General features: G+C 61.1%; 161 protein-coding genes, 2 tRNA genes, 1 pseudogene and 1 riboswitch. Of the genes and pseudogenes, 86 read left to right on the top strand and 78 right to left on the bottom strand.

The genetic code is table 11. The annotated features are described in order from the left end of the window. Positions 1 to 429: 429 nt before the first annotated feature. From AC07OP_RS23590 to umuC, 4 genes are all read right to left on the bottom strand, one after another. Entirely contained in the window at positions 430 to 1863 is a 1434-nt protein-coding gene (locus tag AC07OP_RS23590) for a hypothetical protein (protein ID WP_495101043.1), read from the bottom strand. Continuing rightward, positions 1860 to 3158, bottom strand: a complete 1299-nt coding sequence (locus tag AC07OP_RS23585) for a tyrosine-protein kinase family protein (RefSeq protein ID WP_495101042.1) — start codon at positions 3156 to 3158, stop codon at positions 1860 to 1862. The genes AC07OP_RS23590 and AC07OP_RS23585 overlap by 4 nt, the downstream gene beginning before the upstream one ends. Further along, complete coding sequence (locus AC07OP_RS23580) at positions 3155 to 3568, bottom strand: SAM-dependent methyltransferase (RefSeq protein WP_495101041.1); 414 nt, start codon at positions 3566 to 3568, stop codon at positions 3155 to 3157. Before AC07OP_RS23580 ends, AC07OP_RS23585 begins: the two co-directional genes overlap by 4 nt. Before the next feature lie 217 nt (positions 3569 to 3785). Then, positions 3786 to 5018, bottom strand: coding sequence for a translesion error-prone DNA polymerase V subunit UmuC (gene umuC / locus AC07OP_RS23575; RefSeq protein ID WP_495101040.1), 1233 nt, complete (start codon positions 5016 to 5018; stop codon positions 3786 to 3788). Positions 5019 to 5111: 93 nt separating this feature from the next. Between umuC and AC07OP_RS23570 the strand changes: the two genes are divergently transcribed. Further along, a complete protein-coding gene (locus AC07OP_RS23570) occupies positions 5112 to 5450 on the top strand; it encodes a tyrosine-type recombinase/integrase (RefSeq protein WP_495101039.1) in 339 nt (112 codons plus the stop codon). Here AC07OP_RS23570 and AC07OP_RS23565 read toward each other — a convergent pair. From AC07OP_RS23565 to dapA, 6 genes are all read right to left on the bottom strand, one after another. After that, positions 5408 to 6400 (bottom strand): hypothetical protein, encoded by a 993-nt coding sequence (locus AC07OP_RS23565; RefSeq protein WP_495101038.1) that lies wholly within the window; start codon positions 6398 to 6400, stop codon positions 5408 to 5410. The genes AC07OP_RS23570 and AC07OP_RS23565 overlap by 43 nt on opposite strands. A 369-nt stretch (positions 6401 to 6769) precedes the next feature. Then, a tRNA-Ser gene (locus tag AC07OP_RS23560) sits at positions 6770 to 6859 on the bottom strand. 83 nt (positions 6860 to 6942) lie between these two features. After that, positions 6943 to 7656 (bottom strand): phosphoribosylaminoimidazolesuccinocarboxamide synthase, encoded by a 714-nt coding sequence (gene purC / locus AC07OP_RS23555; RefSeq protein ID WP_027604309.1) that lies wholly within the window; start codon positions 7654 to 7656, stop codon positions 6943 to 6945. A gap of 27 nt (positions 7657 to 7683) precedes the next feature. Next, a complete protein-coding gene (locus AC07OP_RS23550; protein ID WP_027604310.1) occupies positions 7684 to 8442 on the bottom strand; it encodes an MBL fold metallo-hydrolase in 759 nt (252 codons plus the stop codon). A 4-nt stretch (positions 8443 to 8446) separates the two neighbouring features. Further along, positions 8447 to 9562, bottom strand: coding sequence for an NlpB/DapX family lipoprotein (gene bamC / locus AC07OP_RS23545; protein WP_115485874.1), 1116 nt, complete (start codon positions 9560 to 9562; stop codon positions 8447 to 8449). A gap of 17 nt (positions 9563 to 9579) precedes the next feature. Continuing rightward, positions 9580 to 10458: a 4-hydroxy-tetrahydrodipicolinate synthase gene (gene dapA / locus AC07OP_RS23540; RefSeq protein WP_065938895.1), complete on the bottom strand. Its 879-nt coding sequence runs from the start codon at positions 10456 to 10458 to the stop codon at positions 9580 to 9582. A 272-nt stretch (positions 10459 to 10730) separates the two neighbouring features. Here dapA and AC07OP_RS23535 point away from each other — a divergent pair, with 272 nt between their 5' ends. Together AC07OP_RS23535 and AC07OP_RS23530 are read left to right on the top strand one after the other, a co-directional pair. Beyond that, positions 10731 to 11291, top strand: a complete 561-nt coding sequence (locus AC07OP_RS23535) for a glycine cleavage system transcriptional repressor (RefSeq protein ID WP_003172487.1) — start codon at positions 10731 to 10733, stop codon at positions 11289 to 11291. Between the two features lie 12 nt (positions 11292 to 11303). Continuing rightward, a complete protein-coding gene (locus AC07OP_RS23530; protein ID WP_115485873.1) occupies positions 11304 to 11777 on the top strand; it encodes a peroxiredoxin in 474 nt (157 codons plus the stop codon). 49 nt (positions 11778 to 11826) lie between these two features. Here the strand turns inward: AC07OP_RS23530 and AC07OP_RS23525 are convergent, their stop codons facing one another. Together AC07OP_RS23525 and AC07OP_RS23520 are read right to left on the bottom strand one after the other, a co-directional pair. After that, the gene (locus AC07OP_RS23525; RefSeq protein WP_027604314.1) at positions 11827 to 12897 is read right to left on the bottom strand and encodes an AI-2E family transporter; all 1071 of its coding nucleotides are present in this window, start codon (positions 12895 to 12897) and stop codon (positions 11827 to 11829) included. Positions 12898 to 12928: 31 nt separating this feature from the next. Then, the gene (locus AC07OP_RS23520) at positions 12929 to 13168 is read right to left on the bottom strand and encodes a sulfurtransferase TusA family protein (protein WP_010212198.1); all 240 of its coding nucleotides are present in this window, start codon (positions 13166 to 13168) and stop codon (positions 12929 to 12931) included. Positions 13169 to 13263: 95 nt separating this feature from the next. Here AC07OP_RS23520 and AC07OP_RS23515 point away from each other — a divergent pair, with 95 nt between their 5' ends. After that, positions 13264 to 14697: a M48 family metalloprotease gene (locus tag AC07OP_RS23515; RefSeq protein ID WP_027604315.1), complete on the top strand. Its 1434-nt coding sequence runs from the start codon at positions 13264 to 13266 to the stop codon at positions 14695 to 14697. Between the two features lie 67 nt (positions 14698 to 14764). Here the strand turns inward: AC07OP_RS23515 and AC07OP_RS23510 are convergent, their stop codons facing one another. From AC07OP_RS23510 to rpoE, 4 genes are all read right to left on the bottom strand, one after another. After that, positions 14765 to 16204: a DegQ family serine endoprotease gene (locus AC07OP_RS23510; RefSeq protein ID WP_065938892.1), complete on the bottom strand. Its 1440-nt coding sequence runs from the start codon at positions 16202 to 16204 to the stop codon at positions 14765 to 14767. 234 nt (positions 16205 to 16438) lie between these two features. Next, positions 16439 to 17401 carry a MucB/RseB C-terminal domain-containing protein gene (locus AC07OP_RS23505; protein WP_098480214.1) on the bottom strand — a complete coding sequence of 321 codons (963 nt, stop codon included), beginning with the start codon at positions 17399 to 17401 and terminating at the stop codon, positions 16439 to 16441. A gap of 16 nt (positions 17402 to 17417) precedes the next feature. Next, positions 17418 to 18005 (bottom strand): sigma-E factor negative regulatory protein, encoded by a 588-nt coding sequence (locus AC07OP_RS23500; RefSeq protein WP_003172479.1) that lies wholly within the window; start codon positions 18003 to 18005, stop codon positions 17418 to 17420. 32 nt (positions 18006 to 18037) lie between these two features. Further along, positions 18038 to 18619 (bottom strand): RNA polymerase sigma factor RpoE/AlgU, encoded by a 582-nt coding sequence (gene rpoE / locus AC07OP_RS23495; protein ID WP_003172477.1) that lies wholly within the window; start codon positions 18617 to 18619, stop codon positions 18038 to 18040. A 463-nt stretch (positions 18620 to 19082) separates the two neighbouring features. Here rpoE and nadB point away from each other — a divergent pair, with 463 nt between their 5' ends. Next, positions 19083 to 20699 (top strand): L-aspartate oxidase, encoded by a 1617-nt coding sequence (gene nadB / locus AC07OP_RS23490; RefSeq protein ID WP_065928214.1) that lies wholly within the window; start codon positions 19083 to 19085, stop codon positions 20697 to 20699. Here nadB and AC07OP_RS23485 read toward each other — a convergent pair. Next, positions 20668 to 21114 (bottom strand): protein YgfX, encoded by a 447-nt coding sequence (locus tag AC07OP_RS23485; RefSeq protein ID WP_495101037.1) that lies wholly within the window; start codon positions 21112 to 21114, stop codon positions 20668 to 20670. The two genes, nadB and AC07OP_RS23485, sit on opposite strands and share 32 nt — an antisense overlap. Next, entirely contained in the window at positions 21098 to 21352 is a 255-nt protein-coding gene (locus AC07OP_RS23480; RefSeq protein ID WP_115485870.1) for an FAD assembly factor SdhE, read from the bottom strand. The genes AC07OP_RS23485 and AC07OP_RS23480 overlap by 17 nt, the downstream gene beginning before the upstream one ends. Before the next feature lie 140 nt (positions 21353 to 21492). On the opposite strand from AC07OP_RS23480, the gene ygfZ reads away from it, so the two are divergent. Continuing rightward, positions 21493 to 22434, top strand: a complete 942-nt coding sequence (ygfZ, locus tag AC07OP_RS23475) for a CAF17-like 4Fe-4S cluster assembly/insertion protein YgfZ (protein WP_495101036.1) — start codon at positions 21493 to 21495, stop codon at positions 22432 to 22434. Between the two features lie 36 nt (positions 22435 to 22470). After that, on the top strand, positions 22471 to 23292 hold the full coding sequence (locus AC07OP_RS23470; protein ID WP_495101035.1) for an HDOD domain-containing protein: 822 nt from the start codon (positions 22471 to 22473) through the stop codon (positions 23290 to 23292). Here the strand turns inward: AC07OP_RS23470 and AC07OP_RS23465 are convergent, their stop codons facing one another. Then, entirely contained in the window at positions 23293 to 24678 is a 1386-nt protein-coding gene (locus AC07OP_RS23465; RefSeq protein ID WP_027604324.1) for a sensor histidine kinase, read from the bottom strand. After that, the gene (locus AC07OP_RS23460) at positions 24671 to 25342 is read right to left on the bottom strand and encodes a response regulator (protein ID WP_027604325.1); all 672 of its coding nucleotides are present in this window, start codon (positions 25340 to 25342) and stop codon (positions 24671 to 24673) included. The genes AC07OP_RS23465 and AC07OP_RS23460 overlap by 8 nt, the downstream gene beginning before the upstream one ends. Before the next feature lie 235 nt (positions 25343 to 25577). Between AC07OP_RS23460 and AC07OP_RS23455 the strand changes: the two genes are divergently transcribed. Genes AC07OP_RS23455 through AC07OP_RS23435 form a run of 5 tightly spaced genes read left to right on the top strand, consistent with a single transcriptional unit; the run spans position 25578 to position 30949 of the window. After that, on the top strand, positions 25578 to 26870 hold the full coding sequence (locus AC07OP_RS23455) for an OprD family porin (protein WP_092356569.1): 1293 nt from the start codon (positions 25578 to 25580) through the stop codon (positions 26868 to 26870). Between the two features lie 31 nt (positions 26871 to 26901). Continuing rightward, positions 26902 to 27885, top strand: coding sequence for a Bug family tripartite tricarboxylate transporter substrate binding protein (locus AC07OP_RS23450; protein WP_027604327.1), 984 nt, complete (start codon positions 26902 to 26904; stop codon positions 27883 to 27885). A 59-nt stretch (positions 27886 to 27944) separates the two neighbouring features. Next, entirely contained in the window at positions 27945 to 28403 is a 459-nt protein-coding gene (locus AC07OP_RS23445; RefSeq protein WP_027604328.1) for a tripartite tricarboxylate transporter TctB family protein, read from the top strand. Position 28404: 1 nt separating this feature from the next. Further along, positions 28405 to 29919 carry a tripartite tricarboxylate transporter permease gene (locus AC07OP_RS23440; protein WP_027604329.1) on the top strand — a complete coding sequence of 505 codons (1515 nt, stop codon included), beginning with the start codon at positions 28405 to 28407 and terminating at the stop codon, positions 29917 to 29919. Next, a complete protein-coding gene (locus AC07OP_RS23435; RefSeq protein ID WP_092487886.1) occupies positions 29912 to 30949 on the top strand; it encodes an AbrB family transcriptional regulator in 1038 nt (345 codons plus the stop codon). Before AC07OP_RS23440 ends, AC07OP_RS23435 begins: the two co-directional genes overlap by 8 nt. Positions 30950 to 30980: 31 nt before the next feature. On the opposite strand, the gene ung is transcribed toward AC07OP_RS23435, so the two are convergent. Continuing rightward, positions 30981 to 31673 (bottom strand): uracil-DNA glycosylase, encoded by a 693-nt coding sequence (gene ung, locus AC07OP_RS23430; RefSeq protein WP_027604331.1) that lies wholly within the window; start codon positions 31671 to 31673, stop codon positions 30981 to 30983. 136 nt (positions 31674 to 31809) lie between these two features. Between ung and dspII the strand changes: the two genes are divergently transcribed. Beyond that, complete coding sequence (dspII, locus tag AC07OP_RS23425; protein WP_495101034.1) at positions 31810 to 32922, top strand: enoyl-CoA hydratase/isomerase DspII; 1113 nt, start codon at positions 31810 to 31812, stop codon at positions 32920 to 32922. A 55-nt stretch (positions 32923 to 32977) separates the two neighbouring features. Here the strand turns inward: dspII and AC07OP_RS23420 are convergent, their stop codons facing one another. After that, complete coding sequence (locus AC07OP_RS23420; protein WP_081744398.1) at positions 32978 to 33349, bottom strand: hypothetical protein; 372 nt, start codon at positions 33347 to 33349, stop codon at positions 32978 to 32980. A gap of 262 nt (positions 33350 to 33611) precedes the next feature. On the opposite strand from AC07OP_RS23420, the gene AC07OP_RS23415 reads away from it, so the two are divergent. The 11 genes from AC07OP_RS23415 (at position 33612) to AC07OP_RS23365 (ending at position 45659) form a co-directional block, all read left to right on the top strand. Further along, positions 33612 to 35234, top strand: a complete 1623-nt coding sequence (locus AC07OP_RS23415; protein WP_495101033.1) for a methyl-accepting chemotaxis protein — start codon at positions 33612 to 33614, stop codon at positions 35232 to 35234. Positions 35235 to 35401: 167 nt separating this feature from the next. Beyond that, positions 35402 to 35503, top strand: a riboswitch (guanidine-I (ykkC/yxkD leader). A 60-nt stretch (positions 35504 to 35563) separates the two neighbouring features. Further along, positions 35564 to 36631 (top strand): putative urea ABC transporter substrate-binding protein, encoded by a 1068-nt coding sequence (locus tag AC07OP_RS23410; RefSeq protein ID WP_495101032.1) that lies wholly within the window; start codon positions 35564 to 35566, stop codon positions 36629 to 36631. 12 nt (positions 36632 to 36643) lie between these two features. Next, entirely contained in the window at positions 36644 to 37459 is an 816-nt protein-coding gene (locus AC07OP_RS23405) for an ABC transporter permease (protein WP_027604335.1), read from the top strand. Further along, complete coding sequence (locus AC07OP_RS23400) at positions 37456 to 38220, top strand: ABC transporter ATP-binding protein (RefSeq protein WP_495101031.1); 765 nt, start codon at positions 37456 to 37458, stop codon at positions 38218 to 38220. The genes AC07OP_RS23405 and AC07OP_RS23400 overlap by 4 nt, the downstream gene beginning before the upstream one ends. Then, entirely contained in the window at positions 38217 to 38942 is a 726-nt protein-coding gene (locus AC07OP_RS23395; RefSeq protein ID WP_027604337.1) for an urea amidolyase associated protein UAAP1, read from the top strand. The genes AC07OP_RS23400 and AC07OP_RS23395 overlap by 4 nt, the downstream gene beginning before the upstream one ends. 9 nt (positions 38943 to 38951) lie before the next feature. Then, entirely contained in the window at positions 38952 to 39581 is a 630-nt protein-coding gene (locus AC07OP_RS23390) for an urea amidolyase associated protein UAAP2 (RefSeq protein ID WP_074844417.1), read from the top strand. 163 nt (positions 39582 to 39744) lie between these two features. Beyond that, positions 39745 to 43350 carry an urea carboxylase gene (uca, locus tag AC07OP_RS23385; RefSeq protein ID WP_495101030.1) on the top strand — a complete coding sequence of 1202 codons (3606 nt, stop codon included), beginning with the start codon at positions 39745 to 39747 and terminating at the stop codon, positions 43348 to 43350. 47 nt (positions 43351 to 43397) lie between these two features. Then, on the top strand, positions 43398 to 43604 hold the full coding sequence (locus AC07OP_RS23380; protein WP_065938870.1) for a cysteine-rich CWC family protein: 207 nt from the start codon (positions 43398 to 43400) through the stop codon (positions 43602 to 43604). After that, positions 43594 to 44286 (top strand): 16S rRNA pseudouridine(516) synthase, encoded by a 693-nt coding sequence (locus AC07OP_RS23375; protein WP_495101029.1) that lies wholly within the window; start codon positions 43594 to 43596, stop codon positions 44284 to 44286. Before AC07OP_RS23380 ends, AC07OP_RS23375 begins: the two co-directional genes overlap by 11 nt. Before the next feature lie 304 nt (positions 44287 to 44590). Then, the gene (locus AC07OP_RS23370) at positions 44591 to 45475 is read left to right on the top strand and encodes an alpha/beta fold hydrolase (RefSeq protein WP_027604342.1); all 885 of its coding nucleotides are present in this window, start codon (positions 44591 to 44593) and stop codon (positions 45473 to 45475) included. A gap of 110 nt (positions 45476 to 45585) precedes the next feature. After that, positions 45586 to 45659 (top strand) — tRNA-Gly (locus AC07OP_RS23365). 143 nt (positions 45660 to 45802) lie between these two features. On the opposite strand, the gene AC07OP_RS23360 is transcribed toward AC07OP_RS23365, so the two are convergent. After that, positions 45803 to 46312: a GNAT family N-acetyltransferase gene (locus AC07OP_RS23360; RefSeq protein WP_115485845.1), complete on the bottom strand. Its 510-nt coding sequence runs from the start codon at positions 46310 to 46312 to the stop codon at positions 45803 to 45805. A 9-nt stretch (positions 46313 to 46321) separates the two neighbouring features. After that, entirely contained in the window at positions 46322 to 46690 is a 369-nt protein-coding gene (locus AC07OP_RS23355) for a hypothetical protein (protein ID WP_133822129.1), read from the bottom strand. Positions 46691 to 47186: 496 nt separating this feature from the next. On the opposite strand from AC07OP_RS23355, the gene AC07OP_RS23350 reads away from it, so the two are divergent. Continuing rightward, a complete protein-coding gene (locus tag AC07OP_RS23350; protein WP_027604345.1) occupies positions 47187 to 47711 on the top strand; it encodes a DUF3833 domain-containing protein in 525 nt (174 codons plus the stop codon). Between the two features lie 20 nt (positions 47712 to 47731). After that, on the top strand, positions 47732 to 48037 hold the full coding sequence (locus AC07OP_RS23345) for a DUF6482 family protein (protein ID WP_141156993.1): 306 nt from the start codon (positions 47732 to 47734) through the stop codon (positions 48035 to 48037). 68 nt (positions 48038 to 48105) lie between these two features. On the opposite strand, the gene AC07OP_RS23340 is transcribed toward AC07OP_RS23345, so the two are convergent. The 3 genes from AC07OP_RS23340 to AC07OP_RS23330 form a co-directional block, all read right to left on the bottom strand. Next, a complete protein-coding gene (locus AC07OP_RS23340) occupies positions 48106 to 48345 on the bottom strand; it encodes a DUF6124 family protein (protein ID WP_027604347.1) in 240 nt (79 codons plus the stop codon). Between the two features lie 287 nt (positions 48346 to 48632). Then, positions 48633 to 49820 carry an MFS transporter gene (locus tag AC07OP_RS23335; protein WP_495101028.1) on the bottom strand — a complete coding sequence of 396 codons (1188 nt, stop codon included), beginning with the start codon at positions 49818 to 49820 and terminating at the stop codon, positions 48633 to 48635. Further along, a complete protein-coding gene (locus AC07OP_RS23330; RefSeq protein ID WP_495101027.1) occupies positions 49817 to 50980 on the bottom strand; it encodes an MFS transporter in 1164 nt (387 codons plus the stop codon). The genes AC07OP_RS23335 and AC07OP_RS23330 overlap by 4 nt, the downstream gene beginning before the upstream one ends. A 95-nt stretch (positions 50981 to 51075) precedes the next feature. Here AC07OP_RS23330 and AC07OP_RS23325 point away from each other — a divergent pair, with 95 nt between their 5' ends. The 5 genes from AC07OP_RS23325 (at position 51076) to AC07OP_RS23305 (ending at position 53776) form a co-directional block, all read left to right on the top strand. Continuing rightward, positions 51076 to 51972 carry a LysR family transcriptional regulator gene (locus AC07OP_RS23325; protein ID WP_495101026.1) on the top strand — a complete coding sequence of 299 codons (897 nt, stop codon included), beginning with the start codon at positions 51076 to 51078 and terminating at the stop codon, positions 51970 to 51972. Between the two features lie 164 nt (positions 51973 to 52136). After that, positions 52137 to 52319 (top strand): type II toxin-antitoxin system HicA family toxin, encoded by a 183-nt coding sequence (locus AC07OP_RS23320; protein ID WP_003189411.1) that lies wholly within the window; start codon positions 52137 to 52139, stop codon positions 52317 to 52319. Between the two features lie 22 nt (positions 52320 to 52341). Further along, the gene (locus AC07OP_RS23315) at positions 52342 to 52752 is read left to right on the top strand and encodes a type II toxin-antitoxin system HicB family antitoxin (RefSeq protein WP_027604351.1); all 411 of its coding nucleotides are present in this window, start codon (positions 52342 to 52344) and stop codon (positions 52750 to 52752) included. Between the two features lie 88 nt (positions 52753 to 52840). Continuing rightward, positions 52841 to 53182 (top strand): hypothetical protein, encoded by a 342-nt coding sequence (locus AC07OP_RS23310; protein WP_495101025.1) that lies wholly within the window; start codon positions 52841 to 52843, stop codon positions 53180 to 53182. Positions 53183 to 53275: 93 nt separating this feature from the next. Next, the gene (locus AC07OP_RS23305; RefSeq protein WP_495101024.1) at positions 53276 to 53776 is read left to right on the top strand and encodes a methylated-DNA--[protein]-cysteine S-methyltransferase; all 501 of its coding nucleotides are present in this window, start codon (positions 53276 to 53278) and stop codon (positions 53774 to 53776) included. Here the strand turns inward: AC07OP_RS23305 and AC07OP_RS23300 are convergent, their stop codons facing one another. Beyond that, on the bottom strand, positions 53777 to 54559 hold the full coding sequence (locus AC07OP_RS23300; RefSeq protein ID WP_141156987.1) for a GNAT family N-acetyltransferase: 783 nt from the start codon (positions 54557 to 54559) through the stop codon (positions 53777 to 53779). It lies immediately after the preceding gene. A 177-nt stretch (positions 54560 to 54736) separates the two neighbouring features. Between AC07OP_RS23300 and AC07OP_RS23295 the strand changes: the two genes are divergently transcribed. Next, positions 54737 to 55162 (top strand): low affinity iron permease family protein, encoded by a 426-nt coding sequence (locus AC07OP_RS23295; RefSeq protein ID WP_027604355.1) that lies wholly within the window; start codon positions 54737 to 54739, stop codon positions 55160 to 55162. A gap of 54 nt (positions 55163 to 55216) precedes the next feature. Here AC07OP_RS23295 and AC07OP_RS23290 read toward each other — a convergent pair whose 3' ends face one another. The 3 genes from AC07OP_RS23290 to fos form a co-directional block, all read right to left on the bottom strand. Continuing rightward, the gene (locus AC07OP_RS23290; RefSeq protein ID WP_027604356.1) at positions 55217 to 55744 is read right to left on the bottom strand and encodes a DUF4142 domain-containing protein; all 528 of its coding nucleotides are present in this window, start codon (positions 55742 to 55744) and stop codon (positions 55217 to 55219) included. 118 nt (positions 55745 to 55862) lie between these two features. Then, entirely contained in the window at positions 55863 to 56504 is a 642-nt protein-coding gene (locus tag AC07OP_RS23285; RefSeq protein ID WP_027604357.1) for a LysE family translocator, read from the bottom strand. A 54-nt stretch (positions 56505 to 56558) separates the two neighbouring features. Then, on the bottom strand, positions 56559 to 56969 hold the full coding sequence (fos, locus tag AC07OP_RS23280; protein WP_495101023.1) for a fosfomycin resistance glutathione transferase: 411 nt from the start codon (positions 56967 to 56969) through the stop codon (positions 56559 to 56561). A gap of 99 nt (positions 56970 to 57068) precedes the next feature. Here fos and AC07OP_RS23275 point away from each other — a divergent pair, with 99 nt between their 5' ends. Together AC07OP_RS23275 and AC07OP_RS23270 are read left to right on the top strand one after the other, a co-directional pair. Continuing rightward, complete coding sequence (locus tag AC07OP_RS23275; protein WP_065928241.1) at positions 57069 to 57308, top strand: CopG family ribbon-helix-helix protein; 240 nt, start codon at positions 57069 to 57071, stop codon at positions 57306 to 57308. Beyond that, the gene (locus tag AC07OP_RS23270) at positions 57298 to 57582 is read left to right on the top strand and encodes a type II toxin-antitoxin system RelE/ParE family toxin (RefSeq protein WP_141156984.1); all 285 of its coding nucleotides are present in this window, start codon (positions 57298 to 57300) and stop codon (positions 57580 to 57582) included. The genes AC07OP_RS23275 and AC07OP_RS23270 overlap by 11 nt, the downstream gene beginning before the upstream one ends. A 7-nt stretch (positions 57583 to 57589) precedes the next feature. Here the strand turns inward: AC07OP_RS23270 and AC07OP_RS23265 are convergent, their stop codons facing one another. Continuing rightward, positions 57590 to 58498: a LysR family transcriptional regulator gene (locus tag AC07OP_RS23265; RefSeq protein ID WP_495101022.1), complete on the bottom strand. Its 909-nt coding sequence runs from the start codon at positions 58496 to 58498 to the stop codon at positions 57590 to 57592. Between the two features lie 77 nt (positions 58499 to 58575). Here AC07OP_RS23265 and AC07OP_RS23260 point away from each other — a divergent pair, with 77 nt between their 5' ends. Next, positions 58576 to 59064 (top strand): DMT family transporter, encoded by a 489-nt coding sequence (locus AC07OP_RS23260; protein WP_065938859.1) that lies wholly within the window; start codon positions 58576 to 58578, stop codon positions 59062 to 59064. On the opposite strand, the gene AC07OP_RS23255 is transcribed toward AC07OP_RS23260, so the two are convergent. The 5 genes from AC07OP_RS23255 to AC07OP_RS23235 form a co-directional block, all read right to left on the bottom strand. Then, the gene (locus AC07OP_RS23255; RefSeq protein ID WP_495101021.1) at positions 59065 to 60396 is read right to left on the bottom strand and encodes an MFS transporter; all 1332 of its coding nucleotides are present in this window, start codon (positions 60394 to 60396) and stop codon (positions 59065 to 59067) included. It lies immediately after the preceding gene. A gap of 59 nt (positions 60397 to 60455) precedes the next feature. Beyond that, complete coding sequence (locus tag AC07OP_RS23250; protein WP_495101020.1) at positions 60456 to 61397, bottom strand: hydroxymethylglutaryl-CoA lyase; 942 nt, start codon at positions 61395 to 61397, stop codon at positions 60456 to 60458. Continuing rightward, positions 61394 to 62587 carry a CaiB/BaiF CoA transferase family protein gene (locus AC07OP_RS23245; RefSeq protein ID WP_027604363.1) on the bottom strand — a complete coding sequence of 398 codons (1194 nt, stop codon included), beginning with the start codon at positions 62585 to 62587 and terminating at the stop codon, positions 61394 to 61396. The genes AC07OP_RS23250 and AC07OP_RS23245 overlap by 4 nt, the downstream gene beginning before the upstream one ends. Before the next feature lie 68 nt (positions 62588 to 62655). Further along, a complete protein-coding gene (locus AC07OP_RS23240; protein ID WP_027604364.1) occupies positions 62656 to 63585 on the bottom strand; it encodes a LysR family transcriptional regulator in 930 nt (309 codons plus the stop codon). Next, entirely contained in the window at positions 63585 to 64259 is a 675-nt protein-coding gene (locus AC07OP_RS23235) for an NAD(P)H-binding protein (protein WP_495101019.1), read from the bottom strand. The genes AC07OP_RS23240 and AC07OP_RS23235 overlap by 1 nt, the downstream gene beginning before the upstream one ends. A 720-nt stretch (positions 64260 to 64979) precedes the next feature. Between AC07OP_RS23235 and AC07OP_RS23230 the strand changes: the two genes are divergently transcribed. Beyond that, positions 64980 to 66167, top strand: a complete 1188-nt coding sequence (locus AC07OP_RS23230) for an MFS transporter (RefSeq protein ID WP_495101018.1) — start codon at positions 64980 to 64982, stop codon at positions 66165 to 66167. Here the strand turns inward: AC07OP_RS23230 and yiaY are convergent. Then, complete coding sequence (gene yiaY, locus AC07OP_RS23225; RefSeq protein WP_253493570.1) at positions 66134 to 67282, bottom strand: L-threonine dehydrogenase; 1149 nt, start codon at positions 67280 to 67282, stop codon at positions 66134 to 66136. The genes AC07OP_RS23230 and yiaY overlap by 34 nt on opposite strands. Positions 67283 to 67407: 125 nt before the next feature. On the opposite strand from yiaY, the gene AC07OP_RS23220 reads away from it, so the two are divergent. Next, positions 67408 to 68424: a DUF4917 family protein gene (locus tag AC07OP_RS23220; RefSeq protein ID WP_495101017.1), complete on the top strand. Its 1017-nt coding sequence runs from the start codon at positions 67408 to 67410 to the stop codon at positions 68422 to 68424. Positions 68425 to 68485: 61 nt separating this feature from the next. Here the strand turns inward: AC07OP_RS23220 and AC07OP_RS23215 are convergent, their stop codons facing one another. Further along, complete coding sequence (locus AC07OP_RS23215) at positions 68486 to 69013, bottom strand: helix-turn-helix domain-containing protein (protein ID WP_027604369.1); 528 nt, start codon at positions 69011 to 69013, stop codon at positions 68486 to 68488. Positions 69014 to 69171: 158 nt separating this feature from the next. Between AC07OP_RS23215 and AC07OP_RS23210 the strand changes: the two genes are divergently transcribed. The 7 genes and pseudogenes from AC07OP_RS23210 to AC07OP_RS23180 form a co-directional block, all read left to right on the top strand. Beyond that, the gene (locus tag AC07OP_RS23210; RefSeq protein ID WP_495101016.1) at positions 69172 to 69954 is read left to right on the top strand and encodes an aldolase; all 783 of its coding nucleotides are present in this window, start codon (positions 69172 to 69174) and stop codon (positions 69952 to 69954) included. Between the two features lie 28 nt (positions 69955 to 69982). After that, positions 69983 to 70855, top strand: a complete 873-nt coding sequence (locus tag AC07OP_RS23205) for a dihydrodipicolinate synthase family protein (RefSeq protein ID WP_115485827.1) — start codon at positions 69983 to 69985, stop codon at positions 70853 to 70855. 137 nt (positions 70856 to 70992) lie between these two features. Next, on the top strand, positions 70993 to 71532 hold the full coding sequence (locus AC07OP_RS23200) for an RNA polymerase sigma factor (RefSeq protein ID WP_065938851.1): 540 nt from the start codon (positions 70993 to 70995) through the stop codon (positions 71530 to 71532). Further along, positions 71529 to 72497: a FecR family protein gene (locus AC07OP_RS23195; RefSeq protein ID WP_495101015.1), complete on the top strand. Its 969-nt coding sequence runs from the start codon at positions 71529 to 71531 to the stop codon at positions 72495 to 72497. Before AC07OP_RS23200 ends, AC07OP_RS23195 begins: the two co-directional genes overlap by 4 nt. Before the next feature lie 127 nt (positions 72498 to 72624). Then, entirely contained in the window at positions 72625 to 75183 is a 2559-nt protein-coding gene (locus AC07OP_RS23190) for a TonB-dependent receptor (protein WP_495101014.1), read from the top strand. A gap of 102 nt (positions 75184 to 75285) precedes the next feature. Continuing rightward, complete coding sequence (locus AC07OP_RS23185) at positions 75286 to 76200, top strand: DMT family transporter (protein ID WP_065938848.1); 915 nt, start codon at positions 75286 to 75288, stop codon at positions 76198 to 76200. Further along, positions 76154 to 76267 (top strand): annotated as a pseudogene (locus AC07OP_RS23180) (outer membrane lipoprotein carrier protein LolA); the annotation flags it as partial. The gene AC07OP_RS23185 and the pseudogene AC07OP_RS23180, both read left to right, overlap by 47 nt. A gap of 11 nt (positions 76268 to 76278) precedes the next feature. Here AC07OP_RS23180 and AC07OP_RS23175 read toward each other — a convergent pair. The 4 genes from AC07OP_RS23175 to AC07OP_RS23160 all read right to left on the bottom strand — a co-directional run bounded on the left by AC07OP_RS23175 (position 76279) and on the right by AC07OP_RS23160 (position 79625). Then, positions 76279 to 77496 carry a class I SAM-dependent methyltransferase gene (locus AC07OP_RS23175; RefSeq protein ID WP_495101013.1) on the bottom strand — a complete coding sequence of 406 codons (1218 nt, stop codon included), beginning with the start codon at positions 77494 to 77496 and terminating at the stop codon, positions 76279 to 76281. A gap of 121 nt (positions 77497 to 77617) precedes the next feature. Next, positions 77618 to 78235 (bottom strand): TPM domain-containing protein, encoded by a 618-nt coding sequence (locus AC07OP_RS23170; protein WP_495101012.1) that lies wholly within the window; start codon positions 78233 to 78235, stop codon positions 77618 to 77620. 31 nt (positions 78236 to 78266) lie between these two features. Further along, a complete protein-coding gene (locus AC07OP_RS23165; RefSeq protein ID WP_065947342.1) occupies positions 78267 to 78995 on the bottom strand; it encodes a TPM domain-containing protein in 729 nt (242 codons plus the stop codon). Positions 78996 to 79013: 18 nt separating this feature from the next. Then, complete coding sequence (locus AC07OP_RS23160) at positions 79014 to 79625, bottom strand: LemA family protein (RefSeq protein WP_065928260.1); 612 nt, start codon at positions 79623 to 79625, stop codon at positions 79014 to 79016. A 238-nt stretch (positions 79626 to 79863) separates the two neighbouring features. Between AC07OP_RS23160 and bglX the strand changes: the two genes are divergently transcribed. After that, positions 79864 to 82155, top strand: a complete 2292-nt coding sequence (bglX, locus tag AC07OP_RS23155) for a beta-glucosidase BglX (RefSeq protein ID WP_495101011.1) — start codon at positions 79864 to 79866, stop codon at positions 82153 to 82155. A 63-nt stretch (positions 82156 to 82218) separates the two neighbouring features. Here bglX and AC07OP_RS23150 read toward each other — a convergent pair whose 3' ends face one another. From AC07OP_RS23150 to AC07OP_RS23135, 4 genes are all read right to left on the bottom strand, one after another. Next, complete coding sequence (locus AC07OP_RS23150; protein ID WP_495101010.1) at positions 82219 to 83376, bottom strand: phospholipase D-like domain-containing protein; 1158 nt, start codon at positions 83374 to 83376, stop codon at positions 82219 to 82221. Between the two features lies 1 nt (position 83377). Next, the gene (locus tag AC07OP_RS23145; RefSeq protein ID WP_115485818.1) at positions 83378 to 83968 is read right to left on the bottom strand and encodes a YceI family protein; all 591 of its coding nucleotides are present in this window, start codon (positions 83966 to 83968) and stop codon (positions 83378 to 83380) included. Between the two features lie 90 nt (positions 83969 to 84058). Beyond that, on the bottom strand, positions 84059 to 84373 hold the full coding sequence (locus tag AC07OP_RS23140; protein ID WP_115485817.1) for an amidase: 315 nt from the start codon (positions 84371 to 84373) through the stop codon (positions 84059 to 84061). Then, a complete protein-coding gene (locus AC07OP_RS23135) occupies positions 84370 to 85443 on the bottom strand; it encodes a serine hydrolase domain-containing protein (RefSeq protein WP_495101009.1) in 1074 nt (357 codons plus the stop codon). The genes AC07OP_RS23140 and AC07OP_RS23135 overlap by 4 nt, the downstream gene beginning before the upstream one ends. A gap of 184 nt (positions 85444 to 85627) precedes the next feature. Here AC07OP_RS23135 and olsB point away from each other — a divergent pair, with 184 nt between their 5' ends. Then, positions 85628 to 86383: an L-ornithine N(alpha)-acyltransferase gene (gene olsB, locus AC07OP_RS23130; protein ID WP_027604385.1), complete on the top strand. Its 756-nt coding sequence runs from the start codon at positions 85628 to 85630 to the stop codon at positions 86381 to 86383. Beyond that, positions 86383 to 87174 carry a lysophospholipid acyltransferase family protein gene (locus tag AC07OP_RS23125; RefSeq protein ID WP_115485814.1) on the top strand — a complete coding sequence of 264 codons (792 nt, stop codon included), beginning with the start codon at positions 86383 to 86385 and terminating at the stop codon, positions 87172 to 87174. The genes olsB and AC07OP_RS23125 overlap by 1 nt, the downstream gene beginning before the upstream one ends. Positions 87175 to 87225: 51 nt before the next feature. Here the strand turns inward: AC07OP_RS23125 and AC07OP_RS23120 are convergent, their stop codons facing one another. Then, positions 87226 to 87810 carry an acyl carrier protein phosphodiesterase gene (locus AC07OP_RS23120; protein WP_115485813.1) on the bottom strand — a complete coding sequence of 195 codons (585 nt, stop codon included), beginning with the start codon at positions 87808 to 87810 and terminating at the stop codon, positions 87226 to 87228. Positions 87811 to 87964: 154 nt separating this feature from the next. On the opposite strand from AC07OP_RS23120, the gene AC07OP_RS23115 reads away from it, so the two are divergent. The 3 genes from AC07OP_RS23115 to AC07OP_RS23105 are packed head-to-tail and all read left to right on the top strand — an operon-like array spanning position 87965 to position 90555. Next, a complete protein-coding gene (locus tag AC07OP_RS23115; RefSeq protein WP_027604388.1) occupies positions 87965 to 88291 on the top strand; it encodes an ArsR/SmtB family transcription factor in 327 nt (108 codons plus the stop codon). A gap of 13 nt (positions 88292 to 88304) precedes the next feature. Further along, positions 88305 to 89471 (top strand): MFS transporter, encoded by a 1167-nt coding sequence (locus tag AC07OP_RS23110; RefSeq protein WP_495101008.1) that lies wholly within the window; start codon positions 88305 to 88307, stop codon positions 89469 to 89471. Between the two features lie 28 nt (positions 89472 to 89499). Continuing rightward, positions 89500 to 90555, top strand: a complete 1056-nt coding sequence (locus AC07OP_RS23105) for an alkene reductase (protein WP_027604390.1) — start codon at positions 89500 to 89502, stop codon at positions 90553 to 90555. Positions 90556 to 90861: 306 nt separating this feature from the next. Here AC07OP_RS23105 and AC07OP_RS23100 read toward each other — a convergent pair whose 3' ends face one another. Next, a complete protein-coding gene (locus tag AC07OP_RS23100; RefSeq protein ID WP_495101007.1) occupies positions 90862 to 91494 on the bottom strand; it encodes a TetR family transcriptional regulator in 633 nt (210 codons plus the stop codon). A gap of 285 nt (positions 91495 to 91779) precedes the next feature. On the opposite strand from AC07OP_RS23100, the gene AC07OP_RS23095 reads away from it, so the two are divergent. From AC07OP_RS23095 to AC07OP_RS23065, 7 genes are all read left to right on the top strand, one after another. Next, positions 91780 to 92928, top strand: a complete 1149-nt coding sequence (locus AC07OP_RS23095) for an efflux RND transporter periplasmic adaptor subunit (RefSeq protein ID WP_495101006.1) — start codon at positions 91780 to 91782, stop codon at positions 92926 to 92928. 3 nt (positions 92929 to 92931) lie between these two features. Further along, complete coding sequence (locus AC07OP_RS23090; RefSeq protein WP_495101005.1) at positions 92932 to 96093, top strand: efflux RND transporter permease subunit; 3162 nt, start codon at positions 92932 to 92934, stop codon at positions 96091 to 96093. After that, positions 96090 to 97547 (top strand): AdeC/AdeK/OprM family multidrug efflux complex outer membrane factor, encoded by a 1458-nt coding sequence (gene adeC, locus AC07OP_RS23085; RefSeq protein ID WP_169898301.1) that lies wholly within the window; start codon positions 96090 to 96092, stop codon positions 97545 to 97547. The genes AC07OP_RS23090 and adeC overlap by 4 nt, the downstream gene beginning before the upstream one ends. Positions 97548 to 97735: 188 nt before the next feature. Next, entirely contained in the window at positions 97736 to 99433 is a 1698-nt protein-coding gene (locus AC07OP_RS23080; protein WP_027604396.1) for a molecular chaperone HscC, read from the top strand. Positions 99434 to 99443: 10 nt separating this feature from the next. Continuing rightward, complete coding sequence (locus AC07OP_RS23075) at positions 99444 to 101057, top strand: J domain-containing protein (RefSeq protein ID WP_495101004.1); 1614 nt, start codon at positions 99444 to 99446, stop codon at positions 101055 to 101057. A gap of 142 nt (positions 101058 to 101199) precedes the next feature. Next, positions 101200 to 102450: an OprD family porin gene (locus AC07OP_RS23070; RefSeq protein WP_146475801.1), complete on the top strand. Its 1251-nt coding sequence runs from the start codon at positions 101200 to 101202 to the stop codon at positions 102448 to 102450. A gap of 84 nt (positions 102451 to 102534) precedes the next feature. Then, on the top strand, positions 102535 to 103434 hold the full coding sequence (locus AC07OP_RS23065; RefSeq protein ID WP_108573970.1) for a polysaccharide deacetylase family protein: 900 nt from the start codon (positions 102535 to 102537) through the stop codon (positions 103432 to 103434). Here the strand turns inward: AC07OP_RS23065 and pcaC are convergent, their stop codons facing one another. The 11 genes from pcaC to pcaR all read right to left on the bottom strand — a co-directional run bounded on the left by pcaC (position 103435) and on the right by pcaR (position 114325). Then, entirely contained in the window at positions 103435 to 103827 is a 393-nt protein-coding gene (gene pcaC, locus AC07OP_RS23060; RefSeq protein ID WP_115485807.1) for a 4-carboxymuconolactone decarboxylase, read from the bottom strand. A 269-nt stretch (positions 103828 to 104096) separates the two neighbouring features. Continuing rightward, positions 104097 to 104888: a 3-oxoadipate enol-lactonase gene (gene pcaD, locus AC07OP_RS23055; protein ID WP_495101003.1), complete on the bottom strand. Its 792-nt coding sequence runs from the start codon at positions 104886 to 104888 to the stop codon at positions 104097 to 104099. 10 nt (positions 104889 to 104898) lie between these two features. After that, complete coding sequence (locus tag AC07OP_RS23050; RefSeq protein ID WP_495101002.1) at positions 104899 to 106263, bottom strand: 3-carboxy-cis,cis-muconate cycloisomerase; 1365 nt, start codon at positions 106261 to 106263, stop codon at positions 104899 to 104901. Between the two features lie 10 nt (positions 106264 to 106273). Then, a complete protein-coding gene (locus AC07OP_RS23045) occupies positions 106274 to 107569 on the bottom strand; it encodes an MFS family transporter (RefSeq protein ID WP_065938827.1) in 1296 nt (431 codons plus the stop codon). 155 nt (positions 107570 to 107724) lie between these two features. Continuing rightward, positions 107725 to 108291, bottom strand: a complete 567-nt coding sequence (gene pcaG / locus AC07OP_RS23040) for a protocatechuate 3,4-dioxygenase subunit alpha (protein WP_098480246.1) — start codon at positions 108289 to 108291, stop codon at positions 107725 to 107727. Between the two features lies 1 nt (position 108292). Continuing rightward, positions 108293 to 108997, bottom strand: a complete 705-nt coding sequence (gene pcaH, locus AC07OP_RS23035; protein ID WP_027604405.1) for a protocatechuate 3,4-dioxygenase subunit beta — start codon at positions 108995 to 108997, stop codon at positions 108293 to 108295. 17 nt (positions 108998 to 109014) lie between these two features. After that, the gene (pcaF, locus tag AC07OP_RS23030) at positions 109015 to 110217 is read right to left on the bottom strand and encodes a 3-oxoadipyl-CoA thiolase (RefSeq protein ID WP_495101047.1); all 1203 of its coding nucleotides are present in this window, start codon (positions 110215 to 110217) and stop codon (positions 109015 to 109017) included. Beyond that, positions 110214 to 110993, bottom strand: a complete 780-nt coding sequence (locus tag AC07OP_RS23025; RefSeq protein ID WP_027604407.1) for a CoA-transferase subunit beta — start codon at positions 110991 to 110993, stop codon at positions 110214 to 110216. The genes pcaF and AC07OP_RS23025 overlap by 4 nt, the downstream gene beginning before the upstream one ends. Further along, positions 110993 to 111850, bottom strand: a complete 858-nt coding sequence (locus AC07OP_RS23020; RefSeq protein ID WP_065928284.1) for a CoA transferase subunit A — start codon at positions 111848 to 111850, stop codon at positions 110993 to 110995. The genes AC07OP_RS23025 and AC07OP_RS23020 overlap by 1 nt, the downstream gene beginning before the upstream one ends. Before the next feature lie 146 nt (positions 111851 to 111996). Then, positions 111997 to 113337 (bottom strand): 4-hydroxybenzoate transporter PcaK, encoded by a 1341-nt coding sequence (gene pcaK, locus AC07OP_RS23015; RefSeq protein WP_495101001.1) that lies wholly within the window; start codon positions 113335 to 113337, stop codon positions 111997 to 111999. Positions 113338 to 113482: 145 nt separating this feature from the next. Continuing rightward, positions 113483 to 114325, bottom strand: coding sequence for a pca regulon transcriptional regulator PcaR (gene pcaR, locus AC07OP_RS23010; protein ID WP_025855315.1), 843 nt, complete (start codon positions 114323 to 114325; stop codon positions 113483 to 113485). Positions 114326 to 114884: 559 nt separating this feature from the next. Between pcaR and AC07OP_RS23005 the strand changes: the two genes are divergently transcribed. Further along, on the top strand, positions 114885 to 115085 hold the full coding sequence (locus AC07OP_RS23005) for a hypothetical protein (protein ID WP_003172389.1): 201 nt from the start codon (positions 114885 to 114887) through the stop codon (positions 115083 to 115085). Between the two features lie 311 nt (positions 115086 to 115396). Next, positions 115397 to 116872, top strand: a complete 1476-nt coding sequence (locus AC07OP_RS23000; protein WP_027604410.1) for an inorganic phosphate transporter — start codon at positions 115397 to 115399, stop codon at positions 116870 to 116872. A 135-nt stretch (positions 116873 to 117007) separates the two neighbouring features. On the opposite strand, the gene ccoM is transcribed toward AC07OP_RS23000, so the two are convergent. After that, the gene (gene ccoM, locus AC07OP_RS22995; protein WP_017530457.1) at positions 117008 to 117124 is read right to left on the bottom strand and encodes a cytochrome c oxidase subunit CcoM; all 117 of its coding nucleotides are present in this window, start codon (positions 117122 to 117124) and stop codon (positions 117008 to 117010) included. A gap of 143 nt (positions 117125 to 117267) precedes the next feature. Next, entirely contained in the window at positions 117268 to 117462 is a 195-nt protein-coding gene (locus tag AC07OP_RS22990; RefSeq protein ID WP_131697188.1) for a hypothetical protein, read from the bottom strand. A gap of 100 nt (positions 117463 to 117562) precedes the next feature. Between AC07OP_RS22990 and AC07OP_RS22985 the strand changes: the two genes are divergently transcribed. The 3 genes from AC07OP_RS22985 (at position 117563) to AC07OP_RS22975 (ending at position 120175) form a co-directional block, all read left to right on the top strand. Next, positions 117563 to 118435 (top strand): LysR substrate-binding domain-containing protein, encoded by an 873-nt coding sequence (locus AC07OP_RS22985; protein WP_495101000.1) that lies wholly within the window; start codon positions 117563 to 117565, stop codon positions 118433 to 118435. Between the two features lie 91 nt (positions 118436 to 118526). After that, a complete protein-coding gene (locus AC07OP_RS22980) occupies positions 118527 to 118997 on the top strand; it encodes a RidA family protein (RefSeq protein ID WP_495100999.1) in 471 nt (156 codons plus the stop codon). Then, a complete protein-coding gene (locus AC07OP_RS22975; protein WP_495100998.1) occupies positions 118994 to 120175 on the top strand; it encodes an aminotransferase class V-fold PLP-dependent enzyme in 1182 nt (393 codons plus the stop codon). The genes AC07OP_RS22980 and AC07OP_RS22975 overlap by 4 nt, the downstream gene beginning before the upstream one ends. Here the strand turns inward: AC07OP_RS22975 and AC07OP_RS22970 are convergent. Beyond that, positions 120172 to 120513, bottom strand: a complete 342-nt coding sequence (locus tag AC07OP_RS22970; RefSeq protein WP_065926412.1) for an aspartate-semialdehyde dehydrogenase — start codon at positions 120511 to 120513, stop codon at positions 120172 to 120174. The two genes, AC07OP_RS22975 and AC07OP_RS22970, sit on opposite strands and share 4 nt — an antisense overlap. A 218-nt stretch (positions 120514 to 120731) precedes the next feature. On the opposite strand from AC07OP_RS22970, the gene rapA reads away from it, so the two are divergent. Then, complete coding sequence (rapA, locus tag AC07OP_RS22965; protein WP_027604415.1) at positions 120732 to 123578, top strand: RNA polymerase-associated protein RapA; 2847 nt, start codon at positions 120732 to 120734, stop codon at positions 123576 to 123578. A gap of 120 nt (positions 123579 to 123698) precedes the next feature. Here the strand turns inward: rapA and AC07OP_RS22960 are convergent, their stop codons facing one another. Then, on the bottom strand, positions 123699 to 125045 hold the full coding sequence (locus AC07OP_RS22960) for a spinster family MFS transporter (RefSeq protein WP_495100997.1): 1347 nt from the start codon (positions 125043 to 125045) through the stop codon (positions 123699 to 123701). A gap of 251 nt (positions 125046 to 125296) precedes the next feature. Here AC07OP_RS22960 and AC07OP_RS22955 point away from each other — a divergent pair, with 251 nt between their 5' ends. The 3 genes from AC07OP_RS22955 to AC07OP_RS22945 all read left to right on the top strand — a co-directional run bounded on the left by AC07OP_RS22955 (position 125297) and on the right by AC07OP_RS22945 (position 130445). Next, positions 125297 to 125662: a YkgJ family cysteine cluster protein gene (locus AC07OP_RS22955; RefSeq protein ID WP_115485798.1), complete on the top strand. Its 366-nt coding sequence runs from the start codon at positions 125297 to 125299 to the stop codon at positions 125660 to 125662. Positions 125663 to 125800: 138 nt separating this feature from the next. Continuing rightward, positions 125801 to 128065 carry a putative bifunctional diguanylate cyclase/phosphodiesterase gene (locus AC07OP_RS22950; RefSeq protein WP_495100996.1) on the top strand — a complete coding sequence of 755 codons (2265 nt, stop codon included), beginning with the start codon at positions 125801 to 125803 and terminating at the stop codon, positions 128063 to 128065. A gap of 202 nt (positions 128066 to 128267) precedes the next feature. After that, positions 128268 to 130445: a hypothetical protein gene (locus AC07OP_RS22945; RefSeq protein ID WP_115485796.1), complete on the top strand. Its 2178-nt coding sequence runs from the start codon at positions 128268 to 128270 to the stop codon at positions 130443 to 130445. Between the two features lie 36 nt (positions 130446 to 130481). On the opposite strand, the gene AC07OP_RS22940 is transcribed toward AC07OP_RS22945, so the two are convergent. Further along, on the bottom strand, positions 130482 to 131573 hold the full coding sequence (locus AC07OP_RS22940) for a hypothetical protein (RefSeq protein WP_495100995.1): 1092 nt from the start codon (positions 131571 to 131573) through the stop codon (positions 130482 to 130484). 260 nt (positions 131574 to 131833) lie between these two features. After that, positions 131834 to 132136 (bottom strand): DUF2288 domain-containing protein, encoded by a 303-nt coding sequence (locus AC07OP_RS22935; protein WP_065938816.1) that lies wholly within the window; start codon positions 132134 to 132136, stop codon positions 131834 to 131836. A gap of 340 nt (positions 132137 to 132476) precedes the next feature. On the opposite strand from AC07OP_RS22935, the gene AC07OP_RS22930 reads away from it, so the two are divergent. From AC07OP_RS22930 to AC07OP_RS22890, 9 genes are all read left to right on the top strand, one after another. Then, positions 132477 to 133604 carry a branched-chain amino acid ABC transporter substrate-binding protein gene (locus tag AC07OP_RS22930; RefSeq protein WP_457236321.1) on the top strand — a complete coding sequence of 376 codons (1128 nt, stop codon included), beginning with the start codon at positions 132477 to 132479 and terminating at the stop codon, positions 133602 to 133604. A gap of 229 nt (positions 133605 to 133833) precedes the next feature. Then, positions 133834 to 134757 carry a high-affinity branched-chain amino acid ABC transporter permease LivH gene (gene livH / locus AC07OP_RS22925; protein ID WP_003172375.1) on the top strand — a complete coding sequence of 308 codons (924 nt, stop codon included), beginning with the start codon at positions 133834 to 133836 and terminating at the stop codon, positions 134755 to 134757. Next, positions 134754 to 136007 carry a high-affinity branched-chain amino acid ABC transporter permease LivM gene (locus tag AC07OP_RS22920; RefSeq protein WP_065938814.1) on the top strand — a complete coding sequence of 418 codons (1254 nt, stop codon included), beginning with the start codon at positions 134754 to 134756 and terminating at the stop codon, positions 136005 to 136007. The genes livH and AC07OP_RS22920 overlap by 4 nt, the downstream gene beginning before the upstream one ends. Beyond that, a complete protein-coding gene (gene livG / locus AC07OP_RS22915) occupies positions 136004 to 136771 on the top strand; it encodes a high-affinity branched-chain amino acid ABC transporter ATP-binding protein LivG (protein ID WP_027604424.1) in 768 nt (255 codons plus the stop codon). Before AC07OP_RS22920 ends, livG begins: the two co-directional genes overlap by 4 nt. A 1-nt stretch (position 136772) precedes the next feature. Continuing rightward, complete coding sequence (locus AC07OP_RS22910; protein ID WP_017844798.1) at positions 136773 to 137474, top strand: ABC transporter ATP-binding protein; 702 nt, start codon at positions 136773 to 136775, stop codon at positions 137472 to 137474. A 175-nt stretch (positions 137475 to 137649) separates the two neighbouring features. Continuing rightward, positions 137650 to 137946, top strand: a complete 297-nt coding sequence (locus AC07OP_RS22905; protein WP_027604425.1) for a BufA1 family periplasmic bufferin-type metallophore — start codon at positions 137650 to 137652, stop codon at positions 137944 to 137946. Positions 137947 to 137968: 22 nt separating this feature from the next. Further along, the gene (bufB, locus tag AC07OP_RS22900; RefSeq protein ID WP_495100994.1) at positions 137969 to 138847 is read left to right on the top strand and encodes an MNIO family bufferin maturase; all 879 of its coding nucleotides are present in this window, start codon (positions 137969 to 137971) and stop codon (positions 138845 to 138847) included. Next, on the top strand, positions 138844 to 139620 hold the full coding sequence (locus AC07OP_RS22895) for an HvfC/BufC family peptide modification chaperone (protein ID WP_495100993.1): 777 nt from the start codon (positions 138844 to 138846) through the stop codon (positions 139618 to 139620). The genes bufB and AC07OP_RS22895 overlap by 4 nt, the downstream gene beginning before the upstream one ends. After that, complete coding sequence (locus AC07OP_RS22890) at positions 139617 to 140102, top strand: DoxX family protein (protein ID WP_495100992.1); 486 nt, start codon at positions 139617 to 139619, stop codon at positions 140100 to 140102. Before AC07OP_RS22895 ends, AC07OP_RS22890 begins: the two co-directional genes overlap by 4 nt. Here AC07OP_RS22890 and AC07OP_RS22885 read toward each other — a convergent pair. Beyond that, the gene (locus AC07OP_RS22885) at positions 140099 to 141007 is read right to left on the bottom strand and encodes a LysR family transcriptional regulator (protein WP_495100991.1); all 909 of its coding nucleotides are present in this window, start codon (positions 141005 to 141007) and stop codon (positions 140099 to 140101) included. The genes AC07OP_RS22890 and AC07OP_RS22885 overlap by 4 nt on opposite strands. A 212-nt stretch (positions 141008 to 141219) precedes the next feature. Here AC07OP_RS22885 and AC07OP_RS22880 point away from each other — a divergent pair, with 212 nt between their 5' ends. From AC07OP_RS22880 to AC07OP_RS22870, 3 genes are all read left to right on the top strand, one after another. Further along, positions 141220 to 141819, top strand: a complete 600-nt coding sequence (locus tag AC07OP_RS22880) for a short chain dehydrogenase (RefSeq protein WP_065938808.1) — start codon at positions 141220 to 141222, stop codon at positions 141817 to 141819. Positions 141820 to 141915: 96 nt separating this feature from the next. Further along, positions 141916 to 142587, top strand: a complete 672-nt coding sequence (locus tag AC07OP_RS22875) for a COG3650 family protein (protein WP_495100990.1) — start codon at positions 141916 to 141918, stop codon at positions 142585 to 142587. Between the two features lie 106 nt (positions 142588 to 142693). Further along, positions 142694 to 144307, top strand: a complete 1614-nt coding sequence (locus AC07OP_RS22870) for an NAD(P)/FAD-dependent oxidoreductase (protein ID WP_495100989.1) — start codon at positions 142694 to 142696, stop codon at positions 144305 to 144307. Positions 144308 to 144368: 61 nt separating this feature from the next. Here AC07OP_RS22870 and AC07OP_RS22865 read toward each other — a convergent pair whose 3' ends face one another. Continuing rightward, complete coding sequence (locus AC07OP_RS22865) at positions 144369 to 145463, bottom strand: PLP-dependent cysteine synthase family protein (RefSeq protein WP_027604433.1); 1095 nt, start codon at positions 145461 to 145463, stop codon at positions 144369 to 144371. Positions 145464 to 145679: 216 nt separating this feature from the next. On the opposite strand from AC07OP_RS22865, the gene nhaA reads away from it, so the two are divergent. Further along, a complete protein-coding gene (gene nhaA / locus AC07OP_RS22860; protein ID WP_065938804.1) occupies positions 145680 to 146855 on the top strand; it encodes a Na+/H+ antiporter NhaA in 1176 nt (391 codons plus the stop codon). A 76-nt stretch (positions 146856 to 146931) separates the two neighbouring features. Here nhaA and AC07OP_RS22855 read toward each other — a convergent pair whose 3' ends face one another. Then, on the bottom strand, positions 146932 to 147396 hold the full coding sequence (locus tag AC07OP_RS22855; RefSeq protein ID WP_003189251.1) for an outer membrane lipoprotein: 465 nt from the start codon (positions 147394 to 147396) through the stop codon (positions 146932 to 146934). Positions 147397 to 147553: 157 nt separating this feature from the next. Between AC07OP_RS22855 and AC07OP_RS22850 the strand changes: the two genes are divergently transcribed. After that, complete coding sequence (locus AC07OP_RS22850) at positions 147554 to 147814, top strand: hypothetical protein (RefSeq protein WP_027604435.1); 261 nt, start codon at positions 147554 to 147556, stop codon at positions 147812 to 147814. Between the two features lie 36 nt (positions 147815 to 147850). Here AC07OP_RS22850 and pdxH read toward each other — a convergent pair whose 3' ends face one another. The 5 genes from pdxH to dinG all read right to left on the bottom strand — a co-directional run bounded on the left by pdxH (position 147851) and on the right by dinG (position 155601). After that, positions 147851 to 148498, bottom strand: coding sequence for a pyridoxamine 5'-phosphate oxidase (pdxH, locus tag AC07OP_RS22845; RefSeq protein WP_495100988.1), 648 nt, complete (start codon positions 148496 to 148498; stop codon positions 147851 to 147853). Positions 148499 to 148525: 27 nt separating this feature from the next. After that, the gene (locus tag AC07OP_RS22840) at positions 148526 to 149689 is read right to left on the bottom strand and encodes an OmpA family protein (RefSeq protein WP_108573960.1); all 1164 of its coding nucleotides are present in this window, start codon (positions 149687 to 149689) and stop codon (positions 148526 to 148528) included. A gap of 143 nt (positions 149690 to 149832) precedes the next feature. Continuing rightward, the gene (locus AC07OP_RS22835; RefSeq protein WP_495100987.1) at positions 149833 to 150978 is read right to left on the bottom strand and encodes a serine hydrolase domain-containing protein; all 1146 of its coding nucleotides are present in this window, start codon (positions 150976 to 150978) and stop codon (positions 149833 to 149835) included. Positions 150979 to 151060: 82 nt separating this feature from the next. Next, complete coding sequence (locus AC07OP_RS22830; protein ID WP_495100986.1) at positions 151061 to 153358, bottom strand: beta-galactosidase; 2298 nt, start codon at positions 153356 to 153358, stop codon at positions 151061 to 151063. A gap of 98 nt (positions 153359 to 153456) precedes the next feature. Further along, positions 153457 to 155601, bottom strand: a complete 2145-nt coding sequence (dinG, locus tag AC07OP_RS22825) for an ATP-dependent DNA helicase DinG (protein WP_115485781.1) — start codon at positions 155599 to 155601, stop codon at positions 153457 to 153459. 98 nt (positions 155602 to 155699) lie between these two features. Between dinG and AC07OP_RS22820 the strand changes: the two genes are divergently transcribed. After that, entirely contained in the window at positions 155700 to 156164 is a 465-nt protein-coding gene (locus AC07OP_RS22820) for a CopD family protein (protein WP_053137147.1), read from the top strand. A 51-nt stretch (positions 156165 to 156215) separates the two neighbouring features. On the opposite strand, the gene AC07OP_RS22815 is transcribed toward AC07OP_RS22820, so the two are convergent. Both AC07OP_RS22815 and AC07OP_RS22810 read right to left on the bottom strand, forming a co-directional pair. Further along, the gene (locus AC07OP_RS22815; RefSeq protein WP_115485779.1) at positions 156216 to 156974 is read right to left on the bottom strand and encodes a collagen-like protein; all 759 of its coding nucleotides are present in this window, start codon (positions 156972 to 156974) and stop codon (positions 156216 to 156218) included. Positions 156975 to 157130: 156 nt separating this feature from the next. After that, on the bottom strand, positions 157131 to 157826 hold the full coding sequence (locus AC07OP_RS22810) for a PA1041 family peptidoglycan-binding anchor lipoprotein (RefSeq protein ID WP_495100985.1): 696 nt from the start codon (positions 157824 to 157826) through the stop codon (positions 157131 to 157133). A 191-nt stretch (positions 157827 to 158017) separates the two neighbouring features. Between AC07OP_RS22810 and AC07OP_RS22805 the strand changes: the two genes are divergently transcribed. After that, the gene (locus AC07OP_RS22805; protein WP_495100984.1) at positions 158018 to 158515 is read left to right on the top strand and encodes a DUF6231 family protein; all 498 of its coding nucleotides are present in this window, start codon (positions 158018 to 158020) and stop codon (positions 158513 to 158515) included. 29 nt (positions 158516 to 158544) lie between these two features. Here the strand turns inward: AC07OP_RS22805 and AC07OP_RS22800 are convergent, their stop codons facing one another. Together AC07OP_RS22800 and AC07OP_RS22795 are read right to left on the bottom strand one after the other, a co-directional pair. After that, on the bottom strand, positions 158545 to 158946 hold the full coding sequence (locus AC07OP_RS22800; RefSeq protein ID WP_495100983.1) for a type II toxin-antitoxin system MqsA family antitoxin: 402 nt from the start codon (positions 158944 to 158946) through the stop codon (positions 158545 to 158547). A gap of 2 nt (positions 158947 to 158948) precedes the next feature. After that, on the bottom strand, positions 158949 to 159245 hold the full coding sequence (locus tag AC07OP_RS22795; protein ID WP_495100982.1) for a type II toxin-antitoxin system MqsR family toxin: 297 nt from the start codon (positions 159243 to 159245) through the stop codon (positions 158949 to 158951). A 277-nt stretch (positions 159246 to 159522) separates the two neighbouring features. On the opposite strand from AC07OP_RS22795, the gene AC07OP_RS22790 reads away from it, so the two are divergent. The 4 genes from AC07OP_RS22790 (at position 159523) to AC07OP_RS22775 (ending at position 163300) form a co-directional block, all read left to right on the top strand. Beyond that, entirely contained in the window at positions 159523 to 159993 is a 471-nt protein-coding gene (locus AC07OP_RS22790; protein ID WP_065926434.1) for a YchJ family protein, read from the top strand. A gap of 19 nt (positions 159994 to 160012) precedes the next feature. Beyond that, positions 160013 to 160495: an LEA/WHy family protein gene (locus tag AC07OP_RS22785; protein WP_495100981.1), complete on the top strand. Its 483-nt coding sequence runs from the start codon at positions 160013 to 160015 to the stop codon at positions 160493 to 160495. Then, on the top strand, positions 160492 to 160692 hold the full coding sequence (locus tag AC07OP_RS22780; protein WP_003189235.1) for an SEC-C metal-binding domain-containing protein: 201 nt from the start codon (positions 160492 to 160494) through the stop codon (positions 160690 to 160692). The genes AC07OP_RS22785 and AC07OP_RS22780 overlap by 4 nt, the downstream gene beginning before the upstream one ends. A gap of 166 nt (positions 160693 to 160858) precedes the next feature. Further along, positions 160859 to 163300, top strand: coding sequence for a penicillin acylase family protein (locus AC07OP_RS22775; protein ID WP_495100980.1), 2442 nt, complete (start codon positions 160859 to 160861; stop codon positions 163298 to 163300). Positions 163301 to 163439: the final 139 nt, after the last annotated feature.

The raw sequence follows: 163439 nt of genomic DNA, 5'->3' as shown, positions 1-163439 counted from the left end.
TGGAACTGTTCGCCCGCATCGCCTAGCTAAGCGCGCCGCCTATTTTTGAACAGGTGGGGTTTATGGAGCGCTTACGAAAGAACCACTACGGCCTTGTTTGCTGCTCGGAACGAGTAGCTCTGCCCCAAACTCTCAGAAACGAAAAAGCCCCGTAGCTTATTCAGCTACGGGGCTTTTTCTATGTAATGGCGGAGAGATAGGGATTCGAACCCCTTCCAATATTCAGGCAGACCGGCTAAGGCCGCTGTTTACGCCATTCTGCTCCGTCGCAAATGGCATATACCGGACTGTCGCGGCCTCATTTATGCCCTAAATTTGCCCTAAGCCAAACTTGATCCGGATGAAGGGTTTGCCGAGTGGAGTGTCGTATCACTTAGCTAACCAAATGGAGCACTATTAAGACCCCACATCTTTCCACCACGAGAATATTCACTTCACCGGTTTCACGCCTCCACGGCGCCCTAACCCGAACCCAACACGGTATAGGTCAGGCAGATTGACCCTACCGTCCTTCATCGTTTCAAAAATGCCAAGCCGCTCTAGATCGCTCCGCACCCCAGACCACCCTCTTTCAGCATGCTGAGGCGGAAGTCTTTGGTCTGATAATCCTGACAGCCCAATAGGAAAATGGGCTTTCCACCTTTCCTCTACGATTTCAAACGCACAGGGGACAGACGCTCCTCTGAGAGGATCCATTATTTTGGGAACCCACGGATAATCCTCGGCCATTTCGGCGACCCTTATCTCAGACGCTTTTTGAACGCCGCGTTTGATGCTCTCGAAATGAAGAGCCTGCTCATGGTCTGGATATTTTTCTAATGAATCATCTGCTGCCTGGCGTATTGCTGCGAGGAAAGACCTGGGAGAAGTCCGGCCCCGCCCATCTGCGAGGTGGCTAACAGCCCATATATAAGGTACTCCGCGACGACGATCTCGGCCCATCCACGGACCGGCTAAAGCCTCAAATAATTCCCGCTGTTTGGCGCTTTCTCGTTTCACCTCTTCCGCGACGAGCCAAACTTGATTATCTGAGCGCGGCTCAACTCCAATCACCGACTTATACAAGTCACGCAGATTTTCCCCATCAGCACCAGTGGCATTGCAAAGTGTCTGCCATAACAAGCCATGCAAATCATGCGAAGCCCAAGTCAGCTCGGCTTTTGTAGCCAACAACTTTGATGCGTCGGGAAAATCGGTAATAGTGCGATCAGACTGATCTTCCCGTAGGAATACTTTTGCATGAAGACGTGGATAGGACTTCAGCCAAAGCACGACTTTGAGAAGGTCTCTTACTATCAGGTCCATCATTCCCCAGTCATTACTGGTTCGATCTAAAGCGTCGAATAAAATCAGACCAAACCTACCGCTGCTGAGAAGCATGCCGTTCGTATCTTGTACGACCCTAGCTAAAAGCTCAGGGCTATCCCTGACCCACTCTATCGTGTCCTGCCATTTGCCATTTGGAATGGCTACAGGATTGATTTTAGTAAGCCAACGAAGGACAACTCCCTTCCAAATTTCAAATGGAGTGAATCCATTACTGATGAGCTGTGCGAAAACCTCCATATCGGGAAAGGAATCGATATCTGGCGAGACACCGAAACCGACATGGACATCGGTGATCTCCAGTTCCTTGACAGCTTTACCGAGCGCCTCGCGCAATAAAGGGGCGCGCAGAGCAGCGGTCCAAAAAGACTTCCCAACACCCCTTGCACCAATTACCAAATTACACTCAAGTCTCAAAGCTTTTGTATGGCCTGGAGGCATATACAAATGGCGGCGATCAGGCGCCTCCCCGTGAGTTGAGGTCGTCAGAGGAATCGCTTGAACAAGAGACTCTTTAATCTGTACCTTAGAAATCACGAAGCATCCTCACCTTGAATAGCATTTGATATGCCTTGTATCACTTGACCGAAAATAGCGGATACTTCGTCCGCATCAATACCATTCAACCTTGAATGCATCGCCCGGAGCGAATTGAAACCCCGATTCCAGCGGATTGCCCAAGCATAGTGCGGCCCCCCCTCATCAGAGCTATCGAAACTCCAAGTTCCCTCCGTTGCCGCACTGCCCGCTGGCACCTCGTCATAGAGTTCCTCCGCGAATAAACTCCACGCTTCTTCTCGCAAGCCAATTGTATACTCGACCCCTTCCAACTCGGGAATCAAGGCTCCCACAATCTGAAGACGCTCTCTGATCTCTCGGACAACCCCTGATGTTCGCCAGTGACGAAACAGAATACGATAGCCCGACCACGTCTGATCCCCATCTAATGCGAATAGAAGCACTAGGTTCGCACCCAAATCTGTAACACAGGCCGATGCTACCTCGTCAATTCCCGCTCTAGAATCGATAAGAATTACATCTGGTGACCAGCGATTTTCTAAAAGAGAGATGAGCCGCTGAAGTCTCTGTGACCAAGATTCTTGACCACTAGAGGTCACTTTAGGCATCCATGCTCGACCCAATTTTGCGACATATTCACCAGAATCTGCGCCATGGGCAGGAACTACAAAAATATCACCGTCGTGTGATAAGCCGCTGGATGCCACCATGCTCTCGAAAACCTCATCGCCATTATCGAGAAGATCTTCTACTAACCAGTCGGTAATTCCGTATTTGGGACGGCGATCAATCGGAAGCAATGAAGTCGAGAGACCTGGTGACTCAAGATCCAAATCGAGCACTAAAACGCGCTTTCCACTCTGTGCCAGCGACCATGCACTCGCCGCGATCGCTGTTGAGCGCCCCACGCCCCCTTTGATCGAGAAAAAAACAACACGCGGTACCTCAGCTGAAGCCGGAGCAATCGTCGACCAGTTGCCTTGAGTAGCTAATCGATCAATTATCGATACTCCAGGAATCCCCTCAAGAGGAAAAACGGGCGCACCAAATGCAACACTCTCTACAGACTGTTCAAATAATACTGCCTGCGCTACGGGAAACGCCCGCTTGCCTAGTGTCTCGAGCATTTGTTGAGCGATAGTTGCTAACTTTTCTAAAACGCTTTGATCGTGTTGCCACTTTGCAGAAACGATCAGACGCACCCTTCCGCTCAGGTCTCGGTTTAAGTAGATGGGCGCTGTTAGCTGAAGGAACTCGGTGTGCTGAGAAAAAATTTCCTGCAGCTTGGGAATCAGTTGGTCAAAGGTAATCATATCAATCCCTCCAGCAGGGCCTTTCGAACCAGAGCGGCAACAGCTCCAGCAGCAGTTCTATGGGCCTCAACGCTCGGTAGCAAGACATCACCGCCATTCGCGTATCTCTGCGATGCATCCCAATCGAGGAAAGGGTTCAGGTTTGGTAGTGCATAATTTGCACCATTAACCGAGCTTGCACGATAGGTATCGTAGCGATCCCACACTTTGTTGGCGTGCACACGATCGTCATATTCTTGTGGCGCGCCGTCTTGCCGGATCACCATTCCGAAGTGGTGCATCAGCTTCTTTAGTCCGCACTCTGCCGCAAAGCCGTATAGCTGATCAGCGTTCCCTAGGCGTGACGCCAAAAATAACGATTCTGCATCAACCATGTGCCTTTGATGAGCATCCAAAAAATCCGCATTCATGTGTCGCTGTCCATCCCTAGAGCTCCAAACGCAAATATTGGGCAAATGTTCGCCGGATCCTGAAGCTGAAATGTGTGAGGTGATCGTGCAATCTAGGATTATGCCCTGTCGCTGCGCGAGAGGCCACGCTGGACCTCAGAAGGTAGCGTACTCATTGCGTTGAAGTATTGATGTTTCGCATTTAAAGAACGCACGAGGTCCAAAATCAGCCACTCTTTCACCTACAGTTAATACTCCATACTTGGTCCAGCCGCGTCGTATAGCTTTGACTCATCATTTCCCGCCGCATGCCCCAGTCCGGGTTAATCGGGACACTTGCCGAACGTAGCGTTCCCCTACCCCACCGCTTATTGATCTGGTCTAGCACAGCCATCACCTTCGTGGCTTCCTCCGGCTGTGAGATGGCGAACAGGTCATCGGTGTACTCGCCCCTCTGGCAAAGATTCAGCAGCATCACTTCAGCCTTGCTGTAATTGAAGCCCGGCCGAAACACTCGATCGAGAGCGTCGACAGCGACTTTCGTCAGCAGGCGCACATCGTCGGTGGGATACGGCATATCCAACACAACCCCATTGGCATACTTCGCCTCCTCTGGATTGAACATGCCCGTACGGATACACACGCGCACCTTCTTGCAAAGCGAGTTCTGAGCGCGGAGTTTCTCCGAGGCTCGCATCATATAGGTGGCCACCGCCTCTTTGATGGGCGACAGCTCCGTCAGGCGCTTGCCGAACATCCGGCTGCAGCAGATCTCCTGCTTCGGTGGATCAGGCTCATCCAGCTCCAGGCAAGGCGTACCGCCCAACTCTCTGGCCGTCTTCTCGATCACAACACTGAACTTCTTGCGGAGCGTCCACGGATCGGCCTCAGCCAGGTCCATAGCTGACTTGATACCCATGGCATCAAGATGGAGTTTCATCTTTCGTCCGACACCCCACACCTCCGCCACGTCCGTATTGCGCAACACCCAGTCACGCTTAACCGGATCAGTGATGTTGACCACCCCGCCGGTTTGAGACTGCAGGCGCTTCGCGGTGTGGTTTGCAAGCTTCGCCAAGGTCTTTGTGTGAGCGATACCAACACCGACCGGGATGCCCGTACAGCGAAGCACCTGGGCACGAATCTGCCGGCCCAATGCATCCCACCCACCGATCCCCTTCAAGTCGGCAAACGCCTCGTCGATGCTGTACACCTCAACCGCCGGCACCATCGCCTCGATCAGGCTCATCACGCGCTCGCTCATGTCGCCATACAGCGCATAGTTGGAGGAGAACGGGACAATGCCGTGCTGTTTGAGCTTGTGCTTGATCTGGAAATACGGCTCGCCCATCTTGATGAACGGTTTGGCGTCGTAGCTACGGGCGATGACACAGCCATCGTTGTTGCTCGGCACCACAATGGGCACCTTCGCAAGGTCGGGCCGGAATACCTGCTCAACTGAGTCGACCAAGTACTCGCCATTGATACGTGAGATCGTTGCAGCCTCAAAAGATGCCCCGCTGTTGAGATCACCGTCATTCAGCGCGACAACATCACGTCCAAGATGATGAGCGTAAAATTCCTATTCCGAAGCTCTACAAGTGGCCTGCTATGGAGTGCGAAGACCGTCAGCAGCTGGTTCACCACACACTTGGAAAAAGCAGGCATTCGCCATCGTGGCGCCAACCAGGCCCGCCATACATTCGCGAGTCAAGCGCTATCTAGCTACGTCCCAATTGAGTGGGTAGCTCGCCAACTTGGCCACAGCGACACAACGATGGTACGGAAACACTACGGAAGATGGATTTCAAAGGACACGAAGAGCATGGCAGGCATCGTTTCCAAAATGATGGGGGTTGATCAAGTAACAGTTGGGGCATCGTCGACACCAATCGACAAATAATCTGTTTTCTGTTCAATCAACATTGTACGTATATCAGCAAGACGTATCGCATGAAACCTAGCCTCGATACCGTCATTGAAAACCATCGCCATGCATTTACGCGCCGCCAACCAGAAAGTCTTATCATCCGGCGACGTTTCCTTTTGCACCACACCTACGTTATCAAATAGCTTAATAAAGCATGAGGCTATTTTTTTGATATGAGTTACCCCATGTATTATTTCTCGCTCTAAGTACAGATACTCAATATCAGCAAAGAAATGTTCTACTGGTTTCTTATTCTCAATGAAATACGATCTATCTATCACAGATTGAACATTGACCATAATCTGCCACAAAATCTCTACCTCGTTAAACCTTGGATCATCAAACTTACAATGTTCCAAATCGTACCGACGGCTGTCAGGTGGCTCCGGTTTCAACATCCTTATACTCTCGCCCTCCCAGCCGCCATCTTCAGTCGTAGTCTTACACTTGCTCCATCCGGGCAGGCGATCGAACCACTGAGATCGACCATCCATTCTAGCTTTCTGTGCAGCCCAAAGCATGAAGTCAACAACCTGAAGTCCAGGGTCTGACTTATCAGAGACTTCAAAAGTAACTTTTGGATAGTACTTAACAGCAAACGGCGCTACATATGCATTACGCGCTAGGTCAAACCAAAGATCCGGCCACCACTTTGTAAGCAACGCACCAACGTTTAAGCTACCTCGCCGCTCAAATACGAATGTCAACTCCATAGAGAGAGAGAACAAGCCAACTACGGCCAGTTTAGAGGCAAGATCATATAAATCTTCTTTTGATGAGAAGGAATGTTTTGCTGCATGGAACACATGGGACCGAAAGTCGCCTTTCACATGCGTACAGATGGCCTTGCATAAATGAGAGTGTGCATTCTTACTATCATCAGCGGCGTGAAAAAACGAGCGCTGCAACGTTCGATCATCCATGGGCTTCTGAATAGGGTTGAGCCGATCTGGATCATTTCGGAGATTCTCGAGCGCCCCATTAATCACAGTTCGCTCGATCCTGTTAGGAGTGATCAGGCAAGCGTACCCACTGAATCGGCCTTCTCCGAACTCGGTTTCATCCAAATACACAAACATTCGTTATTCCCTTTCGAATTTGCATAACAACCGAATGGTAGCCGAAAGGTACGAGCCATTGCCTTATGGCGATGCCCAACGCAACGGCCAGCGGCGGGCCACTGCGGCCCAACACCTAAAGAATATGCCCTAAAATTGCCCTAATCCTAAGCCAGGAAACGAAAAAGCCCCTGAAATGTTTAACCATTTCAGGGGCTTAGTCTTATTCAATAATGGCGGAGAGATAGGGATTCGAACCCTAGGTACCGGTGAAGGTACAACGGATTTCGAATCCGTCCCATTCGGCCACTCTGGCATCTCTCCAACGGCGCGCATCATAACAGCCTGTTTCGTGGAAGCAAAGCTCAAACGAGATTTTTTTCCGTGCTATCAGATGCTTGCGTCGATTAAAGCGGTACGCCGAGGCGCTTGGCGACTTCTTCGTAGGCTTCGATCACATCACCGAGGCCTTGGCGGAAGCGGTCCTTGTCCATCTTCTTCTTGGTGTCCTTGTCCCACAGGCGGCAGCCGTCCGGGCTGAATTCGTCGCCGAGGACGATGGAGCCATCGTGGAACACACCAAATTCCAGCTTGAAGTCCACCAGCAGCAGGCCTGCGTCGTCGAACAGCTTGCTCAGCACGTCGTTGACCTTGAGGGACAACTCCTTCATGCGTGCCAGTTGCTCGGCGGTACCCCAGCCGAATGCCACCACGTGGGATTCGTTGATGAACGGGTCGCCCTTGGCGTCGTCCTTCAGGAACAGCTCGAACGTGTAAGGGTTGAGCTTGAGGCCCTCTTCCACGCCCAGGCGCTTGACCAGGCTGCCGGCGGCGTAGTTACGCACGACGCATTCCACCGGGATCATGTCCAGCTTCTTCACCAGGCACTCGTTGTCGCCCAGCAGTTTGTCGAATTGGGTCGGAATGCCGGCCGCTTCGAGTTTCTGCATGATGAAGGCGTTGAACTTGTTGTTCACCATGCCCTTGCGATCAAGTTGTTCGATGCGCTTGCCATCGAACGCCGAGGTGTCGTTGCGAAACAGCAGGATCAGGCGGTTGGCGTCGTCGGTCTTGTAAACCGACTTGGCTTTGCCGCGGTAGAGTTCTTCACGTTTTTCCATGATGGGCTCCGCTTTGAGTGAGGTGGGCTAGGCGATATGTCGCCAGTCGAGCCCTGAATCTTGATCGGCCAGTTGCAGCCAGTCCGGGTCGCACCCGAGGGTGTCGACAAAACATTGCCGGGCAAGCGTCGGCAGGTTGTTCTTGCTGCTCAAGTGGGCCAGGACCAGGTGTTGCAGGTCTTGCCAGCCCAACTCATACACCAGGTACGCCGCCTGATGGTTGTTCAAATGTCCCAGTTCGCCGCCGACCCGTTGCTTGAGAAAGTACGGGTAGTGACCGCGAGCCAGCAGGTCTCGGCAGTGGTTGGACTCGATCATCAAGGCATCGAGGTTCCGGTAGCCGTCCAGCACCTTGGCGCAGTAGGAGCCCAGGTCGGTGAGCACGCCGAAGCGCCGCTCTCCGTCACTGAATACATACTGCGTCGGTTCCTGGGCGTCGTGCGCCACGGCAATCACATCGATGCTCAGGGCACCGATTTGCAGCTGCTCGCCACCGGCCAGGAAACCTGCGGGTTCTATAGGTTTGCGCATCCCGCGCAGTGTGCCGCGACTGAGGTACACCGGAAGATTGTAGCGCCGAGACAGCAAACCCACGCCATGCACGTGGTCGGCATGTTCGTGGGTCACCAGAATCGCGCTCAGCTGCGAGGGGTGAACCCCCAGGCGCAGCAGGCGCCGCTCGGTTTCCTTTAACGAGAAACCACAATCCACCAGCACGTACGTGTCGTCATGGGCGACCAGCGTGCCGTTCCCTTGGCTACCGCTGCCGAGAACGGCAAAACGCATCGGATCAGCCCAGGTTGTCCTGAATAACGCCCAACACCTTGCGCGCTGTTTCAGCCGGCGCGACGGTGTTGATGTTCTTCTCGACGGTGACCTGCACAGTCTCGCCAACCTTGCTCAAACGCACCTGATAACGCTCGGCGCGGGTTTCGATTTCTTCCTTGGTCGGCTTGCTGCCGAACAGTTTGCCGAAGAAACCAGGCTCATCGTCTTTGCGCTCGGCCTTTTCAGCCACGTTGATGTAGTACAGGCCCAGGCTGCGGTTGATGTCTTCAACACGCCATGGGCCTTGCTCCAACGCGCGGCCGACGCTGGCCCAGGCGCGATCCAGGTCTTCACCCAGGTTCAGCACCACGTTGCCGCTGCCGTCCTCGGTGAGGCTGACGCGGCTCGGGGTGTCGTAATCACGGGCGGCGAGCAGGGAAACGGAACCGCCCTTCTCGGAGATACGGCTCATGCTGGCCAGCATCTCGTCGACCAATGCCGAGTCGACACCGGTGTTGACCGAGCGGTTGGTGAAGTCGACGTTGGCGGTGCTGCCGGCAGGACGCTCGGCGCTGACCACGTAGACTTCACTGGTGTTGCGCTGCACGCCCGGCTCGATGCGCACACGCACACGGGCTTCGCTGTCGGCGGCGACACCACCGGCCTGCAGGCGCTTGGCCATGGTGGCGGACAGTTCACTGCCCTGCTGCCATGCCGTGGTGAATTCACCGGTCTGCGGGCGCTGCTCGTCGATGCGGAAACCGTTGTCCTGGAAGAACTGCACCGCTACCGGCCAGACTTCGGCAGGTGGGCGCTGCGCCACGATCCAACGCGAATCACCGCTCTTCTGCAGGCTGTAGTCGCTGGCATCCGCCACGGCCGAGATCGGCTGTGGACGTGGCACGACGTATTCACCCTTCGTGGTGTCGTCGGCAACGTTGCGTGGAATCGGCAGCAACGGGTCAAGGCGCTTGGCGACGTTGACGTCCGGCGGCAGTTGCATCGGTTTGGTTGCTTGTGCTTCCAGGTAATCGCTGCCGCGGTCACGGAAGTAGCCTTCCGGGCCCCAGATCCAACCGCAGCCACTGGTGCTGGAGATAATCAAGGCAAGTGCGGAAAGTCCGGCCAATCGCTTCATGCGTAGTGCTTCCTCAATTAAACCAGGACGCCGGACTGGCGCAGGGCCTGTCGCAGCGGTTCGTGACAGGCTTCGCTGAGGCGGGTGAGCGGCAGACGGATACCGTCCGGCATCAGGCCCATCTCGAACAGCGCCCACTTCACGGGAATAGGGTTGGATTCGATAAACAGTGTCTTGTTGAGCGGCATCAGCTTCTCGTGGATCGCACGGGCGGTCACGGCGTCGCCGGCGATGGCGGCGGCACACATGTCGCTCATGGCGCGCGGGGCCACGTTGGCGGTCACGGAGATATTGCCCTTGCCGCCCAGCAGGATCAGCTCGACAGCCGTGGCGTCGTCACCGGAATACAGCAGGAAATCGCTGCTCACCCCGGCCAGGATGTCCTTGGCGCGCTGCAGGTCGCCGGTGGCTTCCTTGATGCCGATGATGTTCGGCACGGTAGAAAGGCGGATCACGGTCTCGGCCTTCATGTCGCACGCGGTACGACCCGGCACGTTATAGAGGATCTGCGGGATGTCGACGGCTTCGGCAATGGTGCGGAAGTGCTGGTACAGGCCTTCCTGGGTCGGCTTGTTGTAGTACGGGGTCACCAGCAGGCAAGCGTCGGCGCCGGCTTTCTTGGCGTTTCGGGTCAGCTCGATGGCTTCGCGCGTCGAGTTGGCGCCCGTGCCGGCGATCACGGCGATACGCCCTGCGACACGCTTGACCACGAATTCGATCACCTGGATGTGTTCTTCCACATCGAGGGTGGCCGATTCACCTGTGGTGCCGACCGCCACGATGGCGTTGGTGCCTTCTTGCAGGTGGAAGTCCACCAGTTTACCCAGGCTGTCCCAGTCGAGATGACCTTGTGCATCCATGGGTGTGACCAGTGCCACCATACTGCCCGCAATCATGCAACCGCTCCTGCCGGAAAAAGAGAGCCGTAATGGTACTGGCGCCAAGATGCTTGTACAAGCGAAGTACCGCCTGAGGATGCGTTCTGGCGCAACTAAACGACGGGCAATGCCATCATCGGGCCAAAGCACCGGTTGAGACAGGGCAAAATCAGGCGGATCACGTAATGAAAACGCCCCCTCCTATCCCTTGGCGACGCTTTTCGCTACCCTTCATGCTTTGATCGATACAGCCCTCACCGTATCGACCGCTCATCGTTTAGGAAGGCTGCATGTCCACCCCCACAGTTCGCGAACAATTCCTTGTTATCAGTGCCCTCGGCGCCAACCCCATGGAGCTGACCAACGTCCTGTGCCGCGCCAGCCATGAAAACCGCTGTGCCGTGGTGACCTCCCGCCTGACCCGCCATGGCGAGTGCAGTGCGCTGGTCCTGCAGATTTCCGGCACCTGGGATGCCCTGGCGCGCCTGGAGACCGGCCTGCCGGGCCTGGCCAAGAAGCACGACTTCACCGTCAACGTGGTGCGCAGCGCCGCCCTGGAAAATCGCCCGCAGGCGCTTCCTTATGTGGCGTATGTCAGCTCGGCCTACCGCTCGGACATCGTCAATGAGCTGTGCCAGTTCTTCATCGACCACAATGTTGAACTGGAGAACCTGACCTGCGACACCTACCAGGCCCCGCAAACCGGCGGCACCATGCTCAACGCCACCTTCACCGTGACCCTTCCGGCCGGCGTGCAGATCAGCTGGTTGCGCGACCAGTTCCTGGACTTTGCCGATGCCTTGAACCTCGACGCACTGATCGAGCCGTGGCGCCCACAGAACCCAATGTAAGGAAGTTTTTTCATGGCGGTAGTCATCGACAAACCCGTAGCCGATTTCGAAGCCCAGGCCACCAGCGGCCAGACCTTCAGCCTTGCCGCCCTCAAGGGCAAGCACGTGGTGATCTATTTCTACCCGAAGGACAGCACCCCGGGTTGCACCACCGAAGGCCAGGGTTTCCGTGACCAGTACGCGGCATTCAAGGCGGCCAACACCGAGGTGTTTGGCGTGTCGCGCGACAGCGTGAAGTCCCATGAGAACTTCAAGGGCAAGCAGGAATTCCCGTTCGAGCTGATCAGCGACAAGGATGAGGCGGTCTGCCAGCTGTTCGACGTCATCAAGCTGAAGAAGCTGTACGGCAAGGAATACCTGGGTGTGGATCGCAGCACCTTCCTGATCGACAAGGACGGTGTGCTGCGCCAGGAATGGCGCGGCGTGAAAGTGCCGGGCCATGTGGACGCCGTTCTGGCCGCAGCCCAGGCGTTGAACAAGGCCTGATCTGTAGCGCGGATCACTGCGGCGATGAAGCAGTGATTCGCGCCTCCCCTTACAACAACGGTGCCACCACCGGCTCCTGCCGCGGCCACGCATCCAGCACGGCCTTGAACAGCGTCGCCAGGGGAATCGCAAAGAACACCCCCCAGAATCCCCACAGCCCACCAAACAACAACACTGCACAGATGATCGCCACCGGGTGCAGGTTGACCGCCTCCGAGAACAGCAGCGGCACCAGCACGTTGCCATCCAGGGTCTGGATGATGCCGTAGACCGCCATCAAGTAGATGAACTGGTCGCTCCAGCCCCACTGGAACAAGGCGATCAAGGTCACCGGCACCGTCACTACCACGGCACCGACATACGGCACCACCACCGAAATCCCTACCAGCAATGCCAGCAAGGCGGCGTAGTTGAGGTCCAGTGCGATAAACGCGATGTAGGTAACGCCCCCGCAGATAATGATCTCGATGACCTTGCCACGAATGTAGTTGGCGATCTGTCGGTTCATTTCTTCGGCCACCCGGGTGATCAGCGCTCGTTCGCGCGGCAGATAGCCGCTCACCCAACGTCCGATCATGGCGCGGTCCTTGAGGAAGAAGAACACCAGGATCGGTACGAGCACCAGGTAGATCATGATGTTGACCAGCAGCGGCAGGCTGGACAGGGAAAAGGTCAGCGCCCATTGCCCGAACTTTCCGATTTCGCCCCGTGCCACTTCTATCGCCTGCAGCACCTGCTCGTCCGACACCAGATGCGGGTAGCGCTCCGGCAGCAGCAGCAACAGCGACTGCCACTTGGCGAGCATGCCCGGCAACTCGTTGAACAACGTGATCAGTTGGTGCCACAGCAGCGGCAATACCACGACGACAAACACCACCAGCAGCCCCATGAACAAGGCGAATACCAGGCCCACTGCCGCGCCGCCCGGCAAGCGTAGACGCTCCAGGGTGGTGACCAGGCCCTGCATCAGGTAAGCCAGCACCATCCCCGCCAGTACCGGCGCCAGCATGCCCCCCAAGGTGAGTACGGCCGTAAAGGCCAGAAACAGCAGGACCGCCAGCACCACGGCTTCTTCATCGGAGAAGTAGCGCTGGATCCAGTCTCGTAACACTTTGAACATCAATCAACCTCGGGTGGTAGGGGCAAACGGTTCAGGCCTTGCGCAACCAGTAACGGTACACACCGGCGGCGTCTTCTTCATGCAGCAGGGTATGGCCGGCCAGTTTGGCGAAGGTGCGGAAATCACGCTGGGAACCTGCGTCGGTGGCGATCACCTTGAGCACAGCGCCACTGGCCAATCGATTGAGTTCCAACTTGGCTTTGAGCAGAGGCAACGGGCAATTGAGGCCGCTGGCATCGAGTTCGGCATCAAAGGCTACAGCGTCGGTCATGGTTTTACTCCGGGCACGCATTCGGGGTGCTTAGAATATCTGGTCCGAAGCTCAGTGTCCGGCTACAGTAAGCTCTTTGTCGAAAGGCTCTGTGCATGACTTTTTTGCGCCCCACCCTGCTGACGCTGGCTTGCCTGCTGGCCTCCCCAGGCTTCGCTGACGACCTGCCGTCACTTGGCGACGCCAGTTCTGCCATTGTCTCGCCACAACAGGAATATCAGCTGGGCCGCGCCTGGCTGGCCTATCTACGGGGCCAGGTCTCGCAGCTGAACGACCCGCAGCTCAAGGATTACGTCGAAACCAGCGTGTACAAGCTGGTGGAAACCAGCCAGGTGAATGACCGGCGCCTGGAATTCATCCTGATCAACAGCCCGCAGCTGAACGCCTTTGCCGCACCCGGCGGTATCGTCGGCGTGAACGGCGGCCTGTTTCTCAATGCCCAGACCGAAGGGGAATACGCGTCGGTGCTGGCCCACGAACTGGCTCACTTGTCCCAGCGTCACTTCGCCCGTGGTGTCGAGGCGCAGCAGCGCATGCAGATCCCGATGATGGCCGCCCTCCTCGGCGGCATCATTGCGGCCGCCGCCGGTGCCGGGGATGCCGGGATCGCTGCAATCGCCGGCACACAGGCCGCGGCCATCCAGGAACAACGACGATTTTCTCGCCAGAATGAACAGGAAGCGGACCGTATCGGCATCGTCAACCTGGAGAAAGCCGGCTACGACCCGCGCTCCATGCCAACCATGTTCGAACGCCTGATGCGTCAGTATCGCTTCGACGCCAAGCCGCCGGAATTCCTGCTGACTCACCCGGTGACCGAATCGCGTATCGCCGACACCCGCAACCGCGCGGAACAGGCCAAGGCCGGCGGCAAGGAAGACAGCCTGCGCTACCAACTGATTCGCGCGCGGGTACAACTGCAATACGAAGACACCTCCGGACTCGCCGCCAAGCGCTTCCAGGCGCAACTGGACGAAAATCCTAAAAACGACGTGGCGCGCTATGGCCTGGCCATCGCCCAGATCAAAGCCTCCCAGTTCAAGCAGGCACGGGAAAGCCTGCAACCCTTGCTGGCCAAGGCGCCCAATGACATCACCTACAACCTGGCGCAAATCCAGTTGGACATCGACAACAACCACCTGCCCGATGCCCAGCAACGCACGGATCGGATGCTGACCCAATACCCCGGCAACTATCCGCTGAATCAGATTCGGGTAGATCTGCTGCTTAAACAGAATCGGACCGCCGATGCGGAAAAGGCCCTGGATGGCTTGCTCAAATCTCGCCCGGACGATCCGGATGTGTGGTACCAGGTCGCCGAGACCCGTGGTTTGTCGGGCAATATCATCGGCCTGCATCAGGCTCGCGCCGAATACTTTGCTTTGGTGGGCGACTTCCAGCAGGCGATTCAGCAGTTGGACTTTGCCAAACGTCGCGCCGGCAGCAATTTCCCGTTGTCGTCACGTATCGATGCACGTCAGCGTGAGTTGATCGAACAGGAGCGCCTGGTTAAAGGCATGATGGGCTAAACCCATCGCCCACAAAAAAGCCCCGCCCTCGTAAAACGAAGGCGGGGCTTTTTATTGGCCGGGTGGGTTACTCGGCCAGCTTGAAGGTAATGAAGCTGGCACGCCCCTGACGAAGCACGCGCATCGATACCGAGCGGTTCTTCGGCAACGCCTTGGCGATGTCGGTGAACTGCTTGGTAGTCTCAATCGCCTGATTGTTCAGGTGAGTGATCACGTCGCCAGGCTGCAGGCCGATCAAGGCTGCCGGGCCGTCCTGCACTTCCTTGATCACCACGCCGCTCTTGAGATCGAAGGCTTTCTTCTGCTCGTCAGTCAGCTCGGCCACGGCAATGCCCAGGCGATTGCTGCTGCGCTCGGCGCCCGGCTTGGTGTTACCCAGGGCATCCAGGGTCGCGCCCTCTTCAGGGATCGCACCCACGGTCAGCTCGACATTCTGGCGCTTGCCATCACGAATCACTTCCAGCTTGGCCTTGCTGCCGGCCTTGAGCGCGCCAACCAGGTGCGGCAGGTCGGCCGACATAATGATCGGTTGACCGTTCATGCTCAGGATCACGTCGCCGACTTGCAGGCCGCCTTTGGCAGCCGGGCCGTCGTCCTGGATTTGCGCGACCAGGGCGCCCGCCGGCTTGTCGAGGCCGAAGGATTCAGCCAGGTCCTTGTTCACCTCCTGAATGACCACGCCCAACCAGCCACGGCTGACCTTGCCACCGCTTTTCAGCTGATTGGAAACATCCATGGCCACGTCGATAGGAATGGCGAACGAAACCCCCATGAAGCCACCGGAACGGGTGTAGATCTGCGAGTTGATCCCCACCACTTCGCCCGCCAGGTTGAACAACGGGCCACCGGAGTTGCCCGGGTTGATCGGCACGTCGGTCTGGATGAACGGCACATAGTTCTCGTTCGGCAGGCTGCGACCAATGGCACTGACGATACCCTGGGTAACGGTATGGTCAAAACCAAACGGCGAGCCGATGGCTACCACCCACTGCCCCGCCTTCAGGTCTTGGGACTTGCCCAGCTTCAGCACCGGCAGGTCCTTGCCCTCGATCTTCAGCAAGGCCACGTCGGAACGCGGATCGGTGCCGACCAATTTGGCTTTCAGCTCACTGCGATCGGCCAGGCGCACGAGGATCTCGTCGGCGTCGGCAATCACATGGTTATTGGTGAGGATGTAGCCATCTGGCGAGATAATGAAGCCCGACCCCAGGGACTGCGCTTCACGCTGGCCACCGCCACCACCACGGGGCGCACGCGGTTGTGGCATGCCACGCTCGAAGAACTCGCGCAGCATCGGCGGCAGGCCTTCCAGGTCAGGCATCTGCTGGTTGGAGACTTTGCGATCCGGCAGCTTCTGAGTGGTACTGATGTTCACCACGGCAGGCGAGGCTTGCTCAACCAATTGGGTGAAGTCAGGCAACTCGACCGCTTGCGCGGGCACGGCCTGACCCAGCACCAATACCGTGGCGACTATGGATAGGTAAGACTTCAAACGTGGTATCGACATACAGCTCCCGTTACGACGAGCAGGGTTGAGCGACAGGGTTCAAGAAACGCCGAAAACTGCGAACGACATCTTTGTTCCGCGAACTAAACAAGGCCAGGGCCAACAAGCCCTGACCTATAAAAAACATGGGAGATTTTTGCAAGTGAAAATGCTGATCCAGACATTTCATGCTCTCGGCAGCCAACCTGGCATGGACGTACTGTGAAAGATCTGGATGAACATAGGATTAACGACTCACGGCTTGGGGGTGGCCTTTTTTTCACCGCGCACCGACAGTGCGATGCGTTCGGCGGTGCCAATAGGTATTTCGCCGACCACAGTCACCATCATTTCACCATCCACCGTATTCAAGCGACGAGATACAGCAACCGTGGGGCCTAATTGGGTGCGAGTCTCGGTCACGCTCACATCGCTGATCGGCTCAAGAAACACCGAAAAGCGCGCCAGTCCATCTTCATACATCAGGCTGTCGACCGTGGCCTTGGTATGGGGATCCTTGCGGGCGCTGCTATTGGTCAGCTGAAAGCCTGGCGGCAACCACTCCAAGTGCCACGCCTCGGTGGCCTCTACGGCCGCTGCCTTAGTGTCGCCGACGGCGATGGAGGTGCATTCGCCGCTGGGCTGCAAGTCGCGATCATTGGGTGTGGTGGAGGTGTCCAATCGAGTGAACTGAAAGCGCTCCAGCAACTGTCCTTGATCATTCAGCAACAAGGATTTGAGCGGCAAGGCAGTTTCACGATCAAGGTGCAGCTCAAAACCGTAGCGGTATTGATCACGGGGTGTAATCGACACAATCACCGCATTACGACCGGCCACGCGAGATTTTCCGATAACGGCCAGTTCGTAGAATTGATTGAGTCTTTGCGGATCGAGCGCGCGCGAGGGCGCATCACGCGAATTGCCAAGGCCGGCGACAAGAGTGCCGCTGACGCACTGAGTACGACCGTCTATACGAACGACTTCCTGAGCAGAACCATCGAGCTGCAAGAGCCGCTCACGGACCTGGCCATTCTGGACACGATGCCAGATGTCATGGGTAGAAAAACTGCCATTACGCTCGTAGACAAACGTACCTTGGAAACTTTGCTGCTGCTCTGCACGCCCAAGTCGAGTCAGCCAGTCTTGGGCGTCGTCGGCATGGGCGGGGAGTGCAAACCAACCACTGAGCAATAACGTAAGGAGCGGTATGGCGCGCATAGGGCTCCTTAACGGATCAGCGGTTTTCCAGGCTTGCAGCGCGAGCGTATGGCAGAGCGCTTTCAGTGCCTTTCAAGGCGGATTCCTGTGCGTGTTGACGCAGGTAGCCTGGAAGACGCTGGTCCTGCCAGCCGGATTGCCCTTGCAGCACACCGTTGGCCATAGGGCCGGTGGTGTCGGAGCTTTCCTTGTAGCCGGCCAGTACCGCTGGGCCTTTGACTTGCGGACCGGCCATGACCGGTTGCTGAGTCTGCTGTGCCAGTTCGGCACCGGCGATTTCGTCCTGGTTGTACAGGCGAACACCGGCCAGCACTGCAACAGTCACCGAGGCAGCCACTGCCAGGCGACCCAGGCTGCGCCAAGGGCCACGAGCAGCTTTTGCCGGAACGGCTTCATCAGCCAACGCGGCAGAAACGGCCGCAGCAATATCCAGACGAGGGATTAGAAGATCCTTGTGCATCACCGCCCGAGCGACTTGGTAACGAGACCAGGTATCACGGGTTTCGGCATCATCAAATGCATTGAGCACTCGACGAAGTTCCAGTTCATCCGCTTCGTTATCCATCACTGCGGACAGCGATTCCTGCAGGGCATCACGACTCATGGCGGTTCCTCTCTTGGCTGTCGCCGCTGTCTTTAGTTTTCCTGCAACAACGGTTGCAAGGCTTTATCGATGGCTTCCCGGGCCCGGAAAATCCGTGACCTTACAGTCCCCACCGGACACTGCATGACGCTCGCAATGTCTTCGTAACTCAGACCATCGAATTCACGTAAAGTTAACGCCGTACGCAAATCTTCTGGCAGTTGCTGAATTGTGCGATGAACGGTGCCTTCGATCTCGTCGCGCAGCAATGCACGCTCCGGCGACTCGAGATCTTTGAGGCCGTGATCACCATCGTAAAATTCTGCATCTTCTGAACTTACATCGCTATCCGGTGGGCGGCGTCCGCGAGACACCAGATAGTTCTTCGCCGTGTTGATGGCGATGCGGTAGAGCCACGTGTAAAACGCACTGTCACCGCGGAAATTGCCCAGTGCACGGTACGCCTTGATAAAGGCTTCCTGTGCAACGTCCTGCGCTTCATGGGTGTCGTGCACAAACCGCACGATCAACCCGAGAATTTTGTGCTGGTATTTCAGCACTAGCAGATCAAATGCTCGCTTGTCACCGCGTTGAACGCGCTCGACCAGCTGCTGATCCTCTTCCTGGGTTAGCATGAACACTCCTCGTTGTACTTGAAGGAGGCTTGCATAACTAAACGATCAGGCTTGCAAACATAGACTCGGACTTTTCGCAAAAGTTCTCCCCCTTCAAGCAAGTTTCCGGCACGCACTGATTTGGCACACACGAAAAACGCAGCGCGGGCAACGCCGGCTGCGCGAATAATCTTGTCGTCGGTTTTCTGACGCGTCCAATGCTCCCGACGGGCCAATAAACTCAACGTTTTCCCAGCTTTCGGGCAACCTGCTATTGAGTCGGGGCTTATGCAAAAAGTTCCCACCTCAATAACCAGTCGATTTTACCCGAGCCGTGCACCGTAATCTCACATTGCCACGAATGCCCGGCTATTGTGCCGCTCCCCCCCTCTATATACTAGTGGCCCGTGTGACCCTTTGATTCGCCGATCCAGGCGTCCTGTTTGCGCCAGCCCTGTGGATCGCTTTTTGCGGAATCCTTCAAATGAGCCAACAGTTTCAACACGATGTCCTGGTGATCGGTAGCGGCGCGGCCGGCTTGAGCCTTGCGCTGACCCTTCCCAGCCACCTGCGTATTGCCGTCCTTAGCAAAGGCGACCTGGCCAACGGTTCGACATTCTGGGCCCAGGGCGGTGTCGCCGCGGTGCTGGACGACACCGATACGGTGCAATCCCACGTTGAAGACACCCTCAACGCCGGCGGTGGCCTGTGCAACGAAGACGCGGTGCGCTTCACCGTCGAGCATAGCCGCGAGGCGATCCAATGGCTGATCGACCAGGGCGTGCCCTTCACCCGCGATGAACACGCAGGCAGCGATGACGGCGGCTTCGAGTTCCATCTGACCCGCGAAGGCGGCCACAGCCATCGCCGTATCATCCACGCCGCCGATGCCACCGGTGCCGCGATCTTCAGGACCTTGCTCGACCAGGCCCGCCAACGCCCCAACATCGAATTGCTGGAACAACGCGTCGCTGTCGACCTGATCACCGAAAAGCGCCTGGGCCTGCCGGGCGAACGCTGCCTCGGCGCCTATGTGCTCAACCGCGCCAGCGGCGAAGTGGATACTTATGGTGCGCGCTTCACCATCCTCGCCTCCGGCGGCGCCGCCAAGGTCTACCTCTATACCAGCAACCCCGACGGCGCCTGCGGCGACGGCATTGCCATGGCGTGGCGCTCGGGCTGCCGGGTGGCCAACCTGGAATTCAACCAGTTCCACCCCACCTGCCTTTATCACCCACAGGCCAAGAGCTTCCTGATCACCGAAGCCCTGCGCGGCGAAGGTGCACACCTCAAGCTGCCGAACGGTGAGCGCTTCATGCAGCGTTTCGACCCGCGCGCCGAGCTGGCTCCACGGGATATCGTCGCCCGCGCCATCGACCATGAAATGAAGCGCCTGGGCATCGACTGCGTCTACCTGGACATCAGCCACAAGCCCGAAGCGTTTATCAAGACCCACTTCCCGACCGTCTACGAGCGCTGCCTGGCGTTCAACATCGACATCACCAAAGGCCCGATCCCCGTAGTACCGGCTGCGCACTACACCTGCGGCGGCGTGATGGTCGACCAGCATGGGCGTACCGATGTCCCCGGCCTGTACGCGATTGGCGAAACCAGCTTCACCGGCCTGCACGGCGCCAACCGCATGGCCAGCAACTCACTGCTCGAATGCTTCGTCTACGCCCGCTCGGCCGCAGCCGACATTCTCGAACAACTGCCGCGCATCCCGGTGCCGGCCGCCCTGCCCCGCTGGGATGCCAGCCAGGTTACCGACTCGGACGAAGACGTGATCATCGCCCACAACTGGGACGAGCTGCGGCGCTTCATGTGGGACTACGTGGGGATCGTGCGCACCAACAAGCGCCTGCAACGGGCACAGCACCGGGTGCGATTGCTGCTGGATGAGATTGATGAGTTCTACAGCAACTATAAGGTCAGCCGTGACCTGATCGAACTGCGCAACCTGGCCCAAGTCGCGGAGTTGATGATCCGTTCGGCCATGGAACGCAAGGAAAGCCGGGGCCTGCACTACACCCTCGACTACCCGCAGATGTTGCCCGAGGCCCGCGACACTATTCTGGTGCCAACCACCTACGGCGGCTGAACTTCAAGCGAACCCGCAGGCGCCGGTGCACATCGGCGGCCTGCGAATCCGTCGGCACGCAGACCGAGCGCACCCGCCATTCCCCCGGCACGCGATAGCGCAACACCACAATCAGCGGTAACGCCAGGCTGTCGGGCCGCAGCTGCACGCGATGCCAACCGCGCTCATTGCTGAATAACTGCCAGCCCTCTTCATCGCGCCGCAGGCCACGAATCGACGAACGGTGAGTCAGCAGGACATAACGCGGTAATACCCAGACAGCATGGGCCAGGCATGCCAGCACGCCGAGGACAGCAAAGGGAGCGTCGAGGACCATCAGTGCACCCAGCGCGAACAGCTGGGCAAGGAGATACGCCGCCAGCAGCAGCCGTGAGGCCTGCCAGCGGCATTCGAAACGATTACTTGGGCTGGACACGATCCAGGATCATCCGGACCATGCGCTGCAGTTCAGGATCTTCGGACTCTGCCCGCTCCATGAACCAGCCGAACATGTCCTGATCTTCGCAAGTCAGCAGCCTGACGTAGAGATCGCGATCTTCCTGATTGAGCGTCGCGTACACCTCTTTGGTAAAAGGCACCAGCAACACATCAAGCTCAAGCATGCCACGACGGCTGTGCCAGTAGAGACGATTGATTTCTACATCTTCGACCATGGAGCGCTCCTCAAATAGAGCGCAAGTATACAGGCCCGACGGCACCGGAACAGTCGGCTTTGGTCGCCCCCTACGGAAACTATCCATTTGCCGGGCGCCCCTCTATGATGCACCCATGACTTTTTGACCTGCGATGACCCATGGCTGACTCTGCTTTCTTCTGCCCCCTGTCCCACGAAGGCGTTCTCGCCGTCCGCGGCTCCGACGCTGCCAAGTTCCTGCAGGGACAACTCACCTGCAACCTCAATTACCTGAGCGACACCCAGGCCAGCCTCGGTGCGCGCTGCACGCAAAAAGGCCGCATGCAGTCGAGCTTCCGCATCCTGTTGCAGGGCGACGGCGTACTCCTGGCCATGGCCAGCGAACTGCTCGAACCGCAACTGGCGGACCTGAAAAAATATGCGGTGTTCTCCAAGTCCAAGCTCACCGACGAAAGCGCCGCCTGGGTGCGTTTCGGTGTGATCGATGGCGATCAGGCGCTGGCCGGCCTTGGCCTTGAGCTGCCCACCGAAACGAACAGCGTTGCCCGTACCGAACACCTGATCGCCGTCCGCGTGTCTCCCGCCCGCGCCGAACTCTGGGTACCTGCCGAGCAAGCCGACAGCGTGCGCAGCCGATTGGCCGCACAGTTGACACAAACCGACTTGAATCACTGGCTACTGGGCCAGATCCGCGCCGGTATCGGCCAGGTCATGCCCCAGACTCGCGAACTGTTCATCCCGCAGATGCTCAACCTGCAGGCCGTGGGCGGCGTCAGCTTCAAGAAAGGCTGCTACACCGGCCAGGAAATCGTCGCGCGCATGCAGTACCTGGGCAAACTCAAGCGTCGCCTGTACCGCTTGAGCTTGAATGCGGCTGAAATGCCCGAGCCAGGCACCCCGTTGTTTTCCCCCAGCCACAACAGCTCCATCGGCGAAGTGGTGATTGCAGCAAAAGCTGACCAGGTGATTGAACTTCTGGCGGTATTGCAAGCCGAAGCTGCCGATAGTGGCGATGTGCACCTAGGCACGCTGGAAGGCCCCGGTTTGCAACTGCTTGACCTGCCTTACACCCTTGACCGTGATCGTGAGATCCAGCGTTAGTCGCCGTATTTTCCTGCAACACCCTAGAGAGCATGAATGAACAAACTGGCGGAAAAAGTCCAACAGGCGTTGGTTAAGGCCATCGACAACGATGACCTGGTTCTGCCGACATTGCCGGAAGTGGCCCTGAACATCCGTCAGGCCGCTGAAGACCCGGAAATCAGCATCAGCCACTTGAGCAAAGTGATCGGCCGCGACACGGCGTTGTCGGCGCGTCTGATCAAAGTGGTCAACAGCCCGCTGTTGCGCGCCACCCAGGAAGTCACCGACCTGCACACCGCCATCACCCGGCTGGGCACCAACTACAGCAGCAACCTGGCCATCGGCCTGGTGATGGAACAGATCTTCCACGCCCGCTCCGAAGTGGTCGAACAGAAAATGCGTGATGTGTGGCGCCGCAGCCTGGAAGTGGCGGGCGTCAGCTACGCCCTGTGCCGCAGCCACAGCCAGCTCAAGCCGGACCAGGCAGCGCTGGGCGGCCTGGTGCACCAGATCGGCGTGCTGCCGATCCTGACCTACGCCGAAGACCACTACGAACTGCTGTCGGATCCGGTCAGCCTCAACCACGTGATCGACAGCATCCACCCGGTGTTGGGCGACAAGTTGCTGAGTGGCTGGGACTTCCCGGAAATGCTGGCGAAACTGCCGGGCCAGTACCTGAACCTGGAACGGGACTCAGCCTGCCTCGACTACATCGACCTGGTGCAGATTGCCATGCTGTATTGCCATCACGGCACCGACCACCCCCTGGCCAAGGTGGACGTCTCCAGCGTGCCGGCGATGAAAAAACTGCGGGTTGATCCCTACAGCGAAAAACTGCGCGCAGAGCTGGATGAAGCGCGCGCCATGTTCGATTGATCAACCGGCGATAAAACTCACCCGCACCTTCAACCCCGCGTGCTCGCCGTCATGCAGGCTGATCTGGGCCAGATGCGCACGACAGATTTCGCCCACGATCGCCAACCCCAGGCCTGAGCCCATGCCTTGCTGGCTACGGCGGTAGAAGCGCTCGAACACCCGGTCGCGCTCATCCTGCGGAATACCCGGGCCATCATCTTCCACCTCCAGTACCGCCGGCGCCGTGACCCGCAGGATCACGTTGCCGCCCGGTGGCGTGTGCGCCAGGGCGTTGTCCACCAGGTTGCTCAACAGTTCATTGAGCAGCGTCGGCTCGCCACGCAACCACACCGGTTCATCCGCCTCCAGCGCCAGTGCCACGCCGCGTGCATGGGCCAGCGGCGCCATGGCCATGCCCAGTTCACGGGCCAATTGGCTGAGGTCGAGCAACTGCGCGCCGCCTTCGGCAATCGCCCGGGCACCGTTTTCGATGCGCGCCAGGGACAGCAACTGATTGGCCAGGTGGGTCAACCGATCGGTGCCTTGGGCGGCGGTCTCCAGAGTACTGCGCCAGGTTGCGGGATCTTCGGCGCGCAGGCCCAGTTCCAGGCGCGCCTTGAGCGCCGCCAAGGGGGTACGCAGCTCATGGGATGCATCGGCAATAAACTGCGCCTGACGCTCGAACTGGCCGCGCAGGCGTTCGGTGAAGTGGTTGAGGGAACGCACCAGCGGGCCGAACTCATGCTGCACTTCCACCAGCGGCAACGGCCGCAAATCGTCGGGCTGGCGCTCTTCCACCGCCGTGCGCAGGCGCTCCAGCGGGCGTAAGGCGGCGCTAACGGCAAACCACACCAGCAACAAGGCGCCAATGGCGAGCATGCCCAGGCGTAGCAAGGTGTCGGCCATCAGGCTGCGGGCCATGCTCACCCGTGCCTCATCGGTTTCGGCCACGCGGATTTCCGCCATGCCGTTCATGTTCGGTTCTGAGACCGCCTTGAGCAGGCTGACCACCCGCACTTCCTGGCCCTGGTACTTGGCGTTGTAGAAGCGCGCCAGCGCCGGGTAGTCGTCGGTGCGCGGCGTACCGGGGGGCGGGCCGGGGAGGTTTTCGTAGCCGGAAATCAGCTTCTGATCAATGTCATTGACTTGGTAATAGATGCGCCCGGCGCTGTCGTAGGCAAAGGTGTCGAGGGCGACATAGGGCACGTTGGCGCTGAGGGTGCCGTCCACCTGGGTCAGGCCGGCGGCAATGGTACGCGCCGAGGCCAGCAACGTGCGGTCATAGGCGGTGTCGGCCGCTTCGCGACCGTTCCAGTAGGCACTCATGCCACTGGCGAGCATCAACAGCACCAGCAGCAGCGCCAGGTTCCACAGCAGGCGCCAGCGCAGGCTGCTGGGCTTATGCATCGCGGGCTTCCAGCAGGTAGCCGAGACCGCGGAACGTCACGATGGCGATGGGTTGGCCATCGAGCTTCTTGCGCAGGCGGTGCACGTAGATTTCGATGGCGTCGGGGCTGGCCTCTTCGTCCAGGCCGAACACCTGGGAAGCCAGTTGCTCCTTGCTCATCACCCGGCCTGGGCGGGCAATCAGCGCTTCAAGCACGGCTTGCTCGCGGGAGGTCAACGTCATCAACTCGCCGCCCACCGTGAAACGGCGGGTGTCGAGGTCATAGACCAGCACCCCGCAGGCCTGCTGGCGCTCGCCGCCCAATACGCTGCGGCGCAGCAGCGCCTTGACCCGGGCTTCCAGCTCGGTCAGTTCGAACGGTTTGGCCAGGTAGTCATCGGCGCCCAGGTTCAGGCCATGCACGCGGTCCTTCACATCGCTGCGCGCGGTCAACATCAGCACCGGCAGGTTTTTCCCACGCGCCCGCAAGCGCGCCAGCACCTCGAAGCCGTCCATGCGCGGCAGGCCCACATCAAGGATGGCCACCGCGTAATCCTCGCTGCTCAAGGCCAGGTCGGCGGCCACGCCGTCATGCAATACGTCAACGGTCAAACCTGTGCTCTTGAGCGCTTGGGCGACGCTTTCGGCGAGTTGCAGATGGTCTTCAACCAGAAGGACACGCATGGATTTCCACCTTATTCGGACGTGGTCGGCACCACGCTTTGCCGGGCAGTTTACAGGCGCCGACTGCCCTGTGAAGCCTGAAAACATTGAAAGGCAGCTGAAAGGTTAGTGAAAGCTTCGCCCTTTAGCATCCAGCCACGGTAGGTCATGCCTGCCGAGCGACCTGATGGGTCGCGCCCGAAAAACGCCTCGAAGCGTTTTCGCCAAAATAAGAACAATAACGGAGTGCACCACGATGCTGTCGACACAGCCACAGGCTTGCCCGCCTGTTCGTATTTCCCGCCTGACCCACACCGCCCTTGCCAGTGCCGCTGCCCTTGCCGGCTTTTCGCCGCTTGGCCAGGCTGCCTTCTTCGAAGACAGCAGCGCGACCCTGGAAACCCGCAACATGTACTTCAACCGCGACTTTCGCGACGGCACCAGCGCCCAGCAGTCCAAGCGCGACGAGTGGGCCCAGGGCTTCATGCTCAACCTGCAATCGGGCTACACCGACGGCACCGTCGGCTTTGGCGTGGATGCGCTGGGCATGCTCGGGGTCAAGCTCGACTCCAGCCCCGACCGCACCGGCACCGGCCTGCTGCCCACCCATGATGATGGCCGCGCCGCCAACGAGTACTCCAAGCTGGGCCTGACCGGCAAAGTGAAGATTTCCGCCACCGAGCTCAAGATCGGCTCGCTGATGCCTGAACTGCCGATCCTCAAGCCCAATGACGGGCGCATCCTGCCGCAGACCTTCAACGGTGGCCTGGTCACCTCCAAGGAATTCAAGAACCTGGTCTTCACCGGCGGCCGTCTCGACAAGGCCAAGGACCGCGACGACAGCAACTACGAGGACATCGCCCTCAACAACAAGAACAGCCGCTTCCTCAGCGGCGCCACCGGCAAGCATTTCAACTTCGGCGGGGTCGACTACAAGTTCGCCGACAAGATCACCGGCAGCTACCACTTCGCCCAACTCGATGACGTGTACCGCCAGCACTTCCTCGGCCTGGTCGCCGCACGCCCAATGGGCCCCGGCACCTTCGCCGCCGACCTGCGCCTGGCGATCAGCGATGACGCAGGCGCAGCCCGTGGCGGCAAGATCGACAACACCTCCCTCAACGGCCTGTTCAGCTATGCCCTCAATGGCCATAAGCTCAGCGCCGGCTACCAGCATATGTCCGGCGACAGCGCCTTTCCGTACGTGGATGGCAGCGACCCGTACCTGGTCAACTTCGTGCAGATCAACGACTTTGCCGGCGCCGAAGAGCGCTCCTGGCAGGCGCGCTACGACTACGACTTCGCCAAGCTGGGCATTCCCGGCCTGAGTTTCATGAGCCGTTACCTCTCGGGTGACAATATCAAGCTCAGGAACGGCGACACCGGCAAGGAATGGGAGCGCAACAGCGAGATCAAGTACGTGGTGCAAAGCGGTACGTTCAAGGATGTCGCCGTGCGCCTGCGCAATGCCACCTACCGTTCCAACTATTCAGCCCGTGATGCGGATGAAATGCGCCTGCTGGTCAGCTACAGCGTTGCGCTCTGGTAAGCCACTCATAACAACAAAGACGGAGATCACCATGACCCCTTCATTGCGTAAATTGGCCCTCGCCGCCGGCTGCATGCTGTTCGCCGGCCAACTGCTGGCCGCCGACGAACCCAAGCGCCCCGAATGCATCGCCCCGGCCTCCCCCGGCGGTGGTTTTGACCTGACCTGCAAACTGGCGCAAAGCGCGCTGGTCAACGAGAAACTGCTGAGCAAACCAATGCGCGTGACATACATGCCGGGCGGCGTGGGCGCGGTGGCCTACAACGCCGTGGTGGCCCAGCGTCCTGCGGACGGCGGTACGCTCGTGGCCTGGTCCAGCGGTTCGCTGCTGAACCTGGCCCAGGGCAAGTTCGGGCGCTTCGATGAGAGCGCCGTACGCTGGCTGGCCGCCGTGGGTACCAGCTACGGTGCCATCGCCGTTAAAGCCGATTCGCCCTACAAGACCCTCGACGATCTCGTCAAAGCCCTGAAGAAAGATCCGGGCAGCGTGGTGATCGGTTCCGGCGGCACCGTCGGCAGCCAGGACTGGATGCAAACCGCCCTGATCGCCAAGGCCGCCGGGATCAACCCGCGCGAGCTGCGCTATGTGGCGCTCGAAGGCGGCGGTGAAATCGCCACCGCCCTGCTCGGCGGGCATATCCAGGTCGGCAGTACCGACATCTCCGACTCCATGCCGCACATCCTCAGCGGTGACATGCGCCTGCTGGCGGTGTTCTCCGAGGAGCGCCTGGACGAGCCGGAAATGAAGAATATTCCGACCGCCAAAGAGCAAGGCTACGACATCGTCTGGCCGGTGGTGCGTGGCTTCTACCTCGGGCCAAAAGTCAGCGATGCCGACTACGCCTGGTGGAAGGAGGCCTTCGACAAACTGCTGGCCTCCGACGAGTTCGCCAAGCTGCGTGACCAGCGCGAGCTGTTCCCGTTCGCCATGACCGGCCCGGAGCTGGACACCTACGTGAAGAAACAGGTGGCTGACTACAAAGTGCTGGCCAAAGAGTTCGGCCTGATCCAGTAATCGCCCCTCTGTCGCGCGGCCATGCCTGGCGAACCCCAGGCATGGCCCAGGAGTTCAACATGCTCTTACAACGCATATTCGCCGCCGCGCTGCTGCTGGCCTGCGCCGGTCTGGCGCTGATGGCCTGGCCCTACCAGGCGTCGTTTTCCTACGAACCCGTAGGGCCCCGCGCCTACCCATTGCTGATGCTGGGGCTGATGAGCCTGGCGCTGATCTACATGCTGTTCCGCCCGCAACCCACCCAGCACACCGAAGAAGAACCGGCGCTGGACCGCCAGACCCTGGTCAAGATCGGTATCTGCGTGGCGCTGTTGATCGTGTTTGCCGGCACCTTCGAGCCCCTGGGCTTCATCCTCAGCAGCATGCTGATCGGCATCCCCATGGCGCGCCTGTATGGCGGTCGCTGGGTGCCCAGCGTGGTGATCGTCAGCCTGATGGCCATCGGTCTTTATCTGCTGTTCGATAAGGCCATGGATGTTCCGCTGCCCCTCGGCCTGCTCGACGTTCTGGAGAACTGATATGGATACTTTCGGCTATTTGGGCCAGGGCTTCGGCGTTGCGCTGTCCCCCTACAACCTGGTAACCGCCCTGTGCGGCACCCTGATCGGCACCGTGGTCGGCCTGTTGCCGGGCCTGGGCCCGATCAACGGCGTGGCGCTGTTGATCCCCATCGCGTTCGCCCTGGGCCTGCCGCCGGAATCGGCGCTGATCCTGCTGGCGGCCGTGTACCTGGGCTGCGAATACGGCGGCCGTATCAGCTCGATCCTGCTGAACATCCCGGGCGAAGCCTCCACCGTGATGACCACCCTCGACGGCTACCCGATGGCCCGCAAAGGCCTGGCCGGTGTGGCGCTGTCGTTGTCCGCGTGGAGTTCGTTCATCGGCGCGTTTATCGCCACCTGCGGCATGGTGCTGTTCGCGCCGCTGCTGGCCAAATGGGCGATTGCCTTCGGCCCGGCGGAATATTTCGTGCTGATGGTGTTCGCGATTGTCTGCCTGGGCGGCATGGCCGGTGACAAACCGTTGAAGACCTTTGTGGCGGCGCTGATCGGCCTGTTCCTTTCCGCCGTGGGCATCGACGCCAACAGCGGCGTGTACCGGTTTACCGGCGATAACATCCACCTCACCGACGGCATCCAGTTTGTGGTGTTGGTATTGGGCTTGTTCTCCATCAGCGAGATCCTGTTGCTGCTGGAAAAAACCCACCGTGGCCAGGAAGCGGTGAAAGCCACCGGGCGGATGATGTTCAACCTGAAGGAAGCAGGTTCGGTGTTCGTGGTGAACATTCGTTGCGGCCTGCTCGGTTTCATCATGGGCGTGCTGCCCGGCGCGGGCGCGACCCTGGCCTCGGCCGTGGCCTACATGACCGAGAAACGCCTGGCCGGTGCCAGCGGCAAATTCGGCCAGGGCGACATGCGCGGCCTGGCGGCACCGGAAACCGCCATCGGTGCGTCCGCCTGCGGTGCCCTGGTGCCGATGCTGACCCTCGGCGTTCCCGGCTCGGGCACCACCGCCGTGATGATCGGCGCCCTGTCGCTGTACAACATCACCCCCGGCCCGCTGCTGTTCCAACAGCAACCGGACATCGTCTGGGGGCTGATCGCCTCGTTGTTTATCGCCAACATCATGCTGGTGATCCTCAACATCCCGATGATCCGCATCTTCACGCGCATCCTCGCCGTGCCGAACTGGGCGCTGGTGCCGGTGATCGCGATCATCACCGCGATCGGTGTGTACGCGGTGCACGCCACCACCTTCGACCTGTTCCTGATGGTCGGCATCGGCATCTTCGGCTACATCCTGCGCAAGCTGGACTTCCCGCTGTCGCCGGTGCTGCTGGGCTTTATCCTCGGCGGCCTGATGGAGCAGAACCTGCGCCGCGCGCTGTCGATTTCCAACGGTGACCTGCAGATTCTCTGGTCAAGCCCGATCACCTTCGGGGTGTGGGTACTGACCGCGTTGATGCTGGCGTTCCCGCTGGTGCGCATCTACCGCAAACGTGCCCTGCAGCGTCGTGCCGTGGCCGATGTCTGAGGTCACCTTTAAACATTGGTGGGGAACACCGCTGGTCGGCCTGGCCGGCGGTTACCTGGCCAGCCTGGTCGGCTGGCCTTTGCCGTACATGGTCGGCTCCTTACTGGCGATCATCCTCGTGCGTTGCCTAACGCCCTGGCAGTTGGCGGAGATTCCCGGCGGGCGCAAATGCGGCCAATGGGTGGTGGGCATCGGCATCGGCCTGCACTTCACCCCGGTGGTGATCGAACAGGTGATGAGCCACTTCGGCCTGATTTTCTTCGGGGCGCTGGTCACCAGCCTGTCGAGCGTGGTCGGCGTGTGGTTGATGCGCCGCAGTGGTGAAGACCGCGCCACCGCGTTTTTCTCGAGCATGCCGGGCGGTTCCGGCGAGATGGTCAACCTCGGCTCGCGCAATGGCGCGGTACTCAGCCGTGTCGCGGCTGGGCAAAGTCTGCGCGTGCTGGTGGTGGTGCTGTGTGTGCCGGCGATCTTCAAGTATCTGTTGGGCGGCGGTGCGCCGCAGTTTCATCCGGCGCCTGTCAGCTGGGCGTGGCTGGCGCTGCTGTTTCCACTCGGGGCACTGGTGGCCTGGGGCTGGCAGCGCTTGCGTCAGCCTAACCCGTGGTTGTTCGGCCCCTTGCTGGTCAGTGCGACGGCCAGCGTGGTGTGGGACCTGCATATCGGCCTACCCGACGGCGGCAGCCAGATCGGCCAGTGGTTGATCGGCAGCGGGTTGGGCTGTCACTTCAATCGGCAGTTCTTTCGTCGAGCACCGTCGTTCATGGGCCGCACCTTGATCGGCACGGCCTTGACCATGGCGTTGGCAACGTTGGCGGCGGTGGGCTTGAGCGCCCTCACCCACCTGGACCTGCGCTCGCTGACCCTGGGCATGATGCCCGGCGGGATTGCCGAGATGAGCCTTACGGCCGAGACCCTGCAACTGTCGGTGCCGTTGGTGACGGCGATGCAGGTGATGCGCTTGTTGTTTGTGCTGTTTCTGGCGGAGCCGTTGTTTCGGCATTGGAACCGTCAGCCGGAAAAAATCTAAACCTTCGGCACAGGTTGAACTGTGCCTGGCCTTAGAGCGGCGGCAGGCGCCACTCAATCGGCGTCTCGCCGTTCTGCTCAAGAAACTTGTTGGTGCGGCTGAAATGCCCGCACCCCAGGAACCCCCGGTACGCCGACAACGGCGACGGATGCACCGACGTCAGCACCAAATGCTTGGTGGCATCGACCAGTTTCTGCTTGCCCTGGGCATGGGCGCCCCACAACAGGAACACCAGGTGCGGCTGGTGCTCGCTGACCACCTCGATAATCCGATCGGTAAAGAACTGCCAGCCCTTGCCCGCATGGGCATTGGCGTTGGCGCGTTCCACGGTCATGGTGGTGTTGAGCAGCAACACGCCCTGGTCGGCCCAGCTTTGCAGGCAGCCGTGGTTGGGGATGTCGATGTTCAGGTCGCGTTTGAGTTCTTTGTAGATGTTGACCAGGGAAGGCGGTGCCGGCACGCCCGGTTGCACCGAGAAGCACAGGCCGTGGGCCTGGCCGGGGCCGTGGTACGGGTCCTGGCCGAGGATCACCACCTTGACCTTGTCCAGCGGCGTTGAGTTAAGCGCATTGAAGATCAGCGGACCGGGCGGGTAGATCTCTTTGCCGGCGGCATGTTCCTGGCGCAGGAACTCGCGCAACTGGCCCATGTAGGGCTTATCGAACTCATCACGCAGGGCGTGTTTCCAGCTGGGTTCGAGTTTGATACGGTCGCCTTCGGTCATAGTTGAAATGTCTTGTAGAAAAGAATGAGGCGAACCCTAGGAAAGCCGGCCCTGCTTGTCAATTGATCTGACACACCACCGGCACTTTCCCACGAAGCGATCATACTGATCCTTCACCTTCTCGATTGAGGTCACGATGAATCTGCACTTCGAAGAACTGACCGGCAGCGGCGGCGCCCGCGTCGGCATCGCCAGCCTCGACGCTGAAAAGTCCCTCAATGCCCTCTCTTTGCCGATGATCCTGGCCCTGACTGATCGCCTGGAGGCCTGGGCCAAAGACCCGGCCATCGTCTGTGTGCTGCTGCGTGGCAACGGGCCCAAGGCCTTTTGCGCAGGCGGCGAAGTGCGCAGCCTGGCCCAGGCCTGCCGCGAGCAGCCGGGTGAAGTGCCGGCCCTGGCCGCACAGTTTTTTGCTGCGGAATATCGCCTCGACTACCGCTTGCACACTTACCCTAAGCCGCTGATCTGCTGGGGCCACGGTTACGTGCTGGGCGGGGGCATGGGCCTGCTGCAAAGCGCGGCCATACGGATTGTCACGCCGAGCAGTCGCCTGGCCATGCCCGAGATCAGCATCGGCCTGTACCCGGACGTGGGCGCCAGCTGGTTCCTGTCGCGCCTGCCGGGCAAGCTGGGTTTATTCCTTGGCCTCACCGGCGCCCATATCAACGGCCGTGACGCCCTGGACCTGGGCCTGGCCGACCGTTTCCTGCGCGACGATCAACAAGACGAGTTGCTCGATGGCTTGCTGCAACTGAACTGGCAGGAGCAGACCGCGATACAGCTCAACAGCCTGCTCAAGGCCCTGGCCCAGGAAGCCGTGGCCCAGCAACCCGAGGCGCAATGGCTGCCGCGCCGGGCACAGATCGACGAATGGCTGGACGTCGGCGATGTGCGCAGCGCCTGGCGCGCCTTGAGCCCGCTGCGCGACCACGCGGACCCACTGTTCAATCGCGCCGGCAAGACATTGAGCGAAGGCTGCCCGCTGACCGCGCACCTGGTGTGGGAACAGATCCAGCGGGCCCGCCATCTGTCCCTGGCCGAGGTGTTCCAGATGGAATACACCCTGAGCCTGAACTGCTGCCGCCATCCGGAATTCAGCGAAGGGGTACGCGCGCGGTTGATCGACAAGGACCAGAAGCCCCATTGGCATTGGCCGGACATCAATACGGTCCCGGACGCCGTGGTGCAGGCGCACTTCACCAAGGCGTGGGAAGGCCGGCACCCGCTGGCGGACTTGTCCGATTACTGAGGTTTTGCGCCCATGAAAAAGCGGCGCTTCATGCGCCGCTTGTCATACAGGCCGGTCAACGGTGACCGCCGCGGCCACCTCCACGGTCATGATCGCCACCGCGTCCATGCCCGCCATTGTTCCAACGATCCCCCCAGCCCTGGTTCGGGTAAGGCCGGTAACCGGCCCTTGGCCCTGACGGGTAATAGCGAGGCGCCGGCTGGTAATAACGCGGTGCCGAGTAGTAACGCGGTGCCGGAGCGTAATAACGCGGCGACGGGTAGTAATCACGGCGATATTGATACGCCGTGCCGCCGCCGTAGTAATAAGCCGGCGCCGGTGAGGTGTAGACCTCGGAACGGTAGTAGCTCTGGCCTCCATCGTAGTAGGGCACACAAGCGGAAAGGGTCAGACCGAGTAAAGCGCTGAGCAGCAGTCGTCGATACATGGCGGCCTCCTGGACCGCGGAAGAGCACCTCCAGCGACGCTGGGGGGCGGCATTCAGCTTTCACTGAATGACGAAATATCTGACATCAAAAAACGAAACTGGTGCGTTTTCGCAATAGTTTGAAACATGTGTGTAACCGTCATGAACAGGGCTTTTTTGTACGAACTGAAACTTTCCGGATTTGCATGATGTCATTACGACATCGCACAATGCCAGGGAGGCTCTAGCGCGAGCTTCCTCCCCTCATACCCGGATTCCAGTCATGAAGATTTCAACCAAACTGCTGCTCTCATTTGTATTGTGCGCGTTCATCACCCTCGTCGTGGGCGCCTTGGGTATCAAGGGCGTGACACGGCTGGCTTCGGCGCTTGAACTGACCTTCTCGAACAACCTGGTCTCGGTGAGCAATACCGCCGCCACCCTCAATGGCATGGTCGCCCACAACCGTGGCCTGTATCGCCTGGTGGATGCCAGCAATGGCGATGTGGCCCAGCAGGACCGCGAACGCGTGCGCCAGGACATCGCCAACGAACTCAAACGCAGCCAGACCGCCTACGCCATTTATCGCGCCACACCGTTGGAAGATGACGAACGGGCAGCCGGCGACAAGTTCGACCAGATCTGGCCCACCTACGTCAGTAACTCCGAACGCATCATCGCGATGCTCGATGCCGGCCAGCTTGAGCAAGCCCGTACGCAGCTCAACACCAGTAACAATGAACTGTTCCGCCAGGCACGTGAGCTGATTCGCGTGATGGTCGACTCCAATAACCGCCAGATCAAGGAAGGCGCCGCCGCCGCCGACGATCTGCGCAACAGTGCGATGACCTGGATGATTGCCGGCATCGTGCTGGCCTTCATCATTGCAATCATCATTGGCGTGCTGATCACGCGGCTCATCACCCGCCCCATCGCCCAGGCGGTGGAAGGCGCGCAGCGCATTGCCAAGGGTGACCTGACCCAAGCCATCGTTACCGAGCGTACCGACGAAGCCGGGCAACTGTTGATGGCGTTGTCGGATATGCAGGGCGGCCTGAAAAGCACCCTGGTGGAAATCGCCAACGCTTCCGACCAGCTCGCGTCAGCCGCCGAAGAGCTGAGCGCGGTCACCGACGAAAGCAGCCGCGGCCTGACCCGCCAGAACGACGAAATCCAGCAAGCCGCCACCGCCGTCAACCAGATGACCGCAGCGGTCGACGAAGTGGCGAGCAACGCCGTGTCGACCTCCGAGGCGTCGCGCCAGGCCACCACCGAAGCCGAGGACGGCCGCCAGCAGGTGGAGCAGGCCGTGTCGGGCATGTCATCGATGGTGGTCGAGATCAACGATTCGACCCAATCGGTCGCCGACCTCGCCGACCAGGTGCGTGAAATCGGCAAGGTGATCGATGTGATCCGCGGCATTGCCGACCAGACCAACCTGCTGGCCCTCAATGCCGCCATCGAAGCTGCCCGAGCCGGTGAACAAGGCCGTGGTTTTGCGGTGGTGGCCGATGAGGTGCGGGCGCTGGCCCACCGCACCCAGACCTCCACGGTCGACATCGAGAAGATGATCGGTGAAGTCCAGGCCGGTGCCGACGGCGCCGTGGCCGCCATGAACAAAAGCCTGACCTGGGCCAACAACACCCAGACCCTGGCACAAAACGCCGGCCAGGCGCTGGAGCGCATCACCGCCAGCGTGGCCAGCATCAACGAGCGCAACCTGGTGATCGCCTCGGCGTCCGAGGAACAGGCCCAGGTGGCCCGGGAAGTGGATCGCAACCTGCTCAACATCCAGGACCTGTCCACCCAGACCGCCGCCGGTGCCCACCAGACCAACGCCTCCAGCCAGGACCTGTCGCGCCTGGCCACCTCGTTCAATGTGCTGGTCAGCAAGTTCCAGCTGTAAGCGCCTCATAGCAGTGCGCCGACGCACCCGCGTGGCGCACACCGCCCTCTTCTACACCCTCCTCTCCCGCCCGCCCGGCTGAACCGCCGGGCATCGAAGCCACTTGGCACGACTCTCGCTTTATCTCTTGCGTGCAGGATTGATACAGGTTCGCGGCACCACAATTTGCAATGGCCGACTAGGGTTCCGGCTCGCCGAAAGCGAGTGGCTGGTCCGAGAGTTGGCGACCTCCAGTTGAGGTTACACGGCGGGATAAAAGCCCGGGAGACAAGCCACCGTTCACGGTGCCGCGTTGCTCCTGCTCGCCCTTGATCAACTGGAGAAGACCCATGCCCTCAATCCGTTTACCCGCCCTGCTCGCCGTCGTCTTTGCCGCCGTGCTGAGCGTCCAGGCCCAAGCCGCCCCCAAAAAACACTTCAGCGTGTGCTGGACGATCTACGCCGGCTGGATGCCGTGGGAGTACGCCGGCAGCCAAGGCATCCTCGACAAGTGGGCGAAGAAATACGGCATCACCATCGACATGGTGCAGCTCAACGACTACGTCGAATCCATCAACCAATACACCGCCGGCCAGTTCGACGGCTGCACCATGACCAACATGGACGCCCTGACCATCCCCGCCGCCGGTGGCGTGGACAGCACCGCGCTGGTGGTCAGCGACTTCTCCAACGGCAACGACGGCGTGGTGATCAAGGGCACCGACAAGACTGTGGCCGACCTCAAGGGCATGAACGTCAACCTGGTGGAACTCTCGGTGTCCCACTACCTGCTGGCCCGCGCGCTGGAGTCGGCGGACTTGACGGAAAAAGACCTGAAGGTGGTCAACACCTCCGATGCCGACATCGCGGCGGCCTTCAATACCGACCAGGTCCAGGCGGTCACCACCTGGAACCCGATGCTCTCGGAGATCAAGGCCAAGCCTGGGGTGAGCCAGGTGTTCGACTCGAGCAAAGTGCCCGGCGAAATCATGGACATGATGGTGGTCAACACCCAGGTCCTCAAAGACAACCCGGCCCTGGGCAAAGCCCTCACCGGCGCCTGGTTCGAAGTGGTCGCGCTGATGAACGCCAAGGGCCCCGCCAGCACCGCAGCCCTCGAACATATGGCCAAGGCCTCCGGCACGGACCTTGCGGGCTTCCAGTCGCAACTGGACACTACCAAGCTGTTCGCCACGCCCCAGGAAGCCCTGGCCTTCGCCATCAGTCCACAGTTGCCCGCCACCATGGGCAAAGTCGCCGAGTTCTCGTTTAAACACGGCCTGCTGGGTGAAGGCGCCAAGGACGCCAGCGCCGTGGGCATGCGCTTCGCCAACGGTGTGACCAGCGGCGACAAGGCCAACCTCAAGCTGCAGTTCGACCCCAGCTACGTACAGATGGCCGCCGACGGCAAGCTGTAAGAGGACCCGGCCATGCGCCTGATCAACCGTCACCCGGACCGTTCCAGCCGCCTGTTGCTGGTGCTGCTGCCGTTCGCCCTGCTGCTGTTCGCCTACTTCGTGGGCTCGGCCGAGCGCCTGGCGGACAACCCCAACGACAAGCTGCTGCCCGGTGCCGGGCAAATGCTTGACGCGGTAAAACGCCTGGCCTTCAACGCCGACACCCGCACCGGCGAATACGTGCTGTGGCAGGACAGCGCCGCCAGCCTGCGGCGCCTCGCCATCGGCCTGGGCATCAGCGCCCTCGCCGGCCTGTGCCTGGGGATCGCCGCCGGCACGCTGCCGCTGTTTGGCGCGCCGTTGTCACCGTTGCTGACGGTGCTGTCGATGGTGCCGCCGCTGGCGATCCTGCCGATCCTGTTCATCGTGTTCGGGCTGGGGGAATTGTCCAAGGTGATGCTGATCGTCATCGGCGTCACCCCCTGCCTGGCCCGCGACCTGGAACAGCGCGCGCGGGAAATTCCGGTCGAGCTGCTGGTGAAGGCGCAGACCCTCGGCGCCTCCACCTGGACCCTGATGCTGCGTGTGGTATTGCCGCAATTGCTGCCGCGCCTGCTGATCTCGCTGCGGCTGATGCTCGGCTCGGCGTGGTTGTTTTTGATCGCCGCCGAAGCCATCGCCTCCACCGACGGTTTGGGCTACCGGATCTTCCTGGTACGACGCTACCTGGCGATGGACGTGATCCTGCCCTACGTGGTGTGGATCACCCTGCTCGCCTGGCTGATGGACTGGGGCCTCAAGGCCCTGACCCGGCGTGCGTTCCCCTGGTACGAAGGAGCGCGGGCATGAGCTTTATCAGCGTCAATAATGTGTGGCAGCGCTATGGCGATCAGGTGGTGCTCGAAGGCCTCAACCTGCAGGTCGCCGAGGGTGAATTCTGCACACTGGTGGGCACGTCCGGCTGTGGCAAGTCGACTTTCCTGCGCCTGCTGCTGGGCCAGGAAACCGCGAGCAAGGGCCGGATCCTGCTGGACGGCCAGGCCCTCGCCGCCGAGCCGGATGCCAGCCGTGGCGTGGTGTTCCAGCGCTACTCGGTGTTCCCGCATTTGACGGTGCTCGACAACGTCGCCCTTGGCCTGGAACTGCCACGTTCTCGCCTGCTGGGCCGGCTGTTCGGTAAAGCCAGGAAGGACGCCCGGGAACAGGCTGCCGCGCTGTTGCACAAGGTCGGCCTCGGCCACGCCCTGGACAAGTACCCCGCGCAGCTCTCCGGCGGCATGCAACAACGCCTGGCCATCGCCCAGGCCCTGATCATGAAACCCCGCGTGTTGCTGCTGGACGAACCCTTCGGCGCCCTCGACCCGGGCATTCGCAAGGACATGCACCAGCTGCTGCTGGCGCTGTGGCGCGAAACCCGGCTGACGGTGTTCATGGTCACCCATGACCTGAGCGAAGGCTTCAGCCTCGGCACGCGCCTGCTGGTGTTCGACAAGGTCCGCGTCGATCCCCACGCCCCCGGCGCCTATGGCGCGCGCATCACCTACGACATCCCTTTGAACAGCGAACGCCGCAAGGCGCTCGCCGCCGAACTTGGAGCCACGTCCAAATGACCGATTCCACCCAACTGTTCCCACCCTTCGCCGAAGAAATGCTGCCCGGCGGCGGCCACCGTTCGTTCGTGCTCAAGCGCGGCCAACTGCTGCGCCTGACCGACCTGCGCGGCGGCGCCAACGTCAGCCTGACCCTGCTCAACGCCAACGAAAAAACCGAGCGCCTGAACCTGCCCGACAGTCTCAAATGCCAACACACCGCCAAGCTCACCACCGGCCATTGCCTGTACTCGGATATGGGCCGCGTGCTGGCCGCGATCACCGCCGACACCTGCGGCTGGAGCGACAGCATCGGCGGCGTACTGTGCGCCGCCGAAGTCGCCGAGAAATACGGCCAGGGCCGCTACCAGGAACTGCGCAATGGCTTCTTCCGCAACGGCACCGACAACCTGTTGGTGGAGTTGGGCAAGTGGGGCCTGGGCCTGTCCGACCTGCTGATGACCCTCAACCTGTTCAGCAAAGTCACGGTGGACAGCGACGGAGGCCTGCACTTTGTACCGGGCCATTCCAAGGCCGGCGATTACATCGAGCTCTACGCGCCGATGGACACCCTGGTAGTGCTCACCGCGCTGCAACACCCCATGGACCCGAACCCGCAATACGCCCCGCAACCGCTGAAACTGAGCTGGATGAACGCCGACAAAAGCGTCGCCGAACACTGCCGCACCTCGCGCCCGGAAAACGAGCGCGGCTTTATCAACACCGACCGCCTGTTCGCCTGAGGAGCTGCCATGTCTATCGCACTGAAACAACCGGACGCGGCCGTTTACCGCGCAACCATCCCCGCCGGCGAACCGTGGCTGATGGAGGTCAAGGCCGGGCAGACCCTGCGCATCCTCGACCTGGAGGGCAACCAGGCCGTCGACACGTTGTTCTACAGCGTGAAAAACCCCCGTGAACGCTACGACGTGCAACGCACGTTGCGCCGGCAGAACAGCGTGTACCTGGGCACCGGCAGCGTGCTGTATTCCAACCTCGGCCAGCCGATGCTGACCATCGTCGATGACACCTGCGGACGCCACGACACCCTCGGCGGCGCCTGCGCCCAAGAGAGCAACACCGTGCGCTACGCCCTGGAAAAACGCTACATGCACAGCTGCCGCGACAACTACCTGCGCGCCTGTGCCCACGACGGCCGCCTGGGCAAAGGCGACATCGGGCCGAACATCAATTTCTTCATGAATGTGCCGGTGACGGCCGACGGCGGGCTGACCTTCGAAGACGGCATTTCCGCCCCCGGCAAGTACGTCGACCTGCGGGCGGAGATGGATGTGATCGTGCTGATCTCCAACTGCCCGCAGTTGAACAACCCATGCAACGCCTACAACCCCACCCCTGCGGAGCTGCTGGTATGGAACTGAAACTCAAGCGCCTGCGTCGTTGGCTGTTTGCCCTGTGCCAATCCCGAGCCGGGCAGTGCATCCGCAAACAATAGCGCGCCAATCTGGGATCCACACTGACTGCACCCACTGCGGACGACCGCAGTGCTCCCCCACTTTGCGGGACGGCCCGCAGGGTTTTGCCATGTTCGAAAAACTGTTGATCGCCAACCGTGGCGCCATCGCCTGCCGCATCCTGCGTACCTTGCGCGAGCTGCAGGTCAAGGGCATCGCCGTGTACGCCGAGGCCGATGCGGCGAGCCTGCATATCCAGCAAGCCGACGAGGCCTACAGCCTCGGTGAAGGCGCAGCGGCCAGTACGTACCTGGCGGTGGACAAAATCCTCGCCACCGCCAAGGCCTGTGGGGCCAAGGCGATCCATCCCGGCTACGGCTTCCTGTCGGAGAACGCCGCGTTTGCCGAAGCCTGTGAAAACGCCGGCATCGCCTTTGTCGGGCCGACGCCGCAACAGCTGCGGGTATTTGGCCTCAAGCACACCGCCCGCGCCCTGGCCAAGCAACACAAGATCCCGCTGCTGGAAGGCACCGAACTGCTCGACAGCCTCGCCTCTGCGTTGCTGGCCGCCGACGCCGTGGGCTACCCGGTGATGCTCAAAAGCACCGCCGGCGGTGGCGGTATCGGCATGCGCGTATGCCGCAGCAGCGTGGAGTTGAGCGAGTCCTTCGAGGCGGTCAAACGCCTGGGGCAGAACAATTTCAGCGATGCCGGCGTGTTTATCGAGAAGTACATCGAGCACGCGCGCCACCTGGAAGTGCAGGTGTTCGGCGACGGCGCCGGTGAAGTGATCGCCCTCGGCGTGCGCGACTGCTCGGTGCAACGGCGCAACCAGAAAGTCCTCGAAGAAACCCCGGCGCCGAACCTGCCCGAAGGCATGGCCGAGGCCCTGTGCGCCGCCGCCATCACCTTGGCCAAGGCCGTGAACTACCGCAGCGCCGGCACCGTGGAATTTATCTATGACAGTGCTGACGGGCGCTTCTACTTCCTCGAAGTGAACACGCGCTTGCAGGTGGAACACGGCGTCACCGAACAGGTATGGGGCGTGGACCTGGTGCGCTGGATGGTGCAACTGGCGGCCGGGGAAATGCCGCCGCTGAACACACTCGAGTTAACCCCCCGGGGCCACGCGATCCAGGCGCGCCTGTATGCCGAAGACCCGGGCCGCGATTTCCAGCCGAGTCCCGGCTTGCTGACCTGTGTGGATTTCCCGCTGGCCGAAGGCCTGCGGATCGACACCTGGGTGGAAGCCGGTTGCGAGATCCCGCCGTACTTCGACCCGATGATCGCCAAGCTCATCACCTGGGCGCCCACCCGCGAACAGGCGCGCCTGGATCTGCACCGGGCGTTGAGTGACAGTCGGTTGTACGGCGTGGAAACCAACCGCGATTACCTGCGCCAAATCCTGCTGGCCCCGCCCTTTGCCAATGGCCGGCCGTGGACGCGCTGCCTGGAAGACCTGGTCTACGTGGCCGCCACGTTTGAAGTGATCAGCGCAGGCACCCAAACCAGCGTGCAGGACTATCCCGGCCGCCTCGGCTACTGGGCCGTGGGCGTGCCGCCGTCGGGGCCGATGGACAGCCGCGCGCTGCGCCTGGGCAATCGCCTGCTGGGCAACGACGAGGGAGCAGCGGCGCTGGAAATCACCCTGAGCGGGCCGCTGCTGCGCTTCAATTGCGCGGCGGTGGTCGCCGTGACCGGCGCTGAAATCCCGCTGCGGTTGAATGATCGAGCCGTGCCAATGAACACCGCGTTGTTGATTGAGGCCGGGTCGGTCCTGAGCCTGGGCACCCTCGCCGGCGCCGGGGCGCGCAGTTACCTGTGCCTGCGTGGCGGGCTGCAAGTGCCGGACTACCTGGGCAGCAAAAGCACCTTCACCCTCGGCCAGTTTGGCGGGCATGGCGGGCGCGCCTTGCGGGCGGGCGATGTGTTGCATCTGTTGCCGTTGGAAGACCGGAACGCCGGGCAACAATCAGTCGCTGAACCGCTGCCGGAGGTCCGCACACTGCGGGTGATTTACGGCCCCCACGGCGCGCCGGAATACTTCCTGCCGGCGTACATCGACACGTTCTTCGCCACGCAGTGGGAAGTGCATTTCAACTCCAGCCGCACCGGTGTGCGGCTGATCGGGCCCAAACCATTGTGGGCACGCACGGACGGCGGCGAAGCAGGGCTGCATCCGTCGAATATCCATGACAACCCCTATGCCATCGGCGCCGTGGATTTCACCGGTGACATGCCGGTGATCCTGGGACCGGACGGGCCGAGCCTGGGCGGTTTCGTGTGCCCGGTCACGGTGATCGAGGCAGACCTTTGGCAACTCGGCCAGCTCAAGGCGGGGGACAAAGTCCGCTTTGAACCGGTGGACCTCAAGACCGCCCGCGACCTTGCCCTGAACTGGGATCAAAAGGATGCCGAAACCCTGCGGGAGCAGAGCTTGCTCGCGATGGGACCAACTCGGTCAGCCGCCCGCATCGAGCAATTGGCATCCCCCATCATCCTGGACATCGGCCACGCCGACACCCGCCTGGTCGCGCGCCTCGCCGGCGACACCCACCTGCTGCTGGAAATCGGCGCGCCGGAGCTGGACCTGGTGCTGCGCTTTCGCGCCCATGCCCTGATGCAGGCCCTGGAAACCCGAGCGCTGAAGGGCGTGATCGACCTGACGCCCGGGATCCGCTCGTTGCAGATCCACTACCAGCCGGAACAACTGCCCCTCGTCGACCTGATCGCACTGATCAGCCACGAGTGGACCGCCGTGTGCACCCGGCAAAACCTGCAAGTGCCCTCGCGCATCGTGCACCTGCCGCTGTCCTGGGACGACCCGGCGTGCCAACTGGCCATCGAAAAATACATGACCACCGTGCGCAAGGACGCCCCGTGGTGCCCGAGCAACCTGGAATTCATCCGTCGCATCAACGACCTGGCCAACCTCGATAAAGTGCGCCACACCGTGTTCGACGCCAGCTACCTGGTGATGGGCCTGGGCGACGTCTACCTCGGCGCGCCGGTGGCTACGCCGCTGGACCCGCGTCATCGCCTGGTGACCACCAAATACAACCCGGCCCGCACCTGGACCGCCGAAAATTCGGTGGGCATCGGCGGCGCGTATTTGTGCGTGTACGGCATGGAAGGGCCCGGCGGTTATCAGTTTGTCGGGCGCACCTTGCAGATGTGGAACCGCTATCGCGAAGTGGCGGCGTTTGACGGCAAGCCGTGGCTGCTGCGCTTCTTCGATCAGATTCGGTTCTATCCCGTGAGCGCGGATGAGCTGGTACGGATTCGTCGGGATTTCCCCCTGGGACGCTTCGAGCTGGATATCGAGGAGAGCACCCTGAACCTGGCGGATTACCAGGCATTTCTTGCGCGGGAAGCCTCGGGGATCAGTGCTTTTCGTGAACAACAGCAACAGGCGTTCAATGCCGAGCGTGAGCGCTGGATCGTCAGCGGCCAGGCGCATTTCGACAGCGAAGAGCTCGCGGCGCCAGCGGCGCAAGACACGCTGCTCAAGGCCAATGAATACAGCATCGACAGCCCTATCGCCGGCAACCTCTGGCAGGTGCCGGTGGCCGTGGGTGCGCGGGTTGCCGCCGGGGATGTGCTGGTGATTCTGGAGTCGATGAAAATGGAGATCCCGGTGCTGGCGCCCTTTGCCGGGGTGGTGCGGGAAATCCCGGTGCAGCCGGGCAGCGGCATTGGCGCCGGCCAACGGGTCGTGGTGCTGGAACGGGACTGACCGGCGCTGTATCGTGCAGGGACTTCCGAGGCCCTGCCCCACCGACCATGACCACGCCAACCCTTTGCCCCGCCTGCGGGGCCCGCAACGATTGCACCCTGGCCGACCCACGCACCGCCGACCAGCCGTGCTGGTGCTACAGCGTCACCATCGACCCGGCGGTGCTTGAAGCGCTGCCCGATGCATTGCGCAACACAGCCTGCCTGTGCCCGCGCTGTGCTCAGGTGGATGAGCAGCTTCGCAATGCGCGTTGACCGTTTCCTCAGCAACCTGCCGCGTTTCAATCGCCAGCAAGTGCGCGTGTTGCTGGTGGAGCGGCGGGTGACGGTGGATGGCACGGCAGTCAGCGACCCACATCATGAAGTGCGCGAATTCAGCCGCGTGTGCGTGGACGATGACGTACTGCAGGCGGGTAAAGCGGCGCGCTATTTCATGCTGCACAAACCCCAGGGCTGCGTCAGCGCGACCTCGGACCCACAACACCCGACTGTCCTGGACCTGCTGGATGAGCCGGACAAAGGCGAGCTGCATATTGCCGGTCGTCTGGATTTCAACACCACCGGCCTGATGCTGATCACCAACGACGGCCAGTGGTCGCGGCGCCTGACGCAACCGCAGACCAAGTTGCCCAAGGTCTATCGGGTAGAGACGGAGCAGGACATCGGCCCCGAATACGCGGCAACCTTTGCAGCGGGCCTTTATTTCGCCTTTGAAGACCTGACCACGCAACCGGCCGAGCTGGAGCTGCTGGGGTCACGCCTGGCCCGACTGAGCATCACCGAAGGCCGCTATCACCAGGTGAAGCGCATGTTCGGGCACTTCAACAACAAAGTGATCGGCCTGCACCGTGAGCGAATGGGCCCATTGGGCTTGGATGCGGCCCTGGCGCCTGGCAAGTACCGGGCGCTGTCCGAGGAAGAAATCCGACAGGTCTGACGACCGTTCGGCCGGTGATGGCAAAAACCCATTTGCGTGACTTGCGGCATCCCCGGTCTACTGCTTGAATCAAACCGTCAGCCAAATTATGACTGGCGAGTCGCCTATAACCTCCAAGAAACACCTTGCCCCGCCCGCGCTTGATCTACGGGCCTCCCAGGCAAACAGCCCGCCCTAACAACAGCCGTCGGCCAGCCGTCATCGGACCGACATGGGCTCTCATCTTCCAGGCGTATGCCTACCTGTCATAAAGCTCGTGCAGAGTGATCTGCGCGCCCTACCCGCTTGCCAGGAGTCTTACGACATGAGGCCAGAAATCGCTGTGTTGGATATACAGGGTCAGTATCGGGTTTACACGGAGTTCTACCGCGCGGATGCTGCTGAAAAGACCATCATCCTGGTCAACGGCTCGCTGGCCACCACGGCCTCCTTCGCCCAAACCGTGAAAAGCCTGTACCCGCAATTCAATGTGGTTTTGTACGACCAGCCCTACGCCGGTCGCTCCAAAATCCATAACCGTCATGAGCAAATGCTGACGAAGGAAGTCGAAGGCCAGATCCTCCTGGAGCTGATCGACCACTTCGCCGCCGAGCACGTGCTGTCCTTCTCCTGGGGCGGCGCCGCCACCCTGGTGGCCCTCGCCCAGCGGCCACGGCGTGTGGAAAAGGCCGTGATCAGCTCGTTCTCTCCGGTGATCAACGCGCCGATGCGCGACTACCTCGAGCGTGGCGTCGACTACCTCGGCAACCTCGACCGCGACCGCGTCGGGCACTTGATCAACAGCACCATCGGCAAACACCTGCCGTCGCTGTTCAAGCGTTTCAACTACAAGCATGTGAGCAGCCTGGCCGAGCACGAATACGGGCAGATGCATTTTCACATCAGCCAGGTACTGCACAACGACCGCCTGTGCTACCTCAAGGCCGCGCGGCAGATCGATGTGCCGGTGCTGTTTTTGAACGGCGAATGGGACGAATACACCAGCGCCGAGGATGCCAGGCAGTTCGGGCAGTACGTGACGAAGAGCAGCTTCAGCACCATCCAGGCGACGGGGCACTTCCTGGATATGGAGCACAAGGCCGCCTGCCGGGACAGCCGGGACGCGGTGGTGGGCTTTTTGAAACCGGAACGGCAGGCCAGCCGATTGCGTTATCACCAAGGCCAGACGCAGCATGCATTCGCCATTTGAAATGAAGGCTTGCCGTGGCGAACGGACCTGCTCGCCACGGTAAGCTGCACAAATTCCGAAGAAAAACTTCAAATCCCGGCGCACATCTGGTACAAAGTCAGCCGCTCTGAGCGGGTGTCGTATAATGGCATTACTCCAGCTTCCCAAGCTGATAACGAGGGTTCGATTCCCTTCACCCGCTCCACTCAGACATAGCTTCCACGCCGGCAGGATTTTGGCGGGGGATGCATAAAAAAACCGGTCCTTGGTGGCCGGTTTTTTTATGGACTGTCCAGAATCAGTTTTATTGGGGAACGCCTCTACTTATTCTTCCTGCTCACCAGCAGCTCAAGCCACCGCCCGGAATCCTTTGATCAGAGTTGCAGTGGACAATATTAGACGCCTAGGATTATTCGTTGACGCCACGAAACCCAACTTAGCCTGGTAATAACTTGCAGCTCTCTGATCTTTAGCATCCACGACTACAAACGCTACGCCCGATTGTTTGGACACCGTATAAACCCGCCTGAAGAAGTCGGACATGAGCCGCTGGCCAAGCCCCACGCCCTGCCTGCTTTTATCAATCGCCAAACGACTCAAAAGCACTGCCGGCATGGGGTATCCGGGCATCCGCTTTTTTTGGTCTTCACTCAGTTCGTCAACCGCAACAGATGCATTCGCCAAAGCATAGTAGCCGAGCAAAATGCCACTTTCGATGTACATGAATGTTCGAGAAACGTTGCGCTTTTCGTCTTGCCCTGCGTGCTGGGCGATATAAGCGTTTAGCGCTGGGTGAACTTCACAATCGAAAGCAGAACGGTCAATAGACTTGTTAAAATTGACGGTAATGAAATCCATTGAGAGGCCTTAGCGCAAGGCGAGCAATTTTTGCAGAGCCTCTGTCGGCTCTGGTGGCGTATCCAACAGTTGGTGTGCGGTACCGGCATCAAGCACAGTGACGCCGTAAAGGTCCAAATCAAAAGCCATTTCTTCATGCGCGACAGAGCGTACAGCCAGCGCTGCTACAACTTTCTTGAGCTCTGCCAGCTCGCGTTCCACACTCGAAAGATGCGTAGCACGCATTGAACGAGTCTTAAGCCCACTGGTGCGACTGAATGCACTACTTGCCAGGCTTTTCGAGGCATGTCGCTCAACCACCGCGTCGGCGTCTGACAAAGCAGCCGACACCTTGTCGGCGGTCAGCTGCGTGCTTTTTGGTTGAACCGGTTTGTTCACGATGCATCCCTCTGTATTCGTGAATCCTAGCACATTGGACTTTACGCCTATCCTCAGGCCTTGCCTCTCGGACTTGCCCCGACTGAGTGAGATAGAACGCGATACGCCTCCATGTTCACTTCGAACGATTTCGTCCATCTGCCACAGACTTTGCGCCAAACGATCAAATAAGACTTTTTCCACCACTTCTCTCCCCTCTGGTGCTCTGTAAGGCCTGCTCAACCCATTCTCATTTGATCTATGGGGTAGCTTTTTTCGGGACACCAGCACACTCCAAATGCCCTGCATACAGCTGCGGTCAAGCGCGGATAGTCGCTGGCAAACCATAAGTACCTCGTCCAACACGCACAACACCGACGCTTCCGATGATTGCGTAGGCAATGCCCGAAATTTCAACATCCCTCGCGCACTCAAAAACATGTACAAACAATGAATTATGTACAAGTATCAGGCCCAAGCGTTGGCATCGCGCCTCGCACGCTCAAGGAGCCTGGTCATGACGCGTCTATGGGTTTCACTGTTGCTGGCATTGAGTGTGAGCAGCTGCGCCAATGTGGGTGTCGACCACTACGCCGACCAGCAACCGAAACTGGACCTGGAGCGCTTCTTCAGTAAACCGGTGAAAGCCTGGGGCATCTTCCAGAAGCGTTCGGGGGAAGTGGCCAAGCGCTTTGAGGTCGATATTGCCAGCCGGCGCGAGGGCAACGCGTTGATTCTGGATGAGCGTTTCTTGTACAGCGATGGCACGCGCCAACAACGGGTGTGGACACTGACGCCGGACGGCCCAGGACGCTGGCGCGGACGAGCCGGGGATGTGGTGGGCGAGGCGATCGGCGAAGTGGCGGGTAATGCGCTGCGTTGGCGCTACCGGCTCAATCTGCCGGTGGATGGCTCGGTGTACGAAGTCAGCTTTGACGATTGGATGTACCTGATGGACGAGGACACCTTGATCAACCGCTCGAGCATGTCCAAGTTCGGTGTCGAGTGGGGTCAGGTCACGCTGTTCTTTCGTCGCCAATGAGCCACGAGCGAGGGTCAATCATGAATATGCAAATGCTGGCCGAGCTGGCCGGGAAAGGCGAAATACGTGAGCTGGAGTTGCTGTCCCTGGAGGGTGGTTTCTATATCGCTCGCGTCAGGCTGGAGCACGTCGAGGCGACGTTACTGGACGATCAGGGCAAGCCGATGCGCATCGGTTCCACCACGCATTTACGCGACCTGTTGCAGCGGGTTCCGCCGTTTCCTTGCGTACTGGTGCAACACTGCGTTCACGATGAAATGTGCGGTACGCGTGAAGGGCCTATCGGTGCGTTGCGCATTCCGTTTTCGCTGGCGGCGACACTGTAAATCCTGGCTCCCCTCCCCCGTGGTATGGGCGGCCTGGGAAGGCAAGCCGTTTACACCGTACGGGTGACCTACGCGGCTCGGTCCACGCGGTCCTGAACAGCCTCGACCAGCAGCAGGCCCAGTTCAATCATCTGCTGAATGGCCAGGGCCAGGTAGCGCTGTTGAGAGGGCAGGCTTTCGACGAACTCGTGAGTCATGGCACCTGCACCGGCGATGGTTTCGTAGGCGTTGGCGAGCAGCGCTTGAGTGTCGATTTCGGGACGGACGCTGAACAGTTTTACGGATGGATTGCATGAGTCAGTACACATCTGTTGATCCTCGGTAAGGACCGCATACCAGAGCTACTAAACAATGGGTGGCGGCTGTACGCAGGTTAGTAGACCGGCGAATCAACGAAACCGGCGCGCCCGAAGACGCCCTGCGTGCAGCCACCATAAGAGCAGCTGTACGCCGTTGATCGTATCGGGCTACTAAACCCGACCGCTGATGGGCAGCGGCTGACGAACCTTAAAGAGGTCGTCCAAGGCGCACAACTCGGACGAGTCTGATCGTTGTGTAGGCAATGCCGCAAGGTTCAACTCTACGTTCTGACACCTCACTTTTCCTCCCCCCTCTGCACCACCCACGCCAACGGCAACGTCACACCCAACATCCCCACCAACACCATCACCGCCACCGGCACGCCCAGCACATCCCCCACTGCACCAAACACCACCGGCGCCAACGCGCCACCGCCAATCGTGCCGGTGTAGAACAGCGCAAACGCCTGCTCGCGCTTGCCCGCGCCGGCGAGGTCGGGCACGGCGCCGTACAGCACCGAGGAGGTGCCATTAAGCACCAGGCCCAACAGCGGCAGCATCACCATCAACCCGCTGAGCGGCAGGTACACCGCTGCGACGATCAGCACTGCAGTACTGGTTTCCGTGATCCATACGGTCTTCATCATGCCGATGCGTGCGCCGAGGTAGCCGCAGAACAGTTTGCCGAAGGCACCACCGATGAACAGCAGGGTCAACGCAAGACCGATCCCGGCGGTACCGGCGCCTTTGGCTTGCAGCAGGAACGGCAGGAAGGTGAGGAAGCCCATGCGCACGGCGCTGTCGAGGGTGCCGGTGAGGATCAGCGCGCGCAGGCCCGTGGCGGAGCCGCTACCCCTGAGGGGCTTGGCTGTTTTTGCGGCGGTGGATTCGGATGCTTGAGCTGGAATCAGCCACCACAACAGCCCCGCCGCCGCCAGACCAAGCAGGCCCAGCAACGTGGCGCTGGCCTGCCAACTGATGACGGTGAGCAGCAGCCCGACCAGACCAGGAATCAAGGTTTTGCCGATGTCGCCGGAGAAGTTGTACTGGGACAGCGCCTGCTTGACCCCACCGCCGTCCTCGTAGGCGTCGGTGATCATCGACGAGGCCAGTGGGTGCTGGGTGCTGGCGCCCAGGCCGCCGAGCAGCAGCGCCAGCAGCAACACGGTCAGCCCTGTCGCTTGGCCCACCAGCAGGTAGGCAACACCCGCCAGCGCCGTGCCGCCCACCAGCATCGGTGTGCGGCCCCAGCGTCTGGCGGCGCGGCTGGCCAACAATTGGAACACGGCCATCATCCCGGAATAGGCACCACGCAGCAGGCCGATCTGGGCGTAGGACAAGGCGAACTGAGCCTGCCAGACAGGCAGCAAAACGTAGATCACATCAGTGAGCCCATCATGCACGGCATGGGCGCTGCAACCGGCGAACAAGGCGCGACGGCGCGTCGATGATTCGGGCGAAGGCACAGCGACGGTGTCGTTCATGGTGCAGGAATCAGCTCAGGTTTAAGGGGCTTCCAGCCGGTCAAGGCGATCAACAAGGTCAGCAGCTGGAAACCGATGATCAGCACCACGCACCCGACCCAGCCCCAGCGTTCCCAGATCAGCGCCGGGACAATGGCGCCGCCGCTGCCGCCCAGGTAATAACAGGTGAGATACACCCCGACAGCACCCGTCTTGTTATCGCCCGCGGTGGCCGTGATAAACCCATTGGCGGCCGCCTGCGCGAGGAACACACCGGTGGAACTGAGCGCCAGGCCCACTACGATGCACCAGAGGGAGGGCATCAGGGTCAACGCCGAACCACTGACGCCCAGCACGGCGGCGACACCCAGCAGTTGGGCATGGGGCCGGGCTTTGCTGAGGCGTCCGGCGATGGGGATCACGATCAACGCCAACAGGAACACCATGTACAGCGTCCCCAACGCCGCAGGCCCGAGGTTGAACGGCGGCAGGCCCAAGTACAAACCTGCGTAGGTAAACGCCGCGACTTGCGAAAACAACACGCAGAAACCTACGGCGTATGCGGCCAACAGCGGCTGGCGAAATACACCTGACGAGGAGGCTTTAACCTGCACGGTCCGCGGGCGGTTGGCCGGCAACAGAAACTGGATGAATCCGCCGACCATCAAGCTCAGCACCGCGAGCACTTCAAAGGCCTCACGCCAGCCCACATACTCGGTCATGACTCCGGTGACGAAGCGCCCGGCGAACCCGCCCAACACGGTGCCCGCGACGTAGAGACTCGTCACCTCCGTGACCGTGCCGCCGCGCCAGCGGTCGCCGATGTAGGCCACGCTGGTGGCGAACAGTACCGGGATCAGCATGCCCTCGACAAAACGCCATACCAGCACTTCGGCAAAACTGTCGGCATAGGCGGTCATCAACGCTGGCACTGCGAGCAGTAAAGCCGCCACGACAATCACACTGCGTTGCTCGTAGCCCCCGGTCAGGCGACTGACGAACGGGGCGGTGATCGCCACCGCCAGGGTGGTGACGGTGATGCTCCACCCCGCATCCTTGGCACTGATATGAAAGTGCGCGGCGAACGTCTGGAGGATGCTTTGGGTCGCATAGAGGTTGAGAAACGCCGCGCAGCCACACAGGAACAGGGCAAGGCGGGCACAATGCAGGCGCAGTTTCATGAAACCTCTCGTTTTATTTTGAAAGGTCTTTATAGAATGGCCGGCAGGTCTTGAACCAATACCGAATTCGGACCGATTGATACCCAAGGATCAGGATGCTCGACCTACGCAAGCTGCGTTACTTTCTGACGGTCGCCGAAGAATTGCACTTCGGTCGCGCGGCCCTGCGCCTGCACCTCGCCCAGCCGCCTTTGACCCGGCATATTTCAGCGCTGGAGGCAGAGTTGGGTTTCAAGCTGTTCGATCGCACCAGCCGCACGGTGACGCTCACCGCCCAGGGCCGCGCATTCCTGCCCTATGCCCGTGGCGTGTTGGACCAGGTTGAATTGGCACAGGTGATCGCCAGTAAATTGGCTGCGGGCACCGCCGGGCAACTGGCTCTGGGCTATGTGAGTTCCATCGCCCTGTCGGACCTGTTCAGCCAATCGATCCAGGCCTTTGCCCAGCGCTTTCCCGATGTGCAACTGACCCTGGTGGAATGCGCCTCCGGCAGCCTCGGTGCGCAAGTGGCCGATGGACGGCTGGATATTGGCTTGAGCCGGCTGTTACCACAAAACGACGCGGTGCAAGCGCTGTCGTTGGGCGAGGAACCCCTGGTGGCAGCGGTGTCGAGTGACAGCCCATTGGCCAGCCAGGCCGAGATCAGCCTGGCGCAGCTCAGTGCCTATCCTTTGATTCTGTTTCCAGCCGATTACGGCTCGGGGCTGAACCAGTCCATCGAGCAGCTTTACCGCCACCATGGCGTGCCCCTGCATGCCGGACCGACCGGACGGCAGATCACTTCGATCATTGCACTGGTGGCCGCTGGGCAAGGGGTGGCGCTGGTGCCGGCCTGTACCCGGAGTTTGACGAACAAGGGCGTAACTTATCGGCCTTTGGTGGAGGCAGATGCATGTGCGCGATTGTTGGTGCTGACACCGACCGAAAGACACAGTGTGTTGATTGACGCGTTTCTTGCCGTTATCGAAGAGGCATTACACATCCGGCAATGACCCGAAAAACCTCGCAATACCTCCCCACAGCGCCGATCCCACTGGCTTTTACACTGCATTCACCACCTGCCGAAATACCGGTCATCGAAGACTGGTAGGTAGAGTGTTGATAATTTATTTTCAGTGGTTATAGTCACCACCAACACACACCACAAGGAGGTGCTGTGGATAGCCGATACTTGATAGGTCACATCGTCGCAGACGGCTGGTACCTGGTGCGCATCAGAGGCAGTCATCACCACTTCAAGCACCCGACGAAGCCTGGCCTGGTGACGATCCCCCACCCAAAGAAAGACCTGTTGGACAAAACCGCCAAGAGCATTTTGAAACAAGCTCTGTTGAGTTAATCGTCCCTGGAGGACAACGAACATGCTGTACCCCATCGCAATTTCAACCGGTGACCACGATCACGCCTGGGGCGTGGAAGTCCCGGATATTCCCGGTTGCTACTCTGCCGGTGACGACCTGGACGACGCCATGGCCATGGCGCGCGAAGCCATCGAAGGGCACTTCGAAATCCTCGCGGAAGACGGCGCGCCGATCCCAAGCGCCCAGAAGGTCACCGTGCATGCCGCCAACCCTCAGTACGCCGGCTGCACTTGGGCGGTTGTAGACATCGATGTCACCAAGTACCTGGGCAAGGCGCAAAAACTCAACATCACGCTGCCGGGCTACCTGCTCAACCGCATCGATGAATATGTACTGCACCACCCGGAGGAAAAAAGCCGCTCGGGCTTCCTCGCGTCGGCGGCGCTCAAGGTGCTGCAACAGGATCGGTAGCTGCAACGGGAGCAAAGTCTGAATGCGGCACTGCATCCATAGCGTGATGATGTCGCTTCATTGAGCTTGCCACCCAAGGGTTATTGAAATGACTGAACCCAAACAACCCACATCCACACCTGTACTGCGCCAAGTACTCGGCTGGGTGCTGGTGTTACCACTGCTGGTCGCACTGGTGCGGCTCCCGTATCCCTTGGGGCTGGGGCTGGCGCTCGGATCCATCGCCGCATCCGTCTACGGCGTAGTGTTTGCCAGGCGCCATGCCAGCCGAGGCGTCACCGTATTCGCTGCAATCGTCACGCTGTTCAATCTGATTTCCCTGGTCGTCATCGGGGAGGCCTCAGTCATCATGGGGCTCTACAGGATTTCCTGGTTCTACTGGTACCCGTACTATTCCAACTGGGTTTACTGGAATGTCCAGGGCCAGTGAGAATTCCACCGCAAGAAACGTAGTGTTCAGTCCGGCGGATGGCATTACCGTAGGCCTGTAACGTTTAACAACCGCCCTTCGAGGAGCCCGCTCATGTCCTACGAATACAAGCTCATGCCCTCCCCTGTCGGGGAACTCACCCTGGTGGCGCGCGATGGCAAGCTCAGTGCCATCCTGTGGGAAGTCGAACGCGCCAACCGTGTGCGCCTGGGTCAATTGCGCGAAGCCAAGGACAGCCCGGTGCTGTTGGAAACCGAGCGCCAGTTGAAGGAGTACTTCGCGGGGACTCGCCACACATTCGACCTGGAACTGGATTTCGCCGGTACCGACTTTCAGAAACAGGTCTGGCAGGCGCTGCTGACTATTCCTTTTGGCGAAACCCGCAGCTACAGCCAGATCGCCCGGCAGATCGGCAACCCGAAAGCCGTACGAGCCGTGGGCGCCGCCAATGGGCGTAATCCCATCTCGATCATTGCGCCGTGCCATCGAGTGATTGGTGCCTCGGGCACCTTGACCGGGTTTGCCGGAGGACTCGAAGCCAAGCAGTATCTGTTGACGCTCGAGGACCGTGGTCAAGGAAAAATGACCTTCTGATCACTGGCCTGCGACCGGGCCACGGACAAAAGACTGGTAGTCGAATAAATCTTCGAAACCCAACTTGCGGTACACCGAAACGCCCTGGGTCGTTGCTTCAAGAAAACAGCGCCGGGCCCCCAGGCTCGAAGCATGAAGCAGCGCGGTTTGAATCAGTTGCGTCGCATACCCCTTGGCGCGGAACTCCGTGATCGTGCCGACATCGTTAAGCCGGGCCTCTCCATTGCACATGGACAGCGTCAACGAACACCTCACCTGCCCCTCAGTGGACAAGGTGAAGTGGTAAAGCGCTTGACCCACGTCAAGCGCCCGCTGGTGCCGTGCCTGATAACGCGTAACCCATTCAGGCGGGAGCAAAAACGCATTGCCAAGGGGAGCCGCCCAGCCTTCCAGGTTTCGAGTCAAGCTGACCTGTACAGTGCTGTCACGCTCCGATGAAACAAGGCGCGACAGATCGAGTGCCATCGCCGTGGTCTTTTCGGCTGCCTGAAAGCCGATCCCCATCAGCACCGCACCTACCTGCGCGACCTTCTCCTCATGAATCACGATGCGTGTATTCATCAAGATACAGCGAATCAGTTCCATGGGCGCCGCCATGGCGTCCCCCATCGGGGTGCTGCCTATCCGGATAAACAACAGGTTCGCAGGTTCGAAATACCCGTCGGTAAAATAAGCGTTGATACAAGCGTTGTAGCGACGATGCAGCGAGCAAGTGGCAGCGAAATAATGATCTTCGGTCTGGTGATAAAGCGCAGTCAGGTCACAGGCGGCGTTAGCGTGCATAGGGCGTTCCCGGATAAAATCCCAGTCTTGCCCCTCGCGGCGTCGTGTGCCGTAAGCCCACTCCTAAAAGCCCGGAAGAAAAACGCACAACTTTGTTCACACCCAAAGATGTAAAAAGAAATTTCAGAGCGTGCCTGCGGTCAGTATTTTCATCACTCACCTTTAAGGAAAGCGGTCATGAAATTCTCTGCAGTCTCACAATCCCTGTCCCGTTGGGCAGGCAGTGCCCGGACGTTCTATGCGGCGGTCGCGTTGATTTTCCTGTGGAGCTTGAGCGGTCCGTACTTCCACTACAACGACACCTGGCAGTTGATCATCAACACCTCGACCACCATCATCACCTTCCTGATGGTGTTCCTGATCCAGAACACGCAAAACCGCGATAACGACATCCTGCACATCAAGATCGATGAACTGCTGCGGGTCTCCAAGGATGCGCAGAACGCCGTGCTGAGCCTGGACGGCCTGGACCGCAAGGAACTGGAAAAACTGCGCCAGGAATACCGCAGCATCGGCAACACCGGCACCGTCAGCCTGAACAGCAGCTGTGGCCACGCGGCCGACGATGCGGCCCCGAACAAGACCGATCTGAACCAGGCATAAAAAAACGGCGGTTGGACATGATCCAACCGCCGTTTTTTATATCAAGCGAAAGGCTCAACCGTCGCCTTGATGGCCCTTACCGTAGGTCGAGGCCAGGGCTCGGGCCTTTTGCAGACGTTCTTCCAGCTTGGGCAGCGTCTCATCCACCAGTGCCTTGATTTCCGGCACATCCGAGGCCGCCCCTTCGCGCTTGAACAGGGCAATGGCGTCTTCGTTTTCCTTCACTTGCTGCGCGGTGTAGGCCGCGTCGAAGGAGTCGCCGTCCTTGAGTTCGGGCATCAGGGTTTCGGCCTTGTCGACGATCTTCTCCCGTGGGGCCACGGGCAGGTCGAGCTTCTTGGCGATGGCCGCCAAATGCTGGTTGGCCAGGGTGCGCTCGTTGATCACCTCGATGGTGTAGTCCTTGATTTCCTGGGACGAGGTCTTGGCGTGGGCCATGCGACTGGTTTCGATATCGGCCATGCCTTTGGCCGAAGCCTGCTCGATGAATTCAGCAGGCGACTGGGCGAAAGCATTGCTGGCGCCGAGGCCCAGCAGCATCGCGAAACTGGCGGTGCGTAACCGGATAGCCATGCGGCTCATGATGGGTTCCTCCAGGGCAAAAATAGGTGCGGGGAAAGACACCTCGCCCTGAATTCGAATTTTCAGGGCGGCAAAGGTTTAGAAAAAACTTGCCCGCGCGACGAACGGTCGTGCCCAGTCAGGCCGGTTTACTGCCGAACAGGCCTGGCAGCGCATGGGCCAGGGCATTGATGGCGAAGCCGATAAACATCACGCCGCAGAGCCTGGTGATGAGGATTTCATGGCGCTGATACACCGTGCGCACCCGCTGGGCACCGACCACGCCGATCAGGATCGCGTAGGCCAACAGGCCACCGACGAAGCTCAGGAAGATCAACGCCGGCAGCATCGACCAGGTCAGCAATTCGGCGCGGCTGGACAGCAATGCAGTAAATGTCGCCACGGCCACTGGATACGCCTTGGGGTTGGTCAAGCCGAACAGGATGCCGTGCCAGAACGGATGCCGCGCCGCGCCCTGGGGGGCTTCACTGCTGCGACGCTGGGTACGAATCGCGCGCCAGCCGAGCCAGAACAGGTACAGCCCACTGAGCACGCCGAGCACATCGAACGCGCTGCTGCCGACTTCCCGCGCGCCCACAATCGCGATCAGCGCCGTACTGCACCACAGCACATCGCCGAGCAAGTGCCCGCACAGAAACCCCGCCCCGGCACGACGCCCCCGGGCGGCGCCGATGCCAAACACCGCCAATACGCCGGGGCCAGGCGTAATACCGTAGATAAAACCCGAAGCGAGGACGGCAAGCAGCAAGGAGGGGGTCATGGTCGCGACTCTGACAAAGCATGGGAAGGTGGACGGATTCTGCACGTTCCTGCGCTATGGGTAAAACCGCATTCCCGCATAGGGCTGGTCGCGGCAAGCCAGCAGGCGCGAAGCCAAGTCGCCCACATGGGCTTCGAGCTTATGGCCGTCGGGATCAAGGAAATAGAACGAAGCGCCTTCGCTGCGATTGTCGCGCCACGCTTGCACCTCGGCGGCGCGCAGGCGCGAGACCAGCGCAGCGAAATCACTCGCTGCGACAGTGAACCCATAGTGGGTGTAATCGGCCGCCGGCTTCGAGTCGCGCAGCGGATCAAGGGACAGGCATAGCCATAGGCCCGGCAATGACAAATAGGCGCCGGTGTCCCAGGTGGCTTCGAGCTTGAGTTGCAACAACTCATGGTAAAAGGTGACGCTGCGACTCACGTCGGTGACGGCCAGGGTCAAGTGGTTGAGGCCTGAAAGCATGAGCATTTTCCTTATCGGATCCCCTGACGAACGGGGGCAAATCATGAAGAGATGACAATGTAGTATGTTGCACTACACATCACTACATCGAGGCTCCCCATGTCTGTTATGTCCCTACGCATACCCGAAGACATCGCCGCCACGCTTGCCAGTCTCGCCAAGGCGACCGGGCGCAGCAAATCCTTTCTCGCAGTCGATGCATTACGCGAATACTTGACGCGCGAAGCGTGGCAAATCGAAGAAATTCAAAAAGCATTGAAAGAAGCAGACGCAGGCGAGTTCGCAACGGCTGCGGAGGTAAAAGCTGTCGCCGATAAATGGCGCACCAATGCAGGTTGAGTGGCTGAGGACAGCCCTCAAGAACCTTGATGATGAAGCCGCGTACATTGCGCAGGAAAATCCCAAAGCCGCTCATGAGTTCGTCCAGGCCATCATGGTTGGGCTAGGACATGTCGCTGAATTTCCTGCTGTGGGAAAGGAAGGTCGAGTGCCAGGAACGCGGGAGTGGGTAGTGCCTCGATGGCCTTACATCGTTCCCTACCGGATTCGAGATGGACGATTACAAGTGATGCGATTTTTTCATACACGTCGCCAGCCACCGACATCCTGGTAGCAACCATTCAGCCCTGTAACCCTCCCTGCACTCGCCCAATCAACCACTGCAACCCCGAATCCCCGCCCCGTCGCGCATGCCACGCCAGTTCAAAGGTAAACGACGGAATATGAAACGGCGGCGCCACGGCGACCAGATGCGGGTGATCAATATTCAGCAAGCCTCGCGACGATACGGTGAGAATCAAGTCCGTGCCCTTGATCAACTGCGGCGCCACGCCCCAGTGCGGCAGGCTGATCGCCACATGCCGTCGCTCGCGAATCGCGGTCAGTGCCCGCTCGATTTCCGGCGCACCGCTGCCGCGCATTTCCAGCAGTACGTGGGGGCGCGACAGGTAGGTGAGCAGGTCGAGCACACCGCCCTGCGGCAGGCTGTTGCGGTCCAGCAGGCAGGTGTAATGCTCTTCGAACAACGGCGCAGTGCGCAGCTCGGCGGGCATGTCGGGAAAGACGCCGGCAGCCAGGTCGATATCACCGTTGAGCACGCCCTCCACCATGCCTTCGCGGCTGGCCTGGATGATTTGCAGGTCGATACCGGGCGCTTCACGCCGCAGGACGCGAACCAGACCCGGCAGGAAAATCGCCGCACTGTAGTCCGACATCGCCACACGAAACCGGCGCTTGGCTGATGCCGGGTCAAAGCGATTCGGCGCCAGCAACGCCTGCACCTGGGCCAGGGCTTCGGCCAATGGCGCCGCCAACTCCAGGGCGCGGGCCGTGGGCACTAACGTGCCGCCCTGGCGCACCAGCAACGGGTCACCCAATAAATCGCGCAAGCGCGCCAGCGCGTGGCTCACTGCCGGCTGGCTGAGGTGCAAACGCTCGGCGGCGCGGGTGACGTGTTGCTCACTGAGCAAGGCGTCAAGGACCACCAACAGGTTAAGGTCGACGCGGCGCAGATCATTCATCAGTTGCATGCTCGGCATAAAAACTTGGAATTTAAATTTGCGTGACGAATAACCTAGAGTCCAGCAAAACCTCTGGGAGATTCGCCATGACGACGTTGCATTGGGCCGGTTTGTTGCTATTGGCGGTGATCGCCGGGGCGATGGTGCCGTTTCAAAGTGCGATCAATGCCAACCTCGGACGCGGCCTTGGGCATCCTCTGTGGGCCACCCTGGCGTCGCTGCTGGTGAGCATCCTCGTGCTGCTGCCGGTGATCGTGGCGCTGCGCCTGCCGCTGCCCGGCCTCGCATTTATCACCAAGGCGCCCCTGTGGATGTGGGCCGGGGGCGCGTTTGGCGTGTGCTTTATCGCGCTGGCGTTGACGCTGCTGCCCAAGCTGGGCGCGTCGGGGTTTATCGCCCTGGCCATGGCCGGGCAGATTCTCGCGTCGCTGCTGCTGGATCACTTCGGCCTGTTTGGCTTGGCGGAGCGCCCACTGACAACGCCTCGAATCCTTGGCGCGTTGTTGTTGATGGGCGGCGTGGCGTTGATTCAGTTCAGCGCCACACCGGCCCAAGCGCTGACAACCGCCGGCTGATCAGGCCTTGTCGAGGGTACGCAGCTTTTGCGGCAGGCCCCACAGCAGCAGCGCCGCCGCCAACAGCGCGCACACGCCGATCACATAGAGTGCCGGGGTGGTGCTGCCGGTAAGGTCCTTGATCCGCCCCACCATCACCGGGCTGACAATCCCACCGAACTGCCCGAGGGTATTGATCACCGCAATCCCGCCCGCCGCGCCTGCGCCGGCACCGGCCAGCAACTTGGGCGGCAGGGTCCAGAAGGTCGGGATCGACGCGATGATGCCGGCGCCCAACATGCCCAGGGCGATGATCAGGAAGGTGGTGTGGTCGGCAAAGATCCCGGCACTGAAGAAGCCCACCGCGCCCAGCACCACCAAGCCGCAGACAAACTTGCGACGCTCGCCGGTCGAGTCCGACAGCCGCCCGATCACCACCATGCTGATCGCGCCGCACACATAGGGAATCGCGGTGAGCAGGCCGATCATCACCGGGCTTTGGGTGCCGGCGCTGCGAATCAGCTGCGGCGCCCAGAAGTTGAGACCGTAAGACGCCACCTGGATCAGGAAGTAGATAAACCCGAGCGTCAGGAAGCCGGGAATGCGGATCGCCGACAGCAGTGAGCCGCCATGTGTGTTCGGCTCATGCCGGGCAATGCGGCTCGACAGCAGGGTCTTCTCCGCCGGCGTCAGCCAGTGCGCATCTTCGATACGATCCTTGAGCAGGGTCAGCACCAGCAAGCCCAAGCCGATGCAGGGCAAGCCGCCGAGCAGGAACAGCCAGTGCCAGCCGCGCATCTGCAGCACGCCGTCGAGGTGTTCCAGCACCAGGCCGGAGAACGGCGCACCTACCAGGCCGGCAAAGGCGGACGCCAGGAACAGCATCGAGGTAATGCGCCCGCGGAAGTGCTGCGGGAACCACAACGTCAGGTAATACAGCACACCGGGCGCGAAGCCCGCCTCCATCGCACCGATGATGAAACGCAGGCCATAAAACTGCCATTCGGCGGTGACAAACACCATGGCCGCCGTGGCCAGGCCCCACGACATCATGATCCGCGCAATCCAGCGCCGCGCGCCGACCTTGTACAGCATCATGTTGCTCGGCACTTCAAAGATCACATACCCCACCACGAACAACCCGGCGCCCAGGCCGTAGGCGGTGTCGCTCAGGCTGAGGTCGGCCTGCAGCTGGAACTTGGCAAAGCTGATGTTGATGCGGTCAAAAAACGCGAACAGGTAACACACCATGATCAGCGGCATCAGGCGCCAGGCGACCTTGCTGACCAGGGCTTTTTCGGCATCGATTTCAGCGGCCGGGCGCACGCCGGCCTCCAACGTATGAGTGCTCATGGTTTCTCTCCAGCGGACTGCTCACAGGCGTCCGATTGTTTTTGTTGTCTGGTATGGCGTTACAAGGCGGCGATGTAGTCCGGCGGCGGATGCAGGTCGCAATTGCGCCCGGCCTTGGCCACCTGGCCGGGTAATTCATGGCCCAGCAAGGCCGGCAAGCGGCGGGACAGGTTCAGCAGGTGCGGCAGGTCGACTCCGGTGGGAATGCCGACCTCTTCACACAGGTTGACCAGGTCTTCGGTGCAGATATTGCCCGACGCCCCCGGCGCAAACGGGCACCCACCCAGGCCACCCAACGCCGCGTCAAAACGCCGGGCCCCGGCTTCGTAGGCGGCCAGCACATTGCACAGGCCCAGGCCGCGGGTGTTATGGAAATGCAGGGTCAAGTCGCTGGCGGGCACGCGTTGCAACACGCGCTTGACCAGGCGTTCCACCTGGCGCGGGTTGGCCATGCCGGTGGTGTCGGCGAGGCTGATGCCCTGGATGCCGAGTTGCAGATAGGCGTCGACCAGTTGCAGCACGCGGTCTTCATCGATCCTGCCTTCGAACGGGCAGCCAAAGGTGGTGGCGATGCTGCCGTTGAGGCGTACCGGGTGCCCGGCGGCAAAGCTGACGATCTCGCCGAATGCCGCCAACGACGCCTCGCACCGCATGCGCATATTCGCCAGGTTGTGGGTCTGGCTGGCCGACATCACCAGGTTCAGTTCATCGGCGCGCGACTCGACGGCGCGCTGGGCGCCCTTGAGGTTAGGGATCAGCGCAACGTAGATCACCCCGGCTTTGCGCGCAATGCCCTGGAACACGTGTTCGCCATCGCGCAATGCAGGGATGGCCTTGGGCGACACGAAAGAACCGGCTTCGATCCGCGAAAACCCGGCCAGGGAAAGCTGGTCGATCAGGGCGATCTTGTCAGCGGTCTCGACCCAGGTCGGTTCGATTTGCAGGCCATCGCGCGGGGACACTTCCTGCACGATCAGCCGGTCGGAATAGTCAGTGATCATTGCACCACTCCCGAGGTTTTCAGGCGTTGGATGTCGGCAACCGTAAGCCCCAGACTGCCGAGGATGTCATCGGTGTGCTGGCCCAGGCTCGGGCCCTGCCAGTTCACGGCGCCGGGGGTTTCCGAGAGCTTGGGCACGATGCCGGGCATCTTCACCGACACACCGCCCGGCAGCTCGGCATTGAGCAACATGTCGCGCGCCTGGTAGTGCGGGTCGCTGACGATATCGGCCACGGAGTAGATGCGCCCGGCCGGCACTTCGGCGGCTTCCAGGGCGCTGAGCACCTGCTCGATAGGCAGGCTGCTGGTCCAGTGGGTGATGGCGGCATCGAGCAAAGCGCTTTTCGCCGCACGGCCATCGTTGTGGGCGAATTCGGCGGCTTCGGCCAGGTCGGCACGGCCAATGGTGGTCATCAGGCGCTTGTAGATCGGGTCGCTGTTACCGGCGATCACCACATAGGCACCGTCGGCTGTCAGGTAGGTATTCGAGGGCGCGATGCCGGGCAAGGCGCCGCCGCTGCGCTCGCGCACATGGCCGAGCATGTCGTATTCGGGCACAAGGCTTTCCATCAGGTTGAACACGCTTTCCGCCAGGGACACATCGACAACCTGCCCGTCGCCCTGGCCGGTCTTGACCCGCAGCAACGCCATCAGCGCACCGATCACACCATGCAACGACGCCAGGGAATCGCCGAGGCTGACGCCGACCCGCGCCGGGGGCGAGTCGGGGTTGCCGGTGGTGTAGCGAATCCCGCCCATGGCTTCGCCGATGGCACCGAAACCAGGGCGGTCGCGGTACGGGCCGGTCTGGCCGTAGCCGGAGATACGCACCAGGGTCAGCTTGGGGTTGAGCGCGTGCAGTACGTCCCAGCCCAGGCCGAGTTTTTCCAGGCCACCGGGGCGCAGGTTTTCGATCAGCACATCGGCGTCGCCGAGCAGCTGCTTGATCAGGTCCAGGCCTTCAGCGGACTTGAGGTCCAGGGCCAGGGATTTCTTGTTGCGCGATTGCAGGTACCACCACAGCGAGGTGCCTTCATGCAGCTTTCGCCATTTACGAAGTGGATCACCCTGCCCCAGGGCTTCGATCTTGATCACCTCGGCGCCGAACTCGGCCATCAGCCGGGCGGCGAACGGTGCGGCAATCAGCGTGCCGATCTCAATCACCTTGATACCGCTCAAGGGAGCCGTCATGGGGTGTACCTCTTATTCTTGGAATGTGCAGCCAAGGCTAGAGGACAGGGACAGGAAAAATCCAACCGTCAGTTGGCAAGGAGCGTTCGCTGAATGCGAACGCTCAGGTAATCGAACAGCAGCCGGCTCACTGGCGACAACTGCGCCTCATCGCGCACCACCAGGATCAAACTGCGGTCCGACCAGGCATCGGTCAGTGGCACGGCATGCAGGCCCAGGGCACGGCCAAACAATTCATAGGCCTTCAGCGGCAGGATGCCGATGCCCATGTTCGCCTGGACCATCCGGCACATCGCATCAAAGCCCGGCACATGAATACGCAGGCGCAGTGTCTTGCCGGCCTCGCGCGCGGCGGCGTGGGTGCGCATGTTGATCGAGCTGGCGGCGTGCAGGCCCACGTAGTCACTGTCCAGGGTCTCGGCGAAGGCCAGGCTTTCGCGCGGCGCCAAGGGGTGATCCGCCGGCATCAACACCACCAGTTTGTCGTGGCGATAGGTCACGCTGGGCAGGCCCTTGGTGTCGGTATCACTGGAGCAGATCCCCAGGTCCGCCACCCCATCCAGCACACCTTGCACCACGCCGTTGCTGGGGCGTTCTTCGAGGTCGGTTTTCACTTCGGGATGCAGCCTGGAAAAATCCCGCAAGTCTTCCGGAAGAAACTGAATAATCGCCGAGAGATTGGCCAGCATCCGCACGTAACCGCGCACGCCATGGCTATGCTCGCCAAGCTCCAGGCCCATTTTTTCCACGTTGAACAGCATCTGCCGGGCATGGTGCAGCAGGGTTTCGCCGGCGGCGGTGAGGTCCATGCCCTTGGCCCGTCGCACGAACAGGCTCACCCCCAGCACCTGCTCCAGCTCCATCAAACGCTTGCTGGCTGCCGACACGGCGATGGCTTCGCGGGCGGCGGCGCGGGTCAGGGTGCCCTCTTCGAACACCGCGACGAACAGCTGCAGGGTGATCAGATCGAGGCGACGCACCAGGCTCTTGTGCAGCATCAGGCGCGCTCGGACGCCAGGCGATTGATCTCGGCCTGTTCCACCACCGGTTGCGGCGCGCCATGGCGCACCGCCGCGAGCATCGCCCGGCCGACAGTCTCTGTGCTCACCACCCAGCCCGGCTTGACCCGACGCACCAACGACAGCACTGGCCCGAGCACGGAATAGAAGGCTTGATACAACGGCGTCTTCGAGCGCACACCGTGCAGCGGCTGAATGATCCCCGGCCGGAACAGGTACACCGCCTTGAACGGCAGGCGCAGCAAGGCATTCTCGGTCTTGCCCTTGACCCGCGCCCACATCGACTTGCCCGCTTCGGAGCTGTCCGTACCGGCGCCGGACACGTAGATAAACGTCATTTGCGGATTAAGCCGCGCCAGGGTGCTGGCGGCGACGAGGGTCAGGTCATAAGTGAGGTGGGTGTACTTGGTTTCGTTCAGGCCGGCAGACGACACGCCGAGGCAGAAGAAACACGCGTCAAACCCTTGCAGCAGGTTTTCCAGGGGTTGGAAATCCAGCATGTCGCTGTGCAATACCTGATGCAACTTGCAGTGTTCCCGGGTCAGGGGCGTGCGGCCGACGGCGACGACTTCCTGTACGTCAGCGGCCAGCAGGCACTCGCGCAGGACGCCCTGGCCGACCATGCCGGTGGCACCGAATAACAGAACTCTCATCAAGTACTCCCTTCATCCATATGGTTTCGACTACCCAAGAGACAGGTCCTTGAAGGCCATCGTCACATCCGGCCGGTATGCGGACACCTTACTCAATCCTGCGGGATACGACCTCAACAAAACGCGAACGCCCCCCACTGCTTTCATTCACCCATCGGCTGGATGTCCATTGGAACTTACAAAATGTAGGAACTTACTCACAACAAAATATCCATCCAGAGTAGCCCGCATGGGAAATATCTGACTTACCCTATCAAAAACTTCCCTTTACTGTTCTTGCCTTACCCAAGGACAGGTAAAGCAAGTTAGATATATGCAATCAAAAAACCAGTCAACAAACTACAAGAAACCAATATATCTGGCCGACAGCACAGTCAGGTCGAATTTGCGAACTCAATGTAAAAGTTCAAGACAACAACCAACTTATCGATAAACATGAGCGAAAACCCTATCACCTCTGCACGACGTCATATCTCGGCCTTTTAACGCTGGATAACTGCCACGACCTGTCAGCATTTGGAGATCATTGCTTCATTCAAAGTTGAAAGACTTAATACAGGAACACAAATACGCAAGCTAAATTGCGCATCAACTATACCCAACCGCCACATACGCACTCTTACATCTCAGTGAGCATAAGTTTCAATCATTGTTCGTATCTATACAGAGGAAGCCATTTACGATGACGTACGCAGAACTTAAGGCGCAGGACGCCTCCCCTTGAAAAACACCACCCGTCTCGCCCTCGCTTGCTGCGCCGCCTTCCTCGCCCAAGTCGGCATTAGCAGCTATTTGCCCGCTGTGCCGGTCATCGCCCAGTCCCTGCTCGCCGCCGAGGACCACGTCGCACTGGCCCTGGCGGTGTACCTGGTGGGTATGGCGCTGCCGATGTTGCTCTGGGGCAGCCTGGGGGAGCGGTTTGGCAGAAAGCCGGTCCTGCTGGCGGCGCTGGCGGTATATGCCTCGGCAAGCGCGGCGATTCCATCGGCATTTAACGTCGAATCTTTTTTGTCATTACGCCTGATTCAGGGTTTGGGCGCGGGTGGAGTCGCGGTCATGGCCAGGGTGTTGGTGCGGGACAGTTTCAGCGGGGCGCTTTTGGCCAGAGGGTTGTCGTGGCTGGGGATGACGTTTGTAATCGCGCTAGGTATCGGCCAGTTCATGGGGTCGCTGTTGCAGGCGGCCTTCGGCTGGAAGGCCATTTTCTATGGGTTGGCAATAAGTGCCGTCACGTTGATTGCTGTGCTGCAAAGCGTGGTGTTTCCGTCAGTGATGAAGGCTGATTCGCCAGACTCAGCCTGGCGGATCTACACCACGATTGTGCGGCATCCCCCCTTTCTACACGCAGCATTGGCCGGTGGGCTGGGCTATGGGGTGATCATTGCCTTCAACACCTGTGCTCCGCTGATACTGCAAGGGCGCTTCGAGTGGAGCGCGGCGCAGTACGGCTGGCTGGGGTGGCCGATCAGCGGGGCCTATCTGGCGGGGGCGTTGATGGTCAACCGCTTCGTCGCGCGGATGGGGCGGTTGACGATGATGAGCTGGGGCGTGGCGCTGGCGTTAATGGGAACGGCGCTGATGCTGTTGGGTAGTGTATTTGCCAGCGGGATCGCGCTGTTGTTGTGGTTGCCGTATTGCCTGGCAGTATTTGGGCAATCGATGAGTTACCCCATCAGTTTGTCACTGGCTAATGATCAGTCGCCGGTCAGCGGTTCCTATGCCATGGCCTTGAGTGGCTTCATGCATCAGTTGATGGCCGCGTTGATCGGCGGCGTAGCAAGCCTGCTGGTGAGCCAGCAGGCTTGGCCATTGGCGCTCTTGTGCGTGGCATTGGCTGGCGGCGCGTTCATGTGCACCGCCAGTTGCCGGACAGATCAGAACGCGCTACGAAAGATCTCCTCAATCTGACGCTGATCGGCGCGCCGTGGGTTGGTCAGCCCGCACGCGTCCTTCAATGCATTGGTGGCCAGCAGCGGAATGTCCTGCAACTTGGCACCCAGTTCGCGCAGGCCGGCAGGGATTTCAACGTCCTGGGACAGGCTGCGAATGGCGGCGATGGCGGCTTGGGCGCCCTCTTCGTCAGTGGTGCCCTTGGCGTCGACACCCAGCGCGCGGCCGACATCGCTCAAGCGCTTGGCACTGACGCTGGCATTGAAGCTTTGCACATGGGGCAGCAGCACCGCGTTGCACACGCCGTGAGGCAGGTCATAGAGACCGCCGAGTTGGTGGGCCATGGCATGCACGAAACCCAGGGACGCATTGTTGAACGCCATGCCTGCGAGGAACTGGGCATAGGCCATGTTTTCCCGCGCGGCTTTGTCGCTGCCGTCGCGTACTGCCAGGCGCAGGTTGGCGCTGATCAGTTCGATGGCCTTGATCGCGCAGGCGTCGGTGATCGGGGTGGCCGCCGTGGACACGTAGGCTTCAATGGCGTGGGTCAGGGCGTCCATGCCGGTGGCGGCGGTGAGGCCCTTGGGCATGCCGACCATCAGGCTCGGGTCGTTGACCGACAGCAGCGGTGTGACGTTGCGGTCGACGATGGCCATTTTCACGTGACGGGTTTCGTCGGTGATGATGCAGAAACGGGTCATCTCGCTGGCGGTGCCGGCAGTGGTGTTGATCGCCACCAAGGGCATCTGCGGCTTGCTGGATTGATCGACCCCTTCGTAGTCGCTGATATGCCCGCCGTTGGTGGCGCACAGGGCGATGCCCTTGGCGCAGTCATGGGGCGAACCGCCGCCCAGGGACACCACGAAATCGCAGGCGCTCTGCTGCAGCAACGCCAGGCCTTTCTCGACGTTTTCCACATTGGGGTTGGGCTTGGCGCCATCGTAGATCACCGAATCGATGTCCTGCATCGCCAGCTTCTCGGCGATCATGCTGGCCACGCCCGCCTTGGCCAGGCCCGCGTCGGTGACGATCAGCGCTTTGCGAAAACCGTAGTTGCGAATGGCATTCATGGCTTCGTCGAGGCAGTCGGTGCCCATGATGTTGACGGCGGGAATGAAGAAGGTGCTGCTCATGGCGAATCCTCGGATGACGTTTATGCCTACAGCATCAACCTCACCTGCCTGCGACACCTTGACCAGGATCAACACCCACTCGTGATAAAGTCGCCATCCAGCCGATTTCGAGTAGACCCACAGCAATGAAGGATTTCCAGGATATTGACGCCCACCTTGAAGACTGGAGCGCCCTGCGCAGCAGCACCGCCTTTAGTGGGATTCTGATCGGCAATGGCGCGAGCCGCACGATTTGGGAAGACTTTGCCTACGACTCGCTGTTCGAAAACGCACGCACCGTCGAAGAAAAACCCCTGGGCCCATCCGAGCTTAGCGTGTTCGACGCCCTGCAGACCCGCAGCTTCGAGCAGACCCTGGGGGCCTTGAAAACCACCAGCCGAGTCAACAAGGCCCTGGCGGTCAGCTCGGCGGCACCGCGTAATCGCTACTACGCGATCAAGGAAGCGCTGATCAATACCATCCACGCCGTGCACATTCCGTGGCGGCTGGTGCAGCCGTCGACGCTGGCGACGATCAACCGCGAACTGGCGAACTACGCCAGCGTATTCACCACCAATTACGATCTGCTCAACTATTGGGCGATCCTGCACACGCCGGGCATCGACGACCTGTTCCGCAGCGCCGACTCGAGCTTCGACCTGCGCAACACCCACACCGATACCACGCGCATCCTCTACCTGCACGGCGGCCTGCACCTGGTGCGCAACCTTGACGGCACCGCACGCAAATTGCCGAGCACCGACAGCACCTTGCTCAGCAGCTTTGCGATCAACAATACGATCAAGACCCTGGACGATGTGCCGCTGTTTATCAACGAAGGCACGGTGCAAGAGAAGCTCAAGACCATCCGCAGCTCGGATTACCTGTCGTTCTGCTATGAACAGTTGCTGAGCCATGAGGGCGCGCTGTGCATCTTTGGCCATGACCTGGGAACGCAGGATCAACACGTGGTGGATGCAATTCGCCAGGCCCGCCCCGCGACCCTGGCGATCTCGGTATCGGGCCGCAGCGACGGGTTTATTCGCCAGCAGAAGCGGCGGTATTCGCAGTTGTTTGATGGCTGTGGCGCGCAGTTGAAGTTTTTTGCCGCGCGCACGCATCCGTTGGGTGATCCGGCCCTGTCGGTACCTGTCGAACGTTGAGCCACCGGTGGGAGGGACTTGCTCCCGCCCATACCGATCGCATTTCAAACCGTCAGCGCGGTCATTCTTGCGAGCTGTGTACAACCACCAATAGCTGCGCCTGCACAGGGCCTACCGAACGCAGGCGATGCGGCTTCTGGGCATTGAAATGCAGCGCATCGCCGCGCTCCAGAATCACCCGTTCGTTCATGAAATCCACTTCTACCGCCCCTTCATGCACGAACAGGAACTCCTCTCCAAGGTGCTCCTTGAAGGTTTTGTCGGAGAATTGCGCCGGCGGGTAGATGATGAACGGCAACAAGCTGCGCTCACTGACCTGATGGGCCAGCACTGCGTAACCCGGCGCGGTGTCGGGCCGCTCATGGCTGCGCACCAGGCTGTAGCTGTCGAGGCTGACGCGGTCTTCGCTGAACAGCTCTTCGACCTTCACGTTCAACGCCTTGGCCAGTTTCAGCGCAGCGGCAATCGACGGCGTGTTGAGCCCACGCTCGACCTTGGACAGGTAACTCTTGGTCATCCCGGATTTTTCAGCCAGGGCCTCCAAGGTCACGCCAAGTTTTTTCCTCAATAATTTCAAACGGATAGACATGTGCTGCGGTTAATCCATGCAGAAGCGATAAGCTGCGCTTGCCAATGACACTTTGTGTCATATAGCATCATTAGTGTCATTTGCCTCACCCAACGACCTTGCGAGCAGCGGGAGACCAGCAAATCCGACGTCCATTGAACCACCCAAAGGACACCGATATGGCCAAGACATTAGCACTCCCCAAAGACCAACTGGTCAAGCAAGCGCTGGTCCAGATGCAAAACACCCTGGCGGATAATACGTGGACCGTCCGGCAAAAGCTGGCGCTCACTTGCCGAATCCTGTTCGAACACGGCCACGACTCCGGCCTCGCCGGGCAGATCACCGCGCGCGGGCCTGAACAGGGTACCTACTACACCCAGCAACTGGGCCTGGGTTTTGATGAAATCACGGCCAGCAACCTGTTGCTGGTCAACGAGGATCTTGAGGTGCTGGAAGGTCACGGCATCCCCAACCCGGCCAACCGCTTTCACAGTTGGGTGTACCGCGGGCGACCGGATGTGAATTGCATTATTCATACGCACCCGACCCATATCGCTGCACTGTCGATGTTGGAAGTGCCGTTGCAGGTGTCCCACATGGACCTTTGCCCATTGTACGAAGACTGCGCGTTCCTGGAGGCCTGGCCGGGTGTGCCGGTGGGCAATGAAGAGGGGGAAATCATCACCGAGGCCCTGGGCGACAAGCGCGCGATCCTGCTGTCGCACCACGGCCAGTTGTCGACCGGAGCGAGTGTCGAGGAAGCCTGCGTGATCGCACAGTTGATCGAACGCGCGGCCAAGTTGCAGTTGCTCGCCATGGCAGCCGGTGCGATCAAGCCGATCCTGCCGCAACTGGGGCGCGAAGCCCATGCCTGGATTTCCCGACCCAAGCGCCACGGCGCCGCGTTCAATTACTACGTGCGGCAGAACCTGCGCCAGCACGCCGATTGCCTGAACTGACCCGACCTTTTTCTACCGGAGACTTTCCATGTCCAGCCCAACGATTCACGGCATCATCGGCTACACCATCACCCCGTTCAGCGCTGACGGCCAGCGCATCGACCTCGACGCCCTCGGTCGTTCCATCGACCGTTTGATCGACAGCGGCGTGCACGCCATCGCGCCCCTGGGCAGCACGGGTGAAGGTGCGTATTTGAGCGATGCCGAGTGGGACGAAGTCAGCGCCTACAGCCTGGCAAAAATCGCCCGGCGCGTGCCCACGGTGGTCAGCGTCTCCGACCTGACCACCGCCAAGGCCGTGCGCCGCGCCCGCTACGCCGAAGCCAATGGCGCGGATGTGGTGATGGTGCTGCCGGCCTCGTATTGGAAGCTCAGCGAGGCGGAAATCCTCGCCCACTACGCTGCGATCGGCGACAGCATCGGCGTGCCGATCATGCTCTACAACAACCCGGCCACCAGCGGTACGGACATGTCGGTGGATCTGATCCTGCGTATCGTCAAGCAGGTGGCAAACGTGACGATGGTCAAGGAGAGCACCGGGGACGTTCAACGCATGCATCAACTGCGGCGCCACAGCGACGTGCCGTTCTACAACGGCTGCAACCCGCTGGCACTGGAAGCCTTTGCGGCCGGAGCCAAGGGTTGGTGCACGGCGGCGCCGAACCTGATCCCGCACCTGAACCTGGCGTTGTATGCGGCGGTGCTGGCCAATGACCTGGACAAGGCGCGCGAGCTGTTTTATCGGCAGTTGCCGTTGCTGGAGTTCATCCTCAAGGGCGGGTTGCCGGCGACGATCAAGGCCGGGCTGCGCCTGACCGGGTTGGAGGCGGGCGATCCTCGTTTGCCGGTGTTTCCATTGGGTGAAGCAGGGATCGAACAACTGAAGACCTTGCTGCGGTAAAACTGCGACCTTATGTGGGAGGAGTTTGCCTCCTCCCCATATTTTAATCCGGGCCCGTCTAAAATAGAGACAAATGACAATAGTTCTCGATATCATTCACGACTTTTCCACGTCGTGCTTCGTCAAGAAGGATATCCATGTCTCGTCCCAAGCCCGACCCGGTGTCGGCCGATGCCTTTCGCGGGTTCTATGCAGATATTCTGTATTTCCTGCGCAGACGCACGGACAACGCCAGCGACGCGGCGGACATGACCCAGGACGTCTTTACCCAGTGGCTGGACTACCGCGACCGGGCCAAGGTCGAGCAGCCACGGGCATTTTTGTTCCAGATGGCACGCAACCTACTGCGTGATCACTGGCGCAAACAGAAGGTACGGCAAACCGTCCACCCAGATCAGGCCGACAGGGACGCGGAACCGATCACCGACGAGCAAAACGACCCCATGGCCGCCGCCCAGCGCCTGCAACGCCTGGAACAGTTGAAAGAAGTCCTCGCCGAACTCTCGCCCCGCCGGCGAGAAGCCCTTATGCTGCACCGCTTCGAAGGCCTGAGCCAGGTGCAGATCGCCGAGCGCATGGGCATTTCGACAAGCATGGTGGAAAAGCACATCGCTTTTGCCCTGCTGCATTGCAAGCGACGCCTTCAAAACGACCCCGGCACGGAGCAGCCAGAATGAACCGCCTGAGCGACACCGACGGCCTGGATATCGAAGCCAGTGACGCCATCGATGCCCAAGCCGCCAGTTGGTTTGCGCGCAACCGTAACGACGCAGGCCGTGCCGATCGCAAGGCCTTTGCCGCCTGGCAGGCCACGCCGGCCAATGCCCGCGCCTATGCCGAATTCGAGCAGTTGTGGGCCGACCTGGCCCAGTTGCAGCAACTGAACAAACCCGTGGCGCTGCCCAAGCGCAAAGCATCGGTATTGCGCCCGGCCCTGGCCGTAGCAGCCGCCGTGCTATGCGCCGTATTGGCCCCCCACATCGGTGCGCCCCGCGAGTTGTATCACAGCCAGGTGGCGGCCCATGCCAAGGGCATGCGCACCCTGAAGCTGCCCGATGGCAGCACCCTGTCGGTGAATGCCAACACCCGCCTGCGTGTGGATTTCAGCGCCCACCAGCGCATCGTGCACCTGGACAAGGGCCAGGTGTATATCGAAGTGGCGGCCGACAAAGAGCGGCCGCTGTTCGTTCAAGCCGGCGAGGCCAGTGTGCGGGTGGTCGGCACCGGCTTCGATGTGCGCCGCAGCCAGCAGCAACTGGTGGTCAGCGTCGCCCACGGCCAGGTCGCTTTCGAGCCGTCTGCCACAAGCCCCGTCTCTCTGCTCGGCGCCCAGCAACGCGCCATCTACAGCTACGCCAAGGGCACCTTGCAACAGCAAACCCTCACGGCCGAAGAAGTCGCCGATTGGCGCAGCGGGCACTTGTCGTTCCGCAACCGTGAACTGGCCAGCCTGATCGATGAACTGAGCCTGTATCGCCCGCAGGCACCGTTGCAGGTCAGTAACGCGGTAGCGCACCTGAAAGTCTCGGGCAATCTGGACGTGAATGATCCGGATGCCCTGCTTAACGCCCTGCCCGCCCTGTTGCCGGTGAAAACCGTGGTCTCGGCCGATGGCATCGTGCGGATTGAACCGAGCAAGTAATCTGCGAAATTCTTATTTGAGAATATTTTGCATTCGCAGGTGTGGATTTTTTTGCCTGCCCCGTCTTCCTCCGGTCTGTATCTGATCAGCACACCTTTTTGGCCATTTGGCCGCTCCGGGGGATTCCATGTTTCGCGCGCCTTGCCACGCTTCGCACCTGTATCTTCGACCGACCCTCATCGCCACCTGCCTGACGTTCAGCCTCAGCGCCCAGGCCGAGTCATTCACCGTGCAACTGCCCGCCCAGGCGCTGGCCACGTCCCTGAGCCAAGTAGCGCAGCAGGCGAAGATCCAGCTGTTGTTCGATGAGGAGCTGCTCAAGAACGTGCAGGCACCGGCGCTCAACGGTGACTTCACACCGGAAGTTGCGATTCGCAGCCTGCTGAAAAACGGCGAGTTCACCCTGATCAAGGTCGGCAGCACGTACGTGGTAAAGCCCGAAGAGGCCAAGACCACCCAGAGCGGCGCGATCCAGCTGGACACCCTGAGCGTGATCGGCACCGGCAATCAGGTCGACTCCAGCACCGTCGGCCGCTCCACCCTGAGCCAGGCGGATATCGATCGCTACCAGGCCAATAACATCCCCAGCCTGTTGCAGACCCTGCCCGGCGTGAGCCAGGGTGGCTCACTGAAACCCGGCGGTCAGACCATCAACATCCGTGGCTTCGGCGATGCCGAAGACGTGCCGCTGACCGTCGATGGCGCGACCAAAAGCGGTTTCGAGCGCTACCAGCAAGGCACCGTGTTTATCGAGCCGGAGTTGATCAAGAGCATCGAAGTGGAGAAAGGCCCCAACTCGCCGTTCAGCGGGAACGGCGGCTTTGGCGGTACGGTGAACATGACCACCAAGGATGCCCCGGACCTGCTCAAGGACGGTCGCAACAGCGGTGCGATGCTCAAGTACGGTTATTCCAGCAACGACCACGAACAGATCTACAGCAGCGCCGTGTATGGCCGCACCGACGATGGTCGTTTCGATGCGCTGGCCTACCTGACAAAACGCGACGGTGACGACATGAAGGTGGCCGCCAAGCTGCCCAACGAGAACAACCAGTACCCGATCAACCCCCAACGCCTGCCCAATACGGCCCAGGATGTGGACGGCAAGCTGTTCAAGGTCAATGCGCACTTCACCGATGAACACAGCGTCGGCCTGTCCTACTCACGGTCCCACAGCAACCGCTGGACACCGTTCTCCGCCGCCAGCTACCCCACGCCACCGACTCAGGCCAACATTGATCGCTACGGCTACGAAGGAGCACTCAAGCGTTTTTTAGCCCACCGCGACACCGTCGACACCACGTGGTCGGGCAAGTATGAGTACCAGCCCCTGGACAACCCGCTGGTGGACCTGACCGTCAAATACTCCCAGTCCAACACCGACCAGACCGACGAGCGCGATGCCACGGCGTTTTTCCAGCTGGCCACCGGCGGGCGCAAGATGGACACGGCCTACACCGACAAGAACCTCGACATCCGTAACGTCAGCCTGTTTGACACGGGTCCCTTGCAACACGCAGTGACCCTCGGCGGCCAAATTCGCAAGCACACCCGCGAAACCGAGATGTGGATGCCCGGCGCCACCTACAACACCCCACGCTACAACTACGGGCATTTCCAACCGGGCTTCATGCCGCATGGCAAGGTCGATACCAACAGCTTCTTCATCCAGGACGCGGTGACCCTGGGGGACGTGACCGTTACCCCATCGCTGCGCTACGACCACGTGCGCAACCGCGGCGAGGCCAACGATGCACCGTACTACAGCAACCCCGACCCGGCCGTCGGCCACGACTACAGCGACCGGACCTACACCGGCTGGTCGCCGCGCCTGGCGCTGTTCTGGACGGTAACTCCCCATGTCGGGCTGTTTGCCAATTGGAGCCAGACCTGGCGCGCGCCGGTGATCGACGAGCAGTACGAAGTGCAGGGCCTGGGCAGCCGCACCGCCACCAGCGTCGACCTCGACCCGGAGCGCATCACCTCGATCACCGTGGGTAACATCACCAGCTTCGATAACCTGATCGCCCAGGATGACAACCTGCAAATACGCACGACCCTGTTCCACAACAAAGTCGAGGACGAGATCTTCAAGGCTACCGGTGTGGGCTGCCAGAACCAGGCCATCAACGGCGGCAGTATTTCCACGGCCTGCCCGCCGGGGGCGATGTCCAACTATCGCAATATCGGCGGCCTGACCATCAAGGGCTTCGAGGTCGAGTCGTTCTATAACTCCACCTACCTGTTCGGCTCGGTATCGTACGCCTATGCCACCGGCCAACACGAAGGGGCCTACACCAACCCATGGGGGCCGGATGTGTCGGCACGCGATATTCCGCCGACCAAATGGGTACTGGTGTTAGGGACCAACATCCCGGCCTGGGATGCCCAGGTCGGTTGGACGGGGCAATTCGTCGGCGCCACCGACCGCCTGCCCAGCGACAAATATTCGGGCGGCCCGGGCTCCAGCGTCGGCGACTTGTTCTACGACCAGTATGGCAACAAGCGCTACAACACCCAGGGCCTGTTCGCCAAATGGAAGCCGCAGCAGGCGTACCTCAAGGGCACTGAGGTCAACTTCACCCTGGACAATATGTTCAACAACAACTTCCGTCCGGCCCTGAGCGGCGACCGTGCCTACACCAAGGGGCGCGACGCCAAGATCAGCATCACGCGCTTCTTCTGAAAACTGTACGGATAAATCCGCACCCAGCTGTAGGCCCGGAATCGGCGGGGGTTGTGGCTAGATGGGCTTCCTTTGAAGCCCTCTGGATTTCGGATCCCGCCCATGAGCTCGCGCGAAAACACCGGCATGGCCCTCGGCCTGCTGGGTGTCATCATCTTCAGCCTGACCCTGCCCTTCACCCGTATCGTGGTGCAGGAAATCCACCCGCTGCTCAACGGCCTGGGCCGTGCCTTGTTTGCGGCGATCCCGGCGGCGGCGCTGTTGCTGTGGCGCCGCGAGCGCTGGCCGACCTGGCGCCAGGTGCGGGGTTTGTGCCTGGTCATTGCGGGGGTGATTCTGGGCTTCCCGGTGCTGTCGGCGTGGGCCATGCAAACCTTGCCGGCCTCCCATGGCGCACTGGTCAATGGCCTGCAACCGCTGTGCGTGGCGCTGTATGCGGCGTGGCTGTCCCATGAGCGGCCGTCGAAAGCCTTCTGGGCCTGCGCGGCGCTGGGCAGCGGGTTGGTGTTGAGTTATGCATTGATCACCGGCGCCGGCAGTATCCAGGCCGGCGATTTATTGATGCTCGGCGCGATAGCCGTGGGTGGCCTGGGCTATGCCGAAGGTGGTCGGTTGGCCAAGGAGATGGGCGGCTGGCAGGTGATCTGCTGGGCGCTGGTACTGTCCACGCCGGTGTTGATCGGCCCGGTGTGGTACCTGGCGGCGCAGCACCAAGGCGCGGTCTCGATGCGCGCCTGGTGGGCGTTCGGCTATGTGTCGCTGTTCTCGCAGTTCCTGGGCTTCTTCGCCTGGTACGCCGGCCTGGCCATGGGCGGCATTGCGCGGGTCAGCCAGATTCAGCTGTTGCAGATCTTCTTCACCATCGCGTTTTCGGCGCTGTTCTTCGGTGAACATATCGAGCCGATTACCTGGGTGTTTGCCTGTGGGGTCATCGTCACGGTGATGCTCGGGCGCAAGACCGCAGTGCAGGCTGCGCCAGCCCCCTGTAGGAGCGAGCTTGCTCGCGAAGGTCGCTAACGATAACGCGGGAAACCTGAAAGCCTGCGGTGCTCTCAGGCTTTTCGCGAGCAAGCTCGCTCCTACAGGGGGCGGCGGTCAGATCAGGTAGCCATCCGCGCGCAGCAGGGTTTCCAGGCAGTGTTCGGAGATGTGATAGAACGCCTTCAACTCCTGGATTCTCTCCAGCAACTGCGCGTTGTCCACCGGCTCCGCACGCTTGACCGCCAGGATCATCTTGTTCTTGTTGGTGTGCTCCAGGGAGATGAACTCGAACACCTTGGTCTCGTAGCCGCACGCTTCGAGGAACAACGCACGCAAGCTGTCGGTGACCATTTCCGCCTGCTGGCCCAGGTGCAGGCCGTATTGCAGCATCGGCTTGAGCAGCGCCGGGCTCTGGATCTGCAGGCGAATCTGCTTATGGCAGCACGGTGAGCACATGATGATCGATGCGCCGGAGCGGATGCCGGTGTGGATCGCGTAATCGGTGGCGATGTCGCAGGCATGCAGGGCGATCATCACGTCCAGTTCGCTGGGCGCCACGCTGCGCACATCACCGCACTTGAACACCAGCCCCGGGTGCTCGAGGCGAGCGGCGGCGGTGTTGCACAGGGTCACCATGTCTTCGCGCAACTCGACGCCGGTGACTTCGCCTTCGGCCTTGAGGGTGTTGCGCAGGTAGTCGTGGATCGCAAACGTGAGGTAGCCCTTGCCCGAACCGAAATCGGCGACGCGCACCGGTTGGTCCAGCTTCAGCGGTGAGGAGGTCAGCGCATGGCTGAACACTTCGATGAACTTGTTGATCTGCTTCCACTTGCGCGACATCGACGGGATCAGCGCCTGCTTGGCGTCGGTCACGCCCAGGTCGGCGAGGAACGGCCGGCTCAGGTCGAGGAAGCGATGCTTCTCACGGTTATGCTCGGCCGATGGCGCCTCGCGCAGTTGCTGAGGCTTGCTCCTGAACAGCGAGCTTTTGTTCTTCTTGCTGTATTCCAACTGGGCTTCGTCGGTCAGCGACAGCAGGTGTGCGTTCTTGAACGAGCCCGGCAGCAACGCGGCAATCGCCGCCACGCCGTCGGCCAGCGCCAAGTTCTTGGTGATGTCGCGGGTCTTGTAGCGGTAGACGAAGGACAGGCACGGCTGCTCCTTGACGGTCACCGCCTTGATGATCAGCCGCTGCAACTCGGCTTCGTCGCCGACGTATTTGGCCAGCACCAGCTTGATGAAGGCGTTCTGCGCAAGGCTTGTGCTCAACAGTTCGATGAACTGGGCGTGATGATCCGGCGCGGGGCTGGCAGGTTGAACGGTGACAGACATGAACAAAAACGCCTCGGGCAGGGAATGCCGGGCATTTTAGGGGGGATGGGGGTTCAGGGCACGGGGTTATTTGATCAACGGTACTGCCCCCTCCCACATTTGATCTCCGGTGTTGGATGTTCTATTCGAGTACGACCAGGCGATTTGGCAGTTCATTCCGGGCGTGTGTCACCGGCACATGCACCTTCAATAATTCACCACACGCTTCGATGCAGGCAATAAACCCAACCAGCGTCTGCCCCTGTTTCACCTGCTGGGTAAACGCCTTGACGATGGCATCCCAACTGCTGTTATCCAGGCGCTTGGAAATACCTTCGTCCACCAGGATCTCCACATAACGTTCCGCCTCGCTGACAAAAATCAGCACCCCGGTGCTGCCCAGGGTGTGGTGCAGGTTCTGCTCCAGGAACTGCCGGCGCGCCAGGTTGGAGGCGCGCCAATGGCGTACCGAGCGTGGGATCAGGCGGGTGGTCACCTTGGGCAGGCGAAACAGCAGGCACAACACGATGAACGTCGCCCATTGCGCCAGCAGCAAGGTGTACATGGTCAGGTAGCCCGACAGGTAATGCACGACGCCCGGCACCACCAAGGCGATCAGGCTGGCCCACAGCAGGGGGATGTAGGCGTAATCGTCGGCGCTGGCCGCCAGCACGGTGACCAGTTCGGCGTCGGTGGTTTTTTCGACCCGGGCAATCGCTTCGGCGACTTGGCGCTGCTCGTGTTCAGTCAGTAATGCCATGGTTGTAGATGCTCTTTTCTAGTTATTGTCATTACCAGCCGCCCGACGCGCCGCCGCCGCCGAAGCCACCACCGCCGCCTCGGAAACCGCCGCCACCTCCGCCGCCACCGCCGCCGCGTCCACTGCTGCTGAGGATCGCCAAAAGGATCGCGCCCACCGGCAGGCCCATGCGATTGCACAGCCACAACACGCCGATCAGCAGGATGAACAGGCCGATGGAAAAGCCGGGATTATCCTTGGCAAAGTTGGCATCCGCCACATGCGCCGGCACCGCCAGCGGTTCGCCACCGACCACCTGTACCATCGCCGCCACGCCGTCGCTGATACCCTGGCTGAAATTGCCGGCCTTGAACTTGGGGGCAATCACCTGGTTGATGATCACCCAGGACTGCGCATCGGTAAGCACGCCCTCGAGGCCATAGCCGACTTCGATGCGCAACGTGCGCTCGTCACGGGCGACGATCAGCAACGCGCCGTTGTCCTTGCCCTTCTGGCCGATGCCCCACTGGCGACCCAACTGGTAACCGTAGTCCTCGATGGGCACGCCCTGCAGGTCGGGCACCGTGACCACCACGATCTGGTCGCCACGGGTCTGCTCCAGCGCCTGCAACTGCTGGGTGATGTGCTCGCGCGTGGCCGGGTCGATCATCTGGGCGGTGTCCACCACCCGCCCGCTCAACGCCGGGAACGTCAGCGCCGCCTGGGCCACACCCACGCAGGCCAGCATCCATAGCGCCAGGCCTATCCGTAATAAACGCATCGACACCTCAGTGCAGCCTTATTTGAACTTCACTTGCGGCGCTTTATCGGCATCGGCACTGGTGGCTTCAAAGGTGGCGCGGATCGGCAGGTCGCTGTACATCACGCTGTGCCACAGGCGACCTGGGAAGGTGCGGATCTCGGTGTTGTACGCCTGCACGGCCTGGATGAAATCGCGACGGGCCACGGCGATGCGGTTTTCGGTGCCTTCAAGCTGGGATTGCAGGGCCAGGAAGTTCTGGTTGGCCTTCAGGTCCGGGTAGCGCTCGGAGACCACCATCAAGCGGCTGAGGGCACCGCTCAAACCGTCCTGGGCCTGCTGGAACTGCTTGAGTTTTTCCGGGTTGTCCAGGGTGCTGGCATCCACCTGGATCGAGGTGGCCTTGGCCCGCGCCTCGATCACGGCAGTCAGGGTGTCTTGCTCATGGGCGGCGTAACCCTTGACCACTTCCACCAGGTTGGGGATCAGGTCGGCGCGGCGCTGGTACTGGTTCTGCACCTGGCCCCAGGCCGCCTTGGCCTGTTCGTCCAGGGTCGGGATGTTATTGATGCCGCAGCCGCTCAATACTGTGCTGATCAATAGCAAAGCCGCGGCCTTGAGGCCCCAGCGGGAATGTTGTGCTGCTTGCATGGTGTTTCTCCTGCCCAAACTGGATGGAATGTGACGACTAACCCTAAAAACCACACGCTTGGGGCATAATCCGCCACCACTGGAATGCATCGAGCCAATCAGCTACAAAGATGCCCAGCGCGATAAAGAGTTCAGAGTGTGCTGCATTTATCTGAACAACACCCGAACAACAATAGACGCTCCCCACATTTTGGCCGATCAGCCCAAGCGCTGTGCAGTGAGCCGAAAAAGGATATTCATGAAGAAGCTGTGTTTGCTCGGCCTTGTTGCCACGCTGGCCACCCACCCCGTCTGGGCAGAAACAAAGCCTGCTGCGCTTAAGGACAAGGACGCTTTCGTCAACGACCTGCTCAAGCAGATGACCCTGGACGAAAAGATCGGCCAATTGCGCCTGATCAGCATCGGCCCGGAAATGCCCCGTGAGCTGATCCGCAAGGAAATCGCCGCCGGCCGCATCGGTGGCACGTTCAATTCCATCACCCGCCCGGAAAACCGTCCGATGCAGGACGCGGCCATGCGCAGCCGCTTGAAGATTCCGATGTTCTTTGCCTATGACGTGATCCACGGCCACCGCACGATCTTCCCGATCAGCCTGGCCCTGGCCTCCAGCTGGGACATGGACGCCATCGGCCGCTCCGGGCGTATCGCCGCCCGGGAAGCCGCCGCCGACAGCCTCGACATCACCTTTGCACCGATGGTCGATATCTCCCGCGACCCGCGCTGGGGTCGCACGTCCGAAGGTTTCGGCGAGGACACCTATCTGGTCTCGCGGATTGCCGAAGTGATGGTCAAGGCCTTCCAGGGCGCCAGCCCCGCGAATGCCGACAGCATCATGGCCAGCGTCAAGCACTTCGCCCTGTACGGCGCAGTGGAAGGCGGGCGTGACTACAACGTGGTCGACATGAGCCCGGTCAAGATGTACCAGGACTACCTGCCGCCGTACCACGCGGCGATCAAGGCCGGTTCCGGCGGCGTGATGGTGGCGCTGAACTCGATCAATGGCGTGCCCGCCACCGCCAACACCTGGCTGATGAACGACCTGCTGCGCAAGGACTGGGGCTTCAAGGGCCTGGCCGTCAGCGACCACGGGGCGATCTTCGAGCTGATCAAGCACGGCGTGGCCAAGGACGGGCGTGAAGCCGCCAAGCTGGCGATCAAGGCCGGCATCGACATGAGCATGAACGACTCGCTGTACGGCAAGGAACTGCCGGGGCTGCTCAAGTCCGGCGAGATCGAACAGAGCGACATCGACAACGCCGTGCGTGAAGTGCTCGCTGCCAAGTACGACATGGGCCTGTTCAAAGACCCGTACCTGCGCATCGGCAAGGCCGAGGATGACCCGGCCGACACCTACGCCGAGAGCCGCCTGCACCGTGCCGAGGCCCGTGATGTGGCGCGCCGCAGCCTGGTGCTGCTGAAGAACCAGAACGACGCCCTGCCGCTGAAAAAGTCCGCGACCATCGCGCTCGTGGGCCCACTGGCCAAGGCGCCGATCGACATGATGGGCAGTTGGGCGGCGGCCGGCAAGCCGGAGCAATCGGTCACGCTGCTTGACGGCATGAACGCGGTCATCGGCGAAAAAGGCAAGATCATCTACGCCCGTGGCGCCAACATCACCAACGACAAGGCGGTGGTCGACTACCTCAACTTCCTCAACTTCGATGCACCGGAAGTGGTGGATGATACCCGCCCGGCCCAGGTGATGATCGATGAAGCGGTCAAGGCCGCCAAGGATGCCGACGTGGTGGTGGCCGCCGTGGGTGAATCCCGTGGCATGTCCCACGAATCGTCGAGCCGCACCGACCTGAATATCCCGCAAAGCCAGCGCGACCTGATCAAGGCCCTGAAAGCCACCGGCAAACCGCTGGTGCTGGTACTGATGAACGGCCGCCCGCTGTCGATCCTGGAAGAGAAACAACAAGCCGACGCGATCCTGGAAACCTGGTTCGCCGGTACCGAAGGCGGCAACGCCATCGCCGACGTGCTGTTCGGTGACTACAACCCATCTGGCAAGCTGCCGATCACCTTCCCACGCTCCGTGGGGCAGATTCCGACCTACTACAACCACCTGACCATCGGCCGGCCATTCACCCCGGGCAAGCCGGGCAACTACACCTCACAGTACTTCGATGACACCACCGGGCCGCTCTTCCCGTTTGGCTATGGCCTGAGCTACACCACGTTCAGCCTGTCGGACATGGCGCTGTCGTCCACCACCCTGAACAAGACCGGCAAGCTCGACGCCAGCGTCACGGTGCGGAACACCGGCAAGGTCGATGGCGAAACCGTGGTGCAGTTGTATATCCAGGACGTGGCGGGTTCGATGATCCGTCCGATCAAGGAGCTGAAGAACTTCCAGAAGGTCATGCTCAAGGCTGGCGAAGAACGCACCTTGCACTTCACCATCACCGAGGACGACTTGAAGTTCTACAACACCCAGCTCAAGTTCGCCGCCGAGCCGGGTGAGTTCAATGTACAGATCGGGCTGGATTCCCAGGATGTGCAGCAGCAGACCTTCGAACTGCTCTAACGCCTGACGCGGTCAAAAAATGTGGGAGCAAGCCCCCTCCCACATTTGACCTCAGTGTTCTTGCTAGCCGCGTCGATCCAGCAGGTTCACCACCAACCGATCAATCCACCCCCACACCCGCTGCTTCACCCGCCGCCACAACGGCCGCGCCTTCCACGCTTCCAGGCTGACCACCAGGCTCTGGGCAAAATCCGCGGTAAAGCTCGCCGCCACCGCTTGCGTCAGCCCGGGGTCCAACGCTTCCAGGTTGGCTTCCAGGTTGAAGCGCAGATTCCAGTGATCGAAGTTGCACGAGCCGATACTCACCCAATCGTCCACCAGCGCCATCTTCAGGTGCAAAAAGCACGGCTGGTATTCAAAGATCTGCACGCCTGCACGCAGCAAGCGCGGGTAATAACGGTGCCCGGCGTAGCGCACGGACGGGTGATCGGTGCGCGGGCCGGTGAGCAGCAAACGCACATCCACCCCACGCCCTGCGGCCCGACGCAATGCGCGGCGCACGCCCCAGGTGGGCAAAAAATACGGCGTGGCGAACCAGATACGTTGCTGGCTGCTGTTCAGCGCGCGGATCAACGATTGCAGGATATCGCGGTGCTGTCGGGCGTCTGCATAGGCCACTCGGCCCAGTCCTGGCCCCGTCGCCGGCACCTTGGGCAAACGCGGCAAACCGAAATGGGTGGCGGGCTTCCACGCCCGGCGCGCGACATTGGCGTGCCATTGCCGCTCGAACAGCGCCTGCCAGTCCAGCACCAGCGGGCCGTGGACCTGCACCATCACCTCATGCCACTCGGCGGTGTCTTGCCCCGGCGTCCAGAACTCATCGGTGACGCCCGTGCCGCCGACCACGGCGATTTCCTGGTCGATCAGCAACAGCTTGCGGTGGTCGCGATACAGGTTGCGCATCCAGCGGCGCCAGCTCAGGCGATTGTAGAAACGCAGCTCCACTCCGGCGTCGGTCAGGCGCTTACGCAGCCCCAGGGTAAACGCCAGGCTGCCGTAATCATCGAACAGGCAACGTACCCGCACGCCGCGCTCGGCGGCCAGCACCAGCGCCTGCACCATCGCTTCGGCGCAGGCGCCAGCCTCTACCAGATACAATTCCAACTCCACTTGCCGCTCGGCCCGGGCAATGCCCACCAGCATCTGCGGAAAAAATTGCGGGCCGTCGATCAACAACTCGAAACGGTTGGCGCTGCGCCACGGGAACACTGCGCCGCTCATGTCAGCGCGCCGTAAAGATCAGTACCGCACCCACCGGCACCGACAAACTGATCGACTTGAGACCGGCTGCTTTGCGCAACATCGCCACCCCCGGCGCCAGGTCGAAATCCTCCGCATGCAACACCACCGGCTCCAGGGTCACCACCTGGAAACGCCGGTCATCCAGGCGCGTGGCCAACAACTCGGCGCTGTAGGTCTGGGTCTTGCCATGCAGGGTGACGCTCAGGGGCAAGCGCAGTTCCAGTTGCGCGCCAGGCGCCAGGTCATTGATGGGTTGCAGGTTGATCTGTGCGCTGATCAGCGCCTCGGGGAAGGCCTTGATCTCGAACAGCTGATTACGCATGCGCTCGTCGCGCAGCGGGATGCCGCTGTTGACCGACTCCAGCTCTACTTCCAATTGCGCCGCGCCCTTGCCGTCGACCTTGCCGTGCAGCACCAGGAAGCGATGGACTTCAGCGATCTCGGTGTTTTTGGTGGTGACGAACGACAGGCGCGAGGACTCGTTGTCCAGGTACCAGTCGGCATGGGCGGGCACCGCGGCAGCGGCCAGCAGGGCGAAAGCCAGGGGTTTGATAACAGACGCGTTGAACATTAAGGACTCGTGGGGCGAAAAACCTGCACGAACCTTAAGCGCAATGTCACGAACGGCGCAAATCCAATGTGGGGGGTGGCTTGCGCTGTGTCACGGATTCAGGCGACAGCCCTGCCGATCCCCCAACCACCGCGCGCTGTGCGTACGCCCCAAGCCACTCGCCGTCACTTCACTGCGCTCCGGGTTATCGCTGAACCCACTGGTGGGCACGTACTGCTTCACATAACCCCGGCAATACTCGGCTGGATTGTTCGCCACATACCGACACGAGCAATACTCCTTGGCCGTGTACGCCGCGATGATGTCGGGGAAGGCTTGCAGGTTGACGCGCTCGTGCCAAACCCAACCAGACAGGGCAAGCAGCAGCACGAGAAACAGGCTGGTAAACGGCCGACGACGGATCATGGTTGCACCGCCGCAAGCACGCGCTTGAGCAGTTCGTTGTGGCGGTAGCTGCCGTCGCGATCATCGCCATAGCGCACGATCACCAGGTGTTCGTCGGGCATCACGTACAGCGCCTGGCCCCAATGACCGAGGGCGGCGAAGGTGTCGGCGGGGGCGTCGGGCCAGGGCCTCGGGGCGCCTTGGTTGAGCCACCATTGGCCACCGGGGACGGCTTCGTCCTGGCCGGCGGTGTATTTGTCGAAGGGTTGGCGGTTGAACGCCACCCAGTCCTTGGGCAGCAATTGTTGATCCCCCCAGCGCCCGTCGCGGGCCATCAGCAGGCCGACACGCGCCAGGTCACGCGCGGTGAGGAACGCATAGGACGAGGCGACAAAGGTTTCGTCGGCATCGGTTTCCCAGGTGGCGTTGTGAATGCCCAGCGGCTTGAACAGCGCGTCCCAGGGGTAACTCATGTACGCCTTGTGGCCGAGCATGCCCTTGAGCGCGGCGGACAGGATATTGCTGTCGCCGCTGGAATAACGAAACGCCTGGCCCGGTGCGCTGAAGGACTCAGTGCTGGCGGCGAACTCGGCCATATCGCCGCGACCACGGGTGTAAAGCATCGCCACCACCGAGGACTTCAGCGGCGCGTATTCATAGTCTTCCTGCCAGTCCAGGCCCGAAGCCCAGTGCAGCAGGTCGGCCATGGTCACCTTGGGGTGCTGTTTCATCGGCGGGTAAAAGCGTGCCGCAGGGTCGGTCAGTTTGAAACGGTTTTCGCCGTAGGCCACGCCGAGCACGGTAGCCATCAGGCTTTTGCTGATGGACCATGTCAGGTGCGGCGTGCTCGCCGTGGTCGGTGCGGCGTAGCGTTCATAGATGACCACACCGTCGCGGATCACCAGCAGCGCGTCGGTGCGAATGCCTTGGCGGACGGTATCGTCACGGGGCGGGAATGCATAGGCGTCAAGGGCTTCGACGGCGGGCCCTGCGAGTGGCGTGCCCTTGGCCCAGTCCTTGTCAGGCCAGGTTTCAGCGCAGGCGGTAACGGTGACGAACAGCAGGGCAACGCACAACAGGCCTCTGACCATGGACACACACTCAAGGGAGCATTCAAGCCCGCGAGCCTAGCCGAGGGCAATGACAGATTTGCTACAGAGGCCCTGTCATCCAAGCGTCACCATAACTTCATGGAGATGACACCGGGGCTACATAGCCTGACTTTGGACAACAAAGTCGACCGGCCGAAACGTGGCTGGCACTCGGAGATTCGCCATGACTCAGATCGCCCGCATCAGCGACACCGGCAATGAACGCCGTCTGCAAGCCGAACGCCTGGTTGGCGCCAAGGCTTTGCAGGAAGCCCAGGCCCTGCGTTTCAACGTCTTCAGCGGCGAGTTCAACGCCAAGCTGAAAGGCGCGGAACACGGCCTGGACATGGATGACTATGATGTTCACTGCAGCCACATCGGCGTGCGGGACTTGAACAGCGGTCGACTCGTCGCCACCACCCGTTTGCTCGACCACCAGGCCGCCAGCACCCTGGGCCGGTTCTACAGCGAAGAAGAATTCAGCCTGCATGGCCTGTTGCATCTGCAGGGCCCGATCCTGGAAATCGGCCGCACCTGCGTCGACCCGGCCTACCGCAACGGCGGCACCATCGCCGTGTTGTGGGGCGAGTTGGCCGAAGTGCTCAACCAGGGCGGCTACAGCTACCTGATGGGCTGCGCGAGCATCCCGATGCACGACGGCGGCATCCAGGCCCACGCGATCATGCAGCGCCTGCGCGAACGTTACCTGTGCAACGAACACCTGCGCGCCGAACCGAAAAAACCGCTGCCGGCGCTGGACCTGCCGACCAACGTAATCGCCGAGATGCCGCCACTGCTCAAGGCCTATATGCGCCTGGGTGCGAAGATCTGCGGCGAGCCGTGCTGGGATGAGGATTTCCAGGTCGCCGACGTGTTCATCCTGCTTAAGCGCGATGAGCTATGCCCGCGCTATGCGCGCCACTTCAAGGCGGCCATGTGATGAGCCGCCTGCGCGTGTACGGGCGCATCGCCCGGGTGCTGGTGGTAGTGGCGCTGGGCTTGAGCATGGCCAGTGTGTTTGGCGTGTTCGAACGCTTGGGCATCGCCAACTCGATGGTACGGCGCCAGCGCTGGTCGCGGTTCTTCATGGCACGGCTGACCAACGCCCTGCCCTTTCGCGTGACAGTGCACGGCGAGTTGCCGACCCAGCCCATGCTGTGGGTGAGCAACCACGTGTCCTGGACCGATATTCCGTTGCTGGGCGCAGTGGCGCCGATGTCGTTTTTGTCCAAGGCCGAAGTGCGCACCTGGCCGGTGGCCGGCTGGTTGGCGGCGAAGGCCGGTAGCTTGTTTATCCGTCGCGGTTCGGGCGACAGCCAGTTGATCCGCAAGCAGATGACCCGCCACCTGGAACAACAGCACCCGCTGCTGATGTTCCCCGAAGGCACCACCACCGACGGCCGCAGCCTGCGCACCTTCCACGGGCGCTTGCTGGCCAGTGCGATTGACGCGGACGTGTCGCTGCAACCGGTGGCCATCCGTTATCTGCGCAATGGGCAGATCGACCCGCTGGCACCGTTTATTGGCGATGACGATTTGCTCTCGCACCTGATGCGCCTGTTCGGCAATGACCAGGGCGATGTGGAAATCCACGTGCTCAAGCCGATTGCCTGCGCCGGGCAGGAACGTGCGGCGCTGGCATTCCAGGCGCAGCAGGCGGTGCAGAAAGCGTTGTTTGGGCCGGTGCCGGAGACTGAACAAGTAGCGGCGCGACCAGCCTTTGCCGCGTGATATGAGCTAGACACTGCTCCAAATGTGGGAGGGGCTTGCCCCCTCCCACATTTAGTTCTGCGTTGTCAGTTGGAATTGGGCAAATTTCTGCAACTCGGGGTAGAAGATCCGGAAGTCTTCACTCAACGGCTCATACAACTCACGCAATTCCTGCATCGCAAACCCTAATTCCTGGGGTTGTGTGAGCCGCCGCGAAATCCCGCGCAACACCTGCTCCATCACCGCAAACTCGCGGTACGACCCCAACCAGTCATCCGCCGCCATATACGGCGCTATCTGCGCCAGCCGCCCCGGCAACTGCGGTTCGGCCGCCAGCACGCGGTACACCTGCGAGGTGAAGTGCTCCAGGGGCTGGTCGGCGTACAGCGCCCAATCCCGCGCCAGGCAGTGATCGAAGAACACATCAAGGACAATCCCGGCATAGCGCCGCCGGGTCAGGCTGAAGCGCGACAACGCCTCGCCCACCAACGGGTGGCTGTCGGTGAAGCGGTCGATCGAGCGATGCAACTGGATCGCCGCTTCGATTGGCGGGCTGAACTGGCCCTGCAGGCGGCCTTTGACAAAGTCGCCGTACAGGCTGCCCAGCAGTTGCGCAGGAAGTTGGCCGCCCAGGTGCAGATGTGCGAGATAATTCATGCCGCGCAGTCTAGCACTGGCGCCAACGTATCGTTATAACCCGATATACCGATTCAGCCTGAGCTCAGAGCAAATTCATATTGGTATATCGGGATATAACGATTTAAAGTTCGCCTCATCGCGATATAACGCTTTACGACACCGAGCACCTGCCATGTCCATCGACCTCGACGAAATAATAAAAGCCCTGGCGCACCCAGTACGACGAGACATCCTCACCTGGCTGAAAGACCCGAAAGTGCAGTTCCCCGAGCAAGTGCACAACCACGAATACGGCATCTGTGCCGGGCAGATCGACCAGCGCTGCGGCTTGTCCCAGTCGACCGTGTCGGCCCACCTGGCCACCTTGCAACGGGCGGGATTGATCAGCAGCCAGAAGGCCGGGCAGTGGCACTTTTTCAAGCGCAATGAGGAAGTGATCCAAGCCTTCCTCGCGGCGCTTACCACTGAACTCAGCGCTGAAATCAGCGCGACGTTGTAACAAGGAAACGATAATGCCCCTCTCGCTACTCATCCTGGCCCTGAGCGCCTTCGCCATCGGCACCACCGAGTTCGTGATCATGGGCCTGCTGCCCGATGTGGCCGCGGACCTCGGCGTGTCGATTCCCGGCGCCGGCTGGCTGGTCACCGGCTATGCCCTGGGCGTGGCCATCGGTGCGCCATTTATGGCACTGGCCACCGCCAGGTTGCCCCGCAAGGCGGCCCTGGTAGCGTTGATGGGCATCTTCATTATCGGCAACCTGCTCTGCGCCCTGGCCAGTGACTACAACGTGCTGATGGTTGCCCGTGTGATCACCGCGCTGTGCCACGGTGCGTTCTTCGGCATCGGTTCGGTGGTCGCCGCCAACCTGGTGCCGGCCAACAAGCGTGCTTCGGCCGTGGCCCTGATGTTCACCGGTTTGACCCTGGCCAACGTGCTTGGTGTGCCACTGGGCACCGCGCTGGGCCAGGAAGCCGGCTGGCGCTCGACCTTCTGGGCAGTGACGGTGATTGGGGTGGTGGCGTTGATCGGCCTGGTCCGCTTCCTGCCGGCCAAGCGTGACGAAGAAAAACTCGACATGCGCGCCGAACTGGCCGCCCTCAAGGGTGCCGGCATCTGGTTGTCGCTGAGCATGACCGCCCTGTTCGCCGCGTCCATGTTCACCCTCTTCACCTATGTTGCGCCGCTGCTCGGCGATGTCACCGGCGTGTCACCCAAAGGCGTGACCTGGACCCTGCTGCTGATCGGCCTGGGCCTCACCGTGGGCAATATCATCGGCGGCAAGCTGGCGGACAAACGCCTGGCAGCCACCCTGATCGGCGTGTTTATCAGTATGGCGGTGGTGTCCACCGCGCTGACCTGGACCAGCATCGCCGTGATCCCGACCGAGATCACCTTGTTCCTCTGGGCCACCGCTTCGTTTGCCGCCGTACCTGCGCTGCAGATCAACGTGGTGACCTTCGGCAAGGCCGCGCCGAACCTGGTATCCACCCTGAACATCGGCGCCTTCAACATCGGCAACGCCCTCGGCGCCTGGGTGGGCGGCAGCGTGATTGCCCACGGTTTCGGCCTGAGCAGCGTGCCTCTGGCGGCAGCGGCCCTGGCGATCCTGGCGCTGCTGGTGACCCTGATTACTTTCCGTCAGGGCGGCGATGCCGACCTGGCCCCTGCGACCCACTGATCAACTTCAAAGAGAAGGGTGTTTTCCCATGACGACTATTTTCGATCCGATCAAACTGGGCGACCTGGAGCTGTCGAACCGCATCATCATGGCACCGCTGACCCGCTGCCGCGCCGATGCCGGCCGCGTACCCAACGCACTGATGGCCGAGTACTACGTGCAACGTGCTTCCGCCGGGCTGATCCTCAGCGAAGCCACTTCGGTGACACCGCTGGGCGTGGGCTACCCGGACACGCCGGGCATCTGGTCCAACGACCAGGTGCGCGGCTGGGCCAACATCACCAAGGCCGTGCATGGCGCAGGGGGCAAGATCTTCCTGCAACTGTGGCACGTCGGCCGCATTTCCCACGCGTCCTACCTGAACGGCGAAACCCCGGTGGCGCCGAGCGCGATCCAGGCTAAAGGTCACGTCAGCCTGGTGCGCCCATTGGCCGACTACCCGACGCCGCGCGCCCTGGAAACCGCTGAAATCGCCGACATCGTCGACGCTTACCGCACCGGCGCCGAGAACGCCAAGGCCGCAGGCTTTGATGGCGTGGAGATCCACGGCGCCAACGGCTACCTGCTCGACCAGTTCCTGCAAAGCAGCACCAATAAGCGCACCGACAACTATGGTGGGTCCCTGGAAAACCGTGCACGCCTGCTGTTGGAAGTGACCGATGCGGCCATCGAGGTCTGGGGCCCTGGCCGTGTGGGTGTGCATTTGGCACCGCGCGCCGATGCCCACGACATGGGCGACGACAACCTGAAGGAGACCTTCACCTACGTCGCCAGCGAGCTGGGCAAGCGTGGTATCGCCTTCATCTGCTCCCGTGAAAAGGCAGGTGCGGACAGCCTCGGTCCTCAATTGAAAAAGGCCTTTGGCGGCGTGTACATCGCCAACGAACGTTTCACCAAGGACAGTGCCAATGCCTGGCTGGCCGAAGGCAAAGCGGATGCGGTGGCCTGGGGTGTGCCGTTCATTGCCAACCCGGACCTGCCAGCACGCCTGAAAGCCGATGCGCCGTTGAACGAAGCGCATCCGGAAACCTTCTACGGCCAGGGCCCGGTGGGCTACATCGATTACCCGACGCTGCCACTGTAATCACCCGACACGCGAAACCAAATGAGGGAGGGGGCTTGCTCCCGATGGCGGTGCGTCAGTCACTGTATGTGTTGACTGAACCACGGCCATCGGGGGCAAGCCCCCTCCCACATTGTTGACACGATGTTGCCCTGGGAAACACTCCTTAACAGCCTTGCAACAAAATCCCTACAAAATACTTAGGCGGCTATGTATCAACCGCCCGCCAGCCCGTATATAAAGTCACCCCACCTATCAGGCAGAAGGACGATTGACGGTCCTTAGGCTTTACTGTTGACACAACCTGATGCAATTACGCATTTTGTCTCAATTGCGCAGGCTGGGGCTCAGGCGCAGCATATCGAGCCCTGCATCCACCCAGCGTTCGGCCTCCTGATGTAGCTGGAAGCTGTCGGGTACCAGCAGCCACTGGCCAATCAGCCCGTTGATGTAGGCATGGATGCACGCTGCGCCACGGGTGGTGTCGAGGTTTTCCGGAAGTTGCCCGCGATGGACCGCGTTGCGCAGTGTCAGGCTGATGCGCAGGTTGCATTCCAGGCTGTGGGTCTGGCGCTGACGGCGCATGTCGCACATTTCATCGGTGAATTCGCACTTATGAAACAAAATCTCATTGATGCGCCGGGTTTTCGGGTCCAGGGCCACCTGATGAAACAAATGAATCAGCAGCTTGCGCATGCACCCCAACGGATCGACTTCGTCCTCGCTTTCACTGGCCCTGGCCAATTCGTCCAGTGGCTCATGCAGCGTGTCCAGCAGGGCCTGCAACAGATCGGATTTATTACTGAAGTGCCAATAAATGGCGCCCCGCGTGACGCCGGCCAGCGCAGCGATATCCGCCAGCGTCGTCCGTGCAACGCCGCGTTCATAAAAGGCTTGCTCGGCGGCTTCGAGAATTTGGCTGCGCGTTTCCTGAGCTTCCTCTTTAGTGCGACGAACCATGGCAGTACAACCTCAATCAGGACACATAAGACTATCGTTAACGCAGTGTTAATAGATGTTAACGATCATCCGAATATTTGTGGGACGACACCGTCATGGGCGCCGAACGTAATGGAATCGAGACTTTTGGCCTGCTTTGTCAACAATCCGCGAAGCCTGTCAAGAGTTTACAAACAACCATGAACGTAAGTATATTGCGTAGCAAGCTACTTATCTACTCACAGCTTGTTTTTTACCCTTCCACACTTCTTGTGCGCACCCTGCGCGCCTGACCCGAGGATCTTCATGCAACTTAAGCCAGCTGTTACCGCTCTGGTCACTGCCGTCGCCCTGGCATCGCTGCTCAGCGGATGTAAAAAGGAAGAAGCGGCTCCGCCCGCTCAAGTCCCTCAGGTCGGCGTGGTCACCATTCAACCGCAAGCCTATACCCTGACGTCCGAGCTGCCCGGCCGCACCACCGCCTACCGCATCGCGGAGGTTCGCCCGCAGGTCAACGGCATCATCCTCAAGCGCCTGTTCAAGGAAGGCGCGGATGTGAAGGAAGGCCAGCAGCTCTATCAGATCGATCCGTCGGTCTATGACGCCACGCTGAAAAGCGCACAAGCCAGCCTGACCCAGACCAAGTCCATCTCCGACCGCTACAAGCAGTTGGTCGATGAGCAAGCCGTCAGCCGCCAGGAATACGACACCGCCGTGGCCAACCGCATGACTGCGGAAGCAAACGTGCAAACCGCCCAGATCAACGTGCGCTACACCAAAGTGTTCGCGCCGATCTCCGGGCGTATCGGTCGTTCTTCGGTGACCGAAGGCGCGCTGGTCAGCAATGGCCAGGCCGATGCCATGGCGGTAATCCAGCAACTGGACCCGATCTACGTCGACGTCACGCAGTCTTCAGCTGAAATGCTGAAACTGCGCCGCGACCTGGAAAGCGGCCAACTGGAAAAAGCCGGCGCCAACGCCGCCAAGGTCAAGCTGACCCTGGAAGACGGCAGCGACTACGGCCATGACGGCAAGCTGGAATTCTCCGAAGTCTCGGTCGACCAGACCACCGGCTCCGTGACCCTGCGCGCCGTGTTCCCCAACCCTGACCACACCCTGCTGCCGGGCATGTTCGTGCACGCCCAACTGCAAGCCGGTGTGAACAGCAAGGCGATCCTCGCGCCACAGCAAGGCGTGACCCGCGACCTCAAGGGCATCCCGACAGCGCTGGTGGTCAACGCCGACAACAAGGTCGAGCAGCGTGTGCTGGTGGCCAACCGCACCGCCGGCGCCTATTGGCTGGTGGAGAAAGGCCTGAACGCCGGTGACCGCGTGATCACCGAAGGCCTGCAGTACGTCAAGCCGGGTGTGGAGGTCAAGGTCAAGGAGGCTGACAACGCCAAGCCCGCCGGTTCCGCCGCTGCTCCTGCTGCCGCGCCTGGCCAGGGGGAGTAATCCATGTCGAAATTTTTTATCGACCGTCCCATTTTCGCCTGGGTAATTGCCCTGGTGATCATGCTGGTCGGGGCGCTGTCGATCCTGAAGTTGCCCATCAACCAATACCCGGCCATCGCGCCAACCGCCATCGACATCCAGGTGACCTACCCAGGCGCGTCCGCACAAACCGTGCAGGACACCGTGGTGCAGGTCATCGAGCAACAGCTCAACGGTATCGACAACCTGCGTTATGTGGCCTCGGACAGTAACTCCGACGGCAGCATGACCATCACCGCGACGTTCAACCAGGGTACCAACCCGGACATCGCCCAGGTGCAAGTGCAGAACAAGCTGAACCTGGCGACCCCATTGCTGCCGCAGGAAGTGCAGCAGCAGGGTATCCGCGTAACCAAGTCGGTGAAAAACTTCCTGATGGTGATCGGTCTGGTGTCGGAAGACGGCAGCATGACCAAGGATGACTTGTCCAACTACATCGTTTCCAACATCCAGGACCCGATTTCCCGGACCGCAGGTGTGGGTGACTTCCAGGTGTTCGGTTCGCAGTACGCCATGCGTATCTGGCTGGACCCGGCCAAGCTGAACAACTTCCAGCTCACGCCGGTGGATGTCAGCACGGCCATCTCGGCACAGAACGTCCAGGTGGCCACCGGTCAATTGGGCGGCCTGCCTGCCCTGCCCGGCAACCAGCTGAACGCCACCATCATCGGCAAGACCCGACTGCAGACGGCGGAGCAGTTCGGCAATATCCTCATGAAAGTCAATGCCGACGGCTCACAGGTTCGCCTGCGTGACGTGGCGCGTATCGAACTCGGCGGCCAGAACTACAGCATCAGCGCGCAGTTCAACGGCAACCCGGCTTCCGGTATGGCGATCAAGCTCGCGTCGGGCGCCAACGCCCTGGACACCGCCAAGGCCATCCGTGCCACCGTGGCGTCCCTGGAACCGTTCTTCCCGCCTGGCATGAAGGCGGTGGTGCCGTATGACACCACCCCAGTCGTGACCGAATCGATCTCCGGTGTAGTGCACACCCTGATCGAAGCGATCGTGCTGGTGTTCCTGGTGATGTTCCTGTTCCTGCAGAACTTCCGCGCCACCATCATCACCACCATGACCGTACCGGTGGTATTGCTGGGTACCTTCGGGATCCTCGCGGCGTTCGGTTTCACCATCAACACATTGACCATGTTCGGCATGATCCTCGCCATCGGCCTGCTGGTGGACGACGCCATCGTCGTGGTGGAAAACGTCGAGCGGGTAATGGCCGAGGAGCACCTGTCGCCGAAAGAGGCGACGGTCAAGTCCATGGGCCAGATCCAGGGCGCCCTGGTGGGTATTGCCCTGGTACTGTCGGCGGTACTGTTGCCGATGGCGTTCTTCGGCGGCTCCACCGGTGTGATCTACAAACAGTTCTCCATCACCATCGTTTCGGCCATGGCGTTGTCGGTACTGGTTGCCCTGATCTTCACCCCGGCCCTGTGCGCCACCATGCTCAAGCCGATCGACCCGGAAAAACACGGCCAACCCAAGCGCGGTTTCTTCGGCTGGTTCAACCGCACCTTCGACCGTGGCGTACTGAGCTACGAGCGCGGCGTGGGTAACATGATCAAGCACAAGATCCCGGCGTTCCTGGTGTACGCCCTGATCATCGCCGGCATGATCTGGCTGTTCATGCGCATCCCGGCTGCGTTCCTGCCCGATGAAGACCAGGGTGTGATCTTTGCCCAGGTGCAGACCCCGGTAGGTTCGTCGGCTGAACGCACGCAAAAAGTCATCGACGACATGCGCGCCTACCTGCTCAATGACAAGGAAGGCGAGCCGGGCGAAGGCAAAGGCGTGAAATCGGTGTTTACCGTGAACGGCTTCAACTTCGCCGGTCGTGGCCAGAGTTCGGGCCTGGCCTTCGTGATGCTCAAGCCGTGGGATGAGCGCGACTCGTCCACCTCGGTGTTCGAGATTGCCAAGCGTGCCCAGGGTTACTTCATGCAGACCTTCCAGGACGCCATGGTGTTTGCCATTGTGCCGCCGTCTGTACTGGAACTCGGTAACGCCACCGGTTTCGACGTGTTCCTGCAAGACCAGGGCGGTGTCGGCCATGAAAAGCTGATGGCGGCGCGTAACCAGTTCCTGGGCATGGCTGCCCAGAGCAAGATCCTGGCCGGTGTGCGCCCCAACGGCGTGAACGATGAGCCGCAATACGAGCTCACCGTCGACGACGAGAAGGCCAGTGCCCAGGGCATCACGCTGTCCAACATCAACCAGACCCTGGCGATTGCCTTGGGTGGCAGCTACGTCAACGACTTCATCGACCGTGGTCGGGTGAAGAAGGTTTACGTGCAAGGTGAAGCCGCCAGCCGGATGTCCCCGGAAGACCTGAACAAATGGTACGTGCGCAGCGACTCCGGGAAGATGGTGCCGTTGTCGGCCATCGCCTCGGGCAAGTGGATCTACGGCTCGCCGAAGCTCTCGCGTTATAACGGTGTAGCGGCGATGGAAATCCTCGGTACCCCGGCACCGGGCTACAGTACCGGTGACGCCATGGCCGAAGTCGAACGCATCGCCAAGCAACTGCCGGCGGGCGTGGGCTACGCCTGGACGGGCCTGTCGTATGAAGAACGCCTGTCCGGCTCCCAGGCGCCGGCACTGTATGCGCTGTCACTGCTGGTGGTGTTCCTGTGCCTCGCGGCGCTGTACGAAAGCTGGTCGATCCCGATCGCAGTGATCCTGGTGGTTCCACTGGGCGTGGTGGGTGCCTTGATCGCCACCAGCATGCGCGGCTTGTCCAACGACGTGTTCTTCCAGGTGGGTTTGCTGGTGACGGTGGGCCTGGCAGCGAAGAACGCCATCCTGATCGTGGAGTTCGCCAAGGAACTCCACGAGCAAGGCAAAGGCATAGTCGAGGCGGCCATCGAGGCCTCGCGGATGCGCCTGCGGCCGATCATCATGACCTCCATGGCGTTCGTCCTCGGCGTGTTGCCGCTGGCGATCTCCTCGGGCGCCGGCTCAGGCAGCCAGCACGCAATCGGTACCGGTGTAATTGGTGGCATGATCACGGCCACGGTGTTGGCGATCTTCTGGGTCCCCCTGTTCTTCGCGAGCGTGTCCGCCATGGGCGAACGTAAAAAGACTGAACCTAAGCAAACTCCTCAAGAGGCTGGCCAATGAGCAAGTCGCTACTCTCCTTAGCCGTCACCGCATTCGTGCTCAGTGGCTGCTCGCTGATCCCTGACTACCAGCGCCCTGAAGCGCCGGTGGCAGCTCAGTTCCCACAGGGGCCGGCGTATTCGTCGGCCCAGGCGCCGGGCCAGGCCGCTGCCGAGCAGGGCTGGAAGCAGTTTTTCCATGACCCTGCCCTGCAACAGCTGATCCAGACCGCGCTGGTGAACAACCGTGACCTGCGTGTCGCGGCGCTGAACATCGACGCGTATGCGGCGCAGTACCAGATCCAGCGTGCCGACCTGTTCCCGGCCGTATCGGCCACGGGCAGCGGCAGCCGTTCGCGCACCCCGGCCAAGCTGTCGCAGACCGGCGAATCGACCATCACCAGCCAGTACTCGGCCGGCCTCGGGATCAGTTCTTATGAGCTGGACCTGTTCGGTCGTGTGCGCAGCCTGAGTGAAGAAGCGCTGCAAAAGTACTTCGCCACTGAAGAAGCACGGCGCAGCACCCAGATCAGCCTGGTGGCCAGCGTGGCGAATGCCTACCTGACCTGGCAGGCCGACAAGGAACTGCTCAAGCTGACCCAGGACACCCTCGGCGCGTACGAGCAGAGCTTCAAACTGACCTCGCGCAGCAATGAAGTCGGCGTGGCTTCGGCCCTCGACCTCAGCCAGGCGCGCACCTCGGTGGAAAATGCCCGCGTGGCACTGGCACGCTACACCCGCCAGGTGGCCCAGGACGAAAACAACCTGACCCTGCTGCTGGGCACCGGCCTGCCGACGAATATCGCCAGCAAGCCGCTGTCGGATGACCTGCTCAGCGACGTACCGGCCGGCTTGCCCTCCGACCTGCTGCAACGTCGTCCCGACATCGTGCAGGCCGAGTACAACCTCAAGGCCGCCAACGCCAACATCGGTGCGGCCCGTGCAGCGTTCTTCCCGAGCATCAGCCTGACCGCCAGCGCCGGTACCGCCAGCCCTACCCTGGGCGGCCTGTTCAAAGGCGGTTCGGGCACCTGGTCGTTCGCCCCGCAGATCAACATCCCGATCTTCAACGCCGGCAGCCTGCGCGCCAGCCTGGACTATTCGAAGATCCAGAAAGAGATCAACGTGGCGAACTACGAGAAGGCGATCCAGACCGGCTTCCAGGAAGTCTCCGACGGCCTCGCCGCGCGTGAGACCTACAAGCAGCAGCTGGAGGCCCAGCGTGGCTTCGTCGCGGCCAACCAGGATTACTACCGCCTGGCCGAGCGTCGCTACCGCATCGGTGTCGACAGCAACCTGACCTTCCTCGACGCCCAGCGCCAACTGTTCAGTGCCCAGCAATCGCTGATCACCGACCGCCTGGCGCAGCTGACCAGCGAGGTCAACCTGTACAAGGCCCTCGGTGGTGGCTGGAACGAGCAGACCGCGAAGAACGAGCCGTTGAAAGAAGAAGCACCGGCGTTGAAGTTGTTCTGATAGCGCCGTTGTAAACAAAACCGCTTGCCTTACTGGAAGCGGTTTTTTTATGCCCGGTCATCGGGGCCTTGCGATGGACGGAATGTTTTTGTGGCGAGCCACAAAGCGCTCCCGCCTTGCTTTGCGCTCAACCTTTCAGGTTAAAATCTGTCACAGATTCTTACAGACCACAGAGGGAGCTTGTCGTAATGATCGTAGGAATCGACCTGGGGACCACCAACAGTCTCGCAGCCGTCTGGCGCGGCGATGCCGCCGAAATGGTGCCCAATGCCCTGGGCCAGTTGCTGACCCCCAGCGTGGTCGGGCTGGATGACCAAGGCCGTGTCCTGGTAGGCCAGGCCGCCAAAGAGCGCCTGCACACCCATCCGCACCTGACCACCTCGCTGTTCAAGCGCTACATGGGCAGCGCCACCGAAGTGCGCCTGGGCGACCGCTCGTTCCGCCCCGAAGAACTCTCGGCGCTGGTACTCAAAAGCCTCAAGGAAGACATCGAGCGCACCTACGGCCAAACCGTTACCGACGCGGTGATCAGCGTGCCCGCCTATTTCAGTGACGGCCAACGCAAGGCCACGCGCATCGCCGGTGAACTGGCGGGGCTCAGCGTTGAGAAACTGATCAACGAACCGACCGCCGCGGCCTTGGCCTACGGCCTGCACCAGCGGGATAAAGAAACCTCGTTCCTGGTCTTCGACCTTGGCGGCGGCACCTTCGACGTGTCGATCATCGAGCTGTTCGACGGGGTGATGGAAGTGCGTGCCAGCGCCGGCGACAACTTTCTCGGCGGCGAAGACTTCGACACCCTGTTGCTCGAACACTTTGTCGACAGCCAACGCAACGCCACGGGTTTCCCGCCCACCAGCACGGTGCTGCAAGCCCTGCGCCGCGAAGCCGAGCGCGTACGCAAAGCCTTGGGCCAGGACGACAGCGCCGAGTTCGCCCTGCGCGTCGACGGCCAGCAATGGACAAAAACCATCACCCAACAGGAACTGGCCAAGCTCTACACGCCGCTGCTGGAACGCCTGCGCGCGCCGATCGAACGCGCCCTGCGCGATGCGCGGATTCGGGTCGGCGACCTGGATGAAATCCTGCTGGTGGGCGGTACCACACGCATGCCGCTGGTACGTAAGCTTGCTGCAGGCCTGTTCGGGCGCTTTCCGTCCATCAGCCTCGACCCCGACCAGGTGGTCGCCCATGGTGCGGCGATCCAGGCCGCGCTCAAGGCCCGTTCCGCCGCCCTCGAAGAAGTGGTGCTGACCGACGTCTGCCCCTACACCCTGGGCATCGAAACCTCCAACCAGTACGGCGGCCATATCGAGAGCGGCCATTACCTGCCGTTGATCGAACGCAACAGTAGCGTGCCGGTCAGCCGGGTCAAAAGCGTGGTCACCCTGCACGACGACCAGGCCCACGTGCTGCTGAAGATCTACCAGGGCGAAAGCCGCCTGGTCAAAGACAACATCGAGCTGGGCCAACTGGATATTCCGGTGCCCAAGCGCAAGGCCGGTGAAGTCTCCCTGGACGTGCGTTTCACCTACGACAACAACGGCCTGCTGGAAGCCCAGGTGAATATCCCGCTGACCGGCGAGCAGCATTCGCTGGTGATCGAGAACAACCCCGGCGTGCTCAACCCGCAGGAGATCCAGCAACGCCTGCAAGCCCTGGCGCAATTGAAGGTCCACCCCCGCGACCAGCAGGTCAATACCGTGCTCGTCGCCCGCCTCGAACGGCTCTACCAGGAAAACCTCGGCGAGCTGCGCGAACAGCTCGGGCATTGGGCGGCGCAATTCCAGCAGGTACTCGACACCCAGGACGAACGCCGCATCCGCGAAGCGCGCAGCGAACTGAGCCGTCAACTTGAGCAACTCGACAACGGGTTCTGGCGCTGAGGGCACACCGATGGATTGCTGGACCGTACTGCAACTGCCGGATGACGCCGACGAGCGCAGCATCAAGCGCAGCTATGCACGGCTGCTGAAAAGCTGCCGCCCGGACGACGACGCCCAAGGCTTCCAGCGCCTGCGCGAGGCCTATGAACACGCGCTGAGTGAAGCACGCTGGCGGGCGGATAACGAAGAGGCAGAACCCGTCCAGGCGCCCGTGGCCGAAGCGGTCTACGCCAACCTGAATGACCTGGCCGAACTGCTGGACATCAGCCCCGTCAGCCCTGCGCCCTTCGACGCCCCCACACCGGACCCGGCCCAGGCCCTGCTCGACGGCCTTAACGCGCGTAACCTCGATGAACGCTGGGCCCAGGCTCGGCAACAGGGTTGCACCGAGGCGTTCCAGGCCGGCCTGTTGCGCCATTGTTTCGAAACACCGGGCGAACGCAGCGCCATCGCCGCTTGGGCCGCGCAACACCTGGAATGGCTGACGCCCTGGCAGCAGGTGGCGATGACGTCCTGGCAATACGAAGCACTGACCGGCGAGCTGCTGCAAGACTACCGCCGCACCCTGCAGGAACTGCTGGAGCAAAAGGCCGAGCGCGAGTTCATCACCCAGCTCACGCAGTACAACGACCAACCCTGGCTGCGGGTGTTCGACCTGCAACAGCAATGGCAGCGCATCGTCCTGCACCTGCTGCATGACACCCAGTGGAGCGTGCCGCTGTTCGAGCGGGTGTGCCAGGCATTCGGCTGGGACGACCAGAAAGGCGTGTACCCGGAACCGGCGTGGATGTGGCGCGAATTGGTGTCGCGTTGTGAGCAGGAAAGTTTCTACGCCAACTTGCAGGACAAGGCCCAGGACACGCGGCGCACATCAGCCGATGCCCTGGCCGCGCGCCTGCTGCTGACGCCGATGTCCGCCACGCAACACAAACGCATGATCGATGGGTTTGGCGAGAACGAGTGGAACGCCTGCCAGCACCTGGCGCAAACACTGACCTGGCGCTATCCGCAACTGGTCGAGCGCCTGCCTCAAACAGACCTGTTCTTTTGGCGCAAATTCGTGCCCCGGCCGATCTACACCCAGGTGTTTATCCGGCTATGGGCCGTCTTCGCTTTGGGGCTTGGCCTGAGCATCGCCCACGATAAGCCAGACAGAATGGACGGGATGTCGCTGGTCATTTTCATGCTGATGGCGTTCGTGCCGGCGGCCGTTGGCTTTCGCGTCACCCAAATGTGGGCCGGGATGAGTTCAACCTATCGGGTGCTGGATGTGTGGCTGAGCCAGTACCTGATCCCCAAGCGAATCAACCCCAACGACTACTGGCTGGTGATTCGCCACGGCGTACCGCAGGCGATCATGCTGGTGGCCTGCGGCTTGATGCTCGGCGTACTGGGTGCGGTGACCTATGCCGGCGCGCTGCTGATCAACCTGCTGCACAAAAAACGCATCGGTCATATGAGCCAGAAGTTCGCCGAAGGCTACCCCTGGTTGAACGGCCTGCACTGGGCCTTCTGGAGCCCTCTGCAAGGGGTGTTCCTGGTGGTGATGGTGGCGCTGATCATTGCCGCCCAGCATTATTTGCCGGCGGTGCCCTGGACCCACTTCGACCTGCCCAAGCGATAACCCCGCAGTACCGGGCCTTTGCGCCCGGCAACTTGCGTTCGATCATCGCCCACAACCCGCCCTGCCCCGATTGAACCGCCCCCGCACCGCCCCGCACCATGGCCGCCACCTGCATAAACCCAATAACAACAGGTCCACCACCATGAGCACTTTTCACCCGCGCCGGCTCCTGCTGGCCACCGCTATCGCCAGTCTTGCCCTGCCCGTCGTCGCCGAAGAACACGGTTTTCTGGAGGACGCCAGCGCCAACCTCAACCTGCGTAATTTCTTCTTCAACCGCAATTTCACCAACCCCACCAAAACCCAGGGTGGCGCGCAGGAGTGGACACAGAGTTTCATCCTCGACGCCAAGTCCGGCTTTACCCAAGGCACCGTCGGTTTCGGTGTGGATGTGCTGGGGCTGTACTCGTTGAAGCTCGATGGCGGGCGCGGTACCGGCGGCACCCAGCTGTTGCCGCTGGACCACGATGGCCGCCCTGCGGATGAATTCGGCCGTCTCGGCGTGGCGTTCAAGGCGCGTATTTCCAAGACCGAAGTGAAGGTCGGCGAATGGATGCCGGTGCTGCCGATCCTGCGTGCCGACGATGGCCGCTCCCTGCCGCAAACCCTGCGCGGCGGGCAGATCACCTCGAAGGAAATCGACGGCCTGACCCTGTACGGCGGCCAGTTCCGCGCCAACAGCCCGCGCGACGACAGCAGCATGTCGGACATGTCGATGGTCGGCAAAACCGCGTTCACCTCGGACCGCTTCAACTTCCAGGGCGGCGAGTACGCCTTCAACGACAAACGCACCCAGGTCGGCGTGTGGAACGCCCAGCTCAAGGACATCTACAGCCAGCAGTTCGTCAACCTGATCCACAGCCAGCCCCTGGGCGACTGGACCCTGGGCGCCAACCTCGGGTTCTTCTACGGCAAGGACGACGGCAGCGCCCGCGCCGGCGACCTGGACAACAAGACCTGGTCCGGTCTGTTCTCGGCCAAGTATGGCGGTAACACCTTTTACGTCGGCCTGCAAAAACTCACCGGCAACAGCGCCTGGATGCGCGTCAACGGCACCAGCGGCGGCACCCTGGCCAACGACAGCTACAACTCGAGTTACGACAACGCCGAGGAAAAATCCTGGCAGGTGCGCCACGACTACAACTTCGCCGCCCTCGGCGTACCGGGCCTGACCCTTATGAACCGCTATATCAGCGGCAGCAACGTGCACACCGGCACCATCACCGATGGCAAGGAATGGGGTCGCGAAAGCGAATTGGGTTATACCGTGCAAAGCGGCGTGGTGAAGAACCTCACGGTGCGCTGGCGCAATTCGAGCATGCGCCGCGACTACAGCAACAACGAGTTCGATGAAAACCGGTTGATCGTCAGTTACCCGATAAGTCTGCTGTAATCCGGCGCGGCACTTACTGTATCGTGCGCGCCTGCCGCTGCTGATCCGCCCAGCAGCGGCCTCTTATCCGAGCCTGCGCACACCATGAAATCCTTTGCCATCGCATCCGCCGTGCTTGCCCTGGCCTTGAGCCTCAGCGGCTGTATCGGCGCGCCCATCGCCCTGACCGCGCAGACCGAGCAACGCCTGCAAGCCCAGGCGCCGATCCGTTTTTTACTGACCTTCGATGACGGCCCCAGCGCCTCGGGTTACAACAACCCCAGCCGTTCAGTGCTCGCAGACCTGGCGCACAACCCGGTGCTGCCGGGGATCAAGGCGGTGTTCTTCCTACAGACCGAATCATCGCGTTCCGGCGGCAGCTCGCGGGGTCGCAAGACGATGGCGCGTGAATACGCCGGCGGGCATGTGCTGGCTTTTCACACTGCCACGACCTTTCATACCAACCACCGCTGGCTGAATGATGCCGAGCTGGAGCGCACCCTCAGCCAGGGCGCGAGCGATATCGCCTCGATCACCGGCGCGCCGCCCGTGCTGGTCCGCCCGCCGTTCTGGAACTACGACCGGCGCACCTTCGCCGCCTACCAGCGCCATGGCATGCAGGTCCTGCTGACCGACCTGAGCGCCAATGACGGCAAGATCTGGGGCTTCAATGGCAGCCCAAGGCGCCGCGCCAACCTGTATCGACAACTGTCGGTGGTGCGCGAGCGCATCGCGCTGGGGGAGCTACCGACGGTGGACGGCGTGATACCGGTGGTGGTGACCTTCCACGATATCAACCGCTATACCGCGCGGCATATGCAGGAATACCTGCAGATCCTGCTGGACAGCGCACGAGTCAATGGCATGAAGACGGCTGCCGAACCGTTCTACACCGATACGGCCGCCCTGCAACGCGCGGCGCTGGCGCGTACGGTCAAAGACGTGAATGAAGCCGTGCATCTGCCGGGCGTGTGGAATTGGGTGTGGGACGCCGACTCCCACTGATCACTCGCGCGACTCGACACCCAGCTCATCCCATACAGACTCCGCCAGGTGAAACGTGGCATTCGCCGCCGGGATCCCGCAATAGATCGCGCTCTGCATCAGCACTTCCTTGATCTCGGCACGGGTTACGCCATTGCTGGCGGCGGCGCGCAGGTGCAGCTTGAGCTCTTCATTGCGGTTCATGCCGATCAGCATGGCGATGGTGATCAGGCTGCGGGTGTGGCGAGGCAGCCCGGGGCGGGTCCAGATGTCGCCCCAGGCGTGGCGGGTGATCATGTCCTGGAACTCGCTGTTGAACTCGGTCAAGGCATTGAGGCTGCGGTCGACATGGGCATCGCCCAGCACTTCGCGGCGCACCTGCAGGCCGTCGGCGTAACGTTGTTTCTCGTCCACAAAAAACTCCTGGTTCAATAAAATTTCAACTCGATGACCTGTGGCGAGCGGGCTCCTGTGGTGAGCGGGCTTGCCCCGCGCTGGGCTGCGAAGCAGCCCCAATACGGACGCCGAATTATTTCAGACAGACCGTGGCGCCTGATTTGGGGCCGCTTCGCGCCCCAGCGCGGGGCAAGCCCGCTCACCACAAGAAGCCCGCTCACCACAAGAAGCCCGCTCGCCACAGGAAGCCCACTTGCCACAACGAGCCAGTTGCCACAACAGCGGCCTCAGCGGGCCAGCAGGAATTTGATAACCCGGTCACTGAATGCAGCGCCAGCCTGTACGTTGGACAGGTGCGCGGCGTAGAACTCGGCGTACTCGGCGCCCTGCACATGGTGCTGGATAAAGTGACCACCGGCCGGTGGGGTGACGGCGTCTTCAGTGCCGGCAATCACCAGGGTTGGCGCCTTGATATTCGACACCTGCTCACGGAAATCCGCATCACGCACGGCGGCGCAGTTGGCCGCGTAACCTGGGGGCGAAGTCGCGGCAAGCATGTCGGTGATCTGCTTGGCCTGGTGCGGGTTGGCTGCCGCAAAATCGGCGGTGAACCAACGCGCAATCGAGGCATCGCGCAAGGCCACCATGGCCGCCGCGCCATCCCGCTGGACCATCTCGATCCGTGGGTTCCAGATCTCCGGCGTGCCGATTTTGGCGGCGGTGTTGCACACCACCAGGCGCTGCAGGCGCTCACCGGCATTAATCCCCAGCCATTGGCCGATCAAGCCGCCCATGGACAGCCCGCAAAAGTGCGCACGCTGAATATCCAGCGCATCCAGCAGTGCGATCACGTCGTGGCCCAACTGCTCGATGCTGTACGGTCCCTCGGTCACCAGGGATTTGCCGTGGCCACGGGTGTCGAAACGCAACACCCGGAAATGCTCGGTCAACGCCGGGATCTGGATGTCCCACATATGCAGGTCGGTGCCCAGCGAGTTGGACAGCACCAGCACCGGTGCGTCCACGGGGCCATCGAGTTGGTAATGCAGTTCGCCCTCGGCGAGTTGTACGAAAGCCACAGCGTTCTCCTTAGGCGTTCAATGCAAAGTGTTCGGTGACAGCGCGAGTGACCCAAGTGGGCGCCTGGCCCAGGTAGTGGGCCGGGTCGAGCAGGCGGTCCAACTCGGTGGCGGACAGCTCGGCGGTGACCTGCGGTTCGTCCGCCAGCACCGCGCGCAAGTGGCGCCCTTCTGCGACGGCGCGTTTGCAGCATTGCTCCAGCAGGTGGTGCGCGGTTTCCCGGCCCAGGCGTTGAGCCAGCACGATGCTGACGGCTTCGGCCAGCACCAGGCCTTGGGTCAGGTCGAGGTTGTGGGCCATGCGTCCGGGGTCGACTTCCAACCCTTCGCTCACCAGCAGCGCTTGTTTCAAGGCCCCGGACACCAGGCGGCAAATCTCCGGCAAGGTTTCCCATTCGGCGTGCCACAGGCCCAGGCTGCGTTCGTGTTCCTGGGGCATGGCGCTGAACATCGTCGCCACCAGGCCGGGCACGCGCGTGGCGGTGCTGATCAGCACAGCGGCGCCCACCGGGTTGCGTTTGTGCGGCATGGTCGACGAACCGCCCTTGCCGGGCGCCGACGGCTCGAACACTTCGGCCGCTTCGGTTTGCATCAGCAGGCTGATATCGCGGCCCAGTTTGCCGAGGCTGCCGGCGATCAGGCCCAGGACGGAGGCGAACTCCACCAGACGATCCCGTTGGGTGTGCCAGGGTTGTTCAGGCAAGCTCAGTTGCAACTCCGCCGCCAGCGCCTCGGCCACCGGCACGGCGTGTTCACCGAGTGCCGCCAACGTCCCGGACGCGCCGCCGAATTGCAGCACCAGCAAACGCGGTTGCAGTTCTTTCAAACGCTGGCGACTGCGCGTCACCGCGCCCAGCCAACCGGCAATCTTCATCCCCAGGGTGACCGGCGTCGCGTGCTGTAACCAGGTACGCCCGGCCAACGGCGTCGTCGAATAACGCTGGGCCTGGGCGGCCAGCACGTCGCCCAGACGCGCCAGGTCCGTTTCGATCAACCCCAGGGCCCGGCGCAGTTGCAGCACCAGCCCGGTGTCCATCACGTCCTGGCTGGTCGCGCCCAGGTGCACATAACGTTCGGCCCCGGCATCCCCGCTGGCAATCAACTTGCCCAGCGCCTTCACCAGCGGAATCGCCGAATTCCCCGCCGTGGCAATCGCCACGCCGAGGGCATCCACGTCGTACAGCGACGCCAGGCACGCCTGGGCAATCGGCGCCACGGCGGCCTGGGGGATCAACCCGACCCGGGCCTGCGCCCGGGCGAGCGCGGCTTCGAAATCGAGCATGCCCTGCAGGCGTCCCTGGTCGCAGAACACCTCGGCCATGCTGTCAGCGGTGAAGTAAGCGTCGAACAGTTGATTGCTCGTGCGCAGTGTCATAACTCATCCCTTACAAATCGTGATGCAGGTACGCCGCCTGTTTCGGCAAGCGCAAGCTGAACAGGAAGGCCACCGCCATCATGCCGGTGACATACCAATAGAAGGTGTTTTCCATGCCCATGGATTTGAGGCCCAGGGCCACGTATTCCGCCGAACCGCCGAAGATCGCGTTGGCCACCGCATAGGCCAGGCCCACGCCCAGGGCGCGCACTTGTGGCGGGAACATTTCCGCCTTTACCAGGCCGCTGATCGAGGTGTAGAAGCTGACAATCGCCAGGGCCAGGGTGATCAGCACAAACGCCAGGAACGGACTGCTGACGGTTTTCAAGCTGAGCAGGATCGGCACCGTGCACAGTGTGCCCAACGCGCCGAACCACAGCATCGAGTTACGCCGGCCGATCTTGTCGGCCAGCATGCCGAACAGCGGCTGCATGCACATGTACAGGAACAGCGCGCCGGTCATGATGTAACTGGCGGTCTTGGCGTGCATCCCGGCGGTGTTCACCAGGTACTTCTGCATGTAGGTGGTAAAGGTGTAGAAAATCAGCGAACCGCCTGCGGTGTAGCCGAGCACGGTGATGAATGCCGCCTTATGGTCACGGAACAGCGCGGCGATACTGCCGGCGTCCTTGTCCTCGCGGGTTTCCTTGCTGGTGGTTTCCTTGAGGGTGCGACGCAGCAGCAGGGAGATCACCGCGGCAATCGCGCCGATCACGAACGGAATCCGCCAGCCCCAGGCCCGCAGCTCTTCCTCAGTGAGGATCTGTTGCAGGATCACCACCACCAGCACCGCCAACAGTTGGCCACCGATCAGGGTCACGTACTGGAACGAGGCGAAAAACCCACGCTGGCCCTTGAGCGCGACTTCACTCATGTAGGTCGCAGTGGTGCCATATTCGCCCCCCACCGACAGGCCCTGGAACAGCCGCGCCACCAGCAGCAGGGCCGGGGCCCAGGCGCCGATGTCTTTGTAGGTGGGCAAAAAGGCGATGACCAGGGAACCGGCGCACATCATCAGCACCGAGATCATCATCGAATTCTTGCGCCCGTGCTTATCGGCGACCCGGCCGAACAGCCAGCCGCCGATGGGGCGCATCAGGAAGCCGGCGGCGAACACGCCAGCGGTGTTGAGCAGTTGGACCGTGGGGTCATCCGACGGGAAAAACGCCGGGGCAAAGTAGATGGCGCAGAAGGCATAGACGTAGAAGTCGAACCATTCGACCAGGTTGCCGGAGGAGGCACCGACAATCGCAAAGATCCGTTTGCTGCGCTCTTCTCCGGTGTAGTGACTGGTGGTTGTTGTCATGGTTTTTCACTCAGTGGGAACGGTTATAGCCTAGACATACTTTGCAACAACCATGTTCCGCAAGCAGACTTTTGCGTAGGCAGTGCCTGAACCGGCCCCCTCCCACATCAAAATGTGGGAGGGGGCTTGCCCCCGATGGGGCCCTGACAAGCGACTCAATAATCGAAGAACACCGTCTCCTTATCTGTGCCCTGCAAAATTACATTCCACTGGTGCACACCCGCCGCGTCCGGCTTGGCAATCAACGTGCCGCGCCGCTCGGCAGGCACACAGGCCAGCAACGGGTCGTCCCCGTTCAACGCCTCGCCCTCGAAATAAATCCGCGTCAGCAGGTGTTTCACCAGCCCACGGGCAAACACCAGCACCACCAGGTGCGGCGCCTGGGTCGTGCCTTGCAGGCCCGGCACGCTGCCCGGCTTGATCGTGGTAAAGCGGAAGCGCCCTTCGGCATCCACCGGCACCCGGCCAAAGCCTTCGAAGTTCGGGTCCAGCGCCTTGTCCTGCTCGTCTTCAGGGTGGTCGTACTTGCCGGCGGCATTGGCCTGCCAGACTTCGAGCATGGCGTCGTTGACAACATCACCGTTGCCGTCCACCACTTGCCCGCTGATCGCCACGCGCTCGCCGAGGGTGGCGGCGACGGTCAAATCCTCGCGGTTCAGCCAGGTCAGGCCGATGTGGTAGTACGGCCCGACGGTGTGGGACGTGGTCGCGTAGAGTGTCATCTCATTTCTCCATCGGCGTGGCGTCGCGGCCGCGCAGGACGATGTCCCAGCGGTAGCCGAGGGCATAGGAAGGAATGGTCTTTTCCAGGTCGAAACGGGCGATCAGGCGCTCCTTGGCGCTGGTATCCGGTACGCAGTTGTAGATCGGGTCGTATTCCAGCAGCGGGTCGCCAGGGAAATACATCTGCGTCACCAGGCGCGTCAGCACGCTCGGGCCGAACAGCGAAAAGTGGATATGCGCCGGGCGCCACGCGTTGTGGTGGTTGCCCCATGGGTAGGCCCCAGGCTTGATGGTCTGGAACTGGTACCAGCCATCGGCGTCGGTGACGGTGCGCCCGGTGCCGGTGAAGTTCGGGTCCAGCGGCGCATCGTGCAGGTCGCGCTTGTGGTTGTAGCGACCGGCGGCGTTGGCCTGCCAGATCTCCACGAGGATGCCCGGCACCGGCAGGCCGTTTTCATCCAGCACGCGGCCATGAATGATGATGCGTTCGCCCAACGGTTCGCCGTCGTGTTGGGCGGTGAGGTCGTTGTCCTTTTCGCTGACTCGCTCGGCACCGATGGTCGGGCCGGTGATTTCCGACAAGGAATGGGGCAGGAACACCAACGGCTGGGACGGCGAACGCAGGTTCGTCGACTGGTAGGCCGGGTGCAGGTAATCAGGCTGAGTGCCCGCTTGCGGGCGCCGGTAACCGGGCTTGTCACTCATGGAGCTGTCCTCTCTTATTAGATGCGTTCGATCGCCAGGGCCAGGCCTTGGCCGACGCCCACGCACATGGTCGCCAGGCCTTTACGGCCGCCGGTTTTTTCCAACTGATGCAGGGCCGTCAATACCAGCCGTGCACCGCTCATGCCCAACGGGTGGCCCAGTGCGATGGCGCCACCGTTCGGGTTGACCTGGGGTGCATCGTCGGCGATGCCCAGTTCACGCAGCACCGCCAGGCCTTGGCTGGCGAAGGCTTCGTTGAGTTCGATCACATCGAAGTCAGTCACGGCCAGGCCCAGGCGTTCCACCAGCTTGCGCACCGCCGGCACCGGGCCGATGCCCATCACCCGTGGCGCAACACCGGCGCTGGCCATGCCCAGCACGCGGGCGCGGGCAGTCAGGCCGTGTTTTTTCACCGCTTCGGCAGACGCCAGGATCAGTGCGGCCGCACCGTCGTTCACCCCCGAGGCATTGCCCGCGGTGACGGTCTTGTCCGGGCCGTTGACCGGCTTGAGTTTGGCCAGGGCTTCAAGGGTGGTGTCCCTGGGGTGCTCATCGTGCTCCACCACGGTTTCGCCTTTTTTCTGGACGACCCGTACCGGTACGATTTCTTCAGCGAAGAACCCGGCAGCCTGGGCGGCGGCGGTGCGTTGCTGGCTGCGCAGGGCAAAGGCGTCCTGGTCGGCGCGGGAAACCTGGTAGTCGTCGGCGACGTTATCGGCGGTCTGCGGCATGGCGTCCACGCCGTACTGGGCTTTCATCAACGGGTTGATAAAACGCCAGCCGATGGTGGTGTCTTCCAGCTTCATGTTGCGCGAAAACGCCGCATCCGCCTTGCCCATCACGAACGGCGCACGGGACATCGACTCGACGCCACCGGCAATCGCCAGCTCCATTTCGCCGCTGGCGATGGCGCGAAACGCGGTGCCGATCGCATCCATGCCCGAGGCGCACAGACGGTTGAGGGTGACGCCGGGAATGCTTTCCGGCAGGCCGGCCAGCAGCAACGCCATGCGGGCGACGTTGCGGTTGTCTTCACCGGCCTGGTTGGCGCAGCCGAGGAACACCTCGTCGACGGCCGACCAGTCCACGGAAGGGTTGCGCTCGATCAGTGCCTTGATCGGCACGGCCGCCAGGTCATCGGCGCGCACACTGGACAGGCCACCGCCAAAGCGGCCGATGGGGGTGCGAATCGCATCGCAGATAAACACCTCGCGCATCAGGCTTCTCCCGGGGCTTGGCCATGGGCGGCGGCCGTGCGTGCTTCGAGATCACGCAGGGCGGTCAACTCGACCTCGGTCGGCTCGGCGGTGGTGCTGACCTGCTCGGCAAACCGAATCGCCCAACCGGTGGCCGCTACGACTTGCTCGCGGGTCACGCCCGGATGGAGGGCGGTGACCACGAATTCATGGGTGCCCTCTTCCGGCTCCATGATGCACAGGTCGGTAATGATTCCGACAGGACCGGCACCCGGCAGACCCAGGCGTTTACGCGAATCCCCACCTTCGCCGTGGCCGACCGAGGTGATGAAGTCCAGCTTGTCGACAAACGAACGGGACGACTGCTTGAGGATGATCAATACGCTCTTGGCCGAGCCGGCGATTTCCGGCGCGCCACCGGCGCCCGGCAGGCGCACCTTGGGTTGGTGATAATCACCGACCACGGTGGTGTTGATGTTGCCGAAGCGGTCGACTTGCGCGGCGCCGAGGAAGCCCACGTCGATACGCCCGCCCTGCAGCCAGTAGCGAAAAATCTCGCCGGTCGGCACCACAGTGTCGGCGGTTTCCGCCAGCTCGCCATCACCGATCGACAGTGGCAATACGCTGGGCTTGGCGCCAATCGGCCCGGATTCGTAGATCAGCACCACATCCGGCGACGAAGTCAGGCGTGCCAGGTTGGCGGCCTTGGACGGCAGGCCGATGCCCACAAAGCATACGGAGCCGTTTTTGAGGCGACGCGCGGCGGCGACGGTCATCATTTCATTGGTCGAGTAAGCCATTACTTGGCCTCCTGCTGCGTGGTCAGCTTGGCCTGGAATTCACTGAAATCGGCAGTGCCGTGGATGTATTCATCCATCCAGGCGGTAAAGGTCCCACGGTCGCGGGCGATGGGGTCCCACGCCTGGTAGAAGCGATTGTCACGCTCGTTGTAGCCGTGGGCGTAAGACGGATGAGCACCACCGGGTACATGGCACACCGCCGTCAGGGCCCAGGTCGGCAGCACGCAGCTGTTCATCGGCGCGTTCAGGTCATCGACGATTTCTTCCACGGTGACGATGCAGCGCTTGGCCGCCAGGGCCGCTTCCTTCTGCACCCCTAGAATGCCCCAGAGCAACACGTTGCCCTTGCGATCAGCCTTTTGCGCGTGGATCACGGTGACGTCCGGACGCACCGACGGTACCGCTGCCAGCACTTCACCGGTGAACGGGCACGTCACGGTCTTGATCAGCGGGTTGACCTTGGGCAAGTCGGAACCCGCGTAGGCGCGCAGCACCGCGAACGGCAGGCCCGATGCGCCGGCGACGTAGGCATTGGCCAGGTCGGCGTGGCTGTGTTCTTCGATTTCCAACGGTTGCGGCCATTGCTTTTCGACCGCGTCACGCAGGCGATGCAGGGAACCTACACCCGGGTTACCGCCCCAGGAGAAAATCAGCTTGCGCGCACACCCGGCACCGATCAACTGGTCGTAGATCAGGTCAGGCGTCATACGCACCAGTGTCAGGTCTTTCTTGCCCTGACGAATGATTTCATGACCCGCTGCCGTAGGGATCAGATGGGTGAAGCCTTCCAGTGCGACAGTGTCGCCGTCGTTCACGAATTGCTTCACCGCGTCACGCAGCGCAAGAATTTCAGCCATGGGGTTGGGCTCCCGGTGTGGATCGAAAAGGCGCTGAGGTGGCGCCGAAGTGCTTGAAGATTAAGCCGGGGAAATCGGCCAAACAATCCGATAATCGACTCAGCGTTCGATTATCGAACGGATTGTTGGCAGGCTATCGATTGATCTCAGGTCGCATCCGCATGGCTGACCATGCCTTTGATCACCACGGCTGCCGTGGCCAAAGCGGCCGGAATCACCAGGGCGGTGAGCACCTGCTCGAAGTTCCAGCCCAGGCCCAGCAAGGTGGCGCCCATCCACGCGCCGAGGATCGCGCCGAAACGGCCGATGCCAAGCATCCACGACACGCCGGTGGCGCGGCCTTGGGTCGGGTAGAAGCGCGCCGCCAGGGATGGCATCGCCGATTGCGCACCGTTGACGCACATCCCGGCGACCAGCACCAAGGTGGCCAATAGGGTGATATTGCCCAGGCTCTGCCCCACCGCGTAGGCAAACACCCCGGCCAGCAGGTAGAAGGTGCCGATGACCTTGTGGGGGTTGAACCGGTCCATCGCCCATCCCACGCCGACGGCGCTCAATACGCCACCAAACTGGAACAACGCGCCGATAAACGCAGCCTGCTCCATGCTGGCGCCGCTGTCGCGCATCAGGGTCGGCAGCCAGCTGGTCAGCAGGTACACGATCACCAGGCCCATGAAGTACGTGAGCCACAGCAGCAAGGTGCCGGCGCTGTAGGTGCCCGAGAAAATCACCGCGAACACGTTGCGCGCCTTGACGGTTTTTTGTTCAGGCACGCTGAAGGCCGTGGCCTGGGCGACGATTAAGGGTTCGATGGGCGACAAAGTCTTGCGCACCTTGTCGACACCTCGATTGCGCACCACCAGGAAACGCGCCGATTCCGGCAGCCACAGCATCAGCACCACCACCAGGATCAACGGCAGGATGCCGCCGATCATCAACAAGGCGTGCCAGCCGAACGCCGGGATCAGCTTGGCCGAGATAAACCCGCCACCGGCCATGCCCAGGTTGAAACCACAGAACATGCTGGTCACCAATAGCGACTTGTGGCGCTCAGGGGTGTATTCGGAGAGCAAGGTCGTCGCGTTCGGCATGCCGGCACCCAGGCCCAGCCCGGTGAGAAAACGCAGCACCAGCAATTGGTCCACGTTGCTGCTGTAGGCCGAGGCCAGGCTGAAGGCGCCAAACACCAGCACCGCGCCCACCAGCACAACCTTGCGCCCGAAACGGTCAGCCAGCGGTCCGGAACCCAGGGCGCCGAATACCATGCCGATCAACGCAGCGCTCATCACCGGGCCAAGGCTGGCGCGGTCAATGCCCCAGTCCTGGGACAGCGCGGGCGCGATAAAGCCCATGGCGGCGGTGTCGAGGCCATCGAGGAAAACGATGAGGAAACACAGGATCACCACGCGCCACTGGTAACGGGACAGTGGCTGGGTGTTGATGAAGGACTGGACGTCCAGGGTCGTGCCGACAGAAGGTTGATTCATTATTCTTATTCCACACCGATGGCGGGCCAACGGCCTGGGGCCGTCATTATTATTGGGGCGCCCTCAAGAGCGCTGCCGCACAGTAATAAGCCGGGGGAAACATCGTCAATTGATCAAGCGGGGATCTGTGCGGTCACCGAACACCTTAGGCAAACAACTGCGCACTCAACTCACGGCTGGCACTGAGCATGCTCGGCAGGAAACGCTGTTCCAGCTCGCTGCGGCTGACCCGCCCAGCGTGAGTACTGACATTGAGCGCCGCCAGCACCTGGCCGGACGCGTCATACACCGGCACGGCGATAGAGCGCAGGCCTTGTTCCAATTCCTGGTCGACAATGCACCAGCCCTGCTGCCGCACTTGTTGCAGGCATTCGAACAAGGCCTCGGGGGTGGTCAGGGTGCGGCTGGTCTTGGTTTGCAGGTCGGCGTGATCTAGGTAGTCCTGCAGCGACGCGTCATCCAATGCCGCGAGCAGGATACGGCCCATGGAGGTGCAATAGGCCGGCAACCGTCCGCCCACCGACAGGTCCACGGAAATCAGGCGCTGGGTGGTGGCCGAACGGGCGATGTAGAGGATGTCGTCGCCTTCGAGGGTGGCCATGTTGCAGGCTTCGTGCAGTTGCTCGCTCATGCGGTCCAGGTAAGGCTGGGCCGATACCGCCAAAGGCGTGGAGGACAGGTAGGCATGCCCCAGGGTCAGGACTTTGGGCAGCAATGAATAGGTGCGCCCATCGGTGGTGGCGTAGCCGAGCTTGATCAAGGTATGTAGGCAACGGCGTACGGCGGCGCGGGGGATCTCGGTGCGGTGACTGATCTGGGCGATGGTCAGGTGGCGCTTGCGCTCCTGGAACGCCTGCACCACGGCCAGGCCACGGGCCAGGGAGGTCATGAAGTCCGGGTCGCCGGTAAACGCCTGGATACGTTTGGCCGGCGAGGCAACGATCGGCGGCGCCACTGACGCGAAAGAGTTGCGCAATTGATCGTTCATGCCAGGTTCCTTTCTCTTATTGTCAACCGCAGGGGATTAGGCTGCTATTACAAGCCGGGCCGGCCGTGGCGCACAAGGCACGCCCCGCAACATCGGGCGATTATCGGACAATCATGCGATTATCGCAATTCAGCACCGCACCTGGCAGATGTCCCAATCTCGCCATCCGATAATGTTAAGCCGGTCATTTAATAACGGTATCCCTTGTTGTATTTATGACGCCAGTTTTTCAGCAAATACCGACACGTCCACGTAACAAAACACTCACACAAAGTTGACGCTTTTTAACTTTATGCCGATAGTGTTATTCAAATGCGCCGCTATAATGCACCCTGTGCGGAGGTCAGCCCGGTTTGATATCGGGGCCGGAGCTCGCCAGACCATGCACAGGCCGTGCATGAACGGTCGCAACTACCTGCCTGCAATGACTGCCACAACAGTGGCCTCTCGTTTCCATTTCAAACTTGAACACTTCATGGGTTCAATTTGGAACAACCCGAGGCGGCATTCAGGCATTAACGCTGCTACGTATTTACACTCAACTCAATTAGGTAACAATGTGACGAAAGATGAACTGCGCGCGGAACTTGAGCGCCAGGAGCAACGTTACAAGGACGTTTACGGCGGGGAAGTCACCACCTACGCCGCCCAGCCTGAACCGGAACGCAAACCATGGCGCAAGCGAGCCAGCCTGCTCGACCAGGCATTTGCCCAGGAAATCCAAAAGATTGAACAGGAACTCAAGGCCGAAGAGCCATAAGCGCTTCGGCTTGAGTCTTGGGTCCTGGCTGGAGTGCTGCCATTTAGCCAGCGCGCCGTCGGCCTCATCCCGCGATCGCCTGTAAAATTTCATACAAATGTTTCAGGCATGACGATTTGGTGACAAAACCCTGTCTTTTCAGCGCTGCGCGTTATAAATCAAAGACTTGCCAAAGCCCCGAAAACCCTGGGATTGCCAGCTTTCGCCCAGGGCGATTCGATGAAGATTGATACCGATGAGCAGCTAGTGCATCGATTACCGAGGTTTTCTGGCATAATCGCGCCCCCTTACGACCGGGTCAGAAAACCTTCATGATCGATTTATTCAGCGGACTGGATGCTTGGGTTCTCGTGAGCCTGTTGCTCGCCCTGGCCTTTGTCCTCGCCTTCGAGTTCATCAATGGCTTTCATGACACCGCTAACGCGGTGGCCACAGTCATCTATACCAAAGCCATGCCGCCGCATCTGGCCGTGTTCTTCTCCGGGGTGTTCAACTTCCTCGGCGTGTTGCTCGGTGGTGTCGGTGTCGCCTACGCCATCGTGCACCTGCTGCCCGTGGAGCTGCTGATCAATGTGAACACCGGCCATGGCTTGGCGATGGTCTTCTCGTTGTTAGCCGCGGCGATCACCTGGAACCTGGGCACCTGGTACTTCGGTATCCCCGCCTCCAGCTCCCATACCCTGATCGGTTCGATCCTCGGTGTCGGCCTGGCCAATGCCCTGATCAACGACATCCCCCTGGCTGACGGTGTGAACTGGCAGAAGGCCGTCGATATCGGCGCGTCCCTGGTGTTCTCGCCGATGGCCGGCTTCCTGGTCGCAGCCCTGGTGCTGATCGGCCTGAAATGGTGGCGCCCGCTGTCGAAGATGCACAAGACCCCGGACCAGCGCCGCAAGCTCGACGACAAGAAGCACCCGCCGTTCTGGAACCGCCTGGTCCTGGTGATTTCGGCCATGGCCGTGAGTTTCGTGCACGGCTCCAACGATGGCCAGAAAGGCATCGGCCTGATCATGCTGGTGCTGATCGGTATCGTGCCGGCGCAGTTCGTACTCGACCTGGGCAGCACCACCTACCAGATCGAGCGTACTCGCGACGCCACGCTGCACCTTAACCAGTTCTACCAGCGCAACCACGAGACCCTGGGTGAGTTCCTGGCCCTGGGCAAAAGCGTGAAAGACGACCTGCCGGGCAAGTTCCGCTGCAACCCGCAGCAGACCGAACCCACCATCAATGCCTTGCTGGATACCTTGAAAGGCGTCTCCGATTACCATTCCCTGAGTGCCGATCACCGCATCGAAGTGCGCCGCTACCTGCTGTGCCTGGACGACACCGCGAAAAAAGTCGGCAAGTTGCCGGGCCTGGAAGCGCGTGAGAAGTCCGACCTCGACAAACTGCGCAAGGACCTCACCGCCACCACCGAGTACGCGCCGTTCTGGGTGATCCTCGCGGTCGCACTGGCCCTGGGCCTGGGCACCATGGTGGGCTGGAAGCGTGTGGTACTGACGATCGGCGAGAAGATCGGCAAGCAGGGCATGACCTATGCCCAGGGCATGTCGGCACAGATCACCACCGCCACCATGATTGGCTTCGCCAATATCTTCGCCCTGCCGGTCTCCACCACCCACGTCCTGTCTTCCGGCGTAGCGGGCACCATGGTCGCCAACAAGAGCGGCCTGCAAGGTGGCACGGTCAAGACCATCCTGATGGCTTGGGTGTTGACCCTGCCTGCGACCGTGGGCCTCTCGGCCGGCTTGTTCTGGCTGGCCTCCAAGGCACTGGGCAACTGATCGCCAGGCGCTGACAAAAAAGGTGCGGCCTCTGTGAGGACCGCACCTTTTTTATGGACCAGAATTAAACACCCAAAAAAAAGGGCGACCGAAGTCGCCCAAAATGCCTTGCGTGCTCATGTAACCCGGAAAGACCTAAGGTTTTTTACGCTTGTTCGCGTCTTTCCAGATAAAAAATCCAAACCCTACAAAAAACAGCACCATGAGGCTTACAGTCAGCACTCCGGCGAATACCACATTATCGATAAACATGACCGGCCTCCTGCACTTGCCTTGTTGCGATAGGGCTAAGTTAATGGAGAAGGCGGATTGGAAAATTGACGGGGATCAATGTCGCCCGCGACGGGGCGTAAAGAAGGGTAATAACTGACCTGCATCAATAGATGCAGGCCGTTTTAACGCTTTTTGGGTTTGTTCTTTGATTTTTTCTTGGCTTTGCCTAAAGGCATCGCCTGTTCAAACGCCTGGCGCACTTCATTCAGGCGCTTGTCATTCAGGTCATGCACGCGCTTGGCGCGTTCGGCGTTCAGGTCGATCAGCTTGTCGTCATCACTCATGGCTTGGCTTACGTCGTGGCGAGTAAGGCTCAATAATGCGGACTCCTGCGCCCGACGGCAAATCAACCGGCGACAAAAGGCCGAGCGACGCCCAAAATCGGCACTTTCCAACCACTCAAGGAGGCCCATCCAGGTGGCACTGCATAAGGATCTTCCGCCGCTGCTGGCCCTGCGCGCCTTTGAAGCCGTGGCCCGGCACTTGAGCTTTATCAAGGCCGCGCAGGAGTTGTCGGTAACCCAGAGTGCCCTGAGCCATCAGGTACAAAAACTCGAACAGCACCTGGGTAAATCGCTGTTTATCCGACGCACCCGCGCGATCGATCTGACCGCAGACGGCCAGCAGTACTACGCCGAAATCCGTCCCGCCCTGGACGCCATCGCCGTCGCAACCCGCGCCCAACGGCTGGTGCCCAGCGCCACGGTGTTACGTGTCGGCCTGCTGGCGTCGTTCGCCACCCTGTGGTTGGCGCCGCGCCTGGCCGGTTTTCTCAACCGCTATCCGCATATCCAGGTGGAGTTGCTGCCGGCGATTCAACTGGCAAACGTCGCGGCGGCCGAAGTCGACCTGGCCATTCGCTACGGCAAGGGCGACTGGCCCGACGTACAGGCCACACGACTGATGCCGGAGGTGATCTCACCGGTGTGCAGCCCGGCATTCAAGGCCAGCCAAGTGCACAACGGTGCGCTGTTGATGGCCACTTCGCACCGGCCTTTTGAGTGGACGGACTGGTCTGGGCATTATCAAGTCGACCTCAGGCACCACCCGCGCGTCATGCTGCACGACTACAACATCGTGGTCGAAGCCGCGGTGGCCGGCCAGGGCATTGCCATGGGCCGTCATCGCTTGATCCAACGCAGGCTGGATGATGGCAGCCTGGTAGAAGCCTTCGATTGGCCGCCCTATCACAGCGAAATAGGCTACTGGTTGATTGCAGCGCAAGGCCCTGCCAGCGACGCCGCGCGGTGTTTCAGCGAGTGGTTGAAGGACATCTGCCGCGAGACGTGAGTTATTTCGATACGTCGAATGAGATCTATCCGTTTGTCGACACTCCCCCCTGCCCCACATGCTGAAACCTCCTGACCCAAGAGGATTCACCATGAGCGACTCCCTCCGCCACCGCGTGCAAGCCCTCGGCCTGACGCTGCCATCACCCAGCCAACCGATTGCCAACTACATCAACCATGTGGTCAGCCAGAACCAGCTGTTTATCTCTGGGCAAATCCCGCTGATAGACGGCAAGCCTGCCTACGTGGGCCGCCTGGGCGAATCCCTCAGCGAGGAAGAAGGTATCCAGGCAGCGGAACTGGCTGCACTGGGCTTACTCGCGCAATTGAGCGATGCCCTGGGCGATGACCTGTCGCGCCTGGTGCGCGTTCTGCGCCTGGGGGTGTTTATCGCCAGCAGCGGCGAGTTCCAGCGCCAGGGCGCGGTGGCCAATGGGGCGTCCAACCTGCTGGTGAATGCCCTCGGCGAAAAAGGCCGGCATGTGCGCACGGCAGTGGGCGTTTCAAGTCTGCCGGCCGGCGTGGCGGTGGAGGTTGACGGGATTTTCGAGTTGCAGCCGTGAGCCCGCTGCACGTGCAACATCTGCGCGAGGGCACTCCCGGCTGCCAATCGGGCATCGTGCACTTCAACTCTGCCGGTGCCTCCTTGCCGAGCCAGGCGACCCTTGACGCCATCATCGACCAACTACAACGCGAAGCCCGCGACGGCCCGATGGAAGCCGGCGAGCATGGCGCGTTGCTGGTAGAAAAAGCCCGCCGCGCGGCCGCGCAGTTGCTCAACGCGACCACCCCGTCTATTGCCTTTGCCAGCAGCGGCTCGACCGCCTGGAGCATGGCGTTCCAGGCCTTGGGCCCGTGGCAGCCGGGCGACCGCATTCTGGTAGGACGCCACGAATGGGGCGGCAACCTGGCGAGCATGCAGTGGGCGGTGCAAGCCGGCGCGCGGGTGGACGTCATCCCCTGCGATGCCACCGGCGCGGTGTGCCCCGTGGCATTGGAAGCGATGATCGATTCAAGGGTAAAGCTCATCGACCTCACCTGGCTCCCCGCCAACGGCGGACTGATCAACCCCGCCCAGGCCATCGGCGAAGTGGCCAGGCGTCATGCCATTGCCTACTTTATTGATGCCGGCCAAGCCGTCGGCCAGGTGCCGGTGGACGTGCAGGCGTTGCAGTGCGATGTGCTCAAGGCGGCCGGGCGCAAGCACCTGCGCGGGCCACGGGGAACGGCGCTGCTGTATGTGCGGCCGGATTTCCTCTCGCACTTGAACCCCGCCCAGCGCGACGTGTTTTCCGCCCCCTGGAGCGCCGACGGTTTCGACCTGCGCAACGACGCCCGGCGCTTTGAGACCAGCGAGGTGTCCTTTGCCCTGCTAGCGGGCCTGGGCAATGCACTGCAGGAGATGAATCAGTTGGGGATCGAGCGTGTGTGGGAACGCATCACGCACACCAGCAGGCGAATCCGCGAAGCATTGCGTGGGATTCCGGGCGTTTCCCTGCATGACCTGGGCACGCTTCAATCAGGCTTGATCGCCTTCAACCTCGCCGGCTGGGACGCCTTCGAACTCAAGCGGCAATTGGGATTGAAACGGATCAATATCGGCGCCAACGGTGTGGCCTACACCCCGTTGGATATGCAGGCCCGTGGCCTGACCAGCATTGCGCGGATCTCCGTCAGCCCGTTCAACAACGATCACGACATCGAGTTGCTGATGACGGCCCTGGGGGAACTGCGGGGCTAAACCTCGACGTCCACCCACAAGCCCTGGCGCGGCGCGTCTTCGATCAGCGGCACGACCGGTACGGTGTTGTCGGCATTGAGCAGGTCGCCCGGGATCGCCAAGTGCTGATCCGGGTCTTCATCGGCTTCGCGCCGGCGTTTCTGCTGTTCCTGCTGGCGGCGTTGTTCCTCGCGCAGCAAAAAAGTCGACTGCTCGGCATCGCCCTTTTTCAGGTCGATGGTGCTTTCGTTGGAGCCCGCTTGCACAGGGACCACGGGCGGAATATCGGGTTTCTGGCGGACCGGGTCGAGTTGCGACGTAACCGGTACGACGCTGACGGGCAGCATAGGTGGAAGCATGATAGTTGTTCTCCTGTCAGCAGGCTGTCGGCGGGCCGCGCGACGACTTGAGCGCAGGTTCGCCAACCTGTGACCCAGTCGACACTCACAAGTGCCCGCCACCCGTCGATTGCGTGCTCACCCGGCCGCCCAAACGGAGTAGTTTTTGTCAGAGTCCTTGGGCGTGGGGCCTTGTTCCGTTAACATAGTCGGCTTTTTCACGGCGGGAGTCAGGCAGCATGGCGCAGCAGTATCAACCGGGGCAACGCTGGATTAGTGACAGCGAAGCAGAGCTGGGGTTAGGCACCGTTCTGGCACAGGACGGCCGCTTGTTGACCGTGCTCTATCCGGCCACTGGCGACACCCGCCAGTATGCGCTACGGAATGCGCCCCTCACCCGTGTGAGGTTCTCGCCGGGTGACTCCATCACCCATTTCGAAGGCTGGAAAATGACCGTGCAGGAAGTCGACGACGTCGACGGCCTGCTGGTCTACCACGGCCTCAATGGGCAGAACGAGCAGGTCACCCTGCCGGAAACCCAGCTCTCCAACTTTATCCAGTTCCGGCTGGCCAGCGACCGTCTGTTCGCCGGGCAGATCGACCCGCTGGCCTGGTTCTCGCTGCGCTATCACACCCTCGAACACACCAGCCGCCAATTGCAATCCTCGCTGTGGGGCCTGGGTGGCGTGCGTGCGCAACCTATTGCCCACCAATTGCATATCGCCCGTGAAGTCGCTGACCGTATCGCACCACGGGTGTTGCTGGCGGACGAAGTGGGCCTGGGCAAGACCATCGAAGCCGGCCTGGTGATCCATCGCCAACTGCTGTCGGGCCGCGCCAGCCGCGTCCTGATCCTGGTACCGGAAAACCTGCAGCACCAGTGGCTGGTGGAAATGCGCCGCCGCTTCAACCTGCAAGTGGCGCTGTTCGATGAAGAACGCTTTATCGAAAGCGATGCCGCCAACCCGTTCGAAGACACCCAACTGGCCCTGGTCGCGCTGGAGTGGCTGGTGGACGATGAGAAGGCCCAGGACGCACTGTTCGCCGCCGGCTGGGACCTGATGGTGGTCGACGAAGCCCACCACCTGGTCTGGCATGAAGACAAAGCCAGCCCGGAATACGCGCTGGTCGAGCAGCTTGCCGAAGTGATTCCCGGCGTGCTGCTGCTCACCGCCACTCCGGAACAGCTGGGCCAGGACAGCCACTTCGCGCGCCTGCGCCTGTTGGACCCGAACCGTTTCCACGACCTGCACGCCTTCCGTGCCGAAAGCGAGAACTATCGCCCGGTGGCCGAAGCCGTGCAGGAGCTGCTCGACAAGGGCCGCCTGTCGCCCGCCGCGCACAAGACCATCCAAGGTTTCCTCGGCAACGAAGGCGAAGCGCTGCTGACCGCCGTCAACGATGGCGACGCCGAAGCCAGTGCGCGCCTGGTGCGTGAACTGCTCGACCGCCACGGCACCGGCCGCGTGCTGTTCCGTAACACCCGTGCCGCCGTGCAGGGCTTCCCGGAGCGTAAGCTGCACGCCTACCCGCTGCCGAACCCGGACGAATACCTCGAGTTGCCCCTGGGCGAACACGCCGAGCTGTACCCGGAAGTCAGCTTCCAGTCGCAACCGGACATCGACGAAGAAAACCGCTGGTGGCGCTTCGACCCGCGCGTCGAGTGGCTGATCGACCAGCTGAAAATGCTCAAGCGCACCAAGGTCCTGGTGATCTGCGCCCACGCCGAAACCGCCATGGACCTGGAAGATGCCCTGCGCGTGCGCTCCGGTATCCCGGCCACGGTATTCCACGAGGGCATGAACATCCTCGAGCGTGACCGCGCGGCTGCTTACTTCGCCGATGAGGAATTCGGCGCCCAGGTGCTGATCTGCTCGGAAATCGGCAGTGAAGGCCGCAACTTCCAGTTCTCCCACCACCTGGTGCTGTTCGACCTGCCATCCCACCCCGACCTGCTGGAACAGCGGATCGGCCGTCTGGACCGGATCGGCCAGAAGCATGTGATCGAACTGCACGTGCCCTACCTGGAAACCAGCCCGCAACAGCGCCTGTTCCAGTGGTACCACGAAGCCCTGAACGCATTCCTCAACACCTGCCCGACCGGCAACGCCTTGCAGCATCAGTTCGGCCCGCGCCTGCTGCCGCTGCTGGAAAACGCCGACGACAGCGAGTGGCAAGCCCTGATCGACGAGGCCCGTGCCGAGCGCGAGCGCCTGGAGCAGGAACTGCACACCGGCCGCGACCGCCTGCTGGAGCTCAACTCCGGTGGCGCAGGTGAAGGCGATGCGCTGGTGGAGGACATCCTCGAGCAAGACGACCAGTTCGCCCTGCCGATCTACATGGAAACCCTGTTCGACGCCTTTGGCATCGACAGCGAAGACCATTCGGAAAACGCGCTGATCCTCAAGCCCAGCGAGAAGATGCTCGACGCGAGCTTCCCCCTGGGCGACGACGAAGGCGTGACCATCACCTACGACCGTAACCAGGCGCTGTCCCGTGAAGACATGCAGTTCATCACCTGGGAACACCCGATGGTGCAGGGCGGCATGGACCTGGTGCTGTCCGGCTCCATGGGCAACACCGCCGTGGCACTGATCAAGAACAAGGCGCTCAAGCCAGGCACCGTGTTGCTGGAGCTGCTCTACGTCAGTGAAGTGGTCGCGCCCCGCGCGCTGCAACTGGGCCGCTACCTGCCACCGGCGGCACTGCGCTGCCTGCTGGACACCAATGGCAACGACCTGTCCGGCCGCGTCTCGTTCGAAACCTTGAACGACCAGCTGGAAAGCGTGCCACGGGCCAGCGCCAACAAGTTCGTGCAGGCCCAGCGCGATCAACTCACACCGCGGATCAATGCCGGTGAAGAGAAGATCACGCCGCGTCACGCCGAACGTGTGGCCGAAGCCAAGCGTCGCCTGGCGGCAGACACCGACGAAGAACTGGCGCGCCTGACCGCGTTGCAAGCGGTCAACCCGACCGTACGCGACAGCGAGCTGGTCGCCCTGCGCAACCAACGTGAGCAAGGCCTGGCCATGCTCGACAAGGCGGCGCTGCGACTGGAAGCCATTCGGGTGTTGGTGGCCGGTTGATTACCGCCCTGCCCGGTTGAATAGAGGCCCGCGCACTGCGGGCCTTTTTTATTCGCTTGAGAACAGCGTTGGCGTTGCGGGCCTCATCGGGGGCAAGCCCCCGATGGCGTCACCGCAGAATCAAGCCATCGCGGCCGCAGCCGGCACCTCAACCCCCTTCAACCCCTCCTTCATCCGCTTGGCATCACGCACAAAACTGCGTGACGCCTGGAACAGGAACAGCATGGTCAAGAACAACGCCACCGGAATCAGGTACATGGCGTCATGCAAGCCCACCGCCTTGTAAGCCTCGGTCATCTGCTCGGCCCCCGCCGCATACATCGCCGCATGGGCAAAATGGTCGGACAACCCGCCCACCACAATCGGCCCCATGCCCCCGCCCAGCAAGTACAAACCGGCAAAGAACAGCGCCATCGCCGTGGCCCGCAGGCGCGGCTCGACCACGTCCTGGATCGCGGTGTACACACAGGTGTAGAAGTTATACGCAAACAACCAGCCCACACTGAACAGCGCCACAAACACGCCGATCTCGATGCGCCCGGCATGCAGGGCCCAGGCGGTGGTGACGGTGGAGATGATCAGGCTGCACGCCGCAAACAGCAGTCGGCCATTGGCAACGCGTTGATGGATCTTGTCGGCAATCCAGCCCCCCAAGGTCAGGCCCACCAGGCCGGTCAACCCGACGATGATGCCGGTGGCGACCGCCGCGTCCTGCAAGGGCATGAGGAAATAGCGCTGCAGCATCGGCACCAGGAACGAGTTGCATGCGTAGGTGGCGAAGTTGAAGCACAACCCGGCCAGCACCAGCCACAGGAAGGTCGGCACGGCCAGCACACGGCGAATCGGGCGATCGACGCGCTCCTGGGAGACTTGTACGGCTTCGGCGGCGCCGCGCTTGGGTTCCTTGATATAGAACATGAACACCGCAAGGATCAGCCCCGGCACGGCGGCAATGAAGAACGGCGCGCGCCAGCTGTCGAACGCCTTGACCATCCAGCCGATGGTGAAGAACGCCAGCAACAGGCCCAAAGGCAGGCCCAGCATGAAAATCCCCATGGCCCGGGCACGACGGTGCGCCGGGAACAGGTCGCCGATCAGCGAGTTGGCGGCCGGCGCATAGCTGGCTTCACCGATACCGATGCCCATGCGCACCAGCAAAAACGTCCAGAAACTGCCGACCAGGCCGTTGATCGCCGTCAACCCGCTCCACGCGAACAGGCCCCAGCCCATCAGTTTGCTGCGCGAGCCGGTATCGGCCAGACGCCCCAGCGGCAGGCCGGCAATGGCGTAGACGATGGTGAAAGCGGTGCCGATGATGCCGAGCTGGAAGTCGCTCAGGTGCCATTCCATGCGGATCGGCTCGATGATGATCGCCGGAATGGTGCGGTCGAAGAAGTTGAACAGGTTGGCGAGGAACAACAGGAACAGAATGCGCCAGGCATTCGCCGCTTGGGTCGAGTTCTGCATGGGTCCGTCTCTTTTATTGTTATGAGAGCTGCGATGCCCGATGCATCCCGCCCGGTACCTGCAACATAGTCAGGCGAGCCGTGGTTGTCTGTAATGATTCGTAAAGCTGATAGGGCATGATTTCACCCGACAACACGGGACTTTGCCGACAAAAATATAAGTGCCTGCCCCCCTTCCCAACGGCCATGACCCGATTAGAATGGCGAGCCTTCCAGTAGTCCCCCACTCTACTTTTCTTATCGATGACGCCCATGTCCGAAGCCAGTCCGTGTCTGAGTTGCGGTGCCTGCTGTTCACACTTTCGTGTGTCTTTCTTCTGGGGTGAGTGCGCCTCCTCGGGAGGGACGGTGCCTGATGACCTGGTGGTGCAGATCAACCCGACCCGCGTGGCAATGATCGGCACCGACCAGAAACCCGTGCGCTGCTGCAGCCTTGAAGGCGAAGTCGGCAAAGGTACGAGCTGCTCGATTTATGAGCAACGCTCAAGCCCCTGCAGGGAATTCGAGGCTTCATGGAGCCAGGGCGAGCAGAACGTCGATTGCGACGCGGCCCGTGCTGCGTTCGGCCTGCCGCCGTTACAAGCACCGTTCGAGTTGGAATTGCCCATCAGCGCTTAGCACTAAATGCTATGCACGGCATGCCAAAATCATTCCGAGCAAAGTGCCATTATCGCTGGAAAATCCCGCGAGGCTTCTATACTCGACCTCATAGGTCATCGCCGTAGGCTGTGACGTGACGCTATGACGGGACATGCTATGGAATGGCTAGGTCTGCACTTTTTTACCGACCTCCCAGCGAACGGGCACTTATTACTCAACTGCAGTCATAACCCTTTTCTGGTGCTGCTGGCCTATCTGGTCGCCTGTGCGGCGGGGTTCGGCACCCTGGACATGGCCGAACGGGTTGGCCATGTCGAAGACCCTACCGCTCGCCGCCATTGGCGTTGGCTGGGTGCCGGTTGCCTGGCAGGGGGTATCTGGTCCACTCACTTCATCAGCATGCTGGCCTTCCAGGCACCCATCGCGATTCACTACGAACTGCTCATGACGTTCGCCTCGCTGGTCATCGCCCTGATCGCCTCGTTGTTCGCCATGCAAACCCTCAGTCACACCAGACTGCGATTTAACCAATACCTGCTGGCATCGCTGTGGATGGGCATCGGCATCGCCTTGATGCATTACGTCGGCATGTCGGCCATGCGTTCCCAGGCCCAGGCGTATTTCGAGTCGGGCCTGCTGCTCGCCTCGGTCGGCATCGCCATTGGCGCCAGCCTGGCCGCCCTGTTGTTGTCCAGCTACCTGCGCACCGGTGCCGGCGTCTTCCATCAACTGCTCAAATACGCCGCCAGCCTGATGTTGGGCGCAGGCATTATCAGCATGCACTTTACCGGCATGGCCGCCATGCAACTGATCGTCCCCACCGGCGCCGATCTCTCGCTACCTCTGGACAATAACCCTATCCAACTGGGCCTGTCGGTCGCCGTGATCACCCTGCTGGTGATCGGCAGCAGCATCAGCGCCGCGCTGGCGGATAAAAAGCTGCAACACAAGGAGCGCGACCTGCGTCGGGTCAACGCACTGCTCAGCGAACTGGATCAGGCGCGCGCCTCCCTGCAACAGGTGGCGCATTACGACGCGCTGACCAGCTTGCTTAACCGACGCGGTTTCAATCAGATTTTTGCAGAAAAAATCGCCGAAAAAACGGCTTCAAACGGCATGATGGCGGTTATTTTCCTCGATATTGACCACTTCAAACGCATCAACGACAGCCTCGGCCATGACGCTGGGGATCAATTGCTCAGCGTTCTCGCCAGCCATATCAAAGGCTCCGTGCGCAGCCATGCGGACGTGGTCGCACGGTTTGGCGGCGATGAGTTCTGCATCCTGATCAGCATTCACCACCGCGACGAAGCGCGTCACCTGGCCCAACGCATCATGCAGAAGATGAAGGACCCCGTCGAACTGGCCGGTCGCCGTATGGTGATGACCACCAGCATTGGCATCAGCCTGTTTCCCGAGGATGGCCTGACCTGCGAAGAGCTGCTCAAAAACGCCGACCTGGCGCTGTACCAGTCCAAGGACATGGGACGTAATAGCCTGAACTTCTTCAACTCCAACCTGAAGACCCGCGCCTCCCTCGAACTGCAATTGGAAGAAGAGCTACGCAGCGCCCTGCGCGCCCAGAACCAGTTGGTACTGTTCTACCAACCGATCTTTGACATGAAGCTGGGCAAAGTGACACGCCTGGAGGCCTTGGTGCGCTGGCAGCATCCGCAACATGGGCTGCTGACCCCAGCCCGGTTTATCGGGATTGCCGAAAGCAACGGGCTGATCGCCGAACTCGATCACTGGGTCTTGCGCCAAGCCTGCCATGACTTGAGCCTGCTCTCCGACCGCGGCTATACCGAACTGACCATGACAGTGAATTGCTCGGCCCTGAACCTGGCCCGCGACGAACTGGCGGATGAGATCGAAGACGCGTTGCGCTTCAGCGGCATCGGCGCCAACCGCCTGGAACTGGAAGTGACCGAAAATGCCTTGATGGGCAATATCAGCAGCACCCTGGCCCTGCTGCGGCAAATCCGCGCGCTGGGCGTGTCGCTGGCCATCGACGACTTTGGCACCGGCTACTCCTCCCTCGCCTACCTCAAGCGCCTGCCGCTCAACACCCTGAAGATCGATCGCTCGTTTATCCAGGACATTCCCAAGTCGACCGCCGACATCGAGATCATCCAGGCAATTATCGGCATGGCTCACACCCTGCACTTGCAGGTGGTGACCGAAGGCGTGGAAACCCAGGCCCAATTCGATCTGCTGCTCAACCATGGCTGTGATTTCGTCCAGGGCTACCTGTTGAGCCCGGCGGTGCCCGCCAGCGAAATAATGGGCGCAATGCAGGGGATCGACAGGCGCAATCCAATCAACCCAGCCAGCGTGGCGGGCACCAAGGACACCCCTACGACAAAAGAGCTGTCCCCAGGCCGCCCCGGATCCACCTCCGTTGTCAGGCCAATTCGCTGACGTCGAATCTTTGGCATTTCGCCATCATTTACCTAAAGATCGCCGACAAACGGCCGATCCATCAGAGTCCGGCCAGGTTTTTCCTGAGTACACAGGGTCAGCCTGATGGTTCCGGACAAGGACGCACTGTAAAGTCGCGAACTCCCACTCAGTGATGGCCATTTGATACTTCTCAGCCATCCGCCCAGGCACATGGCGCACAATGACTTCTAAAAATAACTCTGGCACCGTGGTATCCGATGTGTTGCTCCCAGCTCCTGCGGACAAGCCCTCAGGTTCAAAGTCATTGAGCACCGCCCGCCCGCTGGCTACCCAGCAATACCTGTACTTCACCGAAACCAATACCGACCGCATCCTCGATAACCTCGACGGCCTGCGCGACATGGTGTTCCCGCGCCCGCCTCACCTGGAAGGCGACAGCGAGCAGCACAGCGAGCAGGAATTCCCCTCGGTCTGCCTGATCGGCCTGGGCCGCTGCGGTTCGAACATCGCGCTGGACGTGGCGGAGCTGGTGTACAACGCGCGCAAGTTCTACCTCAACGAATTCAGCACCGAAGACAAATCCTTGGATAAGGGCTACAGCCCGGCCCAGTGGATTCGCAACAACCTGCGCCTGGGCGGCGGCAAGGCCAGCAAGCCGGTGTTCCTGGTGGAACCGCTGGTGATGCTGGGCGACCTGGACAAGGACATCGCCGGGCGTATCCGTTTCTCGCGCAAGGGCGAAAAAAGCGGCTTCCTGCGCGACTACAGCAAGATGAAAATCATGGACCTCTCCGAAGTCCATGCCGGTGGCGCCGGTAACGCGCCGATCCTCGGCCAGTACCTGGCCAAGATCATCCTGAACAAAGACACCCAGCGCTTTTCCAGCCCCGACTGGAAGATGATCCACTCGTACCTGATCGACTCCTGCGGCATCAAGGCCAACCAGTCGCGCCTGTACTTCTCGATCTTCAGCGCCGGCGGCGGCACCGGTTCGGGCATGGCCTCGGAGTTCGGCCTGGCGCAGCAGCACTCGTACATGAACAAGACGTTCGACACCAAGCCCGCCGACGAACACGACAGCAAAAGCGGCCACGCCTTCGTATTCGAGCCGATCTTCACCAGCGGCATTTGTGTGCTGCCGAACATCTCCGACCACCGCAGCGAAATGTCCGAAGCGCTGCACATCAACGCCGGGCGACTGCTGTGCAAGTACCTGTCTGAAGAATGGGATTTTTCATACAACTTTGCCAACGAAGACAGCAGCGAAGCCAGCGTGAAGGGGCGCATCCGCCCGTGGAACGCGATGATGCTGATCTCCAACGACATCATGCGCTACGCCGAAGAGAGCGATGACGGCAATATCCAGAACATTGACGTCAATGCCATGGAGAAACACGCCAACCAGTACATCTCCCAGCAGATCTTCAACATCCTCACCGCCCAGGCCGTGACCACCGACTACGACCAGAACTACTTCCGTCGCGCCGGCATCGACATCGGCGAAACCATCCGCCTGGATGCCAATGACCTGTTCATGAGCCTGGCCGGGCCGGTGGCGATTGCCTACGCCGAATCCGTCGTACCGGAAACCCCGGTGCCGTCCAATGACAAGTTCAAAGTCTTCGAGAAAGAGCCTCAGCGCCTGAACATCGACGACCTGTTCTTCCGCTCCATCGACCTGCCGCACTTCAACAAGGTCACCCAGGCCATCGAAGGCATCAGCCTGTTGCCGATCGAGTCCAAGCGCTACAAGGCGTCCCTGGAGCAGTACAAGAACTCCGGCTACGACGCGGCGGCGCTGCATGACCTGCACTTCTTCAAGAACTGCTCGTCGGTGGTGTCGATCGTCTCGCTGCCCAAGGACTACAAGCTGTCCTACATGGACCTGAACCGGCTCAAGACGCACCTCAACAGCCTGTTCCCCAACACCACCCTCAAGCGCTATGCCCTGGTGATCGGCGCATCCGCCAACCTGTCGCTGACCACCCTGATCGCCAAGAGCCCGTGCCTGTCGGATGACTTCCTGACGCTGATCGTGGCCTTTATCAAGCGTTGCTTTGCACGCAACCCGTACCGCTTCGACGACACCCTGGACAACTCGATCCTGGATTTCATCATCCACGAGGACTTCGACGAAGACCGCATCGACGAGTTGCTCAATGAGTTTGAAAACCCGGCGAAGATCCTCGATACCAACTGGTACGCGATCAAGCCGATGTATGAGAAGAAGTACCGCGAGTTGATCAACGACAAAGAGAAGTTCGTGTCGATCAATGACATTCGCCTGTCACGGGATTGCGTGAAGAAGGCGATCAAGTACCTGCGCGAGATCTACCGTCACCGCATCGGCAAGACCAAGGTTATTTCGTTGAATAACCACACCGGCAAGACCGCCTAGCCCAGTGTGACGGCGCCGCCTGGCGCCGTTGCAACCTCAGTGCGCCATGCGTTGGCGCAGGAACGCGATGATGGTCTTTTCGTCGGCGCGTCTTGCAGGCCGGGGCAAATGCTTCGGCCAGCCGGAATTTTTTGCGCCGAAGAACCGCTTCTGCTCCGCCTCATCCCAGCCACGAATCTCCCGCGAAGCCGATTCCCACCACCCGTGTCGGCACACGTCGTAGTACGGATGCGCAGGCGCCGAACTGCCGTAGAGCAAGTCACGACCGACCTTTTTCAGGTGCTTGCGCTGATTGCGCAGCTTCCACTTGATGCGCAGCCGCTGCCAGGGCGAGGGCACCGGCTTGACTCGCGGCACATCCCTGCATCGCGCGACCAGCTCGGGGCCGAATGCCTCACCGTGAAGGGTGAAGAAGTGCGCTTGCATGGCATGGAAGAAGCGCTTATCGGCGAAGTAGTGATGAACGAATTTATGCGCCTCGCGCACCTTCTGGTCGCGCATCGCGAAGGAAATCGCGATTTGCTCGATGGTGTGAATATCGAACGAGTTCCGCGTCCACTCGTCGATCAGGCGGATGGAGGCTTCGAGCAGCGGCGCATCGCTGGCACGCACGCCGCACAGACCACTGTTATAGAGCTTGAAGCTGTTATCCGCAGAGATGCCATGGGCCTGCAGGTGCTCGCCCAACTTGAGATAGTCAGGGCGCTTGCAGACATAGCTCCAGTCGTATTCAAAGCCGTCCATCACATACTGGCCCGGCTCTATCAGTTCGAACACACGATGGGGGGACTTGAGGAACAGCGTGTCGGTGTCAACGAACAGGGTCTTGTCCGCCAGCATAAGCCCTTGGGCGATCGCGCAGGCCTTGCGGCGATGGGGGTAACCGTTTTCACCCTGCCATTGGGCCAGGGTCTGCTCGTCCAGGGCGATGGTTTCAACCGGCCAGCCAATGTAGTCCTGGGGCCGATCGGTCATGACCCGGATGCACAGCGACTCGCCCGGTTTGAGTTGGGACAGGGCGGTGAGGATGCTGAACTTGGCTTCGCGCCGATAAACGTCCTGGCGACCGTAGATAAGGTAAAGCAGTTGGTGCGAAGGCTTCGCTAAGGGGGGCAGCGCTGACGGCATGACTAGCTCCGGGTGACAAGCGGCGAACTTTACCGGAATTCGCCGTTTCCTACGCCGCGATCTGATAGGTATCACCCTTTTATTCACACTGAGAAACAATTCTCCGGCCTATTCAACGGCGAGAAAACTGTTCCCATGACGTGCGCGTCACCCAGCGCTGTGACCTTTCTTCACGGCAAGATGCCATCACGGCACCAGCGGTTACTCAGCTACACACTTTTAAAACGGAAAATCACGCACCTTTTCAGTGCAACCCTTTATCACGCCGCCCTTTCCTGGATCAGTATCCACGGCGAAACCACCACCGCCCACAAGCTCGGGTCACGTTCAACCAGGTCCAATGCCCGCGTCGCAGACACTTCGCAAAGGCTGCCAGCGGCCAACCAGGCAGCGACTTTATCACGGTTGTCTTCAGCCATTCCCTCGGCGGCCTCGATCAAATCCAGGCCGGCATCGACCCACAATAGGGCACCCTTGGCAAAGAACGGCTCAAGCTCCTTCCAGGAGATTTCGGCGGTTTCACCGAGCAGCTTGGCATAGAGGGTGCTAGGTTCTTGAGTCATGGGAATTCACCTGGGAAAAAATCGGCGCAATCATAGCGCCCCCTCTCCGGCAGAAAAACCCAGTTGCAAATGAGTCATCGATAGAAAGTGTCAGGAAAGCCAAGGATTGCCCGGAACGCTGGCATCACCCCGCCGCAATTCTGTCTTTTTCTTTCATTTAAGCGACACACCCGGCTTTTGCCCCCGGCAGCCAGCTTTTCAAGCGATCAACCGGCGCTCTACACTGTACCGGTACAGTTGCCAGGGCACTGCCGGGGGGATATCCGAGATATCCGATCCGGTTCTGCAGCTCACAAGGCCGCTAGAACTATAAAAAATACAACAGTAAGAGTGGAGCACTATGAATAAGGCTACTAAGCAGATTTCCAAACTGTTTGCCGCTATGGTCCTGGCTGGGGTTGCCGGCCATTCGTTCGCAGCCGACACCATCAAGATCGGCATCGCCGGTCCGAAGACTGGTCCTGTAACGCAATACGGCGACATGCAATTCATGGGTGCCAAGCAGGCCATCGCCGACATCAACGCCAAGGGCGGCGTCGACGGCAAAATGCTCGAAGCCAAGGAATACGACGACGCTTGCGATCCTAAACAAGCCGTGGCCGTAGCCAACAAAGTGGTCAACGACGGCGTCAAGTTCGTGGTCGGTCACCTCTGCTCCAGCTCCACTCAGCCAGCGTCCGACATTTATGAAGACGAAGGCGTGATCATGATTACCCCGGCAGCCACCAGCCCGGAAATCACCGCCCGCGGCTACAAGCTGATCTTCCGCACCATCGGCCTGGACAGCGCCCAGGGCCCGGCGGCCGGCAACTACATCGCCGACCACGTGAAGCCGAAAATCGTTGCTGTCCTGCACGACAAGCAGCAATACGGTGAAGGCATCGCTACCGCCGTCAAGCAGACCCTCGAGAAGAAAGGCACCAAGGTTGCCGTCTTCGAAGGCCTGAACGCCGGCGACAAAGACTTCTCCTCGATCATCCAGAAGCTCAAGCAAGCCAACGTCGACTTCGTCTACTACGGCGGCTACCACCCGGAGCTGGGCCTGATCCTGCGCCAAGCCAAGGAAAAAGGCCTGAACGCCAAGTTCATGGGCCCGGAAGGCGTCGGCAACGACTCCATCTCGCAAATCGCCCAGGGCGCCTCCGAAGGCCTGCTGGTGACCTTGCCTAAATCCTTCGATACCGACCCGGCCAACAAAGCCATCGTTGAAGAGTTCGCCAAGAACAAGCAGGACCCAACCGGTCCGTTCGTGTTCCCGGCCTACTCGGCCATTGAAGTCATCGCCGGCGGCATCAAGGCCGCCAAGAGCGAAGACACCGCCAAAGTGGCCGCAGCCATCCACGCGGGCACCTTCAAGACCCCTACCGGCGACCTGAGCTTCGACGCCAAGGGCGACCTGAAGGACTTCAAGTTCGTGGTCTACGAATGGCACTTCGGCAAACCAAAAACCGAAGTTTCCCCTCAGTAAGCCAGGCGTTACTGGTCCAACAAGCCCACTGTGAGAGCAGTGGGCTTTGTTTTACGAGGTTTATGGGCCTGTCACCCGCGATCCGGGCGCTGGCTCACCTGAAAATCTTAAAACCGTCACCAGCGGTTCGCTGGCAAACGCTTTGTGCAAATGTGCTCACAGAACACAGCACGGGGCCGGAACATGACTCCACCAGTGAAATGCGTATCGGGTTTTTAGGAGCGCTGTAATGCCTGAGATCTATCATTTTTTCCAACAGCTGGTTAATGGGCTGACCATTGGCAGCACCTATGCCTTGATAGCCATTGGCTACACAATGGTTTACGGCATCATTGGAATGATCAACTTCGCCCATGGCGAGGTATACATGATTGGTTCCTACGTGGCCTTCATTGCCCTTGCCGGGCTGGCCATGATGGGTATCCACTCCCTGCCGCTGTTGATGACCGCCGCGTTCCTGGCGTCGATCGTCGTAACCAGTGCCTATGGCTACAGTATCGAGCGCGTTGCCTACCGTCCCTTGCGTGGCAGCAACCGTTTGATCCCGCTGATTTCCGCCATCGGCATGTCGATTTTCCTGCAGAACACCGTATTGCTGTCCCAGGACTCCAAGGATAAATCCATCCCCAACCTGATCCCGGGGAGCTTCTCCTTCGGCCCGGGTGGTGCGGAAGAAGTGCTGATTTCCTACATGCAGATCCTGGTCTTCGTCGTCACCCTGGTGGCCATGCTGGGCCTGACCCTGTTCATCTCCCGCTCCCGTCTGGGGCGCGCCTGCCGGGCCTGCGCCGAAGACATCAAGATGGCCAACCTGTTGGGCATCAATACCAACAACATCATCGCCCTGACCTTCGTGATCGGTGCCGCACTGGCAGCCGTCGCGGCCGTACTGCTGAGCATGCAATACGGCGTGATCAACCCCAACGCCGGTTTCCTGGTAGGCCTCAAGGCTTTTACCGCAGCGGTATTGGGCGGCATCGGCAGTATCCCGGGCGCGATGCTCGGCGGCCTGGTGCTGGGGGTGGCCGAGGCGTTTGGTGCCGATATTTTCGGCGACCAATACAAGGACGTCGTCGCGTTCGGCCTGTTGGTTCTGGTGCTGTTGTTCCGTCCGACCGGCATTCTGGGCCGTCCGGAGGTTGAGAAAGTATGAGCAGATATCTTAAATCGGCGTTTTTCAGCGCCTTGCTGGTGTGGGCGGTGGCCTTCCCGGTACTCGGCCTCAAGCTGAGCATTGTCGGCATCAACCTGGAAGTGCATGGCACCGGCCCCGTGACGCTGACCATCATCGCCTTGTGTTCGGTGCTGATGTTCCTGCGCGTGCTGTTCACCCAGCAGGTCGGTGCCCTGTTCAAGGGCAACCGTGGCCCGCTGGTCTCGCCCAAGGTCAGCCAATTCCTGACCCTGCCACGCACCCAGCGCTACATCATCATCGGCCTGATCGTGGCCGCGCTGATCTGGCCGTTCTTCGGCTCGCGCGGTGCGGTCGACATTGCCACCCTGATCCTGATCTACGTGTTGCTGGGCCTGGGCCTGAACATCGTAGTGGGCCTGGCCGGCCTGCTCGACCTGGGTTATGTGGGCTTCTACGCCGTGGGTGCCTACACCTACGCGCTGCTGTCGCACTACCTGGGCTGGAGCTTCTGGATCTGCCTGCCGCTGGCCGGCATGGCGGCGGCCACGTTCGGCTTCCTGCTGGGCTTCCCGGTATTGCGCCTGCGCGGTGACTACCTGGCCATCGTGACCCTGGGCTTCGGGGAAATCATCCGGCTGTTCCTGCGTAACCTCACCGATATCACCGGTGGGCCGAACGGCATCAGCAGCATTCCCAAGCCGACGTTTTTCGGGCTGTCGTTCGACCGCACCGCTGCCGAAGGCATGCAGACCTTCCACGAGTACTTCGGGATCGACTACAACCCGGTGAGCAAAGTGGTGTTCCTGTACCTGGTGGCGCTGTTGCTGGCGCTGGCAGCACTGTTCGTGATCAACCGCCTGCTGCGCATGCCGATCGGCCGTGCCTGGGAAGCGTTGCGCGAAGATGAAATCGCCTGCCGTGCCCTGGGCCTGAACCCGACCATCATCAAGCTCTCCGCCTTCACCCTGGGTGCCGCGTTCGCCGGTTTTGCCGGCAGCTTCTTCGCCGCTCGCCAAGGCCTGGTGACCCCGGAGTCGTTCACCTTCATCGAGTCGGCGATCATCCTCGCCATCGTGGTGTTGGGTGGCATGGGCTCGCAGCTGGGTGTGATCCTGGCGGCGATCGTGATGATCCTGCTGCCGGAAATGATGCGTGAGTTCAGCGAATACCGCATGTTGATGTTCGGCGCCATGATGGTGCTGATGATGATCTGGCGACCTCAAGGCCTGCTGCCCATGCAACGTCCACACATGGAGCTGCGCAAATGAGCCGCGAGATCCTGAAAGTCGAAAACTTGAGCATGCGCTTCGGCGGCTTGCTGGCGGTCAACGGCGTCGCCCTGACCGTGAAAGAGAAACAGGTGGTTGCGCTGATCGGCCCCAACGGTGCCGGCAAGACCACGGTGTTCAACTGCCTCACCGGTTTCTACAAGCCGAGTGGCGGCAGCATCCTGCTGGACGGCCAGCCGATCCAGGGGCTGGCCGGCCACGAGATCGCCCGCAAGGGCGTGGTGCGCACCTTCCAGAACGTACGGCTGTTCAAGGACATGACGGCGGTCGAGAACCTGCTGATCGCCCAGCACCGTCACCTGAACACCAACTTCTTTGCGGGCCTGTTCAAGACCCCGGCGTTCCGCAAGAGCGAGCGCGAGGCCATGGAATACGCTGCGTACTGGCTGGACAAGGTCAACCTCACCGAGTTCGCCAACCGCCCCGCCGGCACCCTGGCCTATGGTCAGCAACGTCGCCTGGAAATCGCTCGCTGCATGATGACCCGTCCGCGGATCCTGATGCTCGACGAACCGGCCGCCGGCCTGAACCCCAAGGAAACCGAAGACCTCAAGGCGCTGATCGGCGTGTTGCGTGAGGAAAACAACGCCACGGTGCTGTTGATCGAACACGACATGAAACTGGTCATGAGCATTTCCGACCATATCGTGGTGATCAACCAGGGCACGCCGCTGGCGGACGGGACGCCGGAGCAGATCCGCGACAATCCTGAAGTGATCAAAGCCTATCTGGGGGAAGCGTAAAATGCTGCAATTCGAAAACGTTTCCACTTTCTACGGCAAGATCCAGGCCTTGCACAGCGTCAACGTCGAAGTGCGCCAGGGTGAGATCGTCACGCTGATCGGTGCCAACGGCGCCGGCAAGTCGACCTTGCTGATGACCTTGTGCGGCTCGCCGCAGGCCCACAGCGGCAGCATCCGCTATATGGGTGAGGAGCTGGTGGGCCAGCAGTCGTCGCACATCATGCGCAAGAGCATTGCCGTGGTGCCGGAAGGCCGACGGGTGTTCTCACGCCTGACCGTGGAAGAAAACCTGGCCATGGGTGGGTTTTTCACCGACAAGGGCGACTACCAGGAGCAGATGGACAAGGTGCTGCACCTGTTCCCTCGTCTCAAGGAGCGCTTCAGCCAGCGCGGCGGCACCATGTCCGGCGGCGAGCAGCAAATGCTCGCCATCGGCCGTGCACTGATGAGCAAGCCCAAGCTGTTGCTGTTGGACGAACCCTCCCTGGGCCTGGCACCGATCATCATCCAGCAGATCTTCGACATCATCGAACAGCTGCGCAAGGACGGTGTAACGGTGTTCCTGGTGGAGCAGAACGCCAACCAGGCGCTGAAAATCGCTGACCGCGCCTACGTGCTGGAAAACGGCCGGGTGGTGATGCAGGGCACTGGCGAGCAGTTGCTGACCGATCCGAAGGTGCGTGAGGCGTACCTGGGCGGCTAAGAGACGGTGGCTGGATAAGCCGGATCTCATGTGGGAGGGAGTAAGTTCCCTCCCACATTTTTTTGCATTGTTTGAAATTATTTAGTCTGACCTTGTAACGAACATCCCCCTCCCGCCTCTAGTGGTGCAAGCAGGCATTCAAGCCCGCTCCTCAACCTACCGCTGGAGATCCATCATGACCACCAAACTGTCCGCTGCTAGCCTCGTCCTCGCCCTGAGTTCGGCCTTGAGCCTGTCCGCCCTGACCACCACCGCCCACGCTGCCGACGACATGCAGAAGTGCTTCGGCGTCGCTGAAGCCGGCAAGAACGATTGCGCCGCCGGTGCCGGCACGTCCTGCGCCGGCACCTCGAAGACCAAGGATCAGGCCAACGCCTGGAAACTGGTCCCGGCCGGCACCTGCACCCAAACCCCAAGCTCCACCTCGCCGACCGGTTTCGGCCAGGAAGCCGCCTTCACCGCCAAGTCCTGAACCCTCCCCGGCCTGAGTACGGATGATGACGCTTTCACGACTGCCCACAGTCTCACCGGTTCAGGTGCCAAGGCTCCCCAATCGGGCCGGATTGGGCCTGAAGAACGAGCACTTCAAGGAAGTGCTCGATACTTCGCCCGATATCGGTTTTTTTGAAGTGCACGCCGAAAACTACATGGTGGCCGGCGGCCCGTTTCATCACTACCTGGGGTTGATTCGCGAACGTTACCCCCTGTCGTTGCACGGCGTGGGCCTGTCCATCGGTGGCGAAGGCCCGCTCAACCGTGAGCACCTGGGACGCTTGGCCGCACTGATCGAACGCTACCAACCTCACTCCTTTTCCGAACACCTGGCCTGGTCCAGCCACGGCCCGGCGTTTCTCAACGACCTGCTGCCCCTGGCTTATGACGCCACCACCTTGAGTCGAGTTTGCGAGCACGTCGACCAGGTACAGAGCGCCCTCAAGCGGCCGATGCTGCTGGAGAACCCCTCGACCTACCTGCAGTTCCAGCGCTCGACCCTGGACGAGACCGACTTCATCGGCGAGATCATCCGCCGCACCGGCTGCGGCCTGCTGCTGGACGTGAACAACGTCTATGTGTCGTGCATCAACCACCAGCGCGACCCACTGGCCTATCTCAACGCCCTACCGTTGCGCGCCGTGGGTGAGATTCATCTGGCCGGCTTCGCCGAAGACACCGACAACCTGGGCGATCGCCTGCTGATCGATGACCACGGCGCACCCATCGATAACGCGGTGTGGCGGCTGTATGAACACGTGCTCGCGCTGACGGGTCCGGTCGCGACCCTGATCGAGCGCGACAACCAAGTGCCGGCCTTCAGCGTGCTATGGGCAGAAGCCCAGCAGGCTGAACGGTACTTATCGCAGGTCCGCCCATGAGCCTTCACGACGCCTTTTCCAGCGCCTTGCTGGCGCCCGACCTACCTTGCCCCGACGGCCTGTTCAGCAGCAACGGGGCCGACCCGGCCAGTCGTTTTGCGGTGTATCGCAACAATGTTCACAACTCGTTGATCACTGCGCTGGCAACCGCATACCCCGTAACCGCGCAATTGGTCGGCGATGAATTTTTCCGCGCCATGGCCGGCATTTTCGTCCAGGCCTCCCCGCCCGCCAGCCCGCTGATCAGCGAGTACGGCGGCACATTCGCCGACTTTATCCAAGGGTTTGAACCGGCCGCCAGCGTGCCCTACCTGGCCGATGTCGCCCGGTTGGAACGCTTGCGGGTTCGCGCTTATCACGCAGCTGATACAGCCGTGGTGGATCCGCAAGCCGTTCTGCACCAACTGCAGGCCCACACGAAGCCGGGGGCACTGCATCTGCAACTGCACCCGTCCGTTGGCACGTTGAACTCCGCCTACGCAGTGGTGGCGGTGTGGGCGGCACACCAGACCGAGGGCGCCCTGGCCACCCTGGATCCCTGGCATGCCCAGAGCGCAGTGGTGTTGCGCCAAGGGTTGAATGTCAAGGTCTTCGCCATCGACGGCGGCTCGGTCGCCTTTATCAATAGCCTGAAACGCGGCTCGGCGCTGGAAATGGCCGTCGCCAATGCCCTAGAGGCCAGCGCCGAGTTCGACCTGCACCAATGCCTCACGCTGCTGATCAACCACGACGCCCTCACTCATCTGCTCCCAGAACAACAGGTATCGCCATGAACACGTCCTCTTCGTGCCTGATCAGACAGGCCATCGCACTTTTCGAAAAAATCCCCTACAGCCTGCTGGCGTTTGTCGCGCGCTTCTCCATTGCGGCAGTGTTCTGGAAATCCGGGCAAACCAAGGTCGAAGGCCTTGCCATTGACTTGATCAACGGCACGTTCGAACTCGGTACCCCCAGACTCGCCGCCTCGACATTGCCGCTGTTTCGCAGTGAATACCACGTGCCATTGCTGTCACCGGAAGTGGCCGCGCACATGGCGGCGTTTGCCGAGCACTTTTTCCCGGTGCTGATCCTGGTGGGCCTGGCCACGCGCTTCTCAGCCCTGGCCTTGATCGGCATGACCCTGGTCATTCAGTTGTTCGTCTACCCGGACGCCTACCCCACCCACGGCACCTGGATTGCGCTGCTGTTGCTGTTGCTCGCCAAAGGGCCGGGCAGCCTGTCCATCGACCACCTGATTGCGCGCCGCTACCGTTAAAGCCGATCCAGTGCCTCACCGCTGCGCTTGAACCAGTCCACCAGGTAGTCGGCCAGTACCTGAGTGCGGCGCGGCAGCCCGCCCTGGTAAGGATGGACCAGGTACATCGGCAGGCTCCGCGTCTGATAATCGCGCAGCAGCCAGCATAATCGGCCGTCAGCCAGTTCCGCCGGCAAAACGTAGGACGGCAGGCGGGCAATACCAGCCCCTACCAAGGCGGCCTTCTTCAGCAAGTTGTAATGGTTGGAGGCAAAGGTGCCGCTCACCCTCACCCGCAACAACTCGTGTTGCTGGTGATAAAGCCATTCCTCGCGACCGCTGTAGTGGCTGTTGAGTAAACAGGTGTGCGCCGCAAGATCCCCAGGGGTCAGTGGTTCGCCATGTTGCTTCAGATAGGCGGGACTGGCGCAGGTCATCTCATGCCAGGCCAACAGCGGCCTGGCCACCAGACGCTCGTTTTCAATCGCCCCCGAACGCACCCCCAGGTCAAAGCCGTCCCGCGCCAGGTCTCGGTAACTGTTGTTGAGCTCCAGCTCGATCTGCACCTGAGGGTACTGCTTGGAAAACTCCAGCAATAAACCATCGAAGAAGGTTTCCCCTAATGAAACCGGAACCGTCATACGAACGGGTCCGGCCAAATCGTCCTTGAGACGCGCCAATGCCTGACGGGCGCGATCCACCTGCACCACCAGCGCTTGCGCCTGGGGCAACAGCGCCGCACCGGCGGCGGTCAGGCTGAGCCTGCGTGTGGTGCGGTGCAGCAAGACCACGCTGAACTGTGCCTCCAAATGGCTGATGCGCTTGGACAACTGGCCCTTGCTGCAACCCAGTTGCTCGGCCGCCACCGTAAAACTGCCGGCTTCGATCAGTACGGCAAAGGCCGCCAGGTCATCCATCTCGCTCATGGATTGTTTCCAATTGAAAACCAAAGGTTGCCTATTAGCACGTTTATCCGTCTGAAAAGCCACCCTAGACTTGATGTCTCCTACTGTAGGAGCGAGCTTGCTCGCGAAAATCGTCAACGATAACGCGGTCAGCGAGTACACAGCGGCGCGCTCGGTTTTTTCGCGGGCAAGCCCGCTCCTACAGTTCCTGAGAAACCCAGAGGAACAACCCCATGAAAATCCTATTGATTGGCGCCAGCGGCACCGTCGGCTCGGCAGTCAAGGCCGAACTGGCCCAGCGTCATGAAGTGGTCAGCATTGGCCGCAGCAGCGGTGACTTCCAAGTGGATATCAGCGACAGCACCTCGATCCGCAACCTGTTCGAGCAGACCGGTAAATTCGACGCACTCATCTGCGCGGCTGGCAACGTGAACTTCGTAGCGCTGGGTGATATGAGCGAAAGCGATTTTGAGCTGGGCCTGCGTGACAAGCTGATGGGCCAGGTCAACCTGCTGTTGATCGGCCGCGAGTATGCCAACGACGGCGCCTCCTTCACCTTCACCAGCGGCATTCTCAACCGTGACCCGATTCGTACAGGCGCGTCGGCTGCTCTGGTCAATGGTGCACTCGACGCTTTTATCAAAGCTGCGGCAATTGAATTGCCACGAGGGCTGCGCATCAACTCCGTGAGTCCCACGGTCCTGCTGGAAGCCATGGGCAGCTACGCGCCGTACTTCCGTGGCTACAAGCCGGCTGCTGGCGCCGATGTAGCGCTGGCCTACGCCAAAAGTGTTGAGGGCCTACAGACCGGTCAAACCTTTACTGTCGGCTGAATTTGAAGTCTGTGAGAAATGCCTGAAGCGGGCGGACGGGGTTGTGATGCAACGCCAGCCTGCGTAACGTGGCGGCACTTGTCTGGAGACCCGATCATGCGTGCCGCCCGTACCCTCGCCCTGTTTGCCTTGCTTCCTGTGTTCGCCGCTTGCCAGATGTTCGAAAACGAGCCGACCAAGCCGTCTACCGCCGGGTTGACCCGCATGCAGGGCGAACTCACGGCAGTAGGGGGTAAGCTGCTGTTCCAGCCGTGCGACGATAAACGCAACTACGTCGTCAACGACACCAGTGGCACCAGCATCCTGCAGGAAGCGGCCTCCCTGGCCGGCCAGCAAGGGGCATTGTTTGCCGATTTGCGTGGCAAGTTCTCGGGCGTCGCCAGCGGCACCCAGGGCAGCGTCGACCTACAACAACTCTACCGCGTAGAGCGCTCGACCTCTGCCTGCACCGACCCGGACTTCAAGCGCATGACCCTGCGGGCCAATGGCCACAAGCCGGCCTGGGCCATGAACGTCACCGCCAAGGGCATGGTGCTTGAGCGTGAAGGCCAGGCGCCACTGGCGGTGCCTTATGTCGAAGAGCAAATCGGCGACGGCCGCTTCAACCTGATGACCGAAGCCAACAACCAGCACATCGAACTGTGGGTCGCGCCGCAACGCTGCATCGACAGCGTCAGCGGCAGCCTGCAACACATGACGGCGGAATTGCGCGTCAACGGCCAGGTGCAGCGCGGTTGCGCGGCGTTTGGTGGTTCCCGGGACGACTGATTCAGCGCTGCGCTGTTTTAACCTGACGGAAAACCGCCATTGAGGCTTATAATCGCCGGTTTGCAAAACAGCCGGCCTCTTTGTCCGCCGCCTACCGGATCCCGTCATGTTACGAATCACCGAACTCAAGCTGCCCATCGACCATCCAGAAGAAGACCTGCGGCCTGCCATCGTGCAGCGCCTGGGCATCGCCAGTGATGACCTGCTCGATTTCACCCTGTTCAAACGCAGCTACGACGCACGCAAAAAGTCGTCGGAGCTGTGCTTCATCTACACCATTGACCTCAATGTGAAGGGTGAGGCCGCCCTGCTGCTCAAGTTCGCCGATGACCGCAACGTCAACCCGGCGCCGGACGTCAGCTACAAGGTGGTGGGCCAGGCCCCGGAAGGCTTGGTCGAACGGCCTGTGGTCGTCGGTTTTGGCCCGTGCGGTATCTTCGCCGGGCTGTTACTGGCGCAGATGGGCTTCAAGCCGATCATCCTCGAACGCGGCAAGGAAGTACGCCAGCGCACCAAGGACACCTGGGGCCTGTGGCGCAAAAGCGTGCTCAACCCCGAGTCCAACGTGCAGTTCGGAGAAGGCGGCGCCGGCACCTTCTCCGACGGCAAGCTCTACAGCCAGATCAAGGACCCGAAATTCCACGGTCGCAAAGTCCTGCACGAGTTCGTCAAGGCCGGCGCGCCGGAAGAAATCCTCTACGTCAGCAAACCCCACATCGGCACCTTCCGCCTGACCGGCGTGGTGGAAAACATGCGCGAGCAGATCATCGCCCTGGGCGGTGAAGTGCGCTTCGAGCAACGGGTGACCGACGTGCTGATCGAAGACGGTCAGTTGAATGGCGTGGTCATCGACGGTGGGGAACAGATCCTCTCCAAACATGTGATCCTGGCCCTCGGCCACAGCGCCCGCGACACCTTCCGCATGCTCCATGGCCGTGGCGTCTACATGGAAGCCAAACCGTTCTCGGTGGGGTTCCGGATCGAACACCCGCAATCGCTGATCGACGCCGCGCGCCTGGGCAAATATGCCGGGCACCCGAAGCTGGGCGCCGCCGACTACAAGCTGGTGCACCACGCCAAGAACGGCCGTTCGGTCTACAGCTTCTGCATGTGCCCGGGGGGCACTGTGGTAGCAGCGACCTCCGAGCCGAACCGTGTGGTGACCAACGGCATGAGCCAGTACTCGCGTAACGAGCGCAATGCCAACTCCGGCATCGTGGTCGGCATCACGCCGGAAGTGGATTACCCAGGCGGCCCGCTGGCGGGTATCGAGTTGCAGGAGCGCCTGGAGTCCCACGCCTACATCCTCGGCGGCAGCAACTACGAGGCCCCGGCACAGTTGGTCGGCGACTTTATCGCCGGCAAGCCATCCACGGCGATCGGCAGTGTGGAACCGTCCTACAAGCCAGGGGTGGCCCTGGTTGACTTGGCCCTGGCCTTGCCGGACTTCGCCATCGAAGCGATCCGCGAAGCACTGCCGGCGTTCGAGAAGCAGATCAAGGGCTACTCGCTGCACGATGCCGTGTTGACCGGTATCGAAACGCGCACCTCGTCACCGCTGCGGATTACCCGTGACGAATCGATGCAGAGCCTGAACGTGAAAGGCCTGTTCCCGGCCGGTGAAGGCGCTGGGTATGCGGGTGGGATTCTGTCGGCCGGTGTCGACGGTATTCGGATTGCCGAGGCGTTGGCGCGGGATATGTTGGGTATCGAGGCCTGAGAACAGCGCAAATTAAATGTGGGAGGCGGCTTGCCCCCTCCCACATTTGGTTTGCGTCGGGTCAGATATTTGCGCGCAGGATGCTGGCGGGCAATGGCTCACCCTGCTCCACACTGGCCGCCACGGCCGCGATCAACCCCTCGAGCGCATAGCCCTGACCCGCCAACCACGCCTGGTCGTAATAGGTCGTTGCATACCGCTCGCCCCCATCACACAAGATCGCCACGATCGAACCTGACTCCCCTGCCGCTTTCATCTGCTGCGCCGCCATTAATGCGCCAATCAGGTTGGTCCCGCTGGAACCACCGACACGTCGCCCCAGGCGCTCAGCCAGGTAATGCATGGCCGCCAGCGACAGCGCATCCGGCACCTTGACCATCGCATCAATCACCTTGGGCAGAAACGACGCTTCGACCCGTGGCCGGCCAATGCCTTCGATCCGCGAACCACAGTCCAGGCGCAGGCTGGCGTCACCGCTCTGGTAGAAATCGAAAAACACCGAGCGCTCGGCGTCGGCACACAACACGCGGGTGCAGTGCTGGCGATAACGCACATAACGACCCAAGGTGGCGGTGGTGCCGCCGGTACCGGGACTGGAAATCAACCAGCTCGGTTCCGGGTGCCGCTCAAAGCGCATCTGTTGGAAGATCGACTCGGCGATGTTGTTGTTCGCCCGCCAGTCGGTGGCACGCTCGGCATAAGTGAACTGATCCATGAAATGACCGCCGCTTTCCTGGGCCAGGCGTTCGGACTCGGCGTAGATCTGCGTGGGATCCTGTACCAGATGGCTTTTGCCGCCGTAGAAGGCAATCTGCGCGATCTTTTCCTGGGACGTCGTGGCGGGCATCACCGCAATGAAGGGCACCCCGAGCAGCCGGGCAAAATACGCTTCGGAAATCGCCGTCGAGCCGCTGGATGCTTCAATGACCGGCGCGCCTGGCTTGAGCCAGCCATTGCACAGCGCGTACAGGAACAGCGAACGGGCCAGCCGATGTTTCAGGCTGCCGGTGGGGTGGCTGGATTCATCCTTGAAGTACAACTCGATGCCCGGCAGGCCCGGCAGCGGTAACGGAATCAGATGCGTGTCAGCACTGCGCTGGAAGTCCGCTTCGATGATGCGAATGGCTTCGCGGGCCCAGGGACGGTGGTCGCTCATAAGGAAGAACTCTAAGGATTTCAGTACCAATCTTAGGATGTTTCCTACACTGCACACAGATACAGTGACGACTCAATTGGACACACAATTGCTAGGCTTTGGCGCTACGCCACCCGACCCCATCCCTTATAACAAATAAGAATATAACTTTTGTTTTAACAACTAACGGTACGGGTTAGGGTACCCACCTATTGAACCTGGATTGGAGAGCATCCCTTGCCTCTGCGTAGCACTTTTACCCGTTTCTTCCAGCTGGAAGCCGCCAGCGGCCTGTTGCTGATCGCCGCTGCCGCCTTGGCGCTGATCATCAACAACTCTCCCTTGTCGCACCTGTATGGCGCGTTTCTCGACGTGCCGGTGGTGGCCCAGATTGGCGCGCTGCAAATCGCCAAGCCCGCGCTGCTGTGGATCAACGATGGCCTGATGGCCCTGTTCTTCCTGTTGATCGGCCTGGAGGTCAAGCGCGAGCTGCTTGACGGCCACCTGTCCAAGCCTTCGCAAGTGGTGCTGCCCGGCGCAGCCGCCATCGGCGGCATGGTCGTGCCGGCGCTGATCTACTGGGCGATCAACAAGGACTACCCCGCCGCCCTCTCCGGCTGGGCAATCCCGATGGCCACCGACATCGCCTTCGCGTTGGGCGTCCTGGCACTGCTGGGCAAGCGGGTGCCGGTATCGTTGAAGCTGTTCCTGATGACCCTGGCCATCATCGACGACCTGGGCGCGATCATTGTTATTGCAGTGTTCTATTCCGCCGACCTGTCCGGTGCAGCCCTGGCCGGCGCGGGCGCCTGCCTGGTTGCCTTGATTGCAATGAACCGCCTGGGCGTGATCAAGCTCGGGCCCTACCTGATCATCGGCCTGATCCTGTGGGTGTGCGTACTCAAGAGCGGCGTGCACGCCACCCTGGCCGGCGTGACCCTGGCGTTCTGCATCCCGATGCGCACCAGGAATGCCGAGCCCTCGCCGCTGCTTACACTGGAACACGCCCTGCATCCGTGGGTGGCCTACGGCATCCTGCCGCTGTTCGCCTTCGCCAACGCCGGAGTGTCACTCACCGGGGTCAGCCTGGAAAGCTTCACCCACCACGTGCCGATGGGCATTGCCGCCGGCCTGCTGATCGGCAAGACCGTCGGCGTGTTCGGCCTCACCTGGCTGGCTATCAAGACAGGCCTCGCAGCACTGCCCAGCGGCGCCAACTGGGGCCAGGTCTTCGGCGTGGCGATCCTGTGCGGCATCGGCTTCACCATGAGCCTGTTCGTCGGCTCCCTGGCGTTTGTGCCGGGTGCCAGTGAGTTTGCCGGGGAGGATCGAATGGGAATCCTGACCGGGTCGATACTCGCTGCGTGTATTGGGTATGGGGTGACGGCGATGGCGAGTCGCAAAAAAGCCTGAGCCGACTGAAACGCAGCCCATAAAAAACCCCAACCGGTCACCCGGTTGGGGTTTTCTTTTGCCTGCTGCTTACCGGTCAGCGAGTAACGCGGCTGGTGCCATCAACGGTCATGATGCGGACGCGATCGCCGATGCGGAAGATTTCATTTTCCTGCACGGCTTGCACGTAGGCACGCATGCTGCCGTCGTCTTCGCGAACGGTGATTTCCACGCCCTGGGTGCGGGTCAGGCCTTCTTCGGTGGCCGAACCCAGCAGGCCGCCGGCAACGGCGCCGATAACGGCAGTCACGATACTGCCACGGCCACCGCCGATGGCGCTGCCGCCAACACCACCGATGACCGCGCCGGCAGCGCCGCCGATTGGGGTCTTGGTGCCTTCGATTTTTACCGGACGCAGGGATTCAATGGTGCCCATGCGAACGGTCTGTACACGACGCGCTTCGTCACGGGAGTACGAGTCGCCGGTCAGACTCGAGGCGCAGCCACCCAGCAGCAACGACAGCGTGGTAAAGCAGGCAACCAGTAAAACGGACTTACGCATAGCATCAACTCCAAAGGACAGGTATTCATTAGACGCTGCAGCTTGACGCCTGTCACGACAAGCCCGGCAGGAAATTGCTTTCATTCAGCCTCAGTACAGACTGCCCGTAGCCAAAATACCGACCAACGGTAGCACTCTCATCGTAACCAGGAACTTCATGGACTATTTCATCATTGTAGTCACTACCGTCGCCGGCCTGTACTTCCACGGCTGGCTGTACCTGCGGATCAGACGCTGGATAGACCGCGACCTGGCACTGTCCCTCGCAGGCGACGACCTGCACAAGCGTGCCTTTATGCTGCAACAACTGGAGCAGGCACGGATCTCGAAGATCAAGCGAAGCGAGTTGCCACAGTGGCTGAAGAACGCCGCACAGCACTACACAGCCGAAGCCTCTTCAACAGAGACTTCGGTGTGATCGATATCATTCCAGTGGGGTGACGAAAGGTGCCGCTCAGGGCGCCAGGCGCTCGCGGGTCCATTCGGTCCCTTGCAGGCGGTAGTTCAGGCGGTCATGCAGGCGGCTGGCGCGGCCTTGCCAGAACTCGATGCGCTCCGGCAGCAGGCGATAGCCACCCCAATGTTCGGGGCAGTCGGGCTGGCTATCGCTGAAACGCTGTTCGGTGGCCTTGAGCAGGTCCTGCAGTTCTTCACGGTCACGAATGACCTGGCTCTGCGGGGAAGCCCAGGCGCCTAAACGACTGCCCAGGGGGCGGACCTGATAATAAGCGTCGGACTCCTCAGGCGTGACCTTGACCACCCGCCCTTCAATACGCACCTGGCGCTCCAGAGTCGGCCAGAAGAACGTCATGGCCGCAAACGGCCGCGCCGCGAGCTGTTCGCCCTTGGCGCTCTGATAGTTGGTGAAGAAGGTAAAGCCCTGCGCATCCAGGCCCTTGAGCAGCAGGATGCGGCAGTGCGGGCGACCGTCCTGGTCGACCGTAGCCAGGGTCATGGCATTGGCTTCCACCGGTGGTTGCTCGGTTTTCACCGCATCGGCAAACCACTGGTGGAATAACGCAAACGGTTCATTCGGTGCCTGGGCCTCGCTCAAACCGTCCCGTGTGTAGTCACGGCGCATATCGGCCAGTGCCTGGGTCATGCGGCTTTATCCTTGTGGTTCAGCGGATCAGTTTTTCGCCTGGTCATTCGCAGCCGGTGCAGCAGCCTTGGCTTTGGCCGGGGCCGGTTTCTTCGCAGCGGGCTTGGCCGGGGCTTTTTTAGCCGCGGGCTTGGCAGCCGCCTTTTTAGCTGCGGGTGCCTTTTTAGCCGGGGTCTTGGCGGCGGGGGCCGGGGCTGGAACGTTCTGCACCGCAACCATTTCGGCTACAGGCGGGGTCTTGCCCGATTGATACTTGCTCAACAGCGCCAGCATGGTCGTGCGCTGGGTGAACATGATTTCCATACGGCGGTTCAGCGCGCGGCCCTGGGTGCTGTCGTTGGCGGCACGTGGCATCAGGTCACCCATGCCACGCAGCATCAGGCGGTCCTGTTTCAGGCCGCTGAGGCTGAAGATCGAGGCGATGGACTGCGCACGCTCCTTGGTCAACGCCTGGCTGGCAGGCGCGGTACCGGTGGCATCCACGTGGCCCAGCACCAGCACAGCGGTTTTTGGATCGGCTTCAACCGCCTTGGCGACGCGAGTGAACGGCCCCAGGGTAACCGGCAGCAGCATCGCCGGGCGTTTCGGGTTGTAGGAGCCGTCTACCGGAGCAATCACCACGAGTACGTTATCGCGACGTTCCAGTTGCAGGTTGCTGTCCTTGATGGCGGCGCGCAGGCGCGGCTCGTAGTCGTCCAACCAGGCCTGGGTGATTTTCGGGTCAGGCATTGGCACATTGGTCACGTCGACTTTGGCCAATGGCTTGGGTTTGCTTTCGAACGGCCACCACCAGTGGGTTTCGCTGTCGGTCTTGGCGACGGCAGGCGCGGCGTCTGGAGCCGGGGTCGCGGCCTTGAGGTCGGCTTTCAGGTCAGCCTTGGCATCAGCGGCCTTCTCGTCGGCGCTCTTGGAGGAGAACGGCCACCAGCTGGAACCGGTCTCAGCCTTGGCGGCCGGCGCTGGCGCGGAGGCGACAGGCGCAGCAGCAGCAGCTACAGGTGCGGCAGGCTTGGCGCCGGCAGCGGGCTTGGCATCCGGCTTGGCGTCGGTTTGGGTCACTGCGTCCTTGGTCGTGGCCTTATCCGATCCAAATGACCACCAATGCCCACCCTCGGCATCATTTTGTGGAGTTTGTGCGCAACCGGTAATAGTGAGGCAAAGCGCCAGTGCCAAGGACTTGTTCGATAACATGAGATATCCACAAAATGAGAAAAGAAACGGGGGTCTCGATGACCCGTTAAACAGACGCTTACAGAACATTAAAGTTACATCATTTCGTTCAGCGCCTTCTTATAGTTGCCTTTGTAACAAAAAAATGTGAAACAGCAAGGGGTTTACAGACAACCGGCCAATATTCCGACCAACTTCTGTGCCCGTGGGTCCATAAGTACATAAGGCCCCAATGTATTAGTCACGAAACCAAACGCTACATCATGCTCAGGGTCGGCAAAACCCACCGAGCCGCCGGCGCCTGGATGCCCGAACGCACGGGCGCCAAGGCCGAACGTGGCATTGGGCAACTGTGGTTGATCCAACATGCAGCCCAGCCCGAAACGGGTTTGTGTCAATAATGTTTTATCCGGCCCGATACTGTGTTCACGGGTCAATTCTTCGAGCATGTCGGCTTCCAGCAAACTACCGTCCAACAAACCACTATAAAAACCCGCCAGACTACGCGCATTACCGTGACCATTTGCCGCCGGCTGCTGCATGCGTCGCCATTCAGGTTTATTAGTACTGGTGAGAATAGACGGCGGGTTGGCAAATGCCCGCGTCGTCATGGCGGTGGGCTCGCGCATCATTACTTGCAGTAAACGCTGCGCGGCTTCATCGCCCATATTGCCTTTGCTGCGCGCGATATGTGCAACACGATAAAACTCTTCGTCGGCCAGGCCCACGTGGAAGTCCAGCCCCAGCGGCCGTGCCACCCGCGCCACAATGGACTCACCCGGCCCACGCCCATCGGCGCGGCGCAGCAATTCGCCGACCAGCCAACCGTAGGTGATCGCCTCGTAGCCATGGCCCTGGCCCGGCGTCCACCAGGGGGCTTCGGCTGCCAGGGTGTCGACCATCAATTGCCAGTCGTACAAGGCTTCGGTGGGCAGCATCTCGCGGATGGCCGGCAACCCGGCCTGATGGCAGAGCAAGTGCCGCAGCGTAATGGTTTCCTTGCCGGCAGCAGCGAACTCAGGCCAGTACCTGGCCACTGGCGCGTCCAATTGCAACTTGCCCTCGGCCACCAGTTGCAGGGCCGTGACAGCGGTGAAGGTTTTGGTGCAGGAAAACAGGTTGACGATGGTGTCGCTGTGCCAGGCCTCGGTACCGTCCTTGTCGGCGGTACCGGCCCACAGGTCAACGACGGTTTCGCCGCCGACCTGGATGCAGAGCCCGGCGCCACGCTCCTGCGGGTCATCGAACAACGCGGCAAACGCTTCACGTACCGCTTCGAACCGGAGCTCGTAATGACCCTGAACCTGCACCTAAGCCCCCTCGGAAAACACCGTAAAAAGTGGCCGACATTGTTCCAGCCATTGTTGGATTTGTGAACCCGTCAACAAGGAATCAATGACCATTTCCCGAATGCCCACCGGCGTGTCCAGCGCCCTGCCCCGGGCCTTTGCCCTCGCGCCCAGGCTTGCTGCCTTCGCTTTCACGCGCGGTGCTGGCGGCCTTGGCCTTTTCCGCTTCCTTGCCCAGTTGATCCACCGCCGCCAGGTTACTTCTACGCACACTGTCGACAAACCCCTGGAACGGTACGTCAGTGATACCCACCAGGCCGAAGTGGCCGTTTTCACCGTCCAGCAACCGGCCGGTCACCGGCTGGTCCAGGTACTGGAACCAATGCACGCCGACAATGGACGGCTCAGCCATGGCTTGCTTGAGGAAGTTGGCATATGCCGCGCCACGCTCTTCTTCCCTGGCCAACTGGGTCACGCCGCCCCAGAACGGGCCACGGTCTGCGGAGCCGAAGTTGAATTCAGTGATCAACACCGGCTTGTCCAGTGCACGAAGCGCGGCAAAGTCATAGCCGTCCTGAGGTTTGAGCGTGTACATGTTGAAGCTCAGCACATCGCAATACTGCGCGCACGACGCCACGGCCTCCGGCGTACTCACCGCATAACGCCCGCCCAGCAGCAGTTGGTTGGGGGCGTGCCATTTCAGCGAGTCGGAGATGGTCTTGAAGTAGGCATCGGCGAAGGTCTTCTGGAAGTATTTGAAGTCAGCTTCGATTTCCGGGTGCTCAGGGTTGGGCACCGGCGGCTCGAAGCCAGGGTCTTCCATCAGCTCCCACCCCGCCAACTCGATGCCCCAGGCTTTCGACAGGCCTTGCTCGTTGCGGTACTTGTCACGCAATTGCTTGAGGAACGCGCGCTTGGCCGGTACGTCGGTGGTCATGCGCAAGGTGCCGTAGGCCAGGGCGTAGCGGGACTTCGGATCATCGCCGGGGCCGGCCCAGGCCAGTTCGTTATCTGCAAAGAAACCGATCAGCCACGGGTCATCGCGGTGGTCGCGGGCGGCGATGGCCACCGCGCGCTCGGTCGCCATGGCGAAACGCGGGTCGAACGGATCGGGCATGCCGCCCCACCAGTCGGTGCCGGTGCTGATGCTGGCGTAGTCGCCGACAATCGACAACGGCAAGGTGTACGGCACACGATCGGCAGTGGCCAACGCGTCGTCGCTCCAGTTGCCGACGGTGTTGAAACCCCAGGCTTGCAGGCGATCGAGGGTATGGGTCACCCAGCGTTTCTGGTCAAACCCTTCGCCGCCATAAGTGCGCTGCAGGTTGGCGCCGTAGAAATCGTACCAACGCCCGGCAGCGAAGCCACGACCTTCACCCGCACCATTGCCGGTGCGGTTATCGCCGCTGCCGTAGTACTTGTCGAAGGGTTCACCGGCCTTTGGCAGCGCCGCGAACATCCACTCACGACCGGCCACGTAGGTCTGGCTGTTGTCCGGGGCCACGGTATTGACACCCAGGGAATAGAACGGATGGCCTTCCGGGGTCACCAGGTACCAGCGACCGTCGCGCTTTTCGGTACGGAAAAAGCCACTGGCCTTGAACGCCGGCCCTTTGTTCCAGCCGCCGAACGTGTCCAATGCGGATTTATCACGCGCGGCCAGCCAGCCCTGCAGTTGGGTTTGTTCCTTTGCCGCAGCCGCCTTGAGCTGTTCGTCGCTGCTGACCTTTTCCGGCCAGCGCGCACGGGTGGACTGACCATAGGTATCCACCAGTTCGCTGTAGGCCGCCTTCAGCACCGGCTCACTGTCCTGCACACCAAAGCGTTCCAGCAGGATGCTTTGCGCGGCGTTGGGCTTGATCATCGACAGGGTCACCGAGACCACCTGGCTACGGTCGATCTCGCCAGCACTGCTGGCCAGCAACACGCGCTGGCCATCCACGGTGATCGGCATCGGCGGGCCGGCCTTCATGCCCTGGCTCAACGGCGAGCTGGCTTGCAGCGGGACCAGCAAGGTCTGGGCGGGGCCGGCCGGCAGGTCGATGCGGCTGACCAGGGTCTTGCCATCGCTGCTCTGCACCTTGACGTAGAGGGTCAGCGCCCAGTCCATGGCACTCTGGATACGCAGGCTCATGGCGCCGGACTGCGACCAGTCCCAGGCACCGGCCTGTGGGCTGAGCACCAGGCTCGGCTCGGCGGCCGGGTTGAAGGTGATGCGACGCAACACCTCGCCTTCGGGGGTTTGTTCGGCGTTGTATTGCGGCAGGCTGGCGTCCTGGGTCGCCACCTTGACCACATCGGCAGGCCGGACGAAGTTGAACAATGTCTGTTGCCCCGCGGGCGCGGCCATCAAGGGCGCAGTGAACAGCAGGGCAAAAAGGGCGGGCAGCGTGCGAATCATACGAACAAGGTTCTCCCAAACGGCCGGTAAATAGCCTGATGACATAAATCGATAGCAGTGAGATAGACCACGAAGTGGGCGAATTCGCCCACGAGGGCTTAAGAAATTTCGCGCCGGAACGGCGGCAACGCATTCAGGATCGCCTTGCCGTAGCGCTGGGTCACCAGGCGGCGGTCGAGCAAGGTGATGGTGCCCCGGTCTGCCTCGGTACGCAGCAAGCGACCGCAGGCCTGCACCAGCTTCAAGGAAGCATCCGGCACCGAGATCTCCATGAACGGGTTACCGCCCCGCGCTTCGATCCATTCGGCCAACGCGGCCTCGACCGGATCATCCGGCACCGAGAACGGGATCTTGGCGATCACCACGTGTTCGCAGTAGGCACCGGGCAAGTCCACGCCTTCGGCGAAACTCGCCAGGCCGAACAGCACGCTGGAATCCCCGCCATCGACCCGCGCCTTGTGCTTGTTCAGGGTTTCCTGCTTGGACAGGTTGCCCTGGATAAACACCTGCTTGCGCCAGTCGCGGTCGAGGCCGTCGAACACGTCCTGCATCTGCTTGCGCGACGAGAACAACACCAGGGTGCCGCGCGAACCTTCCACCAGGGAGGGCAGGTCGCGGATGATCGCCGCGGTGTGCGCCGGTGCATCCCGTGGGTCGGCCTTGAGATCGGGCACCCGCAGCACACCGGCGTCGGCATGGTGGAACGGGCTTGGCACCACCGCCGTGACAGCCTTTTTCGGCAGCCCCGCGCGCATGCGGAAGCGGTCGAAGGTGCCCAGGGCAGTCAGCGTGGCCGAGGTCACCAGGCAGCCATACGCCACGTTCCACAGGTTGCGGCGTAGCATCTCGGCGGCAAGGATCGGGCTGGCGTTGACCTCGATATCAAACAACGCACCGCTTTCCGACAGGGTCAGCCAGCGGGCCATGGGCGGGTTGTCTTCGGGGTCTTCGACGGTAAAGGCCGTCCACAGCTCCCAGTTGCCCTGGGAACGGGACAACAGGCTGCCGAACAGCGGATACCATTCCTCGGCCTGGTTGCTGGCGATGCCGATGTTGACCTCACCGTCCATGCCTTCCTTGAGCAAGTCAGTCAGGCGGGTGAACAGGTCGGTAAGACGGGAAAAGCCTTTCTTCAGCTCGATGCCCATTTCGCGCATATGCTCGGGGATCATCCCACCGACAAAGCGGTGGCGCGGGCGCTCACGGCCTTCCACATCCTCACCGGGTTTGAAGTCGGCCACCTGCTCGCAGGCGCTGAACATGAACTGTTGCTGGGTCTTGATCTCCCGCGCCAGCTCCGGCACCTGCTCGATCAACTTGCCCAGGTCGCCGGGCAGCGGGTGCTGGGCGAGCAATTTGGTCAGATTCTTCGCGGTGGTTTCCAGCCAGTCGGCGGTGGAGCGCAGGCGCGTGTAGTGGGCGAAGTGGCCGATAGCCTTGTCAGGCAGGTGATGGCCTTCGTCGAACACGTAAAGGGTGTCACGCGGGTCCGGCAGCACGGCACCGCCGCCCAGGGCCAGGTCGGCCAGGACCATATCGTGGTTGGTAACGATCACGTCGACCTTGCCCATGCCTTCGCGAGCCTTGTAGAAGGCGCACTGGCCGAAGTTGGGGCAATGGCGGTTGGTGCACTGGCTGTGGTCGGTGGTCAGGCGTGCCCAGTCGGCATCTTCGAGGGCAGTGGGCCAGCTGTCGCGGTCGCCGTCCCATTTATTGCCGGCCAGTTTCTCGATCATGCTGGTAAACAGCTTCTGGCTGACCTCATCCACTTCGATCTTGAAGCCTTCTTCCTCGAACAGCGACGCCGTGGCGGTTTGTGCGTGGCCTTCCTGCAGCAGTACGTCGAGCTTGGACAGGCACATGTAGCGGCCACGGCCCTTGGCCAGGGCGAAGGTGAAGTTCAGGCCGCTGTTGCGCATCAGGTCGGGCAGGTCTTTGTAGACGATCTGCTCCTGCAGGGCGACGGTGGCGGTGGCGATCACCAGGCGCTTGCCGGCGGCCTTGGCGGTCGGGATCGCAGCCAGGCTGTAGGCCACGGTCTTGCCGGTACCGGTGCCGGCTTCGACGGCCACGACGGCGGGCTCACCTTCGCGGCGGCCTTCGTCATCGGTGTCGATATCCCCGAGGACCTTGGCCACTTCGGCGATCATCAGGCGTTGGCCGTAGCGCGGTTTCAAGCTCTTGGCTTCGAGAAAACGCGTGTAGGCGCCCTGGATCGTGGTTTTGAGTTCAGTGCTGATCATGGATAGTCGGGCGCAAAAACGCTGGATAAATTTTCAGTGGTTCGGTTCGGCCGCTATCATACCCCGCTAATTAATCCCGCGCAGAACGGAGTACCACAATGACCGCGTTTAGCCTCGCTTACACCCTGCATGTATTGGCCGCCCTGATCTGGGTCGGCGGTATGTTTTTCGCCTGGATGATCCTGCGCCCAGCCGCTGTGGCGGCCCTTGAGGGCCCTGCCCGACTCAAGCTGTGGGCAAATGTGTTTCAACGTTTTTTCGTGTGGGTCTGGGTAGCGGTGCTGGTTTTGCCGATCAGCGGTGTCGGCCTGCTGCAACTGCGCTTCAACGGGTTTGAAACCGCACCGCGTTATGTGCAGGTGATGATGGGCTTGTATCTGGTGATGACGGCGCTGTTTATCCGTATCCAGGCGTTGAAGTTTCCGCAACTGAAGGCGGCGGTGGCAGCAGAGGACTGGCCGGCGGGTGCCGCTGCGCTGGGACAGATTCGCAAGTTGGTAGGGATTAATCTGATCGTGGGGTTGCTGGTGGTGGCGATTGCTTCGGCTCGGCCGATGTTCTGAGCACCGTCACAAGCTGTAAGCTTGAAGCTTGCAGCTTGTGACTGCGGCTTTTTAGAGTCGCTGAATAGTCACGGTACCCGCAGGCCCAGCTGGCCCCGGCTGCCCTTCCAACCCTGGGCGCCCCTTCTCGCCACCGTCGGCGCGGTACACCAGGCAACCTTTGGACTCCCCGCCCTTGCCCGGCTTGCCGGCCGTGCCGGCCAAACCGCCAGCACCGCCATCCACCCAGACCTTGATGTGTTCAGCCGGGAAGTCCTTCGGCAACTCCACGCGCACCTGTGCACCCGCCCCACCCGGCAGGCCATCGCCGCCGTTATCGCCATTAAAACCTCGCCCCGCCGAGCCCCAGGTGCACCCAGGATCCACGCCATTGGCGCCATCCAGCCCGGCATACCCTTGGGCACCGGCGCCGCCACGGGCATCCACCGACAGTGCTTCAGCCGTCAGCGAGTTGATGCGCAAAGTCAGGTCACGCCCGGCCTTGGCCGGTTTTTCATGGGTGCCGGGAGCACCGCGCGAGGTGATCTGGCTGCCCTGCTCAAGTTGTGCATGCCGCACCTGCAATTGCAGCGCGGTATTGCCAGGCACAATTGCGATGCGTGCGTCGCGGCCCAAGTGCAGTTCATCCACCGTGACCTGGCTGATGGTGGCCGGAATCAGCAAGGTGCCGTAGTCCGCCACCTCCAGGCGCTCCAGTTGCAACACACTGGTGCTGGAGGGAAGGCGCATCAATGAGTTGGTTTCAACACTGACGCTCTGGGCCAGGGCAACGGGGCTGACCAACAGGGCCAACAGAAAAACCTTACGCATCATGGGGCTCCTGAGTGTTTTCAAATTTTTCTTTGGACGCACAGTAACGACTTCTACAGGCGATTTGCCAGTGAAGGTTCAAAAAACTTGAGAGGGCTGCGATTTAAGCGAGGATTGCCGGCAATGCCCCTGTGGATCCCACAGGGGCAAGGGCTATCAGCGGTTGATCTGGATTTCCGTACGACGGTTCAAGGCGCGGCCTTCAGCGGTCTTATTGTCGGCGACCGGATGGCTTTCGCCCGCACCGGTGACAGACACAAAGGCACTGCGAGGCACGCCGGCGCTGATCAGGTAATCGGTGACCGAATGCGCACGTTTTTCCGAGAGTTTCTGGTTGTAGGCGTCTTTACCGACGCTGTCGGTGTGACCACTGACCCGTAGCTGGGCGCTCGGGGCTTCCTGTTTCAGGCGCGTGGCAATGGTGTCGAGTTTGGTTTTATCCGCTGCCGTCAATTTGGCCGAGTCGAACTGGAAGTGCACATCGCGGATCACGATGGTTTCTTCCTTGACCACGACCACCTCCTCGACCACCGCCGCCGGCGGTGCCGGTGGGCAACCATTGGCGTCGACCTGCACGCCTTTCGGGGTGCCCGGGCACTTGTCGCGGCTGTCCGGCACGCCATCGCCATCTTCGTCGCCATCGCCGTGCACCCAGCAATAGGCGCCGGCCATGCCGCCGACCAGCAACGCGCCATAGCCTGCGTAGGCCGAGCTTTCAGTCGCACCGATCGCCGCACCGGTCACACCGCCGACAGCGGCACAGGTAGGCCAATCGGTTTTTTGCAAGCCTGCGCAACCTGTCAATACTCCGGTTAGCAGAACCAAGGGTAGAGCTGTCCGCATGATGCTCATCTGACTTTCTCCTGAGGGGATCGGCGGGGGCCGATGGGTGGAGTAAAGACCGCTCTTTTCAACTGCGCCACTACGCCAATCCCCCGTATTCATTGGGGATCGCCGCCCACGTAGGACTTTTCGCAGCCACCCGCTCTAGGCCCGCACGCTCAGCCGCGCTAGTCTCTAGGGTCCTGATGTGAGGATCTCTGATGACCGCTGGTATTTCTGCCCGTACTCCCCAGCAAGCGCTGGCCGCCTTGCTCGATCTGCACCAGCCCAAACGCCTGTTGCTGTTGGGTGCCAGCCAGTTCCCGGCGCTGGACGCCTTTAAGGACGCACACCCTGACACCCAGGTGTTCTGCGCCGCGCCAGGGCCATTGCCGGAAGCACTGGCGGCCCAACGGTTTGACCTGGCGCTGGTGGTCGATTGCCTCGAGCACCTGTCAAAACCCCACGGCCTGACCTTGCTCGGCGGTATCCGCAACCTCAACGCCAGCCGCATTGCGGTGCTGGTGGACCTGGGCGCCTGCGGCTGGAAGGAAACCGACTTCTTCTCCCTGGCGCTGCAGGCCGGCGAGCGTTTCCAGCGCGATGAGCAGGTGCTGACGCTGTTTACCTACGATCTGCTTGACTATAAACAGGTGCCGGACTGGCTCAACGCCCGTTTCTGGGCTAACCCGGAAAACTTCGGAAAGTATTGGTGGTAACCGAATGAGTACATCGATTCCAGGCGCCCCTACGCCGTTCGGACTTCGTTAAGTAACTCAGGGTGACGATCGAGCAACTTGAGAAGCTTTATGAGTGCCAGCGGTGGCTTGGTTTTTCCATTCTCATAGCGAGAAAAGGCGTTGACCCCGCCACCGAATATCTCGGCGGCTTCCCGCTGGTCCAACGAAAGTTTCTTACGCACCTTAGCGATGAAGCCAGGGTCTACCAAATCCGCATTGACCCGTTTTGAGAAGGCGCGCATCGCTTTCATGACACGATCCGATTCAACCAAATCCAGGATCGACTCGGAGCAGGACGGGCAGAACTCACCCGTAACATTCGCAACCACAGTGGTTTCACCTTTGTAGGAATAGGGTATGTCGCGGATGTCATGGACCAAGTCCGCAGCGCCGCAAGCAGGGCATTTCATGTTCATAGCTCCTTGAAGGACACGATCAGTACGTCTTCGATAACCGTGAGTTTCAGATAGACCTTCCCCGCCTTCGTGTGTGGCCGGTACACGTCTTGCCATAGCGTGTGGTCGGCATAGGTAGTCATGCTTTTGTAAAAGTCCGTTGGTTTAAGGGCCAGTATCACGGCCAGCATCTCGGAGAGGTCGAGGTTAAGAGCATCCGCGCCGATTCGTGCAGTATTCGTGGTACGCACCCTCCCGGATTTGATCAGGGCCTTGACGCTGGTCAGCTTGCAGTGAGGCGCGTTCTTCTCCATGCAGAAATTAACCTAATGGGTTTTTATTTGGCAAGTAGGTTAATTCACCTGTTCTTGCAGTAGAACCCAATGGAACCTCAAGCGGCTCTGCGCGAGCCAGCCAGGAAGTGTCTCAACGAATGAATACTCGCTCGGCCGTCCCTCGCACCCGCTGGCCGTCGAGTTCTCCTGCGATCCTCTGTAGTATCGGGTCATAAGCTGTCAACGGCTGTGTCTGCGGTAATACCCAGGCTTAGCTATTGTTACGTCTAACAGAACGTGTATTGGTGGTAACCCGATGAGTACATCCATTTGCCCCTGCGGCAGTGGCAACCTGCTGGATGCCTGCTGCGGCCATTATCACGCCGGGCACCCGGCACCCTGCGCCAGCGCCCTGATGCGTTCACGCTACAGCGCCTATGTGCTGGGCCTGGTGGACTATCTGGTCGCCACCACTTTGCCCGCGCAACAGGCTGGCCTGGACCGTGAGGCCATCGCCGCCTGGAGCGCCCAGAGCACCTGGCTCGGCCTGGAGGTTGAAAGCTCCGAAGTGTTCGGCGGCCAGCCGGAACACGCCTTCGTGACCTTCACCGCACGCTGGCATGACAGCACCGGCGAACATAGCCACCGCGAGCAGTCTTCTTTCGTACAGAATGAAGGGCGCTGGTACTTCATCGACCCCACGGTGGAAGTGAAAACCGGACGCAACGATGCGTGCCTGTGCGGCAGTGGGCAAAAATTCAAGAAGTGTTGTTCCAGCTATCTCTAACTACCACAGGACTCACGCCATGCTTCGGATCTACAGCTTGATGCTGGCGTTAACCTTCGGCCTGAGCGGTTGCGCCTCCTGGTTCGAAGACGATTCGCCCCCGCCCCACGTTTCCCTGGTGAAAGTCGAAGTGGTGCGGGCCAAGCTGCTGGAGCAGAAATTCAAGCTGTACTTTCGCGTGGATAACCGCGACGACTCTGACTTGACCGTGCGTGGGCTGATCTACAAGGTCACCCTGGATGATTTTGTGCTCACCGAAGGCGAGTCCAATGAATGGCTGACGGTACCGCCCAAGGGTCATGCATTTTTCAAGGTATCGGTGCGCACCAACCTCTGGCCGCAGATACGCGACGTGGTGCAACTGCTGAAAAAACCCGACCAGCCTGTGCCGTATCGCCTGGAGGGTGAACTGAAAACCGGATTATTCATCGGTTATGACGTGCAGGTGAACCACAATGGCGAGATAATCCCCGGCGATTTTATTCCGGAGCGACATCGATGACTCAGCAACCCCATGTCCATGGTCCTGACTGCAACCACGATCATGATCACCATGATCACGACCACGGCCATGTCCACGGCCCGAACTGCGGCCACGCTCACCAGGAGCCGGTGCGCAATGCGTTGAAGGACGTTGGCCGCAACGATCCTTGCCCGTGCGGCAGTGAGAAGAAATTCAAGAAGTGCCACGGCGCGTAAGGCGCGCAGAAGGCTAAGGTGGGAGGGCACAAGCCCCCTCCCACACTGATTTTCGCCAGGCTTAAGTTCAAGCACTCATGTGTTTACACAACTCCTGCTTGCGTCGTTTCACCGCGCTCACTAACGTAGCGCCTTTACTGACGCTACCCCCCGCAGGAGCTTTGCCATGGCCTCGCCAGCCCTCTCACATTTTCTTCCCCGGTTCGGCGTTGCCGCGGCAGTGGCCAGTGCATTAAGCCTGGCCGGTTGCCAGCTCCAGAGCATCCAGGACACCCTGCCGCCAGTGGCCGGCGTGCAGCCGATCAAGGGCCTCGCACAGAATGTTTCGATACGCCGCAACGCCCAGGGCATGCCGCTGATCGAAAGCAACACTTTCCACGACGCGCTGTTCAGCCTCGGTTATGTACACGCCAGTGACCGTATCACCCAGATGGTCACCCTGCGCCTGCTGGCCCAGGGCCGCCTGGCTGAAATGTCCGGGCCTGAGGTGCTGGATGTTGACCGCTTCATGCGTGCGGTCAACCTGAAGAAAAGCGCGGGCGAGCTGTATAACGCCTCGTCGCCGCGCCTCAAGCGCTTCTTCGAAGTGTATGCCCGTGGCGTCAACGCCTACCTGTTCCGCTACCGCGACAAGCTGCCGCCGGACCTGGCCCAGACGGGCTACAAGCCTGAGTACTGGAAGCCGGAAGATTCGGCGCTGCTGTTCTGCCTGCTGAATTTCAGCGAGTCGGCCAACCTGCAGGAAGAGCTGGCGTCGTTGCTGCTGGCGCAAAAGGTCGGCGTGGACAAACTCGCCTGGCTGACACCGAGCGCGCCGGATGAGCCGATCCCCCTGGCCGAAGCCGAAAAACTCAAGGGCGTGAACCTCAGCCAGATCACCGGCCTGGCCGGGCTGGACACGGTCAGCCAGCAATTGAGCAGCCTCAACTCGCTGGCGGTTACCACGTCGAGCAACTGGGCCATCGGCCCGCAACGCAGTCGCAGCGGCAAGAGCCTGCTGGCAGGCGACCTCGCCGCCCAGCCGCAGGCGCCGTCACCGTGGAACTACGTGCAGATTCGCGCACCGAAATACCAGGCCGTCGGCGCCTCGATTGCCGGCCTGCCGACCCTGTTGTCCGGTTTCAACGGCAACGTGGCGTGGAGCATGAGCACGGTCAAGGGCGATACCCAGGACCTGTTCCTGGAGAAGGTCAAACGCCAGGGCAGCGCGTTGTACTACGAGAACAACGGAAAATGGCTGCCGGCAGCGGTGCGTAATGAAACTTTCTTCGTCAAGGGTCAACGCTCGATTCGCGAAGTGGTATACGAAACCCGCCACGGTGCCCTGCTCAACAGCAGCCAGGCCCTGACCAGCGGTTTTGGCCTGGCCCTGCAAACCGCCGACTTCAAGGATGACAAGAGCCTCGACGCATTCTTCGACCTGTCCCGCGCGCAAAACGCCGGCAAGGCCTCGGACGCAACCCGCAACATTCGCGCCATTGCCTTGAACATGGTCTTCGCTGACGCCGGCAGCATTGGCTGGCAGGTCACCGGCCGCTTCCCCAACCGCCGCGAAGGCGAAGGCCTGCTGCCCTCGCCCGGCTGGGATACGCGCTTTGACTGGGACGGTTACGCCGACGCAATGCTGCACCCCTATGACCAGGACCCGGCCCAAGGCTGGATCGGCACCGCCAACCAACGCACCGCGCCGCGCGGCTACGGCATGCAGCTGTCCAACTCCTGGGATGCGCCGGAGCGCAGCGAGCGCCTGGCGCAACTGGCCAATGCGGGCAAGCACGACAGCCGCAGCATGATCGCCATGCAATACGACCAGACCACCACCTTCGCCGCCAAGCTCAAGACCATGTTCCAGGCGCCGGGCATGGCCCAGCCCTTGAAGCAGGCGATTGATGCGCTGCCGGCGGCCGACCAGGCCAAGGCACGGGAAGCACTGAAGCGCCTGATGGCGTTCGATGGTCGCCTGGTATCGACGTCCGCCGACGCGGCGCTCTACGAACTGTTCCTGCAGGAAAGCACCCGGCAGATCTTCCTCGACGAACTGGGGCCGGAAAACAGTGCCAGCTGGAAAGCCTTTGTCAGCAACGCCAACCTGTCCTATGCCGCCCAGGCCGACCACCTGCTGGGCCGCGAAGACAGCCCGTTCTGGGACGACGTGCGCACCGCGCAGAAAGAAGACAAACCCGCCATCCTCTCCCGCAGCCTGGCCGCCGCGATCAGCGCTGGCGACAGCCAACTGGGTGCTGACCACAAGGCCTGGCAGTGGGGCAAGCTGCACAGCACCACCTGGAAAAACACCAGCGGCCAAGTGATTCGCGGCCCGCTGGCGTCCGGTGGCGACCACAACACCTTGAACCCGGCACCGTACAGCTGGGGCCAGGACTTCAACACCACCCAGGTGCCGGCGCTGCGCATGATCGTCGACTTCGGCCAGGTGGAGCCGATGATGGGCCAGGGTGGCATCGGCCAATCCGGCAACCCGGCCAGCCCGAACTACGCCAATGGCATCGACCCGTCGCTCAAGGCGCAATACCTGAGCTTCCCGATGCAGCCGCAGAACTTCGAGAAAGTGTATGGGAAGGCCAGGTTGACCCTGACCCCAGGCAAGTGACCTGACTTCCACCTGGTGAAACCGGATTCAAATGTGGGAGGGGGCTTGGTCAGTTAAGCGTGCATCGCCTCCTGTAGGAGCGAGCTTGCTCGCGAAAAACGTCAACGATAACGCGTGCTTCCTGAATGAACGCGGCGCC

This window comes from Pseudomonas sp. GW821-FHT09D08, assembly GCF_059416305.1.
This window is presented reverse-complemented; position numbering and strand designations above follow the sequence as displayed.

Bases quoted from the DNA above. Each gene is read 5' to 3' on its own strand.
- AC07OP_RS23295 (WP_027604355.1), top strand. From the start codon at position 54,737: ATGAAATTCTCTGCAGTCTCACAATCCCTGTCCCGTTGGGCAGGCAGT.
- AC07OP_RS23175 (WP_495101013.1), bottom strand. From the start codon at position 77,496: ATGTCTGTCACCGTTCAACCTGCCAGCCCCGCGCCGGATCATCACGCC.
- AC07OP_RS22790 (WP_065926434.1), top strand. From the start codon at position 159,523: ATGAGTACATCCATTTGCCCCTGCGGCAGTGGCAACCTGCTGGATGCC.
- AC07OP_RS22935 (WP_065938816.1), bottom strand. From the start codon at position 132,136: ATGACTCAAGAACCTAGCACCCTCTATGCCAAGCTGCTCGGTGAAACC.
- AC07OP_RS23350 (WP_027604345.1), top strand. From the start codon at position 47,187: ATGACGCGTCTATGGGTTTCACTGTTGCTGGCATTGAGTGTGAGCAGC.
- AC07OP_RS23270 (WP_141156984.1), top strand. From the start codon at position 57,298: ATGCAGGTTGAGTGGCTGAGGACAGCCCTCAAGAACCTTGATGATGAA.
- AC07OP_RS23120 (WP_115485813.1), bottom strand. From the start codon at position 87,810: ATGAATTATCTCGCACATCTGCACCTGGGCGGCCAACTTCCTGCGCAA.
- AC07OP_RS23390 (WP_074844417.1), top strand. From the start codon at position 38,952: ATGTCTATCGCACTGAAACAACCGGACGCGGCCGTTTACCGCGCAACC.
- AC07OP_RS23310 (WP_495101025.1), top strand. From the start codon at position 52,841: ATGACTGAACCCAAACAACCCACATCCACACCTGTACTGCGCCAAGTA.
- AC07OP_RS23450 (WP_027604327.1), top strand. From the start codon at position 26,902: ATGACCCCTTCATTGCGTAAATTGGCCCTCGCCGCCGGCTGCATGCTG.
- AC07OP_RS23090 (WP_495101005.1), top strand. From the start codon at position 92,932: ATGTCGAAATTTTTTATCGACCGTCCCATTTTCGCCTGGGTAATTGCC.
- fos (WP_495101023.1), bottom strand. From the start codon at position 56,969: ATGCTTTCAGGCCTCAACCACTTGACCCTGGCCGTCACCGACGTGAGT.
- purC (WP_027604309.1), bottom strand. From the start codon at position 7,656: ATGGAAAAACGTGAAGAACTCTACCGCGGCAAAGCCAAGTCGGTTTAC.
- livG (WP_027604424.1), top strand. From the start codon at position 136,004: ATGAGCCGCGAGATCCTGAAAGTCGAAAACTTGAGCATGCGCTTCGGC.
- AC07OP_RS23380 (WP_065938870.1), top strand. From the start codon at position 43,398: ATGACCACGCCAACCCTTTGCCCCGCCTGCGGGGCCCGCAACGATTGC.
- AC07OP_RS23360 (WP_115485845.1), bottom strand. From the start codon at position 46,312: ATGGATTTCATTACCGTCAATTTTAACAAGTCTATTGACCGTTCTGCT.
- AC07OP_RS22815 (WP_115485779.1), bottom strand. From the start codon at position 156,974: ATGCGTAAGGTTTTTCTGTTGGCCCTGTTGGTCAGCCCCGTTGCCCTG.
- AC07OP_RS23210 (WP_495101016.1), top strand. From the start codon at position 69,172: ATGGCCAAGACATTAGCACTCCCCAAAGACCAACTGGTCAAGCAAGCG.
- AC07OP_RS23275 (WP_065928241.1), top strand. From the start codon at position 57,069: ATGTCTGTTATGTCCCTACGCATACCCGAAGACATCGCCGCCACGCTT.
- AC07OP_RS23110 (WP_495101008.1), top strand. From the start codon at position 88,305: ATGCCCCTCTCGCTACTCATCCTGGCCCTGAGCGCCTTCGCCATCGGC.
- AC07OP_RS23160 (WP_065928260.1), bottom strand. From the start codon at position 79,625: ATGCAAGCAGCACAACATTCCCGCTGGGGCCTCAAGGCCGCGGCTTTG.
- ung (WP_027604331.1), bottom strand. From the start codon at position 31,673: ATGACCGAAGGCGACCGTATCAAACTCGAACCCAGCTGGAAACACGCC.
- dinG (WP_115485781.1), bottom strand. From the start codon at position 155,601: ATGATCAGCACTGAACTCAAAACCACGATCCAGGGCGCCTACACGCGT.
- AC07OP_RS22840 (WP_108573960.1), bottom strand. From the start codon at position 149,689: ATGTTATCGAACAAGTCCTTGGCACTGGCGCTTTGCCTCACTATTACC.
- AC07OP_RS23580 (WP_495101041.1), bottom strand. From the start codon at position 3,568: ATGAATGCGGATTTTTTGGATGCTCATCAAAGGCACATGGTTGATGCA.
- AC07OP_RS23080 (WP_027604396.1), top strand. From the start codon at position 97,736: ATGATCGTAGGAATCGACCTGGGGACCACCAACAGTCTCGCAGCCGTC.
- AC07OP_RS23235 (WP_495101019.1), bottom strand. From the start codon at position 64,259: ATGAGAGTTCTGTTATTCGGTGCCACCGGCATGGTCGGCCAGGGCGTC.
- AC07OP_RS23410 (WP_495101032.1), top strand. From the start codon at position 35,564: ATGCCCTCAATCCGTTTACCCGCCCTGCTCGCCGTCGTCTTTGCCGCC.
- AC07OP_RS23095 (WP_495101006.1), top strand. From the start codon at position 91,780: ATGCAACTTAAGCCAGCTGTTACCGCTCTGGTCACTGCCGTCGCCCTG.
- AC07OP_RS23570 (WP_495101039.1), top strand. From the start codon at position 5,112: ATGATGAGCGTAAAATTCCTATTCCGAAGCTCTACAAGTGGCCTGCTA.
- AC07OP_RS22785 (WP_495100981.1), top strand. From the start codon at position 160,013: ATGCTTCGGATCTACAGCTTGATGCTGGCGTTAACCTTCGGCCTGAGC.
- AC07OP_RS22930 (WP_457236321.1), top strand. From the start codon at position 132,477: ATGAATAAGGCTACTAAGCAGATTTCCAAACTGTTTGCCGCTATGGTC.
- AC07OP_RS23535 (WP_003172487.1), top strand. From the start codon at position 10,731: ATGTCCACCCCCACAGTTCGCGAACAATTCCTTGTTATCAGTGCCCTC.
- dapA (WP_065938895.1), bottom strand. From the start codon at position 10,458: ATGATTGCGGGCAGTATGGTGGCACTGGTCACACCCATGGATGCACAA.
- AC07OP_RS23050 (WP_495101002.1), bottom strand. From the start codon at position 106,263: ATGACACTGCGCACGAGCAATCAACTGTTCGACGCTTACTTCACCGCT.
- AC07OP_RS23070 (WP_146475801.1), top strand. From the start codon at position 101,200: ATGAGCACTTTTCACCCGCGCCGGCTCCTGCTGGCCACCGCTATCGCC.
- AC07OP_RS23305 (WP_495101024.1), top strand. From the start codon at position 53,276: ATGTCCTACGAATACAAGCTCATGCCCTCCCCTGTCGGGGAACTCACC.
- AC07OP_RS23335 (WP_495101028.1), bottom strand. From the start codon at position 49,820: ATGAACGACACCGTCGCTGTGCCTTCGCCCGAATCATCGACGCGCCGT.
- AC07OP_RS22850 (WP_027604435.1), top strand. From the start codon at position 147,554: ATGGACTATTTCATCATTGTAGTCACTACCGTCGCCGGCCTGTACTTC.
- AC07OP_RS23145 (WP_115485818.1), bottom strand. From the start codon at position 83,968: ATGTTCAACGCGTCTGTTATCAAACCCCTGGCTTTCGCCCTGCTGGCC.
- AC07OP_RS23300 (WP_141156987.1), bottom strand. From the start codon at position 54,559: ATGCACGCTAACGCCGCCTGTGACCTGACTGCGCTTTATCACCAGACC.
- AC07OP_RS23505 (WP_098480214.1), bottom strand. From the start codon at position 17,401: ATGCGCGCCATACCGCTCCTTACGTTATTGCTCAGTGGTTGGTTTGCA.
- pcaG (WP_098480246.1), bottom strand. From the start codon at position 108,291: ATGACACTCTACGCGACCACGTCCCACACCGTCGGGCCGTACTACCAC.
- AC07OP_RS23105 (WP_027604390.1), top strand. From the start codon at position 89,500: ATGACGACTATTTTCGATCCGATCAAACTGGGCGACCTGGAGCTGTCG.
- AC07OP_RS23330 (WP_495101027.1), bottom strand. From the start codon at position 50,980: ATGAAACTGCGCCTGCATTGTGCCCGCCTTGCCCTGTTCCTGTGTGGC.
- AC07OP_RS22810 (WP_495100985.1), bottom strand. From the start codon at position 157,826: ATGAGCATCATGCGGACAGCTCTACCCTTGGTTCTGCTAACCGGAGTA.
- AC07OP_RS23530 (WP_115485873.1), top strand. From the start codon at position 11,304: ATGGCGGTAGTCATCGACAAACCCGTAGCCGATTTCGAAGCCCAGGCC.
- AC07OP_RS22970 (WP_065926412.1), bottom strand. From the start codon at position 120,513: ATGCTTCCACCTATGCTGCCCGTCAGCGTCGTACCGGTTACGTCGCAA.
- dspII (WP_495101034.1), top strand. From the start codon at position 31,810: ATGAATCTGCACTTCGAAGAACTGACCGGCAGCGGCGGCGCCCGCGTC.
- AC07OP_RS23255 (WP_495101021.1), bottom strand. From the start codon at position 60,396: ATGAGCACTCATACGTTGGAGGCCGGCGTGCGCCCGGCCGCTGAAATC.
- AC07OP_RS22880 (WP_065938808.1), top strand. From the start codon at position 141,220: ATGAAAATCCTATTGATTGGCGCCAGCGGCACCGTCGGCTCGGCAGTC.
- rpoE (WP_003172477.1), bottom strand. From the start codon at position 18,619: ATGCTAACCCAGGAAGAGGATCAGCAGCTGGTCGAGCGCGTTCAACGC.
- AC07OP_RS22895 (WP_495100993.1), top strand. From the start codon at position 138,844: ATGAGCCTTCACGACGCCTTTTCCAGCGCCTTGCTGGCGCCCGACCTA.
- AC07OP_RS22820 (WP_053137147.1), top strand. From the start codon at position 155,700: ATGACCGCGTTTAGCCTCGCTTACACCCTGCATGTATTGGCCGCCCTG.
- bamC (WP_115485874.1), bottom strand. From the start codon at position 9,562: ATGAAGCGATTGGCCGGACTTTCCGCACTTGCCTTGATTATCTCCAGC.
- pdxH (WP_495100988.1), bottom strand. From the start codon at position 148,498: ATGACCCAGGCACTGGCCGATATGCGCCGTGACTACACACGGGACGGT.
- AC07OP_RS22830 (WP_495100986.1), bottom strand. From the start codon at position 153,358: ATGATTCGCACGCTGCCCGCCCTTTTTGCCCTGCTGTTCACTGCGCCC.
- AC07OP_RS23240 (WP_027604364.1), bottom strand. From the start codon at position 63,585: ATGCTGCACAAGAGCCTGGTGCGTCGCCTCGATCTGATCACCCTGCAG.
- AC07OP_RS23200 (WP_065938851.1), top strand. From the start codon at position 70,993: ATGTCTCGTCCCAAGCCCGACCCGGTGTCGGCCGATGCCTTTCGCGGG.
- AC07OP_RS22865 (WP_027604433.1), bottom strand. From the start codon at position 145,463: ATGAGCGACCACCGTCCCTGGGCCCGCGAAGCCATTCGCATCATCGAA.
- AC07OP_RS23220 (WP_495101017.1), top strand. From the start codon at position 67,408: ATGAAGGATTTCCAGGATATTGACGCCCACCTTGAAGACTGGAGCGCC.
- AC07OP_RS23165 (WP_065947342.1), bottom strand. From the start codon at position 78,995: ATGCGTTTATTACGGATAGGCCTGGCGCTATGGATGCTGGCCTGCGTG.
- AC07OP_RS22885 (WP_495100991.1), bottom strand. From the start codon at position 141,007: ATGAGCGAGATGGATGACCTGGCGGCCTTTGCCGTACTGATCGAAGCC.
- AC07OP_RS23565 (WP_495101038.1), bottom strand. From the start codon at position 6,400: ATGGATGATCGAACGTTGCAGCGCTCGTTTTTTCACGCCGCTGATGAT.
- AC07OP_RS22855 (WP_003189251.1), bottom strand. From the start codon at position 147,396: ATGCGTAAGTCCGTTTTACTGGTTGCCTGCTTTACCACGCTGTCGTTG.
- AC07OP_RS22940 (WP_495100995.1), bottom strand. From the start codon at position 131,573: ATGCCGTCAGCGCTGCCCCCCTTAGCGAAGCCTTCGCACCAACTGCTT.
- AC07OP_RS23195 (WP_495101015.1), top strand. From the start codon at position 71,529: ATGAACCGCCTGAGCGACACCGACGGCCTGGATATCGAAGCCAGTGAC.
- AC07OP_RS23245 (WP_027604363.1), bottom strand. From the start codon at position 62,587: ATGACGGCTCCCTTGAGCGGTATCAAGGTGATTGAGATCGGCACGCTG.
- AC07OP_RS23455 (WP_092356569.1), top strand. From the start codon at position 25,578: ATGCTGTCGACACAGCCACAGGCTTGCCCGCCTGTTCGTATTTCCCGC.
- AC07OP_RS23315 (WP_027604351.1), top strand. From the start codon at position 52,342: ATGCTGTACCCCATCGCAATTTCAACCGGTGACCACGATCACGCCTGG.
- pcaR (WP_025855315.1), bottom strand. From the start codon at position 114,325: ATGAACGATCAATTGCGCAACTCTTTCGCGTCAGTGGCGCCGCCGATC.
- pcaH (WP_027604405.1), bottom strand. From the start codon at position 108,997: ATGAGTGACAAGCCCGGTTACCGGCGCCCGCAAGCGGGCACTCAGCCT.
- AC07OP_RS23265 (WP_495101022.1), bottom strand. From the start codon at position 58,498: ATGCAACTGATGAATGATCTGCGCCGCGTCGACCTTAACCTGTTGGTG.
- AC07OP_RS23020 (WP_065928284.1), bottom strand. From the start codon at position 111,850: ATGGCTGAAATTCTTGCGCTGCGTGACGCGGTGAAGCAATTCGTGAAC.
- AC07OP_RS23045 (WP_065938827.1), bottom strand. From the start codon at position 107,569: ATGACAACAACCACCAGTCACTACACCGGAGAAGAGCGCAGCAAACGG.
- AC07OP_RS23290 (WP_027604356.1), bottom strand. From the start codon at position 55,744: ATGAGCCGCATGGCTATCCGGTTACGCACCGCCAGTTTCGCGATGCTG.
- AC07OP_RS23150 (WP_495101010.1), bottom strand. From the start codon at position 83,376: ATGAGCGGCGCAGTGTTCCCGTGGCGCAGCGCCAACCGTTTCGAGTTG.
- AC07OP_RS23445 (WP_027604328.1), top strand. From the start codon at position 27,945: ATGCTCTTACAACGCATATTCGCCGCCGCGCTGCTGCTGGCCTGCGCC.
- AC07OP_RS23480 (WP_115485870.1), bottom strand. From the start codon at position 21,352: ATGGTCGAAGATGTAGAAATCAATCGTCTCTACTGGCACAGCCGTCGT.
- AC07OP_RS23405 (WP_027604335.1), top strand. From the start codon at position 36,644: ATGCGCCTGATCAACCGTCACCCGGACCGTTCCAGCCGCCTGTTGCTG.
- pcaK (WP_495101001.1), bottom strand. From the start codon at position 113,337: ATGAATCAACCTTCTGTCGGCACGACCCTGGACGTCCAGTCCTTCATC.
- AC07OP_RS23215 (WP_027604369.1), bottom strand. From the start codon at position 69,013: ATGTCTATCCGTTTGAAATTATTGAGGAAAAAACTTGGCGTGACCTTG.
- AC07OP_RS22805 (WP_495100984.1), top strand. From the start codon at position 158,018: ATGACCGCTGGTATTTCTGCCCGTACTCCCCAGCAAGCGCTGGCCGCC.
- AC07OP_RS23510 (WP_065938892.1), bottom strand. From the start codon at position 16,204: ATGTCGATACCACGTTTGAAGTCTTACCTATCCATAGTCGCCACGGTA.
- AC07OP_RS23205 (WP_115485827.1), top strand. From the start codon at position 69,983: ATGTCCAGCCCAACGATTCACGGCATCATCGGCTACACCATCACCCCG.
- AC07OP_RS23140 (WP_115485817.1), bottom strand. From the start codon at position 84,373: ATGATCCGTCGTCGGCCGTTTACCAGCCTGTTTCTCGTGCTGCTGCTT.
- AC07OP_RS23415 (WP_495101033.1), top strand. From the start codon at position 33,612: ATGAAGATTTCAACCAAACTGCTGCTCTCATTTGTATTGTGCGCGTTC.
- AC07OP_RS23520 (WP_010212198.1), bottom strand. From the start codon at position 13,168: ATGACCGACGCTGTAGCCTTTGATGCCGAACTCGATGCCAGCGGCCTC.
- AC07OP_RS23075 (WP_495101004.1), top strand. From the start codon at position 99,444: ATGGATTGCTGGACCGTACTGCAACTGCCGGATGACGCCGACGAGCGC.
- AC07OP_RS23515 (WP_027604315.1), top strand. From the start codon at position 13,264: ATGACTTTTTTGCGCCCCACCCTGCTGACGCTGGCTTGCCTGCTGGCC.
- AC07OP_RS23345 (WP_141156993.1), top strand. From the start codon at position 47,732: ATGAATATGCAAATGCTGGCCGAGCTGGCCGGGAAAGGCGAAATACGT.
- AC07OP_RS23185 (WP_065938848.1), top strand. From the start codon at position 75,286: ATGAGCTCGCGCGAAAACACCGGCATGGCCCTCGGCCTGCTGGGTGTC.
- AC07OP_RS22800 (WP_495100983.1), bottom strand. From the start codon at position 158,946: ATGAAATGCCCTGCTTGCGGCGCTGCGGACTTGGTCCATGACATCCGC.
- ccoM (WP_017530457.1), bottom strand. From the start codon at position 117,124: ATGTTTATCGATAATGTGGTATTCGCCGGAGTGCTGACTGTAAGCCTC.
- AC07OP_RS23115 (WP_027604388.1), top strand. From the start codon at position 87,965: ATGTCCATCGACCTCGACGAAATAATAAAAGCCCTGGCGCACCCAGTA.
- AC07OP_RS23000 (WP_027604410.1), top strand. From the start codon at position 115,397: ATGATCGATTTATTCAGCGGACTGGATGCTTGGGTTCTCGTGAGCCTG.
- olsB (WP_027604385.1), top strand. From the start codon at position 85,628: ATGACTCAGATCGCCCGCATCAGCGACACCGGCAATGAACGCCGTCTG.
- AC07OP_RS22960 (WP_495100997.1), bottom strand. From the start codon at position 125,045: ATGCAGAACTCGACCCAAGCGGCGAATGCCTGGCGCATTCTGTTCCTG.
- AC07OP_RS23285 (WP_027604357.1), bottom strand. From the start codon at position 56,504: ATGACCCCCTCCTTGCTGCTTGCCGTCCTCGCTTCGGGTTTTATCTAC.
- uca (WP_495101030.1), top strand. From the start codon at position 39,745: ATGTTCGAAAAACTGTTGATCGCCAACCGTGGCGCCATCGCCTGCCGC.
- AC07OP_RS23550 (WP_027604310.1), bottom strand. From the start codon at position 8,442: ATGCGTTTTGCCGTTCTCGGCAGCGGTAGCCAAGGGAACGGCACGCTG.
- AC07OP_RS23065 (WP_108573970.1), top strand. From the start codon at position 102,535: ATGAAATCCTTTGCCATCGCATCCGCCGTGCTTGCCCTGGCCTTGAGC.
- AC07OP_RS23370 (WP_027604342.1), top strand. From the start codon at position 44,591: ATGAGGCCAGAAATCGCTGTGTTGGATATACAGGGTCAGTATCGGGTT.
- AC07OP_RS22950 (WP_495100996.1), top strand. From the start codon at position 125,801: ATGGAATGGCTAGGTCTGCACTTTTTTACCGACCTCCCAGCGAACGGG.
- AC07OP_RS22775 (WP_495100980.1), top strand. From the start codon at position 160,859: ATGGCCTCGCCAGCCCTCTCACATTTTCTTCCCCGGTTCGGCGTTGCC.
- ygfZ (WP_495101036.1), top strand. From the start codon at position 21,493: ATGGCTGACTCTGCTTTCTTCTGCCCCCTGTCCCACGAAGGCGTTCTC.
- AC07OP_RS23325 (WP_495101026.1), top strand. From the start codon at position 51,076: ATGCTCGACCTACGCAAGCTGCGTTACTTTCTGACGGTCGCCGAAGAA.
- AC07OP_RS22870 (WP_495100989.1), top strand. From the start codon at position 142,694: ATGTTACGAATCACCGAACTCAAGCTGCCCATCGACCATCCAGAAGAA.
- AC07OP_RS22955 (WP_115485798.1), top strand. From the start codon at position 125,297: ATGTCCGAAGCCAGTCCGTGTCTGAGTTGCGGTGCCTGCTGTTCACAC.
- AC07OP_RS23100 (WP_495101007.1), bottom strand. From the start codon at position 91,494: ATGGTTCGTCGCACTAAAGAGGAAGCTCAGGAAACGCGCAGCCAAATT.
- AC07OP_RS22910 (WP_017844798.1), top strand. From the start codon at position 136,773: ATGCTGCAATTCGAAAACGTTTCCACTTTCTACGGCAAGATCCAGGCC.
- AC07OP_RS22780 (WP_003189235.1), top strand. From the start codon at position 160,492: ATGACTCAGCAACCCCATGTCCATGGTCCTGACTGCAACCACGATCAT.
- AC07OP_RS23395 (WP_027604337.1), top strand. From the start codon at position 38,217: ATGACCGATTCCACCCAACTGTTCCCACCCTTCGCCGAAGAAATGCTG.
- AC07OP_RS22875 (WP_495100990.1), top strand. From the start codon at position 141,916: ATGCGTGCCGCCCGTACCCTCGCCCTGTTTGCCTTGCTTCCTGTGTTC.
- AC07OP_RS23420 (WP_081744398.1), bottom strand. From the start codon at position 33,349: ATGTATCGACGACTGCTGCTCAGCGCTTTACTCGGTCTGACCCTTTCC.
- AC07OP_RS23435 (WP_092487886.1), top strand. From the start codon at position 29,912: ATGTCTGAGGTCACCTTTAAACATTGGTGGGGAACACCGCTGGTCGGC.
- AC07OP_RS23025 (WP_027604407.1), bottom strand. From the start codon at position 110,993: ATGGCTTACTCGACCAATGAAATGATGACCGTCGCCGCCGCGCGTCGC.
- AC07OP_RS23190 (WP_495101014.1), top strand. From the start codon at position 72,625: ATGTTTCGCGCGCCTTGCCACGCTTCGCACCTGTATCTTCGACCGACC.
- AC07OP_RS22905 (WP_027604425.1), top strand. From the start codon at position 137,650: ATGACCACCAAACTGTCCGCTGCTAGCCTCGTCCTCGCCCTGAGTTCG.
- AC07OP_RS23260 (WP_065938859.1), top strand. From the start codon at position 58,576: ATGACGACGTTGCATTGGGCCGGTTTGTTGCTATTGGCGGTGATCGCC.
- yiaY (WP_253493570.1), bottom strand. From the start codon at position 67,282: ATGAGCAGCACCTTCTTCATTCCCGCCGTCAACATCATGGGCACCGAC.
- AC07OP_RS23525 (WP_027604314.1), bottom strand. From the start codon at position 12,897: ATGTTCAAAGTGTTACGAGACTGGATCCAGCGCTACTTCTCCGATGAA.
- nadB (WP_065928214.1), top strand. From the start codon at position 19,083: ATGAGCCAACAGTTTCAACACGATGTCCTGGTGATCGGTAGCGGCGCG.
- AC07OP_RS23375 (WP_495101029.1), top strand. From the start codon at position 43,594: ATGCGCGTTGACCGTTTCCTCAGCAACCTGCCGCGTTTCAATCGCCAG.
- AC07OP_RS22890 (WP_495100992.1), top strand. From the start codon at position 139,617: ATGAACACGTCCTCTTCGTGCCTGATCAGACAGGCCATCGCACTTTTC.
- rapA (WP_027604415.1), top strand. From the start codon at position 120,732: ATGGCGCAGCAGTATCAACCGGGGCAACGCTGGATTAGTGACAGCGAA.
- AC07OP_RS23460 (WP_027604325.1), bottom strand. From the start codon at position 25,342: ATGCGTGTCCTTCTGGTTGAAGACCATCTGCAACTCGCCGAAAGCGTC.
- AC07OP_RS22980 (WP_495100999.1), top strand. From the start codon at position 118,527: ATGAGCGACTCCCTCCGCCACCGCGTGCAAGCCCTCGGCCTGACGCTG.
- AC07OP_RS23170 (WP_495101012.1), bottom strand. From the start codon at position 78,235: ATGGCATTACTGACTGAACACGAGCAGCGCCAAGTCGCCGAAGCGATT.
- AC07OP_RS23440 (WP_027604329.1), top strand. From the start codon at position 28,405: ATGGATACTTTCGGCTATTTGGGCCAGGGCTTCGGCGTTGCGCTGTCC.
- AC07OP_RS22945 (WP_115485796.1), top strand. From the start codon at position 128,268: ATGACTTCTAAAAATAACTCTGGCACCGTGGTATCCGATGTGTTGCTC.
- AC07OP_RS23250 (WP_495101020.1), bottom strand. From the start codon at position 61,397: ATGATCACTGACTATTCCGACCGGCTGATCGTGCAGGAAGTGTCCCCG.
- AC07OP_RS23585 (WP_495101042.1), bottom strand. From the start codon at position 3,158: ATGATTACCTTTGACCAACTGATTCCCAAGCTGCAGGAAATTTTTTCT.
- livH (WP_003172375.1), top strand. From the start codon at position 133,834: ATGCCTGAGATCTATCATTTTTTCCAACAGCTGGTTAATGGGCTGACC.
- AC07OP_RS23135 (WP_495101009.1), bottom strand. From the start codon at position 85,443: ATGGTCAGAGGCCTGTTGTGCGTTGCCCTGCTGTTCGTCACCGTTACC.
- AC07OP_RS22920 (WP_065938814.1), top strand. From the start codon at position 134,754: ATGAGCAGATATCTTAAATCGGCGTTTTTCAGCGCCTTGCTGGTGTGG.
- AC07OP_RS23500 (WP_003172479.1), bottom strand. From the start codon at position 18,005: ATGAGTCGTGATGCCCTGCAGGAATCGCTGTCCGCAGTGATGGATAAC.
- AC07OP_RS23340 (WP_027604347.1), bottom strand. From the start codon at position 48,345: ATGTGTACTGACTCATGCAATCCATCCGTAAAACTGTTCAGCGTCCGT.
- bufB (WP_495100994.1), top strand. From the start codon at position 137,969: ATGATGACGCTTTCACGACTGCCCACAGTCTCACCGGTTCAGGTGCCA.
- AC07OP_RS23470 (WP_495101035.1), top strand. From the start codon at position 22,471: ATGAACAAACTGGCGGAAAAAGTCCAACAGGCGTTGGTTAAGGCCATC.
- AC07OP_RS23125 (WP_115485814.1), top strand. From the start codon at position 86,383: ATGAGCCGCCTGCGCGTGTACGGGCGCATCGCCCGGGTGCTGGTGGTA.
- AC07OP_RS23400 (WP_495101031.1), top strand. From the start codon at position 37,456: ATGAGCTTTATCAGCGTCAATAATGTGTGGCAGCGCTATGGCGATCAG.
- AC07OP_RS22795 (WP_495100982.1), bottom strand. From the start codon at position 159,245: ATGGAGAAGAACGCGCCTCACTGCAAGCTGACCAGCGTCAAGGCCCTG.
- adeC (WP_169898301.1), top strand. From the start codon at position 96,090: ATGAGCAAGTCGCTACTCTCCTTAGCCGTCACCGCATTCGTGCTCAGT.
- bglX (WP_495101011.1), top strand. From the start codon at position 79,864: ATGAAGAAGCTGTGTTTGCTCGGCCTTGTTGCCACGCTGGCCACCCAC.
- AC07OP_RS23465 (WP_027604324.1), bottom strand. From the start codon at position 24,678: ATGCATAAGCCCAGCAGCCTGCGCTGGCGCCTGCTGTGGAACCTGGCG.